This is a genomic window from Isoalcanivorax pacificus W11-5 (assembly GCF_000299335.2).
GTDB lineage: Bacteria > Pseudomonadota > Gammaproteobacteria > Pseudomonadales > Alcanivoracaceae > Isoalcanivorax > Isoalcanivorax pacificus.
This window is the reverse complement of record NZ_CP004387.1, coordinates 687302-914715: the sequence shown is the minus strand read 5'-3', so window position 1 is coordinate 914715 and position 227414 is coordinate 687302. Positions and strand designations below refer to the sequence as shown.

General features: G+C 62.4%; 219 protein-coding genes, 3 tRNA genes, 3 rRNA genes and 1 pseudogene (2 of these 226 running past the window's edge). 76 read left to right on the top strand and 150 right to left on the bottom strand.

Annotated features, from left to right (window positions below; genetic code table 11):
* Window positions 1-229: the 3' portion of a hypothetical protein gene (locus S7S_RS19535; protein WP_144401587.1), read on the top strand. 11 nt of this gene lie to the left of the window's left edge; only the last 229 of its 240 coding nucleotides appear in the window; its start codon lies beyond the left edge, outside the window; the stop codon is at window positions 227-229.
* Between the two features lie 30 nt (window positions 230-259).
* Here the strand turns inward: S7S_RS19535 and S7S_RS04340 are convergent, their stop codons facing one another.
* Entirely contained in the window at window positions 260-898 is a 639-nt protein-coding gene (locus S7S_RS04340) for a DUF3047 domain-containing protein (RefSeq protein WP_008738378.1), read from the bottom strand.
* A gap of 175 nt (window positions 899-1073) precedes the next feature.
* Between S7S_RS04340 and S7S_RS04335 the strand changes: the two genes are divergently transcribed.
* On the top strand, window positions 1074-2663 hold the full coding sequence (locus tag S7S_RS04335) for a GMC family oxidoreductase (RefSeq protein ID WP_008738379.1): 1590 nt from the start codon (window positions 1074-1076) through the stop codon (window positions 2661-2663).
* A 41-nt stretch (window positions 2664-2704) separates the two neighbouring features.
* Here S7S_RS04335 and S7S_RS04330 read toward each other — a convergent pair whose 3' ends face one another.
* The 3 genes from S7S_RS04330 to S7S_RS04320 form a co-directional block, all read right to left on the bottom strand.
* Window positions 2705-3064 carry a DUF4345 family protein gene (locus S7S_RS04330; protein ID WP_008738380.1) on the bottom strand — a complete coding sequence of 120 codons (360 nt, stop codon included), beginning with the start codon at window positions 3062-3064 and terminating at the stop codon, window positions 2705-2707.
* Window positions 3065-3505: 441 nt separating this feature from the next.
* Window positions 3506-4897, bottom strand: coding sequence for a DegQ family serine endoprotease (locus S7S_RS04325; RefSeq protein ID WP_008738381.1), 1392 nt, complete (start codon window positions 4895-4897; stop codon window positions 3506-3508).
* A gap of 162 nt (window positions 4898-5059) precedes the next feature.
* Complete coding sequence (locus S7S_RS04320; RefSeq protein WP_008738382.1) at window positions 5060-5743, bottom strand: class I SAM-dependent methyltransferase; 684 nt, start codon at window positions 5741-5743, stop codon at window positions 5060-5062.
* A 118-nt stretch (window positions 5744-5861) separates the two neighbouring features.
* Between S7S_RS04320 and S7S_RS04315 the strand changes: the two genes are divergently transcribed.
* Window positions 5862-7748, top strand: coding sequence for a hypothetical protein (locus S7S_RS04315; protein WP_008738383.1), 1887 nt, complete (start codon window positions 5862-5864; stop codon window positions 7746-7748).
* 16 nt (window positions 7749-7764) lie between these two features.
* Complete coding sequence (locus S7S_RS04310; RefSeq protein ID WP_008738384.1) at window positions 7765-8964, top strand: CaiB/BaiF CoA transferase family protein; 1200 nt, start codon at window positions 7765-7767, stop codon at window positions 8962-8964.
* Here the strand turns inward: S7S_RS04310 and S7S_RS04305 are convergent.
* The 3 genes from S7S_RS04305 to S7S_RS04295 are packed head-to-tail and all read right to left on the bottom strand — an operon-like array spanning window position 8961 to window position 10075.
* The gene (locus tag S7S_RS04305; protein WP_008738385.1) at window positions 8961-9257 is read right to left on the bottom strand and encodes a hypothetical protein; all 297 of its coding nucleotides are present in this window, start codon (window positions 9255-9257) and stop codon (window positions 8961-8963) included. The two genes, S7S_RS04310 and S7S_RS04305, sit on opposite strands and share 4 nt — an antisense overlap.
* Before the next feature lie 22 nt (window positions 9258-9279).
* Window positions 9280-9747: a Cys-tRNA(Pro) deacylase gene (gene ybaK, locus S7S_RS04300; RefSeq protein ID WP_008738386.1), complete on the bottom strand. Its 468-nt coding sequence runs from the start codon at window positions 9745-9747 to the stop codon at window positions 9280-9282.
* Window positions 9748-9757: 10 nt separating this feature from the next.
* Complete coding sequence (locus tag S7S_RS04295; RefSeq protein ID WP_008738387.1) at window positions 9758-10075, bottom strand: Mpo1-like protein; 318 nt, start codon at window positions 10073-10075, stop codon at window positions 9758-9760.
* Between the two features lie 238 nt (window positions 10076-10313).
* Between S7S_RS04295 and S7S_RS04290 the strand changes: the two genes are divergently transcribed.
* Entirely contained in the window at window positions 10314-11528 is a 1215-nt protein-coding gene (locus S7S_RS04290) for an EstA family serine hydrolase (protein WP_035205237.1), read from the top strand.
* 3 nt (window positions 11529-11531) lie between these two features.
* Window positions 11532-12377, top strand: a complete 846-nt coding sequence (locus S7S_RS04285; RefSeq protein WP_008738389.1) for a sterol desaturase family protein — start codon at window positions 11532-11534, stop codon at window positions 12375-12377.
* Here the strand turns inward: S7S_RS04285 and S7S_RS18750 are convergent.
* Window positions 12356-13351, bottom strand: coding sequence for a helix-turn-helix transcriptional regulator (locus S7S_RS18750; protein ID WP_008738390.1), 996 nt, complete (start codon window positions 13349-13351; stop codon window positions 12356-12358). The two genes, S7S_RS04285 and S7S_RS18750, sit on opposite strands and share 22 nt — an antisense overlap.
* Before the next feature lie 129 nt (window positions 13352-13480).
* On the opposite strand from S7S_RS18750, the gene S7S_RS04275 reads away from it, so the two are divergent.
* The gene (locus S7S_RS04275; protein ID WP_008738393.1) at window positions 13481-15226 is read left to right on the top strand and encodes an N-acyl-D-amino-acid deacylase family protein; all 1746 of its coding nucleotides are present in this window, start codon (window positions 13481-13483) and stop codon (window positions 15224-15226) included.
* A 123-nt stretch (window positions 15227-15349) separates the two neighbouring features.
* Here the strand turns inward: S7S_RS04275 and S7S_RS04270 are convergent, their stop codons facing one another.
* The 8 genes from S7S_RS04270 to xerD form a co-directional block, all read right to left on the bottom strand.
* Window positions 15350-16933 (bottom strand): BCCT family transporter, encoded by a 1584-nt coding sequence (locus S7S_RS04270; protein WP_008738406.1) that lies wholly within the window; start codon window positions 16931-16933, stop codon window positions 15350-15352.
* Between the two features lie 19 nt (window positions 16934-16952).
* On the bottom strand, window positions 16953-18092 hold the full coding sequence (locus S7S_RS04265; RefSeq protein ID WP_008738407.1) for a porin family protein: 1140 nt from the start codon (window positions 18090-18092) through the stop codon (window positions 16953-16955).
* Between the two features lie 120 nt (window positions 18093-18212).
* Window positions 18213-18614, bottom strand: coding sequence for a globin (locus S7S_RS04260; protein ID WP_008738408.1), 402 nt, complete (start codon window positions 18612-18614; stop codon window positions 18213-18215).
* Window positions 18615-18675: 61 nt separating this feature from the next.
* Complete coding sequence (gene thrC, locus S7S_RS04255) at window positions 18676-19755, bottom strand: threonine synthase (protein WP_008738409.1); 1080 nt, start codon at window positions 19753-19755, stop codon at window positions 18676-18678.
* A gap of 78 nt (window positions 19756-19833) precedes the next feature.
* On the bottom strand, window positions 19834-21138 hold the full coding sequence (locus S7S_RS04250; protein ID WP_008738410.1) for a homoserine dehydrogenase: 1305 nt from the start codon (window positions 21136-21138) through the stop codon (window positions 19834-19836).
* 26 nt (window positions 21139-21164) lie between these two features.
* A complete protein-coding gene (gene alaC / locus S7S_RS04245) occupies window positions 21165-22358 on the bottom strand; it encodes an alanine transaminase (protein WP_008738412.1) in 1194 nt (397 codons plus the stop codon).
* A 420-nt stretch (window positions 22359-22778) separates the two neighbouring features.
* A complete protein-coding gene (locus tag S7S_RS04240; RefSeq protein ID WP_035205248.1) occupies window positions 22779-23507 on the bottom strand; it encodes a DsbC family protein in 729 nt (242 codons plus the stop codon).
* 46 nt (window positions 23508-23553) lie between these two features.
* Window positions 23554-24549 (bottom strand): site-specific tyrosine recombinase XerD, encoded by a 996-nt coding sequence (gene xerD, locus S7S_RS04235; RefSeq protein ID WP_008738422.1) that lies wholly within the window; start codon window positions 24547-24549, stop codon window positions 23554-23556.
* 133 nt (window positions 24550-24682) lie between these two features.
* Here xerD and S7S_RS04230 point away from each other — a divergent pair, with 133 nt between their 5' ends.
* A complete protein-coding gene (locus S7S_RS04230) occupies window positions 24683-24937 on the top strand; it encodes a GlsB/YeaQ/YmgE family stress response membrane protein (protein ID WP_008738424.1) in 255 nt (84 codons plus the stop codon).
* Between the two features lie 98 nt (window positions 24938-25035).
* On the opposite strand, the gene rplS is transcribed toward S7S_RS04230, so the two are convergent.
* From rplS to ffh, 5 genes are all read right to left on the bottom strand, one after another.
* The gene (gene rplS, locus S7S_RS04225) at window positions 25036-25401 is read right to left on the bottom strand and encodes a 50S ribosomal protein L19 (protein ID WP_008738426.1); all 366 of its coding nucleotides are present in this window, start codon (window positions 25399-25401) and stop codon (window positions 25036-25038) included.
* A gap of 33 nt (window positions 25402-25434) precedes the next feature.
* Window positions 25435-26217 (bottom strand): tRNA (guanosine(37)-N1)-methyltransferase TrmD, encoded by a 783-nt coding sequence (gene trmD, locus S7S_RS04220; protein WP_008738427.1) that lies wholly within the window; start codon window positions 26215-26217, stop codon window positions 25435-25437.
* Between the two features lie 37 nt (window positions 26218-26254).
* Window positions 26255-26803: a ribosome maturation factor RimM gene (gene rimM / locus S7S_RS04215; protein ID WP_008738429.1), complete on the bottom strand. Its 549-nt coding sequence runs from the start codon at window positions 26801-26803 to the stop codon at window positions 26255-26257.
* A complete protein-coding gene (gene rpsP, locus S7S_RS04210) occupies window positions 26803-27054 on the bottom strand; it encodes a 30S ribosomal protein S16 (protein WP_008738431.1) in 252 nt (83 codons plus the stop codon). The genes rimM and rpsP overlap by 1 nt, the downstream gene beginning before the upstream one ends.
* Before the next feature lie 163 nt (window positions 27055-27217).
* Complete coding sequence (gene ffh / locus S7S_RS04205; protein WP_008738433.1) at window positions 27218-28624, bottom strand: signal recognition particle protein; 1407 nt, start codon at window positions 28622-28624, stop codon at window positions 27218-27220.
* Window positions 28625-28788: 164 nt separating this feature from the next.
* On the opposite strand from ffh, the gene S7S_RS04200 reads away from it, so the two are divergent.
* On the top strand, window positions 28789-29595 hold the full coding sequence (locus S7S_RS04200; RefSeq protein ID WP_008738435.1) for a cytochrome C assembly family protein: 807 nt from the start codon (window positions 28789-28791) through the stop codon (window positions 29593-29595).
* Between the two features lie 84 nt (window positions 29596-29679).
* The gene (locus tag S7S_RS04195) at window positions 29680-30924 is read left to right on the top strand and encodes an HlyC/CorC family transporter (RefSeq protein ID WP_420795640.1); all 1245 of its coding nucleotides are present in this window, start codon (window positions 29680-29682) and stop codon (window positions 30922-30924) included.
* A gap of 78 nt (window positions 30925-31002) precedes the next feature.
* On the opposite strand, the gene brnA is transcribed toward S7S_RS04195, so the two are convergent.
* The 5 genes from brnA to S7S_RS04170 form a co-directional block, all read right to left on the bottom strand.
* Complete coding sequence (brnA, locus tag S7S_RS04190) at window positions 31003-31200, bottom strand: type II toxin-antitoxin system BrnA family antitoxin (RefSeq protein ID WP_008738439.1); 198 nt, start codon at window positions 31198-31200, stop codon at window positions 31003-31005.
* A gap of 109 nt (window positions 31201-31309) precedes the next feature.
* Window positions 31310-32254, bottom strand: coding sequence for a patatin-like phospholipase RssA (gene rssA, locus S7S_RS04185; protein WP_008738440.1), 945 nt, complete (start codon window positions 32252-32254; stop codon window positions 31310-31312).
* The gene (locus tag S7S_RS04180; RefSeq protein ID WP_008738442.1) at window positions 32251-32466 is read right to left on the bottom strand and encodes a DUF1289 domain-containing protein; all 216 of its coding nucleotides are present in this window, start codon (window positions 32464-32466) and stop codon (window positions 32251-32253) included. Before S7S_RS04180 ends, rssA begins: the two co-directional genes overlap by 4 nt.
* Entirely contained in the window at window positions 32459-32992 is a 534-nt protein-coding gene (locus S7S_RS04175) for a gamma carbonic anhydrase family protein (RefSeq protein ID WP_008738445.1), read from the bottom strand. The genes S7S_RS04180 and S7S_RS04175 overlap by 8 nt, the downstream gene beginning before the upstream one ends.
* A gap of 19 nt (window positions 32993-33011) precedes the next feature.
* Window positions 33012-33593 (bottom strand): CoA pyrophosphatase, encoded by a 582-nt coding sequence (locus tag S7S_RS04170; RefSeq protein WP_035205253.1) that lies wholly within the window; start codon window positions 33591-33593, stop codon window positions 33012-33014.
* A 177-nt stretch (window positions 33594-33770) separates the two neighbouring features.
* On the opposite strand from S7S_RS04170, the gene S7S_RS04165 reads away from it, so the two are divergent.
* Window positions 33771-34334, top strand: coding sequence for an NUDIX hydrolase (locus S7S_RS04165; protein WP_008738449.1), 564 nt, complete (start codon window positions 33771-33773; stop codon window positions 34332-34334).
* A gap of 15 nt (window positions 34335-34349) precedes the next feature.
* On the opposite strand, the gene S7S_RS18745 is transcribed toward S7S_RS04165, so the two are convergent.
* The 6 genes from S7S_RS18745 to S7S_RS04135 form a co-directional block, all read right to left on the bottom strand.
* Complete coding sequence (locus S7S_RS18745; RefSeq protein WP_008738451.1) at window positions 34350-35252, bottom strand: CobW family GTP-binding protein; 903 nt, start codon at window positions 35250-35252, stop codon at window positions 34350-34352.
* A complete protein-coding gene (locus S7S_RS04155; RefSeq protein WP_008738453.1) occupies window positions 35249-35713 on the bottom strand; it encodes a transcriptional repressor in 465 nt (154 codons plus the stop codon). The genes S7S_RS18745 and S7S_RS04155 overlap by 4 nt, the downstream gene beginning before the upstream one ends.
* Before the next feature lie 35 nt (window positions 35714-35748).
* On the bottom strand, window positions 35749-36954 hold the full coding sequence (gene zigA, locus S7S_RS04150) for a zinc metallochaperone GTPase ZigA (protein ID WP_008738455.1): 1206 nt from the start codon (window positions 36952-36954) through the stop codon (window positions 35749-35751).
* 80 nt (window positions 36955-37034) lie between these two features.
* Window positions 37035-37316, bottom strand: coding sequence for a hypothetical protein (locus S7S_RS04145; RefSeq protein ID WP_008738457.1), 282 nt, complete (start codon window positions 37314-37316; stop codon window positions 37035-37037).
* A 272-nt stretch (window positions 37317-37588) separates the two neighbouring features.
* Window positions 37589-37927, bottom strand: a complete 339-nt coding sequence (locus S7S_RS04140; RefSeq protein ID WP_008738460.1) for a YqfO family protein — start codon at window positions 37925-37927, stop codon at window positions 37589-37591.
* Window positions 37924-38622 (bottom strand): PaaI family thioesterase, encoded by a 699-nt coding sequence (locus S7S_RS04135; RefSeq protein ID WP_008738462.1) that lies wholly within the window; start codon window positions 38620-38622, stop codon window positions 37924-37926. Before S7S_RS04135 ends, S7S_RS04140 begins: the two co-directional genes overlap by 4 nt.
* 93 nt (window positions 38623-38715) lie before the next feature.
* On the opposite strand from S7S_RS04135, the gene S7S_RS04130 reads away from it, so the two are divergent.
* Together S7S_RS04130 and S7S_RS19530 are read left to right on the top strand one after the other, a co-directional pair.
* Window positions 38716-39405 carry a winged helix-turn-helix domain-containing protein gene (locus S7S_RS04130; protein WP_238582936.1) on the top strand — a complete coding sequence of 230 codons (690 nt, stop codon included), beginning with the start codon at window positions 38716-38718 and terminating at the stop codon, window positions 39403-39405.
* A gap of 402 nt (window positions 39406-39807) precedes the next feature.
* A complete protein-coding gene (locus S7S_RS19530) occupies window positions 39808-40059 on the top strand; it encodes a hypothetical protein (RefSeq protein WP_202966524.1) in 252 nt (83 codons plus the stop codon).
* A 2-nt stretch (window positions 40060-40061) separates the two neighbouring features.
* On the opposite strand, the gene S7S_RS04120 is transcribed toward S7S_RS19530, so the two are convergent.
* Together S7S_RS04120 and purL are read right to left on the bottom strand one after the other, a co-directional pair.
* On the bottom strand, window positions 40062-40724 hold the full coding sequence (locus S7S_RS04120; RefSeq protein ID WP_008738027.1) for a PaaI family thioesterase: 663 nt from the start codon (window positions 40722-40724) through the stop codon (window positions 40062-40064).
* Between the two features lie 15 nt (window positions 40725-40739).
* Window positions 40740-44624, bottom strand: a complete 3885-nt coding sequence (gene purL / locus S7S_RS04115) for a phosphoribosylformylglycinamidine synthase (RefSeq protein WP_008738028.1) — start codon at window positions 44622-44624, stop codon at window positions 40740-40742.
* A gap of 382 nt (window positions 44625-45006) precedes the next feature.
* Here purL and mltF point away from each other — a divergent pair, with 382 nt between their 5' ends.
* Window positions 45007-46440, top strand: a complete 1434-nt coding sequence (gene mltF / locus S7S_RS04110; protein WP_008738029.1) for a membrane-bound lytic murein transglycosylase MltF — start codon at window positions 45007-45009, stop codon at window positions 46438-46440.
* A gap of 187 nt (window positions 46441-46627) precedes the next feature.
* Here the strand turns inward: mltF and tadA are convergent, their stop codons facing one another.
* The gene (tadA, locus tag S7S_RS04105; protein ID WP_008738031.1) at window positions 46628-47092 is read right to left on the bottom strand and encodes a tRNA adenosine(34) deaminase TadA; all 465 of its coding nucleotides are present in this window, start codon (window positions 47090-47092) and stop codon (window positions 46628-46630) included.
* Window positions 47093-47192: 100 nt separating this feature from the next.
* Between tadA and purT the strand changes: the two genes are divergently transcribed.
* Window positions 47193-48380: a formate-dependent phosphoribosylglycinamide formyltransferase gene (gene purT, locus S7S_RS04100; RefSeq protein WP_008738032.1), complete on the top strand. Its 1188-nt coding sequence runs from the start codon at window positions 47193-47195 to the stop codon at window positions 48378-48380.
* On the opposite strand, the gene S7S_RS04095 is transcribed toward purT, so the two are convergent.
* Window positions 48381-49460 carry a PepSY-associated TM helix domain-containing protein gene (locus tag S7S_RS04095; RefSeq protein ID WP_008738046.1) on the bottom strand — a complete coding sequence of 360 codons (1080 nt, stop codon included), beginning with the start codon at window positions 49458-49460 and terminating at the stop codon, window positions 48381-48383.
* A 6-nt stretch (window positions 49461-49466) separates the two neighbouring features.
* Window positions 49467-51569, bottom strand: coding sequence for a TonB-dependent receptor (locus S7S_RS04090; RefSeq protein WP_008738048.1), 2103 nt, complete (start codon window positions 51567-51569; stop codon window positions 49467-49469).
* Window positions 51570-51745: 176 nt separating this feature from the next.
* On the opposite strand from S7S_RS04090, the gene S7S_RS04085 reads away from it, so the two are divergent.
* Complete coding sequence (locus tag S7S_RS04085) at window positions 51746-52162, top strand: NINE protein (protein WP_008738050.1); 417 nt, start codon at window positions 51746-51748, stop codon at window positions 52160-52162.
* A 56-nt stretch (window positions 52163-52218) separates the two neighbouring features.
* On the opposite strand, the gene S7S_RS04080 is transcribed toward S7S_RS04085, so the two are convergent.
* The gene (locus S7S_RS04080; protein WP_008738051.1) at window positions 52219-53178 is read right to left on the bottom strand and encodes an AraC family transcriptional regulator; all 960 of its coding nucleotides are present in this window, start codon (window positions 53176-53178) and stop codon (window positions 52219-52221) included.
* A gap of 609 nt (window positions 53179-53787) precedes the next feature.
* Here S7S_RS04080 and S7S_RS04075 point away from each other — a divergent pair.
* From S7S_RS04075 to S7S_RS04055, 5 genes are all read left to right on the top strand, one after another.
* Window positions 53788-54927: an efflux RND transporter periplasmic adaptor subunit gene (locus S7S_RS04075; RefSeq protein WP_008738053.1), complete on the top strand. Its 1140-nt coding sequence runs from the start codon at window positions 53788-53790 to the stop codon at window positions 54925-54927.
* A 93-nt stretch (window positions 54928-55020) separates the two neighbouring features.
* Window positions 55021-58185 (top strand): efflux RND transporter permease subunit, encoded by a 3165-nt coding sequence (locus S7S_RS04070; RefSeq protein ID WP_008738055.1) that lies wholly within the window; start codon window positions 55021-55023, stop codon window positions 58183-58185.
* The gene (locus tag S7S_RS04065) at window positions 58178-59587 is read left to right on the top strand and encodes an efflux transporter outer membrane subunit (RefSeq protein WP_008738057.1); all 1410 of its coding nucleotides are present in this window, start codon (window positions 58178-58180) and stop codon (window positions 59585-59587) included. Before S7S_RS04070 ends, S7S_RS04065 begins: the two co-directional genes overlap by 8 nt.
* A 56-nt stretch (window positions 59588-59643) precedes the next feature.
* Window positions 59644-60936, top strand: coding sequence for a DUF2254 domain-containing protein (locus S7S_RS04060; protein WP_008738059.1), 1293 nt, complete (start codon window positions 59644-59646; stop codon window positions 60934-60936).
* A gap of 79 nt (window positions 60937-61015) precedes the next feature.
* Window positions 61016-61789 (top strand): hypothetical protein, encoded by a 774-nt coding sequence (locus S7S_RS04055; protein WP_144401586.1) that lies wholly within the window; start codon window positions 61016-61018, stop codon window positions 61787-61789.
* A gap of 6 nt (window positions 61790-61795) precedes the next feature.
* On the opposite strand, the gene S7S_RS04050 is transcribed toward S7S_RS04055, so the two are convergent.
* Window positions 61796-62701 carry a LysR family transcriptional regulator gene (locus tag S7S_RS04050; protein WP_008738065.1) on the bottom strand — a complete coding sequence of 302 codons (906 nt, stop codon included), beginning with the start codon at window positions 62699-62701 and terminating at the stop codon, window positions 61796-61798.
* A 130-nt stretch (window positions 62702-62831) separates the two neighbouring features.
* Here S7S_RS04050 and S7S_RS04045 point away from each other — a divergent pair, with 130 nt between their 5' ends.
* Entirely contained in the window at window positions 62832-63818 is a 987-nt protein-coding gene (locus tag S7S_RS04045; protein WP_008738066.1) for an aldo/keto reductase, read from the top strand.
* Window positions 63819-64063: 245 nt separating this feature from the next.
* Here the strand turns inward: S7S_RS04045 and S7S_RS04035 are convergent, their stop codons facing one another.
* The 6 genes from S7S_RS04035 to S7S_RS04010 all read right to left on the bottom strand — a co-directional run bounded on the left by S7S_RS04035 (window position 64064) and on the right by S7S_RS04010 (window position 69993).
* Window positions 64064-64981 carry an aspartyl/asparaginyl beta-hydroxylase domain-containing protein gene (locus S7S_RS04035; RefSeq protein WP_008738071.1) on the bottom strand — a complete coding sequence of 306 codons (918 nt, stop codon included), beginning with the start codon at window positions 64979-64981 and terminating at the stop codon, window positions 64064-64066.
* 186 nt (window positions 64982-65167) lie between these two features.
* On the bottom strand, window positions 65168-65887 hold the full coding sequence (locus S7S_RS04030; RefSeq protein WP_008738073.1) for a TerC family protein: 720 nt from the start codon (window positions 65885-65887) through the stop codon (window positions 65168-65170).
* A gap of 30 nt (window positions 65888-65917) precedes the next feature.
* Window positions 65918-66241, bottom strand: a complete 324-nt coding sequence (locus S7S_RS04025) for a YdbL family probable chaperone protein (protein ID WP_008738074.1) — start codon at window positions 66239-66241, stop codon at window positions 65918-65920.
* Window positions 66242-66297: 56 nt separating this feature from the next.
* On the bottom strand, window positions 66298-66501 hold the full coding sequence (locus tag S7S_RS04020; protein ID WP_008738075.1) for a YnbE family lipoprotein: 204 nt from the start codon (window positions 66499-66501) through the stop codon (window positions 66298-66300).
* A 50-nt stretch (window positions 66502-66551) separates the two neighbouring features.
* The gene (locus tag S7S_RS04015; protein WP_008738076.1) at window positions 66552-69188 is read right to left on the bottom strand and encodes an intermembrane phospholipid transport YdbH family protein; all 2637 of its coding nucleotides are present in this window, start codon (window positions 69186-69188) and stop codon (window positions 66552-66554) included.
* A 25-nt stretch (window positions 69189-69213) separates the two neighbouring features.
* Entirely contained in the window at window positions 69214-69993 is a 780-nt protein-coding gene (locus S7S_RS04010; protein WP_008738077.1) for a M90 family metallopeptidase, read from the bottom strand.
* Between the two features lie 218 nt (window positions 69994-70211).
* Between S7S_RS04010 and S7S_RS04005 the strand changes: the two genes are divergently transcribed.
* Window positions 70212-70382 (top strand): CsbD family protein, encoded by a 171-nt coding sequence (locus S7S_RS04005; RefSeq protein WP_008738078.1) that lies wholly within the window; start codon window positions 70212-70214, stop codon window positions 70380-70382.
* 61 nt (window positions 70383-70443) lie between these two features.
* On the opposite strand, the gene S7S_RS04000 is transcribed toward S7S_RS04005, so the two are convergent.
* From S7S_RS04000 to S7S_RS03990, 3 genes are all read right to left on the bottom strand, one after another.
* Complete coding sequence (locus S7S_RS04000; RefSeq protein WP_008738079.1) at window positions 70444-70827, bottom strand: DoxX family protein; 384 nt, start codon at window positions 70825-70827, stop codon at window positions 70444-70446.
* Between the two features lie 92 nt (window positions 70828-70919).
* Window positions 70920-71207: a DUF2218 domain-containing protein gene (locus tag S7S_RS03995; protein WP_008738081.1), complete on the bottom strand. Its 288-nt coding sequence runs from the start codon at window positions 71205-71207 to the stop codon at window positions 70920-70922.
* Between the two features lie 24 nt (window positions 71208-71231).
* A complete protein-coding gene (locus tag S7S_RS03990) occupies window positions 71232-72092 on the bottom strand; it encodes an MBL fold metallo-hydrolase (RefSeq protein WP_008738083.1) in 861 nt (286 codons plus the stop codon).
* Between the two features lie 187 nt (window positions 72093-72279).
* Between S7S_RS03990 and S7S_RS03985 the strand changes: the two genes are divergently transcribed.
* The gene (locus S7S_RS03985; protein WP_008738085.1) at window positions 72280-72906 is read left to right on the top strand and encodes a YbhB/YbcL family Raf kinase inhibitor-like protein; all 627 of its coding nucleotides are present in this window, start codon (window positions 72280-72282) and stop codon (window positions 72904-72906) included.
* 54 nt (window positions 72907-72960) lie between these two features.
* Here S7S_RS03985 and S7S_RS19135 read toward each other — a convergent pair whose 3' ends face one another.
* From S7S_RS19135 to S7S_RS19525, 7 genes are all read right to left on the bottom strand, one after another.
* Window positions 72961-74421: an SRPBCC domain-containing protein gene (locus tag S7S_RS19135; RefSeq protein WP_082027620.1), complete on the bottom strand. Its 1461-nt coding sequence runs from the start codon at window positions 74419-74421 to the stop codon at window positions 72961-72963.
* A complete protein-coding gene (locus S7S_RS03975; protein WP_008738088.1) occupies window positions 74366-74800 on the bottom strand; it encodes an ArsR/SmtB family transcription factor in 435 nt (144 codons plus the stop codon). The genes S7S_RS19135 and S7S_RS03975 overlap by 56 nt, the downstream gene beginning before the upstream one ends.
* Window positions 74801-74891: 91 nt before the next feature.
* Window positions 74892-75563, bottom strand: coding sequence for a MipA/OmpV family protein (locus S7S_RS03970; protein WP_008738090.1), 672 nt, complete (start codon window positions 75561-75563; stop codon window positions 74892-74894).
* A 181-nt stretch (window positions 75564-75744) separates the two neighbouring features.
* The gene (locus S7S_RS03965; RefSeq protein ID WP_008738092.1) at window positions 75745-77025 is read right to left on the bottom strand and encodes an ATP-binding protein; all 1281 of its coding nucleotides are present in this window, start codon (window positions 77023-77025) and stop codon (window positions 75745-75747) included.
* Window positions 77026-77119: 94 nt separating this feature from the next.
* A complete protein-coding gene (locus S7S_RS03960) occupies window positions 77120-77824 on the bottom strand; it encodes a response regulator (protein ID WP_008738094.1) in 705 nt (234 codons plus the stop codon).
* 119 nt (window positions 77825-77943) lie between these two features.
* Window positions 77944-79128, bottom strand: coding sequence for an MFS transporter (locus S7S_RS03955; protein ID WP_008738095.1), 1185 nt, complete (start codon window positions 79126-79128; stop codon window positions 77944-77946).
* Entirely contained in the window at window positions 79125-79352 is a 228-nt protein-coding gene (locus tag S7S_RS19525) for a hypothetical protein (protein WP_144401585.1), read from the bottom strand. Before S7S_RS19525 ends, S7S_RS03955 begins: the two co-directional genes overlap by 4 nt.
* On the opposite strand from S7S_RS19525, the gene S7S_RS03950 reads away from it, so the two are divergent.
* The 3 genes from S7S_RS03950 to S7S_RS03940 all read left to right on the top strand — a co-directional run bounded on the left by S7S_RS03950 (window position 79351) and on the right by S7S_RS03940 (window position 81926).
* Window positions 79351-80544, top strand: a complete 1194-nt coding sequence (locus tag S7S_RS03950) for an MFS transporter (RefSeq protein WP_008738096.1) — start codon at window positions 79351-79353, stop codon at window positions 80542-80544. The two genes, S7S_RS19525 and S7S_RS03950, sit on opposite strands and share 2 nt — an antisense overlap.
* An 80-nt stretch (window positions 80545-80624) precedes the next feature.
* Window positions 80625-80990: a SpoIIAA family protein gene (locus S7S_RS03945; protein ID WP_008738097.1), complete on the top strand. Its 366-nt coding sequence runs from the start codon at window positions 80625-80627 to the stop codon at window positions 80988-80990.
* A 78-nt stretch (window positions 80991-81068) separates the two neighbouring features.
* Window positions 81069-81926 carry an arylamine N-acetyltransferase family protein gene (locus S7S_RS03940; RefSeq protein ID WP_008738098.1) on the top strand — a complete coding sequence of 286 codons (858 nt, stop codon included), beginning with the start codon at window positions 81069-81071 and terminating at the stop codon, window positions 81924-81926.
* Window positions 81927-82029: 103 nt separating this feature from the next.
* Here S7S_RS03940 and S7S_RS03935 read toward each other — a convergent pair whose 3' ends face one another.
* From S7S_RS03935 to S7S_RS03910, 6 genes are all read right to left on the bottom strand, one after another.
* Complete coding sequence (locus S7S_RS03935) at window positions 82030-82608, bottom strand: GNAT family N-acetyltransferase (protein ID WP_008738099.1); 579 nt, start codon at window positions 82606-82608, stop codon at window positions 82030-82032.
* A 27-nt stretch (window positions 82609-82635) separates the two neighbouring features.
* A complete protein-coding gene (locus tag S7S_RS03930; protein WP_008738100.1) occupies window positions 82636-83235 on the bottom strand; it encodes a LysE family translocator in 600 nt (199 codons plus the stop codon).
* A gap of 55 nt (window positions 83236-83290) precedes the next feature.
* Window positions 83291-84142 (bottom strand): AraC family transcriptional regulator, encoded by an 852-nt coding sequence (locus tag S7S_RS03925; protein ID WP_008738102.1) that lies wholly within the window; start codon window positions 84140-84142, stop codon window positions 83291-83293.
* A 48-nt stretch (window positions 84143-84190) separates the two neighbouring features.
* Entirely contained in the window at window positions 84191-84985 is a 795-nt protein-coding gene (locus S7S_RS03920; RefSeq protein WP_008738104.1) for a metallophosphoesterase family protein, read from the bottom strand.
* A complete protein-coding gene (locus tag S7S_RS03915; protein ID WP_035205084.1) occupies window positions 84985-85968 on the bottom strand; it encodes a diacylglycerol/lipid kinase family protein in 984 nt (327 codons plus the stop codon). The genes S7S_RS03920 and S7S_RS03915 overlap by 1 nt, the downstream gene beginning before the upstream one ends.
* Window positions 85969-86043: 75 nt before the next feature.
* The gene (locus S7S_RS03910) at window positions 86044-86751 is read right to left on the bottom strand and encodes an FMN-dependent NADH-azoreductase (RefSeq protein WP_008738112.1); all 708 of its coding nucleotides are present in this window, start codon (window positions 86749-86751) and stop codon (window positions 86044-86046) included.
* A gap of 120 nt (window positions 86752-86871) precedes the next feature.
* Between S7S_RS03910 and S7S_RS03905 the strand changes: the two genes are divergently transcribed.
* Window positions 86872-87774: a LysR substrate-binding domain-containing protein gene (locus S7S_RS03905; protein ID WP_008738114.1), complete on the top strand. Its 903-nt coding sequence runs from the start codon at window positions 86872-86874 to the stop codon at window positions 87772-87774.
* 4 nt (window positions 87775-87778) lie between these two features.
* On the opposite strand, the gene S7S_RS03900 is transcribed toward S7S_RS03905, so the two are convergent.
* Together S7S_RS03900 and S7S_RS03895 are read right to left on the bottom strand one after the other, a co-directional pair.
* Window positions 87779-88255 (bottom strand): SRPBCC family protein, encoded by a 477-nt coding sequence (locus S7S_RS03900; RefSeq protein ID WP_008738116.1) that lies wholly within the window; start codon window positions 88253-88255, stop codon window positions 87779-87781.
* Window positions 88256-88374: 119 nt separating this feature from the next.
* Window positions 88375-89331, bottom strand: a complete 957-nt coding sequence (locus S7S_RS03895; protein WP_008738117.1) for a DegV family protein — start codon at window positions 89329-89331, stop codon at window positions 88375-88377.
* A gap of 426 nt (window positions 89332-89757) precedes the next feature.
* Here S7S_RS03895 and S7S_RS03890 point away from each other — a divergent pair, with 426 nt between their 5' ends.
* On the top strand, window positions 89758-90987 hold the full coding sequence (locus tag S7S_RS03890; protein WP_008738119.1) for a BaiN/RdsA family NAD(P)/FAD-dependent oxidoreductase: 1230 nt from the start codon (window positions 89758-89760) through the stop codon (window positions 90985-90987).
* Here the strand turns inward: S7S_RS03890 and S7S_RS03885 are convergent, their stop codons facing one another.
* Window positions 90988-92292 carry an aminotransferase class I/II-fold pyridoxal phosphate-dependent enzyme gene (locus S7S_RS03885; RefSeq protein WP_008738121.1) on the bottom strand — a complete coding sequence of 435 codons (1305 nt, stop codon included), beginning with the start codon at window positions 92290-92292 and terminating at the stop codon, window positions 90988-90990.
* Between the two features lie 276 nt (window positions 92293-92568).
* Here S7S_RS03885 and S7S_RS03880 point away from each other — a divergent pair, with 276 nt between their 5' ends.
* The 3 genes from S7S_RS03880 to S7S_RS03870 all read left to right on the top strand — a co-directional run bounded on the left by S7S_RS03880 (window position 92569) and on the right by S7S_RS03870 (window position 94536).
* Window positions 92569-93114: an HdeD family acid-resistance protein gene (locus S7S_RS03880; protein ID WP_008738128.1), complete on the top strand. Its 546-nt coding sequence runs from the start codon at window positions 92569-92571 to the stop codon at window positions 93112-93114.
* 82 nt (window positions 93115-93196) lie between these two features.
* Complete coding sequence (locus S7S_RS03875) at window positions 93197-93643, top strand: Rrf2 family transcriptional regulator (RefSeq protein ID WP_035205146.1); 447 nt, start codon at window positions 93197-93199, stop codon at window positions 93641-93643.
* Window positions 93640-94536 (top strand): NAD(P)/FAD-dependent oxidoreductase, encoded by an 897-nt coding sequence (locus S7S_RS03870; RefSeq protein ID WP_008738131.1) that lies wholly within the window; start codon window positions 93640-93642, stop codon window positions 94534-94536. Before S7S_RS03875 ends, S7S_RS03870 begins: the two co-directional genes overlap by 4 nt.
* Before the next feature lie 5 nt (window positions 94537-94541).
* On the opposite strand, the gene S7S_RS03865 is transcribed toward S7S_RS03870, so the two are convergent.
* Both S7S_RS03865 and S7S_RS03860 read right to left on the bottom strand, forming a co-directional pair.
* Window positions 94542-94928 (bottom strand): type II toxin-antitoxin system VapC family toxin, encoded by a 387-nt coding sequence (locus S7S_RS03865; RefSeq protein WP_008738132.1) that lies wholly within the window; start codon window positions 94926-94928, stop codon window positions 94542-94544.
* Window positions 94925-95170 (bottom strand): type II toxin-antitoxin system Phd/YefM family antitoxin, encoded by a 246-nt coding sequence (locus S7S_RS03860; RefSeq protein WP_008738134.1) that lies wholly within the window; start codon window positions 95168-95170, stop codon window positions 94925-94927. Before S7S_RS03860 ends, S7S_RS03865 begins: the two co-directional genes overlap by 4 nt.
* A 318-nt stretch (window positions 95171-95488) precedes the next feature.
* Here S7S_RS03860 and yghU point away from each other — a divergent pair, with 318 nt between their 5' ends.
* A complete protein-coding gene (yghU, locus tag S7S_RS03855) occupies window positions 95489-96367 on the top strand; it encodes a glutathione-dependent disulfide-bond oxidoreductase (RefSeq protein ID WP_008738136.1) in 879 nt (292 codons plus the stop codon).
* A 19-nt stretch (window positions 96368-96386) separates the two neighbouring features.
* On the opposite strand, the gene S7S_RS03850 is transcribed toward yghU, so the two are convergent.
* Window positions 96387-97997, bottom strand: a complete 1611-nt coding sequence (locus S7S_RS03850) for a Fic family protein (RefSeq protein WP_008738138.1) — start codon at window positions 97995-97997, stop codon at window positions 96387-96389.
* 452 nt (window positions 97998-98449) lie between these two features.
* Here S7S_RS03850 and sul2 point away from each other — a divergent pair, with 452 nt between their 5' ends.
* Together sul2 and S7S_RS03840 are read left to right on the top strand one after the other, a co-directional pair.
* A complete protein-coding gene (gene sul2 / locus S7S_RS03845) occupies window positions 98450-99265 on the top strand; it encodes a sulfonamide-resistant dihydropteroate synthase Sul2 (protein WP_001043260.1) in 816 nt (271 codons plus the stop codon).
* Between the two features lie 86 nt (window positions 99266-99351).
* Window positions 99352-99654 (top strand): phosphoglucosamine mutase, encoded by a 303-nt coding sequence (locus tag S7S_RS03840; protein ID WP_000251875.1) that lies wholly within the window; start codon window positions 99352-99354, stop codon window positions 99652-99654.
* 175 nt (window positions 99655-99829) lie between these two features.
* On the opposite strand, the gene S7S_RS03835 is transcribed toward S7S_RS03840, so the two are convergent.
* The 3 genes from S7S_RS03835 to guaB form a co-directional block, all read right to left on the bottom strand.
* Window positions 99830-101323, bottom strand: coding sequence for an IS91-like element ISCR2 family transposase (locus tag S7S_RS03835; protein WP_001120888.1), 1494 nt, complete (start codon window positions 101321-101323; stop codon window positions 99830-99832).
* Between the two features lie 111 nt (window positions 101324-101434).
* Window positions 101435-103006 (bottom strand): glutamine-hydrolyzing GMP synthase, encoded by a 1572-nt coding sequence (guaA, locus tag S7S_RS03830; RefSeq protein WP_008738146.1) that lies wholly within the window; start codon window positions 103004-103006, stop codon window positions 101435-101437.
* 160 nt (window positions 103007-103166) lie between these two features.
* The gene (gene guaB / locus S7S_RS03825; protein ID WP_008738148.1) at window positions 103167-104636 is read right to left on the bottom strand and encodes an IMP dehydrogenase; all 1470 of its coding nucleotides are present in this window, start codon (window positions 104634-104636) and stop codon (window positions 103167-103169) included.
* A gap of 119 nt (window positions 104637-104755) precedes the next feature.
* On the opposite strand from guaB, the gene xseA reads away from it, so the two are divergent.
* Complete coding sequence (gene xseA / locus S7S_RS03820) at window positions 104756-106132, top strand: exodeoxyribonuclease VII large subunit (protein ID WP_008738149.1); 1377 nt, start codon at window positions 104756-104758, stop codon at window positions 106130-106132.
* A 12-nt stretch (window positions 106133-106144) separates the two neighbouring features.
* Here xseA and S7S_RS03815 read toward each other — a convergent pair whose 3' ends face one another.
* The 12 genes from S7S_RS03815 to ndk form a co-directional block, all read right to left on the bottom strand.
* Complete coding sequence (locus S7S_RS03815) at window positions 106145-108061, bottom strand: response regulator (RefSeq protein WP_008738150.1); 1917 nt, start codon at window positions 108059-108061, stop codon at window positions 106145-106147.
* Between the two features lie 5 nt (window positions 108062-108066).
* Window positions 108067-108936 carry an ABC transporter substrate-binding protein gene (locus tag S7S_RS03810; protein WP_008738151.1) on the bottom strand — a complete coding sequence of 290 codons (870 nt, stop codon included), beginning with the start codon at window positions 108934-108936 and terminating at the stop codon, window positions 108067-108069.
* 11 nt (window positions 108937-108947) lie between these two features.
* Complete coding sequence (locus S7S_RS03805; protein WP_008738152.1) at window positions 108948-111095, bottom strand: TonB-dependent receptor plug domain-containing protein; 2148 nt, start codon at window positions 111093-111095, stop codon at window positions 108948-108950.
* Window positions 111096-111185: 90 nt separating this feature from the next.
* Window positions 111186-112580: a ribosome biogenesis GTPase Der gene (der, locus tag S7S_RS03800; protein WP_008738153.1), complete on the bottom strand. Its 1395-nt coding sequence runs from the start codon at window positions 112578-112580 to the stop codon at window positions 111186-111188.
* Between the two features lie 95 nt (window positions 112581-112675).
* Complete coding sequence (bamB, locus tag S7S_RS03795; RefSeq protein WP_238582935.1) at window positions 112676-113833, bottom strand: outer membrane protein assembly factor BamB; 1158 nt, start codon at window positions 113831-113833, stop codon at window positions 112676-112678.
* Between the two features lie 54 nt (window positions 113834-113887).
* Complete coding sequence (locus S7S_RS03790) at window positions 113888-114529, bottom strand: YfgM family protein (RefSeq protein ID WP_008738156.1); 642 nt, start codon at window positions 114527-114529, stop codon at window positions 113888-113890.
* 61 nt (window positions 114530-114590) lie between these two features.
* A complete protein-coding gene (gene hisS / locus S7S_RS03785; protein ID WP_008738159.1) occupies window positions 114591-115853 on the bottom strand; it encodes a histidine--tRNA ligase in 1263 nt (420 codons plus the stop codon).
* Between the two features lie 69 nt (window positions 115854-115922).
* On the bottom strand, window positions 115923-117047 hold the full coding sequence (gene ispG, locus S7S_RS03780; RefSeq protein WP_008738160.1) for a flavodoxin-dependent (E)-4-hydroxy-3-methylbut-2-enyl-diphosphate synthase: 1125 nt from the start codon (window positions 117045-117047) through the stop codon (window positions 115923-115925).
* 38 nt (window positions 117048-117085) lie between these two features.
* Window positions 117086-117955, bottom strand: a complete 870-nt coding sequence (locus S7S_RS03775; RefSeq protein ID WP_008738161.1) for a RodZ domain-containing protein — start codon at window positions 117953-117955, stop codon at window positions 117086-117088.
* Entirely contained in the window at window positions 117952-118746 is a 795-nt protein-coding gene (gene pilW, locus S7S_RS03770) for a type IV pilus biogenesis/stability protein PilW (RefSeq protein ID WP_008738162.1), read from the bottom strand. The genes S7S_RS03775 and pilW overlap by 4 nt, the downstream gene beginning before the upstream one ends.
* A gap of 45 nt (window positions 118747-118791) precedes the next feature.
* Window positions 118792-119940, bottom strand: coding sequence for a dual-specificity RNA methyltransferase RlmN (rlmN, locus tag S7S_RS03765; protein WP_008738163.1), 1149 nt, complete (start codon window positions 119938-119940; stop codon window positions 118792-118794).
* Between the two features lie 17 nt (window positions 119941-119957).
* On the bottom strand, window positions 119958-120389 hold the full coding sequence (gene ndk, locus S7S_RS03760; protein ID WP_008738164.1) for a nucleoside-diphosphate kinase: 432 nt from the start codon (window positions 120387-120389) through the stop codon (window positions 119958-119960).
* Between the two features lie 337 nt (window positions 120390-120726).
* Between ndk and sufB the strand changes: the two genes are divergently transcribed.
* From sufB to S7S_RS03720, 8 genes are all read left to right on the top strand, one after another.
* Window positions 120727-122169 (top strand): Fe-S cluster assembly protein SufB, encoded by a 1443-nt coding sequence (gene sufB / locus S7S_RS03755; RefSeq protein ID WP_008738165.1) that lies wholly within the window; start codon window positions 120727-120729, stop codon window positions 122167-122169.
* A gap of 51 nt (window positions 122170-122220) precedes the next feature.
* Window positions 122221-122979, top strand: coding sequence for a Fe-S cluster assembly ATPase SufC (gene sufC / locus S7S_RS03750; RefSeq protein ID WP_008738166.1), 759 nt, complete (start codon window positions 122221-122223; stop codon window positions 122977-122979).
* Entirely contained in the window at window positions 122976-124247 is a 1272-nt protein-coding gene (sufD, locus tag S7S_RS03745) for a Fe-S cluster assembly protein SufD (RefSeq protein ID WP_008738167.1), read from the top strand. The genes sufC and sufD overlap by 4 nt, the downstream gene beginning before the upstream one ends.
* Window positions 124244-125473 carry an aminotransferase class V-fold PLP-dependent enzyme gene (locus tag S7S_RS03740; RefSeq protein ID WP_008738169.1) on the top strand — a complete coding sequence of 410 codons (1230 nt, stop codon included), beginning with the start codon at window positions 124244-124246 and terminating at the stop codon, window positions 125471-125473. The genes sufD and S7S_RS03740 overlap by 4 nt, the downstream gene beginning before the upstream one ends.
* 29 nt (window positions 125474-125502) lie before the next feature.
* The gene (locus S7S_RS03735) at window positions 125503-125865 is read left to right on the top strand and encodes a HesB/IscA family protein (protein ID WP_008738171.1); all 363 of its coding nucleotides are present in this window, start codon (window positions 125503-125505) and stop codon (window positions 125863-125865) included.
* Window positions 125865-126434, top strand: coding sequence for a putative Fe-S cluster assembly protein SufT (sufT, locus tag S7S_RS03730; protein WP_008738173.1), 570 nt, complete (start codon window positions 125865-125867; stop codon window positions 126432-126434). The genes S7S_RS03735 and sufT overlap by 1 nt, the downstream gene beginning before the upstream one ends.
* Window positions 126434-126883 carry a SufE family protein gene (locus S7S_RS03725; RefSeq protein ID WP_008738175.1) on the top strand — a complete coding sequence of 150 codons (450 nt, stop codon included), beginning with the start codon at window positions 126434-126436 and terminating at the stop codon, window positions 126881-126883. Before sufT ends, S7S_RS03725 begins: the two co-directional genes overlap by 1 nt.
* 76 nt (window positions 126884-126959) lie before the next feature.
* Window positions 126960-128138: an MFS transporter gene (locus S7S_RS03720; RefSeq protein WP_008738177.1), complete on the top strand. Its 1179-nt coding sequence runs from the start codon at window positions 126960-126962 to the stop codon at window positions 128136-128138.
* A gap of 1 nt (window position 128139) precedes the next feature.
* On the opposite strand, the gene S7S_RS03715 is transcribed toward S7S_RS03720, so the two are convergent.
* The 13 genes from S7S_RS03715 to S7S_RS03655 all read right to left on the bottom strand — a co-directional run bounded on the left by S7S_RS03715 (window position 128140) and on the right by S7S_RS03655 (window position 139517).
* Window positions 128140-128709: a heme NO-binding domain-containing protein gene (locus tag S7S_RS03715; RefSeq protein WP_008738179.1), complete on the bottom strand. Its 570-nt coding sequence runs from the start codon at window positions 128707-128709 to the stop codon at window positions 128140-128142.
* Between the two features lie 260 nt (window positions 128710-128969).
* The gene (dacB, locus tag S7S_RS03710) at window positions 128970-130460 is read right to left on the bottom strand and encodes a D-alanyl-D-alanine carboxypeptidase/D-alanyl-D-alanine endopeptidase (RefSeq protein ID WP_144401584.1); all 1491 of its coding nucleotides are present in this window, start codon (window positions 130458-130460) and stop codon (window positions 128970-128972) included.
* A 179-nt stretch (window positions 130461-130639) separates the two neighbouring features.
* On the bottom strand, window positions 130640-130930 hold the full coding sequence (locus tag S7S_RS03705) for a DUF1330 domain-containing protein (protein ID WP_008738182.1): 291 nt from the start codon (window positions 130928-130930) through the stop codon (window positions 130640-130642).
* 91 nt (window positions 130931-131021) lie between these two features.
* Window positions 131022-132077 carry an extracellular solute-binding protein gene (locus S7S_RS03700; RefSeq protein WP_008738185.1) on the bottom strand — a complete coding sequence of 352 codons (1056 nt, stop codon included), beginning with the start codon at window positions 132075-132077 and terminating at the stop codon, window positions 131022-131024.
* The gene (gene potC / locus S7S_RS03695; RefSeq protein WP_008738186.1) at window positions 132074-132844 is read right to left on the bottom strand and encodes a spermidine/putrescine ABC transporter permease PotC; all 771 of its coding nucleotides are present in this window, start codon (window positions 132842-132844) and stop codon (window positions 132074-132076) included. Before potC ends, S7S_RS03700 begins: the two co-directional genes overlap by 4 nt.
* Window positions 132841-133722 (bottom strand): spermidine/putrescine ABC transporter permease PotB, encoded by an 882-nt coding sequence (gene potB / locus S7S_RS03690; RefSeq protein WP_008738189.1) that lies wholly within the window; start codon window positions 133720-133722, stop codon window positions 132841-132843. Before potB ends, potC begins: the two co-directional genes overlap by 4 nt.
* Window positions 133703-134818: a spermidine/putrescine ABC transporter ATP-binding protein PotA gene (gene potA / locus S7S_RS03685; protein WP_035205162.1), complete on the bottom strand. Its 1116-nt coding sequence runs from the start codon at window positions 134816-134818 to the stop codon at window positions 133703-133705. The genes potB and potA overlap by 20 nt, the downstream gene beginning before the upstream one ends.
* 92 nt (window positions 134819-134910) lie before the next feature.
* Window positions 134911-135276 (bottom strand): VOC family protein, encoded by a 366-nt coding sequence (locus S7S_RS03680; RefSeq protein ID WP_008738192.1) that lies wholly within the window; start codon window positions 135274-135276, stop codon window positions 134911-134913.
* 31 nt (window positions 135277-135307) lie between these two features.
* Window positions 135308-136081 carry a helix-turn-helix domain-containing protein gene (locus S7S_RS03675; RefSeq protein ID WP_008738194.1) on the bottom strand — a complete coding sequence of 258 codons (774 nt, stop codon included), beginning with the start codon at window positions 136079-136081 and terminating at the stop codon, window positions 135308-135310.
* An 81-nt stretch (window positions 136082-136162) separates the two neighbouring features.
* Complete coding sequence (locus S7S_RS03670) at window positions 136163-137323, bottom strand: IscS subfamily cysteine desulfurase (RefSeq protein ID WP_008738196.1); 1161 nt, start codon at window positions 137321-137323, stop codon at window positions 136163-136165.
* A gap of 38 nt (window positions 137324-137361) precedes the next feature.
* Entirely contained in the window at window positions 137362-137838 is a 477-nt protein-coding gene (gene iscR / locus S7S_RS03665; protein ID WP_008738197.1) for a Fe-S cluster assembly transcriptional regulator IscR, read from the bottom strand.
* Between the two features lie 101 nt (window positions 137839-137939).
* Window positions 137940-138719 (bottom strand): serine O-acetyltransferase, encoded by a 780-nt coding sequence (gene cysE / locus S7S_RS03660; protein WP_008738199.1) that lies wholly within the window; start codon window positions 138717-138719, stop codon window positions 137940-137942.
* A 9-nt stretch (window positions 138720-138728) separates the two neighbouring features.
* A complete protein-coding gene (locus S7S_RS03655) occupies window positions 138729-139517 on the bottom strand; it encodes an RNA methyltransferase (RefSeq protein WP_008738201.1) in 789 nt (262 codons plus the stop codon).
* A 141-nt stretch (window positions 139518-139658) separates the two neighbouring features.
* Between S7S_RS03655 and suhB the strand changes: the two genes are divergently transcribed.
* From suhB to S7S_RS03615, 8 genes are all read left to right on the top strand, one after another.
* Window positions 139659-140477 (top strand): inositol-1-monophosphatase, encoded by an 819-nt coding sequence (suhB, locus tag S7S_RS03650; protein ID WP_008738203.1) that lies wholly within the window; start codon window positions 139659-139661, stop codon window positions 140475-140477.
* Window positions 140461-141135 (top strand): class I SAM-dependent methyltransferase, encoded by a 675-nt coding sequence (locus tag S7S_RS03645; protein ID WP_008738205.1) that lies wholly within the window; start codon window positions 140461-140463, stop codon window positions 141133-141135. The genes suhB and S7S_RS03645 overlap by 17 nt, the downstream gene beginning before the upstream one ends.
* Window positions 141136-141379: 244 nt before the next feature.
* On the top strand, window positions 141380-142840 hold the full coding sequence (locus S7S_RS03640) for an NAD-dependent succinate-semialdehyde dehydrogenase (protein WP_008738207.1): 1461 nt from the start codon (window positions 141380-141382) through the stop codon (window positions 142838-142840).
* Between the two features lie 37 nt (window positions 142841-142877).
* Window positions 142878-144089: an isocitrate/isopropylmalate dehydrogenase family protein gene (locus S7S_RS03635; protein ID WP_008738208.1), complete on the top strand. Its 1212-nt coding sequence runs from the start codon at window positions 142878-142880 to the stop codon at window positions 144087-144089.
* The gene (locus S7S_RS03630) at window positions 144086-145339 is read left to right on the top strand and encodes an aspartate aminotransferase family protein (protein ID WP_008738210.1); all 1254 of its coding nucleotides are present in this window, start codon (window positions 144086-144088) and stop codon (window positions 145337-145339) included. Before S7S_RS03635 ends, S7S_RS03630 begins: the two co-directional genes overlap by 4 nt.
* 19 nt (window positions 145340-145358) lie before the next feature.
* Entirely contained in the window at window positions 145359-146312 is a 954-nt protein-coding gene (locus S7S_RS03625) for a D-2-hydroxyacid dehydrogenase (protein ID WP_008738212.1), read from the top strand.
* 75 nt (window positions 146313-146387) lie between these two features.
* A complete protein-coding gene (locus S7S_RS03620; RefSeq protein WP_008738214.1) occupies window positions 146388-147821 on the top strand; it encodes an amidase in 1434 nt (477 codons plus the stop codon).
* Window positions 147822-147824: 3 nt separating this feature from the next.
* A complete protein-coding gene (locus S7S_RS03615) occupies window positions 147825-149021 on the top strand; it encodes a pyridoxal phosphate-dependent aminotransferase (protein ID WP_008738216.1) in 1197 nt (398 codons plus the stop codon).
* Between the two features lie 68 nt (window positions 149022-149089).
* Here the strand turns inward: S7S_RS03615 and secF are convergent, their stop codons facing one another.
* The 5 genes from secF to queA are packed head-to-tail and all read right to left on the bottom strand — an operon-like array spanning window position 149090 to window position 154478.
* Window positions 149090-150016, bottom strand: coding sequence for a protein translocase subunit SecF (gene secF / locus S7S_RS03610; protein ID WP_008738218.1), 927 nt, complete (start codon window positions 150014-150016; stop codon window positions 149090-149092).
* A 10-nt stretch (window positions 150017-150026) separates the two neighbouring features.
* On the bottom strand, window positions 150027-151904 hold the full coding sequence (gene secD / locus S7S_RS03605) for a protein translocase subunit SecD (RefSeq protein ID WP_008738219.1): 1878 nt from the start codon (window positions 151902-151904) through the stop codon (window positions 150027-150029).
* A gap of 16 nt (window positions 151905-151920) precedes the next feature.
* Entirely contained in the window at window positions 151921-152307 is a 387-nt protein-coding gene (gene yajC / locus S7S_RS03600; protein WP_008738220.1) for a preprotein translocase subunit YajC, read from the bottom strand.
* A gap of 12 nt (window positions 152308-152319) precedes the next feature.
* On the bottom strand, window positions 152320-153441 hold the full coding sequence (tgt, locus tag S7S_RS03595; protein WP_008738221.1) for a tRNA guanosine(34) transglycosylase Tgt: 1122 nt from the start codon (window positions 153439-153441) through the stop codon (window positions 152320-152322).
* 5 nt (window positions 153442-153446) lie between these two features.
* Complete coding sequence (queA, locus tag S7S_RS03590) at window positions 153447-154478, bottom strand: tRNA preQ1(34) S-adenosylmethionine ribosyltransferase-isomerase QueA (protein WP_008738222.1); 1032 nt, start codon at window positions 154476-154478, stop codon at window positions 153447-153449.
* Window positions 154479-154595: 117 nt separating this feature from the next.
* Here queA and S7S_RS03585 point away from each other — a divergent pair.
* Both S7S_RS03585 and S7S_RS03580 read left to right on the top strand, forming a co-directional pair.
* Window positions 154596-154682: transfer RNA gene (locus S7S_RS03585), tRNA-Leu, on the top strand.
* 49 nt (window positions 154683-154731) lie between these two features.
* Window positions 154732-155214: an RDD family protein gene (locus S7S_RS03580; protein WP_008738223.1), complete on the top strand. Its 483-nt coding sequence runs from the start codon at window positions 154732-154734 to the stop codon at window positions 155212-155214.
* A 3-nt stretch (window positions 155215-155217) separates the two neighbouring features.
* Here S7S_RS03580 and lptG read toward each other — a convergent pair whose 3' ends face one another.
* On the bottom strand, window positions 155218-156279 hold the full coding sequence (lptG, locus tag S7S_RS03575) for an LPS export ABC transporter permease LptG (RefSeq protein WP_008738224.1): 1062 nt from the start codon (window positions 156277-156279) through the stop codon (window positions 155218-155220).
* Complete coding sequence (lptF, locus tag S7S_RS03570; protein WP_008738225.1) at window positions 156276-157397, bottom strand: LPS export ABC transporter permease LptF; 1122 nt, start codon at window positions 157395-157397, stop codon at window positions 156276-156278. Before lptF ends, lptG begins: the two co-directional genes overlap by 4 nt.
* Window positions 157398-157462: 65 nt before the next feature.
* Here lptF and S7S_RS03565 point away from each other — a divergent pair, with 65 nt between their 5' ends.
* The 6 genes from S7S_RS03565 (at window position 157463) to S7S_RS03540 (ending at window position 164240) form a co-directional block, all read left to right on the top strand.
* Window positions 157463-158947 (top strand): leucyl aminopeptidase, encoded by a 1485-nt coding sequence (locus S7S_RS03565; protein WP_008738226.1) that lies wholly within the window; start codon window positions 157463-157465, stop codon window positions 158945-158947.
* The gene (locus tag S7S_RS03560) at window positions 158944-159363 is read left to right on the top strand and encodes a DNA polymerase III subunit chi (RefSeq protein ID WP_008738227.1); all 420 of its coding nucleotides are present in this window, start codon (window positions 158944-158946) and stop codon (window positions 159361-159363) included. The genes S7S_RS03565 and S7S_RS03560 overlap by 4 nt, the downstream gene beginning before the upstream one ends.
* Before the next feature lie 83 nt (window positions 159364-159446).
* Entirely contained in the window at window positions 159447-159914 is a 468-nt protein-coding gene (locus tag S7S_RS03555) for a hypothetical protein (RefSeq protein ID WP_008738229.1), read from the top strand.
* A gap of 83 nt (window positions 159915-159997) precedes the next feature.
* Entirely contained in the window at window positions 159998-162760 is a 2763-nt protein-coding gene (locus tag S7S_RS03550) for a valine--tRNA ligase (RefSeq protein WP_008738230.1), read from the top strand.
* Window positions 162761-162823: 63 nt separating this feature from the next.
* The gene (locus S7S_RS03545) at window positions 162824-163417 is read left to right on the top strand and encodes a TetR/AcrR family transcriptional regulator (protein ID WP_008738233.1); all 594 of its coding nucleotides are present in this window, start codon (window positions 162824-162826) and stop codon (window positions 163415-163417) included.
* A 4-nt stretch (window positions 163418-163421) separates the two neighbouring features.
* Complete coding sequence (locus S7S_RS03540) at window positions 163422-164240, top strand: class I SAM-dependent methyltransferase (RefSeq protein ID WP_144401583.1); 819 nt, start codon at window positions 163422-163424, stop codon at window positions 164238-164240.
* Window positions 164241-164248: 8 nt separating this feature from the next.
* On the opposite strand, the gene S7S_RS03535 is transcribed toward S7S_RS03540, so the two are convergent.
* On the bottom strand, window positions 164249-164941 hold the full coding sequence (locus S7S_RS03535; protein WP_008738242.1) for a TetR/AcrR family transcriptional regulator: 693 nt from the start codon (window positions 164939-164941) through the stop codon (window positions 164249-164251).
* 146 nt (window positions 164942-165087) lie between these two features.
* On the opposite strand from S7S_RS03535, the gene S7S_RS03530 reads away from it, so the two are divergent.
* Window positions 165088-166038 carry a DUF4382 domain-containing protein gene (locus S7S_RS03530; protein WP_008738243.1) on the top strand — a complete coding sequence of 317 codons (951 nt, stop codon included), beginning with the start codon at window positions 165088-165090 and terminating at the stop codon, window positions 166036-166038.
* A 30-nt stretch (window positions 166039-166068) separates the two neighbouring features.
* Here the strand turns inward: S7S_RS03530 and S7S_RS03525 are convergent, their stop codons facing one another.
* From S7S_RS03525 to S7S_RS03510, 4 genes are all read right to left on the bottom strand, one after another.
* Window positions 166069-166278, bottom strand: coding sequence for a DUF2061 domain-containing protein (locus S7S_RS03525; RefSeq protein WP_008738245.1), 210 nt, complete (start codon window positions 166276-166278; stop codon window positions 166069-166071).
* Between the two features lie 123 nt (window positions 166279-166401).
* Complete coding sequence (locus S7S_RS03520; RefSeq protein WP_008738246.1) at window positions 166402-168024, bottom strand: methyl-accepting chemotaxis protein; 1623 nt, start codon at window positions 168022-168024, stop codon at window positions 166402-166404.
* Between the two features lie 93 nt (window positions 168025-168117).
* Entirely contained in the window at window positions 168118-171258 is a 3141-nt protein-coding gene (locus S7S_RS03515) for an efflux RND transporter permease subunit (protein ID WP_008738247.1), read from the bottom strand.
* A 27-nt stretch (window positions 171259-171285) separates the two neighbouring features.
* A complete protein-coding gene (locus S7S_RS03510; protein ID WP_008738248.1) occupies window positions 171286-172317 on the bottom strand; it encodes an efflux RND transporter periplasmic adaptor subunit in 1032 nt (343 codons plus the stop codon).
* A 538-nt stretch (window positions 172318-172855) separates the two neighbouring features.
* Between S7S_RS03510 and tnpA the strand changes: the two genes are divergently transcribed.
* From tnpA to tnpC, 3 genes are all read left to right on the top strand, one after another.
* A complete protein-coding gene (tnpA, locus tag S7S_RS18740; protein ID WP_052269201.1) occupies window positions 172856-173200 on the top strand; it encodes an IS66-like element accessory protein TnpA in 345 nt (114 codons plus the stop codon).
* Window positions 173197-173532, top strand: a complete 336-nt coding sequence (gene tnpB / locus S7S_RS03500) for an IS66 family insertion sequence element accessory protein TnpB (protein ID WP_041025929.1) — start codon at window positions 173197-173199, stop codon at window positions 173530-173532. Before tnpA ends, tnpB begins: the two co-directional genes overlap by 4 nt.
* Before the next feature lie 83 nt (window positions 173533-173615).
* Window positions 173616-175196 (top strand): IS66 family transposase, encoded by a 1581-nt coding sequence (gene tnpC, locus S7S_RS03495; protein WP_041025928.1) that lies wholly within the window; start codon window positions 173616-173618, stop codon window positions 175194-175196.
* Window positions 175197-175323: 127 nt separating this feature from the next.
* Here tnpC and rrf read toward each other — a convergent pair.
* From rrf to ilvC, 8 genes are all read right to left on the bottom strand, one after another.
* A 5S ribosomal RNA gene (gene rrf, locus S7S_RS03490) occupies window positions 175324-175439 on the bottom strand.
* Between the two features lie 230 nt (window positions 175440-175669).
* Window positions 175670-178562 (bottom strand): 23S ribosomal RNA (locus S7S_RS03485).
* Window positions 178563-178862: 300 nt separating this feature from the next.
* Window positions 178863-178938 (bottom strand) — tRNA-Ala (locus tag S7S_RS03480).
* A 64-nt stretch (window positions 178939-179002) separates the two neighbouring features.
* Window positions 179003-179079: transfer RNA gene (locus S7S_RS03475), tRNA-Ile, on the bottom strand.
* Window positions 179080-179155: 76 nt separating this feature from the next.
* Window positions 179156-180698 (bottom strand): 16S ribosomal RNA (locus S7S_RS03470).
* The 16S, 23S and 5S rRNA genes sit together here with 2 tRNA genes alongside, the layout of an rRNA operon.
* A gap of 357 nt (window positions 180699-181055) precedes the next feature.
* Window positions 181056-182594, bottom strand: coding sequence for an aldehyde dehydrogenase family protein (locus tag S7S_RS03465; protein WP_008740423.1), 1539 nt, complete (start codon window positions 182592-182594; stop codon window positions 181056-181058).
* A 117-nt stretch (window positions 182595-182711) separates the two neighbouring features.
* Window positions 182712-183509: a CDP-diacylglycerol--serine O-phosphatidyltransferase gene (gene pssA, locus S7S_RS03460; protein ID WP_008740424.1), complete on the bottom strand. Its 798-nt coding sequence runs from the start codon at window positions 183507-183509 to the stop codon at window positions 182712-182714.
* Window positions 183510-183610: 101 nt separating this feature from the next.
* Window positions 183611-184627 carry a ketol-acid reductoisomerase gene (gene ilvC, locus S7S_RS03455; protein WP_008740425.1) on the bottom strand — a complete coding sequence of 339 codons (1017 nt, stop codon included), beginning with the start codon at window positions 184625-184627 and terminating at the stop codon, window positions 183611-183613.
* A 130-nt stretch (window positions 184628-184757) separates the two neighbouring features.
* Here ilvC and ilvY point away from each other — a divergent pair, with 130 nt between their 5' ends.
* Window positions 184758-185657 (top strand): HTH-type transcriptional activator IlvY, encoded by a 900-nt coding sequence (gene ilvY, locus S7S_RS03450; RefSeq protein WP_008740426.1) that lies wholly within the window; start codon window positions 184758-184760, stop codon window positions 185655-185657.
* Window positions 185658-185814: 157 nt separating this feature from the next.
* Here the strand turns inward: ilvY and S7S_RS03445 are convergent, their stop codons facing one another.
* The 5 genes from S7S_RS03445 to S7S_RS03425 all read right to left on the bottom strand — a co-directional run bounded on the left by S7S_RS03445 (window position 185815) and on the right by S7S_RS03425 (window position 191742).
* Window positions 185815-186420, bottom strand: coding sequence for a DUF3592 domain-containing protein (locus S7S_RS03445; protein WP_008740428.1), 606 nt, complete (start codon window positions 186418-186420; stop codon window positions 185815-185817).
* 231 nt (window positions 186421-186651) lie between these two features.
* Window positions 186652-187005 (bottom strand): DUF1428 domain-containing protein, encoded by a 354-nt coding sequence (locus S7S_RS03440; protein WP_008740430.1) that lies wholly within the window; start codon window positions 187003-187005, stop codon window positions 186652-186654.
* A 161-nt stretch (window positions 187006-187166) separates the two neighbouring features.
* Entirely contained in the window at window positions 187167-188999 is a 1833-nt protein-coding gene (locus tag S7S_RS03435; protein ID WP_008740432.1) for a long-chain-acyl-CoA synthetase, read from the bottom strand.
* A gap of 317 nt (window positions 189000-189316) precedes the next feature.
* Window positions 189317-190669: a serine hydrolase domain-containing protein gene (locus S7S_RS03430; protein WP_008740434.1), complete on the bottom strand. Its 1353-nt coding sequence runs from the start codon at window positions 190667-190669 to the stop codon at window positions 189317-189319.
* Window positions 190670-190965: 296 nt separating this feature from the next.
* Window positions 190966-191742 carry an AraC family transcriptional regulator gene (locus tag S7S_RS03425; RefSeq protein WP_035206117.1) on the bottom strand — a complete coding sequence of 259 codons (777 nt, stop codon included), beginning with the start codon at window positions 191740-191742 and terminating at the stop codon, window positions 190966-190968.
* A 111-nt stretch (window positions 191743-191853) separates the two neighbouring features.
* Between S7S_RS03425 and S7S_RS03420 the strand changes: the two genes are divergently transcribed.
* Both S7S_RS03420 and S7S_RS03415 read left to right on the top strand, forming a co-directional pair.
* Window positions 191854-192117: a hypothetical protein gene (locus S7S_RS03420; RefSeq protein ID WP_008740438.1), complete on the top strand. Its 264-nt coding sequence runs from the start codon at window positions 191854-191856 to the stop codon at window positions 192115-192117.
* Window positions 192117-192518, top strand: a complete 402-nt coding sequence (locus S7S_RS03415; protein WP_008740441.1) for a hypothetical protein — start codon at window positions 192117-192119, stop codon at window positions 192516-192518. Before S7S_RS03420 ends, S7S_RS03415 begins: the two co-directional genes overlap by 1 nt.
* Before the next feature lie 184 nt (window positions 192519-192702).
* On the opposite strand, the gene S7S_RS03410 is transcribed toward S7S_RS03415, so the two are convergent.
* The 6 genes from S7S_RS03410 to S7S_RS03390 form a co-directional block, all read right to left on the bottom strand.
* A complete protein-coding gene (locus S7S_RS03410; RefSeq protein ID WP_008740442.1) occupies window positions 192703-192939 on the bottom strand; it encodes a hypothetical protein in 237 nt (78 codons plus the stop codon).
* On the bottom strand, window positions 192936-193349 hold the full coding sequence (locus S7S_RS03405) for a VOC family protein (protein ID WP_041025927.1): 414 nt from the start codon (window positions 193347-193349) through the stop codon (window positions 192936-192938). Before S7S_RS03405 ends, S7S_RS03410 begins: the two co-directional genes overlap by 4 nt.
* A gap of 23 nt (window positions 193350-193372) precedes the next feature.
* Entirely contained in the window at window positions 193373-193885 is a 513-nt protein-coding gene (locus S7S_RS03400; RefSeq protein WP_041025926.1) for a helix-turn-helix transcriptional regulator, read from the bottom strand.
* 82 nt (window positions 193886-193967) lie between these two features.
* A complete protein-coding gene (locus tag S7S_RS03395) occupies window positions 193968-194351 on the bottom strand; it encodes a DUF6713 family protein (RefSeq protein WP_008740543.1) in 384 nt (127 codons plus the stop codon).
* Between the two features lie 23 nt (window positions 194352-194374).
* Complete coding sequence (locus tag S7S_RS19120; protein ID WP_008740544.1) at window positions 194375-195124, bottom strand: type 1 glutamine amidotransferase domain-containing protein; 750 nt, start codon at window positions 195122-195124, stop codon at window positions 194375-194377.
* 223 nt (window positions 195125-195347) lie between these two features.
* Entirely contained in the window at window positions 195348-195695 is a 348-nt protein-coding gene (locus S7S_RS03390) for a DUF2834 domain-containing protein (RefSeq protein WP_338010705.1), read from the bottom strand.
* On the opposite strand from S7S_RS03390, the gene S7S_RS19115 reads away from it, so the two are divergent.
* Window positions 195678-196870 (top strand): IS3 family transposase gene (locus tag S7S_RS19115; protein WP_144401581.1). Its coding sequence is split into 2 segments (ribosomal slippage): window positions 195678-195983 and window positions 195986-196870, totalling 1191 coding nucleotides; the frame shifts between segments, so codons are not numbered across the junction. The genes S7S_RS03390 and S7S_RS19115 overlap by 18 nt on opposite strands.
* A 130-nt stretch (window positions 196871-197000) precedes the next feature.
* Here the strand turns inward: S7S_RS19115 and S7S_RS03375 are convergent.
* From S7S_RS03375 to S7S_RS03340, 8 genes are all read right to left on the bottom strand, one after another.
* Window positions 197001-197990 carry a transposase gene (locus S7S_RS03375; protein ID WP_008739875.1) on the bottom strand — a complete coding sequence of 330 codons (990 nt, stop codon included), beginning with the start codon at window positions 197988-197990 and terminating at the stop codon, window positions 197001-197003.
* A 243-nt stretch (window positions 197991-198233) separates the two neighbouring features.
* A complete protein-coding gene (locus S7S_RS03370) occupies window positions 198234-198968 on the bottom strand; it encodes a hypothetical protein (protein ID WP_144401580.1) in 735 nt (244 codons plus the stop codon).
* Between the two features lie 485 nt (window positions 198969-199453).
* On the bottom strand, window positions 199454-199687 hold the full coding sequence (locus S7S_RS03365) for a hypothetical protein (protein WP_008739878.1): 234 nt from the start codon (window positions 199685-199687) through the stop codon (window positions 199454-199456).
* Window positions 199684-200097 carry a VOC family protein gene (locus S7S_RS03360; RefSeq protein ID WP_008739880.1) on the bottom strand — a complete coding sequence of 138 codons (414 nt, stop codon included), beginning with the start codon at window positions 200095-200097 and terminating at the stop codon, window positions 199684-199686. Before S7S_RS03360 ends, S7S_RS03365 begins: the two co-directional genes overlap by 4 nt.
* A gap of 23 nt (window positions 200098-200120) precedes the next feature.
* Window positions 200121-200633: a helix-turn-helix transcriptional regulator gene (locus tag S7S_RS03355; protein WP_008739883.1), complete on the bottom strand. Its 513-nt coding sequence runs from the start codon at window positions 200631-200633 to the stop codon at window positions 200121-200123.
* A gap of 124 nt (window positions 200634-200757) precedes the next feature.
* The gene (locus S7S_RS03350) at window positions 200758-201072 is read right to left on the bottom strand and encodes a hypothetical protein (RefSeq protein ID WP_008739886.1); all 315 of its coding nucleotides are present in this window, start codon (window positions 201070-201072) and stop codon (window positions 200758-200760) included.
* A 131-nt stretch (window positions 201073-201203) separates the two neighbouring features.
* Window positions 201204-201596, bottom strand: coding sequence for a DUF6713 family protein (locus tag S7S_RS03345; RefSeq protein ID WP_008739888.1), 393 nt, complete (start codon window positions 201594-201596; stop codon window positions 201204-201206).
* Between the two features lie 59 nt (window positions 201597-201655).
* The gene (locus tag S7S_RS03340) at window positions 201656-202648 is read right to left on the bottom strand and encodes a transposase (RefSeq protein ID WP_008739889.1); all 993 of its coding nucleotides are present in this window, start codon (window positions 202646-202648) and stop codon (window positions 201656-201658) included.
* 120 nt (window positions 202649-202768) lie between these two features.
* Here S7S_RS03340 and S7S_RS03335 point away from each other — a divergent pair.
* Together S7S_RS03335 and S7S_RS19110 are read left to right on the top strand one after the other, a co-directional pair.
* Window positions 202769-203029, top strand: a pseudogene (locus S7S_RS03335) (integrase core domain-containing protein); the annotation flags it as partial.
* Entirely contained in the window at window positions 202956-203720 is a 765-nt protein-coding gene (locus S7S_RS19110) for a reverse transcriptase domain-containing protein (protein ID WP_238582932.1), read from the top strand. The pseudogene S7S_RS03335 and the gene S7S_RS19110, both read left to right, overlap by 74 nt.
* Window positions 203721-204305: 585 nt before the next feature.
* Here S7S_RS19110 and S7S_RS19105 read toward each other — a convergent pair.
* From S7S_RS19105 to S7S_RS19510, 4 genes are all read right to left on the bottom strand, one after another.
* The gene (locus S7S_RS19105) at window positions 204306-204638 is read right to left on the bottom strand and encodes a hypothetical protein (protein WP_008739895.1); all 333 of its coding nucleotides are present in this window, start codon (window positions 204636-204638) and stop codon (window positions 204306-204308) included.
* Between the two features lie 581 nt (window positions 204639-205219).
* Window positions 205220-205564, bottom strand: coding sequence for a hypothetical protein (locus S7S_RS19520; RefSeq protein ID WP_144401579.1), 345 nt, complete (start codon window positions 205562-205564; stop codon window positions 205220-205222).
* Between the two features lie 59 nt (window positions 205565-205623).
* A complete protein-coding gene (locus tag S7S_RS19515; protein WP_144401578.1) occupies window positions 205624-206022 on the bottom strand; it encodes a hypothetical protein in 399 nt (132 codons plus the stop codon).
* Entirely contained in the window at window positions 206019-206315 is a 297-nt protein-coding gene (locus tag S7S_RS19510) for a hypothetical protein (RefSeq protein WP_144401577.1), read from the bottom strand. The genes S7S_RS19515 and S7S_RS19510 overlap by 4 nt, the downstream gene beginning before the upstream one ends.
* Before the next feature lie 237 nt (window positions 206316-206552).
* On the opposite strand from S7S_RS19510, the gene S7S_RS19100 reads away from it, so the two are divergent.
* Window positions 206553-206894, top strand: a complete 342-nt coding sequence (locus S7S_RS19100; RefSeq protein ID WP_008739896.1) for a site-specific integrase — start codon at window positions 206553-206555, stop codon at window positions 206892-206894.
* A gap of 148 nt (window positions 206895-207042) precedes the next feature.
* On the opposite strand, the gene ilvN is transcribed toward S7S_RS19100, so the two are convergent.
* Together ilvN and S7S_RS03325 are read right to left on the bottom strand one after the other, a co-directional pair.
* Window positions 207043-207534: an acetolactate synthase small subunit gene (gene ilvN / locus S7S_RS03330; RefSeq protein WP_008739898.1), complete on the bottom strand. Its 492-nt coding sequence runs from the start codon at window positions 207532-207534 to the stop codon at window positions 207043-207045.
* Window positions 207534-209255: an acetolactate synthase 3 large subunit gene (locus S7S_RS03325; RefSeq protein ID WP_008739899.1), complete on the bottom strand. Its 1722-nt coding sequence runs from the start codon at window positions 209253-209255 to the stop codon at window positions 207534-207536. Before S7S_RS03325 ends, ilvN begins: the two co-directional genes overlap by 1 nt.
* A 402-nt stretch (window positions 209256-209657) precedes the next feature.
* On the opposite strand from S7S_RS03325, the gene S7S_RS03320 reads away from it, so the two are divergent.
* On the top strand, window positions 209658-210098 hold the full coding sequence (locus S7S_RS03320; RefSeq protein ID WP_008739901.1) for a DUF4124 domain-containing protein: 441 nt from the start codon (window positions 209658-209660) through the stop codon (window positions 210096-210098).
* 76 nt (window positions 210099-210174) lie between these two features.
* Here the strand turns inward: S7S_RS03320 and clpB are convergent, their stop codons facing one another.
* The 3 genes from clpB to rluD all read right to left on the bottom strand — a co-directional run bounded on the left by clpB (window position 210175) and on the right by rluD (window position 214685).
* A complete protein-coding gene (clpB, locus tag S7S_RS03315) occupies window positions 210175-212754 on the bottom strand; it encodes an ATP-dependent chaperone ClpB (protein ID WP_008739902.1) in 2580 nt (859 codons plus the stop codon).
* A gap of 195 nt (window positions 212755-212949) precedes the next feature.
* Window positions 212950-213717 carry a peptidoglycan editing factor PgeF gene (pgeF, locus tag S7S_RS03310; protein WP_008739903.1) on the bottom strand — a complete coding sequence of 256 codons (768 nt, stop codon included), beginning with the start codon at window positions 213715-213717 and terminating at the stop codon, window positions 212950-212952.
* Complete coding sequence (rluD, locus tag S7S_RS03305) at window positions 213714-214685, bottom strand: 23S rRNA pseudouridine(1911/1915/1917) synthase RluD (RefSeq protein ID WP_008739904.1); 972 nt, start codon at window positions 214683-214685, stop codon at window positions 213714-213716. Before rluD ends, pgeF begins: the two co-directional genes overlap by 4 nt.
* A gap of 200 nt (window positions 214686-214885) precedes the next feature.
* Between rluD and S7S_RS03300 the strand changes: the two genes are divergently transcribed.
* Window positions 214886-215707: an outer membrane protein assembly factor BamD gene (locus S7S_RS03300; RefSeq protein WP_008739905.1), complete on the top strand. Its 822-nt coding sequence runs from the start codon at window positions 214886-214888 to the stop codon at window positions 215705-215707.
* Window positions 215708-215730: 23 nt separating this feature from the next.
* On the opposite strand, the gene S7S_RS03295 is transcribed toward S7S_RS03300, so the two are convergent.
* The gene (locus S7S_RS03295; RefSeq protein WP_008739906.1) at window positions 215731-217356 is read right to left on the bottom strand and encodes an NAD+ synthase; all 1626 of its coding nucleotides are present in this window, start codon (window positions 217354-217356) and stop codon (window positions 215731-215733) included.
* Between the two features lie 170 nt (window positions 217357-217526).
* Here S7S_RS03295 and S7S_RS03290 point away from each other — a divergent pair, with 170 nt between their 5' ends.
* Genes S7S_RS03290 through S7S_RS03280 form a run of 3 tightly spaced genes read left to right on the top strand, consistent with a single transcriptional unit; the run spans window position 217527 to window position 220706 of the window.
* Window positions 217527-217760 carry a PP0621 family protein gene (locus tag S7S_RS03290; protein WP_008739907.1) on the top strand — a complete coding sequence of 78 codons (234 nt, stop codon included), beginning with the start codon at window positions 217527-217529 and terminating at the stop codon, window positions 217758-217760.
* Window positions 217753-219330 carry a two-component system sensor histidine kinase NtrB gene (locus S7S_RS03285; RefSeq protein WP_008739909.1) on the top strand — a complete coding sequence of 526 codons (1578 nt, stop codon included), beginning with the start codon at window positions 217753-217755 and terminating at the stop codon, window positions 219328-219330. The genes S7S_RS03290 and S7S_RS03285 overlap by 8 nt, the downstream gene beginning before the upstream one ends.
* Complete coding sequence (locus tag S7S_RS03280; RefSeq protein ID WP_008739913.1) at window positions 219327-220706, top strand: sigma-54-dependent transcriptional regulator; 1380 nt, start codon at window positions 219327-219329, stop codon at window positions 220704-220706. The genes S7S_RS03285 and S7S_RS03280 overlap by 4 nt, the downstream gene beginning before the upstream one ends.
* Here the strand turns inward: S7S_RS03280 and S7S_RS19095 are convergent.
* The 6 genes from S7S_RS19095 to S7S_RS03260 form a co-directional block, all read right to left on the bottom strand.
* The gene (locus S7S_RS19095) at window positions 220676-221749 is read right to left on the bottom strand and encodes an NAD(P)/FAD-dependent oxidoreductase (RefSeq protein ID WP_008739914.1); all 1074 of its coding nucleotides are present in this window, start codon (window positions 221747-221749) and stop codon (window positions 220676-220678) included. The genes S7S_RS03280 and S7S_RS19095 overlap by 31 nt on opposite strands.
* Window positions 221750-221816: 67 nt before the next feature.
* Window positions 221817-222350 carry a GspH/FimT family protein gene (locus S7S_RS20165; protein WP_420795642.1) on the bottom strand — a complete coding sequence of 178 codons (534 nt, stop codon included), beginning with the start codon at window positions 222348-222350 and terminating at the stop codon, window positions 221817-221819.
* A gap of 140 nt (window positions 222351-222490) precedes the next feature.
* Window positions 222491-222883: a type IV pilin protein gene (locus S7S_RS03275; RefSeq protein WP_035205921.1), complete on the bottom strand. Its 393-nt coding sequence runs from the start codon at window positions 222881-222883 to the stop codon at window positions 222491-222493.
* A gap of 15 nt (window positions 222884-222898) precedes the next feature.
* Window positions 222899-226621 (bottom strand): pilus assembly protein, encoded by a 3723-nt coding sequence (locus tag S7S_RS19085; RefSeq protein WP_169745546.1) that lies wholly within the window; start codon window positions 226619-226621, stop codon window positions 222899-222901.
* Window positions 226622-226647: 26 nt separating this feature from the next.
* Complete coding sequence (locus S7S_RS03265; protein WP_008739920.1) at window positions 226648-227190, bottom strand: pilus assembly PilX family protein; 543 nt, start codon at window positions 227188-227190, stop codon at window positions 226648-226650.
* Between the two features lie 9 nt (window positions 227191-227199).
* Window positions 227200-227414, bottom strand: partial view of a PilW family protein gene (locus S7S_RS03260; RefSeq protein WP_274544723.1) — the end only. The gene runs 814 nt beyond the window's last position; only the last 215 of its 1029 coding nucleotides appear in the window; its start codon lies beyond the right edge, outside the window; it ends in the stop codon at window positions 227200-227202.

Here is a 227414-nt window from a genome sequence, read left to right as displayed (position 1 = left end):
AGATCGTTTTTTTCGCCCGCCCCGGCGCGACATGACGCAGGCTCGGAGCGCGGCGTTACGCCGGGCGGATGAAACACCCATCGGATGTTCGCACCGCGCCGGCCACACAAACCCGGTGCAGACACTCGGATTTGCCGTGATTCGGGCAACAGGCACCGGCAACATGCTGGCCGGCGCAACGGAAGTTGCCGAAATAATAACCACGCTTTTTGTCAGACCACAAGCATGATCACCGCAGAAAAAGCGGAAAAAACCGCCATCACGGCCCGCCGCCAAAACGTGGCAATCGATAACAGGCACTGGCCTGCCCCCGGGTGTTGTCCGCATCCGTCATGATCGCCACCGCCGACACCCCGGTGATATCAATGTCGTGATAGCGACGAAAATCCGCGCGCACATCACGTTCGAAGCTGTGCCACTCGCCCAGCCCGTCTTCGCCGCTTTGCACCGCCACCATGATGGCGTTGCCGGTAAACGGATTCGGCCATACGGTGCCGGTGGCCTGTTCGCGGGACCAGACATAATTCACCGCCCGCGTCTGCCAGAAGAAACGCCCTTCGTGAATCACGTACACGCGGGCCAGGAAATCGTCGCCGCCACGACGTTTTTCCAGCGCCGCAGCGCCGGGGGCCTCGCTGCCTGGCACCAGTGGCGCCTCGGCACGCCATTGCCAACGCAGCAACAGACCAGCCTGGTCGGCGGCCTCCAGTTGCCGGACCAGCCCGGAGGCAGTACCGCGTGCCTCGGCACGAATGCAGTCATGCTCCGAATCAAGGCTGTACAGGGTTCGTCCTTCGAACACGACCTCACGCCAGCCCGGCACCGGGCCAGGCAAGGTGTCGCGCGCCAGCGCCTGGGCACTGAGTAGTATGAAGAGCACGAGCACCGTGCATCGCATCGGCATTCTCCCGACCAGTGGATGAGTCACAGGCCCTCCCGTCATGACATCCTGAGGGCGCATTGATGACCAAATGGTCACAAATAGTATTCAGTGAACAGGTGTGCCTGCTTACAATTGAGCCACTTCAGCCCTGGGGATTTCATTACCCTTTTCACAACAGGACCGTAACCGTATGTCCTTTGATTACCTGATTATCGGCGGTGGCTCGGCCGGCTGCGTGATGGCCAACCGACTGTCCGCCAACCCGAATAATAAAGTCTGTCTGCTGGAAGCCGGCCCCGATGACAACAGCCTGCTGGTGCGCATGCCCGCTGGCATTATCGCCCTGATGCGCTCCAACAAGCGCAACTGGCGTTACTACACGGCGCCGCAGACCGCCCTGAACAACCGCGAGATCTACATTCCGCGTGGCAAGACGCTGGGGGGTTCCAGCGCCGTGAACGCCATGATCTACACCCGTGGCCACCAGTGGGACTACAACCACTGGGCCTCACTGGGCAACGCCGGCTGGAGCTGGGACGACGTGCTGCCGATCTTCAAGCGCAGCCAGAACCAGGAACGTGGCGCGAGCGAATTCCACGGCACCGGCGGCCCGCTGAACGTGGCCGACCTGCGTTACCACCACCCGGTCAGCAACGCCTTCATCAGCGCCTGTGCCCAGGCCGGCCTGCCGCTGAGCGACGATTTCAACAATGCCACCCAGGAAGGGGTGGGTTTCTATCAGGTCACCCAGAAAGACGGCGAGCGCTGCGGCGTGGCCCGCGGTTACCTGCACCCGGCGCTGGAGCGCCCGAACCTGACCGTGATCACCGACGCCCGCGTCAGCCGCCTGATCCTCGACGGCAAACGCGTGATCGGCGCGGAATACACCCGCAAGGGTCGCGCGCAGCGGGTCGAAGCCGGTGAAACCGTGCTGTGTGGTGGCGCCATCAATTCGCCGCAGGTGCTGTTGCTGTCGGGTATCGGCCCGCGCGAAGAACTGGCGCGGCACGATATCCAGGTTCGCCATGCGCTGCCCGGCGTCGGTGAGAACCTGCAGGATCATCCGGACGCGCTGCTGGTGCACCGCTCCTTGAAGAAAGACGCACTGAGCCTGTCTCCGTTCGCGCTGCCGAAGCATATCAAGGCATTGTGGCAGTTCTTCCGCGACCGCACCGGCCCGCTGACCTCGAACGTGGCGGAATCCGGCGGCTTCATCAAATCACGCCCGGAAGAAGAGATTCCCGATCTGCAACTGCACCTGACGGCGGCGATGCTCGACAACCACGGGCTCAACTGGCTGTTCGCCATGGGCTGGGGCTATTCTGCGCACGTCTGCATCCTGCGCCCGAAAAGCCGTGGCCGGGTCGCCCTGAACAGCGCCGATCCGAACGACAACGCCCTGATCGATCCGCGCTTCCTGACTCACCCGGACGATATGGAAGGTATGGTGCGCGGCGCCAAGATCGTGCGGGACATTCTGCGCCAGGACGCACTGAAAGACTGGGCCGGTGACGAAATCTTCCCCGGCAAGGCCATCCAGAGCGATGAGGATTATCGCGACTTCCTGCGCCGCAAGTGCGACAACATCTATCACCCGGTTGGCACCTGCAAGATGGGTATCGACGACATGGCGGTGGTGGCACCGGACAGCCTGCGTGTGCATGGCCTGGAAGGTGTGCGTGTGGTGGATGCCTCGATCATGCCGACCCTGATCGGCGGCAACACCAATGCGCCCACCGTGATGATCGCCGAGAAAGCGGCGGACATGATGGGCGTCTGACACACCGCCGGGAAACGGTTGCGCCGGGGGGTCAGATCAGTTCAGATCACCCCGGCCTGCCGGAACAGCAGCAGTGCCAGCCCCGCTTCAATGGCCAGGAACAGCCACACCGGCCAGCGCCAGGTCGGCTCCCGCACCAGGCCCATCAGCCGCCCCGCCGCCATCCCGGCCAGCGCCACCGCCACCGTCAGCCAGATGCCCTCAGCCCACTGCGGCTGCTGCCGCGACCACCACAGCAACGCACACATGGCGATGCCGTAACCGCCGTAGACCGCCTGGATTTCATTGCGTGCCGCCGCCGTACCGGCCTGGATGTCGAACACGGCGAGAAAGCTTCGCGGCACAATCAACGCGCCCAGCCCCATGGCCAGGAACAGCATGGCAATGACCGTAATTATCATGGTCCGGCTCTCCTTGGGAACCTCTGAATAACTCCCCGGTGGCTCTGCGGGCGCTACAGCATGCAGTAGCAAGGCGCATCGCGCTGGCAATGGCCGTAGCCCTTGCCAAGCGACGCAACGCGGCTAATGCGTGCTGTAGCGCCCGCCCTGCGGGGCTTTCCGGGCGGCGCCTGCTCCGCGTTGCGACTTCTCGACGTAGCCCGCTATGCCTTCGAAGTCGCGCCTTGATCAGGCGCCGCCCGGAAAGCCAGAACCACCGGGGAGTTATTCAGAGGTTCCCTTGGTTTTTTCGCGAGGCTAGAGGCCCGGGGCGATGCTGGCAACGACCTCCGGCATCATCGCTGCCTTCCCGCCATTTCTTTCTGGAAAATGTATACCGCAGAGACGAATAAAGCGCCCGGAGGCGCTTTATTCAGTGTCGTCACCGCCTGGGCAGGCGGACTACCGCAGCACGACGAAGAACATCCCGCCGGAGCGGTTGAGCCGCAGCAGCAGGGCCGCATCCTGGTCCGGTACGGCGGCACGCAACTGGTCGACATTTTCCACATCCTTGCGGTTGGCATTGATGATCACATCGCCGCGACGCAGGCCGGCACGCCAGGCGGCGCTGCCATCTTCCACATCCTCGACCAGCACACCCTTGCTGGCGTAATCCACTTCGCCATCACGCAAGTCGCGGATGCTGGCGCCGCGCAGATGCTCGGACACCGCATTGCCGTCGGCCGTCTGCCCACCGGTTTCGCGGATCACCGCCACCACCTGGCGCGACTTGCCGTCGCGGACAATATCCAGACGTACCTGCTCGCCCACCGGCGACAGACCCACCCGGTTACGCAGATCCGCCGCGCGGGTGATCGGCTTGCCATCCACCGCCGTGACGATATCGCCCGGCTGCAGGCCGGCTTCCGAGGCCGCACTGTTGTCCAGCACCTGGCTCACCACGACACCGCTTTTCTGTTCCACATCGAAGGCTTCTGCCAGCTCCGGGCCGAGGTCCTGCACCGTCACGCCGAGCACACCGCGACGCACTTCACCATTCTCGATCAGTTGCATCATCACATTGCCGGCCATTTCCGTGGGGATGGCAAAGCCGATGCCGATGTTGCCGCCGGCCGGCGCAATGATGGCGGTGTTGATGCCCACCAGTTCGCCACGCAGATTCACCAGCGCCCCGCCGGAATTGCCCGGGTTGATGGACGCGTCGGTCTGGATGAAATTTTCATAGCCGTCGATGCGCAGGCCGGTGCGGCCCAGCGCCGAAACGATCCCCGAGGTCACCGTCTGGCCCAGGCCGAACGGGTTGCCGATGGCAATCACAAAGTCACCGACCCGCAGCGTGGTGGAATCGGCAATCTTGATTTCCACCAGGTTGTCGGCCTCGACTTTCAATACCGCCAGGTCAACACCGCTGTCCGTGCCCACCACTTCGGCTTTCATGGTGCGGCCATCCACCAGCGTCACTTCCACTTCGTCGGCATTGCGCACCACGTGCGCGTTGGTCAGGACATAGCCGTTCTTGGCGTCCACGATCACCCCGGAGCCGGCACTGGCGGTACGCCGTTCGGGCATTTGCCCGGGCTGGTCAGGCAGGTTGAAGAAACGACGGAAAAACGGGTCCTGCATGAGCGGGTTCTGATGCGCGCGCACGCGCGCGAACGTCGCGATATTCACCACCGCCGGCGATACTTCTTCCAGCATCGGCGCCAGTGACGGCAACTCCTGGCCATCGCCGATGATGCGGGGTAAAACGGCCTGCGCCGGCAGGGCCAGCAGCATGCCCAGCAGTATCAGGAAAGCCGGCACGGGCAGGCGCCGGAATCGAATTGCTTGCAAGGTTCGCCCTCCTAATCAAGGTTCGAAAAATCGCCCGGAGCGATTTTTTTTGACATCGCATCAGCGACTGCCTGAAAGGTGGCCGCCAGGGACGGTGGGCCACAAAAACAATCACCCCAATGCAGCGGATTCGACCCAGGCGGTGTGACAAGGTTCCTGATATCACACCGGGCCCGCGCCCTCCGCGACGAACAGCCGCACGCGGTTATATTCACTGGATTCACCCAGGTCCGGCCAGGTGCTGGCCTGCTCCTCGGTCAGCCGCCGGTAGCCCGGCGGGTTCAGGCCGGGGATACGCGAATCCGCCAGCCATACGGACGGGGCCGCCCGAAACGTCTGCAGCAGAGAGAGGTTGTCACGGTCGTAGAGAATGTCGGCGGCGGTCAGCACCTCCGCCTGTGGCAGGCAATCGGCCAGTGCATCGCAGGTCTCCACCCGCAGGCCATTGAGCGCAGCATTCTCCTGTACCGCCAGCCGCGCGTACGGATCGAGGTCGCAGGCAATCACCCGGGCCGCGCCCGCCAGTGCAGCGGACAGCGCCACCACACCAGAACCGCTGCCCACATCCACCACGGTGCGCCCTGCCACCGTCGCCGGATGCGCCAGCAGCCAGGCACCGAGCACCTGTCCGGACGCCCAGCAGAACGACCAGTACGGGGGCTGTTCCATCAGCGTATTCACCGTCTGTGGCGACAGCGCCCGGCTGGACAGGATGTCCGCCAGCAACCACAACCGCAGCGCCGGGATGCGCGGCAGCGGCGTGGCCGCCAGCGACGCTTCCGGCAACACCGCATGCAACTGTTCGAGCAGCCCGGACGGCGCTGTCTTTCCTGATTCCGCTGTCATACCCTTTGCATCCTGAAACAGATTTTGCCCGATGAGGGCGTTTGACCTCTGTGCCGCCCCCGATGTGCGGCACCCGGCGCGCCACATGGTCGCCAGAATGGACGCGGAGAATAACAAGATGAAGCGGTTTTGCCTGCTGGCCTGGCTGCTGCTGTGCGGCCCCCTTGCGCCATTGCACGCCGACACGCCCGCGCCGGTGATGCCGGAGCCGGGTATTTCCGACCGGTTTCTCGATACTTTCCTGCGCCTGTACGAAGCCGACCCCGGTGCCCTGGTGCGTTATGCCAACGCCCTGCGCGCGGTAAAGCCCGCACAATTGCAGCGTGCCATGGAGGGGCTGGACACCACCTCGTTCACCTATCTTTACCCGATGGTCATCAGCGCCGCCGAACTGCCGGCGCTGAACAGCCTGCCACTGGAGGCGCTGTCGCTGATGGCGGTGCGTGGCGGCACGCTGAAACCGATTCCGTTCCAGTTCGATGAGTACGATCAGGAAGGCCTGATCTGGATCGAGGGTGTCAGCCGCAACGCCCCGGACGGCGAGCCCGGCAAACTCGACGGGCTGGACGAGCTGGTGTTCATGTACCGCGACGGTGGCCGCGAGCAGTACGACCCGGCCCGCCACGGCAGCCACAGCGGCCTGCTGCTGCGCGAGATCCGCCTGACCTCGCCACGCAATGCAGACCGCTTCGTCTATCTCGTGCGCGACAACCCGGACCGTTCAACGGCACGCTATGTGGACATCGATCTTGATGCGGGCACGCTGCGTACCACAGTGATGACCCTGGATTTCAATCCGAAAAACCTGGCCAATATCCAGCAGGTCACGGCACGCGTCGGCGAACACGCCGACGAGAACGTATTCGACACCCTGCACCTGAACCTCAGCACCGGCATTCTCAACCGCAACCTGCGCGTCAATCTCGACACGCGCAAGAATATCCGCGCGTTGCCGCTGGGCGTAAAACAGGGGCCGGTCCGCGCCAGCGTGCTGTTGCGTGCGCGCATCTGGTACTTCGGCCTGCCGACGCTGTTCAGCCATCACCTGCATGTGCATCTGTACGAACAGGGCGCGGTGATCCCGGTGCAGCTTGCTGTCAGCAGCCTCGGCGCCGTGAAATACCTGCTCTCGCTGCTGCGCGAACCGGAAGCCACGCTGACCGTGGACCTGCATCAGGTCCAGGGGGCACGCACCACCTTCGACAGTGCCTGGCATGAACGCCTGACCGGCGTGGTGGACGGCGAGATGAGCCTGTATGAACAGAGCCTCAATCATCACCGCATGCCCGGCGACTGGTTGATGCTGGATTCCACGCGGGGCTGGTCGATGTTTTTCGTCAACCGCATTCCGATTACCGAAGGCGGCCTGTTTGATGCGTTCCTGACCGGCTCGGAACTGTCCATGCTCTATCTGGACGACCCCGGCGCCAGCACCGATTATCAGCAGTTCAGCGGCGCCACGCCACGGCTGGGCTTTCGCGCCAACGGCCTGCCCGAGCCCGCCCTGGCATTGCTCGCCGCCGCGCCGCGCATGCCCCGCTCGGTAAAGACCCTCGGCGACGCCCTGCTGCACCTGCAAGACACCGCACAGCAGGGCGCACTGGATGACTACGATCGCATTGTCAGCGAGGTGCTGGCCGGCCTGGTGGCCCGTGGCCAGTACACCACCGTCGCAGCGCTCACCGACGCCTATCTCCATGATATGAGCCGCCTGCGCTTTACCGGCATTCCCGAGCCCGTGCTGGCAGACATTTTTCGTGCGGCAATGCAGCGCGCCATGACCGATCCTGCCACAATCGACCATGCAGCCCTGCTCAGCGCGATGAAGACCGAGGCCGAAGCCCGGGGTGTGAACCTGGCCGCGTTGCGCCACGCCACCATGGACCTGGCGCTGTGGTTTCCAAACAGCCCCGGCCCGGACGGCCCGAAGGATTTCTACTGGCAGGTGGAACATCCACCGCGCGCTGACGTGGCACCGGTGCCGGTGCTAAGCCACCGGGAATAAAACAGGAGTCGTCTGGATGAACACCCCTCGCCTGCCGCTTTCCGGCATCCGCGTGATCGAACTCGGCCAGTTGCTGGCAGGCCCCTTTGCCGGTGCACTGCTGGGCTATTTCGGTGCCGAGGTCATCAAGGTGGAACCCCCCGGTGGTGATCCGATTCGCGGCTGGCGCAAACTTGACGACGACGGCACCTCGTTCTGGTGGCGCAGCCTGGCACGCAACAAGAAGTGCGTGACACTGGACCTGAAACAACCACAGGGCATCGCGCTGGCGCGGCAGCTGATCGAAGGCGCCGATGTGGTGGTGGAAAACTTCCGCCCCGGCATGATGGAAAGCTGGCAACTCGGGCCGGCGGATTTCCGCGACAGCCACCCTGGCCTGGTGTATGCGCGTATCTCAGGCTATGGCCAGGACGGCCCCTACGCCGACAAACCCGGCTTTGCCTCTGTGTGCGAAGGCATCGGCGGTTTTCGTTATGTGAACGGTTTTCCCGGCGAGCGGCCGGTGCGCCCGAACCTGTCCATGGGTGACACCCTGGCCGGCATTCATGCCGCACTCGGTATCGTGCTCGCACTGTTTGAACGCGAGCGCGGCGGCGACGGCCAGGTGGTGGATGTGTCGCTGTTCGAATCCGTGTTCAACCTGCTCGAAGCGGTGATTCCCGAATTCGATGGCGCCGGCGTGGTGCGCGGCCCGTCCGGCTCCACGGTGACCGGTATCGTGCCCACCAACACCTATCTGTGCGCCGACGGCCGCTACGTGATCATCGGCGGCAATGGCGACTCGATCTTCAAGCGTCTGATGAGCGCCGCCGGCCGCGACGACATGGCCAACGATGCACGGCTGGCCAACAACAGTGGCCGCGTGCAGCACGAACAGATGATCGACGATGCACTGTCTGCCTGGTGCGCCGGCCTCGACAGCCAGGCGGTGCTGGCCGCACTGGAAACCGCACGGGTGCCTGCCGGTCCGATCTATTCTGTCGCCGACATGTTCAACGACCCGCATTTCCATGCGCGCGGGCTGTTCGAACAGGTGGAGATCAACGGCAAGCCGCTGCGCATTCCGGCGCTGATGCCGAAGCTTGCCGGCACGCCGGGCCGGACACGCTGGCCCGGGCAGGCGACGGGGACGCACAACGAAGAAATCCTGCGTGACGGGCTGGGGCTGGATGATGCCACCTGGGCCGCACTGCAAAAGAGTGGCGTGATCGGTTAACGAATCACCCGCTCGCGGTGGCTGTGCCAGATATCATCCTCCCGGAACCAGGGCTTGATGCGCACAGCCAGCGCCGGGTCCAGGCGCACAGCAAAGGTCCGCTCAATCTCCGACAGCGCTCCCAGCTCTTCCTCAAACACCCGCGTGGCCTCGGCATAACTGCCGTAGAATTTTTCCGCCACTTTTTTCCATTTTTCCTTTGGCGGTTTCATCGGCTTGTCCGGGTCAGACGGCGGCGGCTGCACGATGGCCGCGTCGGGGTCGCCCTGTTCGATGGTGATGCGTGCGCTCATACCTGCCTCCCTGCTGTGTCAGTCATTTGCCGATCCCGGCAAACCGCGCGTCCAGTTGCGCGGCCAGATCATCCGGTGCGATTTCCACCTCCAGCCCACGCCGGCCGGCGCTGATGAAGATGGTCTCAAACTGCTGCGCGGTATGGTCGATGACCGTCGCCAGCCGGCGTTTTTGCCCCAGGGGGCTGACGCCGCCAAGCACATACCCGGTGCTGCGCTCCACCTGTTTCGGATCGGCCATGGCGACCTTCTTGCAGCCCAGCGCGCGCGCCAGATGCTTCAGGTCCAGCAGCCCGGCCACCGGCACGATGCCCACTGCCAGCGTGCCGTTCTCCTGCGCCACCACCAGTGTCTTGAACACCCGTGCCGGGGCCAGGCCGAGTTTGTCTGCCGCTTCGGTGCCCCAGGATTCAGCGTGCGCGTCGTGGCTGTACTGATGCACAGCAAACGGCACGCCGGCTTTTTTCAGACTGTCGATGGCGGGTGTCACAGGGGTCGCTTCACCAGGCAATACGGCGGGTCAGGATATCCTTGAACATCACGAAATCGCCAGCCAGGCTGTAGAACGGATGCTTGAACGTCGCCGGACGGTTTTTCTCGAACACGAAATGCCCAACCCAGGCAAAACCGTAGCCGAACACCGGCAACGCCAGCAGCAGCCAGGGCGTGACACCAAGGATCACCGCCAGCAGCATACCCAGCACGCCCAGCGTGCCGAAGAAATGCAACCGCCGGCAGGTGGGGTTGCTGTGCTCCTGCAGGTAATACGGATAGAACTCTGCAAAGGACTGGAAACCGGACTGTTTGATCGTGTTCATGCTGTCTCTCCCACTGCGGCGCAGGCGCCGGCTGTCTCTTGTTATAAGCGCTCGCTCACGGCGCAAGCAACTGAGTAACCTATAAAAACGGCCCGTCCTGCGCTTGTATGAATCGGCTATTGACCGAAAATGCCCATCCCCTGTCATGTTGCGGCCTCTACAGTGCCGACCGGGGCCCGTAGAATCCGGGCAATCAATCACGCCCCCAATATCAAACAAGACCGGAGTGATGCTGTCCATGTCCCTGCTGCCCCCACGCCTGCGCCTGTTTCCCCGTCCCGACTCGCCCGCCCGGGCCGACCGCGGGCGTGAAGCACCGGCCGCGCGTGGCGGGCTGCCGGAAGCGGCCATCGACGGTATCCAGCGCAGCCTGGAGCGCGTCCATGCCACCGGCATGAGCCCGGGCGTGGCGCTGGCGCTGCGACGCCACGGCGAACTGGTGTTCGACCGCGCGCTGGGCTTCGCGGATCCACAGGCCGGCACACCACTGACCGTGGACACTCCCATCTGCCTGTTTTCCGCCTCCAAGGCGGTCACCGCCATGCTGGTGCATCATCTGGCCGAACAGGGGCAACTCGACCTGCACCAGCGCGTCAGCCACTACCTGCCCGAGTACGGTCAGGCCGGCAAGCACCGGACCACGCTGATGCATGTGCTGACGCACCGCGCCGGCGTGCCGCGTATCCGCGAGCCGGTGTCGCCGGAAGACCTGTTCGATCACGAGCGCATCATGACGCTGATGTGCCGCGCACGCCCGGAAAAACCCGGCCGGCAGCAGGCTTACCACGCCATCACCGCCGGCTTTGTCCTCGGCGAAGTCATGGAACGTGTCACCGGCGAAACCGTCAACCAGATTCTCGACCGCGTGATCCGCCAGCCGATGGGCATGCGCTACTTCCGCTTCGGCCTCGGCGACGAAGGACTGCCGCCGGCAAAGAATGCCGCCACCGGCCTGCAACTGCCGCCCGTGGACCTGTTTCTCAAACACGCCGTGGGTGGCGGCCTGCAGGAAGTCGTGACGCTGTCCAACGATCCGCGCTTCCAGCAGGTCACCATTCCCGCCGGCAATCTTTACGCCACCGCCGAGGAAGCCTCGCGCTTTTTCCAGATGCTGCTCGACGATGGCCAGTATCAGGGCCGGCAACTGTTCCGCCCGCAGACCGTGCGCCTGGCCACCGGCCGCACAGGACGCGGCGGGCGGGTAGACCGCACGCTGATGCTGCCGCTGGAATTCTCGCCGGGCTTCATGCTCGGCGCCCGCGCCATCAGCGTCTACGGACCGGGGACACCAAATGCCTTCGGCCACCTCGGCTTCATCAATATCTACTGCTGGGCCGACCCGGACCGTGCGCTGTCCGGCGCGCTGCTGACCACCGGCAAGGGGCTGGTGGGGCCGCTGTTCCCGTCGCTGTTGCGCCTGCAACACCGCATCAACACGGTCACCCGGTTGTAAGCCATGGACGATATGGCCTCCCTCATCCTGCTTGCGCTGGCACCGGTATTTGTCGGCTGCGTGGCGTGGGAAGCCTGGGCCTTGCGCCACCTTGGCAAATACACGCTGGTGGACACCGTCTCCAACGCTTCGCTGGCGCTGCTGCATCAAGTCAGTGACGGCATCTTCAACGTGCTGGTGGCCACCGCTGCCTACGCGTTTTTCTACCAGCACCGGCTGTTTGATCTGTCGCTGACGCCCTGGACCATCCTGCTGCTTTTTTTATTGCAGGATTTCTTCTATTACTGGTTCCATCGCGGCAGCCACATGATCCGCTGGATGTGGGCCTCGCACGTCACGCACCACTCTTCCGAACGGCTGAACCTGTCCACGGCCTTCCGGCAGAGCTTCACCTATCCGGTGTCCGGCATGTGGCTGTTCTGGGTGCCGCTGGCCTGGGTCGGCTTTACGTCGCAACAGGTGATTCTGGTCGTGGGGCTGAACCTGGCCTATCAGTTTTTTGTGCATACCGAAGTGGTGCGCCGGCTGCCCCGGCCGCTGGAATATCTGTTCAACACACCGTCCCATCACCGCGTGCATCACGCCCGCAACCCGCGCTATATCGATCGCAATTTTGGCGGTGTGCTGATTATCTGGGACCGTCTGTTCGGCACCTTCGAGCCCGAACGCGATGATGAGCCCTGCGAATACGGCATCACCCGGCAGATCCACAGCCACAATCCGTTCACGCTGACACTGCACGAATGGCACGACATGCTGCGCGATGCACGCCACAGCGGTTCTGTCACTGCCGCGATAAAAACCCTGTTCGGCAAACCACCGGCACATCAGCCCTCACGGCGTGCCTGACGCCAGTCACTCGGCGACTGCCCCGTCCAGCGGCGAAACGCACGGCTGAACGCGGCAATGTCTTCATACCCGAGATTCAGCGCCAGCGTGGTGACGCCCATATCAGTGCGATCCAGATACTGGCAGGCAAGCGCATAACGCGTGTCGCGCAGCAGGGCGCCATAGGGCCGCTGCTCCTGTTTCAACCGCTGCTGCAAGGTACGCGGATGCAGCCCGATCATCGCCGCCACCTGGGCCAGCGAACATTCCCCGGTGGGCAACAGCGCCATCATCACCCGCCCCACCTGCGCCGCCAGGCCGCTGTCGCCGTATTCCACCCGCCATTGCTGTGTCAGCCGCGCGCGCAGCGCCTCACTGACCGCGACCGGGCGGCTGAGCAGTGGCGCTGGGAAGCGCAGACTGTTGCACGGTGCGCCGGTTGTGATCGGGCTTGCCAGCCCGGTGTGGTGGCGCAACAGGGCTTCATCCAGGGGCAGGCACAGGGTCAGGTTGCGTGGGGGCAACGGCTCAGGCTGTACCTGGCGCAGCCCCTGCAAGACCTGTAGCACGCTCAACGCGCCCAGTTGACCGCATTCAACGTCGTCTTCAAATGCGAACCCCAGCCGGAACACGACGTCACCACCTTCCAGCAGCGTCGTCAGGACCACGCCGTGGGCGTGGAAATCCATGTGCCGCACCAGCAGTTGCAGTGCATCACCGATAGTGGCCTGCAGGCACAGGAACGACGCCAGCGGCCCGAGCACTTCCAGCCCCTGGCGCAGGCCCAGCCGCACACCAAAATCCGGCGCCTGGCAGCGCTCGGCGGCCAGCGTGGTCAGACGCGCCAATGCCATGTAGTCCACATAGAGGTCCGGGTTGGCGAACAGACCTGCCGGCAGGCCCGCGGCGCGCAGCAGGGCCTGGGGGTCGCCCCCCAGTTCACGGACCAGCGCGTCAAACCCTTGCATGCCACCACTGCGGGCGAAATAGTGCATGGCCCCTCCATCGCCCCATCAGGCACACAGACTCACGAAATATCAAATGCCGACTCGCGAAATGTCAAGCGCACGCCCGTGCCAGCCCCTAATCTGGGCCTGCGCCCTCCCCTGATGAGGACAACAACAATGACACAGCCCTACGACATCATCCTGCGCAACGGCCTGTACTTCGACGGCACCGGCGCGACCCCGGCCGCCGTCCGTCATCTCGGCATCCGCGATGGCCGCGTCACCACCGTCAGCGCGACAGCGCTGGACGAAACCGGCTGCCCGAGTGTGATCGACGCCACCGGTCGCTGGATCACGCCCGGCTTTCTCGACATGCACACCCACTACGATGCCGAGATCCTGGCGGCCCCGAGCCTGTCGGAATCCGTGCGCCACGGCGTCACCACCGTGATGGTGGGCAGTTGCTCACTGAGCATGGTGTGCAGCGACGCCGAAGATGCCTCGGATATTTTCACCCGCGTGGAAACAGTACCGCGCGAAAAAGTGCTGCCGCTGTTGCAGACGCGCAAGCACTGGTCCACCCCCGCTGAATGGGTACGCTTCGTGCGCCGGCAACCGCTCGGTCCCAATGTGATGTCGATGCTCGGCCACAGCGACCTGCGCGTGGCCACGCTCGGCCTGGTCCGCGCCACCGATCATGCCGTGGTGCCCAGCGAAGCGGAAATGCAGCAAATGGAAAAGGTCCTCGAAGAAGCGCTCGACGAGGGCTTTCTCGGCCTCTCCACCATGTGTCTGAAATGGGACAAGGTGGACGGCGACCGCGCCTGGTCGAAAAGCCTGCCCAGCACCTACGCGCGCTGGCGCGAATTGCGCCGGCTGAACCGCCTGTTGCGCCAGCGCGGCCGCGTGCATCAGGGTGCGCCGAACGCGGCCAATCCGTTGCAGGTGACGCAGTATTTTCATCAGACGCTCGGTCTGCTTGGCAAACCACTGAAGACCACGCTGATCGCGCTGTTCGACCTCAAGGGCAATGCCACCACCCGGCCGCTGGCGAAGTTCGTGTCCTGGGCTGCCAATCTGCTCGGCGGCAATTTCCGCTGGCAACTGCTGCCGACGCCGTTCACCGTCTACGCCGATGGCATCGACGTGGTGTTCTTCGAGGAATTCGGTGCCGGGGAAATGGCGCTGGACCTGCGCGAACAGGTAGAGCGCAACAAGCTGCTGCAGGATGAACAGTACCGGCGCAATTTCCGTAAATTCTACGGCGAAAAACTCAGCCCGCGCGTCTGGCAGCGTGACTTTGGCGATGCACTGGTGCTGGACTGCCCGGACGCGCAACTGGTGGGCCGCAACTTCGCCGACATCGCCCGCGAGCGTGGCATTCATGTCGTGGATCTGTTCCTGGACCTGGTCGTGGAACACGGCCGCGCGCTGCGCTGGTACACCACCATCGGCAACCATCGCCGGGAGGTACTGGAAAAGATGGTGACCGACGCACACACCCTGATCACCTTCTCCGATGCCGGCGCACACCTGCGCAACATGGCGTTCTATAACCTGCCGCTGCGCTTTCTGAAAATGGTGTACGACAGCCAGGCATCCGACAGGCCGATCATGTCACTGGAACGTGCAGTGTGGCGCGTCACCGGCGAACAGGCCGACTGGCTCGGCGTGGACGCCGGCCATATTCGTGAAGGTGACCGTGCGGATATCGTCGTGCTCAATCCAGCCGCGTTCGATCAGGACCTGAACGCGGTGCACTGGGCAGAAATGGAGAACTTTGACCTGCAACGGCTGGTGAACCGTAATCCGGGGCTGGTAGAGCATGTGCTGATCAACGGCCGCGTGGCGGTGGACAATGAGGCGCTGGTGCCAGCGCTTGGCCGGCAGGCTGGTTTTGGTACTTTTCTGCCGGCGCTCTGAACAACGGGTGGGCAAAGATCAGGTTGTTGCGCTTTCGCTGCCGGATAACCCCTCCCCCTGTCAGGGGGAGGCCGGGACCAGCCCCGCCCGGCTCCCGCACCGCCACCCGTTACGGCAGACAGGTCAATTGTTCTCGTCATCCTTGCGCTGGTTGAACCGCGACAATCGGCCTTTTTGCCACAGATACTCCGGTTCACTCCCACCACCGCGCATATTCCGCCATTCTTCCGAAAGCCCCTTGTGCAGGCTGTAGCAGATCAGCAACAACACCATCGCAAACGGCAGCCCGGTCAGCACCGCACCCGCCTGCAACGCTTCCAGCCCGCCGGCCAGCAGCAATGCTGCCGCCACCGCGCCTTCGGCAACCACCCAGAATATACGCTGGATCGCCGGGGTGTTTTCCTTGCCACCGGCGGTGATGCTGTCCACGACCAGCGAGCCGGAATCCGACGAGGTGACAAAGAATGCGATCACTACCATCACCGCCACGGCCGACGTCAGGTTCGCAAACGGGAACCTGTCCAGCAGTGCGTACAGCGCCGTCGCAATATCACTGTCCACCGCCGCCACAATGCCGCCGGCACCAAACAGCTCCTCAAACAGCGCCGTACCACCAAATACCGTCATCCAGACGGTGGTCATCAGCATCGGCACGAACAGCACCGCTGCCAGAAATTCGCGGATGGTGCGGCCACGGGAAATACGCGCGATGAACATGCCCACGAACGGGCTCCAGGCAATCCACCAGGCCCAGTAGAAAATGGTCCATTGATGCTGCCAGCGTGTATCACCGTAGGATTCCGTCCAGGTGGACAGCTCTACCAGCTCGCGCAGGTAGGCACCCAGGTTCTGCACCACTGAATTGAGAATGAACAGGCTCGGCCCGAGCAGGAACACGAACAGCATCAACAAGGCCGCCAGCCCCATGTTGATCTCCGACAGCCGGCGCACGCCGGCATCCAGGCCGTTGAGCACCGACCAGAGCGCGATCAGGGTAATGCCCGCGATCAACGCGATCTGTGTCCAGGCATTTTGCGGCAGGCCCACCAGTACGTTCAGGCCCGCATTGATCTGCTCCACCCCGATACCCAGCGATGTGGCCAGGCCGAACATGGTCGCCACCACCGCGAGAATATCGATCAGGTGACCAATCGGGCCATTCACTCTTTCCCCCAGCAGCGGATAGAACGCCGAGCGCACGGTCAGCGGCAAACCACGGTTAAAGGCGAAAAATGCCAGCGCCAGCGCGATCACCGCGTACAGCGCCCAGGCGTGGAAGCCCCAGTGAAACAGCGTAATGGTCATGGCACGCTTGGCGGCTTCCACGGTGCCACCTTCCATCCCCTGCGGCGGCGATGCGAAATGGCTGATGGGTTCAGCCACACTGTAGAACACCAGCCCGATGCCCATGCCGGCGGAGAACAGCATGGCAATCCAGCCGCGCGTGCTGAATTCCGGCTGCGCATCGGGGCCACCGAGACGTATGCGGCCAAAACGGCTGAACATCAGGTAGAGCACAAACAACAGGAAAATATTCACGCTGATGATGTAGAACCAGCCGGCGTAGGTGGCGAACTGGGACTGCGCCAGGGTGAAGGCACTGCCCATGGCCTTGGCGTAGAAAAAGCTCAGGATCACCACCACGACGATCAGCACGGCGGAGACACTGAACACCACCGGCTGTACAACGAGTTTTGGCATTTTCATTTTTATGCGGCTCCCCGAATCAGAAATAGAAATCCACCGTGGCGTAGAGGGCGCGGAAATCCGCCGCGTAAATGTCACCATCACGCCCGATGTCACCGTCGGACCAGAGATATTCCAGGTAGACCCAGCCAGGACCGTAGTCATAGCGCACACCCGGCGCCCAGGCATACACCCGGTCGGTATCGTTACCGCGCGTGCGCGTCGCCGCGCTGGTCAGATCGAGATACCAGAACCAGTCGTTACGGGTGTACCCGGCAGACAGCGACTGGCGATGATTACGCACTTTTTCACTGCGCCCCGGCAGCTCGCGCTGCACCTCGATATGGCGCGCCTGGATCAGCCAGGGGTCGGCGCGGTAACTGTAATGCAGGTCCACCGCGTGATGACGCCCACTGAGCCGCGCCGAGCGCTCGATGGCCGTCGGGGACTGATCTTCCGTGGCGGCCAGGTCCTGTAACCGGCCGCTCTGTACGGACAGCCCCAGCGTATGATTTTCCAGGAACTGCCAGTCCAGGGTACCGGCCACCGTCTGCATCTTGCGGTACGCCAGGTCGCAATCGCCCGTGGTCGCGCTGTTGCAGGTTGCTTGCCCCCAGTGGCCGTTGTCATCCATGGTGTCTGTGCTGGTTTCACCGAAGTCATCGGCGTGAAGATAGGCCAGTGCGTAGTGCAGCGTATCGTGCGTGCCCTCCAGACCCACCCCCACATCCATCTGGTCACCGTACCCGCCCTGCAACAGATCACCGGGCCAGAAATTCACGGTCTTGTAGCCAAACGGCACTGCCATCTTGCCGACGCGCACCAGCATGCCATTGTCCAGCTCACGGCCCACCCAGGCTTCCTTGAATGCCAGATAGTCGCCGGTGCCGTTGTTGTCGGGATCGGTGAAGGAGCCTTTGCCGGCACGCACTTCGGCGGCAAAGCGCGTCGAGCCATACTGGCCCTGGTCGTTGGCGTACAGGATCAGCGCGGGGTCACCCAGCGTACCCCCGGTTTTGCGGTCGAAGTCGTCGGAGACACCGACGCCCTGAAAATCGGAATCCGTAATGTAGCGGTAGTTCATCCAGACACCACCACTGAGCAACGGTGCTGCCTGTACCACACCACAGCACGCCAGCAGAGCGGTAATGCCCAGCGTGCGCGCAAGATGATCCGTCATGTGCCTGTCCCCGATCCATTCGGTCACCAGACAGGCTAGGCCGGGGGAAAATGATTGTAAACGGCTGTATTGTTAAACCTCTGTGAGAAGAATAACGCGCAGGCGGGTCATGCGACGCCTTCAGTAAGCGTCGCGGATCAAGTCAATACCCGGCTTGAGCACCGCACGCCACTGACGGTCCAGTTCGGTGCTGTACTGCGGATCATGCAGTTTCACGGTGTCCATCAAGGCGTCCACCCAGACTTCGTACAGGGCCGGTGGCACGTTGTAGCCATCACGGTTGTGGGTCTTGCCGAGATCACGCAATTTGCCGCCGGGCGCACCGCGTGCATGCATCACCAGCCAGGAAATGCCGGCGCGTAACAAGCGGCGCTGTTCGGCCATGTCGGTATTGACGAACATGGCACGCACGGCGTCGGAACGGTTGATAAAAATACGATAGAAATCTTCGAAAAAAGATTCGTGGTTACAGCAACGGCCATAGCTCTGAAATACCGTATCCACGTCGGTCATCGGGCGCATGCCTACATCTCATCTGGCTAACGCAACACCGCCGGCAAAGCCGGCGGTGTAAGGGCGGGTGTTACATGTGCGAGAGGATCGCTTTTTTAACGGAATCCAGCGCCGCGTCGATGGTCACCATTCTCGCCGCCTGGCACTGCTCGATGGCAGTGTCCGGGTCTTTCAGGCCGTTGCCGGTGAGGGTGCAGACGATGGTGGAACCTTCCGGAATCTTGCCGCTCTGGATGTCGCGCATGGCGCCGCCGATGGAGGCCGCAGACGCCGGCTCGCAGAACACGCCTTCTTTTTCCGCCAGCAGTTTTTGTGCCGCCAGGATGTCGGCGTCGGTCAGTTCATCGAACCAGCCGCCGGATTCCTTCTGCAGCGCCCAGGCCTTGTCCCAGGATTGCGGGTTGCCGATACGGATGGCGGTGGCCACGGTTTCCGGGTTGTCCACCGGCGCGCCACGCAGGAACGGCGCGGAGCCGGCAGCCTGGTAACCGACCATCTTCGGCGCACTGTTCACAACACCTGCACGCTGGTATTCGCTGTAGCCCATCCAGTGTGCGGTGATGTTGCCGGCATTGCCGACCGGCAGGCAGTGGAAATCCGGTGCGCGGTTGAGTTCTTCGACGATCTCGAACGCGGCGGTCTTCTGGCCCTGCAGGCGGAACGGGTTGACCGAGTTGACGATGGTCACCGGCGCTTCGCCAGCGACATCTTTGACCAGTTGCATGCCGGCGTCGAAGTTGCCACGGATCTGCATGATCACGGCCCCGTACATCATCGCCTGGGCCAGCTTGCCCATGGCGATCTTGCCTTCCGGGATCAGCACGAACGCGGTGATGCCGGCACGCGCCGCATAGGCCGCCGCGGCAGCAGAGGTGTTGCCGGTGGAGGCGCAGATGATGGCGTTGCTGCCCTCTTCCACGGCCTTGGTCACCGCCATGGTCATGCCACGGTCCTTGAAGGAGCCGGTCGGGTTCAGGCCCTCGTACTTGACGTAGATGTCCACGTCCTTGCCGAGCATGCGCGGAATGTTTTTCAGACGGATCAGCGGCGTGTTGCCTTCGCCCAGGCTGATGACCGGGGTGTCGTCACTGACCGGCAGGTGGTCACGGTAGCGGTTGATCAGGCCGGTATAGCGTTCACGAAATGGCATAACTCATTCTCTGTGTCGTATGAGCCGGATCACCCGCCTCATGTGTTGTCGTGAGCGTCAGCATGCTGACGCAAATCCTCAGGCATCCAGCGTTTCGACGCGGATGCGCATGATGTCGTCCAGCACGGCCTCCAGCGCGGCAATCTGCTCCAGCGCTTCGCGCATGGCACTCTCGCGAATGCGGTGCGTCATCAGCACCACCGGCACCGGCTCGTTGTCGTCCACGTCCTTCTGGTACATGGCCTCGATGCTGATGCCCTTGTCGCTGAGAATCCGCGTGATGTCCGCCAGCACACCGGTGCGGTCCTGGACGTGCAGGCGGATGTAGAAGGAGCATTCTACCTCGTCGATGCCCAGCACCGGCATCTCGGACATGGCATCGGCGTGGAAACCCAGGTACGGCACACGCTCGTCATGGTCGACGGTCAGGGCACGGCCCAGCTCGATCACGTCGGCCACTACGGCGGAAGCGGTCGGCTCAGCCCCGGCACCGGCACCATAAAAGAGCGTCGGGCCCACGGCATCGCCGTCGATCATGACGGCGTTCATGACACCGTTCACGGAGGCCAGCAGCACTTCTTTCGGAATCAGCGTCGGGTGCACGCGCAGCTCGACACCGTTGCCGGTGTCCTTGGCGATGCCCAGGTGCTTGATGCAGTAACCGAAGTAGTCGGCGGCCTTGATGTCCTCGGCGGTGATGCGGCTGATCCCTTCGGTATAGACCTTGCTGAACTGCAGCGGAATGCCGAACGCAATGGAGGCCAGGATGGTCAGCTTGTGCGCCGCGTCGATGCCTTCCACGTCGAAGGTCGGGTCGGCTTCGGCGTAACCCAGCGCCTGCGCTTCTTTCAGCACCTCGGCGAAATCACGGCCCTTGTCGCGCATCTCGGTGAGGATGAAGTTGCCGGTGCCGTTAATAATGCCGGCCACCCACTTGATGTGGTTCGCCGCCAGGCCTTCGCCCAGCGCCTTGAGGATCGGGATGCCGCCGGCCACGGAGGCTTCGAAGGCCACGTCGACACCGCGCTCGTGGGCGGCGCGGAAAATCGCGTTGCCATGCTCGGCGATCAGCGCCTTGTTGGCAGTCACGATATGCTTGCCGTGTTCGATCGCGGTCAGCACCAGCTCGCGCGCGGTGGTAGTGCCGCCAATCAGTTCGACCAGGATGTCCAGCTCCGGATCACGGGCCAGCTCGAACACGTCGGCGGAGACACGGATGCCGTCAATGTTGCAGGCCGGATTCGGGCGTCGTGCACCGATGTGGGCAATTTCAATCGGCCGGCCGATACGCCGCGCAATCTCCTGCGCGTTGCGTTGCAGCACGTTCACCGTGCCGCTGCCGACCGTACCCAGACCCGCAATACCGACCTTCACAGGCTTCACTTCTTATCCCCTCGTTGTGTCACGATTCAACCCTGTACCACGCCATCCTGCCTGAACATGCGGCGAATGCCGCGCAGCGCCTGACGGGTGCGATGTTCGTTTTCGATCAGTGCGAAGCGCACATGGTCATCGCCGTAGTCACCAAAACCGACGCCGGGCGAGACGGCCACCTGCGCATCGTTGAGCAGCTTCTTGCTGAATTCCAGCGAGCCCAGCGCCCGGTAGGCCTCGGGAATCTTCGCCCAGACAAACATGGTTGCCCTGGGCGACGCCACCGGCCAGCCGATTTCATTGAGCCCCTGGCAGAGCACGTCGCGGCGGCGCTGGTACATGTCGCGAATCTCGCCGACGCACTGCTGATCGCCTTCCAGCGCGGCAATGGCCGCCACCTGGATCGGCGTAAAGGTGCCGTAGTCCATGTAGGACTTGATCCGCGCCAGCGCGGCGATCAGCTGCGGATTGCCACAGCAGAAGCCCACGCGCCAGCCGGGCATATTGTAGCTTTTCGAGAGCGAGAAAAACTCTACCGCCACCTCGCGGGCGCCAGGCACCTGCAGGATCGACGGCGCCTGGTAGCCATCAAACACGATATCGGCATAGGCCAGGTCCTGCACCACCCAGATACCGTGCTCGCGGGCAATCGCCACCACGCGCTCGAAAAACGCCAGGTCAATGCACTGTGCGGTGGGGTTGCCGGGAAAATTCAGGATCAGCATCTTCGGCTTCGGCCAGGATTCGCGCAGCGCACGCTCCAGCTCGTCGAAGAAATCCATGCCCTCGACCATCGGCACATGGCGGATATCGGCATTGGCGATGACGAAGCCATACGGATGGATCGGGTAGCTCGGGTTCGGCACCAGCACGGTATCACCCGGCCCCATGGTGGCCAGCGCCAGGTGTGACAGGCCCTCTTTCGAGCCGATGGTGACGATGGCCTCGGATTCCGGGTCCAGCGTCACGTCGTAGCGGCGCTGATACCAGTCGCAGATGGCCTTGCGCAGGCGCGGAATGCCCTTGGACTGGGAGTAGCGGTGCGTGTCGCCACGCTGCACGGCCTCCACCAGCTTGTCGACGATATGCTGCGGCGTCGGCTGGTCCGGGTTGCCCATGCCGAAATCGATGATGTCCTCACCCCGCGCTCGCGCCGCTTTCTTCAATTCACCCACGATATTGAAGACATACGGCGGCAGGCGCTTGATGCGCTCGAATTCAGCTTCCACGACAGGGTACCCGAGATTGATGAAGGCTCTCGCAGCCGTGCCCACGGCCGCAGGAAAAGAGCAGGAAGGCGGACACCTTACTTGCGCGTCAGCATCGCGTCAATCCGCCGTCTCACGCGCCCTGGCGGGGATTTGCGGGCTTTTTTTGCCGGCTGCCGGGGGAGGCGATTTGCCACCTTGGGGATAGGGGGTGCGTTGGGAGTTATTGTCCCGTGCGAGGGTGCGATGGGGGGCGGTAGGGTGGGTAGAGCCAACGGCGAAACCCACCGGGACCATGTGCCGCACTGCTCGCACAACACCAGCGAAACTGCCCGCCTCCGTAGAGGGGTAGTTTCGATGTTTTTGCGGGAGTGGGCCATGGCTTGGACGTGGTGGGTTTCGCCGTTGGCTCTACCCACCCTACCCCCCGTGCAATCAGGGTCAGTTCAGGCCCAGGGCGCGGGTCATCTGCTCGGGCGGCAGGTAACCGCCGAGCTGGCGGCCATCCATCGCGAACACCGCGGGGGTGCCGCGTACGCCGATGCGACCGCCGAGGGCGTACTGTTCCGCCACCGGGTTGTCGCAGGCTTCGGTCTGCTCGCTGATCTTGCCGGTGAGCTTGGATTCGGTCATCGCCTTCTGCTGGTCCTTGGCGCACCAGACCTGCTCCATCAGCTGGCCTGGCGCAGAGTCGACCCCGGCGCGGGGATAGGCCAGGTAATGCACGGTGATGCCGGACGCGTTGAGCTGGTCGATCTCTTCGTGCAGGCGGCGGCAATAGCCACAGGTGGGATCGGTGAACACCATGACCTCGGCTTTCTGGTCCTCGGCCTTGAAGGTCACGGTCTGGGCCAGATCGAAATCGGAGAACACCTCGCGCCGCTCGCCTTCCAGGCGGCGGTCGGTGACGCTCACCGGGCCGGAGGCTTCCAGCTCGAACAGTTCACCGGCCACCAGGTACTGGCCATCCTCGGACGCATACATGCGCTCGCTGCCATTGAGTTCCACTTCCAGCAACCCCTTGATCGGCGACGGCTCCACGGCGGTCACCCGCACCGGCTGGCCGGTGGCCCGCAGGCTGGCCTCGATCCGCTGCTTGACGGCATCACTGGCCATGGCCGGTGCACTGATCAGCGCGGCCAGGGCCAGCGCACTGCAAAAAGCTTTCATGTTGTCGTTCTCTCCGTAGATGATCCCGGTGGGCCGGGCCGGCGGCTTATTCGTCCGCCACTGCCGGGTCAGACGCCAGCCGCCGCGTTTGGTTTCCGGCACGCGGGTGATGCTCGGCGTGCAGGCTCTTCAACCGCTCCCGCGCCACATGGGTATAGATCTGTGTGGTGGACAGATTACTGTGCCCGAGCAGCAACTGCACTACCCGCAGGTCCGCGCCGTGATTCAGCAGGTGGGTGGCAAATGCATGGCGCAGTGTATGGGGTGACAAGGGCTTGCTGATGCCTGCTTCCGTCGCCATATGGCGCAGCCGGTGCCAGAACGTCTGCCGTGTCATCACACCGCCACCACGCCCCGGAAACAGCATGTCGCTCTGCACAGTGCCCAATAGCAGGCCGCGCCCCTGGCGCAGGTAACGCTCTACCCAGGCCAGTGCCTCTTCGCCCAGTGGCACCAGCCTTTCTTTATCGCCCTTGCCCACCACTCGCACCAGGCCCTGGCGCAGGTTGAGCTGGTGCAGCGTCAGGCCGACCAGTTCGGAGACCCGCAGGCCGGCGGCATAGAGGACTTCCAGCATGGTGCGGTCGCGCAGCCCCAGCGCCGTGTCCACGTCGGGCGCCGCCAGCAGCGCCTCGACGTCAGCTTCGGTGAGGGTTTTCGGTAGGGGGCGATCTGCCTTGGGATTCTCCATACCCAACATGGGATCTTCCTGAATGTGCTGCTCACGCAATAGCCAGCGATAGCAGCCCCGTAACGCCGAAAGCTGTCTGGAAACAGAGGTTTTCTTGATACCCCGCTCTTGCTGCAAAGTGCGAAAGGCCTTCAGGTCTTCCACGGAGCAGGCCATCAGGCTGCTGTGGCGAACCACCGCCAGCCAACCCGCAAACTGCGTCAGGTCCCGCCGATAACTGATCAGCGAGTGGTCACTCAAGCCTTTTTCCATCCACACATCATCCAGCCATTGCTCGATCAGGCGCTGATCGCCCTCGGACGGCTGCAGCGATGCAGGTAACGGGGTCACCGGGGACTTTTGCGGGCTCATGGCGGCATGATGACAGGGCCGCCGGCACGCCGCCAGTGACCCTCGTTCACCTGAATTTACCAAACATAACACCGCCAGCCGCCAGACCATGGTCATAATCGGGGCGGGACTTCAATGACAGGGAGCAACACTGATGGGCATTCTGACGTGGATCGTTCTGGGATTGATTGCCGGGATACTGGCCAAATGGATCATGCCGGGCAAGGACCCGGGCGGCATGATCGTGACCATTCTGATCGGTATCGCCGGTGCTTTCGTGGGTGGCTGGCTGGGCCAATTGACGGGCCTAGGTGGCGCCGTCGGCGGGCTGAGCCTGGCGAGTGTCGTGACCGCTGTGCTGGGCGCGATTGTGCTGCTGGCGCTGTACCGGGGCATTCGCAACGCCTGACCCGAACGCTGCGCACATAGCAAAAGGGCCATCCTCGCGGATGGCCCTTTTCTGTGGTGCTGCACTGCGTTGCGGCAGAGACTCCGCAACGCCGCCAATCAGCTGGCGGAGCGTACTTTTTCCTTGATGCGGGCGGATTTACCAGACCGGTCACGCAGGAAGTACAGCTTGGCGCGGCGCACATCGCCACGACGCTCGACCTTGATGCTGTCCACCACCGGGCTATGCACCTGGAATACACGCTCAACGCCCACGCCGTGGGACATCTTGCGCACGGTGAAGGCAGAGTTCAGGCCACGGTTGCGCTTGGCGATCACCACGCCCTGGAACGCCTGCAGACGCTCACGGGTACCTTCTTTCACCTTCACCTGCACGGTGACGGTGTCACCCGGTGCAAAATCCGGCACGTCGGTTTTCAGCTGTGCCTGTTCGATGTCCTGCACCAGAGGTTTCTTGCCGCTCATGACTGCCTGCTCCTGTTACTGTAATAGCCGGCGCTAGGTCCGGTCGTTGCTGCTCAGTTCACTGTGCTCGCGGATGTATTCCGCCAGCAGGTCCTGTTCTTCGCTGTTCAGGCCCGGCGAGTGTTGCCTGGCCTCCAGCAGATCCGGTCGTCGTTGCCAGGTGCGGCCCAGGGCCTGCTTCAGTCGCCAGCGGCGGATCGCCTCATGGTGACCACTCAACAACACTTCCGGTACCCGCAGCCCGTTCACTTCTTCCGGGCGCGTGTAGTGCGGACAGTCCAGCAGGTTCGCGAGCGTGCCGCTGAAGGAATCCTGCTCCGCCGAATCCTGGTGTCCCAGGACGCCGGGTATCCGGCGCGCCATGGCATCGATCATCACCATGGCCGGCAGCTCTCCGCCGCTGAGCACGTAGTCACCAATCGACCACTGCTCATCCACTTCCGTTGCCACAACCCGCTCGTCGATCCCTTCGTAGCGGCCTGCGATCAAAATCATTGCCGGCTCTGTTGCCAGGCGATCCACCGCCGGCTGGTCCAGCTTTCTGCCCTGCGGGGTCAGGTAGACCACCCGGGCCGGCACACCCAGTTGCTCGCGGGCGGCCTTCAGTGCCGCCAGCAGCGGCTCGACCTTCATCAGCATCCCGGGGCCGCCGCCAAACGGGCGGTCATCCACGGTGCGGTGCCGGTCGGTGGTGTAATCCCGCGGGTTCACCGCGTTCACCGTCAGCAACCCGGTTTCCACCGCGCGCCGGGTGATGCCGTAGCCGGTGATCGCCTGCAGCATCTCCGGAAACAGCGTCAGCACAGTGACGTTCATCCGGGCCTCCGTCTCGTGACCGGCGTCAGCGCCGGGATCAGAATTCCGGATCCCAGTCCGCCACCAGCGTGCCGGCGTTCAGGTCGATGTCGCCAATCACCTGTCCCGGCAACCAGGGGATCAGGCGTTCGCGGCGATCGATGCTGTGCGTATCGCCCTGCACCACCATCACGTCGTTGGCGCCGGTTTCGAACATCTGGCGCAAGCTGCCGATGTCCCGGCCATCGGGCAGTTTCACCCGCAGGCCGATCAGGTCACGCCAGTAAATCTCGTCATCCCCGGCCGGCGGAATCGCGTTCCGCGGAACAGCGATGTCACGGCCCACCTGGATGGTTTCCGCCTGGGTCCGGTCAGCACAGCCATCCAGCCGTGCCACCAGCCCCTTGCCCTGCGGACGACCGCTGGTCAGGCGAACCCTCTGCCAGCCATCCGGGCCCCGCAGGTACCACGGCTGGTAGAGGAAAATGTTCTCTTTCGGGTCGGTGAAGGATTGCAGCTTCACCCAGCCCTTAATGCCATAGGCCGCGACAACGCGGCCTATGACCAAGGCATCTTCGTCGGGCAGCACGCCCTCGCCAGCAAGCATCAGGCAGACTGCTTGCTGTGCTCCTTGATCAGCGTACGCACGCGGTCAGAGGTGCCAGCACCAACGCTTACCCAGTGTTGCAGGCGCTCTGCGTCGAGGTTCAGACGCACTTCACCACCACGGGCGATCGGGTTGAAGTAACCCAGGCGCTCGATGAAACGGCCATCACGTGCATTACGGCTGTCCGTGACCACAACGTGGTAAAACGGACGTTTTTTCGACCCACCACGGGCCAGACGAATGGTTACCATACGGTTTCTCTGCCTTGTAAATCTGCTCTCGGCCCTGTGCCAGCAGGCACTTGAAGCCCCGAATCCGCTTAGTCGGACCCTGAAAGGCCGCAGATTGTAGCGACCTCGGGGTGACTTTGAAAGGGGTTTTTCGCGCCCGGCACCGCCGGGCGCAGCGCGGCGTTCACATCCCCGGGAAGCCCGGCGGCATGCCGCCGCCACCGCCCATGCCACCGGGACCGCCGCCGCCCATCATGCCGCCCATGCCCCGCATCATCTTCTGCATGCCGCCCTTGCCCTTCATCTTCTTCATCATCTTGCCCATCATCTTCTGCTGCTTGATGAGGCGGTTCAGATCCTGAATCTCGAGGCCCGCGCCGGCGGCGATGCGGCGCTTGCGGGAGCCCTTGAGCAGGTCCGGGTTACGGCGCTCTGCGGGGGTCATGGAATCGATCAGGGCTTCCATGTGCTTGAACTGCTTCATGGCCGCCTGATCTTCGGTCATCTTGGCCAGACCGCCCATGCCGGGCAGCTTGTCCAGCAGCGAGGCCATGCCGCCCATATTGCGCATCTGCTGGAACTGGTCCTTGAGGTCCTCGAAGTCCATCGCCTTGCCTTTCTTGAACTTCTTGGCGATTTTCTCGGCTTTGTCCTTGTCCAGCTTGCGCTCGGCTTCCTCGACCAGCGACAGCACGTCGCCCATGCCAAGGATGCGCGAGGCGATCCGCTCGGGGTGGAACAGCTCCAGGGCATCGGTCTTCTCGCCGATACCGATAAACTTGATCGGCTTGCCGGTGATGGCGCGCACCGACAGGGCAGCACCGCCACGGGAGTCACCGTCGGCCTTGGTCAGCACCACGCCGGTCAGCGGCAGGGCTTCATTAAAGGCCGCAGCGGTATTCGCCGCATCCTGGCCGGTCATGGCGTCGACCACGAACAGCGTCTCGGCCGGGGTGATCGCGGCGTGCAGGCGCTTGATCTCGGCCATCATCTGCTCGTCCACCGCCAGACGGCCGGCGGTATCGACGATCAGCACGTCCATGAAACGACGCTTGGCCTCGCCCAGCGCGGCATTGGCGATGTCCACCGGGTCCTGGTCGGCGGTGGACGGGAAGAACTCGACGCCAACCTCACCCGCCAGCGTCTTCAACTGCTCGATCGCCGCCGGACGGTAAACGTCGGCGGACACCACCATGACCTTCTTCTTGTCGCGCTCTTTGAGATGACGCGACAGCTTGGCCACAGAAGTGGTTTTACCAGCACCCTGAAGGCCCGCCATCAGGATGATCGCCGGCGGCTTGACGGCCAGGTTCAGGCCCTCATTGGCCTCGCCCATCACCGAGACAAGGCGGTCATGGACGATCTTCACAAAGGCCTGGCCGGGGTTCAGGCTGGCCAGCACTTCCTGACCCAGCGCCTGTTCCTTAACCTGGTCGGTGAAATCCTTGACCACCGGCAGCGCCACGTCCGCCTCCAGCAGCGCCTTGCGCACTTCGCGCAGGGTGTCGCGGATGTTGTCCTCGGTCAGTTGCCCCTGACCGGACAGGGAGCGCAGGGAAGCGCCAAGGCGTTCGCTGAGATTCTCGAACATGCAGTACTCCGGGCGGTATTTCGCGAGGCGGGGAGTATAGCGCGGCCCCCCTGGCACGGCGAGGGCTCCGGCAAGCGCGTCATGCGGCGAAGCTGAGAATCACTCCCACTTCAAAAGCCACAAGCCTTGTGACACACTGCCGCGTCACCGGATACAAAACGCCTATGACTATTGCCAGTTGGGCCGGCCTTGCGGCCTTTGTCCTCTATCTTGTTGCCTCGATCATGGTGTTGCGGCGCCTGCGCAGCGCAGCGACCGGGCGCGCCCCTGCCCTGCTGGCGCTGAGCCTGACAGCAGTGGCACTGCATGCCCTGTGCCTGTGGCTGACGGCCGTCACCGATGATGGCGTGCGGCTGGGACTGTTTCCGATGGCCTCGCTGATTACCGGCACCGGCGCCGCCATGATCACCGTCGCAGGCCTGTACCGGCGGCTGGAGTGGGTCAGCGCCATGGTGTTCCCGCTCAGCGCCCTGTCCATTCCGCCCATGCTCTGGGTGCAATCCGGTTATACCCCGCATCCGCTGGCCCATGGCGTCGCCGCGCATGTGTTGCTGTCGATCCTGGCCTACGCGGTGCTGGCCATTGCCGCCGCGCAGTCGGTATTGCTGCTGGTCCAGCACCGGCAACTGAAAAGCGGCCATATTCGCGGCATGATGCGCGCCTTCCCGCCCATCCAGGTGATGGAAACCATGCTTTTTGAGCTGCTGTGGGCGGGCGTGTTGTTGCTGAGCGCCACTATCGTCACCGGCTTTATCTATCTGGATGACATGTTTGCCCAGAAAGTGGCACACAAGACCTTCCTGACCCTGTGCGCCTGGGCGCTGTTCGCCACACTGCTGGCCGGGCGGCATTTTCTCGGCTGGCGTGCGCTCACTGCGGTGCGCCTGACCATCGCCGGTTTCCTGGTGCTGTTGCTGGCCTTCTTCGGCTCCCAACTGGTGCTGGAGTACATCCTGCATCGCCCGGCTTGACACCCCCGAAGCCGCGTTCGGACAATAGCGGTCCTGTTGCAACCTTGGGCTTACCCCCTCTTGGCTGATATTCCTGATGCTCTGTTGATCGGCATTCTGATCGTGCTGATCATTGCCTCTGCGTTTTTCTCCGGCAGCGAAACCGGCATGGTGGCGATCAACCGCTACCGCCTGCGCCACCTGGCCCGCCACGGCCACCGGGGGGCGCGCCGTGTAGAGAAGCTGCTGTCCCGGACCGACCGCCTGCTCGGCGTGATCCTGATCGGCAACAACTTCGTCAACAACTATGCCGCCACCATCGCCGCCCTGCTGGCGCTGGCCTGGTTCGGCAACACCGGCGCCGCCGTCGCGCCGATCGTGTTCACCATCATCATGCTGATCTTCGCGGAAGTGACCCCGAAGACCTTCGCCGCGCGCAAGCCAGAGTCCGTGGCGTACCCCGCCAGCCTGCTGCTGAAACCGCTGCTGGTATTGTTCGCCCCGCTGGTGTGGGCCGTCAGCGGCCTGAGCAATGGCCTGCTGCGGTTGCTGGGCGTGCGCGAACAGCCCACCGGCACCGATGACCTCAGCCCGGAGGAATTGCGCACCGTCGTGAACGAAGCCGGTGGCCTCATCCCCAAGCGGCACCAGAAGATGCTGCTGAATATCCTTGATCTGGAAAAAGTCACCGTCGAGGACATCATGATCCCGCGCAGCGAGATCATCGGCATCGATATCGACGCCGACCTCAACGACATCCTCAACCTGATGCGCACCTCCCAGCACACCCGCCTGCCGGTCTACCGCAGCGACCCGAACAACATCATCGGCATCCTGCACCTGCGCAAAGTCAGCCGGCTGCTGATGCGCCCGGAAGTGAACAAGGCCGAGCTGCTGCAGTTTTCCGTTGAGCCCTACTTCGTGCCCGAGGGTACGCCACTGCACAAGCAATTGATCAACTTCCAGAACGCCCGCCGCCGTCAGGGCGTGGTGGTGGACGAATACGGCGACGTGCTCGGCCTGATCACGCTGGAAGACATCCTCGAAGAGATTGTCGGCGAATTCACCACCGACCTGGCCGCCAGCAGCCAGGACATCCTGTTGCAGGAAGACGGCAGCTATATGGTGGACGGCACCGCACACCTGCGCGAAATCAACCGCTCACTGCACTGGTCATTGCCGACAGACGGGCCGAAGACACTGAACGGCCTGATCCTGGAGCACTTGCAGAATATTCCCGAGAGCAGCACCTCGCTGCGGATCGAGGACTATCTGATCGAGGTGATGCAGGTGAAGGACAATATGGTGAAGACGGCGCGGTTGCGGCGGCGGGAGGCCAACGGTCACTGAGCGCCTTTAGCGCGCCCCGCCTGGCCTGCCATCATTGAGTGCTTTATTCGCCGCCTCGGCCCTGAGGCGCTCGACCAGTCATACTTTGATGATGGATTGCCGCGTCACACCGATGCGCGCCGCTTTACGGTCCAGGGCTTCAACAACCCACAGCGGGACATCGATGTTGATGCGTTTTGGTTCCTGATTAACGCGGCGTACGGTCGACAGATCAAGGTCGTCGACAATGTCTTCAATGCCGTCATCAAATTTCTTGTCAAAGTCTTTGGCTTTCATGCGACTCGCCCTCGACCAAAAACTGGCAACCATTGAGGGAACTGTTTTACCAAGGCAGACACATCACCGCCATCCAGCACAATCGACCGTGCTGAATCTTTCTTCATCATCAAAGCCGCCCCAACAACCACTCAATCCTCTCCCGATTCGCCTCCACCAGCCGACGCCCTTCTTCAATCGCCTGCGCCGCCCGATGGAAATCCATGATCGCGTAATCTTCCAGCATCGGCACCAGGTTCAGCTCCGCCGGGTCGCCGGCCATGCGGCTGCGGGTAATGCGGTCCTGCATGATGTTGACGCTGGCGCCAATCACATCGAACAAACCCGGTGTGGGCTCGACGTTTTCATCGGAGGAGGAAGAAAAATAATCCATGACGCGCCCCCACACAGACGGCTCGCTGTTTTCACTGTCGGGGGTTTCGCCGTCGGACTCTTCCAGGTCCTGGGAGCCGGTGTCGTAGCGGGTAAGATGGCGGCCGATCAACTGGCCGTTAAGGTTGACGGCAATCACCAGCTCGGCGCCCAACGCACGGCAAACGGAGACCGGCACCGGGTTGACCAGGCCACCATCGAGCATCCAGCGCCCTTCATGCTTGAAGGGTGAAAAAAGGCCCGGCAAGGCGCAGGAGGCGCGTGCAGCATCCAGCACCGACCCTTGCTGTATCCAGACTTCGCGGCCCATTTTCATGTCGGTGGCAACGGTGGCAAAGCGTTGGGAAAGGGATTCGATATCCGGGTTCTGGTGCTGTTCGGAGAAGAAGTTGAAGAGTTTTTCGCCTTTGACCACCCCGCCGCTGAAACCGATATCGAGGAAGCCCAGCACATCGCGAAAGGTCAGTTTGGTGACCCAGTCGCTGAAGGCCTGTAACTGGCCGGACACGTAGACCGCGCCCACCAGCGCACCAATGGACGTGCCGGCCACCACATCGGGGCGGATTCCCATATCTTCCAGTGCCTGGATAACGCCGATATGTGCCCAGCCGCGCGCAGAACCACTGCCCAGGGCCAGGCCGACGCGCGGACGGCGCGGTGCAGAAAGTGCTTCGCCGCTCATCCCTGCCCCGCCTGCTTCATTTCATCCACCACGCAGGCGGCCGGGTGGCCGAACATGCGCTGTTGGCAACGCGCCAGCACTTCCCGCTGGCGCGAGGCCGGCAGCAGGCCCCAGCGGCTGATTTCCTGGCCGGTGCGGAAGCAGCCCACGCAGATGTCGTCGCCATCCAGGGCGCAGATGCTGACGCAGGGCGAGGCCACGGTATCAGTCATGGAAGCGCTCGTCGGGTTTGAGTTCGGTCGCGAAGTGTTTTGCGTGTGCGACGTAGTGCATGCCCCCCATGGTAATCATCGCCTTGTGGCCATCGCTGATTTCCTTCACCACTTTGGCGGGCGAGCCCATCACCAGCGAGTTATCCGGGATTTCCATGCCTTCGGGCACCAGGGCATTGGCGCCGATGATGCAATGGCTGCCGATTTTTGCGCGGTTGAGCACCACGGCGTTGATGCCGATCAGCGTGTTGTCGCCGATGGTGCAGCCGTGCAGCATCACTTTGTGGCCGACGGTGACGTTGCGGCCGATGGTCAGCGGCACGCCGGGGTCCACGTGCAGGACGGCACCGTCCTGGATATTGGTTTCGTCGCCGATGGTGATGGTGTCATTGTCAGCACGCAGCACGGCGTTGAACCAGATGCTGGCCTTGTCGCCCAGCACCACGGAACCGATCACGGTGGCGTTGTCGGCGATCCAGTATTCGCCACGGGTTTCCAGACGGCGGCCATCGATGGTGTAGATCACGGGTGCTCCCCTTGTGTGGTTACTCCGGGTCATCCAGCTCGTAGTGGATACCGGCGTCGAATGCGTGATTGAGCAGATCGAGGATCATGAAAGCGGTCAGGCCCCAGATCCGTTTGTCTTCGTAATAATAACTCGGCATGCGCAGGCGTTTGCCAAACACATCAAAGGGCGGGGACAGTTCCGGGCGGGCATCAAGAAAGAACGCCAGCGGCACGCGGAAGATGGAGGCGATTTCGCCGGGCTCGGCGATCAGTTCCACGTCCGGCAGCACCAGCCCCACGAACGGCGTCACCTTCATGCCGTAACGGGACGGCAGCGGTGACAATTGACCGAGCACTTTCACTTCCTGCGGCAACAGGCCGACTTCTTCGCGGGATTCGCGCAGCGCGGTGGCCAGCAGGTTACGGTCGCCCGGGTCACGTTTGCCACCGGGGAAGGCCACTTCGCCGGCATGGGTCGGCATGGCGGCGGAGCGCACGGTCAGGATCAGTTCAGGTTCCGGCTCGTCGGTCAACGGCATCAATACCGCCGCCTCGGGCAGATGCACCGGCAGTTCGCGCAGGCGGTAGTCCTGCAGGCGCTGTTTCAGGATATCAATCACACCGCTCTCCAGCTCCGCCACACACCGGCCACATGGCCGGCGCGGAGCACCAGAATCTGATTCAAACGACAGTTTGAACAGACACCGCGGGGCAGGCAAGCGCTATGTGAACGCGCTGCGTTGCAGCCCCGACGGCAAGCCGATAGGCTGCGCTATATCCTGTGAACCGGACTCTTCATGAAGTTCTGCAGCCATTGCGGCAGCGACCAGCTCCGCTTCGATATTCCCGAAGGCGACAACCGGCCACGCTACTGGTGTCCGGCCTGCCAGACCATTCATTACCAGAACCCGAAGATCGTGGTCGGCGCCCTGCCGGTGTGGGAGGGACGCATCCTGCTGTGCAAGCGGGCCATTCATCCGCGCGCCGGCTACTGGACACTGCCGGCCGGTTTCATGGAAAACGGCGAGACATTGCAGGAAGGCGCCGCCCGGGAAACCTGGGAGGAAGCCTGCGCCACGGTCAACATCAGCGACCTGTACACGGTGTTCAATCTGCCGCACATCTACCAGGTGTATGTGTTTTTTCTCGGCGAACTGGCCGACGGCAAGTTCGGTGTCGGTGACGAATCGTCCGATGCCGGGCTGTTCCTGCCGGAAGAGATTCCCTGGGATGAACTGGCGTTTCCGACCATCACCCGCACGCTGAAGTTCTATCTGCAGGACATGAAGACCGGCGATTTCCCGATCCGCGTGCAGGACATTGCGCCGCTGGGCACGCCGAAGCCAAAGCTGGAGCCTTGAGGCGCCGCTGCACAACTAGGGTTGCCCCGCCGCCAACAATTGCGCCTGCCAGGCCGGCCAGTGACCGCGCTCGCGCACGATCACCTGGATGCGGCTGGCCGGGCGCGTGGCCAGCGGTGTGAGTGTCACTTCTTCTGCCACGGCATCCAGCCGCCAGCCCGGCGCGTCGACACCCGCCAGCTCTCCCTTGATGCGCTCCCACTCGAACGAGGCAAGCCAGCCCCGCAAAGCCGCTTCGCTCACGCGCCAGTGGTCGGGCAACGTCCAGCCGTGCGCATCCCATTGTTCCTCGCCAGTGGGCACGAACACCTGCCGGGTGCTGACCGGCGCCGCCAGCCAGGCAGCGTCAAGCGCCCCCTGAGTGACCGTGACGGACGGCACGCCGCGCGCTGTCACCAGCGCCCGCCAGTGCTTCATGGCCTCATCACCCCACAGTTCCTGCTTGGTGCCAACCAATACATCGGCCGACGCCAGTTGCTGCTGCCACAGTGGTGAGGCGACAAACCGTGTCTCCGACAACCGGCGCGCATCCACCAGGCACAGGGTCGCGCCCGGTTCGAGCACGCCCTGATAGAGCGGATCGCGCAACAGTTTCAGCAACTCGGCGGGATGGCCCAGGCCGGTGGGTTCGATCAGCAGATGTGCCGGCCGCGCTTCGCGGATCAACCGGTTCAGCGTGACCCGCAACGTCACGGCCGCAGTACAGCCCATGCAGCCCCCCGCCACCTCGCGGACGGTCACGTCATCGTGACGCAGCCAGTCGCCGTCCAGGCCGATGTCACCGAATTCATTGACCAGCACGCCCCAGCGCCGCCGGGTACGGGTGGTGAGATGGCGGATCAGGGTGGTCTTGCCGGCACCGAGCATGCCGGTAATCAGGTTGACGGGTAGGCCTTCGGCGCGCCAGGTGTCGCTCACTGGCCGCCCTGGCAACGGGGGCACAGGCCGTGCACTTCCAGCGGACGCTGACCAATGTGGAAACCGTATTCATTCGCCTGCCGCGCCAGTGCCTGGCGCAGCTCACTGGCCAGGGGCACCTCGCGGGTGTCGCCGCAGGCATCGCACAGCAGAAACTGCGGCCAGTGGTGCCCGGCATCGTCATCGTGGGTGTGCGGGCTGTTGCAGGCGAGGTAGCTGTTGGTGGACTCGATGCGGTGCACCAGCGCATGACGCAGCAGAAAATCCAGCGCCCGGTACACGGTCGGGGGCTGCGCACCGGGTTGTTCGGCGCGCAGCAGGTCGAGGATCTGGTAGGCGGTCTGTGGCTGTGGCTGCGCCAGCAGGATCGCCAGCACGCGACGTCGCGCGGCGGTGAAGCGCGCGCCCTGCTGCTGGCATTGCTGTTCGGCCTGTGCCAGCGCCTGTTCCGTACTGACCATCTCGATTCACCCCTGCGGCGAGAAACCGCGTGCTGTTACTCGTACCACACCGGGAACGGGTCCGGCAGGTTTTTCCAGTGCGCCTGGCCGGCCAGCAGATCGTCGTCGTCCAGCAGGCAGGCATCCAGTTCCGCATGCAGGCGCCCGATGTCCAGTTGCTGACCGATGAAGACCAGTTCCTGGCGCATGTCGCCGAACGGCTCCATCCATTTTTCGCGGATCATCGCCAGCGTTTCCGGATCATCCGGCCAACGCTCCTCGGGCACCGCCTTCCAGAACATGCCGGCCGGGCTGTGCCGGGCAATACCGCCGGCCTGGCTCCACTGTCCGGCAAATTGCGGGCGGCTGGCCAGCCAGAAGTAGCCTTTCGAGCGCAGCAGGCGGCCATTGTCCCAGGTGCGGTGCAGGAAATCATAAAACCGCTGCGGATGGAACGGGCGGCGCGCCAGATAGTGGGTGCTGCGGATGCCGTACTCTTCGGTTTCCGGCACATGCTCGCCCCGCATTTCGCGCAGCCAGCCCGGCGCGGCAGCAGCGCGCTCAAAGCTGAAGCGGCCGGTATCCAGCACGGCATCCAGCGGCACCTTGCCCATCACGGCAGGCACGATACGGGCATCCGGGTTGAGGCTGCGCAGGATGCCGGTCAGTTCTTCCAGCGCCTCGGTGGTGATCAGATCGGTCTTGCTCAATACCAGCACATCACAGAATTCGATCTGGTCCACCAGCAGGTCGGCGACGTTGCGCTCATCTTCTTCACCCAGTGATTCGCCGGTTTCCTGCAACGCGCGGGCGGCATGGAAATCGGCCAGGAAGTTGACGGCATCCACCACCGTCACCAGCGTGTCCAGGCGCGAGACATCGGCCAGGCTGACGCCGTCTTCGTCGGCGAAGGTAAAGGTCTCGGCCACCGGCAAGGGTTCGGAAATGCCGGTGGATTCGATCACCAGATAATCAAACCTGCCCGCCTCCGCCAGCGCGCGCACTTCGCGCAGCAGGTCTTCACGCAGGGTGCAGCAGATACAGCCGTTGCTCATTTCGACCAGTTTTTCTTCGGCACGGTTGAGCGTGACTTCGCCGCGCACCAGGCTGGCGTCGATATTGATCTCGCTCATGTCGTTGACGATCACCGCCACACGACGCTGTTCGCGGTTGTTGAGGATATGGTTGAGCAGGGTGGTCTTGCCGGCGCCGAGAAAACCGGACAGCACCGTGACGGGCAGACGGGATACAGGCAGGGACATCGGGGCAGCCTCTGTTAAAACAGTTATGTTATAACATAACCGTTTGTAGAGACTACCCTGCCAATGAGGGTTCTCCGGCGTCAGTGCACCTGTTGCCAGAGCCGGCGGGTCAGCCCGCTGAGGATCGACGCCGGCATCACTTCCGGCGGCTGTTCTTCATCCGCCTGAATCAGGGCGCCACGGGCGCGTTCCAGGGTGTTGAGCAGCATGGTGCGTTCATTGACGTCGAGCTGGGCGTCGGACTCTGCTTCCAGAATCAGTTCCACCAGCGTGGCGCGTGCCTCGGTGGTGGCCTGTTGGGCCAGGGCCTCGATGACGTACTCCAGCTCATCCAGCCACCGCAATGCCTGAAACAGAGTCATGCTGTTCTCCGCGATACCCCGAAAAAGCCGGAGCGAAAAAACCTGCCAAAAGACCCCGGCCTACCCCATGCCGGCGCCCGACGAAAAGCCAGCCCCGGGTAGCGCACCACGGGCAGGCTGGCAGTGATTATTGACTCAGCGCGGGTACCCGGAACAAGCCGGGGCTACAGTTTCAGAACAAAGGCGCTACGAAGCGTACAGAACACTCCAAAGCGCTTACTGTGTCACAGTTTTGAGGGGTGAACGGGGTGTCAGAAGGGGCCATTCCAGGGTCAGGCGGGGCTGTCCGGCAGCGGCGTCAGGGGCCACAGATCGATCGCCGGCTCTTCATAAGGATGCGCCAGACGCAGCGCTGCCAGGGCAGCACGCAGCTGGCTTTCCAGGCAGATCATCTCCACCTTGTACTCCGCCACCCGCTCTACCCTGCCCTGCTCGCCGAGAAACGGCCGGCTGCCGTCCAATGGCCGGAACTGGCCTTCACCGAGGGTCTGGAAGGCGCAACAGTCGTAGTCGCCAATGCGCCCGGCACCCGCCTCGAAGACCGCGTTCTTCACCTCTTCGACGTGCGTTTCCGGCACATAGAAGCAGAGTTTGTAGACGGTGTTGGTCATGACACCTCTTGCTGCCGCAGCGGGAAGCCCTCGCGCCAGCGGTAATCACCCCGGGCGCAGATCCACACACCTTCGGCACGCACCACCTGTTCGCCGCCGACAAAGAACAGCCCTTCGACAAACAGCTTGCGGCCATCCAGGCGCTGGATACGGGCTTCCATGTCGATATCGGTTTTCAGCGGCGTGCCGGCCTGGTAGCGGATATTCAGCGTGCCGGTCATGCCGATGCCCTCGACCATGTCCTGAGTCTTGGCCATCAGGATATCCAGCATCAGCGCCACCACGCCACCGTGCACACGGCCCGGCGGGCCCTGCCAGGGCAGGCCCAGGTTGGCGCGGCCGCGCACCACATCGCCGTCAAGCCAGAGGCTCAGCGGCGGCGCCAGCGACGACGACAGGCCGGTCATGATCTCGTGGTCGAAGGCATCCAGCACATCGCGGTGGCTGCCCTGCTCCAGGTACAGGCGCTGGAAGATGGCGCTCTGGCCCCGGCGGGGATAATCGCGCACCTGCTCGGCCACCGTGGCCATCTGCGCCGCCCATTGCTCCAGCATGGCCTGCGGGGCATCCAGGCGCACCAGACGGTCCTGGATCTCGCGCAGCGAGGCGGCCAGGGCGCGGCGCACGCGGTATTCCTCATTCGGTTCGTGGGGTTCGGCGATACGGTGGGTGAACAGGCCGTAGTGGTCGCTCAAGGGGACATCTCCTGCTTGGATCAGAGGCTCAGACTCAAGGCCGCAAAGCGTACCGCGAAGCGGCGGCAAACCCCATGACAGGAAACACCAGCCTTGACCGGTCCCAAAATGGGACCTATCGTTCCCAAAAAAGGACCGATACGGATTGCCATGCCATCCACACAGTTGGGCAACGCCCTCTTCTCCACCACGCAACAGCGTCTTCTGGCGCTGCTGTACGGCAATCCTCACAGCAGCTTTTACACCAATGAGATCGCCCGCTGGTCCCAGGTCGGCAAGGGAAGCATCTCGCGGGAACTTGAGCGCCTGCAGGCTGCGGGCATCCTGACGCGTTTCAGGCAAGGCAATCAGATGCGTTATCAGGCCGATGCCCGCTGCCCGATCTTTGAGGAACTGCGCAGCATTGTGCTCAAGACGTTCGGCATGGCAGAGCCCTTGCGCACCGCACTGGCTCCCTTTTTGCCACGATTGGCCTGGGCCGTTATCTATGGTTCTATCGCCCGGGGTGAGGACACCGCAGACAGCGACATTGATCTGTTGCTGATCGGCGACGGATTACTTTATGGCGAGGTCATGGCGCCATTGCTCCCGGTTGAAAAAATGCTTGGCCGCACCATCAACCCGACGTTGCTCACCGTTCAGGAATGGCTGGCCAGGAAGGCCGCCGGACACAGCTTTGCCACCCGCGTTGCCGCACAGCCAACCATAGTGCTGATCGGCGAGGAACCGGAGTTCAAGGATGAGCCCGCTCGAAAATCTGATAAACCTGGCCCGCACAGGTGATCTGAAACCCGAACCACCCGACCGCCGTGAGTGCGAGGGGTTGTTGCAATCTGCCAGAGACAGGCTACAGGACGCCAATAACACCGCACTGTCTTTTGCCAGCCGTTTTGACCTTGGGAACCTCTGAATAACTCCCCGGTGGTTCTGGCTTTCCGGGCAGCACCTGATCAAGGCGCGACTTCGAAGGCATAGCGGGCTACGTCGAGAAGTCGCAACGCGGAGCAGGTGCTGCCCGGAAAGCCCCGGAGGGCGGGCGCTACAGCACGCATTAGCCGCGTTGCGTCGCTTGACAAGGACGATGCCATTGCCGGCGCGCCGCGCCTTGCTACTGCATGCTGTAGCGCCCGCAGAACCACCGGGGAGTTATTCAGAGGTTCCCTTGCCTACAACGCTGCCCATGCCATGGCACTGACGGCCTTGCGCCTGCGCGGTTATCGCTCCGAGCGCCGCTATCTGGTGTTTCAATGCCTGACCCACACGCTGTCACTGCCAGCACTCCAGGTGCGATTGCTCGTCCTGTGTCACGAGCGCCGCAACCTGGCGGAATACGAAGGTTATATGGATATCGACGATGCACTGCTCGCCGAATTGCTGGGCATTGCCAATGACGTGCTGCCCGATGTGGAGCGGGCGCTGAACAATGTCAGATTCTGACCTCAGCGCCCGAAGCGCGGCTGAAAGAAAATACCTTCCGCCTGCACCGTCTGTTCCTCACCGGCAAACACGCCACCTTCGATGAACATCTTGCGGCCGTCCATTTCGCGCAGGCGCGCGGTGAAGCGCACGGTGGTTTCGATGGGTGTGCTATTGAGGTAGCGCACGTTGAGGGTGCCGGTGACGCCGATTTTCAGTGCGGCATGCATGGCGCGCGACAGCACCGCATCCAGCAGCAGTGCGATCACACCGCCGTGCACGCGGCCTGGCGGGCCCTGGTAGTGCATGCCCAGATACACTTCCGCCTCGACGCCTTCCGGGGTTTCCTTTATCCAGGTCAGCGGCGGGGAAATCGGGTTGGAGAGGCCGCCAGCCGGGTCAAAATCCATCATGTCGAAGATATCGCCTGCCGTGGCCGCGCCGCTGAACATGCGCCGGTTGGCGGCGCGGGTATCACGGCGCTCCGGTGTGCCCACCGTCTCTGCCAGTTGCTCCAGTGTGCCGGCCCAGTGCTCCAGGTCGGCCTGGCTGGCCTCGGCGCGGATCAGGCGTTCGGACAATTGCTGCATGGCGGCGGCGATGCGCCGGCGGGCCACGAAATCCGCCGGCACGTCGCCTTTGTGGGCCGCCAGCAGTTCGAACGGCCCGAAGGTCTTGTCAGTCATATTGTTGTTGTCCTGTCAGCCCACCCATTTCCGTGCGTTCTGGAACATGCGCAGCCACGGGCCGTCTTCGAAGCCGGCCCAGTCGTCCGGGTACCAGCTGTTCTGCACGACCCGGAATACACGCTCCGGATGCGGCATCAGGATGGTGACGCGGCCATCGGCACTGGTGAAGCCGGTGACGCCTTCGCGCGAGCCGTTCGGGTTGGCCGGGTACTGTTCGGTGGGGTTGCCGAGGCTGTCGACAAAGCGCACCGCCACCAGGCCGTTTTCCTGGCAACGGGCCAGCGATTCGTCGCTGATTTCCGCCTGCCCTTCGCCGTGTGCCACGGCAATCGGAATGCGCGTGCCGGCCATGCCGGTGAAGAAGATGGACGGCGACGGCGTGATTTCCACCAGCGAGGTACGTGCTTCGAATTGCTCGCTCTGGTTGCGCACGAAACGCGGCCAGTGCTCGGTACCGGGGATCAGCTCTTTCAGTGCGGACAGCATCTGGCAACCGTTGCATACGCCCAGCGCGAAGGTGTCTTCGCGATAAAAGAAACGGTTGAAGGCATCACGCAGCTCGTCGTTGTAGAGAATCGTCTTGGCCCAGCCTTCGCCGGCACCGAGCACGTCGCCGTAGGAGAAACCACCGCAGGCCGCCAGGCCACGGAAATCCGCCAGATCGACACGGCCGGCGAGCAGATCGCTCATGTGCACGTCCACCGCCTCGAAGCCGGCGCGCTCGAACGCGGCGGCCATTTCCAGCTGGCCGTTGACGCCCTGCTCGCGCAATATCGCCACGCGCGGACGGCTGGCGCTGCCCAGCAGCCCGGCGGCCGGGCTGTCGGTCATGTCGAAGGTCAGGCGTACGTTGAGGCCGGGATCGTTGGCGTGCGGAATGGCGTCGAATTCCTGCAACGCGCAGGCCGGGTTGTCGCGCAGCGCCTGCATCCGATAGCTGGTTTCGGCCCAGGTGCGGTGCAGCACGCGGCGCGGGGTTTCCAGCAAAATGGCCCCGCCGAGACGGATACGCAGCACGTCATCGGCGTTCGGCTCGCCGATACGGTGCACGCACTCGCCCAGGCCGGCTTCGGCGTATTCGGCAATCACGTGATCAGCCAGGTCTTCGCGCACTTGCAGCACGGCACCGGCTTCTTCGGCAAACAACGCTTCCAGTGCTTCCCGATTGTCGCCAGCGATGTGGTCCAGCACCAGATCCAGCCCGACGCGGCCGGCGAAGGCCATTTCCACGACGCTCGCGAACAGACCACCATCAGAGCGGTCGTGGTAGGCCAGCAACGCGCCTTCGCGGACCAGTTTCTGCGTGACCTCGAAGAAGTGTTTCAGGCGCTTCGGGTCGTCGATGTCCGGCGCCTCGTCACCCATCTGACCGTATACCTGCGCCAGCGCCGAACCGCCCAGGCGGTTCTGGCCGCAGCCGAGATCGACCACCAGCAATGTGCTGGGCTGTTCGGTACGCAATTGCGGGGTCACGGTCTTGCGGATATCACCGACCGGCGCAAACGCGGACACGATCAGCGACAGCGGCGCGATCACGCTTTTGTTAATGCCCTTGTCGGTCCACAGGGTGCGCATGGACAGCGAGTCCTTGCCCACCGGGATGTTGATGCCCAGCGCCGGGCACAATTCCATGCCGACGGCCTGCACCGTATCGAACAGGTTCTGGTCTTCGCCCGGATGGCCGGCCGCCGCCATCCAGTTGGCGGACAGGCTGACGTTGCCCAGCGCTCCGACATCGGTGCCGGCCAGGTTGGTCAGCGCCTCGGCCACGGCCATGCGGCCGGATGCCGCAGCGTCCACCAGCGCCAGCGGCGTGCGCTCGCCCATGGACATGGCTTCGCCGGTGTAGTGCTGGTAACCGGAGGCGGTCACGGCGCAGTCGGCCACCGGCACCTGCCAGGGGCCGACCATCTGCTCGCGATGAACCAGGCCAGTCACGCTGCGGTCGCCGATGGTGATAAGGAAGGTTTTCGCCGCCACGGTGGGCAGGCTCAGCACCCGCTGGACGGCGTCTTTCAGTTCCACCTCGTCCAGGTCGAACGGCTGGCGTTCAAAATCGGTGCGGTCGAATTCGCGCTGCATTTTGGGCGGTTTGCCGAACAGCACGTCCATCGGCAGGTCCACCGGCGCTTCCTTGAAGTGGCTGTCCTCGACACGCAAGTGTTCCTGATCGGTGGCCTGGCCCAGCACGGCGAACGGGGCGCGCTCGCGTGCGCACAGGGCGGCAAACCGGTCCAGGTCTGCGGGTTGCACTGCCAGCACATAACGTTCCTGCGCTTCGTTGCACCAGATTTCCACCGGGCTCATGCCGGGCTCATCGCAGGGAATCTTGCGCAGTTGCAGGCGCGCACCACGGCCGGCGTCGTGCACCAGTTCCGGCAGGGCATTGGACAGGCCACCGGCGCCCACATCGTGAATGGACACGATCGGGTTGTTGTCGCCCTGTTCCCAGCAGCGGTCGATCACTTCCTGGCAGCGGCGCTCGATTTCCGGGTTGTCGCGCTGTACCGAGGCAAAGTCCAGGTCCTCGGCGCTCTCGCCGGAGGCCATGGACGACGCGGCCCCACCGCCCAGGCCGATCAGCAGCGCCGGGCCACCGAGCACAATGATGTGTGCACCGGCCGGAATTTCCTGTTTCTCGACATGGCCGTCGCGGATATTGCCCAGGCCACCGGCAATCATGATCGGCTTGTGGTAACCGCGCATTTCATCGCCGTTGGCACCCGGTGCGCTGATTTCCAGCGTACGGAAATACCCGCACAGGTTCGGGCGCCCGAATTCGTTATTGAACGCGGCGCCACCGAGCGGGCCGTCGATCATGATGTCCAGCGCCGAGGCAATGCGCTCCGGCTTGCCGTAATCGCCTTCCCAGGGCTGGCGGAAGCCGGGAATGTTCAGGTTCGATACCGAGAAACCGTTCAGGCCGGCCTTCGGCTTGGCACCCCGGCCGGTGGCGCCCTCGTCGCGGATTTCACCGCCGGAGCCGGTCGCCGCGCCGGGGAACGGGGCGATGGCGGTCGGGTGGTTGTGTGTCTCCACCTTCATCAGGATGTGCACCGGCTCGGTGACGTACTGATAGACGCCCGTCTCCGGGTGCGGGAAGAAGCGCGCGGCCTCGCTGCCGGCCATCACCGACGCATTGTCCTTGTAGGCGGACAGCACCCGGCCCGGGTGCTGTTTAAAGGTATTGCGGATCATGCCGAAAAGACTGTTGTCCTGCTGCGCGCCGTCAATCAGCCAGGAGGCATTGAAGATCTTGTGCCGGCAGTGCTCGGAATTGGCCTGCGCGAACATCATCAGCTCGGCGTCGGTGGGGTTGCGCTCCAGACGCGTGAACTGGGTCATCAGGTAGTCGATTTCGTCCTCGGCCAGAGCCAGGCCCAGGTCGCTGTTGGCGCGCTCCAGCGCACCCCGGCCACCGCCGAGGATATCGATGCGCGACAGCGGCGCCGGCGCCTGCCGGGCAAACAGCCGGGCGGCATCGTTCAGGTCGGCCAGCACGGCCTGGGTCATGCGGTCGTGCAGCGCAGCGCGGATGGCCGTGTCGTCCACCTCGCCCGACGCGAACGCCAGACGGTATTCGATGCCGCGCTCGACGCGGCGCACCTGGGTCAGCCCGGCGTTATGGCAGATGTCGGTGGCCTTGGAGGACCAGGGCGAAATGGTGCCGGGACGCGGCACCACGACGAACAGCGTGCCTTCCGGCATTTCCACCGCTGTGTTCGGGCCGTAGCTGAGCAGCTTGCCGAGCACATCGCGCGCCCGGGCGGGCAGTTCGCCGTCGGTGTCCACGAAATGCACAAAACGCGCGCCGAGAGCCGTCACGCCGGGCAGGGACTGCAGCAGCTTTTCCTGACGGAACGCGGACAACGCGGGGGAACCGGGGAGTATCAGCATGACTCGCCTTTAATTCAGCTATTTCCGGGAGGGGTGGAAGAGGCGCAATGATACGGGATTTGACCGCCGATGGCAGCCGCCGTGGCCGGCTCCGGACGGTGTACACCCGTCTCAGGCATCCGCAGCAGCCCGACAGGCCCTGCCTCAGCCGGCCTACCGAGGGCCGCCCCCCGCCACAGTCCTGAAAATAGGGGCAGACAGCACCAAGGGCTTGATTGTCCTACAAATAGGCTCGATATAGTGTAGGAGCGATGCTAGAGTCCGCGCCGTGTCGTAGCACAGGGGGTGAAGCGACACGGACACGTCCCTTACCGGGGGTATATCGGTCGGAAGCGGCAGTACCGGCCTGTCAGTCACCCTGACAGAGCAATTGGAACCGGATATGAGCGCACTGAAAAAACAGATCAGGCACCTGCTGGTCCCGGCGGCCATCCTTACTGCCGTGGCTGCCACCACCGCCATGAAACCGGCACCCAGTGCACTGGAGCGTATCCAGGCACGGGGCGAACTGGTCGTGGTGACCCGTGTTTCCCCGACGACCTACTACGAAGACCAGTACGGGTATACCGGCCTCGAATATGAGCTGGCCGAAGATTTTGCCAAGGAACTGGGCGTCGACCTGCAGATCGTCGAAGCCGACACCCTGGACGAAGTGTTCGACGCCCTGCGCGACGGCCGTGCCGACCTGGCCGCCGCCGGCCTGACCATCACCCCGCAGCGCAAACTGGAATTCGACTTCTCCACGGGCTACCAGGCCGTGCAGGAGAAAATCATCTATCGCATGGGCGAGCCGCGCCCACGCAATGTCAGCGAACTGGCCGGCAAGCGCATCGTCGTGCTGGAGGGTAGCAGCCACGCAGAGCAACTGGCGCTGCTGCAGCAGGAAGTGCCATTCCTCGACGTCGAGGAACTGCCGGGCGCCAGCGCCGAGCAACTGCTGGCGCTGGTGCATGACGGGCGGGCCGACTACACCATGGTGGATTCCAACGCCTACGCCATCCACCGCACCCTGTTCCCGGAACTGGTGTCCGCCTTTGACGCCAGCGAAGCGCAATTCGGCTGGGCCTTCCAGCGGGAAACACACCCGCAGCTCTACCATGCAGCTCAGCGCTACCTGAACCGCGTCAAGGCGGACGGCACCGTCGCCGCCCTGGAACAGCGCTTCTACAGCCACGCCGAGCGCTTCAATCTGTACGCGGCACGCTCTTTCATGCGTCACCTGGACAACCGCCTGCCCGACTACACGGCCGCCTTCCAGCAGGCCGGCGAGGACAGTGGCTTCGACTGGCGCCTGCTGGCCGCCGTCGGTTATCAGGAATCCATGTGGGATCCGCGCGCGGTGTCTCCCACCGGCGTCCGCGGCCTGATGATGCTGACCCAGCACACCGCCAATGAAATGGGCGTGGGCGACCGTGAAGATCCGTTTGAAAGCATCCGCGCCGGCGCCGCCTACCTGCGCAAGCTGCACGACCGCATGCCGGCGCGCATCCCCGAGCCGGACCGGACCTGGATGGCGATTGCCGCCTATAACGTCGGTATCGGCCACCTGGAAGACGCCCGCGTGCTGACTCAGCGCCAGGGCGGCGACCCGGACCTGTGGGCCGATGTACGCGGCCGCCTGCCGCTGCTGCGCCAGCCACAGCACTACCAGCACGCCCGCCATGGCTATGCCAGCGGCGGCGGTCAGGCGGTGGTGTATGTACGTGCCATTCGCGGCTACTACGACACCCTGGTCTGGGCCACCAACACCCAGCGCCACGGCAACATGATGCTGGCCATGGCGCAGCCCGCCGCAGAAGCCAGCGGGAACCTCTGAATTTGGGGTAGGGTGGGTAGAGCCAACGGCGAAACCCACCATGTCCATGTGCCGCACTGCTCGCACAAAACCAGCGGAACTGCTCGCCTCCGTAGAGGGGTAGCTTCGATATTTTTGCGGGAGTGAGCCATGGCATGGACCCGGTGGGTTTCGCCGTTGGCTCTACCCACCCTACCGAACCGACAGGTCAGCTTTCGCCGCTCCCACGCCGCTGCCGAAAGAACCCACGCAACATTATTGCGCTCTCCTCCGCCAACACCCCACCCGTCACTTCAAGACGATGGTTATAAAAGCTCTGTTCCGGTAGCCGCAACTGGCTCACGCAGGTGCCCGCGCGCGGTTCCGTGGCGCCGTACACCAGCCGCGCGATACGTGCATGCATCAGCGCGCCGAAGCACATGGTGCAGGGTTCGATGGTGACGTACAGCGTGGCACCGGTCAGCCGGTAATTGGCTTCATGACGCGCGGCATCACGCAACGCCATCACTTCCGCATGTGCGGTCGGATCATGCCCGGCGATGGGGCGGTTCCAGCCACGCCCGAGCACCTGCCCGTCACGCACCACCAGGGCGCCCACCGGCACTTCACCCTCGGCGGCACCCTGCTTGGCCAGCGCCAGGGCTTCATGCATCCACTTTTCGTCGTCGGTCACGGCTCACTCCTTCACCACGCGGCTATGGTAGCCGCTGGCAGGTCCGCCCGCATGGGGTAAACTGCGCGCTTTGATTGCAACCACCATAGCGAGACCGTCCATGACCCAGCCCACGCTTGGCACGCCCCTCTCCCCCACCGCGACCCGCGTGTTGCTGCTCGGCAGCGGCGAGCTCGGCAAGGAAGTGGTCATCGCGCTGCAACGGCTGGGCTGCGAAGTGATTGCCGTGGACCGCTATGCCAATGCACCGGCGATGCAGGTCGCCCATCGCAGCCACGTCATTTCAATGCTGGATGGCGCCGCCCTGCGCGCTGTCATCGCACAGGAAAAACCGCACCTCGTGGTGCCTGAAATCGAGGCCATCGCCACCGACACGCTGGTGGAGCTGGAGCAGGAAGGGCTGCATGTGGTACCCACCGCGCGGGCCGCAAAACTGACCATGAACCGCGAGGGCATCCGTCGTCTGGCGGCCGAAGAACTGGGCCTGGCCACCTCGCCGTACCGTTTCGCCGAAACCGAGCAGGAATACCGCGACGCCGTTGCCGCCATCGGCCTGCCGTGCGTGGTGAAGCCGGTGATGTCGTCGTCCGGCAAGGGTCAGAGCACGGTGAAAAGCGATGCGGATATCCAGCACGCTTGGGACTATGCCCAGTCCGGCGGCCGTGCCGGCAAGGGCCGGGTGATTGTCGAGGGGTTTGTCGATTTCGATTATGAAATCACGCTGCTGACCGTGCGCCATCGCGACGGCACGTCCTACTGCGCGCCGATTGGTCACCGTCAGGAAAAAGGCGATTACCGTGAGTCCTGGCAACCGCAACCGATGTCCGATAAAGCCCTGGCGGAAGCCGAGCGGATTGCCGGTGCCGTGACCGAAGCGCTCGGGGGCCAAGGCATTTTCGGCGTGGAGCTGTTCGTGAAGGGCGACGCCGTGTATTTCAGTGAAGTCTCGCCGCGGCCGCATGATACCGGCATGGTCACGCTCATTTCCCAGAACCTGTCCGAATTCGAATTGCATGCCCGCGCGATTCTTGGTCTGCCGATCCCCGCCATTCGTCAGTACGGCCCGAGCGCCTCGGCGGTACTGCTGGTGGAAGGCGATTCCGGCCAGATGACCTACGGCAACCTGGCCGCCGCACTGGCCGAGCCGGACACCGACCTGCGGCTGTTCGGCAAGCCGGAAGTGCGTGGCGAACGCCGCCTGGGCGTGGGCCTGGCGCGCGACGAAAGCATCCAGGCCGCGATTGACAAGGCACTGCGCGTGGCCGGCGCGATTGACGTCACGCTGTGATCAGCGGCGCCGGCGCGCCTGCTGTTGCAGGCGCCGCTTGCGCCACCACAGATACACCCCGGTGCCACACAACAGCACCAGCACCCAGCCGCTGACAAACACCAGCCAGCGGCCAGCCAGCCCGAACTGCGCGCCATTGTGCAGCGGGAATTGCCAGTCGAGAAAACGGTTGCCGGCAGGCACCTGCCGCGCATCGCGTGTTGCCAGCACCTCCCCTGCACCACTGACCCAGACCCGCGTGGTGCCGTGCCCTTCACCCGCCTGCTGAAAGGCCACGCGATAGCCCTTGCCGGGCCCGTCGGGAAAATCGATCCGCGTCAGTGTCGCTTCCGGGAACACACGTCGCGCCGCGTCGATGGCTGCGTCAAACGACACCGACTCGCCGGTTGCCGACAGCGATATGTTCTGCGGCGCGTCCACCGGCAACACGGCCCTGACCAGCGCCGTTACCTGGGCAGGAAAGACCAGTGCCGTGCCAGAGAAGGCGACGATCAGCATCACCGGCAACAACACCACGCCAGCCACCTGATGCAGATCGTGATTGAAACGGAACACCCCCAGATCGCGGCGTACCGTGAACGCCCTGCGCCAGCGGCCCGCGCGGGGCCACCAGAGATACAGGCCCGACAAACAGAAAAACAGCAGGAACAGGCCGCATAGGCCCACCACATATTTGCCGGTGCTGCCCGACAGTAGCGTGTAGTGCAACCGGTAAATCCAGCTCATGGGATAGGCGCCCCACTGCCGCACTGCCAGCACCTGCGCGGTGGATGGCGACACCGCGACCTGGATCGGGCCGGGTGCGCCCTCGGGGCCGGGGAAACGCACCACATGCGGGCTGCCGTCCCCCTGCGAGACGTCCAGCCGCCGGGGCACGGCATCGGGCATCGCCGCCTGCGCCGCCGCAATGATCTCGTCGAATGAACGCAAAGACCCCGGCGTGCTGCGCAGCGCCGGGGTCAGCCATTCATCCTGCGTGTCGTGAAACACCAGCAGGCTGCCGCTGGCACCGATCACCCCCAGCAGCACCGCCAGTGCCAGCCCCGCATATTTATGCAGGGCGAGCAGTGTGGGTTTCATGCCTGATCAGAAGTCCAGGCTGTAGCCGACACTGAGCGTGCGGCCAAGGCCCTTGGTGTATTGCGTATCCAGCAGACCTGCGCTCTGGGCGAAGAAGGTGAAATAGTCTTCATTGAACAGGTTGTCGATACCGAACGAGAGTTTGCCTTCGGACAGCGTGTAGATCAGTGAGGCATCCACCAGGGTGTAACTGCTGAAATCGTTATCGGCACCGTCGCCCGGATAGTTGCGGCTGAACAGGTAGTTGCCCGTCACCTGGCTGGCGATCCTGTCGTTCCAGCGGGTTTGCCAGCGCAACGTCAGGCGGTCGGGAGAAATGTCACGCGCGCCCAGCCGGGTATCGGTATGCCCGCCATCGTCGGAGTCAAATTTACCGTTGACGTGTGCGTAGCTCGCACCGATACGATGGCGCTCAGTGAGCTGATAGTTGGTGTCAACTTCCACACCTTCGATCTCGGTTCTTTCACGGCTGACTTCGAAAACGCCGTTAACCGGTTGAAGGCGTGCTCCCAAATCAGAGTCGGACCGGAAGTAACTGATCTCCGCATCCCAGGCGCCGTGGTTGAAGCGCCAGCCGATTTCCTGGTTGTCCGTCACGATGGGCCGCAGGTCGAGAAAGTCATCCACACGCTGGCCCGGATCATCAATGCCGCGCAGCACCCGGCCCACATCCGGCATGCCGAAACCTTCTGAATAGTTGGCAAACAACTGCGCCCAATCGTTGACCTGATAAACGACGCCAAAGTTGAACAGGGTTTCGTCAAAGCTCGGCTCGCCACCTTCAACAAATTGGCCACCGTTGTAAGACGCCAGCGTAGTGAAATCATCCACTTTGAGCTTGGCGTATTCATAACGCACACCCGAATGCAGCGACAAACGCTGGGTAGCCCGGTATTCACCCTGCACAAACGGGGCAATATTTTCGAACCGGGTTTCCGGCACCCACTCCCGGCCGGTCTGCGTCAGCATCTGACTGGTTTCATCCTGGAGCACGTCCAGACCGGTGGTGATTTTCAGCCGGTTGTTGAACATGCCGTCACGGGTGACGGTGAATTTTGCACCGACTTTGTCGGATTCATTCTGCGATTGATCAAAGACATCGACGCCCGGATTGCTCGGGTCCTGGAAGGTACCCGCAGTAGAACCCCCATACAACGCCCGAAAACGCTGCGTATAAACCTGCGCCAGCACCTGATTGCCCAGCCAGTTGTCGTGCCGGTAGGTCAGGTTGGTGGTGACCACATCATTCTTTGGTGCATCCCCTTCCGGCGACCCCGGCACCGACGTGGCGGGCACGCCGTTGGCACGGCTTCCAGACACCAACACATAATCGTGATGGCCATCCAGCTCAAAGCGGTTCACGGTGAATTGCAGTTGCTGGTTTTCCGTCAGCCAGTAACCCACTTTCAGAAACAGGTCGTGGCTGCGGGAATCCATGGTGTCGCCCTGGGTCGGGTCAATGCCGATGGCGCGGCCGTCGGCATCGTAGTACATGCCGCGTTCTTCAAAGGTGGCCGCCGCCAGGAAATCCCAGTTGCCACGCACGCCTTCCACACGGTAGTCCAGCTTGTAGCCGACGCCATCTTCGTCATAGTCGGTGGGCGCGCTGGCGCGCATGCCCAGGTGCTGGCGAATCTGCGTGCCTTCCGGCCGCCGGGTGACGAAGTTGATGATGCCGCCGGTGGCGCCCAGGCCGTGCTCGGCGCTGGCACCGTGAATGATCTCGATCCGTTCCACCATCGACAGGTCAATGGTGTAGCCATCGCGGGAACCGTCACGCAGCGGGTTGGACTGGGGCACCCCGTCGATCATGAACAGCGGGTTGCGGCCCCGGAACGTCTCGCCGGAATTGGTGAGCTTCTGGCGGCTGGGCGAGAACGAGGGAATCAGGTTGCTCAGGACCTGGGAGGTATCCGAGGTCACCGCCAGTTGCTGTTCGAGCTCTTCACGGGTGATGACGGTGATCTTCTGCGGCGTTTTTCCCGCCACGCTGCCACCCCGGGTGGCGCTGATCGAGACTTCATCGAGCTTGTTGACGGTTTCAGCAAGAATGGGCTGGGCCAGCACAAGCGGTGCCAGGCACAGGCCGGACAGAACGGGATGACGCACGGTGGAACCCCCGGATCAGACAATAGGCATAGTGATATCAGGCGGCACGATATGGCGACTGAGAATCATTGTCAAACAAGAGAGATAGCCGGTTGACATCTGCCCGGCGGCCCCCACTATCTGCCTGAACGCTGGTTTATCATCAGCGCCATCAGCCCGTGCATGGAGTTGCGGTAATGCAGAATATGCCTGTCCACCCTGACACCCACAGCAAGGTCATCGGCTACCTGCTCTGGATCTTCGGCTTCACCGGCTCACACCGTTTCTACTATGGCAAACCGATCACCGGCACCATCTGGTTCTTCACCTTCGGCCTGTTCCTGATCGGCTGGATCATCGACCTGTTCCTGATCCCGTCCATGGACCGCCAGGCCGACCACCGCTTCCGCACCGGCCAGGTGGACTACAACCTCAGCTGGATACTGTTGACGTTCCTCGGCCTGTTCGGCGTGCATCGCATGTACATGGGGAAGTGGATCACCGGCATCCTGTACCTGTTCACAGCCGGTCTGCTCGGGCTGGGGTATCTGTACGACCTGTGGACACTGAATACGCAGGTGTCGGAGCGCAACCGGGTGCTGGCAACACGCTGATACGACAAGGGCCGGCAACGCGCCGGCCCTTGTTGTCGTCACGATGGGAGCATCTGTCAGGCGGGGGCCGCCACACGCGACGGTTCACCGCGCAGCTTGATCACATCCGCACGCGGCGGTGCGCCGAACATGCGGCTGTATTCGCGGCTGAAGTGTGACGGGCTTTCATAGCCGACACGATAACTGGCCGTGGCGGCTTCCAGCCCCTCCGTGAGCATCAGCCGGCGTGCTTCGTGCAGGCGCAGTTTCTTCTGGAATTGCAGCGGTGACATGCGCGTCACCTGCTTGAAGGTGTGGAACAGGGTCGACTCGCTCATGTTAACGTTGTCTGCCAGTTCGCGAATCCGCAACGGCTCGGCAAAACGGTCCTTGAGCAGCGCGATCACGCGCGACACCCGGTGTGCCTGGCTGTCCGCTGCAGCAAAGTCGCGCATGCGCGCACCCATCTCGCCCATCAGGGCGCGATAAATAATCTCGCGCCGCGCCAGCGGCGCCAGCATGCGTGCATCCGTGGGTGAACCGAGCAGGCTGACCATGCGTGTCATGGCTTCCAGAATGCCGAAATCCACCTGCGCAATGCACAGGCCGCAGGCCACTTCGCTGCAGGCGATGTCCTCGTGCAGCGGCATGTCGTCACCCAACTCCAGAATCAGGTCAGCCACTTCCTGCGGGTCGATGGTGAGCTTTACTGCCAGGTAGGGTTCGTCTTCCGATGCCTGCAACACCTGCCCCACCACCGGCAGATGCACCGAGGACACCATATAGCTCAGCGGCCCATAGATAATTTCGCGGTCACCGAGCTGCACCGTCTTCTGCCCCTGGGCGATGACGCATAGCGCCGGCTCATAGACGGTAGAAGTACAACTCGTTGCACCGTTCGCGCGCAGCAGTTCCAGGCCAGGAATGGCCGTGCTCACCACGCCTTCTTCAGTGATGTGTTCCATGACCTGCTCTGCCAGCTTGCGGCACAACGGTGCATTGATCTGCTCGCTGCAGGCACTGTAGTCGATCATCATCTTGACCCTCCCACCGACAGGTTCCGGCAGTATACGCAGCCCTCCGGGGTGAATAAGGGCCGGCCACCGACTTCTGCAGGATCAGGCAAGGACCGTGCAGAAACGTGCAAGCTACCCCGCGCGCGCATGCACCCCGGTGCCGGCCCGCGCCGCGCCGAGCGGCGGGCACTGGCTGACTGTGCGCTCCGGCACCACAGTCTGTCCAGTCCGTCATGCTGGCAGTTTAACCCTTGCGTAACAGGCTCCTGACAAACTCTGTCGCAGCTTTGTGTCACCAATAGCACACGCCACTATCTCGCTCGCCGCAGACGCACCGCCATGCCGGTGCGGGTTTACGGCTGCGCCGGGATCATGGCCCGCGCCGTTATTCGACGGCACAAAAACAGAATCAGGCAAGGACGCTGCATAAACCGGATATCCCCCTGGCAGCGCCGCTGCGTAATCTGTACCGACTGGGCCGGGTATCGACAGACACCTTCGCCATCGACAGCGCCACGGTGCTGTTTTGTTTTTTTCAGCAAGCGGTCGCGTCACCGCGTCACCGCATGGAAACCTGCAAGAACAGGAAGCGAACACGTCATGAATGCAGTCACTCGAAGGGACGGAACAATGATGTTGGGCATAACCATTACCGTGCTGATGCTGGCCGTGGCTTTCCTGGCCGGCTGTGATGCGCGTGGCCAGGCCGCCGAATCGGCGCCACCGCCGCCGCAGGTGGATGTCGCCGAAGTACTGGCTGAAGACGTCACACTCTGGAACCGTTACACCGGCCGCGTGGCTGCACCGGAAACCGTGGCACTGCGTCCACGGGTCAGCGGCTACATCGACAAGGTGGCCTTCGAAGAAGGCGAACTGGTGCAGCAGGGGCAAGTGCTGTTCGTGATTGACCAGCGCCCATACCAGGCACGCCTGCGCGCCGCCGAAGCCGATCTGGCACACGCTCGCAGTCAGTTGGCCCTGGCCACGACCGAGGCCGCACGTGCCCGGCAGCTGATGGAAAGCCGCGCCATTTCACGTGAGGAATTCGACCAGCGCAGTGCATCGCAGGCCAGCGCCCAGGCTACCGTACAGGCGGCCGCCGCCGCCCTGGAGTCGGCACAACTGGATCTGCATTACACCGAAGTGCGCTCGCCGGTCAGCGGCCGCGCCGGCCGCGCAGCAGTCACCCGCGGCAACCTGGCCAGTGCCGACAGCACCCTGCTGACGACCGTGGTGTCCGTAGACCCGGTACACGTCTATTTCGAAAGCACCCAGCAGACCGCCAATGAACATGCCGCCACCGACGCGGGCAACATTCCGGTACGGATCGGCCTGCCCGGTGATGAAGGCTTCCCGTATCGCGGCGAACTGGATTTCATCGACAACCGTGTCAACAGCGAGACCGGCACGCTGCAATACCGTGCCGTGCTGGCCAACCCGGACGGCGTGTTCCGACCGGGCCAGTTCGTGCGGGTTGAGATGCCGCTGGAAAGCGCCCGCCATGCCGTACTGGTGGACCAGAAAGCCGTACTCACCGATCAGGATCGCCGCTACGTGTATGTGGTGAACCAGGACAACCGCGCAGAACGCCGCAATGTTATTGCCGGCCGGCGCGTCGATGGCTTGCTGGTAATCCGCGAAGGGCTGTCCTCCGGTGATCAGGTGGTCGTCAACGGGGTGCAGAAAGTGTTCTACCCCGGCATGGAAGTGGTCCCGCAGCGGGTCAGCATGCGTGCCGGGCACGAGGGGCAGCTGGCGGTCACGCCGTAACCGCGATGCCGGCGGCCACCCCGCCGCCGGCCAGAACAATTCAAGGAACTGTATTCGGGCGGCATGCACATGCCGCCCCGCTGAGGTGTTGCCATGAACTTTTCCCGTTTCTTCGTCGACAGGCCGATTTTTGCTGCCGTGCTGTCGATCATCATTTTTGCGGTGGGGGTGATCTCGATCCCGCTGTTGCCAATCAGTGAATACCCGGAAGTGGTACCACCCTCCGTCGTCGTGCGCACCGTCTACCCCGGCGCCAACCCGAAAGTGATTGCCGAAACCGTGGCCACGCCACTGGAAGAAGCCATCAACGGCGTCGAGGACATGATGTACCTGAAATCGGTGGCCGGCTCCGATGGCGTGTTGCAAATGACCGTCACCTTCCGCCCCGGCACCGACGCCGATGATGCTACCGTGCGCGTGCAGAACCGTGTCAGCCAGGCACTGGCCCGGCTGCCGGAAGACGTGCGCCGGCAAGGCGTCACCACACAGAAACAGTCGCCCACCTTCCTGATGGTGGTGCACCTGACGTCGCCCGGTGGCGAGTACGACACCCTGTACCTGCGCAACTACGCGCGCCTGCATGTCAAAGATGTGCTGGCCCGTATCCAGGGCGTGGGCGACGCGCAGGTATTCGGTGGTGGCGACTACGCCATGCGCCTCTGGCTCGATCCGGACAAGGTGGCCGCGCGCGGCCTGACCGCCAGCGACGTGGTGCGCAGTGTCCGCGAACAGAACATACAGGTGTCTGCCGGCCAGCTCGGCGCCGAGCCGATTCCCAACAGTGATTTCCTGACCCTGATCAACGCCCAGGGCCGCCTGCGCAGCACCGAGGAATTCGAGGACATCGTGCTCAAGCGCGGCGCCGACGGCGAAATCGTCAGGCTGGCCGATGTGGCCCGGGTGGAACTCGGCGCCGGTGACTACACCCTGCGCTCTCAGCTCGACGGCAAGCAGGCGGTGGGCATCGGTATCTTCCAGGCACCCAATGCCAATGCGCTGGAAATCCGCGACGCGGTTATCAGTGCCATGGACGAGATTGCCACCCGCTTCCCCGAGGGCGTGGAATACGAAGCCGTGTACGACACCACCATTTTCGTCCGCGACTCCATCAACTCGGTGATCAAGACACTGCTGGAAGCGATCCTGCTGGTGGTGCTCGTGGTCACACTGTTCCTGCAGACCTGGCGCGCGTCCATCATTCCACTGCTGGCGGTGCCGGTGTCCGTGGTCGGCACCTTCGCCGTGCTGTATCTGCTCGGTTATTCGATCAACACCCTGACACTGTTCGGGCTGGTACTGGCCATCGGGATCGTGGTGGACGACGCCATCGTGGTGGTGGAAAACGTCGAACGGAACATCGAGGAAGGATTAAGCCCGGTGGCTGCCGCGCACCAGGCGATGAAAGAAGTGTCCGGGCCAATTGTAGCCATTGGCCTGGTGCTGTGTGCCGTGTTTATCCCGATGGCCTTCCTGTCTGGTGTCACCGGCCAGTTCTACCGCCAGTTCGCGGTGACCATTGCCATCTCCACGGTGATCTCCACCATCAACTCGCTGACCCTGTCGCCGGCCCTGGCAGCGATGCTGCTGAAACCGCATGACGCACCGAAAGACCGGCTGACACGTATCATCGATGCGCTGTTCGGCTGGGTGTTCCGTCCGTTCAACCGTTTCTTCAACCGCAGCTCCGCCAGCTACCAGCGCGGCGTTGGCAAATCACTGGCACGGCGCGGCATGGTGTTCGCCATTTATGCAGTGCTGCTGACCAGCACCGGGCTGATGTTCAAGGCGGTGCCACCCGGCTTTATTCCGATCCAGGACAAGCTGTACCTGATGGCCGGCGTGAAACTGCCGGAAGGCGCCGCCCTGGAACGCACCGATGAACTGCTCAGCCGGGTCAGTGAAATTGCCATGGAAACCGATGGCGTGGCACACACCATCGCCTTCCCCGGCCTGAACGCGCTGCAGTTCACCAACACCTCCAACACCGGTGTCGTGTTCCTGCCACTGAAGCCGTTCCATGAACGCAGCATGAGTGCCGAAGAGATCAATGCGGAAATCAATCGCCGTATCAGCGAATTGAAGGAAGGCTTTGCATTTTCCTTCATGCCACCGCCGATTCTCGGCCTGGGCAACGGCTCCGGCTATCAGCTGTTTATCGAGGACCGTGGCAATCTCGGCTACGGTGCTCTGCAGGATGCTGTCAACGCGATGCAGGGCGCCATCGCCAACACGCCGGGCATGGGCTTCCCGATCAGCAGCTACCAGGCCAACGTGCCGCAGCTGGATGCCACGGTGGACCGTCTCAAGGCAAAAGCCCAGGGAGTACCGATGACGGAACTGTTCGATACCCTGCAGACCTATCTCGGCTCGACCTACGTCAACGACTTCAACCTGTTCGGCCGCACCTGGCAGGTCATCGCCCAGGCGGATGCCTCGCACCGCGACAGCGTCGAGGACATCGCCGGCCTGTACACGCGCAATGATCGCGGCGAAATGGTGCCGGTCGGCGCGATGGTCAGCATCAGCGAAAGCTTCGGGCCGGACCCGGTGTTGCGTTACAACGGCTACCCCGCCGCTGACCTCGCCGGTGAAGCCGATCCGCGCATGCTGTCTTCGGCACAGACCATGGACGCCATCACTGCACTGGCCGCCAGCACGCTGCCGAACGGCATGGCCTTCGAGTGGACCGACCTGAGCTATCAGCAGGCCACCCAGGGCCGCGCCGCGCTGGTGGTGTTCCCGCTCGCCATTCTGCTGGTGTTCCTGGTACTGGCCGCGCTGTACGAAAGCTGGGTGCTGCCGCTGGCGGTCATCCTGATCGTTCCCATGTGCATGCTCTCGGCACTGATCGGTGTCTGGTTTGCAGGCGGTGACAACAACATCTTCGTACAGGTGGGCCTGGTCGTCCTGATCGGCCTGGCGTGCAAGAACGCCATTCTGATCGTTGAATTCGCCCGTGAACTGGAACACCAGGGCCGTGGCGTGGTGGAAGCCGCGCTGGAAGCCTGCCGCCTGCGCCTGCGTCCGATCATCATGACCTCGATCACCTTCACCGCGGCCGTGGTGCCGCTGGTGATCAGCAGCGGCGCGGGCGCCGAAGTGCGCCAGGCGCTGGGCACCGCCGTATTCGCCGGCATGATCGGCGTGACACTGTTCGGCCTGTTCCTCACACCGGTGTTCTACGTGGCGCTGCGCAAATGGGTGCTGCGCCGCGCCGATGCCAACGATGCCTCGCAGGAGAACCCGCATCATGCGTAAATTCATCTTCGCCCTGCTGCCACTGGCTATCGCCGGCTGTGCCGTGGGGCCCGACTACGAGGCGCCGGATACCGGCGCCCCGGAGACCTTTGCCAACGCACCACAACAGGCCGCCGTTGATTCACAAAGCGAACAACGTTTCTGGCAGGGGTTTGACGATCCGCAATTGGCGGCACTGGTGCAGCAGACACTGAACGCCAACCATAACCTGCAGGCCGCACTGGCCCGCTATGAAGGTGCCGAAGCATTGCTGCGTGGTGCCCGCCGTGAACAATGGCCGTCGATCACCGCCAGCGCCGGCGCCGCCGAACAGCATCTCGCGGCGGTGGAACGCACCTCGTCCGCCGAGCGCGTCGAGGTGTATCAGGCCGGCGTCGCCGCGCGCTGGGAACTGGACCTGTTCGGCCGGCTGCGCCGCGCCACCGAATCGCGCGTGGCGGAACTGGACGCCGCCGGTGCAGATCTGGCGGCGCTGCAAGTGGCGCTGGTTGGCCAGCTTGCCAGCGGTTATTTCGAACTGCGCGGCCTGCAGCAGCAGTACCTGATCGCCGAACAGAACGTGGCCAATCAACAGGCCCTGCTGGATATCGTCAGCTCCCGCGTGGACGCCGGCCGTGGCACCGCCTTTGACCAGGTGCGTGCGCAGGCACAACTGGAAACGACCCGCGCGGCGTTGCCGGCCATCGACAGCGCCGTGCAGATCACACTGCACCGCCTTGCCGTGCTCACCGGCCAGCCACCGGCGGCGCTGCGCGACAGCCTGGGCGTGCCCGCGCCACTGCCGGAAGCCCTCCCTGCGGTGCCGGTGGGCAGCCCCGGCGACGCGCTGCGCCGACGCCCGGATATCCGCGCTGCCGAACGACGGCTGGCTGCCGCCACCGCGCGTATCGGTGTCGTCACCGCCGACCTGTTCCCGCGTTTCAGCCTGGATGGCCTGATCGGCTCGGTGGCCGGCGACAGCAGCGATCTGTTCAGCGGCCCGGCCGAGTCACGTCGCATCGCACTGGGCGTGGACTGGACGTTCCTGGATACCGGCCGCGTACGGGCCCGTATCGACGCCGCCGATGCCGAGTCCCGTGCGGCACTGGCCGGTTACCAGCAGACCGTTCTGAATGCGCTGGAAGAAACCGAAAACCTGCTCGTGCGTCATCAGCGCAGCCAGCAGCGTACCGAACGCCTGCGCGATGCCACGGCGGCCGCCAGCGAAGCCGTGCGCCTGGCCCGCACCCGCTACGACCAGGGCTTTATCGGTTACTTTGAAGTGCTCTCCGCCGAACAGGAACTGATCAGCACCCGTGATGCGCTGATCCAGAGCCAGACCGAGGTCACGGTGTCGATGGTGAATCTGTATCGCGCCCTGGCCGGCGCGCCGCTGCCGGCTCCGGAGACCGCTTCACGCTGAAGCCCGCACGGGCTTGTGGTACAACAGCAGGGACACAGACTGACAAGGACGTTGCCGTGACCCTGCGCCCCCGCCTGCTCCTCGACCGCCTGCGTGCCAGCCTGTGGGTAGTCCCCCTGGGCATCGTGCTCGGCATGATCCTGCTGTGCGAACTGCTACTGACGCTCGATGCCCGTTATCCCATCGAACTGCGCCTGATGTCCGGCGCCGGTATCGCCGGCGCCCGCGACATGCTGCAGGCGGTCGCTTCCAGCATGATCACGGTCGCCGGGCTGGTGTTCTCGCTGACACTGGCGGTGCTCTCACAGGCCAGTGCGCAATATTCCTCGCGCGTGCTGCGCAGTTTTCTGCGCGACCGCGTGAACCAGACCGTACTCGGCGTTTTTCTCGGTATTTACACCTACTGTCTGGTGGCCCTGCGCGGCCTCGGCGTGGACGACGCCAACATGCCGACGCTGACCATCCTCGGTGGCCTGCTGGCCGCGTTTGCCGGGGTCGTCTACCTGATCTATTTCATTCACCACATTGCCGCCAGCCTGCAGGTGGAAAACATTCTCGCCGCGATCGAAGCCGAGACCCTGCCGGTGTTGCGTCGGCTGTATCCGGATGACGTCGACCCCACCCGTGAACCGGCCCCCATCCCGCCCTGCCCGGACGACGCCATCGCCATCACCGCTCCCTGCAGCGGCTATATTACCGACGCCGATTTCACCGCACTGACCACCCTCGCCACCGACCTGGGCGGGGTCGTCTATGTGCCGCATCGCGTGGGTGACTTTGTACCCGAGGGCAACGCCCTGGCGTGGCTTGCGCACACGTCCACACCGGACGACGACACCCTGGAGAGATTGCGCGACGCTTTCTCCCAGGGCCCGCAACGTTCATTGCAACAGGATGCCTCGTTCGGCATCCGGCAACTGGTGGATGTGGCACTCAAGGCGCTGTCGCCCGGTGTCAACGACACCACCAACGCGATCATGGTGCTGGATCGCCTGCATACGTTGCTGGGCGAACTGGTATCGCGTCCCTTTCCCTCGTCCCTGCGGTATGTGGAAGGCGAGCTGCGGCTGGTCGGCACACGGCCGGATTTTGAAAGCCTGCTCGGGCTGGCGCTGGACCAGATTCGCCAATGCGGCGCCAATAACCCGGCGGTGCTGGCGCATATGCTGGGCATGCTCGGTGCATTGCGGTTGCGTGCCTGTTCCGCAGAGCGGGTGGCGCTGTTGCAGCATTACGCCCGGCGCGTGCTGGAAGCCGCAGAACGGGATGTGCCGGAAAGACTGGATCAGGAATGGATCAGGCAGCACGCTTCAATCGTCCTCGGTGGCACCGATTGGATTTCCGGATGACATTGAAATGACATTAAAGACATCATCGTGGCTTTTGAGCAGAATCCCCGCCTGCCCAGAAAAATAAGAGAATATGACCATGCGTTTGTTTGCCTGCCTGTTTGTTTTTACTCTTCTCAGCGCCTGCACCACTACCGGTACCCCGATCCACCGCGACAGCGTCTTCAATGTCGGTGTCGTCTCCCTGCTCGGCAAGGACATCAATATCGCCTATCTCGGTGTGACGGCATTCGGGAATCGTCGCGATCAGATCGACGCCACTGCCATTGATCTGCATGGCAATATTCAGGATCAATTGGTCACGCTGGTCCGCGCCCACGGGCAGAGCCGTTTTAATGTGACCGTACCGGATTACGACCTGCAACCTTGGCTCGACGCCCTGGCCGAACCTGTCCCGCTTCGCAGCGCGCTGATGGGCAATGAACGGGACAACGAATTCAGGAAACTGGCACCGCTGGTGCAATCACTGCTTGCACAGCATCCAATGGATGCACTGATTCTGTTGACCCCGCACCGCGCGTATACCGGCACCCCGATGGAGCCCTTTGGTGCCGCCCTGTATGCAGGCGGTCGCAACGGCGGCGTCATCTGGTCCTACGCCGGTATTTTCTCGGAGATATGGATTATCAACGGCAAAGATGGCTCCCTCGCACACGGACGCAGGCTGCGTGTTCCGGCGTCTTTCAACGTCTCTTTCAAAGACGACTACCCGGTGCGCGATCTGCGCGACACTCCGATATTCGATGTCGTCACCCGCGTACCTACCGAGGCTGACCTGGACGCCCTGAGCGATGCCTTCAGTAAGCTGATCACCGCAGAACATGTTGAAGCAGCTCTCGACGGGGTACTGTAAGCCGGCTCAACGTCCAATGCCGATCTGCTCCACCAGCGTCTGCGCCAGCCAGTCGGCAAACACCCGCACTCTTGGCGACAGATGCCGGCTGTGGGGATATACCAGTGACAGGGTGCTCGGTAGCGGCCGGTAGTCTGGCAGCACTTCCACCAGTTCCCCGTTTTCCAGATGCGGTGCCGCGGTGTACAGCGGCACCTGCACCAGCCCGAAGCCGGCCAGTGCAGCCGCGAAATAGGCTTCGGCGTTGTCCACGGTCAGCGTGCCCGGCAGTGCGATTTCATGGCACTGGCCGTTGACGACGTACTCCCACGGCAGCACGCGGCCGGTACGCGCGGCGTGGTAATTCACCGCCTGATGCGAAGCCAGGTCGGCCGGTGTCCGGGGCGTACCGAAACGGGCGAGATAGTCCGGCGAGGCACAACTGATTTCCGCCATGCTGCCAATCCGCCGCGCCACCAGCGAGGAATCCGGCAGGCTGCCGACGCGCAGCGCGCAATCCAGCCCCTCCTGAATCAGGTCCACCGGCCGGTCACTGATGCTGATCTCCAGTTCAACCTGCGGATAGCGCTCGCAGAATTGTCTCAGCGCCGGCACGATCAACAGCCGCGCCGGTCGGCTCGGCAGGCTGATGCGCAACCGTCCGGCTGGCACTTGCCGGGGGCTGAACATGGCCTCGGCCTGTTCCAGTTCTTCCAGCAATAGCCGGCACCGGGCGGCGTAGGCATCACCATCCGGTGTCACGCTGACGCGGCGCGTGGTGCGTTGCAGCAGACGCACACCCAGGTGCGCCTCCAGCGACTGCACGGCAGTGGTCACGGTGGCGCGCGGCATGTCCAGTGTCTCGGCAGCCCGGGTAAAGCTGCCGGTGTCAACGACGCGCAGGAACACTTGCATTGCCCGGAAACGGTCCATAAACGGCATCCTGATTATTCAGATTCCTGAACAGAATAAACCGCAAACGCCAGTTTATCCCGCATACACGAACGATCAGACTGACTCTGTTCCTGACCTGCCCCCGTTTTTTCAAAGAGAGGTAAGCACCATGCAACAACGTCAGTTGGGCCAGCACGGCCCGGTCGTCTCGGCACTCGGCCTGGGCTGCATGGGCATGAGCGATTTCTATGGCGGCCGCGATGATGCCGAGTCCATCGCCACGCTCCACGCAGCACTGGAACAGGGCGTCACGCTGATCGACACCGCCGACATGTACGGTCCGCACACCAATGAAGAGCTGGTCGGCCGGGCTATCGCCGGACATCGTGAGCGCGTTTTTCTGGCCACCAAGTTCGGCGTGGTCCGTTCCGCCGATCCGCACGCGCGTGCCGTCAACGGCCGGCCGGAATATGTGCGCGCTGCCGTCGAAGGCAGCCTGAAACGCCTGAACGTGGACACCATTGATCTCTACTACCAGCACCGCATCGACCCGGACGTGCCGGTGGAGGACACCGTCGGCGCCATGGCCGAGTTGGTCAGCGCCGGCAAGGTGCGTTACCTGGGCCTGAGCGAAGCCTCCCCGGACACCCTTCGCCGCGCACACGCAATACATCCGATCACTGCGCTGCAAATGGAATACTCGCTCTGGAGCCGTGATGCCGAGCAGGCCATGCTCGCCACCTGCCGCGAACTGGGCGTCGGTTTTGTCGCCTACAGCCCGCTGGGGCGCGGCTTCCTGACCGGCGCGATCCGTTCGCCGGAAGATTTCGCAGATGATGATTTTCGCCGCCATAACCCGCGTTTCATGGGCGACAACTTCCGCCACAATCTCACGCTGGTGGACAAGGTCCGCGCTCTGGCGGAACAGAAAGGGGTGCGGCCGGCACAACTGGCACTGGCCTGGGTGCTGGCGCAAGGGGATGACATCGTGCCGATCTTCGGCACAAAACGGCGGCAGTATCTGCAGGACAATCTCGGTGCGCTGGAGGTGTCACTGAGCGCACAGGAGCTGACAGAGATCAACAGCGTCTTTTCACCGGAGGCGGTCGCCGGCGCCCGCTACGGCGAGGCCGGCATGCGCACCGTGGGCCGCTGACCGTCGTCACGCACGAAGTGCAGAAACCGGCAGCCGCCGTACGCCAGTTAGCCGTTCAGGAGCCATAACCTTAGCGGGTCCACCGGGGTCCTTGTCGGCCATCCACTGGCACGCGGCGCTGGCATCCCGGGGCGTGGGCGCCAGTGGCAGGTACCGATTGACGCCGGCATCGTTGAGTAATGCCAGCCACTCTGTCACGTCAATGTCAGTGAAACGAAACAAGCCGAGCTGCATGCGTGTCCTGTTCAGCGAATGAAAACCAGATACAACAGGCCACCAATCAGCAGCCATTTCAGCAGATAATAGAGCCTGCGTTGCCGACGCTTGAGCTGCTTGGCCCGCGCCCGCACCTTGTACACGACATCGAACACCCGGTTGAGCATCCCGACACCATCACCGGACACGTTTTCCGTGCTGGTGGCACTGACCACCACGCGCTTGAACACACGATTGATCCAGGTGGCAAAACGATAGCGCAGCGGCCGTTCCACGTCACAGAACAGGATGATGCGATCCTGCTCTGTACGGTTTTCTGCCCAGTGAATAAAGGTCTCGTCGAACACCACATCCTGGCCGTCATGCCAGACATGCTGTTCGCCGTCGACGTAAATGGCGCAGCGCGCGTCATTGGGTGTCACCAGCCCCAGGTGATAGCGCAGCGAACCCGCAAACGGATCACGATGCTTGCCCAGCGCCGCACCGGCCGGCAGCAGGGCGAACATGGCCGCGTTGATACCCGGCACCTGCTCCACCAGCGCCACCGAACGTGGACACAGCGCCCGCGCCGATGGCTGCGCCTCGCCGTACCACTTCAGGTAAAAGCGTTTCCAGCCGGTCTGGAAAAAGGAATGGAACGCCAGGTCGTTATCACTGGCCGCCTTGCGGATATATCCTTCGTTGAACAGGTTCAGGGCTTCATCACGAAACACCTGCCAGTTATCGCGCAGCAGATCCAGTTCCGGGAATGCGGCGCGGTCCAGCAGCGGCCGGTTCTCAACCCTGCTGGTGGCGTACACGAAACAGTTGTACGGCCCCATGATGGTGGAATGATCCAGCAATTGGCGTGTAAAGGGATGCCGCACCCGCCCGCGAAAATGCACAAAGGTGCCGCAGGCCATAAAGAGATACAGAAACCAGATCTTCCCTGTCCATAACCAGGCCATGACGTGTTCCCCTGCCATCGCTTGCCAGCCAACCAGACTGCCCGACAACACACGAAAAGTGCGCGGACGCCCGAACCTGCCCGATCCCGGGCAGGCGCCATTGTAGTGAAAAGCCACTCACCGGATTGTAAGGATGTGTAGAAAGAAACCGGGCCGGCGAACCGGCCCGATGTCTTTGCGCCGCCTTCAGGCCCTGCGTTGACGGATGCGCATGTTGAGCATCTCGACGGCAAAGCTGAACGCCATGGCGAAGTAGATGTAGCCTTTCGGAATATGGAACTCCAGGCCGTCGGCAATCAGTGCCGTGCCCACCAGCACCAGGAACGACAACGCCAGCATCTTCAGCGTCGGATGGGCCGATACAAACTGGCCGATCGCGTTGGCGAACACCATCATGAAACCGACCGCGACAACCACCGCAATCACCATGACAGCCAGGTGATTGGCCATGCCCACAGCAGTGATGACCGAGTCCAGCGAGAACACGATATCCAGCACGGCGATCTGCGCCAGGATACTGAAGAAGGATGAGGTGCCGGCCTTCTTCAGGCTCGCCGGAGCCTCACCGTGATCTTCAATGGAGTGGTGAATTTCCAGCACCGATTTCGCCAGCAGGAACAGGCCGCCGATGATCAGTACCAGGTCACGTCCCGAGATACCCTGCCCGAGCACCACAAACAGGTCGGCCGTGAGTTTGGTCAGCCAGGCCAGTGAGGCCAGCAGTGCCAGCCGCATGACCATGGCCAGCGCCAGACCGATGAAGCGCGCCTTCGGCCGTTGCTCCGGCGGCAGGCGATCGACCAGGATGGTCAGGAAAATGATGTTATCGATGCCAAGGACGATTTCCAGCGCGGTCAGGGTGGCCAGTGCAACCCAGGCTTCCGGTGACGCAATCCATTCGAACATGCTGCCCCTTCCCTGTTGGTTGGCGTGTGATTACTTGGTGACCCATTGCCCGTCGGGCGTGCGCACATACGTCCCGGCGCTGGAACGCTCAATGGCCTTCTGCCCGGCCAGGGTTGCCACCTGATCCAGCGTGATGCCGTTTTCTCGCGCGATGCGTTCGTACGCTTCACGACGCTTGTTGTTGATATCCGCCACCAGCTCGACCGCTTCCGGAGTGGCCTTGACCACACCCAGATAACCGTTCGGTTGTTCACCGACCAGCCCCTGCCCCTTGGCGTCATCCAGACTCATGGCCAGTGCCAGGCTGCTTGCGCCCAGCAGCAACACGGCCAGCAGCAATTTGATCGTTTTCATGCAACCTCCTGATAAGGTGCCGGGAAACGCCTCAAGAGACGTTTCCCGACAGCCGGCTAAAACAGCGCGCTGTCGTCACTGAACAGTTCATCGATGTCCTTCTCCACCCGCAGGCGGATTTCGTGATCGATCTTGACGTTCAGGTTGATGGTAATCGGTTCCTTCGGTGCTTCCAGTGCGATGCGCGGCGTGCAGGCTGCCAGGGGCAACAGGCACGCCATCCATACCATCACGCCGGCACGGTCCGGGGGGATGCTCATTGTCGATATCCTCTTCGCCATCTTGGCCATCATCATGCTCTGCGGGCGTCTCACCGTCCGGGTTGCGGCAGCTTGTCCATCACCTGCCGGGAGATTTCATCACCAATCCGCAGGCTGCGCAGCAGGACCAGTACATTCTCCCGGTGGGTGTAGTTGAAGACCACCGGCAACCGCCTTTGTTGCGGGTTCTCACCGCGAATGGTCACTGCTGCATCAAGCCAGCCGTCTGCGGTCATGTCCAGACTTGCCTGAAAATCGCTGATCTGCAAGACCGACAGGCTGTCCAGCGCCAGTTGCACGGCCCGGTTGGCGCCGGCCATGGCGCTGGTGCTGGAGGACGGCATCAGTAACAGCGCCAGCGGTTCCTCGTTGGCCAGCCGGCCGCCCTGGACGGCAACGGAATCGGTGCCCAGCTGCAGCGGCAGATAGCCCCCGACGCGGCCGGCAAGCTGTACCACCGGGTCTGTCTGCAATGCAGCCACCTGGTCCAGGCTGATGCGGCTGATCACCACCGGCTGGAAGGCCGGCGATGGCCAGTCCAGCGCGGGCGCACGCAGATAGCCACCGAGCACGTCGGCGTAGATGTCCGACAGGGACCAGGTGATCAGGTCGGCATGCTCCAGTGTCATGCGCAGATTGCGGATCGGCGTGCCGATATCCAGTTCCGTCAGCGTGATCGGGCCACGGCTGGCCAGCGTCACCTGCTCGCCGTGCACGCGCATCGCCAGCTCGCCGGCACCGCCGCTGGCGGTAATGCCGCCCCAGTCCAGTTGCAGATCGCGCAGCCGCAGGCCGCCCTCGATATATGGCCCGTCATCGCGCCATTGCCAGTCGCCCTGCGCCTCCAGCAATCCGCCACGAAAAATGACACTCAGCCCGTCACTCATCGCCGGCGACAGCGGCGAGGTCACACTGACGTGGCCCGCCATGTCATCACCGGTCAGCGACGCACTGGCCGCCAGCCGGCTTTGCCAGTCCGGCACTTGCAGTGTCATCTCGCCCGCCCTGCCACGTGCAATGAGTTCACCGGTGATGACCGGAATACGCCAGCGTTCCGCTACCGCACCGTCGGCGTGCAGGGCAAACCGCCCATGCGCACCGTCGCCATCCAGGGTGACCGGCGCCGTGTTGCGCAAGGTCATCGGGCGCAGCAGCAACGTGCCAAGCAAACCGCGCTGCAGGCGCAGTTCGCCCGGCATCAATTGCAGGCGGTTGTCTGCGGTCAGCCGCCATGGCATGTCCAGATGCAGCTCGCCGCCCTGATCCAGCATCACCAGCCGGGAATCGCCACGCAGCCGGCCTTGCCATTGCCCGTCGTGGAACTCCGCCTGCACACGGCCGGTGAGCGGAAAATCCTGATACTGCCCGGTAAAGCGGGCGTCGGTGCGCCACGCGGGAGCGCTGAGTTGCGCGGTGGGGACCGTGACATCCAGCCGCAGATCGGCGTCACGCACGGCCAGGGTCAGTGGTGCACCGCGCACACCGCCCGCATCGGCGTCCCCTTGCCAGGCGGCGCGCACACGATAGCCGGCGTATTCACCGGCCAGCGCCAACGCGCCCCGCCAGTGCCAGTCGGCGCCCCGCCAGGCGACCTCGCTGTCGTGGGTGGTGAGGTGGAGTGCTTCCCAGCGCGCGTGCAGCGGCAGCGCCACAATGCCTTCGGCCGCGAGCGGAATCGCCAGCGGCGTCTCCCAGGCCAGCGATACCTGTGCGGGCAGGGTCAACTGCGCCGGCGACAGCGTCAGCGTGTCGCGGGTCCAGTGCAGCGGGACCTCACCGCCGAGCTGTTTGCCTGTCAGTGTCAGGCGCCCCTGCCCCTGGGCGATGCCGGGGGCGTCGGTCGCCAGCATCAGATGCGCCTCGCCCTGCGGGCCGCTGGCACGGGCAGACAGGCTGACCTGTTCGATACCCTGGTCCAGATGCCCCGCGGCCGAGAGCGTGTCCCCGGCGGCCAGTTGCCAGCCGGCCGGTAACGCCACGGGATCACTCAAGTGCAGCGCGGCCTGCCACTGCCGCTGCTGAAGCTGTGCCTGCAGGCTCACGTCGGCACGTTGCGACTGGCCGACGTAACCCAGTTGTGTCCCGGTGGCAGAGAACTCGCCTTCGGGCAGGCCGTCGCGAAGCTGGCCTGCGCCCTGCAGGGCCAGCGTGCCGAGTGCATCGGGCCAGCATTGCGACAGCACAAGCTCAGCATCCAGCGTCCAGTCGCCGCTGGCACGCGCCAGCGTCGCCGTGGCGTGGCTGTCCCGGTGCACAGCATGGAACTGCCAGCGCTGGTCGCGCTGATGCACTGACACGGCCAGAGGTGGCAAGCCCGCCACGGTCAGGCGCCCGATCTGGACATCCAGCGGCGGTATCCAGGGAATGTCCGGTAACCGCAACGGTGCGCTGCGTTCGCCCGGCGTCGGGCAGTCGTGCCAGTCGAGTTGATCCAGCGAGATGGACAGCGGCCATTGAAAGCTCCAGCGGAACCCGTCGCCGCTGGCCACCACGCAGCCGTCCTGCGTCCAGTTCCAGTGGGCCACTTGCACCCCCGCCTGCCAGCGCACGCCCTGCACCGTCAGCCCGCTGGCCCGCCAGGCCAGCAATGCCCACAGCAGGCACCCCAGCAACCCCAGCAGCAACACACCCGACAGCCACAGCGCGATACGCCGGCCACGGTGGCGGGGTGTGTCGGCATGCGTCATCCTCGACCTCCCTGGCCGGCCCTGCTCAGGCCGGCGACAGTGCCGTCTGCTGTGCCAGCGGGTCCTGCCGGTAGAACCGGCTCAACTCGGTGTAGAGCGCCGGCCATGCCTGCTGCAGGCGCGCCGGGGCTTCAAAAAAACATTCCGTGACCACGGCGAAGAATTCCCCCGGATTTTCCAGCGCGTAGCTGTCCACCGGCATCGGCCGGCCGTGCCGCTCCCGTTCGGTCAGATCGTTCCAGGCGGCGGTGAAGGTGTCGTGCCAGCGGGCGCCGTCCAGACCATGCAGTGGCGGCGCCCCGTTGGCACCGTCCCGCCGCATGTCGAGTTTGTGTGCCATTTCGTGCAGCACCACGTTGTAGCCTTCCTCGGCGCTGGCCGCGCAGACGTCTTCCCAGGACAGCACCACCGGCCCCTGCTCCCAGGCTTCGCCACTGAGCACATCCGGTTCCTCATGTACCAGACCGAATTCGTCCGGGCCGTGGTGTGAAGGAATAAAGGCACCTTCATACAGCACCACGGTGTACCAGCCGTCGTACCAGTCCAGGCCGAGATTCAATACCGGCACCGCCGCCATGGTCGCCACTTTCAGGCGCATGGCATCGGTGATGGTGAAACCGGCGCCGGGGGCAAAGCCCTTGCGCAACAGAAACCGCAGGGCCAGCTCGCGCAGGCGATCGCGGTCTTCGCCCTGATACCGGGCGGCCACGGGCCAGTCGGCAATGGCGGCTTCCCAGGTGTCTGCCGGCACATCCAGTGCGGCGAGGCGGCGGTCTTCCCGCCAGCGGCGAAAGCCGTTGAACATGCAGTGTTCCTGAACGGTATCCGGAGCGGACAATGCCCGAAGCATAGCAGCACGGCTTTGCCGGCGGCGAGCATGGCCACCGGGCACGAACGCGCACGCACCGGGATTTTACAGATTTTGTCCAGCCATCCCGGCGCTTCGGTGGTCTGATTATTCAGCAGGGCCAAACAGGCCCGGCCATGTCTCTCTCACGAGCGCACCATTGCGAGGATGTCACTATGAACAAGGATCAGGTCAAGGGACGTACGGAAGAAGCAAAGGGCAAGGCCAAGGAAATCGCCGGCAAGGTGACCGGGAACAAGAAGCTGGAACGTGAAGGCAAGGTCCAGAACACGGCCGGCAAGGTGCAGTCGAAATACGGCGACACCAAGGAAAAACTGAAAAAGTAATCCGCCGCACGGCAAAACGCCGCCCCGACCGGGCGGCGTTTTTGCGCGCCGGCTGCCGCGCTCAGTGCTTGAATACGTACTTGCCCGGGCCGGTGAAGATCAGCGCCACCGCCGTGAACAGGAAGAACCCCTGCAATTCCAGCGCCCAGCCACCGGTACCGCTGAGGGCAAACAGCTCGTTCATGTGCACCAGCACAATCGCCACCAGCATGTTACCCACGATCAGCGCGGCGCCGACGCGGCTGTAGTAGCCGATGATCAACATCAACGGCGCAATCACTTCGCCGATGAACACACCGTAGGCAAAGAATTCCGGCAGGCCGATGCCGGCCAGCATACCTTTGATACCGGCCACGCCGGAGGTCATTTTTGCTACGCCATGAAACAGCATCAGGATGCCGAGGGTCAGGCGCAGGATCAGTTTGCCAAGATCGGGATGGTGCATGGTGCGGGTCCTTTTGCGGGCAATAAGAAACAAGTTATATGACAGCGCGGACGCACGCCGTCAACATTACATCGTGCATGGTGCGGTTATCTTTAGCCTGGCGTCCAGGTGATCGCCAGCACAGAGTCACCGGCAAAGCGTTGCAGATGGTCCACCACCACCTGTTGCAGCTGCGGCAGGGCATCCGCATCGACATGGGTCAATTGCAGATGCAGGGCGGTATCGGTGGCCGATAGCGTCAGGCTGGCCTCGTCACTGAACGGCACCTCACCGTGAGTATCATCGAAGCTCACCGCAAACTTGTGTGACCAGTGCTTGCAGAGGCGACGCAGATAACGGGCACCCTCAATTGTTTCAATGGTTGCGTTGCTGGTTGCCATGAATATTTCCTCGACAGAAATCGCCTACGGCCAGTCCATTTCGCCGGTCAGCACTTTGGCACTCAGCGCCAGGGTATCGGCGCCTTTGAGAGCCGTGTAGCGGGCCTGCACCGCCTCGATCAGTTCGGCGGCGTTACGTGCTTTCGGCAGGGCCTCCTCCACCGTTTCCAGGTAAGCATCGGTAAAGGCCACCGATGCTTCGGTGAGCGGCGCACCCGGCAGGAAATGGCCGGGCACAACCGTGACCGGCGACAGCGCGCGCATGCCCTGCAAGGCGGCCCTCCAGTGGCGGCGCGAGGCGCGGCTCTGCGTGTCCGCCAGCCACACATGCATGTTGCCGAATACCAGTACACCGCCAGCAATAGTGCGCTGCGATGGTATCCAGACATAGGTCCGCGCCGGGGTCGGGCCGTCCAGGCCACGCACTTCCAGCCGTTCGCCTTCCAGTAAGAGGTGATCACCATCCAGAGGTTCCGGCACGATCAGTTCACGCGGCGCCAGCTCGCCCAGCACCGGCCCCCAATAGGCCAGCTTGCCCTCGGCGCTGGCCTGGATGCCGGCCACTGTCTGCGGTGTGGCGAGGATACGCGCATCGGGAAAGGCCGCGTGCAATACATCCAGGCCGAAATAATAATCCGGGTCCTGGTGGCTGATATAAATGGTGGTCAGCGTCCTGCCGCTGGCGCGGATTTTCCTGACCAGGTTTTCGGCGTCGTTGCGCTGGAACTGCGCGTCGATCAGCAGTGCCTCGCGCTCGCCGGTCACCAGGACCGAGGACACCGGGAAGGTGCTTTCTTCGCCAGGGTTATAGATATCGATGTCCAGCGCCGGCACCGGCAGTGCCAGCCACAGGCCACACAGGGCGGCCAACGTCCGTTTCAGCATGGGTGCATCTCCCGCAAGTGCGTGACGCCCATGCTACGCCAGCACGCGGAATGGCACAGCCCCGCACAATGCAATGCTGTGTCAACGCAGCACCGGACGACGCCTGCGACCATCGTCCAGCCCCGCATATGGATCGCGTCTGTGTCACACTGGGCCGCACACTATTCGCTTACCACAGGAGGAGACCATGAAACTCAGCAGCCGCAGCCTTGCAGATGGCCAGCCGATTCCCGGGGAATTCGCGTTCGCCATTCCCGACCCGGCCGAGCATGTGCGCCTCTCCGCCAACCGGAATCCACACCTGGCCTGGGAAGACGTCCCCGCCGGGACACAATCCTTTGCCATCATCTGTGTTGACCCGGATGTACCCAGCCGTGGTGATGACGTCAATCAGCGCGATCGCGAAGTACCGGCGGACCTGCCCCGGGTGGATTTTTTCCACTGGCTGCTGTTCGACCTGCCCGCCGACACTCGCGAAATCGCCGCCGGCGCGCACAGCAATGGCGTCACACCGCGCGGCAAACCCGGCCCGCAGGCTGGCCATGGCATGCGGCACGGTATCAATGACTACACTGGCTGGTTTGCCGGCGACGACGACATGCGCGGTGACTACTTTGGTTATGACGGCCCTTGCCCGCCCTGGAATGACAGCATCGTGCACCGCTATATCTTTACGGTGTATGCACTCGATGTGCCGTCACTGGAGGTGGACAGCCCGATGAATGGCGCAGCGGTGCGCCGGGCACTGGGGGGACATGTGCTCGGCCAGGCATCGCTGGCCGGCACCTATACGCTGAATCCGCGTCTGCTCTGAAACAAGCTTGCGCTGAGACAGACAGCCGGCCTCCTGCGGAGGCCGGCATGCCGGTCAGTGCGGGGTCGCCGCCAGACCGAAACGCGTCACGTAGCGGTGTTCGATATCGCCAAACAGGGTCCAGAAGGATTCCGGTGTGCGCCCCGCCAGCTTTTCCTCCAGCATCGCCAGGTGCGTATGCCAGCCACCGGACACACTGAGCATTGCCGCATCGTTCGCCAGCCGCTGATGAGTCAGCACCAGCCGCACCCGGTCACCTTCCGGTGTCAGCTCGAACAGCACCTGCGAACCACCCTGCTCGTGTTCATCCCAGGAAATCATCAAGCGGTGCGGCGGCTCGTACAGCAGCACTTCATGATCAGACGACACGCCCTGGTCATAAGGCTGAAACCAGGCCGGCGACGGCGCCTGCAATGGTGACAGCCGCTGGTGATGGAAATGAATCTGGAAACGCGCGCCAACACGATCCGGCAGGTCGCCACCGCCCAGCCATTGCGCGCGTTTTTCGCCATCGGCGATCCAGGCCCAGACGCGCTCCAGTGGCCCCGGCAGCAACCGCTCAAAACGCACCTGATCGTGTGCGGTACGCTCACCCTCGCCACGGTGGCGCGCCAGCACGCCGGCCAGCGCGCGGAACATCTCCAGCCAGCCCTGTTCGGAACCGCCACTGGCGCCGCCCTGCAAGGCCGACAGTTCAGCGGCGATATCCTCGCCTTCCTGGCGGAGCACCATCAGGCAGCCCTGCGCCGTGGCATGCAGGGTGATCGTGATGCGATCACTGTTCGGCGACACCTGCGGCATGGCCAGGGTGAACACCAGTTTCGTTGGCGGCGAGACCTCCAGATATTCACCGCATACGGTGTAACTCTGGCCTTCACGCACATCGGTTATTTCCCAGCGACCGCCCTCGCGCACATCCAGGTGCTGCTCACCGGCCTCGCTCTGCGGCGACGTGAACAGCCACTGCCGCACCCGCGCAGGATCCGTCCAGGCGGAAAACAGCTGTTCGGGCGTGGCATTGAATTCGCGCGTCAGCACCAGTGCCTGGGGGGTACTTTCAGGCTGTGCCACCAGCCCCTGGCCGAGACCGCCCAGCATGGTGCGCCAGCCACGCTGTGTCGCATCGCGATATCCGGCAAAGCGCGCATCCATATCGTGCGTCAGGGTGATGCGGCAGCCGCCTTCCTGCGCGGTGAATTCAATACTGACGGTATCCGCCTCTTCGACACCGTCCACCTGCCAGGTAAATACCAGCCGGCGTGGGCGCTCGATCACCTGATAGGTACCCCAGTGACGGGCGATCTCTTCGCCGCGCTGCTGATCAAAATGAAACCTGCCGCCAGGGACGGGATCGATCTCCACGCGCGTCATCGGCCCCAGGCCGGGGGCGAACCAGTGCCGCACCATCTCCGGCCGGAGCCAGGCATCGAACACCTGCGCAACCGGCGCGCGGATATCCTTAGTGACGGTGACCGCGATCCTTTTTCCCGGGGCGCTGTTTTGCTGCTGTGTCATCAGGGCTCTCCCCTGGACCGTCCGTATCAGGCTGCGGTGCCGCCTCGGCCTGCAAGGCTGCTTCCAGCGCATCCAGCCGTTCGGTCCAGAACTGTTCGTAGAAACGCAGCCACTGCCCGGCCGTTTTCAGCCGGGCCGGCTGCAGCCGGCAGATATGCACCCGGCCACGCACTTCACGCTGCAACAGGCCGGCGCGTTCCAGCACGCGTACGTGCTTCGACGCTGCCGCCAGTGACATCGAAAACGGTGCCGCCAGTTCGCCCACCTTGCGCTCCCCGGCGGCCAGCTCGCGCAACATGGCGCGGCGCGTGCCGTCAGACAGCGCATGAAAAACCTGATCCAGTGCTGCGGCCTGAGCCGCGTCGCGGGTGCTCTGCATATCGTTAGTCCGTCCACCGATGGTCATCGCGCCGGGATCACCAGCGCCCGGCCATTATTAAACCGATTGGTTTAATATAGCAAGCCCACGCTCAGAAGCTGTACGTCACGCCCAGCATGCCGGACACCAGATGATCCCGTGCCACCAGCGGCGAATCCTCAATCGCATCGTCCAGCCAGGTGTATTCCACGCCCTGATACAACATCCACTCCGGCGTCAGCATCCAGCTCAGCAGGTAACCACCGGAAATATTGAGCGCCTGCCGGCCACGGTAGGCGGCGCGGTCGGGCAGCACTTCCTCAGGCCGTACCCCGTAGTAATACTCCACATGCCGGGCTGTCATCAGGTCCAGACGCAGGGTCGGTGCCACGACGACCTGGCCCACCGGCCACGGCAGGCTGTGGGTATAGCTGGCCAGCATCCCCTTGCTGCGGCCACTGACATCCTGCTGCACTGACAGCAACGAGTGGCCCAACGCCCACGACAGCTCCAGCGCCACGCCGATATCGATATGCTCATGCCGACGCGCCATGCCCCGGAACCGGGGTGAATCACTGCGCCGATAACCGTCCCCCATGGTCACGTAGCTATCCAGGGCCAGGGCAACGCGGTCCGTTTCCCGCTGATACACATGCGCACCCAGCACGCCCATGGTAAAGAACAGGTGGTCCGAATCGAACGCAACGAAGGGCGCGCCCTGCAACTCGCGGTCATCTTTCATGTCGATGTAGACCATGTCTTCGACCGCGGCCACGGCACCCACGGTGTAGGAGATCCCTTCGGCGTGGACGGCGGTACTACAGCAGCACGGCCGCCAGCAGTACTATCCGGTGTTTCATGCATTGCTCGCTCAGTCATCTCGGCGAGCAACAGTGTGGCGAGCCAGCCACCGGACAATGAGCGGCAATGCGTATCGATTGGTCAGCCTGCGCTGACATATCCTCTCAGGCAGTGCGCTGCCGCAACGGCAATGCCAGCGTGAAACGCGCACCGCCCTGCGGGCTGTCATCGACGCGAATCTGTCCGCCCATCAGGCGAATGGCTTCGCGCACGATGGACAGCCCCAGGCCGTGGCCGCCGGTGGCGCGGGTGCGCGACTGGTCCAGCCGCACGAAGGGTTCGAAGATGCGCTCGCGTTCCGACAGCGGCACACCCTGGCCATCGTCGTCCACGTGCAGCAGCGCGTGTTCGCCATCGCTGTCGAGCGTGAGCACAATGCCCTCGCGGGCATAGGTCTGTGCATTGCGCACCAGATTGTCGAGCGCACGCGCCAGCAACCGTGCATCGATATTCACCTGGCAGGCGTCACGGTATTCCACCCGCAGCGTCATGGACACCGGTGAGTGATGTTTCAGGCGCGGGAAAAGCTGGGTCAGCCAGCGGCGCAGGTCCACTTCCATCAGCGGCAGTGTCGACTCAAGCCGCTCCAGACGGGCGTGATCAAGCAGTTCCTCCACCAGGTTTTCCAGCTCGTCGATATCCTCCCGCGCGCCGGCGAGCGCCTCCTCCCGCACCGGCGGGGAGGTATCGTTTTCCAGCGTATCCAGGCGAAAGCGCATACGGAAAATCGGCGTGCGCAGCTCATGGGCCACGGCATTGGTGAGGCTCTTGTGGCTGAAAATGAGCCGGCTGATACGCGACGCCATGGTATTGAAGTGATCGTTGAGACTGCCCAGGCGCCAGCGCATGCCGGTGGGCGCACGAATATCCAGATTGCCGGCGGCAAACGCCAGCGTGTTCTGTTCCAGGCCGCGAATCTTGCGGTGCAGCCACCAGATCCAGGCCAGACAGACCATGCCCAGGCAACCGAACACCAGCGCCAGTGCCACCCCTTCCACCATCGCCACTTCCGGCGGCAGGTACACCGGCCCGAGGATCATGCGCCACTGGCCATCCAGCGTGCGGTAGTGCAACAGAAACTCATCCGGGTTCAGCGCCTTCATCTGCCCCGGCGCAAGCGACGGCACCTGTGAGGCGTCGTAGCGCGCCATGGCCACCGGAATATCCGAATCGCCAAAGGCGCGCTCCATGATCTCGCCGGCTTCCTGCGCCGGGTAATCCCGCAGAAACACTTCCAGCACGTTCGAGACGCCGCGCGCCTGCCCCACCGCAACATCGTTGGCCAGGTCCGCATACCAGTGGGTGGTAAACGCCTCCAGAACGAAGTAGAGCAATACCAGCGCAGCGCTGATACCGGCAAACAGGGACAGGAAAAGACGTGTCATGAAGGGCTTCCGCAGACAGGTAATGCAGCAAGCCTAGCGCATGGTGATCCAGTCACCGTATGGATTTGTATGCCTTTGTATGAAGTGCCGGTTTTCACCAGCCATCGGGCACGAACAGATAGCCGCGCCCGCGCACGGTGATGATCTTCTGCGGCAGGCTGGCATTGTCACCCAGCTTCTTGCGCAGGCTGACAACACGGTTGTCGATGGTGCGATCCAGGCCATCGTATTCAATGCCCCGTGTCTGGCGTACCAGCTCCTCGCGCGACACCGGGCCATCCGGGTGTGACGCCAGCAACCAGAGCACATCGAATTCGCCGGGGGTGAGATTGACCGGGACGTTATCCAGCAGACAGCGGCGCAGGGTGCCATCCAGTTGCAAGGCACCAAAGCGTAACTGGTTGCCGTGCGCGACGCCGGCAGCACGCGGCGCGCGGCCCGGGTCGCGGCGCAACAGCATGCGGATACGCGCCAGCAGAACACGCGGGTGCAGGGGTTTGCAGACAAAATCATCGACACCCAGCTCCAGCGCGGCGACCTGGTCCATGTCGTCCTCGCTGGCCGTGAGCATCAGTATCTTGCCGCGAAACCGGCCGCGCAGTTCACGGCAGACCGACAGGCCATCCTTGCCCGGCAACATCAGGTCCAGCACCACCAGGTCCGGCTGAAAGCGGGCCAGTGCCGTCTCTGCATCATTACCATCGTGAATGGCATGCACGACAAAACCGTTGCGCTGCAGGAACACCGCCACCAGTTCTGTCAGTTTTCGATCATCTTCGATCAGTAATATGCAGGGCATCAGCGATCCGCGTGAGTCGCCAGAAAAAGCCGCCACGATGTTGTCATCATGTCGCGACTGCGCAGCAATGTGCCGCGCGCTTCGGTGCAGGTCAAGAGGCTGGCAGGCCGGCTTCCCCGTCAGGCCGCGTTGGTAACCGTTGCACGCTGACGATGGGTGTACACCCCCAGCCCCAGCAGCAACAGGAAAAACGCCGCACACAGATACGGCGCTTCCGGGCGAATGCGATACAACAGCGTGGACGCGACCGGCATGATCACCATGGCCATGCCCTGCACAGCAGAAACGGTGCCGGCCGCCGTGCCCTGCTCGTGTTCACTGACAGCGTTCGCGGTCAGTGTCTGGATCGACGGAAACACCAGCCCCAGGCCCGCCGCCATCACCGCGTAGCTCACCACCAGGCCGGTCGTGCTGTGCCAGCAGGTCACCAGCACGAAACCCGCCACCGCCAGCCAGGCACCGAGCATCATGCACAGCGCGCTGTCGATGCGCCGTACGCGGCTCATGCCGACCTGCACCAGGATCAGCGTCACGCCCACGGCGGTCATCGCCATGCTGGCCACCGACGCCGCCTCGCGGGTCGTCAGGTGCAGGCGGTCAATCGCATAGAAACCCACCGCCAGTTGCGACACGATCACACTGCCCATGGCCAGGAACATGGCCAGCACCGGAATACGCAGGCGCGGGTCCAGTATCGGCAGCGGCGGCGACGGCTTGTTCACGCGCGGCGGGTGCGACGGCAGCCGCCAGACGAGCCACGCCAGCCCGAGCGCCGGCAGACAGGCCGCCACATACAATGGCAGCGACAGGCTTTCGCGTGCCAGCAGCCCGCCCACCGCCGGCCCCAGCACCAACCCGAGGCCATTGGCGGCACCCAGCTTGGCCATCACCCGTGCGCGCTGTGCCGGCGGTGTCACGTCCGCCATCTGTGCCGCGCTGACGGTGGGAATGGCGGCATAGAAAGTCCCCATCAGGCCACGCAACAACACCAGCACACACAACGTCAGCAGCACCCCCGGTGTCGCCTGCAGGGCGTAATCAATAAAACCGGCCATGGTGGCGTACACCAGCACGTAGCAGGCGGCGGCAAACAGCAACACCGGCCGCCGGCCACGACGGTCGCTGGCATGACCCCAGCGCCGCGCCATCAGCATCCAGCACACGCCGGACACCGTCACCGTCAGGCCGGCATGCCATTCCTGCATGCCCAGTTCGCGGATGATCGGGCCGATCACTGGGACGAACGCCATCATCGCGGTCAGCGAAAGCGTGTTGAACAAAAACAGGGCGCGTAATTCATTCATTGCGGCAGGACTCTGGCAGATCGCAACAATACCGTGCGAAAAAACGGCAGTAACCACACAACAAAAAAGGCTGTCAGCGGGAGAAGGTCGGCGGGCAATCCGGTCGACAGGTCAACATAGCGCGCCGGACGCAGCCGGTCCATGCGCAACGGGTCAGATTGGCCCCAGCAGGGCGCGCGGCTGCTATAGTGAGCGCGCCCGTTCCCTGCCCGGTAGTTGTCCATGCGTGCTTTCCGCTCTCTGTTGTCCGGTGCATCCCCCTTCTGGCTGATCGCCGGTATCCTGCTGATTGCTGCCAACCTGCGTGCACCCGTCACCGGTGTGGCGCCGCTGCTTGATCTGCTGCGCGATCATTTCCATCTCAGTGCGGGCGCCGCCGGCCTGCTCACCACGTTGCCGCTGCTCGGCTTCGCGCTCATGTCGCCGGCCGCAGCGCGGCTCGGCCAGCACTACGGCCTCGGGCATACCCTGTTCGTCGCCATGCTGCTGCTGTTCATCGGCATCCTGCTGCGTTCCAGCGGCCCGCTGATCGCCCTGTTCGCCGGCACCGTGCTGATCGGTGGCGCCATCGCCGTCGGCAATGTGCTGCTGCCGGCGCTGGTGAAACGCGATTTTCCCGATCACGTCACCACGCTGACCGCCGCCTACGCACTGACCATGGGCATCGCGGCCGGCCTCGTCTCGGCGGTGGCGATTCCGCTCAGCGGGCTGGGCCACAACGGTTGGGAGATCGCTCTGGCGAGCAGCGCGGTGCTGGTACTGGCGACACTGCTGGTGTGGTGGCCGCAGGTCAGGGCTCGGGCGCGGACAGCGCCGCCGGCACACACTGCCGTCCCGCTCGCGAAATCGCTCTGGCGTTACGCGCTGGCGTGGCAGGTGACGCTGTTTTTCGGTCTGAATTCGCTGGTGTACTACGTGATCATCAGCTGGCTGCCGGCAATGCTGCATGAGGCCGGTTTCAGCGCCGCCACCACCGGCACGCTGCACGGTGTGCTACAGATCGCCTCGGCGCTGCCGGGGCTGGTGCTGATCCCCCTGCTGCGGCAACGCGAAGACCTGCGCGCGGCCGCCGTGACGGTCACACTGCTCTCACTCACGGGCCTGGCCGGCCTGCTGCTGGTGCCGGCCTGGAGCCTGGTGTGGTGTATTGCCTACGGCTTTGGCGCCGGCGCCGGCATCATCCTGGCGCTGGCGTTCGTCAGCCTGCGCAGTGCCAGTGTCGGCACCGCCGCCGCCCTGTCAGGCATGGCGCAATGCCTGGGGTATCTGCTGGCCGCCAGCGGCCCGACACTGACCGGCCTGCTGCACGACGCCAGCGGAAGCTGGGCGCCGATTCTCTGGCTGTGCATGGGGTGCGCGACAATCCAGGCAGTGCTCGGCCTGTACGCCGGTGGCGCGCGGCGGCTTGGGGATTGAACGGCTGTTATCCGCATCACATCAATCCCCGGCGAGTCTGGCAATACTCGCAGAAGGCCCTGCGGGAAAAGGAGATCAGGATGATCACGCAACTTGCCGCCCCCGGCCATGTCGCGGCCTTTCGTGTCTCCGGCACCCTGACCGGTGACGATATTGATCAGGCGCTGGCCATCATGGCAGACCGGCTCGCAACCTATCCACGCATCAGTCTGTATCTGGACGCCGAGCATTTCGCCGACATCACCGGCGAGGCGCTGCACCGCTATGCCCCGGACTCACGCCTGCCGGTACTGACATACCTGCATCGCGTCGCCGTCATCACCGACCGCCAGTGGATCAGCCTGCTCACCGCGCTGGCACCACGCATGCTGCCGGACGGCGAAGCGCGTACCTTCGGCGGCCATGAACAAAGCACCGCCCTGCGCTGGGTCAGCGACCCGGCCTGAAACGCTTGACCTTAACCAATATTCAGGTTTTAGCCTCTGTGGTCATCGTCCCGGATTGTCACCACAGGAGAGGCTCATATGTCGTCGTCCGCCCTTCGTTCTGATCTGCCCGCTGTCGAGCCGGCTGTGCCGGTGGCGGAGTATCTGCGTCGCATCGGTTTTCAGGGAGAGCGCACGCCGACACTGGCCACGCTGACGGAAATCCAGCACCGCCACACCAGCGAGATTCCGTTTGAAAGCCTGAGCCCGTTTCTCGGCCAGGAGGTGCCGCTGGCGCTGCCCGCATTGACGGACAAGCTGCTTCGCCATCAGCGCGGTGGCTACTGCTACGAGCACAATTTGTTGCTGAAATCGGTGCTCGAACAGCTCGGGTTCCAGGTACGCGGACTGGCGGCACGGGTCTACTGGGGCGGCCAGGAAGACGCACCGCCGGCCACGCACATGCTGCTGCTGGTCATGCTGCGCGGCGTGCCCTACCTCGTGGATGCCGGCTTCGGTGCGCTGACCCCCAGCGCCCCGCTGCGCATGGACGCGACACTGGCACAGCGCAGCTTCCATGAACCGTACCGCGTGCAGCACCAGCTCGGCATCCGCACGCTGGAAGCCCTGATCGGCGATCGCTGGGAAACGCTGTACAAGTTCGACCTGCGCGAACAATGGCTGGCCGACTACGAGATCACCAACTGGTATCTTTCACACCACCCGGCCTCGCAGTTCGTGACCAACCTGATCGCCGCACGCAACGACAATGGCCACCGCCATATACTGCTGAACCAGCGCTACAGCGTGCGTTACCCCGACGGACGTGTGGAACGGCGCCAGCTGGAAGAGCCCGATGATGTCCTGGCGCTGTTGCGTGATGTGTTTCGAATCAACGTGCCGTCACCGGAACAGGTACGCGAAAAGCTGCAGCGGATTGCCACGCCAGCGCGCTGATCACGCGGCTCTTCTAGCAGGGTGTTGAAAAATTCTCTTTGAGACTTTTCCAAGCCACCTTTGCGGCGCAGGCCCGCAAAGGTGGGCACGGAAAATCAATCGCTTATCGCTCTTGATTTTTCTGACGGCTTGATTGATCCGTCAGCGCAGGCTGTTTTTCAACAGCCTGCCAGGGAGAGGGATGCTGTGCCTGCCAGATGGCTCGCATGAGTTGATAAACACGGCAATGATCATCGCCAAAACGGCGCTCTTCCACGTATTGGAACCCGAGCCGCTCATAAAAGCGGTGCGCGCGGTGATTGGACGACAGCGGATCAATCAGTACCGCCGTCACCAATGGATCGGCAAAGCAGCGCGCCAGCGCCTGCTGCATCATCAGGGTGCCAAAGCCCCGCCCGAGATCCTGCGCTTCGCCGATCCAGATATCGATGGCGCGCAGGTTCGCCGGCACATCGTGCCCCCAGTAATGGCTGTCCTCGCGTGCCGGGTCGATGATTTGCACAAAGCCGACCGGACGGCCCCGGTATTCAGCAATCAGCTGTTCGCGCCAGTCCGGTTGCCGGTGCAGCTCGGTTTCCCAGCCCCAGTCGTCGTTCGGGTCCGCGTCCAGGACGTGCGGCATATCGTCCCAGCGTCGTAATAAATCCAGATCATCCGGTGTGGCGTTGCGCAGCGTAATCATGCCAATTCTCCCTGAACAGGCTCTGGATTATGGCAGCAGGCTGTACCAGGTCGATACCAGCAACAGCACCGCCATACTGCGATTGAACAGCCGCTGCCGAGAGGGGGACGCAATCCATTTCGCAGCGCTGGCACCCAGCCACGCCCACAGCACCACCGACGGCAGTGCCACGACGAAAAAGATCAGCGACAATAGGGCCACACGCCATGCCTGCCCTGCGCCCGGCACGGCGAACACGCCGATCACTGCCAGCGCCAGCATCCACACCTTCGGGTTGACAATCTGCAAGGCGGCCATGCGCCAGAAACCGATGCGCACGCGCGCGTCTGTTTCCTGCTCCAGTGCCGCCGGCGCGGCGCGGAACAGTTGCCACGACAGCCAGGTGAGCCACAGCAGCCCGATGCCGGTAATCGCCTGCTGCGCCATCGGGTGGTCCGCCAGGGGCCGGGCCAGCCCGGTGCCCACCAGCAGCACCACCAGCGCAGCACCGGAGCAGGCGCCCAGTACCATCGGCATGGCTTTCATGAAACCGAAACGGGTGGCGCAGGCCAGCACCAGCACATTGTTCGGCCCGGGGGTGACTGAGGCGACGAATGCAAACAGCGTAAAGGGCAGCAAGGTATCCATGAGGCTCGGGCAAGGTGGTCACGACAGAGCGGCTATCATGCCCGGCCAGAAAAAATCAGTCTGGAAGATTTGAGCACTGCCGGCGGTAACGCGCCGGCGTCAGACCGTAGGCGCGGCGGAACCAGCGCCCCAGGTGGCTCTGGTCGGCGAAGCCCACGGCCGCTGCCACACTGACCGGCGACAGCCCGCGTGCCAGCAGTTGCCGGGCACGGTTGAGCCGCAATTGCACCAGATAGGCATGCGGCGGCAGGCCCGTCACACACTTGAATGCACGGGCCAGCCGGAAACGGTCCGTGCCGGCGGCCCGCGCCAACGCGTCCAGGCCGATGTCCTCGGCAAAGTGGGCATGCAAGAATTCCCGCGCGCGCTGCACCGAACGCGGCATCGGCGACGAGGCCAGCGGGCGACGCCAGTGCGCCTGACGGGTCAACTGGTGCAGCAGGTGATCCAGCGCGGTGTCGCGCACCATGCGCAAGGCAGGCGGATGCCCGTGCACGGGTTGATGCAGAATCATGAACGCCTGATTGATGGCCCGCGCCAGCTGCGGGTCGCTGATCAAGGGCGCGCTGAAACCAAGCTGGAACCCGTCCGGCACCTGCTCGAACAGGTCGCGCAGCGCGGTATCAAGCCACTGTGGCGCCAGGTACATCACCTGGTAGGTAAAGCCACCCGGAGTCGGTGCGTCGCCATCGTGCACCTCGCCCGGCTCTAGCAGCATCACCTGGCCGGGGGTGCTGTCGTGTTGCGCGCGGCCACAACTGAATCGCTGCACGCCCTGCTCGGTCACGCCGATCAGGTAGGTGTCGTGCCAGTGCGGATCAAAGGCGTGGCCTTCGAAATGGGCCTGCAGTGTCTCGATGCCGGTTTCATCGTGGCGGGCAAAGCGGACCCAGTCGCCGGAAGTCATCTGTCATCTCGCGCGGAGGTCAGGGATGGTCAAGAAGTATAGCCGCTGTCAGCGGGACAGCGGCAGCTCGTTGCGTTCCTCGCACAGAAAAGCGCGCGCCAGCAGAGAGTAATCCCAGCGCTCGGCGACGCATTCTCCGGGCTGCCGGTAACGAATCAGGTTGAAGGAATTCGGCACATTGCCGCGCACCCGGTAGGACAGCGCGGTCCCCGCCTGCACTGTCCAGCCGCGGCGGCCGGTATCGCCCTGCCGGCCGCGCAGCGGCAGCACGTACGGCAGGTGAATGTGCCCCGCGAGCAACAGGTCCAGCCCGGCATCGACCCAGGCCGGCACCGCCTGCTCGTGACCAACCAGCAGGTTGGCGACATCCGTTTCCTGCAACGCCCGCACAGGGTGATGCAGCAGCACGATCCGCAACTGTTGCGGCGTGGCCCGGGCCAGCCGTGCGCGCACTCGCTCAATCTGCGCGGCGGACACCTCACCGTTTTTGTGCCGCCCCGGCGTCGTGCTGTTGACGCCCACCACCAGCAGCCGTTCTCGCTCCAGCACGGGCTCCAGCCCGTCACCAAAGGCGCGGCGGTAATTGCCGTAAGGGTTGAACAGGCGCGCAAACAGGTTGAACAGTGGAATATCGTGGTTGCCGGGCACCACCAGCGCAGGGCACGGCAAATCGTCGACGAAAGCGCGTGCGGCACTGAACTGGCTGCGCCGTGCACGCTGGGTAATGTCACCGCCGAGCAACACCAGTTCCGGCTGGTGCTGCGTGATGAACTGCCTGAGCGCGGACACGACATGCGACTGCTCGGTGCCGAAGTGCGGATCGGACAAATGCAGGATCAGCATCAGACGCGCTCCCGCAGCGCGGGGTCGCGCGGCACCAGCAAGGGCAGCCGGTCCGGCGCAACACGAAATACCAGCGGCGTACGCAGCCAGATGATTTCGCCGTCCATGGCCACCTTGATGCGACGCCGGCGGCCGAAGCGGACGGTCATGCTGTCGAAGCCGAACGTGATCACGTTCTCGGCTTCCCCCATGCTGCTGAGCAAACCACGCAGCAACAACCCGTACAGGTCCAGCGTGCCCAGTTCACGCGCCGTCATCGCGACCAGACGGCCTTGTGCAATATCGTCCAGATGATCAATGCCGATGTGTTCCAGCTGCAGCGCGTTATTGCCCACCACCAGAGTCGGGGTGCGCACGCGCTGCTGGCCTTCGGTGTAGTCGAGCACGAGATCCAGTTGCCGGTGTGCGCGCATCAGCGTGGCCAGTGCCGCCCACAGGGCCACCAGCCGGCTGCGGCCAAAACGCTGCTTCCAGGCTTCGCGATCCTCCAGCAGGGTCGGATACAGGCCCAGGCTCGCGTTGACCAGAAATACATGCTCGTTGAGCAGCCCGACCGGCACGGGCTGTATCACGGCATCCAGCAAACATGCGAGTGCGGTGCCGGTGTCCTGGGAAATACCGTAGGTGCGTCCGAAATAATTGAATGTGCCTTGCGGCAGAATACCGAACGGCAGGCCACTGCCGAGCACCGCCTGGCTGACGGCATTGAGCGTGCCATCGCCACCGGCCGCCACGACCACACCCTGTTCGGCGCGGGCACGCGCCACGGCACGCTGGGCAGTGGACGGCAGTTGCCGCCCGCTGTTGACCGGCATCAATTCGAACTGGCGGCCGGCGTTGCCCAGTACGTCACGAATGGTCTGCTCGACCTCACCTGCCGCGTGACGGCCTGACCCGGTATTGAGCACGATGAACAACGGCTCGTCACCGGTCAGCGTCATCTCCGGCAGGGTGTGCTCGGCTGGGCGGGAAGTGGGCGTCATCCAGTCACGCTACCCAAGCGTCTGACGGGCCGCAACGTGCCGGCCCGTTTCTTTACATTGATTGACGAGCCGGGCTCAGGCACTCAATGGCTGCGGTACGGCAGGCGCCCTGGCAGGCGCCCTGGATTGCAATGACATGACCAGTTCATCCAGGCACGTTTCTGCATTGCGCAAGGAAGACGCCAGCAGATCACCACCCAGTTCCTGGTATTCCACCGCGACTTCATGCAGCGAGGTCAGGCCAATAAAACCCAGCGCGGTGCGCACACTTGCTTCGAGGTGATTCATGTGCGCCAGCGGGCCGCCCTCGTTCATGCCAAAACCACCCCGCGACACAATCAGGATCACCGGCCGGTCAGCCAACAGTGGCGTGTACGGATCATCCAGTGAGTCCGGATTGACGATCACGGTACGGCCGATGCGAATGATGTTGTCGATCCAGGCCTTGAACGCCGACGGCACACTGAAGTTGTACAGCGGGACACCAAGGACCAGCGCATCGGCCGCACGCACTTCCTCGATCAACTGATCACTTTCGGCAAGCACCTCGTCCATCCAGGGGGCATGAGCGGCCTCCGGTGCGAAGGCGGCCTCGATCCAGGCAGCGCTGACCGGTGCGGGCGGGGCAGCCCCCACGTCGCGGTAGGTGACGGCGGTGTCGGGCCGGAGGGTCTGCCAGCGGTCCACAACACGGCGGGTCAGCAGGCGGGTCACCGACCCGTGTGGATCAATCCCGGCGCGGCCGGGGCGGGCGCTGGCGTCCAGATGCAGAATGCGCTTCATGACAAGTCTCCCAGGATGAAATCATCTCAACAGTGATTGACGATGTTCATCAGGAAAACAGATACTCTTCAGGCCGACAAACGACCAATTCTTCCCCTTATTGGAAAACTGAATTCATCCATGACACACCGCCGCCTGCCATCGCTTTCTGCCCTGCGCGCCTTTGAGGCCGCCGCCCGGCATCTCAGTGCCAAGCAGGCTGCGGCAGAACTTTCCGTCACCCCGACCGCCATCAGCCACCAGATCCGGCTGCTGGAAGACACGCTCGGCGTAGCCCTGTTCATCCGCAAACCGCGCCAGCTGTTGCTGACACCACAGGGACGCCTGTTGCTCGGCACCCTGGCAGACGCTTTCGACACCATCGCCGATACCGTCGCGCGCCTGCAGGCACCACCGGCCCGGCAGGTGATCACGCTGTCGACCACGCCGGCAATTGCCATGCGCTGGCTGTTGTCATGGGTGTGCATTCTGCGCAGCAGCCACCCGACACTGGACCTGCGCATTCACGCTTCGCACGATGTGGTGCCGCTGGACGGTGTTACCGCCGATCTGGCCATTCGTTACGGGCGCGGCCCCTGGGCCGGCATGGTGTCGGAAAAACTGTTCGATAACCTGTTTGTGCCGGCGTGCAGCCCGCTGCTCGGCCTGACGGAAGCGCGGGACTTGCCACGCCATCCGCTGATCCATTTCGCGCCCCCGAATGAAAAAGGATCACCGGTGGACTGGCCCGGCTGGCAGAAACTGGCCCGGATACCGGGCCTGGACCCGACCGCCGGGCTGACGTTTTCCGACGAGACGCACACCATCTCCGCCGCCGTCAGCGGCCAGGGCGTGGCATTGATGAGCCGCGCCCTGATCATGGACGAACTGGACAGCGGCCGGCTGGTGGAGCCATTTGGCCCAACCCTGCCGGCAGAGCCCTTTCATCTGGTCTATCCGGAAAACCGCCAGCAGGACCCGCTGATTCTCGCCGTGCGCGACTGGGTGCTCAACCTGCCCGGCGGCCAGTGCGTTCTGCCCTGACAGTTCAATCCAGGGATTTGACCAACGCCACCAGTTGATCCAGCGCCTTGCCCCAGCCCTCGGTAAAACCCATTTCTTCGTGGGCCTGACGGCCAGCGGCGTCCTTGTGCAGCGCATAGGCGGTGTAAAGCGTGCCATCACCGTCGTCTTCCAGCTCGATGATGGCGGTAAAGAAACTTTCCGCATTCGGGCGAAATCCCTCGCCCAGCGCATCGGTAAAGACCAGCCGCCGCCCTGCCACCACGTCGAGAATGCAGCCGGCATTGGGGAACTCTTCGCCTTCCGGTGACTGCATCACCGTGCGGAACAGGCCGCCCGGGCGCAGGTCGATCTCGCAGGCAAGGGTGCGCCAGGGGGCGGGCGTGAACCATTGGGTCACCAGCGATGGTGTGGTCCATGCACGCCAGATGGCCTCGCGCGGCACATCCACACGGCGGCTGAGCATGAGGTCGGTGTCCGGATTGAATGTTTCGGCAGTCATGAAGTGTCTCCCTGAGTAGCTGGCTATACCCTGTTATAGAGACGCCCGCCGGGTGGCGGGCGTTATGGTCTATTGTCGTCTGGCGCAGGCGCCTTTCGACAGCCGGGCAACCGGACACGCTACATTTTTACCTGCTTGCCTGCGTAGGCGACAAACAGACACCCGGCCCCCACATTCACCGCACCGGTGGCACTCATGGTCGAGAGTTTCAGGGCAATGTTCCGCTCACGCGCCGCCTTCGCCAGGTCATCAAAACCCGGCATGATCGGCACCTTGCGCACATCCCCGGCAAAGCTCATGCAGACACTGCCGGACATCAGTTCGCCGGCCTTGATGCGGTCTGTCACATGATCCAGCATGCGCTTCACCGATTTTTCATAGCTGCGATTGACCGTGGCCGGGTTCTCCTCACCGCGATAAATGCTGATCACCGGGTGCATGGACAACGCCGAACCGACCGTCAGTGCCACACCGCGCATGGTGTCGCCGAGCCCGCGCCGCTCGTTCTTGCGAAAACCGCGATCACGCACATAGCCAAGATTCGACGGCACCATGTAGCCGCAGATATTGGGGATCATCTCGTCGATTTTCAGACGGATTTCGTTGGGTGCCACACCGGCCTCGATCAGCGCGGCAGCTTCCGCCACCAGCACCGCCGTGCCGGCGAAGATGGTCTTGCTGTCGATCACGCGCATGGAAAAGGGCCCCGGCACCTGCGCCGCGGCCCGGACGTTGCGATACTGTTTGAGAATGCCGAAGGAGGCGCGCGTGGCGTTATCGAAAATCGGGCTGTGGCGGCTGGAGACGGTAATACAGAACACCAGGTCGTAATCCAGCACCAGACGTTCGAGGAACACCGACTGGATCTGCTCCGTGGAATACGGAATGGACTCGGCATCGACCCCCTTGCTCTCGATCTGCTCGGCGTAAAAGTGGGCGGTGGCCTCACTGTCACGTTCATCCACCAGCAGTTCGTCCCCCAGCCGGATGGAGATAGGCATGACACGGATATTATGTTGTTCGAAGTCAGATTCCGGCAGGTCGCACGTAGAATCCACCAGGATGCCGATACGCATGAAGAGTGTCCCCCTTTTGTGTTGTAGCGCGTCCCTGTTCAGGCAAAGGAGGAGAGACTGCGGGCTTGATGTGACCACCCTTTAGTTATTATTGGCGCTTTCCATCAGCCATCTAAACTGGCCCCGTCCGTAGGCCATACTGCCTGGCGCTGTCCTGCAACCCAACGTTCCCTGAGCCGTACTGCGCGGACGCAATTCGGTTCTAACGAATAGATCAGTCTAGTCAATTCTGCTTAGTCTGCAAAACAGTGCACATTCGTACCGTAACCCGTTCTCACGCATAGAAAATCACAGCCTTTGGCGTGATCAGCCCCCGGCCCGCCAGGCGGCCGGGACAGTGTAGTTTGGTAACACTTGCCCGCCGGGGCGCATCGCAGCGCCGGCTCGGTTAGAATGCCGCCCTCCGCGCAACCGGCAGCACACACCATGACCGACAGCCCAGACGCCTCCCCGGTCGCCATCATCGGTGGTGGCCCGGCCGGCCTGATGGCCGCAGAAGTCATCGCCCGCGCCGGCGTTCCCGTGACACTGTTTGATGCCATGCCTTCCGTCGGCCGCAAGTTCCTGCTGGCCGGCATCGGCGGCATGAACATCACCCACTCGGAAGCCATGCCGGCGTTCCTTGACCGCTTTGGCAACCGCCGCGACTGGCTCGCCGGCTGGCTGGACGATTTTGGCCCGGACGCCCTGCGCGACTGGATACACACCCTCGGTATCGACACGTTTGTCGGCACCTCCGGACGCGTCTTCCCCACCGACATGAAAGCCGCACCGCTGCTGCGCGCCTGGCTGCGCCGTCTGCGCGCGCTGGGTGTCACGTTGCATACCCGGCATCGCTGGCAGGGCTGGCACCCCGACGGCGCATTGCGTCTGCGCGGCCCTGCCGGCGAACTGAGTGTACCGGCCCGCGCCACCGTGCTTGCCCTGGGCGGTGCAAGCTGGCCCCGGCTCGGCTCCGATGGCCACTGGCAGGCCCTGCTGGCAGAACGAGGCGTCACGGTAGCGCCGCTGCGGGCCGCCAATTGTGGCTTTGAGGTCGCTGGCTGGAGCCGCCTGCTGACGGAGAAATTTGCCGGCGCCCCTGTCAAGAATGTGCGCCTGGCACTGCCGGGCGACGCCGCCCGGGAAGGGGAGTTCGTCATTACCGAACATGGCGTGGAAGGCAGCCTTATCTATGCACTGTCCGCCCGCCTGCGCGAGCATATCGACCGGCATGGCGCGGCCACGCTGCAACTGAACCTGTTGCCGCACTTTACGCCGGCGACCATTCTCGCTGCCCTGCAGGCACCGCGCGGCTCGCAAACCCTGTCAGCGCATCTGCGCAAGCGATTGCGCCTCAGCGGCGTGCGCGCCGCCCTGCTGCACGAACTGACCACACCGGCCGACCGGCACGATCCCGTGCGGCTGGCCGAGATGCTGCAGGCCCTGCCGCTGACCCTGGTACGGCCGCGCCCGATCGACGAGGCCATCAGCAGCGCCGGCGGTGTATCGCCGCAGGCACTGGACAGCCATCTGATGCTGCGCGATCTGCCCGGCGTCTTCTGCGCCGGAGAAATGCTCGACTGGGACGCCCCCACCGGGGGCTATCTGCTGACCGGCTGTTTTGCCAGCGGCCATCGCGCCGCCCAGGGGGTGCTGCAGTGGCTGGCGCGTTGATCAGCCGGCGTCTTCAATCAACGCAACAATATCCTCCGCCAGCCGCTCGGCATCCCGCGCCGCCAGAGTGGCAATGGTGATGCGCAGCGCCTGCATCGGTTGCTGCAAGGCAAACACCTCGCCCGCCCTGACCCACCAGCCACGCCGCAATAACCGCTCCGCCAGCGGCTGCGAAGCCACCGGCACCGGCAACCAGAGGTTCAGCCCTTCAGACGGCAACCAGGGCAACAGACCGCGCCGGGACAACGCTGCAACCAGCGCCGCACGCCGGCTGGCGTAATCCGCACCCGCCGCCTGCACCTGTTGCAACACCGCAGGCGATGCCAGACACGCCGCCACCGTCTGCTGCAACAGGTGGCTGACCCAGGTGTTGCCGCGCACCAGCCGCAGGGACAACTGTTGCGCAGTGTCCGGATCACTGGCCACGATCGCCAGACGCAGATCCGGCCCCAACGCCTTGGAAACCGACCGGATACGCGCCCAGCGCGGCATGCGTGCGGGAATCACCGGGTAATACCGCGCCTGCGCCAGCAACGCGAAATGATCGTCTTCGATCACCAGGACATGCGGAAAGCGTTTCAGGACCTGACGCAGCGCAGCAGCCCGTTCCCCGGACAGGCTTGCCCCGGTGGGATTATGCGCGCGCGGCGTGATGACTACCGCCTGGGCGCCGGCCTCCAGCGCCTGCTGCAATGCCGCCGGCTGCATGCCGAAGGCATCCACTGCCACCCCGACCGGCTCCAGTGCCAGCGCCAGCACGGTACGCAGGCCACTGAGATAGCAGGGCTCTTCAATCGCCACGCGATCCCCCGCTGTCAGCCCGCTTCCCAGCAGACGTTCCAGGGCATCGACCGCACCGTGGGTGAGCTGCACCTGATAATCACCGGGACTGTCCGCGTCGAACCACGCCCTGCCCTGCTGGGCCAGCACCGGCGCGATGGCGGCGTCACCGTACAGCACCGGACGGTAGCCGGCGCTGGCCAGTGCATCAATCGGGTCCGGCAGCCACTGCACCGCCGGGTTGCCGCTGCCAAGATCGTGCACCAGGGCATCATGAATGCGCCTTTCATGCTCAGGGAGTTGTGGAGAAGAACGGATCAGCGTGCCGTGACGCCCACGCGTCACCGCCACGCCGGCGGCCACCAACCGGCGATACGCCGAGGCCACTGTGTTGCGATTCACGCCCAGCACTGACGCCAGTTGCCGCACAGGCGGCAAGGCTTCGCCGGGTGGCAGACAGCCGGCATGCACCAGTTGTCGCACGCTGTCGAAGATTTCCGCAGCGGTTTGTCCGGTTATATTCATGAGCTTCCTGACAAGGCACTAACGCGCCCCCGTGTGGGGCGGCTGTGCACTACTGCTGTCAACAAGGAACGCCAGTATCACTTGTCCGCCATGGGATGGCGACCCTTTTGCGCCAATCGGCAATGCCCTGAAACACATCACCGGCTGCGGCCTGATCCGCATCAATGTTTACACTCACGACACCACAATGCGCTTGCACAGGGCGCGCCGGGCGAGCGATGGTTTTCCTGCACATTTTCCGACATGTTTTTACCGGACATCATGAGGAGAGCCAGGATGGCAATGACCGGATATCTGCATCGAAGCTGGTGGATTCTGCTGCTGTACGGCGTGATCGCCGCGATCTTCGGCGTCATGGCGCTGATCAACCCGCTCACCGCCGGCGTGGCGCTGGCCTGGGCATTCGGCATCATGGCGCTGGCCGAAGGGGTAATCAGTGTTGCCGCGCTGTTCGATCGCGACAGCAGCCTGTCGCGCGGCTGGCTGCTGCTGTACGCGGTGGCCTCACTGCTGTTCGGCGTGCTGACACTGATCAACCCGGCCGCCACGGCAGAAGTGCTGATCCTGTTCCTGGCCGCCTGGCTGATCATCGGCGGCGTGTTCCGGATCGTGTTCGCCGTGCGTGTGCGCAAGGCCATTCGCGGTGAATGGCTGATCGCACTCAGCGGGCTGCTGGCCATACTGCTGGGGGCGCTGTTCATCGCCAGCCCGGTGGCAGGGCTGGTGGTCACGACCCTCTGGATCGGCGCCATCGCCATGGTATATGGGGCCCTGCAGATCATCGCTGCATTCCGCGTGCGGCGTCTGGAAAAAAACCTCTGATACTGGTGCGGCGGGCCTGTGCCCGCCGCACCGCAACCCGCCTTCGTTGACAGCCGGCCTCTTTCGTATCACCATCTGTTACATGAATAGAGACAGCAAGCTTTCTTCCGTCCTGCACGTGCTGCTGCACATGGCCCACCACGATGCGCCGATGACCTCGGACCAGCTGGCGGCCTGCCTGCACACCAACGCCGTGGTGATCCGACGCACCCTCGCCGGGCTGCGCGAACAGGGTTATGTGTGCTCGGTGAAAGGCCACGGTGGTGGCTGGCAACTGTGCTGTGAACTGAGCAAGGTCTCGCTGCTGGATATCTACCGAGCCGTCGGCGCGCCGCCTGTGTTCGCCATGGGTCATCGCACGACGAACCCCGCCTGCCTGGTCGAACAGACCGTCAACGGCGCCTTGGATGACGCCTTCAACGACGCCGAAGCGCTACTGGTGAAACGCCTCGGCAGCGTGACACTTGCCGAACTGGCGGCGGATTTCAGCCGGCGACTGGATCAATGCTCCCGGAGATCATCAAGATGACCCACAAGGCCGAGTTTGATGTGATCGTCGTCGGCGGCAGCTACGCCGGCATGGCCGCCGCCCTGCAACTGGCGCGCGCACGCCGTCGCGTGCTGGTGCTCGACGCCGGCCAGCGCCGCAATCGTTTCGCCGCCACTTCGCACGGCTTCCTGACCCAGGATGGCGCATCCCCCGCCGCCATCGCTGAGCGTGCGCGCGAACAGTTGCTGGCGTATCCAACCGTGCAGTGGCGCACCACCACTGCACACGATGCCCGCCAACAGGATTCCCGCTTTCTCGTCACCACCGAGGACCAGGCCACCGTCTCGGGCAGCCTGCTGGTGCTGGCACCGGGCGTGATCGACGAAATGCCGACACTGCCCGGCATCGCCGAACGCTGGGGCAAGAGCGTCTTTCACTGCCCCTACTGCCACGGCTACGAACTGAACCAGGGCCGCATCGGTGTGTTGGCCACGGGCGCACACAGCCTGCATCAGGCGCAGATGCTGCCGGACTGGGGCAGCGTCACGCTGTTCACCAACGGGACCTTTGCACCGGATGATGCCCAGCGCGCTGACTTGCAGGCGCGCGGCGTGGTGATCGAAACTGCGGCCGTGACACGGATCATTGATACCGCCACCGTCTTATTGTCCGACGGGCGCCAGTTACCGCAGGACGGCCTGTTCACGGCCTGCCGCACACGCCCGGCCAGCCCGCTGGGCGAACAGCTCGGCTGCGCCATGGAAGCAGGCCCGCTCGGACCGTTTATTCAGGTTGATGCCCTCAAGGCCACCAGTGTACCGGGGGTGTTTGCGTGCGGTGATGCCGCGCGCGGCGCCGGCAATGTGGCGCTGTCGGTGGGCGACGGCACCCAGGCCGGCGTCTCCGCGCACAGGACGTTACTGTTTTCCTGAGCGGTTCACACCCGCCGTACCGGACCGGGGTACGCGGCCACCTGGCTGTCGCTGGTCAGCAGCAGCACCCCCTCGGCGCTCGCCTGCGCCACCAGCATGCGGTCGAACGGATCACGGTGTAACGGCGGCAGCGCTGCCACCGACACTGCATGCAGGCCGGTGACCGGCAGCTCTTCATAGCCATTGTCCAGCAACCCGCGCCGCAACAGGCGCGGGTCGACACTGAAATCCGCCCGCCCCAGGCCGTGCTTGATGCTGATCTCCCACAGGCTGGCCGCCGAAAACAGCAAGGTGTTGTCAGGATCGCCCAGCAACGCGCGCGCCTGTTCCGAAAGCCGCTCCGGCAGGCCTGCCGCCCACAACAGCAAGTGCGTATCCAGCAGCAGCTTCACGCCTCGCCCTCAAAATCCGCCTGCAGCACCTCCGCCCCCATCCGGTCGAAATCATCCGGCACCCGGATATGCCCGGCCATAAAGCCCAACCGCCGCTGCTCGCGCGGCAACGGCGAATCCAGCGCGGTGACCCGCACCAACGGCCGGCCGGCCTTGGCAATGATGAACGGCTCTCCCCGGGCGGCCTGGTCCACCAGGCGGGAAAGATGGGTCTTGGCTTCGTGGATATTGACGGTTTCCATAATGGCGCCACCAAATAGACTAAGTTCGGTTAGTTTAGTCCTTTCGACAGCAATCTCAAGATGTGTGTAGGCACATGGGGAATGCGGCATCGGCGTATCGTCCCTGCAAAGCATGAACCTGCCAGTCTGCCGCCGCTGATCCGCACACGGCATAGGCTCGATACCCCCGCGCCCGTCAGCCATTGCCGCCAGACGCCGTAAGCCGTGGCTGACCCGTCCCCCCTCGAACCTTGTACACTGGGCCGCTGTCATCGTGGAGGCGGGTTGCACCGACCACGACAGCCCCTCCCCGTCAGTGCGCCACACCGGAGACAAGGCATGACCGATCAGCACGAGTACACCCCACCGAGCGTCTGGACCTGGCAAAAAGAAAGCGGCGGCCGCTTCGCGAGCATCAACCGCCCCATCGCCGGCCCCACCCACGACAAGCCACTGCCGGTGGGTGAGCACCCGTTTCAGCTTTACTCCCTGGCCACACCAAACGGCCAGAAAGTCACTATCCTGTTCGAGGAACTGCTGGAGCTTGGCCATCAGGATGCGGAATACGACGCCTGGCTGATCCGCATCGACCAGGGCGACCAGTTCGGCAGCGGCTTTGTGGACGTGAACCCCAACTCGAAGATCCCGGCCTTGCTGGACCGCTCCGGGCCGGCGCCGATCCGGATTTTCGAGTCCGGCGCGATCCTGATGTACCTGGCGGAAAAATTTGGTGAATTTCTGCCGACCGAGCCTGCGAAGCGAGCCGAATGCCTGTCGTGGCTGTTCTGGCAGATGGGCAGTGCGCCTTACCTCGGCGGCGGCTTCGGGCACTTTTATGCCTACGCGCCGATGAAAATCGAATATGCGATTGACCGCTTCGCCATGGAAACCAAGCGGCAACTGGATGTGCTGGATCGGCGGCTGGCGGAGAGTGAATACCTGGCCGGGGATGACTATACCATTGCCGATATCGCCGTATTCCCCTGGTATGGCGGGCTGGTGCAGGGCTGGCTGTATGAGGCGGCGGAGTTTTTGTCAGTGCATGAATACAAGAATGTGCTCCGCTGGTCCGACGCGATTCTGAAGCGGCCGGCGGTGGTGCGGGGCAGGAAGGTGAACCGGGTGACGGGCAAGCCGTCGAGTCAGTTGCATGAGCGGCATAGTGCGGCGGATTTTGAGACACGCACTGAGGATAAGTTGCAGGGTGGCTCTCGCTGAGAGTTTATCCAGAAGCACGTCATCTATGGCCCGAGCGCTCCGGGCCATAGAGGGCAGCCACAAGCGTGTCGCCCTCTTTTTCCAGCAGCCAGGCATGCCTCACCGCATCCACAACGGCCTCCCAGATGCCCGCCTCGTCCAGCACCGACATCTCCTTTCGCAGCACATTACTCAGTGAGCCGTCGTTCTGCTCAATGGAACGCAACACTCTGTCTGCCTGCACATCAGGCATTTCCACCACTTCTTTCAGCGCAGCACGCGCCCTGGCCTGCCGGCGCAGGTAACGTGACTCGGCCCGCATCTGTTCCGAGACAGTGCGCGTCAGAATCGCAGCGAGGTACTCGACATGTCTGCCCAGATCGGGATAACGCCAGGCTGGTCGCGCGAGTAGCTCACCATCAAACGCCAGGTTTGAGACAACGCCATCCGCATAAGTGGTATGCAACGGCGAGAACGACACATGATCACGCACGGCTTCCATCAGCGGCTGCGATACCGTGTCCAGAATCCTGTCGTAGGCGCGTCGCTCACTACTGTCCGCCGAAATCACTGCCGATACGGGCAGAATAATCGGCTCGGAGACCACGCCGTCTCGTCGCAGCACATCGTTGATCAGAAAACGGTGCAGGCGCCCGTTACCGTCTGCCAGCGGATGAATGTAAACAAAACCAAAGGCCGCCACCGCGCTACGCATGACGGAAGACTGCCCTTGTGTTTTTGCAAGAAAGGTACGCAACCCCGCCATCATCTCCGGCACGTCGCCGGCCACTGGCGCCACATAATGCACGACTTCCTGATAGGCAGATGTCTCGCCCACAAACACCGGGGACTGGCGGATACCAAACCGCGTCAGTGTTGTCTTGCCCAATATCTGCTGCTGAAGATCCGCCAGTTCAGCCTCGGCCAGCGGGGACGCCCCCTGCCCGGTGCGCCGTGCCATGACGTCGGCAAATCGCTGAATACGGGTTGCCTGACTCCCTTCACCTTCAATCGCGAAACTGGCCTTGCTTTCCCGCAGCGTCATCCAGGCAGCGGCGCGCAGCAGCAGGTCTTCGCCGAATTCTTCCCTCAAGCCCAGCAGCAATTGACCGACATCCAGAGACATCGCCTGATCAACCCCTTCCGACCTGGCCACCATCGGACAGAAGTGCCGGGTCCCCGGCAGGTTGTCATTGATGCGCCAGCGCCTGACCTTGACGATCTGATCCGCCGAGGCCGCCACCTGCTTGTCAGGATCAATGGCATCTACATAGCCGCCCGCCAGACGTTCAGGCACCTGCAACAGGTCTCCCGTCAACCACTCATAGAGGAAAGCCGCCCTGCGGGCATACTGGCCGGTGGGTTCACTCTCCACCCACGTTTGCACGGGTTGCGGCCCTGCCTGCCCGAAAAGGCGTGCCAGGAACTCCAGGTGGACCACTTCATAACGCAGATGAAATTGCAGATGCGCGGCCAGCGTGGCCGCCGGCCGCATGACCTCCGGGTAGGTCTCAAGCCGGCGCCCATCCGAAATCTCCGTCGCGCGCCGCTTCCCTGCCTGGCTGAGCACTAGCAGCGGGGCAACCGGGGCAATTTTATAGGTACTGGCCAACCAGGCCGCACCGAGGGCATCTACAGGCAGGTCGCTCATGAACTCGCTCTCCGGGAGGGGCAGGCCCTTTCAGAAACGCTGATTAGGGCCGCCGGCGCTCAAAGAACGATCATAATACAAAAAAAACGATCATAGGTACGGCGATTTCACTAAATTCGATCACGTCATGTGGCAGAGTGGGTAATTATTCCCACTCTATTGTAAACAAGACATTTTTATCTTTTATATTCAATGGCTTATTTTCCTGCTAATTGGTAATACCATGAAAAATACCATGCTCAGAAAAGGCTTAACAATATTTTGAAAAATTGCCTACTGAGCGCTGCCGCACAGCTCCATAGGCCGCTTTCCTGGCTTTGCTTCCAGATGTATGCTCTTCTGCTCCTGCAGCTAATGGATCACCGCAAACAGGTTACTCGCCTGGGGATTCCCTTTCGACCCGAGCATCCGTATGAGACTCATGCTCGATTATTATTATTATAGAAGCCCCCATGAATAAATCGCTCATCATTTTCGGCATCGTCAACATAACCTCGGACAGTTTCTCCGATGGAGGCCGGTATCTGGCGCCAGACGCAGCCATTGCGCAGGCGCGTAAGCTGATGGCCGAGGGGGCAGATGTGATCGACCTCGGTCCGGCATCCAGCAATCCCGACGCCGCGCCTGTTTCGTCCGACACAGAAATCGCGCGTATCGCGCCGGTGCTGGACGCGCTCAAGGCAGATGGCATTCCCGTCTCGCTCGACAGTTATCAACCCGCGACGCAAGCCTATGCCTTGTCGCGTGGTGTGGCCTATCTCAATGATATTCGCGGTTTTCCAGACGCTGCGTTCTATCCGCAATTGGCGAAATCATCTGCCAAACTCGTCGTTATGCATTCGGTGCAAGACGGGCAGGCAGATCGGCGCGAGGCACCCGCTGGCGACATCATGGATCACATTGCGGCGTTCTTTGACGCGCGCATCGCGGCGCTGACGGGTGCCGGTATCAAACGCAACCGCCTTGTCCTTGATCCCGGCATGGGGTTTTTTCTGGGGGCTGCTCCCGAAACCTCGCTCTCGGTGCTGGCGCGGTTCGATGAATTGCGGCTGCGCTTCGATTTGCCGGTGCTTCTGTCTGTTTCGCGCAAATCCTTTCTGCGCGCGCTCACAGGCCGTGGTCCGGGGGATGTCGGGGCCGCGACACTCGCTGCAGAGCTTGCCGCCGCCGCAGGTGGAGCTGACTTCATCCGCACACACGAGCCGCGCCCCTTGCGCGACGGGCTGGCGGTATTGGCGGCGCTGAAAGAAACCGCAAGAATTCGTTAACTGCACATTCGGGATATTTCTCTATATTCGCGGTTCAGCAGGCATGTCCCCTTTGAGGGCGACCCGACGACAGGATAATCGACCTTATGGTGCGCAAATATTTCGGCACAGACGGTATTCGTGGCAAAGCCAACGAAGGCGCGATGACGGCGGAAACCGCCTTGCGCGTCGGCATGGCGGCTGGCCGTGTCTTTCGTCGCGGTGACCACCGCCATCGTGTCGTGATCGGCAAGGATACGCGCCTGTCGGGCTATATGCTTGAACCCGCGCTCACAGCCGGTTTCACCTCGATGGGCATGGACGTATTCCTTTTTGGCCCGCTGCCGACAACGTATAGGAAGAATAAACGCCCTTTTCACCCAAGTCCAACAGCTTTGGACCGCAGTTGACTCTTTCGACACCCCTGCGATGCAACCCAATCCGGCTGACGGGGAGCCAGCAACGCTGAAAATTTACCCTCCTCTTTCCCACTAGCGGCTCCTTTTCCGACAACCAGCACGGCGGATCCCTGCCGCGGCGCTGTGAACGCAGCATTTTGATTGGTATCGTTGGCCTTCAGGCTCGTCAGTCAAACAGACCCAGGAGCAGCTCAGCCGGTGGCGCCCGGCTTTCGGGTAACGCCCTGGTCCCGCTGGTTTCGGCTTTGTGCTTCAGGTGATCAAGGATCTGCTTGATCACTATAGGGTCTTCAATGCAGGCGATGACTTTCATGGCGCCGCCGCAGCCGCTGCAGGTCTCGATGTCGATATTGAAAACACGCTTGAGCCGTTGCGCCCATGTCATCGACGCTCGCCGTTGTGCTGGTGTTGCCGGTTCATCAGCCACCCTGACCTTGTTGCCCCTGCCCCGTTTTGCCGGCGTGACCAACGCCCGGTGCCGACTGTTGGGTGCGAACACCCCGTGGAAGCGGGTTAGGTTGACTCTGGGCTTCGGTACCAGGGCGGCCAGCCTTGCAATGAAATCCAATGGTTCGAAAATGACGTGCGTGGTGCCGTCCCGGTACGGCGTCTTGAGCTGGTAGCGCACGTTGCCGCCTCGTGTTAACGACAGCCGCTTCTCGGATACCGCCGGGCGGCTGATGTACCGGCACAGCCGTTCGAGCTTCTTGCGTTCATCGGCCCTGGCCGCCACGCCGGCGTGCAGGCTGGACCCGGCTACCTTGCCAATCCCGTCACCGAACGGATCACCACTGGTCGGCAGAGTTTGCAAAGTGAACACCTTTCGCCCCGCCTGTGAACCGACAGCGATACGGTAAGTGATCGAGTGCCCCAGCAGGGGTGTCATCGGGTCGTCATCCACCGCATCCGAGGCCAGATAGCTGTTTTCGACATCCCGTTCCAGCAGGCCTTGCCGTTCCAGATAGCGACCCACCCGGTGGGCGATGGTGTGCGTCAGCTGGGTGAGCTCTGGGCTGGTCGGCGCCTTGACCCAGCGGAAACGCGCTGAGCCGTGGGATTGCTCGACATACACACCGTCGAGAAACAGCATGTGGAAGTGAACATTCAGATTGAGCGCCGATCCAAAACGCTGGATCAGGGTGACCGCGCCCGTCTTGGCCACTTGGTGGGTATGGCCCGCTTTCTTGACCAGGTGCGTGGCAATGACGCGGTAAACGATGCCCAGCACCCACCCCATGATCTCGGGCCGGCTGGCAAACAGGAAACGCAGCTGAAACGGGAAGCTCAACACCCACTGACGCATGGGTTGTTCAGGCAGTACTTCATCAACCAGCAAGGCGGCACTTTCGGCCATCCGCCGCGCCCCACAGCTCGGGCAGAAACCGCGACGCTTACAGCTGAAAGCGACCAGGTGCTCGGCGTGGCAAGACTCGCAGCGAACCCGTAGAAAGCCATGCTCCAGCCGCCCGCATTGGAGAAATTCTTCAAATTCCCGTTGCACATAGCCCGGCAATTCCTTTCCCTGCTCTGCCATAAGCGCAGCGAATGCCGGGTAATACTCGTCAACGATCTGATAGAGAAGGGTTTGCTCGGGTCGGTGGCTCTGGTAACGACCAGTATCCCGATCCCGGCTGGCCGTCCTGGCCGCCACATGAGGCATGTTCCGCGTCCTTGCAATACTGTGTTTACATACAGTCTATCGCTTAGCGGAAAGTTCTTTTACCCTCAGCCGAAATGCCTGCCGTTGCTAGACATTGCCAGCCAGTGCCCGTCACTCCCACTCAATCGTCGCCGGCGGCTTCGACGACACATCGTACGTCACCCGGCTGATCCCCGGAATTTCATTGATAATCCGGCTCGACACCTTCTCCAGAAACTCATACGGCAAATGCGCCCAACGCGCCGTCATGAAGTCGATGGTTTCCACCGCACGCAACGCCACCACATATTCATACCGACGGGCATCGCCCACCACGCCCACCGACTTCACTGGCAGGAACACGGTAAATGCCTGACTGGTCTTGTGATACAGGCCGGCGGCATGCAGTTCGGTGATGAAGATATCGTCCGCCAGGCGCAGGGTGTCGGCGTATTCCTTTTTCACTTCGCCGAGGATGCGCACGCCCAGGCCGGGGCCAGGGAAAGGATGGCGGTAGACCATGTCGTAGGGCAGGCCCAGTTCCAGGCCGATTTTGCGCACTTCGTCCTTGAACAGTTCGCGCAGGGGCTCGACCAGTTTGAGTTTCATGTGCTCGGGCAGGCCGCCCACGTTGTGGTGGGATTTGATCACGTGTGCCTTGCCGGTTTTGCTGGCGGCGGATTCGATCACGTCCGGGTAGATGGTGCCCTGGGCCAGCCAGTGGGCGTTTGCCAGCTTGGCGGCTTCGGCATCGAAGATATCGATGAAGGTGTTGCCGATGATCTTGCGTTTCTGCTCCGGGTCGCTCACGCCTGCGAGTTTGCTCAGGAAAATGTCTTCGGCATCGACGCGAATGACTTTGACGCCCATGTTCTCGGCGAACATTTCCATCACCTGGTCGCCTTCGCGGTGACGCAGCAGGCCGTTATCCACGAACACGCAGGTGAGCTGTTCGCCGATGGCCTTGTGCAGCAGCGCGGCGACGACGGAGGAATCAACACCACCGGAGAGGCCGAGGATCACTTCTTCATCGCGCACCAGTTCGCGAATCTGGGCGATGGCATCTTCGATGATGTTGTCCGGGGTCCAGAGTTTTTCGCACTGGCAGATATCGCGCACGAAGCGCTCCAGCAGGCGGCCGCCCTGAAGCGTGTGAGTCACTTCCGGGTGGAATTGCACGCCGTAGAAGCGGCGTTCGTCGTCGGCCATGGCGGCGATCGGGCAGGAGTCGGTGCTGGCCGCAATGACGAAGCCACCGGGCACGCCGTCGACGCGGTCGCCGTGGCTCATCCAGACGTCGAGGAAATTGCGGGCGTCCTCTTCGTGATCGACGATGCCGTCGAGCAGGCTGTTGGGCTCGCGTTTTTCGACGCGGGCGTAGCCGAATTCGTGTTTTTCGCCGTTGATGACAGCGCCACCGAGTTGCGAGGCCATGGTCTGCATGCCGTAGCAGATGCCCAGCACCGGCACGCCGAGTTCGAACACGCGCTGCGGGGCGCGCGGGGTTTCGGTCATGGTCACGGTTTCCGGGCCACCGGAAAGAATCACGCCGGCCGGGTCGAAGGCGCGGATTTCCGCGTCATCCATATCGAAGGCCCGGATTTCGCAATAGACGCCGATCTCGCGCACGCGGCGGGCGATCAGTTGGGTGTACTGCGAGCCGAAATCCAGAATCAGGATGCGCTGGGAATGAATGTCTTTCATGGTCTGCAATCCGCTGCGACGACAGGCGTCGTGTTCATCTCGGGTGCCCGGCGTTGGCCGGGCGCGTTCAATGGCTTGTTTACCGTGGATCAGAAAGCAAAAACGGCCGGAGCCAGCCCGACCGATTTTGCCTTCGACCTGCCAGGGGCTATGTACTGTTTCACCCCACCGGGTAGTTCGGTGCTTCCTTGGTGATGGTCACGTCATGGACGTGGGATTCCTTCATGCCGGCGCCGGTAATCTTCACGAACTGCGGTTTGGTGCGCATTTCGTCGATGTCACGGCAACCGGTGTAGCCCATGGACGCCCGCAGGCCGCCCATCAGCTGGTGCACGATGTTGGTCATCGGGCCTTTGTAGGGCACACGGCCTTCGATGCCTTCCGGTACCAGTTTTTCCACGCCGGCGGCCGCATCCTGGAAGTAGCGGTCGCTGGAGTTGGATTTGCCGGACATGGCGCCGAGCGAGCCCATGCCACGGTAGGCCTTGTAGTAACCGCCCTGGAACAGTTCCACTTCACCCGGCGCCTCTTCGGTGCCGGCCAGCAGTGAGCCGATCATGATGCAGCTTGCACCGGCGGCAACGGCTTTAGAGACGTCGCCGGAGAAGCGGATACCCCCGTCGGAAATCAGCGGCACATCATATTTCGCCAGCGCGTCGGCCACTTCGGAAACGGCCGTGATCTGCGGCACGCCGATACCGGCGACGATGCGGGTGGTGCAGATGGAACCGGGGCCGATGCCGACTTTCACCGCGTCAGCGCCGGCTTCCACGAGTGCCACGGCCGCAGCAGCTGTGGCGATGTTGCCGCCAACCACCTGAATGTGCGGGAAGTGTTTCTTGATCCAGGCCACGCGTTCGATCACGCCACGGGAATGGCCGTGGGCGGTATCCACCACGATCACGTCCACGCCGGCATCCACCAGTGCTTCGACACGCGCTTCGCTGTCAGCACCGGTGCCTACGGCCGCGCCCACACGCAGACGGCCCTGGGAATCCTTGCAGGCATTCGGATAGTTGGTGGCCTTTTCGATGTCCTTCACGGTGATCAGGCCGCGCAGGGCGCCGGCTTCGTTGACCACCAGGACTTTTTCGATGCGATGACGGTGCAGCAGTTGCTGTACTTCGTCGGCGCTGGCGCCTTCGCGCACGGTCACCAGGCGGTCCTTGCCGGTCATCACGGCCGCCACCGGCTGGTTGTATTCGGTCACGAACCGGGTGTCACGGCTGGTGACGATACCGACGACGTTGTCGCCTTCCACCACCGGCACGCCGGAAATGTTGTGCGACTCGGTGATGCGCAGCAGCTCGGCCACAGTGGTGTCCGAACTCACTGTGATCGGGTCTTTCACCACACCGCTCTCATACTTTTTCACCATGCGCACATGGCGCGCCTGGTCTTCCACTTCCATGTTCTTGTGCAAGATGCCGATGCCGCCTTCCTGGGCCATGCCGATGGCCAGGCGGTGTTCGGTGACGGTATCCATGGCGGCGGACACCAGCGGGATGTTGAGGCTGATCTCGCGGGTCAGGCGGGTCTTGAGACAGACATCCTTGGGCAGCACTTCGGAGTAGGCGGGTACCAGAAGAACGTCGTCGAATGTCAGTGCTTCTTGCACAATTCTGAGCATAAGGCACCGTAGCTAGTGGGCGAAAATTAAGCGGACAATTATAGGGGTTGGCGGGTTGCGGGTAAATGTCAATCCACTGTCCGCGCGCGCCGTGCCGGAAGCAGGTAGACTTTGCCGCCATGAGCATTGACCCCGATATCCTCGCTGGCCACCCCACGGCGGAACGGCGTGTCTACACCGTCAGCCGCCTGAATCTGGAGGCCCAGGGCCTGCTGGAAGGCAGTTTTCCGCTGATCTGGCTGGAGGCGGAGCTGTCCAATCTGTCGCGCCCGGCGTCCGGCCACCTGTACTTCAGTCTCAAGGATGACCGCGCTCAGGTAACGGCGGCCATGTTCCGCAATCGCAACCAGATGTTGCGGTTCACGCCCCGCAATGGCCAGCAGGTGCTGGTGCGCGCACGGATCACGCTGTATGTGCCACGCGGCAGCTTCCAGCTGGTGGTAGAGCACATGGAAGAAGCCGGTGAAGGCCGCCTGCGCCAGCAGTTCGAGGCGTTGAAGGAAAAACTGCGCGCCGAGGGGCTGTTCGAGAGCGACCGCAAGCGCCCGCTGCCGGCGCTGCCGCGCCAGATCGGCGTGATCACCTCGCCCAGCGGTGCAGTGATCCGCGACATCCTGCATGTGCTCAAACGCCGCTGCCCGCAGATTCCGGTGCTGATCTACCCCGCCGCCGTGCAGGGCCGGGACGCGCCCGCCCAGTTGCGCGCCGCGCTGGCGCTGGCCAATGCGCGCCAGGAGTGCGATGTGCTGATCCTGGCCCGGGGTGGCGGCTCGCTGGAAGACCTGTGGGCCTTCAATGATGAGCAACTGGCACGGGACGTGGCCGCCAGCGGCATTCCGGTTGTCTCGGCGGTGGGCCACGAGGTGGATACCGGCCTGACCGATTTCGCCGCCGATATGCGTGCGCCTACGCCTTCCGCCGCGGCCGAGCTTGTCGGGCCAGACCTGACATTGTTCACGGACCGCCTGAAGGTGGCGCAGCGCCGGCTGGCGCGGCAGGTGCAGTTACATCTGCTGCAACAGGCCGAGCGCCTGACTGCGGTGCGCCGCCGGCTGCGCCACCCGCGTGAGCGGCTGGAGCAGCACGCCCAGCAACTGGATGAACTGGACGCCCGGCTGCAACGGCAAATGCGCCATCAGCTGGCACTGGCAGGCCAGCAGGCGCATCAATTGTCGCGCCGGCTGCAGGCGCAGAACCCTTCTGCGCTGCTGGCCCGCCGCCAGCAGACCCTGGACGCCCTCGCCCGCCGGCTGGTGCTGCCCGCTCCCCGGCAACTGAAGCAGACACAGCGGGAACTGGCGCAACTGGGGCAGCGGCTGCATACCGCCAGCCCGCTGGCAACGCTGGGGCGCGGCTACAGCATCAGTTTCGTGGGGGATACGGCGCTGCGCTCCGTGGCAGCGGTGCAATCCGGCGACCGGTTACGCACGCGGCTGGCCGACGGGGAAATGGAATCCGAGGTGCTGGCAGTTCATCCTACGCAGGATCCGCGCTAGGCGAGCCGCTCCCTACAGCGCCAGTGGGCTGCCCGGGAGGTAACGGGCCACCATGTACAGCAGCTTGCGCCGCTGGAACGGCTTGGCCAGATAATCGTCCATGCCGACCGCCAGGCATCGTTCCCGCTCGCCGGACAGGGCATTGGCGGTCAGGGCAATCACCGGTGTGCGGCGGCGGCTGGTCTTGCGCTCGCGGCTGCGCAGTTGCCGGGTGGCCTCCAGGCCATCGAGCACCGGCATCTGGATGTCCATCAGCACGCAGTCGAAGTCCTCCTGCTCCAGCAGCGCCAGCGCCTGTTCGCCGTTCTCGGCAGTGACGGTATCCAGCCCGGTGCCGCTGAGCATGCGCTGCGCCACCATGCGATTGACCGCGTTGTCTTCCACCAGCAGAACCCGGCCCTTGAGCTCCAGCACCCGCTCTTCGCTGCCGTTGCCGGCGCGCACCAGCGCCCGGGGGCGGCTGTCGACGACGAAGGTGGCGGTGAAGCAGGTGCCCTGCCCCGGCGCCGAGTCCACTTCCAGCCGGCCGCCGAGCATGGTGCACAGGCGCCGGGAGATGGCCAGCCCGAGGCCGGCGCCGCCGTAGCGGCGTGAGGTGGAGGAATCCACCTGCGAGAAGGCGTCGAACAGGCCCTCGAGCTTGTCCCGGGCGATGCCGATGCCGGTGTCGCTCACTGACAGGAACAGCTCCACACGGCTGCTGCCGTGCACCAGCTCGCACCCGGCGCGCACCGTGACGCTGCCCTGGTCGGTGAACTTGATCGCGTTGGCGACCAGGTTACTGAGCACCTGGCGCATGCGGGTCGGGTCGGAGCGCACTTCCAGGTTGGCCAGTGATTCGATGCCGTCCAGCGCCAGTACCAGCCCTTTCTGTTCGGCCAGATAACGGAAATTGGCGATGCAGTTGCGCACCAGTTCTTCCGGAGCGAAGAACAACTGCTCAATGTCCATGCGTCCGGATTCGATACGGGAAAAATCGAGGATGTCGTTGATCACTTCGAGCAGGTGGTTGGTGGATTCCACCGCCGCCGAGGCGTATTCCTGCTGTTCGCGGCTGAGCGCTGTGGTTTCCATCAGTTGCAGCATGCCGAGCACGCCGTTCATGGGGGTGCGCAGTTCGTGGCTCATCATCGCCAGGAACCCGCTCTTGGCCTGGCTGGCGGCTTCGGCCCGCTGACGCGCCTCGCGCAATTCATCCATGGCCGCATCCTGCTCGCGCCGGGCGCGCTCCAGCGCGGCGGCCAGTTCGTTGATGTCGTTCTGCAGGCCGGCCAGTTCACCCTGCAGCGGGCTGGCGCCGCGCACGTGGTAACCGCCACCACGGATCACCCGCACCAGCCGCGACAGCCGGTTGATCGGCACCGAGATGGTGCGCGCCAGCCGGGCAGCAATCCACAATGCCACGATCACTGCCGCCACGGCCGGCGCCAGGCTGGCCAGCAGGATTTCCCGCTGGCGGGCCGCCACAGACGCGTTGGAGAGGCCCAGGCTGACTTCACCAATCACTTCCGGCCGCGCCGGCGGGGCCGGGATCGCATCACTGAACTCGGGCGCAAAGAACAGCGGCTGGCGATAGATGCGGGCCCGGTAGGTGCGCAGTGATTCCTGCCGCTCTTCCGGCTGCGTCACGGCATCGTCGGTTCCCTGATAAAGCAGCACCTGGCCATCGGTATCGGTGTACAGCACGTAGCGTACTTCCGGGTCCTGCAGTGCCAGCCGCGCCTGTTGACGCAAATCTTCGTAGTTGCCGGACAACACACCGTATTCGGACGAGGACGCCAGATGACGCACGATGAAACGGCCTTTGCCGTCGAGTTCGGCTGCCGCATCGCCAAAGCGTTGCCAGGTCAGCAGACCCAACAGCAGCACCAGCAGAATCAGCGCGGGCAGGATGCCCAGCACCTGGAGTTGCTGTTGCAGAGAGCGCATGGGTTTCACTCGCCGGCCTCCAGTTGCTGCCACAGAGTCTGTTCATCGAGTACCGGCACGCCATAGGAACGCGCCACGTGCTGGTTCACCTGAACGGAAAACGCCGTGGCGAAATCCGGCGGCGGCAGCCGGCCACGGTTGTTGTAGTCCGCCACGGCACGGGCCGCCTGCAGCACCATGTCTTCACCGGAGGTGAAGGTCGTGGCAACGCTGCCGGCCTGCACGAACAGTTCGTCCGGACCGATGACAGGCTTGTTCTGGCGGTAGCTGGTCAGCAGGACCAGCCGCGCCGTGCCTGCGGTATAAAGCTGCGGGTCGTTCACCGCGAGCAACACATCCACCTGCGACAACAGGCGAGGCAACTCCCGTGCCAGCGCATTGCTGTCCACGACTTCACTGTGCACCAGCGTGATCTCGCGGCTTTCGGCATAGGGGCCCAGCAAGCCGCTCACCCAGGCGCTGCCGGGGCTGGTGAGCACACCGATGCGGTAGGCGCCGGGAAACAGCAAACGCGCCAGGCGCAGTTGCCGGATCGGATCCGTTTCACTGAAGAAGGCACTGCAGCCGCAGCCGGCCGTGAAGGCTTCCAGCGCCACGTCGCGGCTGACAAACAGGCCCAGCACCGGACGGCGCAGCGTCAGGGCGTCGCGGAAGGCGTTGTCGCCCAGCGCCAGCGTGAGATCAGCCTTGCGCGGCTCGACCCAACTGATGTCGTCACCGGACAGCTGCCCCAGCTCCTCATCAAGCGCGACACTGAAGCGTTCCCGGAAACCGTCAGAAGCCCCCGTGACCGCCAGCTTCACACCGGCCGCGCCCACACCCTGCGCCGCCAGGCACAGTAGCAGGACAACCAGTGCGGGCCGCCATGGCCTCATGACGACGCCTGTCAGAAGTTTATCGCCACGGAAAACCAGTATCGGCTGTTGTCGCGGTAGAGGTTCTCGTCGAAGACGACGGGATCACCCGAGAGGTTGTGTTCAATCATGGCGCGCAGCTCCAGTTCCGTTGGGCCGAGATGATAACGTTTGGCCAGTTGTGCGGTGGCCTGTTCGTAGCGGTAGTCGTTGTAATCTTTAGCCAGATAGTAGGCCGAAGAGAACAACCAGCCATCAGCAAAATCGTAACGCCACAACAGACTGCCACTGTTACGGGCAATCAGACGGCGTTCAAACCCGGTGGTCGCTTCGGTCAGCACCCGGGCCGCCGTGAGCCGCAGCAGGTGTCGCCGGTGCGGCCACCAGGCGAGCTGGGTTTCCCAACCCCGATGATCCACTCTATCGGCATTGCTGGCCTCAAACTGAAACGGGTTCACGGGACGGCTGATCAGATCGCTGAGCCTCTCGTTGAAGAAGCGTACATCAATCTCGAATTGCCCCATGCGACCGAAATAACCCAGTTCACGTGAGCGGATGCGCTCGGATTTCAGCATGCCGTCGCTGCGCTGGGTCAGGAACAGTTCCGGCTGTGTCCAGCCGAGCAGCGCCACGGCGTTATCGCGGTAGTCCGCCGGCAGCTTCTCCGGCCGGATGCTGGTGTCGGCCTGATCCTCGTAGACGTCCACACTGCGCACGGCGCGCGAATAGACCAGCCGCACACCATGGCCTGGCGCCGGAGTCCAGATCAGCGCCGCGCGCGGACTGAATTCACTGCCGTTGATCTCATCCCATTGGTAGAACCCGCCGAGGTTGATGCGCACCGGGTCCAGCGGCATCAGCTCCAGGTTGCTGAACAGCGCCTGGCTGTTGTTTTCGTGCGTGCCGCGCAGGAAGACCTGGGAAACCGCACGGTCCTGGCGCACGTTCGCGCCGGTGACCAGGCGCACCCGGCGATGCAGTTGCAGCGTGTCCTCGATTTCCAGGTCGGCGCGCTGCTCTTCCACCTGCTGTCCGAGCCCATGGCAGAACGGCGCCGCCCCGCTGCCGGCGAGCGTGCTGTAACGGTTGAGCACCGCCGGGTCCGAGGGAAACGCCGCCAGGGTGGCGTCCAGGTCACGGTTATTGGCGTTGTAGAGGTCGCGCAGCTCGCGGCTGTAGAACACGCCGCCGCCCGGGCCCGGCAGGCCGGTCAGCGGGTCCAGCGTGCAGACACTCTGCGAGAGGGCGGCACGGGTGTACTGGGCGTAGGTCTGCACACGCAGCTGGTGCTGATCGGATATTTCGCGCGACCAGCGCAGTTGCAGGAAGCCGGAGCGGTTGTCTTCCTCCGGCAGCCGGGTGTAGTCGACAAAGGTCAGCAACCCGGAATCCACCGGCCGCTGCAACGCGGTGCGGGCACCACCGGCAAACACTTCCAGCGTGTCGCGCAGGTTCAGGTGATGGGCCAGCCGCAGGTTGAAGGTGTGCACTTCCCTGGCATCGCGCAGGGGGCGGCCCAGGTAGAGGATGTCATCATCATAGCCCTCGTCAGCACGGCGCGCAGCGGTCAGCCGCAGGCCGCCATCGGACCAGCGCCGGCCGTCGGTCAGGCGCACATCGCGCACACCATTGTTGCCGCCACGGATGCTCACCGTGGTGCCGATCACGTCTTCCGGGTGGCGGCTGATGATGTTGATGATGCCGGTAAAGGCGTTGGCACCGTAGGCGGCGGCGTTGGGGCCGCGGGTGACTTCGATGCGCTCGATGTCCTCGACTTCCAGCGGGATATCGTTCCACAGCACCCGTGACAGGCCCGGCTGGTACACCGAGCGGCCGTCCACCAGCACCAGCATGCGGCGGGTATCGCGGGCCTGGGTGGCATGATAGGCGACGGTGGGGACGTTACCGTCCACTTTCAGTGCCGCCATGCCCGGCACCAGACGGAACAACTGGTAGATTTCCCGCGCGCCGCTGGCCTCGATCAGGCTGCGATCAATGACCGTAACGCTTGCCGGCACTTCCGACTGCGGCTGGCGCAAGCGCGCGGGGGTGAGCACCACCGGCATGCCGGAGGCCGACGCCCCCGCATCGTCGTGTCCACTGGCCGGCGGCCAGTCCAGCGCGGCAACCGCGCCCTGGCTGGAGGCGGACATCACCAGCACAAGCAACAGGCTTCGCATGAGCTCCCCGATCAATCATTATTTCGGGGCAGTGTACTCTCAGCCAGAGGCCGGCTATAGCGCCTTTTGGCGTACCACGCGATGAAGGTGTCAGCGTTTCACGTGTTTCATCAAGCGTTTCTTGCGGCGGATCTGGCGCTCGGTGAGGGTGTTTTTCTTGCCCTCATAGGGGTTTTCGCTGCTCTTGAACTCGACCCGCACCGGCGTACCTTCCAGTTTCAGTTGCTCACGGAAGCGGTTTTCCAGATAACGCCGATAACCCGCCGGCACGGAATCGGCCTTGCTGCCGTGGATGATGATGCGCGGCGGGTTGCTGCCGCCAATGTGCGCGTAGCGCAGTTTGATGCGGTTGCGGCCCACAATGGGTGGCTGATGGCGGGCGACGATGGCCTCCATCATTTGCGTCAGGCTGTTGGTGCTGACTTTCGGGAACGCCGACGCCCAGGCGCGCTCGATCAGCGGGTACAGGTCGCCCACACCGGTGCCGTGCAGCGCGGAAATGGTGTGAACGCGCATCCAGGGCGCAAACTCCAGCCGGCGGCCCAGCTCGGCCTTGACCTGTTCCCGGTGTTCCACTGACAGACCATCCCACTTGTTCACCGCCATCACCACCGAGCGGCCGGCTTCGATGATATAGCCCAGCAGGTGCAGGTCCTGTTCGGTGAGGCCCTCGCGGGCGTCGATCACGATGACCACCACATGGGCGTCGTCGATCGCCTGCATGGCCTTGATCACGGAGAATTTTTCCACCGCCTCGAACACCTTGCCGCGCCGGCGGATGCCGGCGGTATCCAGCAGCGTGTAACGCTTGCCGTGGCGCTCGTAGGGAATCTCGATGGTGTCGCGGGTGGTGCCGGCCATGTCGTAGACCACCACACGTTCTTCGCCCAGCAGGCGGTTCACCAGGGTGGACTTGCCCACGTTCGGGCGGCCCAGCACAGCCACCTTGATGCCGGAATCGGCGGCCTGCTCTTCGGCATCGACTTCCGGCGGCAACGGGAATGGCGCCAGCACGTTTTCCAGCATGCGCCGCACGCCCCGGCCGTGCACAGCGGCAATGGCGTGTACTTCGCCCAGGCCCAGGGCGTAGAACTCGGCCATGGCGGAGTCTTCGTCCAGACCGTCGGTCTTGTTCACCACCAGGTGCACGGGCTTGTTCAGGGTGCGCATCAGCTGCGCCAGTTGCTGGTCCGCAACGGTCAGGCCGGCCCGGCCATCGACCAGGAACAGCACGGCATCGGCCTCGGCCAGCGCCAGCCGCGCCTGCTCGGTGGTCGGTTCGGCCACGCCTTCCAGGCCTTCGCCGATACCGCCGGTGTCGATCACCACGTAGGGGCGGTCGGCGCCACGCCCGAGGCCGTATTTACGGTCGCGGGTCAGGCCGGGCATGTCCGCCACCAGCGCGTCACGGGTGCGGGTCAGGCGATTGAACAGGGTGGACTTGCCCACGTTGGGACGGCCCACCAGGGCCAGCACGGGTTTCATTAAGACTCGGTCACTCAGATAGCAGGACACCCGCCTGCGCGGGTGTCACTCGTTAAACAACAGACGGCGGTCAAGGCCGCCGCCGGTGTGTGATGTCAGCGATCTTCCAGTACGTAGGCCGCCAGCCGGCCACGCCGGCCATACACGTACAGCACATCATCACGAACCACCGGTGCGGCGGCAAATCCCTTCCGATGGTGTCGGGTGCGGGCGGTAATCCGGCCGCTGGCAGCGTCGATCCAGTGCAGATAGCCCTCGGCATCGCCCACCACCACCTGGCCGCGCTGCACGGCCACGCCAGTCAGGCCGCGGCCATAAAGCAGGTCCAGCTTCCACAGGGTGTTGCCGGTGCGCTGGTCGATGGCCCATACGTGGCCGGTACTGTCGGCCACGAACAGGCTGCCCAGGGCGCTGGCCATCTGGGTGGAGGTGGACATGTCCTTGGTCCAGTAGGGCCGGCCGGCCTCCTGGTCGAGCACGGCCACGCTGCCCTGGAAGGTGGCGGAAAACACACCGCCGCCCTCGACGATCAGGTTGTTGCTGATATCCACCAGCCGCTCCAGTTCGGAACGTCCGGTCGGCTCGGCCACGCGGCGTTCCCACACCGGGATGCCGTTCTCGATATCCAGGGCGGCTACCTTGCCGTTGGCAAACGCCACATAGACCCGGTCCCCGACGATGGTCGGCGTCGCCGCGCCACGCAGGATCAGGATCGGCACCGGGTTGTCGAAGCGCCAGCGCTCTTCGCCGGTTTCACTGTCCAGCGCCACCACCTGGCCGTCCAGCGTCTGCACCACCGCCAGCGACGCGTTCATGGCCGCCGGCGACAGCACTTCGCTGCTCAGGCGAATGCGCCAGAGTTCGCTGCCGTCGTCTTCCGACAGGGCCACCACATCGCCTTCGCGGGTGCCATAGACCACCTTGCCGTAGCCGGCGTACAGGCCGCCGCTGATGCGGTCATCCGTCCGCGTGCGCCACAGGCGCTTGCCGCGCTCCAGTTCGTGCGCCTCCACCAGCCCTTCCAGGTCGGCAGCGTACACGGCCCGATGGGTCACCGCCGGCTGCAACCGCAGCCAGGCCTTGTCGATGCCCTCGCCGATGCCAGTGGACCAGGCCCGCTCCACTTTGAACTCGCGCTCGAAGTCCGGCAGCGGGTTCGGTTCGATGGCGTTCGGGTTGCTGCTGCACCCCGCCAGCGCCAGCGCGGCGGCGGCCAGCAGGGCCAGACTGTTGCGTTTCGACCTCAGGTTCACCAATGCGTACACCTTTGCTCTGCGCGGCCCGGTGGCCGGTCAGGATTACCCGGCTCAGGACGCCGGGGCGATATCTTCCAGTTTCATGCGCACCCGTTCGCGGGCGCTGTCGCCGGCGGGCAGGTTTTCGATGGCGCTGTCGTAGGCGCCGCGCGCATCCTCGGCACGGCCCGCCAGACGCAGCGCATCACCACGCACTTCGGCCGCTTGGCCCGCCCAGGCTTCCGGGAACGTACCGTCCAGTTGCTTGAGCGCGCCGTCGGTATCACCGGCCTGCACCAGCACCCGGGCCAGACGCACCCGCGCGGTGTAGACCAGCGCATCATTGTGGCCCGCGCTGATCACGTCGTTCAGTACCGCACCGGCTTTCTCGTAATCGCCCTGCGTCACGGCCACGCGGGCCAGTGTCAGTCCGGCGTGGCCGGCGTAGGCGCTGCGCGGGTATTCCTCGCGCAGGGTGTTGGCATGTTTCTCCGCTTCGGCCAGTTGTGACGGCTCGTTGCCGCTGCCCAGGGCAGCCATCATCTGTTCGTACACGGCGGAGGCGGCTTCGGCGTTGGCCGTGCGGCTGCCGGTCCACTGCCGCCAGCCGATCACCACCGCCAGCGCGATCACCACGGAAATGATCAGCGAGCGGCCATTTTTCTCCCACCAGCCACGCAGCGCTTCGACTTGTTCTTCTTCAGAGTTGTACACCGGTTGTTCTCCTCGATTGTGTCGACAGAAGCGGCCCTCACCGCTTCTCCCTTCCCTTGTTTTACGGCAGCAGCCCGGCCAGGGTCTGCGCCAGCGCGTCGCGCGCCACCTGTTGCTGCTCGCCATCCTGCCGCAGCGGCTTGACGGTGACCAGCCCGGCGTTGAGTTCGTCCTCGCCCAGCAGCAGCGCAAACCAGGCGCCGCTGCGGTCGGCCTTTTTCATCTGGCTCTTGAAGCTGCCGCCACCACAGTGGCACTGCACCCGGCGGCCCGGCAGCGCATCGCGCAGTTGCTCGGCCAGCGTCAGGGCCGCACCGGCCTCCGACGAGACAATATAGAGTTCGGCATCCGGCCGCAGTTCCGGCCGGCGCTGTTCCAGCAGCAGAATCAGCCGCTCGATACCCATAGCGAAGCCCACGGCCGGGGTCGGCTTGCCACCGAGTTGCTCGACCAGGCCGTCGTAACGGCCCCCGGCACAGACGGTGCCCTGGGCGCCGAGGGCATCGGTGACCCACTCGAACACTGTCTTGCCGTAATAATCCAGGCCACGTACCAGACGCGGGTTCAGGGTGTATGCGACCCCGTTGGCCTGGAGCAGCGCGCACAGCCCGTCGAAGTGGCTGCGAGCCTCGTCGCCCAGGTAATCGGCCAGTTGCGGCGCGCCCGCCAGCACGTCGCGTGTGCCGGCGTCCTTGCTGTCGAGTACCCGCAATGGGTTACGCTCCAGCCGGCGGCGGCTGTCTTCATCCAGCCGGTCTTCGTGGGCCTTGAGGTAAGCCACCAGCGCCTCGCGATACCGGGCACGGTCGTCGGCGTCGCCCAGGCTGTTCAATTCCAGCGTGACCTGATCGGCCAGGCCCAGTTCGCGCCACAGGCGCGCGGTCATGATGATCAGCTCGGCGTCGATGTCCGGGCCGGTCATGCCAAAGGTTTCCACGCCGATCTGGTGAAACTGACGGTAACGGCCCGCCTGCGGACGCTCGTAGCGGAACATCGGGCCGCGATACCAGAGCCGCTGGGTCTGGTTGTACAGCAGGCCATGCTCTTCGGCCGCGCGCACGCAACCGGCGGTGCCTTCCGGACGCAGGGTAACGGAATCGCCACTGCGGTCATCGAAGGTGTACATCTCTTTTTCGACGATGTCGGTGACTTCCCCGATGGAGCGCTTGAACAGCTCAGTACGCTCCAGCACCGGCATGCGGATCTCGCTGTAGCCATAGGCATCCAGCACCCGGCCGACACGCGTCTCCAGGTACTGCCACAACGGGGTCTGCGCCGGGAGGATGTCGTTCATGCCCCGGATCGAGGTGACTTTCTTGCTCACGAAAACTCCTGGCTAAAACAGGCGGCCCGGGGCGCGCCGTCTTACCAGCACGCCCCGGGCCGCGATCAGTCAGCTTTGCTGGCTGCGTAGAATAACACCGGCCTGTTCGTCTTCCCGCATGCGGCGCACTTTCTCACGCACCATGCGCTCCAGCTCCTCCACCAAATCCTCTTTGAGGATGTGGTGGCTCTTCTCGCCATCCACATAGGAGAGGTTGTTGGGAGTGCCGCCGGTGAGGCCGACATCCACCTCACGCGCCTCGCCGGGGCCGTTGACCAGGCAGCCGATCACCGCCAGGTCCACGGATTCATTGATATCTTCCAGCCGTGCTTCCAGCGCGTTGACCGTGGAGATCACATCAAAGTTCTGCCGCGAGCAGCTCGGGCAGGCGATGATGTTCACGCCTTTCTTGCGCAGGTTGAGGCTCTTGAGGATATCGAAGCCGACGCGGATTTCCTCGACCGGGTCCGCCGCCAGCGAAATACGGATGGTATCGCCAATGCCTTCCATCAACAGCATGCCCAGCGCCACCGATGATTTCACCGTGCCAGAACGGAACACACCCGCCTCGGTCACGCCCAGGTGCAGCGGCTGCTCCATCAGCGCGGACAGCTTGCGGTAGGCCTGCACGGTCATGAACACGTTGGAGGCTTTGACGCTGACCTTGAAATCGTGAAAGTCGTGGCCGGTGAGAATGTCCGCATGACGCATGGCGGACTCCACCAGCGCATCGGAACAGGGCTCACCGTACTTGCGCTGCAGCTCCTTCTCCAGCGAACCGGCGTTGACGCCGATGCGGATCGGGATGCCGTGGTCGCGGGCGGACTGGATCACCGCGCGCACACGGTCCTCGCGGCCGATATTGCCGGGGTTGATGCGCAGGCAGTCGGCGCCTTCGTCGGCCACTTTCAGGGCAATCTTGTAGTCGTAGTGGATATCCGCCACCAGCGGCACGTTCACCTGCTTGCGAATCCTGCCGAACGCCTCGGCGGCGTCCATGCTCGGCACGGACACGCGCACGATATCGGCGCCGACCTCTTCCAGGCGGCGAATCTGCGCTACGGTGGCCTCGACGTCGCAGGTCTCGGTGTTGGTCATGCTCTGCACGCTGATCGGTGCATCGCCACCCACCGGCACCTTGCCCACCATAATCTGCCGCGTCTTGCGGCGCTGGATATCAATCTCGGGCTGCATGTCCACTTGGGGCTCTCCAGAAAACGGTTACGGCGCGCTTACGGCACGGTAATGCGGATCACCCGGCCCGGCGCGGCCGTTGGCAGACTCTGTGTCTCACCATTGAATTGCAGAACGGTGACCGCGGCAGCGTTGCCCAGTGTCACACGAAACGGGGCCTCGCCTTCCAGCGCGAGCTGGCCGCCCGAACGCTGCTGGCCCTGATAGATTTCTTCGCCGGAGGCGTCGGTCACCTGTACCCAGCAGTTGCCGCCGAAAGACACCTGCAGTACGTCCAGTGGCGGCGGCTCGTTCATCGCCAGTTCCGTCGGCCCGGCAGGCGGCGCGCCCACCGCCGGCGCTTCCGGCGCAGAAACGCCCGGGGCACCCGCATCATTCTCCTCGGGCAACGCCTCACTGGGCGCTTCCACATTCATTGGTTCCTGCGGCTGGGGGGCCGGCAGCGCAGCATCTTCATCAACACTGCCGGGCGGTGCGGGCAATGTCGCCTGTGGTGTCGACAGCCCCGGCAACTCATCCGGCAGGCCCATGCTGCGCGTGCCCCACCAGCCCAGGCCGATGACGACCGCCACGGCGATGATCACCGCCGGCCACAGCCAGCCGGGGCCGCGCTCGCGCATCACCATATGTACCGGCGACACCAGCTTGTCGTCGCCACGGTCCTGCACCAGCGTCTGGAAATCACGCACCAGGTCTTCCGCTGGCAGGCCCAGCAGGCGCGCGTAGTTGCGTACATAGCCTTTCACGAACGCCGCCTGTGGCAGGCGCTCGTAATCATCCGACTCCAGCGCCTTGAGATAGGTCATCGACAGGTGCAGCCGGGCAGACACGTCCTGTTCACTGAGATTCTGTCGCTTGCGCTCTGTCCGCAGGCGTGCGCCCGGCAGATTGGGCTGCTGCTCTGTCATCCTGCACTCCCGCTGGCGGCCGCGCTGCGCCAGGTGCGCCAGGCCTCCAGTTCCGATGAATTGGGGTACAACTCCCGCAACGCCAGTTCATAACTGGACTGCTTGTCATAGTCGCCATTGGCGGCGGCGATGCGAATACCCAGCCACAGCCCCTGGGCTGTCTGCGGGTTGGCCACCGACGCGTACTGATCGTGGTAACGCCCGGCCACGCGGGGCCGGCCTTCGTCCATATAGATGCCGGCCAGTTCCAGCAGGCTGGCACGTGGATCGCTGACCAGCCGCAGCGAACGGTTGAAGTTCTCGATCGCCTTGTCGCGCTCGCCCAGCGCCAGATAGCTGCGTCCCAGGTTCTCGAACGCCGGGCCACGGCCACTGTAGCCAGGATCGTTGGCAACACGCTCGAACTCGCGCACGGCGCCACGATAATCGCCTTTCTGGTACAGCAGGATGCCGTAGTTATTACGCGCCGGCGCATAGCTGCTGTCGGCGCGCAACGCCTTGCGGTAATGGTATTCCTCGCGTTCGCGGTCGCCTTCGTATTTGTACAGCAACGCCATGGCGTTATGGGCCAGGGCGCTGTTGTCATCCAGATCGACGGCACGGGAGAGATGCTGGCGGGCTTCCACCGGCTTGCCCAACTGCAGGTATTCCATGCCGGCGGCAACGCGGTTCTGCACCGCTTCATGAACCTTGATTTCAGGGCCGCTGCGAGCCACGACACAACCGTTGAGCAGCAGCACGGCGGCCACCACTGTCGCGATCAGGGGGGCAACCCGGGTGATGCGGGACACCTGTTGCCGGATCCTGTGAGTCATCATCACGCTCGCGTCAGGTCACTACTGTTGTTGTGCGTTGTGCGCATCCCCTGCGCCGGTACGCAGGAAAACCGTCTGCTGCCAGCGCTCGGCGCGCCGGGTCCGGTCCATGACCTCACCCACCAGTTGCCCGCAGGCGGCGTCGATATCGTCGCCCCGTGTGGTGCGGATGGTGGTCATCAGGCCATTCTCATTCAGGTACTTGTGGAACGCCAGCACGTCCGGCTTGGCGGGGCGTTCATAGCCGGAATGCGGGAACGGGTTGAACGGAATCAGGTTGAGCTTGATCGGCATGCGGTTGCGCAGCAGCTTCACCAGTTGCCGGGCATGCTCGGGCTGGTCATTGATGCCCTTGAGCAGCACGTATTCCATGGTGATGGACTTGTGCCGGTGCTCCACGCCATCGCTGTAGCGCTGGCAGGCGGCCAGCAGTTCTTCCAGCGGGTATTTGCGGTTCAGCGGCACCAGCACATCGCGCAGCGCATCGTTCGGCGCGTGCAGGGAAATCGCCAGGGACACGTCCAGGTCCTGGCTGAGACGGTCGATCATCGGCACCACGCCAGAAGTGGAGAGCGTGATGCGGCGTTTGGAAATGCCGTAACCGAGGTCGTCCTTCATGATGCGCATGGCGCGCACCACATTGTCATAATTCAGCAACGGCTCGCCCATGCCCATCATGACCACGTTGGTCACCGGGTGCTCGCCGAGATTGCGGCGCGGGCCGAAGGTTTTACTGGCCAGCCAGACCTGGCCGATGATTTCCGCGCTGGACAGGTCGCGCTGGAAACCCTGCTTGCCGGTGGAACAGAAGCTGCAATCCACCGAACAACCGACTTGCGAGGACACACAAAGGGTGCCACGGCGGCCATCGGGGATGAACACGGTTTCCACCGCACCACCGCCGTCCACCTGCAACACCCATTTGCGCGTGCCGTCACGGGAGATGTTTTCCTGCAACACGATCGGTGCACGAATCTCCGCCACCTCGGCCAGACGGGCCCGGAAGGCCTTGCCGAGGTCGGTCATCTGCTCGAAATCGTCCACCTGGTGATGGTGAATCCATTTCAGCAACTGCTGGGCACGAAACTTCTTCTCGCCGATATCGAGGCAGAACGCCTCCATCTCGGCATAGGAGAATCCCAGCAGGTTGACCTTGGCCTGTTCAGTCATGACGGCTCCCGGAAGGCTCAGCGAATACGGTCGCAGAGCTCTTCCTCTTTAAAGAAGTAGCTGATCTCGCGCGCCGCAGAGGTGGCGGAATCAGAACCGTGTACCGCGTTTTCGTCGATGCTTTGAGCGAAATCGGCGCGGATAGTGCCCGCAGCGGCGTCTTTCGGGTTGGTGGCACCCATCAGGTCACGGTTCTGGGCCACGGCGTTCTCGCCTTCCAGCACCTGCACCACGACCGGACCGCTGGTCATGAACGCCACCAGATCACCGAAGAAGGGGCGTTCTTTGTGCTCGGCGTAGAAGCCTTCGGCCTGTTCACGGCTCAGTTGCACCATTTTCATGGCAACCAGGCGCAGACCGGCGTTCTCAAAACGGGATTCGATCTGGCCGATGACATTCTTGGCCACAGCATCGGGTTTGATGATGGAAAGGGTACGCTCAACAGCCATCAGACACTTAACTCCGTCGGTACATATACGTATGAATGGGCGAAATCGGTGCAACATCCCTGGTCGGGGCACCAGAACCGGCGGATTATACGCATCCGGGGTTAAATATGATACCGTTGCCGCCGCGCCAGGGGCGGCGCTTTCACCGGGGCAGGATGAACAAGGATGCTGCACGGATGGCGAGTGAGCACCCACAAACATCCATCCCGCGCAGCCCGCATCCCCGTCGTGGCGATTTTCAATCATCCGGCGGTTATCGTATAATACCTGACCGTTTTACTCTGGTATTCGCCAGACGCCCACAAGGCGCCCGGCCCGACGACACAGGTCTATTGCTATGAGCAGCCAAGCGGAACTGGACAAGCTGATTCGCAGCGACTACGAAGCCGGTTTTGTCTCCGCCATCGAGTCCGACACCCTGCCCCCCGGCCTCAATGAGGACGTGGTGCGGTTCATCTCGCAGAAGAAGGGTGAACCCGAGTGGCTGCTGGAGTGGCGCCTGGAGGCCTACCGCAAGTGGCAGGCCATGCGCCTGCCGGCCTGGGCGCATATTAAGCACCCGCCGCTGGATTTCAACGAGGTGTCGTACTACTCGGCCCCGAAAAGCATGGCCGATGGCCCGAAAAGCCTGGACGAGGTCGACCCCGAACTGCTGCGCACCTATGAAAAGCTGGGCATCCCGCTGCATGAACAGGAGATGCTGGCCGGTGTCGCCGTGGATGCCGTGTTCGACTCCGTCTCCGTGGGCACCACCTTCCGCGCCAAGCTGCTGGAAGCCGGCGTGATCTTCTGCCCCATCTCGGAGGCCGTGCATGAATACCCGGAGCTGGTGAAGAAATACCTCGGCTCTGTTGTGCCGCAGGGCGACAACTTCTATGCCGCGCTGAACTCCGCCGTGTTCTCCGACGGCTCGTTCGTCTATATCCCCAAGGGCGTGCGCTGCCCGATGGAGCTGTCCACCTACTTCCGTATCAATGAAGCCAAGACCGGCCAGTTCGAGCGCACCCTGATCGTGGCCGATGAAGGCAGCTATGTCAGCTACCTGGAAGGCTGCACCGCACCGATGCGCGACGAAAACCAGTTGCACGCTGCCGTTGTCGAGCTGGTGGCGCTGCCCGGCGCGCAGATCAAGTATTCCACCGTACAGAACTGGTACCCCGGCGACGCCGAAGGCAAGGGCGGCATCTACAACTTCGTCACCAAGCGCGGCGTCTGCCACGACGATGCCAAGATTTCCTGGACACAGGTGGAGACCGGCTCGGCCATCACCTGGAAATACCCCAGTGTGATCCTGCGCGGCGACAACGCCGTCGGCGAGTTCTATTCCGTGGCGCTGACCCGCAACAAGCAGCAGGCGGACACCGGCACCAAGATGATCCACCTGGGCAAGAACACCAAAAGCACCATCATCTCCAAGGGCATCTCTGCCGGCGGCAGCAGCAATGCCTATCGCGGCCTGGTGCGCATCAGCCCGCGTGCGGAGAACGCGCGCAATTTCACCCAGTGTGATTCGCTGCTGCTGGGCGACCAGTGCGGCGCGCACACCTTCCCCTATATCGAAAGCCGCAACCCGTCGGCGATGGTGGAGCACGAGGCCACCACCTCGAAAGTGTCCGATGACCAACTGTTCCTGTGCCGCAGCCGTGGCATCGACCCGGAAAAAGCCGTGTCGATGATCGTCAACGGCTTCTGCAAGGAAGTGTTCAAGGAACTGCCGATGGAATTCGCGGTGGAAGCCGGCAAGCTGCTGGAAGTCAGTCTCGAGGGCGCGGTGGGCTGACCCCGCCCCATCGCCACCCGCTAAAGAAGATCGCAACAGGATTACACACCAATGCTGGAAATCAGGAATCTGCGCGCCACCGTGGCGGGCGAGGAAATTCTCAAAGGCCTGAACCTGAGCGTGAAGCCGGGCGAAGTGCACGCCATCATGGGCCCCAACGGGTCCGGCAAGAGCACGCTGACCAACGTGCTGTCCGGCCGTGACGGCTATGCCATCACCGGCGGCGAAGCGCTGTTCGAAGGCCAGGACCTGTCCGCACTGGAACCGGAAGAACGCGCCCACGCCGGCCTGTTCCTGGCGTTCCAGTATCCGGTGGAAATTCCCGGCGTCAGCAACCTGGAATTCCTGAAGGCCTCGCTGGAAGCCACCCGCAAGGCCCAGGGCAAAGAACCCTGGGATGCAGTCACGCTGCTGCGCCAGGCGCGCGAGACCTGCAAGCAGGTGGACCTGGACCCGCAATTTCTCAAGCGCGGCGTCAACGAAGGCTTTTCCGGCGGCGAGAAGAAGCGCAACGAGATCATGCAGATGTTGTTGCTGCAACCGAAGCTGGCGCTGCTGGATGAAACCGACTCCGGTCTCGACATCGACGCACTGCAGGTGGTCGCACGCGGCGTGAACTCGTTGCGCAGCCCCGACCGCGCCATCGTGCTGGTGACCCATTACCAGCGCCTGCTGGACTACATCGTGCCGGATTACGTGCACGTGCTGGCCAACGGCCGCATCCTCAAATCCGGCGGCAAAGAGCTGGCACTGGAGCTGGAACAACGCGGCTACGGTTGGCTGACCGGCGAGGAGGAAGCCTCGGCATGAGCGCCACCGCCCAGGAACCGCTCAACGTGCAACTCAAGCAGCAGGCGCTGGCGCTGGCCCGCGCCGGCCTGCGTGAGGATGCCTTGCAGCCGGTGCGTCGCGATGCGCTGGCGCTGCTGGAACATACCGAGTTTCCCGACAAGCGCACCGAACAGTGGAAATACACCTCGCTGCAAGTGCTGACCGCCGGCCACCTGGCCCGTGTTGCCCGCGCCACCGAGGCACCGCTGCCAGCGCCACTGGCCACCCATCGCCTGGTGCTGATCAACGGTCACTATCAGCCAGCGCTGTCGCAACTGCCGGATAACATCACCCTCACCCGTTTCGATGGCAGCAGTGCGCTCTCCGCCGAAACCGCCAGCGATACGCTGCGCACGCCGTTTGCCTGGTGGAACAACGCCACGCTGCACGACGGCCTGCAATTGAGCATTGCCGACGACACCGTGATTGATGCGCCGGTGGAAGTGCTGTTGCTCGCCACCGATGATGCGCCATCGCACTGCCAGACCCGTCTGCGCGTGCAGCTCGGCCGTCACAGCCGCGCCACCCTGATTGAACGCTACGCCGCCATTGGCCCGGTGCTGACCAACGCCGTTACCGAACTGGTGGCCGGCGCCGGCAGCCAGCTCACGCATTACCGCCTGCAGGCGGAACACCCGGAAAGCCTGCACATTGGCACGCTGGTGATCGCGCCCGGCCGTGACAGCAACGTGCAGAGCTTCCAGCTGATGCAGGGCAACGTGCTGCGCCGCAACGACGTACGCGCGATCATGGCCGAGAGCGGCGCCAGCCTGACCATGAGCGGCATTTTTGTCGGCCGTGGCAACAGCCACATCGACAATCAGATCACCGTCGAGCACCGTGTACCGCACTGCCATTCCGAGCAGCTGTTCAAGGGCATGGCCGGCGACACCGCCAGGCTGGTGTTCAATGGCCGCATCCACATCTTCGAAGGGGCCAAGGGCACCAACGCCGAACTGAGCAACAAGAACCTGCTGCTCACACCGGGCGCCGAGGTGGACACCAAGCCGGAGCTGGAAATCTACAACGACGACGTCAAGTGCAGCCACGGCACGACCTGTGGCCAGCTCGATGCCCAGTCGCTGTTTTATCTGCGTTCGCGCGGCATTGAAGCCGCCGAGGCGAAGCGCATGCTCGGTTTCGGTTTCGTCAATGAACTGCTCAGCGCCCTGCCCGACCAGGCGGTGGCCGAGTGGGCCAGGCCCTGGCTGGAACAGGCCCTGACCGAAGCGGAGCCGGCAAAATGAACGCCGCCCTGCCCGCCCCGAACCTGGACGCGCTGCGCGCGACGTTCCCGATACTGGCCAGCGAAGCCTACGGCAAGCCGCTGGTGTATCTGGACAATGCCGCCACCACACAGAAACCGCGCGCGGTGATCGAGGCGATTGAACACTATTACCTGCACACCAACAGCAACGTGCACCGTGGCGCGCACTATCTGGGTGACCTGGCCACTGCAGCCCTGGAAGACGCGCGCGAAAAAGTCGCCGCGTTCCTCAATGCCCGCCGCGAAGAAGTCATCTGGACCCGGGGCACCACCGAAGGCATCAATCTGGTGGCGCACAGTTTTGGCGGCAGTCAGCTCAAGGCCGGCGACGAAGTGCTGATCAGCAGCCTGGAGCACCACGCCAATATTGTCCCGTGGCAGCAAGTCTGCGCACGCACCGGCGCGACACTGCGTGTTATCCCGCTGGCCGCCGATGCGTCGCTGGACCTGTCGAACCTTGACGCGCTGATCAACGAACGCACCCGCATTGTCGCAGTGGTACACGTCTCCAACGCGCTGGGGGTGATCAACCCGGTGGCCGAGATCATTCGCCGTGCCCGCGCCGTCGGCGCCACCGTGCTGCTGGACGCCGCGCAGGCGGTGGCCCATTTCCCGGTGGACGTGCAGGCGCTGGATTGCGACTTCCTGGTGTTCTCCGGCCACAAGCTGTTCGGCCCCACCGGCATTGGCGTGCTGTACGGCCGCCAGGCGCTGCTGGAGACGATGCCGCCGTACCAGACTGGCGGCGAGATGATCGAGACGGTCACCTTCGAGGCCAGCACCTGGAACCAGCTGCCGTACAAATTCGAGGCCGGCACCCCGCACATCGCTGGCGCGGTCGGCCTGGGCGCGGCGATCGACTGGCTCAATGCCCAGGATCGTCAGGCGTTTCTGGCACACGAGGAAGACTTGCGCGACTATGTCACCGAACGGGCGCGCGCCTTCCCCGGCTTGAGAATCATCGGCGACACCCCCAGTAAAGTAGCGACACTTTCTTTTCTGCTGGACGGCGCCCACCCGAACGATGTCGGCACCCTGCTCGACCAGCAGGGCGTGGCGGTGCGCACCGGCCACCACTGCACCATGCCGCTGATGAACCTGCTGGGCATTCCCGGCACCGTGCGCGCGTCCTTCGCGCCCTATAACCGCCGCGACGATATCGACCGGCTGTTCACCGCGCTGGAAAAGGCGGCGAAATTTTTGTGATGCATCGTTTCATCAACAGGAGTGATGCCATGTCAGTTCAGACTTTTGTGCCCGGCGACGCGCGGCAGGTGTCCATGACCGCCACCGCCGAGCAACAGGCGCGCCGCGAGATTGCCCGCGAGCAGGCGCTTGGCCTGCGCCTGGCGGTAAAGCCGTCGGGCTGCTCCGGCTACAAGTACGTGCTGGAATACGTCAAGCAGGCCGAGGACGACGACCATCAGGTCCGCATTGCCGACGGCGTGGTGCTGTTTGTCGATGCGAAAAGCCTGCCGCTGGTGAAAGGCACCGAGATCGATTACGTCACCGAAGGCGTGAACCGCTTCTTCCGCTTCCGCAACCCGAATTCCGAAGGGGAATGCGGCTGCGGTGAAAGTTTCTCGGTCACCGCCTGATGAGCGCACCGATCACGACGCCGGGCGACCGGGAGCAACGCACCGTAGTGACCTCGCGGGACGTGGCCGCGCGCCGCGTGCCCAGCGGGGAAGCCATCACCATCCCGAAGAACAGCTTCGTCAACCTGCGCCAGGCCCTGGGCGGCACCTTTACCGTCACCTACAACGGCAACATGGCGCGCATCGACGGCACCGACGCCGACGCCATCGCGCAACAACCGCTGAAGCTGGAATTCGATCCGCCGGAAGCCGATGGGCGCGTGCGCCAGAGCGATCTGGACAAGACGCTGGATACCATCTTCGACCCGGAAATCCCGATCTCCATTCTGGAACTGGGGCTGGTGTATGGCTGCGACGTGATCCGCCGCGACGACCAGAATGTCGTGCAGGTCCGCATGACGCTGACCGCGCCCACCTGTGGCATGGGCCCGGTGCTGGTGAGCGATGTGGAATACCGCCTGCGCCGCGTGCCGAATGTGGACAAGGTGGAAGTGGCGCTGGTGTTCGACCCGCCCTGGAGCCGCGACATGATCAGCGAAGCGGCACAGGTCGAACTGGGACTTTTTTAATGACTGCACTGGATCTGGACAGCATCGACCTCGGTCGTGGCACCACCGCCGAGGATGTCGTGGACACCCTGTCGTTCTTCGACGACTGGGAACAGCGCTACGAGTACATCATCGACCTCGGCAAGCAATTGCCAGCCTTCCCCGACGACATGAAAGACGAGTCACGTATCGTGCGCGGCTGCCAGAGCCAGGTGTGGCTGGAAACCGGCTTTGACGACGCCAGCGGCGAACTGCGCCTGGCGGTGGACAGTGATGCGTTGATCGTGCGCGGGCTCGCCGCCATCGTGCTCGCGGCACTGAATCGCAAGACACCCCGCGCCGTGCTGGATTACGACATGGATGGCTATTTCGCCAGCATCGACCTGCTGAAGCACCTCAGCCCCACGCGCGGCAACGGCGTCCGCGCCATGGTCAAGCGCATCCAGGACGAGGCCGGCAGGCGCCTCTGACCGTCTCCGCTTAAACCGACAACACCTCAGCCGCCATGGCCGGCCAGCTGGCATCAACACGTAACGGAAACCGGCCATGGCAGACACCGCAAGACGACCTCCCTTTCTGCTGCTCGTGGGCAGCGGCACGCTCTGCACCATTGTGCTGGTGGTGTTCGCACGGCTCGCCTATGGCCTGGTGCTGCCGGCCATGCGCGACAGCCTCGGCCTGTCGAACACGGACATGGCCACCCTCGGCACCATCACCGCGCTGGGCTATCTGTCACTGGTCATGGTCGCCGGCGTGTTCGCCGCGCGCTTCGGTGCGCGCCGCTCCGTGCTGCTGGGATTGCTGATTGCCTGCGTCGGGTTTGTCGGGCTGAGCCAGGCATCGGATTACCGCATGCTGGTGCCCTGGATGGTGCTGCTGGGTTTCGGCACGGCGTTCGGCTATACCCCTCTGATATCCCTGCTTGCAAGCTGGTATCCAAACCGGCGCGGCACCGTGATCGGGCTGGCCAATGCCGGCGTCGGCGTCGGCACTCTGGTCAGCGGTCATCTGGTGCCCTGGCTGATCAGCACCGACACCCAGGACGGCTGGCGCCTGGTGTGGGAAGTGTTCGCCGGGTGTGGCGCGCTGGTGATGCTGGCCGTGTTCGCCTTCCTGCATGACCCGCCGCGCCAGCACGCGCCCGCCGCCGGCACGCCAGGCCATCAGGTGCTGCGCATCTATCGCCAGCCACGTGTGGTGATGGTGGGGCTGGTGTACGGCGTGGTGGGTATGACCTATATCGCCCAGGCGGTGTTCATGTACAGCTTTGCGCTGGACGCCGGCATCACGGAACTGCGCGCCGGGCAGATGGTGTCCACGCTCGGGCTGGTGTCGATTTTCTCCGGGCCGACATGGGGTTCACTGGCGGACCGGATCGGCCACGGCAATACGCTGACGTTGTGCATGGCGCTGGCACTGCTGGCCACGGTGTTGCCGGTGATGGCACCGGCACCCTGGGCGTTCGCCCTGCATTATCCGATGCTCGGGCTGTGTATCGGCGGCCTGTTTACCTCGACACTGGCTGCCGCCAGCAGCAGCGTGCCAGCCTGGCAGAGCGCGGTGGCGGTCAGTTTCGTGACGCTGTTTTTTGCGGCCGGCCAGTTGGTCGGCCCGTATGCGGCGGGCCTGCTGATCGAATGGCACAGTTTTCGCGCCGCGTTCGCCGCCAGTTGCCTGATGATGGTGCTCGGGCTGGTGTTCTGCTGGCGGTTGCGGCGCACCTGACTCAGGCGGCGCCGGCCGCTGCCTGCCCGACACCGCGCTGCACGCGCAGAATTACCCGCTGGCTGCCACTCGGGAGCGTACGTTGTTCCTCCACATCGAGGCGATCTCCGTAATACCCCGCCACGCCCTGTGCACAACCAATGGCCAGCGCGCACATATTGCGGTGTGAGGTGTAATCCAGTTGCAGCAGGTCGTCCTCGATTTCCGCCACACGCACCTTCGGTGGCCGCGCGTCCGGGTTTTTCATCTTCACCACTTTTTCGTGGATGTGATCCTCCACGTTCAGCAGGAAATCCACCGTGCCCCAGTGTGACGGAATGATCGCGCGGTACATGTTGATCAGCGGCGGGATTACCCAGGCACCAAAATCCACCAGGATCTCGTCGCTGGACAGCCCGGTCATGTCACTGGCGGTCTTCACCAGCGCATCGAGATCTTCGTCAGGGTAGAGTTTGATCGGCGCGTACAGCCGCCCTTCCAGGCCGGCGCGGGTCAGCAACAGGTCCCAGGTCTCCGCGCCGAAACGCTCGCCGACCCACTGCTTGAGGTGAGAAAGAATAACACCATGCATGACAGCCCCCTCGTCATGTTTTCTGTCCTTGAAAAAATGCCACCTGTGGTGACATCGCCATCCCGGCGGTGCAGGGCATCATTAGTACTACAATCGTTCCATTTTCTACAAATACTATCTTCTTATGACATCAGCGGGCTTCTGATGCCAATAACTTATAAGGCAAAAAGCCATCGCCTTTTGCCACGGAGACTCGTCAGGAAATAGCAGCCTGAATACAAGCAGGTGCCCGCAAGACCAACGCCTTCGAGCACGCCGCGTCAGCGCTCACCTTCGCGCGCGGAAACGGTCACCGCCGCACCCGACACACGCAGCGCCGCCAGCATCTTGTCGAGCAGGGCGCCGGGCACCCTGCCGTCGCTGTAGTTGATCAGCATCACCACCGCCCAGGTGGTTTGCCGTGCATCCCGGGCAAACCCGGCAATAGCCCGTACATCACGCAATGAGCCGGTCTTGATGTGGCCCTCGCCTGCCATGTCGGTATTGCGCAGCCGGCTGCGCATGGTGCCATCCATCGCGACGAGCGGCATGGACGCGATCATTTCGGCAGCGAACGGGCTGCGCCACACCTGTTCCAGCATGCCCGCCAGTTGCCGAGCGCTGATACGTTCGATACGCGACAGGCCCGAGCCGTTATCCAGCACCAGGCCATCCACATCCACGCCCTTGCGCAACAGCCATTCACGCACCACACGCTCGGTGGCGGCAAAATCGTTGACGTCGCCCGCCACCCGATGTTGTGCGCCAATAGTGAGATACAACTGCCTCGCCATCGGGTTGTTGCTGTATTTGTTGATGTCCCGTACCACGGAGACCACGTCCGGTGACGAACTGGTGGCCAGCAATGTAGTGCCCGCCGCCAGGACGCCACGCCGCTGCTCGCCGCGCCAGGTACCACCGATACCCTGCCACAGGGAGCGCAACAGTTCGGCGGTATAGATGTCCGGCGACAGCAGCGACAGGTAACGGCTGACCTCGCAACCCGACGGCAAGGTGCCGCTCACCGTCAGGATGATCTGCCCGTCGGCCCGCCGCTGCGGTGACCAGCCGAGGCTGCGCGCTGCGGGGCAACGCCCGGTGTCCGCAGGCACCAGCTGGTTATCCAGCGTTAACGATGGCAATGCCGGTGTCGCCCAGAGCCGGATACCGTCCGGCCCGGCCCTGGCCCGCACGTTATGCAGATTGAAATTGCTGAGCATCGCATCCGGTTCGACCAGATACGGCGCATAGGGATTGTCGCCGTCGTCGTCGAACAGTGGCCAGGTGGCGGGCAGGTAAAAATAGCTGTCGTCGAGCACCAGATCACCGTGGATATGCGCGATGCCCTGCGCGCGCAGATCACGCAGCATCGACCACAGCCGCTCCTCCGTCAGTTTTGGGTCGCCACCGGAAACGAAATAGATATTGCCCCGCAATGTGTCACCGTCACGGATGCCATCGGTGTACAGCCGGGTATGCCAGCGAAAGGTGGGGCCAAGCAGTTCCAGTGCGGCATAAGTGGTGACGAGTTTCATCGTCGAGGCCGGCGAAAAGGGCTCGTCGGCATTGAAGTACTGCGCACGCCCGGGCCCGTCCAGCGGCACCGCCGCCACAGACAGCGCAGAGCGTGGCAGGCCGGCCTCGTCAGCAGCGGCGAGCACCTGCTCGCGCCAGTGGCCAACCGGCTCGGCCAGGCTGGTCAGCGGCATTGCCACCAACACAATCAGCGACAGTGCGCACCACCCGGCAAACAATAGACGTCGAGGCAGCATCCCGGCTCCCGCGCGCGATAACCATAGGGCAGATCACAACGTCCGTGCCACACCACAGCGCACGGACGCACAATGCCGGCAGCGTATCGGAAACCGTGTTCGCCGTCTGTTGGTGCAGAGAGGGAAAACTGTAAATCAGTGATAAAGGCCTGCGCGCACGGCGCCGGCCGGCACAGCCGTCAACCCAGACCGTGCAGCAAGATCACCGCGCCGCGCGTGCCAGCCTTGCGGTCGAGGGAAATGGCCTGGTACTCCGGGGATTCCGCCCATTCCCGGAACGCCTGCTCATCGGGGAAGGCCATCAGGATCGCCTTGTCGTAATCCCAGCTGCCCTCGACCCGTACCGGGGCGGTATCCGCCGCCAGCAGCCGCCCCTGGTACTTGCGGAACACCTCCATGAACTTCGACTGATAGCGGTTGTAGCTGGCGGGATCGTGAATCGTAATCTGGGCAAGCGCGTAGACGGTCATGGTGTGAGCCTCAAGGTTTATTATTGTGTCGCAGCCCGGTCTTGTTCTCCCCACCGGGAAAGAGACCGGGCCTATAGCGCGATATCGACCGTCAGTGGCCGGCCTTGAGCAGTTCCCAGTAACGCTCATAGACCAGCAGGGCTTCCCCGACATCCGACTGGAACTCGGCGTTTTCCAGATCCTCTTCCGTCGGGTAGCTGGTACGGTTTTCACGCACCTCCGGCGGCAACAGCTCCCGCGCGGGCAGGTTCGGTGTCGCGTAGCCGATCTCTTCACTGATCTGCGCCGCCACTTCCGGTTGCAGCACAAAGTCGATGAACTTGTGCGCCGCCTCGACGTTGCGGGCATTTTTCGGGATCACGAAGTTATCGACCCAGATCACCGCGCCCTCTTCCGGGTACACATAGGCCAGCTCCGGCAGCTCTTCCTGCGCCATCACCGCCTCGCCGTTCCAGATCAGGCCGATATCCGCCTCGCCTTCCAGGTACGGCATGCGCGGCGCATCGGAATTGAAGGCACGTACCGAGGGCATCAGTTCACGCAGCTTTTCATACGCGGCAGCGATCTCTTCCTCACTGGTGCTGTTGCCGGAATAACCGAGCACGCGCAGGCCGATATGGAACACTTCACGCACATCGTTGGTGAGCAGTACGCGCCCCTTGTACTTCGGGTCCCACAGGTCGGCCCATTTCGTCACACCGTCGGTGCTCACTGCTGCACCATTGACGGCCATGCCGGTGCTGCCCCAGAGGTACGGCACGCTGTACTGGTTTTCCGGATCGAAACCCTGATTGAGCAATTGCGGGTCCAGGTTGGCGAAGCGCGTCAGCTTGCTTTTGTCGACCGGTTGCAGCAGTCCTTCGTTGCGCATTTTGTTCACGTAGTAGGTGGACGGCACCGCCAGGTCGTAGGCGTTGCTCTCGTCCAGCAGACGCAGCCGGGCATACATCGCCTCGTTGCTGTCATAGGTGGTATAGGCCACGCGGATGCCGGTTTCCTCGCGGAACGCATCAAGCACTTCCTGCGGCATGTATTCCGACCAGTTGTACAGATACAGCACCTGTTCCGGCCCCTTGCTGCAACCGGCAAGCGCCACGGCGGCACCCAGCAACAGGGGGCCGAGCAATCCCTTGGCAAAACGGATCATGAGCGTTTCCTCGTCAATATCAGGTGGGACAACATCAATGAGACCAGCGACAGCAGCAACAGCAATGCCCCCAATGCATTGACTTCGGGGGAAAGGCCGATGCGCACCATGGAGTAGATGCGCAGCGGCAGTACGTCAAACCCGGGGCCCGTCATGAAGGTACTGACCACCACGTCGTCCAGCGACAGCGTGAACCCCAGCAGCCAGCCGGCCAGCAGCGCCGGCCAGATCATCGGCAGCAGCACGGTGCGCAGCGTCTGCCACTCACTGGCGCCGAGATCACGGGCCGCCTCCATCAGCCGGTTATCGAAACCGGACAGCTGGGCGTACACCGTGATCACCACGAACGGCAGGCAGAAAGTGATGTGCGCCAGCAACAGCGACACGAAGCCGAGCTGCATGCCCAGCAGGATGAACAGCGCCAGCAGCGAGATCGCCATGACGATTTCCGGCGACATCATCACCACGAACAGCATGCCCTGCAGTGCCGTCTTGCCGCGAAACCGGTACCGCTGCAAGGCCACCGCCGTCAGGGTGCCAATGATCATCGTCAGCGTGGCAGTGCTGGCCGCCAGCAACAGCGAGTTCAGCGCCGCATCCATCAGACTGCGGTTATTGAACAGCGCCTCGAACCAGCGCCAGCTGAATCCGCCCCAGCTATAGGCCGAGCGGTTATCGTTAAAGGCGAACACCACCAGCACCAGGATCGGCAGATACAGCAGCCCATAGATCAGCGCCAGATAGCCGCGCAATAACCAGCGGCTCACAGCGTCACCTGCTGGCGCACCCGGCGCACGCTTTGCCAATAGGCCAGCAGCAGCACGGCCATGGCCACCGTCAGCATGACACTGGCGGCGGCGCCGAACGGCCAGTCCCGCGCGTCCAGGAACTGGCTCTTGATGACGTTCCCGACCAGCAGCACACGCGAGCCGCCAAGCACATCGGCGATATAGAACATGCCCATGGCCGGCAGCAGCACCAGCAGGCAGCCGGCAATCACGCCGGGCATGGTCATCGGAATCACCACATGGCGGAAGGTACGCCAGCGGCTGGCGCCGAGGTCTGCGGAGGCCGCCAGCAGGTCTTCGCGCAATTGTTCGAACACGGAATACAGCGGCAGGATCATGAACGGCAGCAGTACATAGATCAGGCCGATGATCACCGCGCCTTCGGTATACAGCAGTTGCAGCGGCTGGCTGATCAGGCCGAGATCGATCAGGAAACTGTTGATCAGACCGTTGCCCGCCAGCAGCACCTTGATGGCATAGGTGCGTACCAGCGAGTTGGTCCAGAACGGCACGATCAGCAGGAACATCAGCAGCGGCCGCCAGCGCGGCGCCACCCGGCTCACGCCCCAGGCAAACGGATAACCGATGGCAAGGCACAGCACGGTGGCCATGACCGCCATGTACAGCGACCGGCTGAACACGCCGAGGTAGAGTGGATCGAACAGCCGCTGGTAATTGTCCAGCGACACGCTGAAACGGATGAAGTCCTGCGGGTCGCGTTCGAGGAAACTGACGCCGATCACCAGCAGGTTCGGCAGCAGCACCAGCAGGATCAGCCAGCCCCAGATCAGCCACAGTACGCCGCTGCGAAACGGCGCCTTGAGATCGAACAGCGGCTTAAACAGGCGCGTCAGCATCAGGCAGCAACCATTCCCACGACGGCACCCAGGTCACCGTGACAGGCTCGCCACGGCGATGGTCAAAATCCGGATAATCCTCATCGAAGAATTCACTGGCCAGGATGTCCGGCCCGGCGTCCAGGCGCACGACGGCATCCAGGGTACTGCCCTTGTAACTGCGCTCCAGCACGCGGCCGGGGAATCCGCTTTCCTCGGCAGTGCCGAGGCGCATGTCTTCCGGACGCAGCAGGATTTTCACTTTCTGGCCGGCCTGCGGCGGGAAAAACGGGCGCCGCAACAGCATGCGCTGCCCCATCACATTGACCTGGACCCGTCCGTCCTCGGCAACGCCGGTGATTTCGCCGGGCAACAGATTGGCCTCGCCGACAAAATGTGCCACGAACAGGCTGGCCGGGCGCTCGTACACTTCACGCGGTGTCCCAAGCTGCTCAATATGCCCCTGATTGAGCACCACCACGCGGTCGGACATCGACAGCGCCTCTTCCTGGTCATGGGTGACGAACACGAAGGTAATGCCCAGCTCGCGCTGGATGCGCTTGAGTTCCAGTTGCATGGTCTTGCGCAGTTTGAAATCCAGCGCCGACAGCGGCTCGTCCAGCAACAGCACGCGCGGCCGCTTGATCACCGCACGGGCAATCGCCACCCGCTGCTGCTGGCCACCAGACAACTGGTGCGGTTTGCGGGCCGCAAAGTCGGACAACTGCACCATGGCCAGCATCTGTTCCACCCGCGTGCGGATGTCCCCGGCCGGGCATTTTTCCATGCGCAGGCCGTAGGCGACGTTCTGGAACACCGTCATGTGCGGGAACAGCGCGTAGTTCTGGAACACGGTATTCAGCGGACGCTGGTTCGGCGCCAGCGCAACGATATCCTGGCCATCAAGGCGAATGCTGCCCTCGTCCGGGGTCTCGAAACCGGCCAGCATGCGCAGCAGTGTGGTCTTGCCACAGCCGGATGGCCCCAGCAGGGTAATGAATTCGCCGTCGTGGATATCCAGGTCGATATCACCGAGAACGGTCTTGCCGTCGAAGCGTTTGGTAATACCGCGCAGGCTGAGCTGGGGAGAGGGTCTGGCGGTGGCGGCGTCGGTCATCAGGTCCTTCCCGAAAGAGTCCGTCCCGATCTGGATGCCGCCCATTGTCCGCAAACAGGCCGGACCTGTCACGCAGTGATATCAGGCCCCGTTCAGGCTGGCCGCTGCACGATATCCACGGCCACCCCGGCCGGGTCGGTGACCACAAAATGTCGATCCCCCCAGCTTTCCTCGCGAATCTCGCACTCGGGAGTGATGCCCTGCCCGGTCAGGCGCTGCCAGGTCGCCTGCACGTCCTCCACATCAATGGTCACCCAGCTGCCCTGCCCGCTGGTGGCGGTACGAAAGCGCGGGTGCTGGATGTCCAGATCCGGTGCCAGCAGGCCCAGCTCGCCGCCGCCAAGTTCCAGCAGCACAAACCAGTCTTCATCGAACAGTACGTTGCAGCCAAATGCCTGCACGTAGAAGTCGCGGCAGGCATGCAGGTGCGGGGTCACGATACCGGTCCAGAGTTTCATCCAGGTCTCTCCTGTCAGGTCACTGAGGTGCTCAGTGTGACGAGGCAGGCAATCCGTCGGCTAGAACAAATGCGACATCCTCACCGGCCCCGTCACGCAACAGCGCCCCCGGCGTGAGGCCGGTGAAGCGACGCAGCTCGCGCGTCATGTGGCTCTGGTCGGCGTAGCCGGCCACTGCGGCAAGTGTCGCCAGCGACATGCCTGCCGGCGTCTGCGACAACGCACTCAGCACACGGTGGCAACGGCGGATCATGGCGAACTGGGCCGGGGCCACACCGACATGGGTGCGGCATTGGCGCTCCAGCTGACGCCGGCTCAGGCCGCAATCCGCCGCCAGCGTGGCCAGCGCTCCGTGCGGCGAGTCATGCAGGCGCGCCAGCACCCGGTCCAGGGCCAGGCGGCGCGGTGTGCGATGGGCCAGGAGGCCGAGCAACACCGCGTCCAGCCCCCGGAAAAGATCTCGCGCGCCCACTGCGCGCCAGGGTGCCTCAGCCAGCCCCAGCGCATCACGGCCACTGACCTGCTCGGCAGAATCAGTCAATTCACCCGCGCTCATGCTGAGAAAATGCCGCGCCTGCCCGGGCAGGAAACGCACGCCCAGATAACGTACGGCAGGATCAACGGAAAGAAGAGTGCGCTGCGTGGCGGTACCATAAAGCCACACCGTCACGTCACGCTGTGTCGTCGCCACGACCAGATCGACACACCCGTCAGGCAGCACGACATGATGCGGTCCGCCACCCCGGCTGAGCCAGTAATGGCTCACCCACGGACGCAGGCGCGAATCAGGGCGTTGGCGCAACATGCACATCTCCGTAGAGCGGACGGTGAACCTTGATGGTGTGCCCGTGCGGGTCCGCAGGCAATGACGCAGGAGGTCAGTGCCTCATGACACCTGCGCCCCGTTACGGAGCCGTTGCAATGCTTCGCCCACTATGTCGACCGCTTTGCGGATATCAGCCTCCGCCGTATAACGCCCAACGGAAAACCGCAGTGAAGCATGCGCCAGCGTATCGTCCAGGCCCATGGCCTTGAGGACATGGGACGGGTCCAGCGATGCGGACGTGCACGCGGAGCCGGACGATACCGCAATGCCCGGCAGCGCCGTCAGCAGCAATTCGCCATCGACACCACCGAACGCGACGTTGAGGTGCCCCGCCAGCCGTGCGTCCGGATGTCCATTGAGGTGCACATTGCCCAGCGCCTGCAGGCCAGCCCAGAGCTGGTCGCGCAGCGCCTGGATGCGAGGCTGCTCGGTCTGCATCACTTCACCCGACAGGGCGCAGGCGGCACCAAAGCCAACCAGCTGGTGGGTCGCCAGCGTGCCGGAGCGCAGGCCACGCTCATGCCCGCCGCCGTGTATCTGCGCTTCGATACGCACGCCCGGTGCACGCCGCACATACAGTGCGCCGACGCCTTTCGGGCCATACAGTTTGTGGGCGCACAGCGACATGAGATCCACCGGCAGCGTGCGCAGATCGATCGGCAGCTTGCCCAGGGTCTGCGCCGCGTCGACGTGAAACAGCACGCCTTGTGCCCGGCACAGTGCGCCGATGGCGGCGATATCGTTGATCACGCCGGTTTCGTTGTTGGCGTGCATCACCGACACCAGCACAGTGTCTTCACGCAACGCGGCCTGAATGGCGGCAGGGTCAGCACGGCCGTCACTGAGCGGTGCGAGCAGGGTAATGTCCCAACCCTCGCGGGCCAGTGCGCCCAGTGCATCGAGCACCGCCTTGTGTTCGCTGGCCATCGAGATGATGTGCCGGCCCTGGGCACGGCGCGCCTGGGCCGCTCCTTTCAGGGCCAGGTTATTGGCTTCGGTGGCACCGCTGGTCCAGACCACTTCGCGCGGGTCGGCGTGGATCAGGTCGGCGACCTGGCGGCGGGCGGTTTCCACCGCGTCTTCCGCCAGCCAGCCGTACAGGTGCGAACGGGATGCCGGGTTGCCGAACAGGCCATCCTGGCCCAGGCAGCCGACCATGGCCTCGATCACCTTCGGGTCAACCGGGGTGGTCGCGGCATAATCAAGGTAGACAGGGTTCATGCTGTTCTCAGGTACGAGGGCAGACCGCCCGCAGGCGGTCAGTTGATCACGCTCAGGGGCACGCGCTCCTGCTGGCGCTGGCGGCGCTTCTGGCGTTCGGCAATGAGCTGGATGTCCCCGCGCGCCACCAGGTCACCCAGTGAGATGCCGCTGAGGAAGGTGTGCAGTTGCTCGGACAGGTCACGCCACAGGTGATGCGTCAGGCAGGTTTCGCCTTCCTGGCAGTCGCCCTGGCCACCGCAGCGGGTCGCGTCAACGGATTCGTCGACGGCATCGATGACACTGGCCACGCTGATCTCGCGGCTGTCGCCACTGAGCTGGTAGCCGCCACCGGGGCCACGCACGCTGACCACCAGTTCGCGCCGGCGCAGCTTGGCAAACAACTGCTCCAGATAGGAGATGGAGATACCCTGCCGCTCGGAAATGTCGGCCAGGGATACCGGGCCACGGCTGGCATGCAGGGCCAGGTCAAGCATGGCCGTTACGGCGTAACGGCCCTTTGTGGTGAGTCGCATGGTCGCTCCTCGGAAACCATAATGTTTCTGAGGGTACTAATCCTGACTAATTCAGTCAAGTATTAGGAACGATTCTCATTAACAAATTTAATGCCGCGCACTTATTTGTCCCCGGATGGCGGCTCACTGCCCTCCACCATCTCGAAATCCGACTCCCGCAGCGCCGGCAGTTTTTCATCGCAGCCACGGATGCCCTGCTCCCGCAGCGCCGAGCACATGCGGTCGATCTTGGTGTCCACGGCGTGCATGTGATCCAACAGCGAGCGGATCGCCTGCTGCACCGGGTCAGGCATGTCGTTGGTGACCCCGTAGGCCTCGAAACCGATCTTCTTGGCCATTTCCTCGCGATGGCGCTCGGCTTCCGTATCCGGCTTGGAGATCACCCGGCCAGGAATGCCGACCACTGTGGCCCCCGCCGGCACCTCGCGGGTGACAACGGAATTGGAGCCCACGCGCGCGCCGGCCCCGACCAGGATCGGCCCGAGCACCTTGGCGCCGGCACCGACCACCACGCCATCGCCCAGGGTCGGGTGGCGCTTGCCCTTGTTCCAGGAGGTGCCGCCCAGGGTCACGCCGTGATACAGCGTCACGTCGTCGCCGACTTCGGCGGTCTCGCCGATCACCACGCCCATGCCATGGTCAATGAAGAAACGCCGGCCGATCTTCGCGCCGGGATGGATCTCGATGCCGGTGGCCCAGCGGCTGAAGGTGGAGATCAGGCGCGCCAGCAGTTTCAGGCCGCGCAGCCAGCACCAGTGCGCCAGCCGGTGCAGCAGCAGTGCGTGCAGACCGGGATAGGTCAGCAGCACCTCGACGCTGTTGCGCGCCGCCGGGTCGCGGTCGAATACCGAGCGAATGTCTTCGCGGATACCTTCAAACATGCCAGCTCCTCAGGGCCGTCCGGCGTCGTCGGACGGCGCCGCCAGATGCTTGCCGAAACTTGTCAGCACACCACGCAGGGTGCTGATTTCCATCTTGTCCGGCCGCGCACGCAGGAACAACCTGCGCAGCCGGGTCATCACCTGGGCCGGGTTATCGGGGTCCAGGAAACCGCTTTCAATGATCAACTGTTCCAGGTGGCGCAGGAAATGCTCCACCTCGGCGCTGTCTGCCGGCGGCGCATCCCACTCCATCGGCGGGATCTCCAGCAACTGGCTGCGCGACCGGCGCGGCGCGTCCCCGGCATCCGGGTCGCCCACCAGGGCCAGGCGCAGCTCATAGCTGATCAGTTGCACCGCCGCCGCCACATTGAGGACGCCGTAGTCGGGATTGGCCGGGATCGCCACATGGTAATTGCAGCGCTGCAATTCCTCGTTGGTCAGGCCCCGGTCCTCCCGGCCGAACAGTACCGCAATCTGCTCGTGTTCAACCCGTCCGGCGGCCACCTCGCCGAACTGGCGCGGCGACAGGCACGGCCACGGAATACGCCGCTGCCGCGCACTGGTGCCGACCACCAGCGTGGCGCCGGCCAGCGCCTCGTCCAGATCGGCGCAGACTTGCGCCCGGGCCAGGATGTCCGCCGATCCGCTGGCACGGGCGGTGGCCTCCACATGGGGAAACTGCAAGGGCTTGATCAGGCGCAGGTCAGACAGCCCCATGGTGTTCATCGCCCGGGCGGCGGCCCCGATGTTGCCGGGGTGGGTGGTTTCCACCATGACGATGCGGATTCGGTCGAGCATTGCGGTATCCAGCGTGTTCAACGAGGGGCGCAGTTTAGCACGGCTCACGCCCGTGCCGATGATGGCAAAAGCACCTGCTCTTGCCCGCCGCATTCTGCTAGACTGCGCGCTTCCCCGTTCTTTAAAAGATGTCCAACGCCTATGCTCGCCCCGCAAGTCAATATCGCCCTGCGCGCCGCCCGTCAGGCAGGCCAGTTCATCCGCCGCGCCGCCGAGGATGTCCAGCACATCAAGGTGGAGCAGAAAGGCCGCAACGACTTCGTCAGCGAGGTCGACCGCGCCGCCGAGGCGCGCATCATCGAGGTGCTGCAAAAGGCGTACCCCCACTACGGCATCCTGGCCGAAGAAAGCGGCGAGATTCGCGGCCAGGGCGAGGACGCCCGCTGGCAATGGATCATCGATCCGCTCGACGGCACCACCAACTTCCTGCACGGCTTTCCCCAGTTCTGCGTGTCCATCGCCCTGGCCTGTGACGGCAAGGTCGAGCACGCGGTGATCTATGATCCGCTGCGCGAAGAAGAATTCACCGCCAGCCGGGGCCGTGGCGCCGCCATGAACGGCCGCCGCCTGCGTGTCAGCACACGCCCGGGGCTGGACGGCGCCCTGGTCGGCACCGGTTTTCCGTTCCGCCGCGACCAGGCGCAGCACGTCGAGGCCTACCTGAACATGATGCGCGACATCATGAGCCAGACCGCCGGCCTGCGCCGCCCGGGCTCCGCGGCGCTGGACCTGGCCTGGCTGGCCGCCGGCCGTCTTGACGGCTTCTGGGAGATGGGGCTGCAGGAGTGGGACATGGCGGCGGGCGTGCTGCTGATCACCGAAGCAGGCGGCCTGGTGGGCGATCTCACCGGCGGCCATAACCACCTCAAGAGCGGCAATCTGGTCGCCGGCAACCCGAAAGTCTTCAAGGCGCTGCTGCAAAAGATCCAGCCGCACCTGACCGATGGCCTGCGCCGCTGACACGCCCCTGCCCTGCCCGCTGTGCCTGACACCGGGCAGCCAGCCGTTCGCCAGCCTGCCGCTGGGCACGGACACGGTCGCCTACCATCGCTGCCCCACCTGCCGCCTCACCTTCCTGGCGCCGGCGCACCTGCCGACGCCGGAGGCGGAGCGTGCGCATTACGCCCTGCATGAAAACAATCCGGAGGATGCCGGCTACCGCCAGTTCCTGATGCGCCTGGCCGGCCCGCTGATGGCGGTGCTGCCACCGGGTGCGCAGGGACTGGATTTCGGTTGCGGGCCGGGGCCGACGCTGTCGCGCATATTGAAGGAACAGGGTTTCCCCTGCGCGGACTATGATCCGTTGTATGCGGCCGACGCCGAGCGGCTGGCGCAGCAATATGATTTCGTCACCTGCTCGGAAGTGGTGGAACATTTTCACCAGCCCGCACAGAGTTTTGCGCAACTGCGCGCCTTGCTGCGCCCCGGCGGCACGCTGGCAATCATGACCAGCTGGCTGATGACTGATGACATGTTCACGCACTGGCATTACCGGCGTGATCCGACGCACGTCTGCTTCTACAAGCCCGCCACCTTCCAGTGGCTGGCCCGGCAACACGGCCTCACTCTGGCGTTACCGGCCACCAATATTGCGCTGCTGACCGCCGGGCCGGCCTGAAGCAGGCTGATATCAGCCCCTGTACTTTGTAAAAAATCTTCCTTAGCCCACCAAACACTCCCGTACAGGGCGCGACACGCCGCACTACTATGCCAGCGCGCATGCACCGGCGAACTGCTTTTACTTCAAAACACCCTCACCCACGCCGCCATTTTTTCCGTCGCGCTGATTTGTCGGCGGCCTGTTGCCTTTGCTAGGTTCAGGAGAGATGCACGCGCAACGCCGACACAACGGAGGCCATCTCATGAGCCTGGAGGGAATGCGGGACAGCGGTCTGTTCCGCCAGCAATGTTTCATCAATGGCCAGTGGTGCGACGCCGACAACGGTGCCACGCTGGACGTGGATAATCCTGCCACGGGCGAACTGCTCGGCCAGGTGCCGCGCATGGGCACCGCAGAAACCAACAAGGCCATCGCCGCCGCGCAACAGGCCCTGCCGGCGTGGCGTGAAAAAACCGCCGCCGAGCGCAGCGCCATTCTGTATCGCTGGTATGAATTGCTGATGCAGCATCAGCAGGATCTCGGTCGCCTGATGACACTCGAACAGGGCAAACCACTGGCGGAATCCACCGGTGAAATTGCCTACGCCGCGTCGTTCCTGCAGTGGTTCGCCGAAGAAGCGCGGCGCGCCTACGGCGATACCATTCCGGCGCCGAAACCGGGGCAGCATCTGGTCGTCATCCGGCAACCTGTGGGCGTCAGCGCCGCCATCACGCCGTGGAATTTTCCTGCCTCGATGATTACCCGCAAAGCCGGCGCCGCACTGGCCGCCGGGTGCACCATGGTGGTGAAACCGGCATCCGCCACCCCGTACTCTGCCCTGGCCCTGGCCGAACTGGCACAACGCGCCGGAGTACCTGATGGCGTGCTCAACGTGATCACCGGCAGCGCCGGGGAAATTGCCGACACGCTCACGGCCAGCCCTATCGTGCGCAAGATCAGCTTTACCGGCTCAACGGAAGTGGGCCGCACACTGATGGCCAGCGCCGCGCAGCATATCCAGAAAATTTCCCTGGAGCTGGGTGGCAACGCGCCCTTTATCGTGTTCGACGATGCCGACCTGGATCGCGCCGTGGAGGGCGCCATGGCATCGAAATTCCGCAATACCGGGCAGACCTGCGTCTGCGTGAATCGCTTCCTGGTACAAGACAGCGTGCACGATGCGTTCGTCGACAAACTTGCCGGCAAGATGCGTGAGCTGCGTGTCGGCGATGGCCTGGAGCACGGCGTCACGCAATCTGCACTGATCAATCGCGACGCCGCTGAAAAAGTCCAGGCCCATATCCGCGATGCCTTGGACAAGGGTGCGCAATGCCTGCTCGGCGGTAAGGCTGACACGCGTGGCGGCAGTTTCGTGCAGCCCACCCTGCTCACCGGTGTCACGCCGGACATGCAGCTTTGCAGCGAGGAAACCTTCGGGCCGCTCGCCGCGGTGATGACATTCAGGACCGAAGACGAAGCCATTCGCGAAGCCAACAACACACCGTTCGGCCTGGCTGCCTATTTCTACAGCCGTGATATTCACCGTTGCTGGCGTGTGGCCGAAGCGCTGGAAAGCGGCATGGTCGGCATCAACGAGGGCATGATTTCCAATGCCGCCTCCCCGTTCGGCGGCGTCAAGGAATCCGGCCTGGGCCGTGAAGGCTCGAAGTACGGCCTGGATGAGTTCATGGAAATAAAACTGCTGTGCATGGGCGCCGGCTGACGGCCACTGCTGCGTTGCACTTTTTTGGGGGTTGGCCATGGCCAGCAGACGACAGATTGCCATACTGCCGGGCGACGGCATCGGTCCGGAAGTCACCGATGCCACGCTGACCGTGCTCGACACGCTGTGCGCACAACGCGCGCTGCCGCTGCAATGGCAGGTACTGCCGTGGCCCAGCACCGAATGGCACCGCCAGCATGGCGCCATGATGCCCGACGACGCCCTGCAGCAACTGCACTCTTTCGATGCGCTGCTGCTGGGCGCCCTGGGCGACCCGGGCCCGGCCAGCGACAGCGCACGCTATTGCCTGCCCGATGCCGTGTCCCTGGCACCGCTGCTGACATTGCGCAAGCAGTTCGATCTCTGGTCGTGCGAGCGCCCGGCACGCTGGCAACCCGGCGCCACCTGCTACCTCAGTGATCCCCGCGCACGCGACGTCGACATGCTGGTGATTCGTGAAAACAGCGAAGGAGAATACGTCAATCAGGGCGGCCGCCTGCGCGCCGGCCAACCCGACGAAGTCGCCACGCAACTGGAAGTGTTCACCCGTCGTGCCACCGAACGGCTGCTGCGTCATGCGTTTGTCCGTGCCCGGCAACGACGATCCCGCCGCCAGCAGGAGGGCCGTGTGCGCACCTTTTCCAGCGCGGCAGGCGAGACGCACGACGCGCGCGTGTGCCTGATCACCAAACGTAACGCCCAACCTTTCTGGGGAGAGCTGTACAGCGAAGTGTTTGCCGCTATTGCCAGCGAATTCCCCGACATCGGCACCCATCATGAACTGGTCGATGCCGCCTGCATGAAGTTCGTGCAATGCCCGTGGCAATTCGATGTGGTGGTGGCGAGCAATCTGCACGGTGACATCCTCACCGATCTCGCTGCCGTCCTGTGCGGCGGCCCCGGTATCGCACCGTCATGCAATATCAACCCTGACCGGCGCGACCTGCCGCCATTATTTGAACCCACCCACGGCAGCGCGCCCGACATCGCCGGACGCGACATCGCCGACCCGCGCGCGACACTGCTCAGCGCCGCCATGCTGCTCGACTGGCTGGGTGAGGACGACACACAATTCAGCGAAGCCGCGCATCAGCTGCGCGCTGCCGTCGGAGAGGATCTCGCCCGCCACGCCGATCAGGTGCGCAGCACACGACGCATTGCCCACGACATTCGCGACGCCCTGCGCGCGACACCTCACCCGGCGGTCCCTCACACCGCGCCGCCTGCCCACACAGGAGATTCGCAATGAGCCACCTGTCACCCCTGCTGAAACAATCCAGCACCGTCTGCGCGGATCACGGCCGCGGCAGCTATCTGTTCGATCGTGCAGGCAATAGCTGGCTCGATTTCACCTCCGGCATCGGCGTCACCGCCACCGGGCACTGCCACCCGGATGTGGTGGACGCCGTGCGCGAACAGGCCGGGCGGCTGGTGCACGGGCAATACACCACGGTCACGCACCCGAACATGCTGACGCTTACCGATCGGCTGTACGAAAAACTGCCCGGGGCACTCGATGCCATCGCCTTGTTCAATGCCGGCAGCGAAGCGGTGGAAGCGGCGCTGCGGCTGGCCCGTCACGCCACCGGTCGCGCCAACATTATCGCGTTCCAGGGCGGTTTCCATGGCCGCACCATGGCGGCGGCGTCGCTGACCACGTCCACCACCAAAGTCCGCACCGGCTTTCACCCGATGATGGCCGGCGTGTGTTTCAGCCCGTTTCCGCACGCCTACCGCTACGGCTGGGATGAGGACACGACCACGGATTTCTGCCTGCGCGAACTGGATCACCTGTTCCTGACCCAGTGCGCGCCGGACGACACCGCCGCCATGATCATCGAGCCGGTCCAGGGCGAATACGGCTATTACCCGGCCAACCGCGCATTCATGCAGGGCCTGCGCGAACGCTGCGACCGTTACGGTATTCTGCTGATCGCCGATGAAATCCAGGCCGGTTACGGCCGCACCGGTCGCTTCTGGAGCCATCAGCATTTTGACGTCACCCCGGATATCCTGATCACCGCCAAAGGGCTGGCCAGTGGTTTTCCCCTGTCCGCCATGGCCGCCAGCGAAGCCCTCATGAAACAGGGCCTGCCCGGTTCGCAGGGCGGCACCTATGGGGCCAATGCCGTCTCCTGCGCTGCCGCACTGGCCACCTTGCAGGTGATCGAACAGGAAGCGCTGGTCGACAACGCCCGTCATCAGGGCGAACACCTGGCCGCGCAGCTGTCGGCATTGCGTCAGCGGCATCAGTGCATTGACGATATTCGCGGCATGGGCCTGATGCTCGGCATGGAAATCACCGATCGTCACGGCGCACCCGACGGCGCCCGCGCTGCGGCGCTGCTGCAGGCCGCCGAAGCCGAGAGCCTGTTGCTGCTGCGGTGCGGCAGCCACGGCCAGGTGGTGCGCTGGCTGCCGCCCCTGACCGTCACCCGCGACGAAATTGATCTGGCAGCGCAGGCATTTGAGCGCGCACTCACCGCCACCGGCGGCTGAACACCACGAGGCATTGCACATGGCAACACCGGTCATCACCGTTCTTACCGCCGAACCCGCGCAACAGCTCCCCGGTTTTGAGCCGGCGGGCCGCGCCACGCTGCATTTTGCGCACGACCTCGCCACGCTGCGCGACGGGCTTGCGCGCTCGGATATTCTGGTCGTCACCGATTTCCGCAGCACCCTGCTGCGCGAGGCCTGGCCTGCGAACTGTCCGGTACGCTGGGTGCATGCCACCAGTGCCGGTGTGGATGCGCTGCATATTCCTTCACAGCATCACGGCGATCTGGTGGTGACCAACGCACGCGGCGTATTTGATCGCGGCATCGCCGAATACGTACTCGGCGCCGTCCTGATGTTTGCCAAGGACACGCTCGGCAATCTGACGCATCAGCGGGCACACCGCTGGCAGCACCGCGAGACCGCACTGATCCACCGCCAGCGCGCGCTGATTGTCGGCGCCGGCAGCATTGGCCGCGAAACCGGCCGCCTGCTGAAAGCCGCCGGCCTGCAGATCACCGGCACGGCCCGCAGCACCCGCGATGACGCAGTGTTCGGCAAGGTGTTCAGCGCCAGCGAGCTGCCACGCCTGTTGCCCGAAGCGGATTATGTCGTCATCACCGCCCCGCTCACTGCCGACACCGACGGGCTGTTTGATGACGCCCTGCTGCGGCACTGCAAGCCCGGCGCCTGCCTGATCAATGTCGGCCGTGGCCCGATCGTGCGTACCCAAGCATTGATCAAGGCGTTGCAGTCCGGCCGCCTGCAAGGTGCCGCACTGGATGTGTTCGAACAGGAACCGCTGCCCGCCGACCATCCATTGTGGGACATGCCGCAAGTGATGATCTCCGCCCACATGGCCGGTGACTTTGTCGGCTGGGAGGCGGCGCTCGGCGCACAGTTCAGTGCCCAGCTCGACCGTTATCTGGCTGGCACACCGCTGGACAATATCGTGCACCTGAATGCGCACTGAGATGCGCCAGCACCCGATGCCACAGAAGGTTTCGCACATGCCCTGACAGCCACGCTTCACCGAGGAGCCACGACGATGTCCCAGGAGATTCTCAGCCTTACCGCCACCCGCATGCTGACGCTGTACCAGCAGCGCAAGCTCTCGCCCGTGGAGGTCACGCGCGCCATGCTGGATCAGATTGCGCGCCTGGATCGCCACACCAACGCCTACTGTCTGGTCGATCCGGACACTTCGCTGGACTGGGCCCGCGCCTCGGAGCAGCGCTACCAGCGTGGTGAAGCGCGAGGCAAAGTGGATGGCGTCCCGGTGGCCGTCAAGGATGTGTTCCTCACCCCCATGTGGCCCACCGTCAAAGGCTCGCGTGTGATTGACCCGGCCACCACGCTGGAAAAGCGCTCACCCTGCGTGGCGGCACTGGAACGCAACGGCTATGTTCCCCTGGGCAAGACCACCACGCCGGAATTCGGCTGGAAAGGCGTCACCGACAGCCCGCTCTGCGGCAGCACCAACAATCCCTGGGACGTACAGCTCACCGCCGGCGGCTCCAGCGGTGGCAGTGCCGCAGCCGTCGCGCTCGGCATGGGGCCGCTGGCGCTGGGCACCGATGCCGGCGGTTCGATTCGTATTCCCGCCGGTTTCTGTGGCATCACCGGCCTGAAACCGACCTTTGGCGAAGTACCGCACTGGCCGGCCAGCCCGTTCGGCACGCTGGCACACGCCGGGCCGATGACCTGGACGGTGGAAGACTGCGCGCTGATGATGAACGTGCTGACCGAAGCCGACCCGCGCGACAGCCAGGCCGCTCCCCGGCGCCACGTGGATTATCTCGCCGCGCTCGCTGGCGGCGTCGAGGGCCTGCGCATCGCCTTCAGCCCGTCGCTGGGGTATGTGGATGTGCGCGACGATATCGAGCAGGCGCTGCGCGAAGCGGCGAATATTTTTGCGTCCCTGGGTGCCACGGTGGTGGAAGTGGACCCCAGCTTCAGCGACCCGCTGGCCGCCTTCGGCCACCTGTTCTACGGCGGCGCCGCCAACGCCATGCGCGAACTCGGCCCGCGCAAGCGTGCGCAGATGGACCCGAACCTGGTCGCCGTGGCCGAAAAAGCCGCACAACTGAACATGCTCGATTATCTGGGCGCCGTGAACGAGCGCATGGCACTGAGTGAGCGCATGGCCAACTTCCACTGCAAATACGATCTGCTGCTCACGCCCACGTTGCCGATCACCGCGTTCGAGACCGGGCGCGAGGTGCCGAAGGACTGGCCCAGCACGCGCTGGCCCACCTGGACGCCGTTTACTTACCCTTTCAATCTCACCGGCCAGCCGGCGCTCTCGGTGCCCTGCGGGCTGGGCCGCGACGGCCTGCCGATCGGGCTGCAGATTGTGGGCGCACGCTTTCGCGATGAGCTGGTGCTGCGCGCCGGCCACGCCTGGCAACAGGCGATGCCGGACACGCTGCAACGGCCACCGCTGTTCTACGGCGAACCCGCCCTGCAACGGGAGGCATGAGCAATGGCCAAACCGGATATGGATTTCTACGAATCCCAGGACCCGATCTGGAACCCGGCACTGCTGACCATTCCGGTGCCGGGCATTCGCCGCATGGTGAACCTGGCCGCCAATCTGGACGATGTGATTCATCTTTCCATCGGCCAGCCGGACATGAGCGCGCCGGCGCATGTGGTGGAAGCAGCGGTGGAAGCACTGCGCGCCGGCCAGACCGGCTACACCATGGACGCCGGCCTGCCGGAATTGCTGGAAGCCCTGGCGGACTATTACGGCCAGCGCTACCAGCGCGCGCTGACACCGGAAAATATTCTGGTGACCACCGGCGCCACCGAGGCGATTTATCTGGCGCTCACCGCCACCTCTGCGCCAGGCCGCGAGTTTATCGTGCCGGACCCGTCGTTCATGCTCTATGCACCGCTGATCCGCATGAACGGCGGCGTGGTAAAAAGCGTCCCCACCCGCGCCGAAAACAATCACCAGCTCGACCCGCAGGACGTGATCGATGCCATCGACATGAACACCTATGCGATCGTGCTCAATTCCCCGAGCAACCCCACCGGCACCATCTATCCGCGCGAAACGGTGGAGGCGATTGTCGAAGAAGCGGCCTATCGCGGCGTCTACGTGATTTCCGATGAGGTCTACGATCATCTGGTCTACGACGGGCGCGAATACCCCGGCGTGCTGTCCTGCTGCAGCGACCTGGACCACGTGATGGTGGTATCGAGTTTCTCGAAGACGTTTTCCATGGCCGGTATGCGCATCGGCTGGCTGATCGCCAGCCAGGGCGCCATTCGCAAACTGCGCCGTTATCACATGTTTACCACCACCGTGGCCAACACGCCCTGCCAGTGGGCCGGCGTGGCTGCCTTGCGCGGCGGGCGCGGTTTTATCGACGAGATGCTGGCTGAATACACCCGCCGGCGCGACCGGCTGGTGGAGCTGGTGGCCCAGACGCCGCACCTGACCGGCTACACACCGGAAGGGGCGTTCTACCTGTTCCCGTCACTGCCGGAAGGGATCGACGGCGAAAACGTGGCCTTGCGGCTGCTCAAGGAAACCCGCGTCTGCACGATTGCCGGCGGCACCTTTGGTGACAGCTGCAACAATGCGCTGCGGATCAGCTATTCGACCTCGCTGGACAATATTGAGCGGGCGTTTGAGCGGATTATTCCGTGGATGGAAAAACAGGACTTCTGATGAAGTCCTGTTTTTACGGCGAGCTGCGGGCTGTTGTCGAATGACGTTGCGCTTTTTCTTCAAGCCCGTCAGGGCATCTCATCCACTTCCGTGCGCTCCGGCACAACGAAATCTTCCTTGTCGACTTTCATCAACAGCAGCAGGCCGTTGGCAACGTAGACGGATGAATACGTCCCCACCAGCACACCGATGATCAGCGTGATCGCGAAGCCGCTGATCATTTCACCCCCAAACACATACAGTGCAATCAGCACCAGCAGCGTGGTCGCCGAGGTGATCATGGTGCGGCTCAGGGTCCGGGTGATGGAGTGGTTGATGATGGTGCGGGTGTCCGATTGTCGCGAGCTGCGGAAATCTTCCCGGATATGGTCCGCGATCACGATGGTATCGTTGATGGAATAACCCACCACAGCCAGCACCGCCGCCAGCACCGTCAGGTCGAACTGCCAGCGGAACAGCGCAAAAGCCCCCAGCACCACGATCACGTCGTGGACCAGCGCCAGCAATGCGGCCACACCGAATTTGTTGGTAAACCGGAACCAGATGTAGGCCAGCATTGCGCCCATGGCAAACAACACTGCCAGGCCGGACTGGTCGCGCAGTTCGTCACCCACCTGCGGGCCAACGAATTCTACCCGGCGCAGCTCCAGCGACGGCACCGCCGAGGAAACCATCTCGAACACGGCCAGCCCGACTTCGTCACCATTGTCGGTTTCATGTGGTGGTACACGCACCACCACATCCCGGGAAGACCCGAAGTGCTGCACGATCGCATCGGCATAGCCACCTTCGGCCAGCGCATCGCGCAGGTCGTTCAGGGCGATGTCCTGCGGCGCGGCCACTTCCACCACGGTGCCGCCGGTGAAATCCAGGCCCAGGTTCAGGCCACGGGTCGCCAGCAGCACCACTGAGGCGAGCACCAGCACGATGGACAGAATGCCCATCGGCAGGGCCAGCTTCATGAAGTTCACGTTTTTTTCCGGCGTCGTCGTCATGGTCGTCACCTCAGATACTCAGCCGTGTCGGCGCACGCTGACGCGCACCATAGAAAAGATCCGCCAGCGCACGAGTACCGATGATGGCCGTGAACATGGAAGACAAGATGCCGATAAACAGCGTGACGGCGAAGCCCTGCACGGTGCCGGTGCCGGCAGCAAACAGGATCACGGCCACGATCAGTGTGGTGATGTTGGCATCCAGAATGGTCTGGAAGGCACGATCATAACCGGCATCGATGGCCTGCAACGGCGGCCGCCCATCCGCCAGTTCCTGGCGGATACGTTCGTAGATCAGCACGTTGGCATCCACCGCCATGCCCACCGTCAACACGATACCGGCAATGCCCGGCAGGGTCAGGGTCACGCCCGGGATCATCGACATGATGCCGATGATGACCACCAGGTTACCCAGCAGCGCGATATTGGCGAAGATACCGAATACCTTGTACCGCACCAGCATAAAGCCCAGCACCAGCACCAGGCCCAGCAGCATGGATTTCATCCCGGCTTCGATGTTGTCCGCCCCCAGGCTCGGCCCGATGGTACGTTCCTCGGCGATGTACATCGGTGCCGCCAGGCCACCGGCACGCAGCAGCAGCGCCAGCTCCGCCGCACCCGCCGGGCTGTCCAGGCCGGTGATGCGGAAGCGGCTGCCCAGCGTATCGCGAATGTTGGCCACGTTGATCACATAGGCTTCGCGGTAGGTGTTGGCTTTCTGCTCACGCTCACCGTCTTCATTGATGACGGTTTCAATGTCGGTGCGGGTTTCAATGAACAGCACCGCCATCGGCTTGTTGACGTTGCGCGAGGTCACGCGCTGCATGTTGCGGGCGCCTGCGGCATCCAGCGAGATATTCACTTCCGGCTGGCCGTTCTCGTCAAAGCCCATCTGCGCATTGGTCACCTGGTCGCCGGTGACAATATTTTGCCGGCGCAGGATGACCGGGTTGCGGGTGTCGCCCTTGAAGGGAAAGATTTCCGTACCCGGCGGGGCAATGCCCGACCTGGCGCGGGCCGGGTCCACATCATCGGCCACCAGCCGGAATTCCAGCGTGGCGGTGCGGCCGAGAATCCGGCGTGCCTGGCTGGCGTCCTGCACACCCGGCAGTTGCACCACGATGCGGTCCGCGCCTTCGCGCTGTACCACCGGTGAGGCCACGCCCAGTTCGTTGACGCGATTGTTCAGCGCCGTGCGGTTCTGGTCGATGGCGTAATCCTGAATTTCGCGCAGGGCGGTTTCGGTCAGGGTGAAGCGCAGCTGGTTCTGTTCGTATTCGCGCCGCTGGCTGAATTCCACGAACTGTGTGCCCACGGCACGCTGTGCGGCATCCACGTCTTCAGCGTTATCAAACCGCGCAATCACCTCGCGGCCTTCGTAGGTCACTTCGCGATAACGGATACCCTGGTCACGCAGCAGCACCCGCAGCTCGGCCGCCCAGGCATCCAGCCGCTGGTCGATGGCGGTGTCCATGTCCACCTGCAACAGGAAGTGCACCCCACCGCGCAGGTCCAGCCCGAGGCCGACCGGGCTGGCACCGATGGAACGCAGCCACGGCGGGGTCGTCGGCGCCAGGTTCAACGCCACGACATAATCCCGGCCCAGGGTACGTTCGGCCAGCTCACGGGCGCGCAATTGCGCCTCGCTGTCGTTCAGGCGCAGCAGCCAGGAATCGCCCACGGCTTCGCCGGCGCCATAACCGATACCCGCCTCGTCCAGGGCGGCATTCAGGCGCGAGATCGCATCCTGCGATACCTGAACGCCAGCTTCGGAACGGGTGATCTGGATCGCGGGCGCATCCGGATACAGGTTGGGCAGGGCATACAGGCCGCAAACGACCAGCACAACCAACAGCAGGATGAACTTCCCGCGCGGGTAGCGGTTCATGTGAATCTCCGGCGGATCAGATGGACTTGATGGTGCCTTTCGGCAACGTGGCCTGGATCGACTGCTTCTGCATCTTGATTTCCAGGTTGTTGGCGATCTCGATCACCACGTAGTCATCGGTCACTTTGTTGACCTTGCCGAGCATGCCGCCCGCCGTGACCACTTCATCGCCCTTGGCCAGTGCGGCCACCAGCTCGCGATGCTCTTTGGCGCGCTTGGTCTGCGGACGGATCAGGAAGAAGTAGAACACCACCATCATCACAACGATGAAGATCAGCTCGAAACCGCCACCACCGGGTGCCCCTTGCGCGGCAGCGGGGCCAGCGAGCAGCAGGCCGGCAAGCACCAGCGGCAGACGCGCCACCAGGTCACTGACAACATTCATTTTCTGGCTCTGTTTCATGGTTTGCTCCGTTCAGACAGCCGTCAGCACGGGGACCGGCAGGCCCCGTGCCCTGTAGAAATCATCGATAAAGGCGGACAATGTACCCGCTTCAATAGCCCCTCGCAATCCGGCCATCAGGTTCTGGTAATAGCGCAGATTGTGGATGGTCCCCAGCTGTGCACCGAGCATTTCACCGCAGCGATCCAGGTGATGCAGGTAGCTGCGGCTGAAGTGACGGCAGGTATAACAGTCGCAGGTTTCATCCAGTGGACCGGTGTCTTCCCGGTGGCGCGCATTGCGGATCTTGATCACGCCCTCGCGGGTAAACAGGTGGCCATTGCGTGCGTTGCGGGTGGGCATCACGCAGTCGAACATGTCCACACCGCGACGTACTGCCTCGACGATATCCTCCGGGCGGCCCACGCCCATCAGGTAACGGGGCCGGTCCTGCGGCATGTGCGGGGTAATCTCGCCGAGGATACGCAGCATCTCTTCCTGCGGCTCACCCACTGACAGGCCACCGATGGCGTAACCGTCAAAGCCAATGTCCGCCAGCCCGGCCAGCGACGCCTGCCGCAGTGCCGGGTACATGCCGCCCTGGATGATGCCGAAGCAGGCCGCATCATTGCCCTCGTGCGCGGCCTTGCTGCGCTGCGCCCAGCGCAGCGACAGCTCCATCGACTGCCGCGCCTGCTGCTCGGTGGCCGGGAACGGGGTGCACTCGTCGAAGATCATGCAGATGTCGCTGCCCAGGCTGCGCTGCACCTGCATGGCACGCTCCGGCGACAGGAACACCTTGTCGCCATTGATCGGCGAACGGAAGGTCACGCCCTCTTCGGTGATCTTGCGCAGCTCGCCCAGGCTGAACACCTGGAAGCCGCCGGAGTCGGTCAGGATCGGCTTCGGCCACTGCATGAAACCGTGCAGCGAGCCGTGCTGTTCGATGATGTCGGTACCGGGCCGCAGCATCAGGTGGAAGGTGTTGCCCAGGCAGATCTCGGCGCCCGTGGCGAGCAGATCGCTGGGCAGCATGCCCTTCACGGTGCCGTAGGTGCCCACCGGCATGAAGGCCGGTGTCTGCACGGTGCCGCGCGGGAAGGCCAACTGGCCGCGCCGGGCCGCGCCATCCTGGCCGAGCAGGGAAAAGGACATGCGGCTCATGTGGCATCCTCCGCGCGTTCGATAAACATCGCATCACCATAACTGAAGAAGCGGTATTGCTGCGCCACCGCCTCGGCATAGGCGGCAAGCACCCGCTCGCGGCCAGCAAAGGCGCTGATCAGCATCAGCAGCGTGGAACGCGGCAGGTGGAAGTTGGTCACCAGCGCATCGACCACGCGGAAACGATAGCCGGGGACAATAAAGATGTCGGTGTCGCCCTCGCCGGCCCGCAGCGCACCGTCGCCTGCCGCCGCCTCCAGCGCGCGCAGCGAGGTGGTCCCGACGGCCACCACACGGCCGCCCCGGGCGCGGGTCGCCGCCACTTCATCCACCAGGCTCTGCGGCACCTGATAGCGTTCGCTGTGCATCACGTGGTCTTCGACCTTGTCGACGCGCACCGGCTGGAAGGTACCGGCGCCCACATGCAGGGTCACAAATGCCTGCGCCACACCCTGCTCCGCCAGGGCAGCCAGCAGCGGCTCGTCAAAGTGCAGACCGGCGGTGGGCGCCGCGACAGCGCCGGGGTGCCGGGCATAGACGGTCTGATAGCGGCTCATGTCCTGCTCGTCATCCGGCCTGTCTATATAAGGAGGCAGCGGCACATGGCCAATGCGCGCCAGCACATCCAGCAGCGGCGCCTCTCCCTGGAACACCAGCTCGAACAGATCGCCCTGCCGCGCCACCATGGTGGCGCTCACACCGTCATCAAACTGCAGGCCGGTGCCCGGCTTCGGCGCCTTGGACGCCCGCACATGGGCCAGCGCCGTGTGGGTGCCGGTCAGGCGCTCGATCAACACCTCGACGCGGCCGCCACTGTCCTTCTGGCCGAACAGGCGCGCGGGAATCACGCGGGTATCGTTGAACACCAGCAGGTCGCCAGGACGCAGCAACGCGGTCAGATCAGGGAATTGCCGGTGCGCCAGAGCGTCACGGGTCAGCGCCAGCAGCCGGGAACCGGCCCGCTCGGTGGCCGGGCGCCGGGCGATCAACTGCTCCGGCAGGTCAAAATCGAAATCATCAACACGCATCGCACTTTACCGGCACGACTTTGGGGGGCCGCAGGATACTAGGCGCGCCGGACGCACGCCAGCGCTCAGGACGCGTAGCTCAGCGCCGGATTCTTGGCTATACTGCCGGCCCACCGTGCCAGAGTGGTGAAATTGGTAGACACGACGGATTCAAAATCCGTTGGGGTAAAACCCGTGCCGGTTCGAGTCCGGCCTCTGGTACCATCTGTTCGCCCCCTGCTCCACCCGCCAGCCAAGGGACTTCGCCGTCGCCATGACCTCCGAGCTGCCCGCCGCTTCCCTGATCCGCCGCCTGGCCGCGCTCGGCTACGATGCCCTGCTGCTGATCGCCCTGATCTTTATCACCACCGGCATCATCGTGCCGCTGTACACCCATTCCGGCCTGCCGGTCACGGATATCAATGGCGTGGTGAAGCCGCCGGTCTGGTTTGCCCAGGGCGTGCTGCTGCCACTGTTGCTGCTGGAAATCTGGGGGTTTTATGCCTGGTTCTGGCTGCATGGCGGCCAGACGCTCGGCATGAATACCTGGCGCATCCAGGTACGCCGCGCCGATGGCGCACCGCTGACATTGAAGGATACAGTCAAACGCTTCGCCGCCGGCCTGCTGTCCTGGCTGCTGCTTGGCACCGGCTACCTGCTGGCGCTGGTGCCGCCGCAGCGGCAGACCCTGCATGATCGCCTCTCCGGCACCGTCGTGGTGACGCTGCCGAAGAAGGAAAAGAAAAAGAAGAAGTAGGCCTCAGCGCACGCGCCTGAGCAGCCAGATACCCAGCCCCAGACACAACAGCGGTGGCAACGCCGCCGCCATCACCGGCGAGGTGTTGAACACCAGGCTCAGGTGGCCGAAGAACTGCTGTCCATAGTAGAAAAGCAAACCGGCCACGATCCCGGCAGTGAGCCGCAGCCCCATGGTCACTTCACGCAGCGGCCCGAAAATAAAGGAAATCGCGATCAGCACCATGCCCAGCGTGGCCAGCGGTTGCAACACCTTCTGCCAGAAAGAAAGCTGGTATTCGGACGCCTCCAGCCCCTGCTGTTTGAGGTAGCGGGAATATTCCACCAGCTTGGTCAGCGCCAGCCGTTCCGGATCGAGCACCACCACCGACAGCAACTCCGGTGTCAGGCTGGTTTCCCAGACGCCATTCTCCTGCGTGTAGGGCACCACTTTGTCTTCCAGCAGCTGGCTGCCGCGTACGCCTTCCATAAACCAGTGGCCACCCTGATAAATGGCCCGCTGGATAAACTGTGCTTCTTCCAGCGTGCGGTCGGCACGGAAACGATAGCGGGTCACGCCATAGAGCACGCCGTTGGGCTGCACGGCGTTGATATGAATGAACTCGTCGCCTTCCCGGTGCCAGTAACCGTAGCGCGAACTCAACGCTTCGCCACCGCCTTCGGCAATGGCGCGATTGCTCTGTGCAATCTGCTCGGTGTACGGGGACACAAATTCGCCTACCGACATGCCCACCAGCAGCAGTACCAGCGCCGGACGCAGCACCATCCAGCTGACCCGCCCCACCGACACACCGGCCGCCCGGATCACCGTCAGTTCGCCGCTGTTTGCCAGCACCCCGAGCCCGATCAGCGTACCCAGCAGAATCGCCATCGGCAGGAAATCGGAAAACCGCCGGGGAATGGTCGTGAACACGAACTGCAGCGCCTGCGCGGCCTGATAATTGCCACGCAGCCCTTCCAGCTCGGCAATGAAACTGAACAGACAGTCCAGCGCCACCAGCACGCCGATCACCCCCAGCGACGCAATCAGCACCGCCCGCCAGAGATACCCGTTCAGCAACCTCATGCCGACATCCCCCGCGTATAGCGGCGGCGCGCCCACCAGGCCGGCACCAGATACAGGCCCAGCACCAGCAGCATGGCCAGCACATGAATCCAGATCATCGACAGGTACGGCGGCACCTCGTCCGCCGGCGCATCGCTGATGGCACTGCGCATCACCAGCAGCAGCCCCATATAGAACATGTAAATCAGCACCGCCGGGATCAGCTTGCCGAAACGTCCCTGGCGCGGGTTCACCCGGGCCAGCGGGATCGCCGCCAGCGCCATGACCGGCACGATGCCGATCAGCGACAGGCGCCACTGCAATTCCGCGCGGGCTTCATTGCTCGGGCTCGCCATCAGTTCGGTGGTATCCCAGCTTCGCGTTTTCGGCGCACGCACCGTGCCTTGTTCGCGACCGATACGAATCAGCGCCCGCTCAAAATGCACCTTGCGGAAATCCGCATCGCCCGGCCGCCCCTGGTACTGGTAGCCGTCCACCAGCTCCAGATAGCTCATGCCATAGGCTTCGGTCACCTTGCCGCGCTGCGCCCAGACCGTGACCAGCTCCGTGGTTTCTTCTTCGCTGGCGGCCAGGCGAAACTCGGACAGAAACACGCCCTCCAGTGCCTCGTCCTTGCGGTTGAGCGATTCCGCATAGGTGGCACGATAGCCATCGTCACTGCCGCGCACGTGAAAACGGCCCGGCGTCAGCAACTCCAGTACCGAGCGCCCTTTCTGTTCCTCGAACAGGCGCGCCACCTCGGCATCGCCCTTGGGGGTCACGTACAGCGAGAACAGCGCGATCACTGCCGTGGTCACCAGCACCGGCAGCGCCATGGCGCGCATCAACGACCCTTCGCTGATACCGCAGGCCTTGAGCACCACCATCTCGTTGTCCACGTACATGCGGCCCAGCACCAGCAGCACGGCGATATACAGGCTCAGCGGCAGGATCATCTGCAGGAATTCCGGCATCCGGAACGCCATGATCATGAACAGCGCATCGGCAGCGATGTCGCCCACGGCGGCTTCTGCCAGGTACTTGATAAAGCGGCCGCTGACCAGCACCATCACCAGCACAAAGGTGACGACCACCGTGGTCATGAAAAGCTGCCTGTTGATATAGCGGTAGAGAATCAAACCGTATCCTGCCGGGTTGAGTTCGTTTGAGAGCGATGCCGGCGCATTGTAACCCAGGAGATGAGATGGAGTACGCAGTCAGCGGCAAGGCCGCAGCCAAACTCAAGGTGGACTGTCTGGTCGTGGCCTTGGGCAAGGGCGCCAAGGACCTGCCGGTCACGCTGCCGGACGCCACCCGTGCATTGATCAATGAATACGTCAAAGACGGTGATTTCAGCGGTAAAAAGCACCAGACGCTGCTGCTGCAACGCCCGCCGGCGATGTCCGCCAAACGTCTGCTGCTGGTCGGCACCGGCGTTGAGGGCGAGTTGAACGTACAAGCTTTCTTACAACTTGCTGCCACCGTGGCCCGCAGTGTGGGCGCCACGGGTGCCACCAGCGCGGCCCTGTTGCTGGACAATCTGGCCGTCAAGGGCCAGGACGCGCCGTGGCTGGTTCGCGAAGGCGCCCGCGCGCTGGCCGACAATCTCTACCGCTTCGACGAATACCGCAGCGAGAAACCGCCGGCCAGCCGCCTCAGACATTGGACGCTGCTGAGCACCGCGACCCCGGCCGCCGCGAAAAAGGCACTCAATGAAGGCCTGGCCATTGCCGCCGGCATGGCGCTGGCGAAGGACCTCGGCAACCGCCCGCCGAATGACTGCTACCCCACCTACCTGACCGGCGTCGCCAAAGAACTGGCCAGCCAGTACCCGGCCCTGAAGGTGAAAGTGATCTCCGAGCAGCAGGCCGAGAAGATGGGCATGGGCGCCTTCTGTGCCGTGGCCCGTGGCAGCGAGCGCGACGGCCAGATCATCGTGATGGAATACCACGGCGCCAAGGGCGACCCGGTGGCACTGGTGGGCAAGGGCATCACCTTCGACACCGGCGGCATCTCGCTCAAGCCCGGTGCCAACATGGATGAAATGAAATACGACATGGGCGGCGCCGCCAGCGTGTTCGGCACCGTGAAGACCGTCTGCGAGCTGGGCCTGCCGATTCATCTGGTGGCCGTGATCGCCGCTGCCGAGAACATGCCTGATGGCCGCGCCTCTCGCCCCGGCGATATCGTCACCACGCTGTCGAAGCAGACCGTGGAAATCCTCAACACCGACGCCGAAGGCCGGCTGGTGCTGTGTGATGCCCTCACCTATGTGCAGCAGAAGTACAAGCCGCACACAGTGGTCGATATCGCCACGCTCACCGGCGCCTGCGTGATCGCCCTCGGCAGCCATGCCCAGGCGGTCTATGCCAACGACGCCGAGCTGGCCCAGGCGCTGCTGGAAGCCGGTGACGAATGTGGCGACCGGGGCTGGCCGATGCCGCTGTGGGATGACTATCAGGAGCAGCTCGACAGCCCGTTCGCCGACATGGCCAACATCGGCGGCCCGAAAGGCGGCTCCATCACCGCCGCCTGCTTCCTGTCGCGCTACACCAAAGAGGTGAGCTGGGCGCACCTGGATATCGCCGGCACCGCCTGGATCAGTGGCGGCAAGCAGAAAGGCGCCACCGGCCGCCCGGTGCCGATGCTCAGCCGTTACCTGATCAACCTGGCCGGCAAGCAGGCATGACCGAAGTCCTGTTCTATATCAGCAACACCCCCGGCATCCGCGCCAGCCTCGCCTGGCGCATTGCCGAAAAGGCCTGGCGCCAGCAGCGCCGGGTCTATATCCACACCGCCTCCGAACAGGAGGCGCAGGCGCTGGACGCGCTGTTCTGGGAACAGCCGGCCGGCGCCTTTCTGCCGCACGCCCTGCTCTCCGACGACGCTGCGGCCGGCAGCCCGGTGGTACTGGGCTTCGGTGATGACCCCGGCGAGCACCATGACGTGCTGATCAACCTGGCGCAGACCGTACCCGACTTCTACAGCCGCTTTACCCGCGTGGCCGAGATGATCTGCGGCGAAGAGAACCAACGTGCCAGTGGCCGCGCACGCTGGAAGTTCTATCGCGACCGCGGTTATCCGGTACAGGATCACCGTCTGTGATCAGCGTACTTGCACGGTGACATCTTCCTGACAAAAAATGCCCGCATAGCCTGAACTGACTGGGGACATTGAGGGCACGCACCATGAGCCAGGATTCCAAGCACCCGAATGGCGCTCTGCACGCCAGCCGCCACGGCCTGCTCAACGAGCTGGACGACATCCGCAGCCTGCTTGGCGAGGACGACGCCGACCTGCTCGACATTCCCCTGCTGGAACCGGAAGGCGACAGCCATACCCAGATTCCGTTGCTGGACAGCAGCCCCGCCACTCCCGACACCCATCCGCTGCAGCAAGCGCTGGCAGAGCGTGAAAACCCGTTCCTGCCCCGTGCCGCCATCGAGCGGCTGGCGCGAGAACGCCAGCAGATGCCCGCCGCCCTGCAACCGACGCCTGCTCCGGTGCCACCGCCGCTGGCCATCAGCGACACCCCCAACCTGGACGACCGCGCCATGCGCGCCCTGGTGGACGAAACGCTGGCGGCCTGGCTGCCGCGCATAGAGCGCGAGCTGCGCGAACGGCTGCTGCGGGAACTGCGCGGCGAAGATGACTGAACATCGGCCCTGAAGCCAACCGCATAACCCTGTATAATCGCCCGCTTTCCTCCTTCTTCTCAGCCCGGGCGATATTCCTGACCATGGACAAGACCTACCAACCTGACGCCATCGAACAGCGCTGGTACCAGCGCTGGGAACAAGCCGGCTATTTCGCCCCGCAAGGCGAGGGCGAGCCCTACAGCATCATGGTGCCGCCCCCAAACGTAACCGGCTCGCTGCACATGGGCCATGGTTTCAACAACGCGGTGATGGACACGCTGATCCGCTACCGCCGGATGCAGGGCCGCAACACCCTCTGGCAACCCGGCACCGACCACGCCGGCATCGCCACGCAGATGGTGGTGGAGCGCCGCCTGGCCGCCGAAGGCAAGACCCGCCACGATCTCGGCCGCGATGCCTTCATCGAAAAAATCTGGGAATGGAAAGCCGAATCCGGCGGCACTATCACAGGCCAGATGCGTCGCCTGGGCTCCTCGCTGGACTGGTCACGCGAGCGCTTCACGATGGACGAGCAGCTTTCCCGCGCCGTGCAGGAAGCCTTTGTCCGTCTGCATGAAGAAGGCCTGATCTATCGCGGCAAGCGCCTGGTCAACTGGGACCCGACACTGCACACCGCGATTTCCGATCTGGAAGTGGAAAGCCAGGAAGAACAGGGCCACATGTGGCACTTCCGCTACCCGCTGGCCGACGGCTCCGGGCATCTTGTGGTCGCCACCACGCGCCCGGAAACCATGCTCGGCGATACCGCCGTGGCGGTACACCCGGAAGACCCGCGCTACCGCGACATGATCGGCAAGATGATCCGCCTGCCGCTGGCGGACCGCGAGATCCCGATTATCGGCGATGACTATGTCGACCCCGACTTCGGCTCCGGCTGCGTCAAGATCACGCCCGCGCACGACTTCAATGACTACGACGTCGGCAAGCGCCACAACCTGCCGATGATCAACCTGTTCACCATCGACGCCGCCATGAACGACGAGGTGCCCGAGGCCTACCGCGGCATGGACCGTTACGTGGCGCGCAAACAGATCGTCAGCGACCTGGATGCCCTCGGCCTGCTGGAAAAAGTCGTCGACCACAAGCTGATGGTGCCGCGCGGCGACCGTTCCGGCGTGGTGATTGAACCGTACCTCACCGACCAGTGGTTCGTGGCGGTGGAAACACTGGCGAAGCCGGCCATCGACGCGGTGGAAAACGGCAGCATCCAGTTCGTGCCAAAACAGTACGAGAACATGTATTTCTCCTGGATGCGCGACCTGCAGGACTGGTGCATTTCCCGCCAGCTGTGGTGGGGCCATCGCATCCCGGCCTGGTATGACGAGGCCGGCCAGGTCTACGTCGGCCGCAGTGAAGCAGAAGTGCGCGCAAAGCACGGCCTGGGCGACGCACCACTGCGCCAGGACGACGATGTCCTCGATACCTGGTTCAGCTCCGCACTGTGGACCTTCTCCACCCTCGGCTGGCCGGATGACACGCCGGAACTGAACACCTTCCACCCGAGCAGCGTGCTGGTGACCGGCTTCGACATCATTTTCTTCTGGGTCGCCCGGATGATCATGATGACACTGAAATTCACCGGCGAAGTGCCGTTCAAAACGGTGTATGTCCACGGCCTGGTGCGTGATGCCGAAGGCAACAAGATGTCAAAGTCGAAGGGCAACGTGCTCGACCCGCTCGACCTGATCGACGGCATCAGCCTGGATGACCTGGTGGCCAAGCGCACCAGCGGCCTGATGCAGCCACAGATGGCCGCGCGCATCGACAAACAGACACGCAAGGAATTCCCGGACGGCATCGCCGCCTATGGCACCGACGCGCTGCGTTTCACCTTCCTGTCACTGGCCGCCACTGGCCGCGACATCAAGTGGGACATGGGCCGCATCGAGGGCTTCCGCAATTTCTGCAACAAGATCTGGAACGCCGCCCGTTATGTGCTGATGAACACCGAGGGACAGGACTGCGGCCTCGACGGTGGCGAGGTCGAACTGAGCCTGTCCGACCGCTGGATCATCTCCGCACTGCAACGTGCCGAACAGGAAGTGAGCGAAGCACTCGACAGCTTCCGCTTCGACCAGGCGTCCTACGCAGCATACGAGTTTATCTGGAACGAATACTGCGACTGGTATCTGGAACTGTCCAAACCGGTGCTGTACGGCGACCAGTACAGCGAAGCGCGCAAGCGCGGCACCCGGCGCACACTGGTGCGCGTGCTGGAAGCGCTGCTGCGCATGGCGCATCCGTTCATGCCCTTCATCACCGAGGAAATCTGGCAGCGTGTCGCGCCGCTGGCTGGCGTGCAGGGGGACAGCATCATGCTGCAACCCTACCCCGCCGCCAACACCGCCAAACTTGACGCCCAGGCAGAGCAGGATATCCAGTGGATCAAGGACGTGATCACCGCCGTGCGCAACATTCGCGGCGAGATGCGCATTGCGCCGGGCAAGGAACTGGACGTGTTCCTGCACAACGGTGACGACGAAGACCGCCGCCGCCTGGAAGAAAACCGGGCCTTCCTGAGCAAGCTGGCCCGGCTGTCGTCCATTACCCTGCTCGGCGCCGACGAATCCGCACCACCGTCCGCCACGCAGCTTGTTGGCCGCATGGAAATCCTGGTGCCGATGGCTGGCCTGATCGACAAGGACGCCGAGATCGAGCGCCTGAGCCGCGAGATCGACAAGCTGCGCAAGGAAGTCAGCCGCTGTGACCAGAAACTCAAGAACCCCGGCTTTGCCGACAAGGCCCCGGCGGATGTGGTCGCCCGCGAGCAGGCCAAACTGGACGAATTCCGTTCCAGCTTGGCGCGCCTGGAAGAACAGCTCGAAAAGATCAAATACCTGTAACCCCAGGCCCCTCCGGCACGCTCTGCTATACTCGGGCACACCCGATATAGCAGGGCCGTGCCCATGACCGATCCCACCGACCAGCGCCGCGACCGCATCCTCGCCGCCGCCCGCGAAGTGTTTGCCCGCGAAGGCTTTCGCACCGCCGAGGTGAAAACCATTGCCGAGACCGCCGGGGTCGGCAAGGCCACCATCTACAAGTTCTTCCAGTCCAAAGAGCAGTTACTGCTGGTGATCGTCGAGGAAAACCTCAACCAGATCCGCGATATTGCGCTGCGCCACCTGATCAGCGATGCGCCCCCGCTGGCCCGCATGGAGCGCGCCTGCCGCGCCATCGCCGCCTTTATTGCCAGCAACCGGGCCTTTACCCGCGTACTGGTGCAGGAAGCCGGCGATTTCGCCGGTGACATCCAGCGCCAGCACCTGACCCTGATTGAACAGAACCTGCCGCTGGCGGAAGCCTTCTTCAGTGAGTTGCGCAAGGACGGTTACTTCACTGCACTGAACACGCGTGAAACCATTCAGATGATGATGAATCTGATCATTGGTACCGCCTACACCTGGGCACTGACCGGGAGCGGCGATCTCGAAGAACAGGCCAGCGATTATCTCCGTGTGCTGATCAACGGCCTGCGTGCGCCTGCCAACAAGGGATAACATCATGACATCAATGCTGCACCACGGCCTGCTGCTGGCCGGCCTGATCACACTCGCCGCCTGCCAGAGCACACCGACCGCCCTCGACGCCGTGGAGACCGCCGTCGCCAATCCGCATCGCAGCGCCGACTTTGTCGCCCGCGATGCAGCGCGCCGACCCGCCGATACACTGCGCTTCTTCGACGTGCAGCCAGACATGACCGTGGTGGAGATCTGGCCGGGCGGTGGCTGGTACAGCGAAATCCTCGCCCCGCTGCTGCGCGACAGTGGCCGTTATTACGCCGCGCATTTCAGCGCCGACAGCGACGTGCCCTATTTCCGGCGCTCACTGGCCACCTACCGTGAAAAGCTGGCGGCCAACCCGTCGCTGTATGATCAGGTGATTGTCACCGAGCTGGCACCACCGGCAAGCACCGTGATTGCCCCCGCCGGTAGCGCGGACCGTGTACTGACCTTCCGCAACGTGCACAACTGGGCCAAAGCCGGCCAGGCAGAGGCGGCCTTTGCGGCCTTCTACCAGGCACTCAAGCCGGGCGGCCTGCTGGGGGTGGTGGAACATCGCGCCCCGGCCGGGCGCTCTTTTGAAGAGCAGATCGCCTCTGGCTATATGACCGAAGCCTATGTGATCGCGCTGGCGGAACAGGCAGGCTTCCAGCTGGTCGAACGCAGCGAGCTGAATGCCAACCCGCGTGACACGGCGACGCATCCGGCCGGCGTCTGGACCCTGCCGCCCTCGTTGCGTCTGGGCGACACCGACCGGGCGCACTATCTGGCCATCGGGGAAAGTGACCGCATGACGCTCAAGTTCAGGCGGCCCGAGTAGGCGGGGTGTTACCGGGGCGGGGCCAGCAGGTCGTCGTCGACCTCGCCCAGTACTACAGCTTCGGCAATGCCAGTCATGACGCGTTTGCAACGTAGCAATTCGCCATCACTGACCTGGTCGTTGCCACGGCTGAAAAGATAGAGAGAATAGTTCTCGAGGTTCCAGAGCATGGTGCGCAGCACCAGCGGATCGAAACGGCGTCCGATCAGGCGTTCGATTTCATGACTGAGAATCTCCACCGCCAGCGTCTGGCCGTTCTCACGGTACGGCGCCAGCGGCGAACCGGTCCGGCGGGCTTCCTCCATCATCAGGCGGATCACCGGCCCCATGGACACGTGATAATCAAAATAGATGTTGGTGGTATTACTGATAATGTCCTTCACCGTCGCCGATTGCTGAACCTGCTCGCGAAAGCGCAGGATCATGTTCTCGACGAAAATGCGGTAGATGCTTTCCAGTACATCCACCTTGTTATTGAAATATTTATAGAAGGTACGCCGGGAAATATCGGCGGCATCAAGCAGATGCTGTACCGTGGTACGATGCAAACCACGCTGGGCAAACACGCCCATGGAGTGAATCAGAATCTCCGCCCGCGCCTGGGAGCGCTGTATGTTGCGGTCCTGGCCCTGGTAAGTATCCAGCACCTGATTCACTACTTCTCGGATTGCGTCGAGGTCCTGATGAGCCTTGTCGTCCATGGAGTCTGCTTGCTGTCACTGTGAAATCGGGAGGTCAAAGCTTAACCAACCCGGCCCCCAGCGTAAACAGAGAGTCTATCCCATCCGTACCAGAACGGACCGGGCAGCGGGCGTCTGGCCCGCATACCAGCTAGGGAGGCGAGGTTATGTCGGCACATTTTCTTCCGGTCGCGATGGTGGCGCTGTTTGCCGCCTTTACCAATGAGGGTTGCGAATTCGGCAACCGCAGTGACGATGGCCGCGCGAGCTTCGCACTGATCGACGGCCCGGCGGAGCGGGTTGACCTGGTCAAACTGACTATCAACCGCATCACCCTGGGCTACGAGAACGGCTCCGTGAACCTGCCCATCGACCCGCCGGTGGTGATCGACAACCTGCTCGATTTCCAGGGCACCAACGCCAGACAGCTCCTGCCGCTGGAAGAGGTGCGTGATGGCACTTACGACTGGATACGGCTGTATATTTCCGAGCGCAACGACGATTCGCTGGTGCGCGAACGTGAAAACGGACAGGAATTCCCGCTGCAACTGGAGGAGGATGCCGTCAGCGGTACCGAAACGCGCTACCTGCAGCTGAACCAGTCGTTCCGCATCCCCGATGACGAAGATGCCCGCTTCACCCTGGAACTGGACCTGCGCAAAGCCCTGCTGAAACCGGAAAGCAGCTACTATCTGCTGCGCCCCACCCTGCGACTGGCCCGCAATGAAGACAGCGGCACGATAAGCGGCACCGTCGCGGAGGCACTGGTCACGGCCGACTACTGCACCAGCGACAACGCCGCCGATGAGGGCCGCAGCCTGGGCAACAACGTCTATCTGTACCGGGGTGCCGGCGTCAACATGGGCGATATCTATACCAATCGCGCAGGGACGCCCATTGGCAGCCGCAACCCCTATGCCACCGCGCAGGTCATCAAGGACACTGGCAGCAGCGAATACAGCTTTGAATTCGGCTTTATCCCGGCGGGCAGCTACACGCTGGGCGTCACCTGCCAGGGCATGGCGGACGAGCCGATGAGGCAGGACTCTCTGCGATTTGATGCACGCCAGGAAATCGTCGTTGAGGCGGGAGAAGTGCTGGAGTTGGACCTGCTGTAAGGCTTTGCGGGGCGACCGCCCCGCAAAGGTCTATACGGTCAACAGTGGGCCGTTGCCGTCATCCGCGCGGGGCCTGCGAAGCCGCACCCAGACCTTCTCGTGAAAGTGGTAGGCCACCGTGTTGACCATCGGCTCGACCAGGGCCACTGCGCCGCCCACCATCCAGTCGCCGGTCATTATCCCGACGACGATGAAAGCAACAATGATGTGCATGGCACCGAACGTCGCTGTCTTGATCATGGGACTCTCCTGAACTGCCAAACCGCCCGTAGTGGGAATCATTCTTGTCTACAGGATGCCAGATTTCGCACGGACAGGAAGGATGTTGCCTTTGTCACATCAATAGCCCTTATCTATCGATGATCAGGCCAGCCGCCGGGCGACCATTGGTGCCCGCTCCGCCTCGCGCGCCTGCCCCCGCTCCCCATCTGCACTGAGCCGGAAACTGCCGATCAACGCCTGGAGCTGGTCCGCCTGGACGCGCATCTCGTCGGCCGCCGCACTGGCCTGCTCCACCATCGCGGCATTGTGCTGGGTCATGCTGTCCAGTTCGGCCACAGCGGTGTTGACCTGCCCGATGCCACGGCTCTGTTCCTGAGCACCACTGCTGATCTCACCGATCATGCGCGTCACCTGCTCGATGCCGGCAACCACGTCTGTCATGGTATCTCCAGCCTTGCGGACACCGTCCGCGCCCTGCCGGGTATTGCCGACAGATTCTTCCACCAGTGAGCGGATATCCCGCGAGGCCTCGCCACAGCGGCTGGCAAGGCTGCGTACTTCCTGCGCCACCACAGCAAACCCGCGCCCATGCTCCCCGGCACGTGCGGCCTCCACAGACGCGTTCAACGCCAGGATATTGGTCTGGAACGCGATGCCATCAATCAGCGACACGATGTCATTGATGCGGGCAGCGGATTCATTGATACGTTGCATGGTCCGCTCCACCTCGCGCATTGCGCCGTGGCCTTCATGCGCCACATTCACCGCCGACTTGGCCAGCTCGTCTGCCTGCTGTGCCACATCGGATGAATTCCCCACGGTGGCGGTAATTTCTTCCATCGAGGCGGAAGTCTCCTGCAGATTGGCCGCCGTCTGTTCGGTACGCGACGACAGCTCCTGGCTGCTTTGGGCGATCTCATCGGCTGCGCGATGCACACTGCGCGCGCTGTCACGGACCGACTGCAACGTGACGTCGATGCGCGAGATAAAACGGTTAAACTGCTGCGCGAGCTCGCCGATTTCGTCACGTCGGCGGCTGTCGATCCGCGCTGTCAGGTCGCCGTCGCCCTCGGTGATTTCGCGAATACGCCCGCTCACCTGCTCGATCGCCCGCGACATCATGCGTGGGCCCATCAGCGCCAGCGCAGCGGCCAGCACAAACACCACCGCCACAAACAGCGCAACGGCCTGGCCCTGTCGCCGGATGCGCGTCACTGTCGCCTTTTCCAGCTCTGCTACCTTGGCGTCGGCGGCTTCGCCCGCCACGTTGTACATTCCTCGCAGCGCTTCAAAGGCGCTCAGGGAAGGGCCTTGCAGCTGCGCCCTTGCCGCCTCTGCCTCGCCGGCGTTCCAATACGTCAGCACCTTTCCGGAGGCACTGCGCCATTCACGATACAGCGCCTCAAAACGGTTCAGGCGGCGCACCACCTCCGGGTAATCCGATAGCAGCGAGATGAACACCTGCATGCGCTCATACGCCTGCACGGCATCCTCTTCGTAAAGACCTGCCAGCGCCATCAACCTGGGCGAGCCCGGTGCCTCTGCCAGATATTCCACTTCAGACAACCGGGCCTGGTACAGGTCCCGGTCGCCATTGAGCACCGCAGACACCGCCGGATTAAAGACGCCGCTGAACGCCAGCATTCGCTCACGCACCGTATTGACCAATAACGCATCCACCACTGCAACGAGCAACACGGCCAGCGCCACGCCGATAAACGCCAGCGCATATTTAATCCGGATTTTTCCAAACCACTCGCCCATACGTCCCTCGATCAGCTACGCACACACAGCCGGGCGGATGCCCGGCGTAATGTCCGTTTTATCGGCCGTCTGGCGAGTGAACTTGAACAGGGCTCAGCACGAGGCGGCCCTGGCAGACCGGGGACGCAGGACCAGCGCGGTCAGAGCCGGTAGGAAGGTGAGTGTAATAAATGCTGTCCCCAACAGGCCGGCCAGCACCACGATGCCCACGCCGCGGTACAGCTCCGTGCCTTCCCCGGGCAGCAGCACCAGCGGTGCCAGGCCACACACGGTGGTGATGGTCGTCATGGCAATCGGTCTCAGGCGGGTATGGACTGCGTCACTCACGGCGCTGATCACATCCTGCCCCTGCTGCTGGTTGAGCATCGCCTGATGCACAATCAGGATCGGATTATTGACCACCGTCCCCATGAGAATCAGAAAGCCGAGCATGGTGATCATGTCCAATGGCTGTCTCAGGCTGCCGAGCCCCGATGCCTCCATGAGCAGCCCGATGCCGTTGAACAGCAACAGCCCGACGATACCCGCCGCAATCCCCACCGGAATGGTGGTCATGATGAGCAACGGGAACCCCCAATGCGTAAAGATCGCCACCAGCAGCAGGTAGACAATTACCAGCGCCACCAGATAATTCAGCGATAATGCCTCACGCGTTGCCTGCAACTGATCGCTGGCGCCGGAAATATCCAGCGTAACCTCCGCCGGAATCCGGCCCTCCTCACGCAATGCGGCGACCACATCCTGACTGACCCGTTGCACGCCGGTTTCCAGCGGAATATCCCGTGGCGGGATAATGTTCAATGTCACGGTCCGACGGCCATTCACCCGGCGCACCACGCTGGTGTCCACCGTCTCGACGATCTCCACCAGCGACGACAGCGGCAGCACGGTGCCACGTGGCGTATGGATCATCAGGTTGCCCAGGGTATCCAGCGATGCCTGCACTCCCTCGTCGCTGTAGGCATAAATATCAATCTTCGCATCGCCGAAATAAAACTCATCGAGAAAGGCGCCGTCCGTCAGCGCCGCCACGCTGAAACCGATCTCTTCGGCCCGCATGCCCACCTCCGCCGCACGTTCCCAGTCCGGGCGCACTTCCACCAGGGGCTGCGCCAGCGCCAGGCTGGGCGGGTTCGACTGGATGCGGGGATTGTCCAGCACCTGCTCTGCACGCGTATAGGCGGCCAGTGCCACCTCGTACAGCGTGGCCAGGTCCGGCCCGGCAATATCCAGATTTACACTCCGGGTGCCGCCGTCATTGCTGGAAATGATCGACCCCCGGGCGGCAAATGCACGCATGCCGGGATAGCGTTCATAGTACGCGCTCAGGCTGTCCATCAACGGTTCGATATCCGCCGGGTCCACCGCTTCTGCAATGATGCGCAGGCGTTGCGCATCCACCCCGAGATTCATGTAGGCCATGGCCGGCACCGGCACCTCACCGCGATGAAACCGCGCCGGGTCATCGCCCACAAACGGCAGGAAATGCGCTTCCACCTCACGGCCGATCTCGCTCATGGTCTGCAGGTTGTAGCCCGGCGGCGCATTCATCGCCGCAAAGGTCTTTGCCTCCTCACCTTCCGGCAGGTATTCAGCGGCGGGCGTCAGCCAGACAATCACCACCACACAACCGGCAACCGTCGACGCCACTACCACCGCCCTGCGGCGCGTGGACCGGATACAGGCCACTGACAACCGGTGCAGCCGCTGCATCCAGGGGCTGGACGCGCCGTCATGCGCCACCACCGGGCCAAAGTCCAGACGCGCGGACAAGGTGGGAATCACCGTCATCGACACCAGCATCGATACCAGAATCGACGCCGATACCGCGATGGCGATATCCGAGTACAGTTGCCCCGCTTCCTCGGCAATGAACACCACCGGCAGGAACACCAGCACGGTGGTCAGCGTGGAGGCCAGCACCGCTGGCCAGACTTTGCGGATCCCTTCCACCGCCGCACGCATGCGCTCCAGGCCCCGGCGGCGCTCCAGCTCAATGCTTTCCAGCACGACAATACTGTTATCCAGCGTCATGCCGATGGCGAACGCCACGCCAGCCAGTGAAATCACGTTGATCGTGCGCCCGGCCAGCAGCAGGCCGAGGAACGCGGCGATGGTACATATGGGAATACCCACCACACCGACCAGTGTCACCTTCACGGAACGCAGGAAGAGATACATCACCAGCGTTGCGAACAGCGCCCCCAGTGCCAGATTGATCCAGACATTGCGCACCGATGCCTCGACATAGCGGACGTCATCTGAAATCAGCGACATGCGCATGCCGGCCGGCTCCAGCACCTCCTGATTGATCAGCGCCACCTGCTCCGTCATCGCCCGCTTGATCGCGATCACGTTCGAGCCACTTTCCCGGCGCACCGCCAGGCTGATCACCGGGTCACCATTGACGCGCGCCTCGGCGGTGATCGGAAAGTGGTCCAGCACCACCGTCGCCACATCGCCCACCCGGATAACCGCATCGCCACGGCGCGCAATGATCAGCGTTTCCAGTTCGTCGATCTCGTCAAAGCGCCCCACGGTGCGCAGCAGATAACGGCGCTTGCCACTGTCCAGTTCGCCGCCGGACACATCCCGGTTTCGCGCACGCAACGCCTCGCGTACTTCCAGCACCGAAAGATTGCGCTCGGCCAGCCGCGCCGGCTCAAACAGCAACTGCAACTGTCGCTCGGCGCCGCCACGCAACTCTGCCTGGGACACACCAGACACGCTTTCCATACGTGGCCGGACATTGTCGTCAATAAAATCACGCATCATGTCCATATCCACGCCCCGCGGATTACCCGGTTGCGGTCCGATCTGGTAATACATGAAGGCGTTGGCGGAAAACGACGTGGAAAGAATGCGCGGCTGGTCCACGTTCAACGGGTAAGACGGCACCTGGCTGAGCGCGTTGTTCACCCGGATCAGGATTTCGGTAATGTCGACGCCAAACGGGAATTCCAGCTCAATCTCGGCGCTGCCACTGGTGGCCGTCGAGGTCATGCGCTGCAGGTTCGGGACATTGCGCAGGTATTCTTCCTGCTCGATCAGGATATCCTTCTCGATATCCTGCGGTGTGGCACCAGGCCACTGGGTCTGAACGGTGACCGTGCGCACCTCCAGGTCCGGAATCATCTGCACCGGGATGCGCAGGGCGGCCAGTATCCCCAGCACACAGACAATCAGCACCGCGACGGTCATCTGCGTGCCGTGACGGACAATCCCCTCAAACATTCAAACCACCCCGCATCGGGTCATGCGTCACTCGCCCTGCACGGTCAGGATCATGCCGTCACGCAACGCCTCGTTACCGCGAACCACCACCTGCTGGCCGGCGGCCAGCCCTTCAAGGACCACCGCCTGGCTGTCTCGCGTGGCCCCGGTACGCACAAAGCGCTCCCGCGCCACGGTATCGCCCTCTTCTGCGACGACCAGCCAGACCGAGACGCGCCCGTCCGGATAGCGCACCAGCGCATCACGGGGCACCAGCACCTGCTCTTGTGCAGCCGGCAAACGCAGGCGGGCGCGCACCGACATACCGGGCAACAAGGCCAACTCCTGCGGCACAGCCGTGCGCATCAGAAACGTCCTTGCCGTGGGATCATTGACCGGCACCGAGGCAATCACCTCTGCCCGCACACCGTCCCCGGCACCCAGCAACACGTTCACCTGGTCGTCCAGACGACCGGCGTATTCCTGCGGCACCGGGAAATCAATGCGCAGCGCATCGGTATCCACCAACGCCAACACCGCGTCTCCCGGCGCGACCCATTCACCGACCTCCACCAGCTTCTCACTGATCACACCGGCAAACGGCGCCTGCACAGCATGACGCCGCAACAGAGCGCGCTGCTGGCGTGCCTCTGCATCCAGCCGTGCGGCGGCCGCAGCCGCCATTTCCACTTCCGCTTCCAGACTGCGTATCTCGCTGGCGGGGATGGCGCCGCGCAACGTACTGGCTTCCGCCTGCCGCCGCCGCGCATCAGCCAGCCGCGCCTCGGCTTCCTGTACAGCCGCCCGGCTGCTGTCATAGCGCGCCTGCTGCAACTCAGCGTCCAGCCGCAACACCACATCACCGGCTTCCACCCGCGCCCCGGCATCCAGCGCCACTGACTCCACCAGCCCCCCCACCGACACCGACAGCATTGCGCTGCGGGCCGAGGTGACGGTCCCGGTGACAGGCACCTGCTCGGTAATACGTCCGGCCACCGCCTCCGTCACGCGGACCGGTGTATTGGCCAGCGCAAACAAAGGCAGGATCAGAATGACAGGCAGCAGCGCACGCGCCGGCATGATGGCTCCTCGAAGTGTGTCGCATTCCGGATTAGGTCGGGGCTCAGTAGGCCCCAGCAGGATATTTGGGTCAAGGTTTAGGGTAGGTGTTGCGGAGTGAAGATCGCGTAGGGGGGGTAAACCATGTGTCTTTCGCTGTCTTGCGGCGAGTGTGGTGTAGCGCCGCCGGGCTATGCCCGGTGGCCGGACCCGCGCAGCGGGCCCCACCTATAAAGAGCGGGTTTCCCCATGTGAGAGCGCACATAAGTAAAACGCCCTGCCAGGATTCCCTGACAGGGCGTTTTTTTTTTGGGGTTGTGCGCTCAGTTCGCTTGGCAGTCGCGTGACGTTGGGAGGTCCTACTTGGGTCGCAAGCAGTGCTTGCGATCGCTGCGCGACGCCGGTGGCGCCCCCGCCTGGCACCTGCGGTGCATCGCGCCGGGGTCGCGCCCGACTCACATGGCAGCGCGTTGCGCGTAAGCGTCCGGCGAACCCATCTACCGAGCGTGATTGTGGCCGGTAGTTTAGGTGTCCACCTATTACTAAGTGGACACCTAATATGAGTGAGATGCTTCCTGCCAAGACACCCGCCAAGCGCCGCCGCTATTCCCCGGAGTTCAAAGCCAGGATTCTTCAAGAGTGCCAGGCCCCGGAGGCTTCCGTCGCCAATGTGGCGCTGCGCTACGGTCTCAACACGAATCTGATCCACAAGTGGCGCCGTGCTGCCGAAGTCAGTTCGAAGCCGCCTGCTGAGAGTAAATTTATCCCTGTCCCCATGCCGATGCCGCCGCCCTCTGCGTCCTCAGTGGCCGAGGTGGTGTTCGAGCTGCCTGGCGTGACAGTCCGCTGGCCTCTGGCACAGATCGAGCGCGCCCTTCCCTGGCTGCGGACGTTGACGCCGTGATCCGGATCGAGGCCATCTGGATGGCCACGGAGCCGCTGGATATGCGCGCCGGCCCGGATACGGCCTTGGCCCGTGTGGTCCAGGTATTCGGCGAAGCGCGTCCCCACTGCGCCTACCTGTTTGCCAACAAGCGAGGCAACCGCATGAAGGTGCTGGTGCATGATGGCTTTGGCCTGTGGCTGGCCGCGCGGCGTTTGCATCAGGGCGGCTTTGTCTGGGGCGGACTGAGTCAGGGCGAGCGTATCGCCCTGACATCCGAACAGCTTCAGGCGCTGGTGGTCGGTTTGCCCTGGCACCAGGTCGGCTGTGATCGGGGTATTGCCATACTTTAAAGCCCTTGGCGCTGGCCTGTGCGCCGGTCAGCGCGCCCTCTCTGGTATCACTTCCGGCGGCGGCGTCTGGCAAGATAATGGCCATGACGACACCGCCGCATCTCGACCAGCTCACTGCCGAACAGCTACGCCAACTGGCGGCGCAACTGTTGGCCGATGCGGCGGAAAAAGAGCAGACCATCGCTCAGCAAGGTCAGACCATTGCGCAGCAGGGTCATCAGCTCAAGCATCACCAGCTGCTGAACGACAAGCTCACGCAGGAGCTGGCCATCCTGAAGCGCCATCGCTTCGGCAAGCGCAGTGAAGGCCTGAACAGCCACCAGGCCAGCCTGCTGGATGAACTGGTGGACGCGGATATCGCGGCGATCGAGGCGACACTGTCCGAGGCTGCTGAATCAGCAGATACCCCCTCCGCACCGGCGAAGCGCCAGCCCAAGCGTGTGCCATTACCGCCGACCCTGCCGCGCACGATCATCACGCACGAACCGGACAACACCGAGTGCACCTGTGGCTGCCAGCTCCAGCGCATCGGCGAAGACATCAGTGAAAAGCTCGATTACACCCCCGGCACCTTTACTGTCGAGCGCCATGTGCGCGGCAAGTGGGTCTGCAAGCACTGCGAGCGCCTCACCCAGGTCCCGGTCCCGGCGCAGATCATCGACAAGGGGCTGCCCACCAGCGGTTTACTGGCCCACCTGCTGATCGCCAAATACGCGGATCACTTGCCGCTGTACCGGCAGGAAAGGATCTTTGCCCGCGCCGGGTTGGGCATCGCCCGCTCGACGCTGGCTGAATGGGTGGGCCGTTGCGGCGTGGCCCTGCAACCGTTGGCAGACGCTCTGCGTGAAGCGTTGCTCAAGCAGCCAGTGCTACATGCCGACGAGACGCCTGTTCCCATGCTGTCGCCCGGCAAGAAGAAAGCCCACCGGGCCTACATCTGGGCCTACTGCAGCCCGGCCACTGCCGCCCTGCATGCCGTGGTGTATGACTTCGCCGAGAACCGGGCCGGCGCCAACGCCCGCACCTTCCTCGACGGCTGGCAGGGCAAACTGGTCTGCGACGACTACAGCGGCTACAAGGCCGGCTTCCAGCGCGGCATCACTGAAATCGGCTGCATGGCGCATGCGCGCCGGAAGTTCTACGAGCTGCATACAGCCAACAAAAGCCAGATCGCCGAACAGGCGTTGACACTGATCCAGCAGCTTTACGAGATTGAGCGCGGGGGTAAAGCGTTGTCCGCCGAGGCGCGGCAACGACTTCGGAAGCAGCGATCAAAGCCCCTACTGGACAGCCTGCATCAATGGCTGATGACACACCGGCAGAAAGTACCGAACGGCTCCGCCACAGCCAGGGCAATCGACTACAGCCTCAAGCGGTGGCAAGCGCTGATACACTACTGTGAAGATGGGGCCGTGCCCATCGACAACAATCAGGTGGAAAACCAGATCCGGCCCTGGGCGCTGGGGCGTTCCAACTGGTTGTTTGCCGGCAGCCTGCGCAGTGGGCAGCGTGCCGCCGCCATTATGAGCCTGATCCAGTCAGCCAGACTGAATGGCCATGACCCGTATGCCTATCTGAGCAATGTGCTGCAGCGATTGCCGACGCAGAAGAACAATGCCATCGACGAACTACTGCCGCATCACTGGAAACCCGATGCCGTTTAGCAAGGTGGGTTCGCCGGACGCTTACTCACATGGCAGCGCGTTGCGCTGCGAGGTAGGGAGAGGAGTTCATCGTGTCCTAAAAATGAAAACCCCGACGCGAAGCGGCGGGGTTTTCATTTTTTTAGGAGCCTGACGATGTCCTACTCTCACATGGGGAAACCCCACACTACCATCGGCGATGCGTCGTTTCACTTCTGAGTTCGGTATGGGATCAGGTGGTTCCAACGCTCTAAAGTCGTCAGGCAAACTGGTTTGGTTTCTTGCTCTGTGGCGAGGCCACAGTACTGGCTGCAAGATCCCAAAGGCGTCTGCCTTGTTACATCCCGCATTTGCGGGCGGCATCAAGACATGCTGGATAGGAAGTCGAAGTAATGATGCAAGGTCTGAATACACTTGCGTCTTTCGTCGTGTCTCTGACACGTCCTGCCATTGTACCCGGATCGCGCTGCATGGCGCTGACCGCTTTGGGTTATATGGTCAAGCCGCACGGGCAATTAGTACTGGTTAGCTGCACGCCTTACAGCGCTTCCACACCCAGCCTATCAACGTGGTGGTCTTCCACGGCCCTTCAGGGGAATCAAGTTCCCAGGGAGACCTTATCTTGAGGGGGGCTTCCCGCTTAGATGCTTTCAGCGGTTATCCCGTCCGCACATAGCTACCCGGCAATGCCACTGGCGTGACAACCGGAACACCAGAGGTGCGTCCACTCCGGTCCTCTCGTACTAGGAGCAGCTCCTCTCAAGTCTCCAACGCCCACGGCAGATAGGGACCGAACTGTCTCACGACGTTCTAAACCCAGCTCGCGTACCTCTTTAAATGGCGAACAGCCATACCCTTGGGACCGGCTTCAGCCCCAGGATGAGATGAGCCGACATCGAGGTGCCAAACACCGCCGTCGATATGAACTCTTGGGCGGTATCAGCCTGTTATCCCCGGAGTACCTTTTATCCGTTGAGCGATGGCCCTTCCATACAGAACCACCGGATCACTAAGACCTACTTTCGTACCTGCTCGACTTGTGGGTCTCGCAGTCAAGCACCCTTGTGCCTTTGCACTCAGCGCACGATGTCCGACCGTGCTGAGGGTACCTTTGTGCTCCTCCGTTACTCTTTGGGAGGAGACCGCCCCAGTCAAACTACCCACCACACATTGTCCCTGATCCGGATAACGGACCGAGGTTAGAACCCCAAACATGCCAGGCTGGTATTTCAAGGTTGACTCCACCGGAACTGGCGTCCCGGCTTCAATGTCTCCCAGCTATCCTACACAAGCAGGCTCAGAGTCCAATGCGAAGCTATAGTAAAGGTTCACGGGGTCTTTCCGTCTAGCCGCGGGTACACAGCATCTTCACTGCGATTTCGATTTCACTGAGTCTCGGGTGGAGACAGCGCCCCCATCATTACGCCATTCGTGCAGGTCGGAACTTACCCGACAAGGAATTTCGCTACCTTAGGACCGTTATAGTTACGGCCGCCGTTTACCGGGGCTTCGATCAAGAGCTTCTCCGAAGATAACCCCATCAATTAACCTTCCGGCACCGGGCAGGCGTCACACCCTATACGTCCACTTTCGTGTTTGCAGAGTGCTGTGTTTTTAATAAACAGTTGCAGGGGCCTTTTCACTGCGGCCGACAGACGCTTACGGGGCAAGCCCTTCACATCCACCGGCGTACCTTCTCCCGAAGTTACGGTACAATTTTGCCTAGTTCCTTCACCCGAGTTCTCTCAAGCGCCTTAGAATACTCATCCCAACCACCTGTGTCGGTTTAGGGTACGGTTCCTCGTAACCTGAAGCTTAGAAGTTTTTCCTGGAAGCATGGTATCAACCACTTCTCGGGCACAAAGGCCCAATAGTCTCAGCTCTCAGCCTTAGGATCCCGGATTTGCCTAAGATCCCAGCCTACTGCCTTTCCCCGGGACAACCAACGCCCGGTAGGCCTAACCTTCTCCGTCCCTCCATCGCAGTTACGAGAAGTACGGGAATATTAACCCGTTTCCCATCAGCTACGCTCTTCAGCCTCGCCTTAGGGGCCGACTCACCCTGCGCCGATTAGCGTTGCGCAGGAAACCTTGGTCTTTCGGCGTGGAGGTTTTTCACCCCCATTGTCGTTACTCACGTCAGCATTCGCACTTCTGATACCTCCAGCATGCTTCTCAACACACCTTCAACGGCTTACAGAACGCTCCCCTACCACGCACACTAAGTGTGCATCCGCAGCTTCGGTATCCAGTTTGAGCCCCGTTACATCTTCCGCGCAGGCCGACTCGACCAGTGAGCTGTTACGCTTTCTTTAAAGGGTGGCTGCTTCTAAGCCAACCTCCTGGCTGTCTAAGCCTTCCCACATCGTTTCCCACTTAACTGGATTTAGGGACCTTAGCTGGCGGTCTGGGTTGTTGCCCTCTTCACGACGAACGTTAGCACCCGCCGTGTGTCTCCCGGATAGTACTCACTGGTATTCGGAGTTTGCATCGGGTTGGTAAGCCGGGATGGCCCCCTAGCCGAAACAGTGCTCTACCCCCAGTGGTATTCGTCCGAGGCGCTACCTAAATAGCTTTCGGGGAGAACCAGCTATCTCCGAGCTTGATTAGCCTTTCACTCCGACCCACAGCTCATCCGAATCTTTTTCAACAGATCCCGGTTCGGTCCTCCAGTGCGTGTTACCGCACCTTCAACCTGGCCATGGGTAGATCGCCCGGTTTCGGGTCTAATCCCAGCAACTAGCGCCCTATTAAGACTCGGTTTCCCTACGGCTCCCCTATTCGGTTAACCTCGCTACTGAAATTAAGTCGCTGACCCATTATACAAAAGGTACGCCGTCACCCACCGAAATGGGCTCCGACTGCTTGTACGTACACGGTTTCAGGTTCTATTTCACTCCCCTCTCCGGGGTTCTTTTCGCCTTTCCCTCACGGTACTGGTTCACTATCGGTCAGCCAGGAGTATTTAGCCTTGGAGGATGGTCCCCCCATATTCAGTCAAGATAACACGTGTCCCGACCTACTCGTTTTCACTTCCCACCACCTTTCGCATACGGGGCTTTCACCCACTATGGCCGGCCTTTCCAGAACCGTTCCGCTAAATGATGAGAAGCTTAAGGGCTAGTCCCCTTTCGCTCGCCGCTACTAAGGGAATCTCGGTTGATTTCTGTTCCTACGGGTACTTAGATGTTTCAGTTCCCCGCGTTCGCCTCTAAGGACCTATGGATTCAGTCCTAAGATACCTGCCTTACAGCAGGTGGGTTGCCCCATTCGGAAATTCCCGGATCAAAGGTTGTTTGCTACCTCCCCGAGACTTATCGCAAGCTACAACGTCCTTCATCGCCTCTGGCTGCCAAGGCATCCACCGTGTACGCTTCGTCACTTGACCATATAACCCAAAACAGTCATCTCGCCCAAACTTCAAGCAGACAACCACCAGGTTACACAGCAGCAACATGTCAGTTTCGCCGAAAGACGCAAGTATCGTATTCAAGACACTCACATCTTTACTTTGACTCGACTTCTCTATCCAAATTTTTAAAGAGCTTGCACCAGACTCGTCATCATGGCGCTTTTCTTACCGGCCTAAAAAAGCCAGAAGCAAATGTCTTTGATACAGCCCAAGGCACTTGGTTCTGACTTTGCTTGCCAAACTTTTCAGTTTGCCAGTACGTAACCAGCCTGCATTTGGTGGAGCCAAGCGGGATCGAACCGCTGACCTCCTGCGTGCAAGGCAGGCGCTCTCCCAGCTGAGCTATGGCCCCATATTTGCAGCATCCAGACTCACTACTGGATCGGCTTCCGAACTGGCTGCCGCAGCAGTAAATCTGGTGGGTCTGGGTGGATTTGAACCACCGACCTCACCCTTATCAGGGGTGCGCTCTAACCAACTGAGCTACAGACCCTAAACTCTCGGCCTGCACTCTTTTTAACCAGACAGACAAACGTGTGGGTCCCTGAACTGTGTTCAGGTTTAGTCGTTAAGGAGGTGATCCAGCCGCAGGTTCCCCTACGGCTACCTTGTTACGACTTCACCCCAGTCATGAACCACACCGTGGTAAGCGCCCTCCCGAAGGTTAGGCTACCTACTTCTGGTGCAATCCACTCCCATGGTGTGACGGGCGGTGTGTACAAGGCCCGGGAACGTATTCACCGCAGCATTCTGATCTGCGATTACTAGCGATTCCGACTTCATGCAGTCGAGTTGCAGACTGCAATCCGGACTACGACCGGTTTTAAGGGATTTGCTCCGCCTCGCGACTTCGCTGCCCTCTGTACCGGCCATTGTAGCACGTGTGTAGCCCTACTCGTAAGGGCCATGATGACTTGACGTCGTCCCCACCTTCCTCCGGTTTGTCACCGGCAGTCTCCCTAGAGTTCCCGGCATAACCCGCTGGCAACTAGGGACAAGGGTTGCGCTCGTTACGGGACTTAACCCAACATCTCACGACACGAGCTGACGACAGCCATGCAGCACCTGTCACTCGGCTCCCGAAGGCACCAAGGCATCTCTGCCAAGTTCCGAGGATGTCAAGAGTAGGTAAGGTTCTTCGCGTTGCATCGAATTAAACCACATGCTCCACCGCTTGTGCGGGCCCCCGTCAATTCATTTGAGTTTTAACCTTGCGGCCGTACTCCCCAGGCGGTCTACTTATCGCGTTAGCTGCGCCACCAACAATACAAGATCGCCGACGGCTAGTAGACATCGTTTACGGCGTGGACTACCAGGGTATCTAATCCTGTTTGCTCCCCACGCTTTCGCACCTCAGCGTCAGTGTCAGTCCAGGAGGCCGCCTTCGCCACTGGTGTTCCTTCCGATCTCTACGCATTTCACCGCTACACCGGAAATTCCACCTCCCTCTACTGCACTCTAGCTAGCCAGTATCGGATGCAGTTCCAAGGTTGAGCCCTGGGCTTTCACATCCGACTTAACTAACCGCCTACGCGCGCTTTACGCCCAGTAATTCCGATTAACGCTCGCACCTTTCGTATTACCGCGGCTGCTGGCACGAAATTAGCCGGTGCTTCTTCTGTAGGTAACGTCAAGTACTCCAGGGTATTAACCCGAAGCCTTCCTCCCTACTGAAAGTGCTTTACAACCCTAGGGCCTTCTTCACACACGCGGCATGGCTGGATCAGGGTTGCCCCCATTGTCCAAGATTCCCCACTGCTGCCTCCCGTAGGAGTTCGGGCCGTGTCTCAGTCCCGATGTGACTGGTCATCCTCTCAGACCAGTTACGGATCGTCGCCTTGGTAGGCCTTTACCCTACCAACTAGCTAATCCGACGCGGGCTCATCCATCTGCGCAAGGTCCGAAGATCCCCTGCTTTCCCCCGTAGGGATTATGCGGTATTAGCTTGGGTTTCCCCAAGTTATCCCCCACAAATGGGTAGATTCCCACGCGTTACTCACCCGTCCGCCGCTCGCCGGCAAAGTAGCAAGCTACTCCCCGCTGCCGCTCGACTTGCATGTGTTAGGCCTGCCGCCAGCGTTCAATCTGAGCCATGATCAAACTCTTCAGTTAAGAAAAGCGTTTAAAGTGCCTACGCACTTAATACATGCTCAGCTAGTTCGCAAATTACACTCATTTGAGCTTGACTTGCTCTGTAGCCGAATTCTTTAAACCCGACACAGAACAGGTCCCACACGTTTGTCTGCCTGATTGTTAAAGAGCGCGTCGGTCACCGTTGTTGCCGTGTGCCGTCGTTGTGGGGGCGCATTCTAGAGAGATTTGCCAGACGGTCAATACTTTTTTTTGAGATTTTCATCGACCGTTCATGTTTTAGCCAAAACCCTCTGATATGGCTAGTTTTTGACCTGAAATCAGGGATTTAGCGGCTGTTTTTTAAGCAATCTCAAGCGTCCGGCCAGCCCGTTCCACTCACCGCCGGGACAATCGCCTCACCAGCCGCTCAATGGCAAGCCCGGCACGCGCCAGCCGCCACCATCGCATCAGCCCTTTCTCGCCAAGCGCATCCAGCAGGCCACCCATCAGCGAGAGCTTCTCGCCAGAGTAGGGGTACCAGTTCGGTTCGGGCTTGCCTCGGGCAGGGTCTTCCAGCACGGCCTTTGAGCGGGTCATGCCCAGCAACCCTTCGGCGCCCTTCATGCGGCCGAAGCCCGAGAGCTTCACCCCTCCGAATGGCAGGCCGGCATTGCCCTCGGTGAGCATGACGTTGTTGAGGTTCACGCAGCCCGTCTCCAGCGCCCGCGCCAGCCGCTCACCCCGGGCTCGATCGGTGGTCCAGACGCTGCTGCTGAGTCCGTAGGGGCTGGCATTGTGCAGCGCGATTGCCTCGGCTTCTTCGCTGAAACGGTACAGCGCCAGCACCGGGCCGAAGGTTTCTTCCCGCGCCAGGCGCATGTCGTCGGTGACGCCGGAGACCACGGTCGGCAGATAGAAACGGCCGCACTCACTACGCCGGCCGCCACAATGCACTGTGGCGCCACGCTGCCTGGCTTCCTCGACCTGCTCCTCGATACGACGCATCTGGAAATCGGTGGTGATGCCACCGAGATCAGCCTCGGCTCCCGTCCCGGTAGTGATCCGCTCGCTCGATTCAACCAGCGCCGCCAGAAAGCGGTCATACACACCGCGTTGCACATACAGCCGCTCAATCGCGGTGCAACTCTGCCCGCTGTTATGCAGGTTCCCCCAGCAGGCGGCCGCCACGGCACGTGGCAGGTCTGCATCATCGAACACCAGCATGGCATCCTTGGCCCCCAGCTCCATGATCACCGGCACCAGTAACGGCGCCGTCTGGGCGAGAATCTTCTGGCCCGTGGCGAGGCTGCCGGTGAACACCACCAGATCCGGCCGTTCGGCAATCAGCCGGCTGCCGGTGTCGCCACTCCCCTGCACTACCTGCAACGCCTGAGAAAGTAGCGGATGAAGGGCACGAATTTCGTCGAACATCGCGTTCATGGGGGTATGTTCAGACGGCTTGAGCACCACAGCATTGCCCGCCACCAACGCAAACATGGCCGCCGTCATGCCGATCGCGAGCGGCAGATTCCAGGGAGAAATCACCACCGCGACGCCACGGGGCTCGTGGAAGATGCGGCTGCGCTTGCCCAGCAATGTGATCGGCGTCGGCACGGTTTCATCCGCCAGCACGCGGGCGGCGTTATCGTGCAGCCAATGCAGGTCTTCGGTGAGTTGGAACAGGTCGGAGAGCATGGCATCGCCGCGACAGCGGCCGGATTCCGCCACGATCTGGTCCAGCAGCCACTCGCGCCGCCGCTGCAGCCAGTCCAGCACCGCCTGCAGCGCCTCCAGGCGCACCGCCAGCGGGACGTCCCGCAGGGCGGCGGCGGCAGCCCGGGCGCTGGCCATCGCCGCACGACAGTCCTCCGGCGTCGCCGCACGCTGATGGTAAAGGGTGGCTCCGGTGACCGGATCAATAACGGGGAAAGCCATGACGCGCTCCTTTTTGGCACTTTTGTACCAGCAAAGCACATAAAGGGAAAGCGCGCCCAAAACGAAAACGGGGCCGGCGCGTAACGCCGACCCCGTTCAATACCCTGTGGCAAGCACTCAGTTGGCCGGCTTGCGGCGCGCTCGCCGCCGGCCCTGCACCAGGAACAGCAGAGGCCCCGACAACACGTACACCACCGCCAGCGTCAGCAGTACCAGCGGCGGGTCCAGGAACACGATGGCAAAGGCAACGATCACACCCAGCAGCGCCCGGAACGGCACCCGGCCGATACGGAACTCCTTGAAGCTGTGATAGCGGATGGAAGACACCATCAGCAGCCCGGCCCCCGCCGTAACGATAGCGACCAGATAACCAATCTCTGTCCCGTTGATCTCACGGCTGGCGCCCAGCCAGACCATGGTCGCCACCAGCCCCGCGCCCGACGGGCTCGGCAGGCCAGTGAAGAAACGCTTGTCGGAACTGACCGCCTGCAGATTGAAACGCGCCAGCCGCAACGCCGCACAGGCGACGTAGATGAAGGCCGCCGCCCAGCCGAAATTGCCCAGCTCGGACAACCCCCAGGCGTAGGCCACCAGGCCCGGCGCCACGCCGAAGGCAACACAGTCCGACAGTGAATCGTATTCTGCGCCGAACTGGCTCTGGGTGTTGGTCAGGCGGGCAATGCCGCCGTCCATGCCGTCCAGGATGCCGGCCACGATGATCGCTACGGCGGCATGCATGAACATGCCGTTCATGGCAGCCACAATGGCGTAGAAGCCGGAAAACAGCGCGGCGGTGGTGATCAGATTGGGCAGCAGGTAAACCCCGCGGTGACGGTGACCATTGCGGTCACGGGCCGGCTCGATCACTTCGAAGCCTGAATCATCCTGATGGTCTGTGTTCTGTGGATCAGTCATAGGGCACTCCGTTGATGGCCCAGTTTAACCGAGTTGCGCCAAGACAAAAAACGCGGCCGGATGGCCGCGCTTCTTGTACCGCATCCGGGGTGGCCCGGGAATCAGTTTTTGCTCTTGTCGATGATCTTGTTGGCCTGGATCCACGGCATCATCGCACGCAGCTTCTCACCCACCTGTTCGATCGGGTGCGCGGCATTGTTGCGGCGCGCAGCGGTCATGGACGGGTAGTTGTGAGCGCCTTCGGCGATGAACATCTTGGCGTACTCGCCGTTCTGGATGCGTTTGAGCGCATTCTTCATGGCGGCACGGGATTCGGCGTTGATCACCTCCGGGCCGGTGACGTACTCACCGTACTCGGCGTTGTTGGAGATCGAGTAGTTCATGTTGGCGATGCCGCCTTCGTACATCAGGTCGACAATCAGCTTCAGTTCGTGCAGGCACTCGAAGTAGGCCATTTCAGGCGCGTAGCCGGCTTCCACCAGCGTTTCGAAACCGGCTTTGACCAGCTCGACAGCACCGCCGCACAGGACAGCCTGTTCACCGAACAGATCGGTTTCGGTCTCGTCCTTGAAGGTGGTTTCGATGATGCCGGTACGGCCGCCGCCGACGCCGCAGGCGTAGGACAGCGCCAGGTTCTTGGCGTTGCCGGAAGCGTCCTGGAAGATCGCGATCAGGTCAGGAATACCGCCGCCCTTGGTGAACTCGGTGCGCACAGTGTGGCCCGGCGCCTTCGGCGCGATCATGATCACGTCCAGGTCCTTGCGCGGCACGATCTGGTTGTAGTGGATGGCAAAACCGTGGGCAAACGCCAGGGTGGCGCCTTGCTTCAGGTTCGGCTCGATCTCGTCGCGGTACAGTTGCGCCTGGAATTCATCCGGCGTCAGCACCATCACCACGTCCGCTGCCGCAACAGCTTCCGGCACGGCTTTCACAGTCAGGCCGGCCGCTTCGGCCTTGGCCACGGAGGACGAACCCGGGCGCAGCGCCACGGTCACGTCAACGCCGGAATCCTTCAGGTTGCAGGCGTGGGCATGGCCCTGGGAGCCGTAGCCGATGATGGCCACTTTCTTGCCCTGGATGATGGAGAGATCACAATCCTTATCGTAATAGACTTGCATGGTCTTACCCTGAGCTGGTGATTGTTCGGTACGGCAACGGGGCCGTTTCAGGGCTGTCACCATAGGCTATCGGCTGTATTGCGTAAAATGATATATTTGCAACACTGCATGCCGATTATCGAAACACACCATGGATACCCGCCCGCTTCAGCTCTTTCTCACCCTGGCCGACACACTGCATTTCGGCCGCACCAGCCGCTTGTGTCACGTCAGCCCCTCGGCCTTGAGCCGCAGCATCCGCCAGCTGGAAACCGAACTGGATGTGACGCTGTTCTATCGCGACAACCGCCGCGTCAGCCTGACCCGCGAGGGCGAGCGTTTTCGTGACTACGCCCGCCAGGCGCTGGCCGACTGGCAGGCGGTACGGCTGGCACTGCAGGACGAGCAGCGCATCCTGCAGGGCGAGTTGAGCCTGTACTGCTCGGTCACCGCCAGTTACTCCTTCCTGCACGACATGCTCAGCAGCTTCCGGCACAACTACCCGCGTATCGAGATCAAGCTGCACACCGGCGACCCGGCCCGCGCTGTAGACCGGGTGCTCAATGGTACGGAGGACATTGCTATCGGAGCGCGGCCGAATCAGTTGCCGGCAGACGTGGCGTTCCTGCCCATCACCCGCTCGGCGCTGCTGTTCATCGCCCCGGCCAGCCAGCCGCAGCTGGCCGAGCGGTTGCAGGGGCCTGCTGACGGACAGGCCTGGGAGGAGGTGCCGATGATCCTCTCCGAGGAAGGCCTGGCACGGGAACGTACGGATGAATGGTTCCGGGCGCACGGTATTCGCCCGCAGATCTACGCGCAGGTCAGCGGCAACGAGGCGATTGTCAGCATGGTCAGTCTGGGGTTTGGTGTCGGCGTGGTGCCGCAGATCGTGCTGGATAACAGCCCGTTGGCCACACGCATCCGGGTGCTGGATGTACAGCCTGTGCTGGAGGCCTATGAAGTAGGGATTTTTGCGCTGACGAAGCGGCTCAGTGAGCCGCTGATCGATGCGTTCTGGCATCAGCGGGAGCTGGGCCGGCATATGCCGTAGCCAGCGGTTCCCCGGCAAAGCCCGGGCCTGCCATGACCGGCAGCGCCACGGCAAACAACACCAAAGCCAGCACGGCCAGCACCGCACGCAGACACAGCTGGCGCCAGGAAAACACCAACGGTTCGCCACGAGTCCTGAGGCGCGGTGCAGGCATGCGTCACGCTTCCGTGGCCACGCCCGGCCACCAGCCGGCCAGGCGCATCAGATGCAGCCCGGCGCAGACCAGCAACACACCGCAGGCAATAAACACCGACAACCACTGGCTCAGGCCCCGCTCCAGCACCGCCTGCTCCGGGGTATCCGGATCAATCCAGGCCGTCACGCGGGCACCCGGAAAAAACGCTGCTCGCTGCTGCCGGGCCAGCGACATCCTGTCCACGGTGTGGCCGCGTCCAAAGGTCAACCGGTGGCCCAGATATTCCTCGCCCTGATGCACATACCGATACCGGACGTCGAGACGCCACTGCTGCTGCGCAGCGCGCGCGCCCTCCGCCGGCACGATGCGGCTGCTTTCCACCGTGGCCATTACCGGCTGCCATCCCATGCTGTGCTGCCCCCTGGCAAGCGACAGTGCTTCAATGACGGCCAGACTCAGCCCCAGCGTTATCAGCCCGATGGCCATCAGGCCCAGGGAAGTGTTGATCCGCCCCTGCAGCGCCGGTTCGCTGCGGCCGACCGGCAGCAGCATCAGCAAAATGCCCAGCAGCAAGGGCAGCAACGTCAGCAACAACCACCAGCCGCCCAGCGTCGACGGCCAGATCATGCCGTTTCTCCGCGCACGCCATACGACAGGCTGCCCGCATGGCATGGCCGCGCAACGCTCAGATCAACACCCCAAACCCATCGCCGGATGGCCGTCACGGGAATTATTCCAGAAGCAACCCCAACGGCCTCTTTCTAGCGGATCCCGGCGGCTTGCGCATCCCATGAACCGGGGTGGCCAAAAGCACAGTACGGGCCAGGATGATCCCGGCCCCACGGCAACAGGCCCGGATCAGGCATGCACCACCATCTGAAAACCGCCAAATATCAGGCGGGCACCGTCAAACGGCATCGGATTGGCCTCGCTGGTCATGCGCGGGTCGGCCATGACCCGGGCCATCCCGGCGTCACGTACCGCCCGCGAGGGCCAGACGATCCATGAGAACACTACCGTCTCATCCTCACGGCATTGCACCGCAAGCGGAAAAGAGGTGAGCTTGCCAGGTGGTACATCGTCACCCCAGCATTCCACCACACGTGTGGCGCCCTGTTCCTTGAACAGCGCGGCTGCGCGGCTGGCGTGTTCGATAAACGCTTCCTTGTTGGCCGTGGGCACAGCCGCGACGAACCCGTCGACGTAATCCATTGTGTTGTCCTCCAGTCACCAATATTGATCGGGGCGCAGGCAAGGCTTGGCTTATCCTGTGCTCCCCTGGTGGTCGCTTGCCGGGGGACTGAATCGACAACCGCATCAGCATTTTTCTTCGCAGAATGCTTCCGCTATTCCTCTCTCGCCTGCCCCAACGCTCAAAACCGATACTCGCCCGCATCAATCGCGGCCTGGACAGACTCCGTCAGGCGCTGATAATGCCGCTCGCCCGGCAGCATCACATAGACGGGGTTATCCTGCTGCGCGAGATCGTAACGCTGCTCCTTGAGCTTGTTTTTCTGGTGCTTGAACGTACCCGTGGTTTCCATGGCCTGTTCATTGATACGCAGGAACACCGGGATTGCATAAGGCGGCAGGTCCCGCCGCAACTGGTCGCTGAGACGTGCAAAATCGTACTCGGCATGCGGCGCCGCGAGGCGTACCTGGGCCATGCCGGCGCGGCCATTGGTGCCGGGGATTTCGACGCCGTAAACCACCGATTCAAGTACACCGTCGCATTGATCGACGATCTGCTCCACTTCCGTGGTGGACACGTTTTCGCCTTTCCAGCGAAACGTATCACCCAGGCGGTCCACGAACTGTGCATGACGAAAACCGATATCGCGCATCAGGTCACCGGTATTGAACCAGGCATCGCCCTTTTTGAAGACGTTGCGGAAGATGGATTTTTCGGTTTTATCCTTGTCGGTGTAGCCGTCGAACGGGGTCTTGTCGGAGATTTCACCCAGCATCAGCCCGGCCTCGCCCTTCGCGGCGCGAGTCATGAAGCCGCGCGCGTTGCGGATCGGCGCGTCCTGGTCCTTGTCGTATTTCACGATGGCGTAGGAAACCGGCGAGAAGCCCACTGTATTGTCAAAACCAAATACATTGGTAAACGCGACATTGCCTTCGGAGGAGGCATAGAACTCCACCACCCGGTCGATACCAAAACGCTCCCGGAACGGCGTCCAGATACTGGGCCGCAGGCCATTGCCGACAATCACCCGGACTTTATTGGTCCGATCATTCTCCTTCGGCGGTGCTTCGTGCAGGTAGCGGCATAGCTCGCCCACATAGCCGAACGCCGTGCAATCATGCTGGCGAATATCATCCCAGAAACGGCTGGCAGAAAACCGGCGCGCCAGCACCAGCCCGGCGGACGCACTGATGACAGAGCTCCAGCACACCACCATCCCCGTGGCATGGTAAAACGGCAGCGTGCAATATAGTCGGTCATGCTGGTTCAGCCGCACAGCGGCCAGGCCAAAGCCGCCATAGGCTTTCCACCAGCGGCCATTGTTGAACACCACGGCCTTGGGCAGACCGGTGGTGCCGGAGGTGTAGATATAGAACAGCGGGTCTTTGAGACAGATCTGGTCAATGGTGTCCGGATCATCCGCTGACGCTTTCTGTATGACGTTCGCCAGGTTGATATATCCCTTCGGCGCCTTGCCCGCGTTACGGGACGTGTCCTGATCCGCCAGAAAATAGAACCGGTCGGCATCCAGCGTCAGCTCACCGCGAACTTCTTCGATGGCGGGCACCAGTTCTTCGCCGATCACCGCCGCGCTGGGCTGCACAAGATTAAAGCTGTGTACCAGCACCTTGCCCCGTTGCGACGTATTGAGCATGGCCGAACAGAGCCCCAGCTTGGCACAGCCCAGGATCGTGGCGACGAGTTCAGGGCGGTTCTCGATGCTGATCGCGACCGTATCCCCTTTGCGCAGCCCCTTTGACGCGAAGTGGTGTGCAATGCGATTGGCCCACGCGTTCAGCTCCCGGTATGTCCATTGCCGGTCTTCATACACCAGCGCCACGCCGCCCGGGTTGGATCGCACTGCCTGCTGGAATCCCTTGGCGAGCCCCACCGGGGTGCGGGTATCCGTGATCTTCGACATCTTGGAGCCTTTGATCATGGACGGCAGATTGGACAGTAACGCGGGGACGCGTGACAGGATTTTCGGCAATGTAATGACATCCGAGTGACGCATAGACGCTCCTTGACTGGTCTATCGGGCAGACAAAAGACAGGCAAACACAGGGAGAGTGGCCTGCACCGAAGCCACTCCCCAACCATTGCGTAGTGCTGATTGCTCTCCAATACCGGAGCAAACCAATGCCGTCAGTGATCGCGCATTGCTTGTTTTCTGATAGCCAGCTCTGCGGCTCGCTTTATGTGATGTAGCGCAGGATCTCGATACTGCCCTGCCATCTTCTGGCCAGGCACGGGAGAGAGCCTGATCCCTTATAGGCAGTTAAACAGCCATTCCGCCAGTCAAAGTGGGACAAATCAGGCTGCATGGTGTTTTTATTTCTCTGGCGTCACCTGCTTCCTGCCCATCAGATATGCCGCCACCGCCTGGTAAGCTGGGAGCGAGGTCGGATCATTCGCGGCATTGGTCGCCACAGGGTGGCTTGCAAAGCGGGCAATCACCATCTCGGCAACCGGATCAATATACAGCGCCTGCCCATGCACACCGCGCGCCATAAAAGCGCCGTGCGGGTTATGCGTGACCCACCACATATTGCGATAACTCCATCCTGCCAGCAGCGCATAACCTGCTTTCGAAAAGGCCTCTTTGCTGCCACCCTGCCGAATATCCGCAATGGCCGCTTTGGGGATAATCTGCTGACCGTTGTAACGGCCGTCCTGGCGGATCATTTCCCCGAACCGGGCCAGATCGCGCAGGCTCATATTCAGCCCGCCACCCGCAAAGGGCGTGCCGGTGGAATCCACTGACATATAGGCATCCTGTTCGGCGCCCAGCTTGCGCCAGATCTTTTCAGACAGCAGTTGCGCGATGGAGCGGCCACTGACCCGCGCGAGCACCCAGCCCAGTGCATCCGTGTTCGCAGTACGGTAATGAAACGCTTCGCCATGCGTACCTTCCGGTTGCACGGTTTGCAGAAATTCGTAATACGAGCGCGGCCCCTGATAGTCCGCCGGCTTTGGCAGAGGATTGCCGGCGGCCGCGTGCGCCCAGACATCCGCGTTCGGATCAGCGTAATCTTCACTGAATCGAATGCCGGTGGTCATGTCCATCAACTGCCGCACCGTGGCATTCCCAAAGGCAGAACGGGCAAGCTCGGGTACGTACTCCTCCACCTTCCGTTCAGGGTCCAGCTCACCATCGGCGACCATCATGGCGGCCAGCGTTCCCACGAAGGTCTTGGTCACGGACATGACGCCGTGCTGCCCTTCGCGCGTCAGGACGCCGAAATAGCGCTCGTACACCACCCGGCCTTTGTGCAGGACAATAATGCCGTCCGTGTAGTTTTCCAGCAGGGCATCCCGCCAACTCATCGGGCGATCGCTGCCCATCGGCAAAAACGTCACGTCATCAATATCGTCACGCAGTGCCTGCCTGAGACGCCCCGCCGCAGCGGTGCCACGGGAGACATTGATGGTTGGCATGAGCTGTCTGAAATGCGAGACGCTCCAGCGCATGGCCGGAAAACGGAAATAACTCCCGTCTTCAAAGCGCAGGATGCGATCAGGGGGCGGCGGCGAACCGACCATCCAGCCAAGCCGGGCCGGGTCGCTTTCTATTGCGTCGGGGAAGGCGGTAGTTTCTGCATGGGCAGGGCCGGCGAGGGCCATGGAGAGCGTCAGTACAGCGGCAAAGGCGAACGCGGTCAGGTGAGAAGGATGGTATGGCATGTACTACCTCCGTGTAGGACGACCCCTGTGATCAGAGGGGCGATGCCCCATACTACACGGCCCGCTGTGGGCGGCGTGAAGAGTCTTGAACCATGCATCCGGCCCGGGCGCCGCCTTGGTGCTGCACAGCCTTCTCTGCCTGCTTGCTTCTCGAGACAAGTCAATCAGGGACACCCATCCATTTCACCTCAAAGCTGGGCCAGGCCCCTGCCTACACCACACCTACAACGTGCGGATGCCCGTATCGAACCCCCGAATCCATGCGTGTCCTGGCTTTTTGTCCTGGCTTTTCCGGCCTAACCCCGCCAACGGCCCGGTGTGACCCCGAAGGTTTCGCGAAATACGGCAATGAACGCACTCACCGTGTTATAGCCCAGTTCGAGCGCCACCGTGGTAATCGGCATACCACTGGCCAGGCGTTCAAGAGCACGTAACAGGCGCGCCCGTTGTCGCCAGTGCTGGAACCGGAGGCCGGTTTCCTGTGGGAAACGACGCGTCAGGGTCCGGGCAGACAACCCCGCCCACTGTGCCCAGCCGGCCAGATCACGGCTGTCCGCCGGGTCATCCAGCAAGGCCCTGGCAATGCGCAGCAAACGCGGGTCAGTCGGCATCGGTAACCCCAGCGGCGCGCCGGGCAGGCTGCGAATCTCCGCCGCGATCACCGCCACCAGCGGGTCGCGGCTTTCGTCCCAGTGCTGATCGTCCCAGAGCGCGGCGCGCTTGACCGCCTCCCACAACAAGCCCGAGACCTTGAGGATACAGGGCTGCTCCGGCAACCCCCGACAAAGCAACGCATTGAGCAGCATTGCCCAGCCGTCGAACTGCCCGTGGGGGTCGATGCCGTGCTCACAATGAGGCGGGATCCAGATAGCGTGGGCCGCCGGCACCATCCACAGCGTGCCGCCTGCCTGGACCGTGAGCAGCCCATCGACGGCACCGCACAACTGCCCCTCGGCGTGACAATGGACACCGGCCATGCGCGCCTCGCGCTCCGCTTCGCTCTTGTCCCAGACCCTGGCCAGCAAAGGCCCATGAAAAGACGAAAAGGAACCACTCCCTTGAGTCATAGCCATTTTGGCGTATTTCCGATATTGAATGACGCTTATACGGTATTTCAGCCACCCCTCGGAGGGCTAGTCTTTCTTCACCCCCAAGCGCCCGACCTCTGCAGAGAGGACTGAACCATGCGAGCTAACGAAATACTGCCTGATGAACACAACACTCTGAGTATTAACGGGATGACCGTCCGCAAAGGATCGGTCGGTGCCTTCCTCGCCACCGCCCGGCAGTGGCTGAACCCGACAACACCGGACCATCAGCGCCAATGCGCACAACAGGACCTGCGCGAGCTGTTGCCAGCGCTGGACGCTCTGGGGCTATTCGAGGTCTTGGAAGTTCGCGATCCGGCGTTGCGCCAATGGCTGGACGAACACAGGGAGGCCCATTGATGGCGCTGGACGATTTCAAAATCCACGATACGCGGGCCTTTCCGATTGTGCGCCTCTTCCCCGAATCACTGCCGGCGGGATATTCCCTTCTCTGGGAGGAAGAAATGGATGCGCTACTTGGCCAGCCAACCCCGTTTGTGATTCTGATGGGCAACACCGAGGTGGCGGTGGAAGCTCACGAAGACCGCAAGCGCCGCACGCTCTGGCTCAAACGCAACCGGGATGGCCTGGAGCAGCGCTGCAAGGGGCTGGTGGGCGTGCAACCCAATGCTGTGAAACGACTGGTCATGCAGACACACAGTGCCACACTGTCTGCATTGTTCAAAGTGCCACTCCGGATCGTCGCCAGTGACGAAGAAGCGGAAGCGCTGGGGCGGGCACTGCTGGCAAGCCAGGAATAATCAGCAAGCCAGCCGGGCGGTAACCTGTGTTACCGGCACCGGCTGGCTGTCCCAGCCTGACGGTACACGTTGCTAAACCGGTGAAAGACATATTGGGGACATCCAGCTGCTCCAGAGACCATCACCCAGTCTGCCCAAGCCACCTTGCTTGCAAATCGCGAGTTGCCTCATCGGCTGCGGACATCTATGCGTGTCCTGTCTCGGCCGCTTCTTGCTTGCTCCGCGAGACATACGGCAACACAAACATGTACAGGCCGGTCAGCAGGAGAAGAGCCAGCGGCAGCAGGGGCGAATAAGTTACCCACGCCGGAGGTTGCTGGCCATTCCCCATCGCCAGCGCGATAAAATTCGCGATCACTGTGCCGGTAAAAAGGATGGACACCCAGCGGTGACCTTGTCGTATCCAGTGGCTCACATTCATGACTGTTTCCCCGCCTGGATCATCTTCCACCCGTTGCCCGAGGGATCACGGAACCCGGCGTCTATATTGCCAAAGCGCTCAATCGGCTCCTGCGTGAACTCAACGCCACAAGCGCACAACTTCTCATAGGCGGCACGGCAGTCATCCACCGCCAGCACCAGCGGCGGCATTGCGCCCTTGGCCACGATGGCGCTGATATCCTCAGCCGTTGCGGCATCCAGCACTGGCGGCCCTGGCACAAACAGGCCGAGCTGGAACAATGGCTGCTCCGGGTGCTGCACCGTCAGCCATCGATAGTCGCCATTGCGCACATCCGTATGGACCTTGAACCCGAGCTTGTCCACATAGAACGCGAGCGCCTCGTCGTGATCCCGCACGTACAAACCCACTACCTGAACCCCCTGACTCATCAGACCTCCTTCACTGTGACCGGCTAGCCCGCATTGTTATCTTTCGACGCGCGGCGGCGCTTCTCCAAAACTGCTATCGTGAGGTCCGGCCGGTTACTGGCCTTGAGAAAACAGACGGGCATCTGCCCCTGACGTTCCTGCACGGCGGCCTTCTCGCGCAGCCGGAACGCCCCCGGACTCTCCCCGGTCACATCGCGAAAGGTGCGCCCGAACGTGCCCAGGCTGTCCCACCCTGTCTGGAAGGCGACATCGGTAATGGACAGGCTGGTCTCGCGCAGCAGTGCCGTAGCCCGCTCGATGCGCCGTGTGAGCAGGTAACGGTGTGGCGGTATGCCGAAGGCGTCCTTGAATGAGCGGGCGAAATGCGCCTCTGAAACGCCGCTTACCCGCGCCAGCCGCCGGACGGGCCAGACCTCGTGGGACGCCTTGTCGATCGAGTCTTTCGCCCGCAGCAGTCGCCGCAATAACTCCGGGCTCTGGCGGGCGCGACGCCGGGGGCGCTCCTGGTGCCCGGCCTTGATGCTTCGATTGTTCATCGCTGTATCAGTTTCAGGAGGAATTATTCATCGTATGTTACAGCCGAAACGGCTTGGGTACGCGGCGTCCGGCTCATGGGTGTCAAACACTACCTCTCCTCTCCCACCGATGTAGAAGCAGGTATAAAAGACCACACATGGCAGCGCCGTAGATCAGCACATTGGACAGGAGCGAACTGAATTCGTACTTATCGTGCAACACGAACCCCGCATGGAGCATGCTATGGAGGATCAGAAAAGCGGATAGCCACACTCTGGTCCGGTTGCGCACTACACTGTTCAAGCTCGCCATCAAGGCAATCAGTATGGCAAACAAGGGGACATGGGCGGCCACAAAGACAAACCGCCCGACCTCTTCGCCAAGCCAACTGGTGAGTGGCAGCACCCTCCACTCATGGTGGGTCATGGCATCCAGTTCATGCGTAAAAAGGAGCCCGATACCAAGGTAAAACAAGCGATCTTTCATGACCATTCCTCACCGAAACATAGCTACGGCTTTCCTTCCAGCAACACCATGAAACGTTCAGAAAGCAAATAGGCGTCCCCGGGCCAACGCGCCGACACATAACGGCCATCTTCAACCACAAATGCTGCACTATGGTCATCCCTTGTCCCTCGTTTCCCCAGGGTAACTGGGCCGCGGCAGAAATCCCCCGGAGACGCAAGAGCATTGCGCACTTCATCTTCAACATACTCAGGATAGGTCCGGTAGTACTTACCGAGCTTCCAGAAAGTAAGAGAATAGGCCAGCATTTCCATATATTTGGGAAGGCAGGTGGTTCTTCTGCCATGCAGCACAGACACTCCTTCAGAAGATTTCGCGCGGGCGAGCGTGAGAACGCCGTGACAAATGGCACCCACTGGGCGATCCGTGGTCCAGAAATCTGCAATGAACTGATGCAGTGAAGCATTCCCAAGATACTGACGCATGCCAGGCGCATGCCCACCCGGCAACAATAAGCCATCAAATTCTTCAGCACGAACTTTAGACCATGAAACCGGGTTATTGAATGAATCGTCCTCACACATCTGAGAGTAGAATTCCTTTGGCTCCTTCTCAGCGCCCAGTGCGCCGAATATCACTCCGGTTAGCAACAAAGGATCAGCATAAGGCCTGCTGCCCCCTTTCTCAGTTGCGAAAACGATGCGGTGGCCCGCATTGGTTATCAGACGCCACGGCACTGCAACCTCCGTTACGTCAAAATCGTTGTCCGGTAGGGGTATAAGGACTGCTGCCATCTACTGTACCTTTTTGTTTATCAAACGATGGGAGCCATTAGCCGGAGCCAATAGCCAATGGAGGGCATGCAGGAACCTATAACATTCCACCACTATCACCAGGACACCACCCTGCTTCCGCCTATGGAAGAAATTCCTGCGTGTCCCGGATTTCCTTCCATATAATGTTGGGTGGAAAGCTCGTATTCCTTTACATCAGTGGAAGGCTGCCTGCGTTCATCTCCTATACTCTCTCAAGTTGCTGATTCAATCGAATCAACAAATAAATCGCAAACCCTGTCGCCACACCCGGCACAACGCCCAACACAAGCGCGATCCAGCCATATTTGATACCGGTGGCACGGGCTTCATACAGCACCCACACGGCCAGCACACACCAGCACATAATAGTGTCGGTGGCGTAGCCTGCGGCATAGGGGTTCACGAAGCCGGCAAGGGCGGCGCCGAGAATGTCGGGGTTATCGAGCAGGGGCGGCATAACAACAACGGCGAAGGCGGCTGTGTAGTTCCCCCGCTTTGACGGACACCTTCTCCTAACCGATGAGGTGTAGAAATGCCGAAGTACAACAATCCAAGAAAAACTTGGCGGTATGCGGACGATTTCAAGATCCGCGCCGTCGAGATGAGCTACCAGGAGGGAATCCAGATCCAGCAGGTTGCCGAGGGACTTGGCATCCACCCCTTTATGCTATCGCGCTGGCGTAAAGAGTATCGGGAAGGCAAGATCAGGTCTGACGGTCGCAAACGTGTAGATGTGATGAAGAATCCCAAAGCACCCAGGGCCGCCGAGCTGAACGAGACGGCCCGGCTAAAACGCGAGAATGAACGCCTCAAAAAGGAGAACGACCTCCTAAAAAAGTGGCAACGGTATCTGGCGGAACAACATCAGAGCGATTTGGATTCATCCAAGTCCACGGACGAGAACTAGGTGTCAGATACCTGTGTGAATGGCTTGGGGTTTCCCGGAGCGGCTACTACGCATGGCTGAAGCGTCCTGTCAGCGCGAGAGCGCTTGAGGACCGCCAACTGGCCGGCTATATCGAGCGGGCTCACAGGAAAAGTGAGGGTCGCTACGGCAGCCCAAGGGTCCATAAAGTACTGGCTCGACAAGGCATCCGGGTGGGGCAAAAGCGCGTGGAGCGGCTTATGCGGGACGCGGGGCTGGTTGGCCGGGCAGCAACACTCTATCGACGGGTGCCTGGTATAGAGAAATTCTTCGCCCGCCATCAGAATCTTCGGGCGGATTCGGGGCCACCTGCTGGAGTGAATGAGCAATGGGTGGCGGATCTGACCTATATCCGTGTGGCGAAAGAATGGCATTACCTGGCCACGGTGATGGACGTTTACTCCAGGAGAATTGTGGGTTGGGCTCTGGGGAAGAACAAGACAGCAGAACTGACGTTGCGGGCACTCAAGCAGGCGTTGAGAGTAAGAGTGCCGCAGCGGCGGATGATCTTCCATTCAGATCGTGGCTCCGAGTATGGCGCCCACCTCCTGCAGAATGAGCTTGAGCGCCACGGTATTCGCAGTAGTATGAATCGACCGGGTCGTTGTACGGATAACGGCCATATGGAATCATTCTTTCACAGTTTGAAGGCAGAGCTTATCCATGGAGAGGAATTCAATACCGAGCATCAGCTCCGATTGGCGCTGTCGGGATACATCAACCAATTTTATAATCGTAGCAGGCTGCACTCAGGTCTGGGCTATTTGAGCCCGGTGGAATACGAGAGAATGGCAGCGTGAAATGAAGCGTGTCCGTTTTATCGGGGGAAGATCACTGCAAAGCCGATTGCCAATAGCCAAAGCAGGCCCTTGAAGAGTGATTCGTTCATGGTGCATCCTTCCTTTCGCTTGTTATAAGGGACACAAGTAGCTATGCCTCACACCACGAGGCCAGCCGCTGACTGGAAACCCAACGGCGGCCTGTAGCCCGCGCATACTCCATCAATCGGGGCAATGCACCCATGGCCACGGGTTGACGCTGTCTTCGTGGCTGCATATGAGCCAGCCAGGCTCGTTTATCAATCCCCACCCGTTCCAAAATGTTCGCTGCCTGAATGGAAATAGCCCCCCGTTTACCATCACGGAACGCCCTGCCCGTGCTATCTACCAGTTCCAGGTAATCCATTAAGCGGACTCGACATAGCGTGTCTTCATCATCAACCTCCACTGAATCGGCATCCACCATAGGAAGCAGCGTTGGTTGTGGCGCCTTTGCTCCAGTCTCCTTCAGTCCATCTACCCTCTGCTGAAAAGACGTATAGTCGGAGTCTTCCGGGCTTTGGGCCATCGCTGCCCGGACAGGATTCAGATCCACGTACGCCAGGCAGCTCAATACCGCCTTTTCATCCAGTAACGCCTGACACTTATAACGACTTTCCCAGAAGCGGCCCTTGCAGTGATCTTCTTCGTTGGCTTTTCTGGCAAGATGTTCGTTCAGGCACTTCATGAACCAGCCGAGGTCGTATAGTCGCTCACGCCATTGGCTCACGCACGCCAGCGCCTGCAGCGATTCCGTAGCCTCCGTCTCACCCCTCACCCAGCGTTTCACGATCATGGGGCCGCTGAAGAGCATCATCCAGCGTTCTGCCACTTCCATATCCGTCCATGAGGCAGCCTTCTTACGGTTGATCCGCAAAACAAGATGGTAGTGATTGGACATCACGGCATAGCCGCACAGGTCAATGGCGAAAATATCGGACAGAATCGCCAAGCGATCCACCACCCACTGGCGGCGGTGTTCGTAATCCTGCCCTGAATAATGGTCCTTACCGCAGAGAAAGGCACGACGTACGCAGCGGCAGATGCAGTGGTAGTAAGGGGTTGAGTCCAGGCTGACCTGGGTATATCGAGCACGCGTCATGGATGCCTCCTTGCAACTCCATGGTCACGGTACTGCCCGCGTGGTCAGGAAACTAGAAGATATTCGCTATTTTTCTTGTAGGAAATGTGCGAATTAGTGCGCGTCCTTTAGTTGTTTATGGGTTCTCATGCCGCGATATTTAACTAGGTCGACAATTCGTGCGTGTCCCGAATCGCACGTTTTTGCGTGTCCCGGATTCGTTTATCAAAACCACATCACCCCGATACTAGCCAGGCCGGCAATTCATGCGTGTCCCGGATGATTGTTTTGGCGCCGCTGTTCTTCAATCTTCGCAATCAATTCCTGATTTCTTTGATGCGCTTGCTCACGCTGCTGTTCTGCCTGTTCTGCCTGTTCTGCCTGTTGCTGGCGCCGCTGCTCTGCCTGCTCCCTAAGCTCGCGCTGCCGCGCCTCTAATTCGCTAGCGGCCTGCCCTCCCGACTGGAGCGGTGGCGACGCTGATGGCCGTGACGCAAGCTCGCCGGTCGTACGCTCAATCAAGGCGCGTGCCTCTTCCTCTGTAACTGTCGTACTCGCTAGCGCCGCACCGATGATGCTGGCGACCAGCTCATTCATATCGGCACGCAGGCCCGCTTCAGCCAGATCACCGCTACTCTCAAGCTGCCCGCCCAGACTCTGATTTAGAGCAGCCATTAAAGCGGCGTTCTCCGCATCCAGAGCGGCCTTGTTCTGCAACAACGCAGCAATAACGTCCGACCCGGCCAGCGTTTGCGCGATCATCGCTGCTGTAGTTTCCGAATCCAGCTGCACCACTTGAGCAGGCTGGATCGGGGATTCATCTCTGCCACCTCTACCCGGTGGCTCTGCCCCCGGGCTGTTTGTGACAACGCCGGAGCCAACAAACAATGCCGGGAGACCCGTCACCGGATCCACACTCAAAAGAAAGTGAGTCGCTACACTCGGCGTAGCCGCTCCCCAGATTCCCAACCCTACCAGGCATGCCTTTAAGTATTTCATGGCTAATCTCTATTTGTTGTTTATTTTTCAATCAGTCATTACACCCCGCCGCTCTGCGGCTGACTGGTCAAACGCCACCCACCGAGAACGAGAAGCCAATTGAGGATACCACCCTCAACAAGACATCATTATGATTTCGCTTTAAAACAGATCATTCATGCGTGTCCCGGGTTCTCTTGCCCGGCGCTCTGCGTGTCCTGGATTTGCTCGTGCGTGTCCTGGATTTCAATTACGCTGGCTTCTGAAGAAAAATATGTCCCGCTGCCTTGACTTGTTTGGCATCATTGCCGAGTGTGCATGAACGTTTCCATCTTTACATTCATTATGTCGTTTGCGAACCCACGAACCATAAGTGCTTCCAGATCATCAATCATTTCGGACATATTGGGGACACCCAGCTGCTCCAGAGACCATCACCCAGCCTGTCCAGGCCATCTTGCTTTCCAGATGCACAGATCGCGGGTTGCCTTATCGACCACTGCAATCTATGCGTGTCCTGTCTCGGCACCTTTCTTGCTCCGCGAGACATACGGCAGCACAAACATGTACAGGCCGGTCAGCAGGAGAAGGGCCAGCGGCAGCAGGGGCGAATAAGTCACCCACGCCGGAGGTTGCTGGCCATTCCCCATCGCCAGCGCGATAAAATTCGCGATCACTGTGCCGGTAAAAAGGATGGACACCCAGCGGTGACCTTGTCGTAGCCAGTGGCTCACATTCATGACTGTTTCCCCGCCTGGATCATCTTCCACCCGTTGCCCGAGGGATCACGGAACCCGGCGTCTATATTGCCAAAGCGCTCAATCGGCTCCTGCGTGAACTCAACGCCGCCAGCGCGCAACTTCTCGTAGGCGGCACGGCAGTCATCCACCGCCAGCACCAGCGGCGGCATTGCGCCCTTGGCCACGATGGCGCTGATATCCTCAGCCGTTGCGGCATCCAGCACTGGCGGCCCTGGCACAAACAGGCCGAGCTGGAACAATGGCTGCTCCGGGTGCTGAACCGTCAGCCATCGATAGTCGCCATTGCGCACATCCGTATGGACCTTGAACCCGAGCTTGTCCACATAGAACGCGAGCGCTTCGTCATGATCCCGCACGTACAAACCCACTACCTGAACCCCCTGACTCATCAGACCTCCTTCACTGTGATCGGCTAGCCCGCATTGTTATCTTTCGACGCACGGCGGCGCTTCTCCAAAACTGCTATCGCGAGGTCCGGCCGGTTACTGGCCTTGAGAAAGCAGACGGGCATCTGACCCTGTTGTTCCTGCATGGCGGCCTTCTCGCGCAGCCGGAACGCCCCCGGGCTCTCCCCGGTCACATCGCGAAAGGTGCGCCCGAACGTGCCCAGGCTGTCCCACCCCACCTGAAAGGCGACATCGGTTATGGAGAGGCTGGTCTCGCGCAGCAGCGCCGTAGCCCGTTCGATGCGCCGTGTGAGCAGGTAGCGGTGTGGCGGTATGCCGAAGGCGTCCTTGAATGAGCGGGCGAAATGCGCTTCTGAGACGCCGCTTACCCGCGCCAGCCGCCGGACGGGCCAGGCCTCGTGGGACGCCTTGTCGATCGAGTCTTTCGCCCGCAGCAGTCGCCGCAATAACTCCGGGCTATGGCGGGCGCGACGTCGGCTGCGGTCTTCGTGTTTCGCTTTGGCGCTTTGGCTTTTCATTGCTGTACCATGGACATCCATCGACCTAGGACATCATTCATATTCTACTTACGCTATTCCTTCCTATATTCACAATCAGCAAAGCCTTGAGCAAATTTTCCTTGCCCCACGCCCTCCGCGCCATTCAGCTCTCTCTATCGCGCCCTATAGCGCGCAGGACTTCATCCGAAAAGCCTTCAAGCTCCCCATCTTCCAGGAGTTCATAGTTAGCCATTGCCCTTAGCTGAGTCGTAGCGAGCATTTTTGTCGTTCCATCGAAGATCAGGGACATTGTCTTGTTGCTGTCATGAATATATTGGTAAAGAGAAAGGTAACGCTCATGAAATGAGGCTTCGCTGTCCGATTCAATTTCATGTATTCCCTCGAATACCCGACGACAGAACCGCTCCAGTACTACTTTCCTGAGTTCTGAGAACTTCTTCCAATCTGGCTTTTTCATAGATAACGAAGGCTCCTTCATTTACGCGAATGAGGGCATGCCAATTTGACAGACAACCTGTTGATCACCTACGGCAGGCCTGCTACAGCCGGCCTGCCGCACCGGCCCATCGGAGGTTCTTGCCAAGCGACTCATCCGCACCCGAGAGCGCCGTTATTATCTACGTGATGTCGCCACAGATACAACAGACCGCAGATTGCTGCACCGTAGATCAGAATATTTGACATTAATGCATCGAATTCATACTTATCGTGCAGTACGAACAGGGCATGGAGCATGCCATGGAGTATCAGGAAAGCAGATAGCCACACTCTGGTCCGACTTCGCACCACGCTGTTCAAGCTCGCCGTCAGTGCCACCAGTATCGCAAACAGCGGGACATGGGCGGCCACAAAGACCAGCCTGCCCATATCGTCACTAAGCCAACTGGTGAGCGGTAGCACTCTCCATTCATGATTCGTCATCGCATCCAGTTCATGCGTGAAGAATAGCCCGATACCCAGGTAGAAAAACCGCTCTTTCACGTCTCTTCCTCATAGAATGTGCTCCACGGCGCGCATGACCGAGCCGGGCGCCCGGGCAGTCACCCCAGACCAGAAGCCAGGCTCTGGCCAGCCACCCAACAGCGCCCGGTTGACGCTGCAAACTCTTTGAGACGTGCCAGGGAACCCATTGCTAACGGAATGCGCTGCCGGCGCGGTGCCATGTGCCTTAACCACGCACGCTCATCAATATTTAGCCGCTTCAGAATGTCGGCAGCCTGAGCGGAAATGGCCCCGCCCTTTCCTGCTCTTACTGCGCGCCCTGTTGCATCCACCAACTGAAGGTAATCCAGCAGGCGCACACGGCACACCGTCCCGTTATCAGGCGTCTCAATCTGCTCCGCATCCACAAGAGGCAGCAATCTGGGCAACGACGGCTCGCCCATGGCGTTTACAGACATCAGCGCCTGGCTACGCTGCTGGATAGACGTGTATTCGGCATCCTCCGGCTTGTCTGCCATGCCGGCGCGGACCGGATTCAGGTCCACATACGCCATGCAACTGAGCAGTGCCTTCTCATCCAGCAGTGCCTGGCTCCTGTAACGGCTCTCCCAGAAACGCCCTTTGCATTGATCCTCCTCGTTGGCCTTGCGGGCCAGGTGTTCATTCAGGCATTTCATAAACCAGCTCAGGTCAAAAAGACGCTGCCGCCAGAGGTCGATCATTTCCTGCGCGCGATGCGCTTCGGCGGCATCTGCGGCGCCTGAACGCCATCGGTCAACCAGAAGATGGCCGGAGAAAATGCTGGTCCACCTCGCTACTACCTCGTCATCCGACCAGGACAATGCGCTGTCCCGGTCTATCCTCAATACCAGATGATAGTGATTGGACATAACTGCGTAGGCGCACAGGTCTATGGCGAACACGTCGGCCAGCACGGCGAGCCTGTCTACAACCCACTGGCGGCGGTGTTCATAATCGTGGCCCGAATAGTGGTCAATACCGCAGAGAAAGGCTCGTCGTACGCAGCGGCAGATGCAGTGATAGTACGGGGTGTCGTCCAGGGATACCTGGGACGCTCGGGATTGGGTCATGGCAGCGCTCCTTGCTGATCGAGTTACCACCATAACCGGAGCCTGCCAAGGCTGATGTCAGTTTATTGATCGGATCGCTGTAAGAGATTGTCCAATTTATGCGTGTCCTGGATTCTGTGCCGGCCCCAGTCCAATGGCTTTGTCGAACGCATGCACCGGACCTTGTTGGACGAGCACTTCCGCATCAAGGGCCGGGAGAAGTGGTATGAAAGCCTCGGCGAGATGCAGTCAGACCTTGACGAATATCTGATCCGCTACAACACCAAGCGACCACACCAGGGCCGCAACATGGGCGGCAAAACACCCTATGACATGTTCGTCAAAGGGCTGCCAAAGAAACACAAATCAGGGACTGGAAAATCTGCCGCTAACGCGGCATAAAGAGATAACTGTCAGGGGGCGAGTGTCAGGCAATAACCATCACTGTACACACTATGTGCTTGATCTATGGGTACACCAGTGGCGGCAACGGCATGCGCGGGGAGAAGTTTATATTGTCCGCTATGCCGACGACTTTGTGCTGGGTTTCCAGTACAAAAGCGACGGGCATGCCCTATACACCGCTCTGGTGCGGCGACTCACACAGTTTGGACTGAGACTACACCCCGATAAGACACGGCTGATTGAGTTTGGCCGCTTTGCGCTAGCAAACCGTAAGGAACAGGGAAAGGGTAAGCCGGAGCCATTTGACTTCCTTGGCTTCACCCATCTCTGTGCTGTACGTCGGGACGGTTGCTTTACAGTCCGGCGGCACACTATCGCCAAACGTCAGCGGGCTACTTTACTGAGAATCAAAGAGTGGTTAAGGCGGAACCTGATGGTTAACGTACACGATCAGGGGCGTTGGTTGAGAAAAGTCCTGACAGGACTGGTCAACTACTACGGTGTGCCGGGCAATGGTGTATCGCTGCAAGCCTTCCGCACGGAAATCTGTCGGCACTGGTGCAAAGCGCTGCGAAGGCGTGGAAACAAAAGGCCGATAAGTTGGGTAAACATGACAAAGCATATCAAGCGCTGGATACCCACCGTGCGGATCGTACATCCATACCCGAATCAACGCTGGTGCGGTTGACTCGAAGCAGGAGCCGGATGCGTTAGTAGCGCACGTCCGGATCTGTGCGGGGGGTGCCGGGTGACCGGTATTCCTACCGCGACTACATTTATCATGATAGAGCCATCAAAACCACATCACCCCGATATCTAGCTAAGCCGGCAATTCATGCGTGTCCCGGACTTCGCCGCTATGATTTTGTCCGACTCCCTGTGCCAGCACCGACCTTATTTCTTCATTTCTTCGGTGTGACCAGCACGGAATGATGCTGGTGATGCACAGGGCCTCCCGGGTTCCGTTCGGTAAACATCAGTACATGCACCGGGTCTCTGACTCCGGGGAGCCTGCTTGGTCGCTCGCATAGCGCTAAAAGCAGTGTGGCCTTCCCTTTCAAGCAACAAGGTCGGCACTCCCGACGAGTGATTTCGGAGCTCAATACCGAGCCTGCACCTTCCCCTGTCAACGCTTAACCTCTGACCTTACGGGCAGCGGACCATGACTCGGGGCTTCAGCGAGGCGCCACCCTCCTACTGAATAGCGGACTTGCACCGCTTGATTTACCGCCAGCTTTGCCCGGCGCTCTGCGTGTTCTGGGATTATTTCCTACTACGATTTTGGCTTAGTGAACAATACAAGCAACCCTAGAATAATATCGCCAAAAACCCAAAACCCCATGATCATACTAGTGCCAATTGTGGCTCCAACTGCCGCTCCGGCCTGTGCTGCTTCGCTATCAGAAGTTGAAACAATTTCGCCAACTGAACCAAAATAAGAGAATAGCCAAAATGCCATAAGGGCATTGAATAGTATAAATGCCCACTTAAATAGCTTCCCCAAGAACCCTCTCTTTGGTTTGCGAATTTGAAAGCCGCACCCCGTACATTTAAGTGCTGAATCACTCACCTTAGCCTCACACTCCGGGCAACTTATCAACGCCATATTGATCTTCCTTTAATAATGATAATTAATCTAATGGGATAGTTAACGCTGAAATAAGCGCAGGACTTTTAGGGTGCCCGCCACTTCCTAAAGGGACAGGCCATATCAAACGTCAGTCATATCTTATATTTACGCTCAAATTGCTGAATATACTAGTTGAAACTTGATACTAAGCCTCATTCTAGATTATTAACGCTTTGTAAGTTCGTAGAGTCTCAAGATGTCAGCGATGGATCTTTGTTGCTCATCGGCAAGCTTGAAGTCCGAATGGCCACCAATCGGGGACATGCATAAATTTATAATGCAAGATGCCATCAAAACCGCAGCACCCCGATTCTCGCTAGGCCGAGATTCATGCATGCTCTAGCTTCCCCTTTGTCCGAAAAATTGCTACTCAAGCTCCCCTCCGCCTAACGCCGCGCACACCGGCGCGAGCTTGCGAGCGTCCGACGGCCGAGGCGGCAAACCGGGGACATGCATAAACTTGTATCATGATAGATGCCATCAAAACCATATTACCCCGACATCTACCTAGGCCGACGATTCATGCGTGTCCTGGATTTCGTTAACCTCATTTCCGCTTAGCAATACTGTGGCGTTGCACGAGTACAACCGCCAGAACCTCCGCCACCTGACATACATGAAACAGCAATCATTCCAAAAATAACGATGATCCAAGCCATTTTAACCCCCTTCCCGACCAGCGTATCTCCACCTAAGAGGCCAAAAGCAAACATATAAATTGCCACAACCCCCGGAACCAGATCGATTAACTTACCCCAACGACCAAAGACCCAACCTATGCCAGGAAAAAACTCATTCGCGACCAGCAGCATCCAAGCAATAGCAATTGCACCTGCAATAACCCCAGCCCAGCCGCCCATAAATCTATCAACAGCTGTTTCCCTATCTTTCGCGTCCATCATTCCCCCCCTAACGCCTCAAACACCGGCGCAGCTTTGCTGCGTCCGAGTGCTTTGACTTGTTAACTTCCTTTGACTTTAGCACTTGATGTTTTTAGTTCTATATCTCGACCCTTCTTACGCAAGGCAGATCGCTTTCTAATAGCAACAATTACAGATAGAGCAAAAAGAACACCAAAGACAGTTGTTGTCCAGCCAATGTACGTTATAGATGCTGATTTACTATCTATGGCTTGAAAATAAGCAACTAAAAACCCTACGACAGCACTGCTAAAAAGTGATGCAATAAATAACCATATTTCATAATCTTCTAATATGCTCGCATCAACCATTTTTATCTTTATTTTATCTGGGACTGATACAGTAATATTGAATGATCCACCAAGTGGATTCTCTGATGCGGGAGCATTTGAGAACTCTTCAGCCTCGACATGTCTATTATTTTGATCAGAAGAATTCATTTTGTTCGCTCCCCAATCTTGTCCCAAAGATCTTTAGGAAGCCATCCGTTATAAGAGCCGCCTGTCATAGCAGGAGATGCAACAAAATGAATTTTTTCTGAATTAGATTTTGCCACACTCTGTAGCGCTGTAATTAACTGCTCTCTATGGTTAGACGAATTAACCTTAACCACGTAGAAAGTTTTTAATGGCCTAACCCAAGAATAGCCACTGAGACATTCTTTCATCTCGTCGTTAATTGTATTCCAGCGATTCCCTTCCGCTGAAATATCCCATGAAATTACTATGTGCATAACTTTTTTGATCCTGTTTGATAGCCCATATGGAAGTTAACAGGTATTAGGACGCCGGCTCGTATATTGAATAACGACGCGCACGGCCTATCACAGTTCACTGCCCTGTATAATGATAAAGCAGTCTTTTGGAATCAAAGACTTAACCTCCCCTTCCAAAAACCATCCCCTGTTCGCTTGACTTCTTCTTTCCTCATTTTAACAATACTGCCCATATGGGCAGCAAGGAAAGTTGCCATGCGCAAGGATATCCGCAGGAAACCAAAATTGCATGGCCAGTTCCGCAACATCATTCGCGCTCACCACTACAACGTGCGCACCGAGAAAACCTACTGGTACTGGACTCGCTATTTCATCCGTTTCCACCGAATGCGCCATCCATCAGAAATAACCAAGCCAAAAATCTCGGCCTTTTTGACCCGGCTAGCCGCTGCGCGATGTCACAGCAGCTACTCAATGCGCTTGTTCTTCTGTATCGCCAGCAGCCTTCCTGGGCACGCTACCGCCCTGCCCAACATCCCGCGCACAGTTTCCCATGCACCAACGAGCATCCCTACAATTATCAATAATTCAAATTAGCAACTCAGCGGCTCTTCTGTGAAAGCCTGCCCGGCATGCCAGTAACCCTTTCCGGATACTGCCCCGCCAAAAATGTGATGGCAACCCCAAAACAAAAACCCCGCACAAGGCGGGGTCCGTTGTATACCAACACGAAATTTCTTCAGGTTCAAATACTCAACACCTTCTCCCCCCGCGAAATCCCACTCACCCCAGACCGCACCACCTCCAGCACCTGCGTCTCCCCAATCGCATTAATAAACGCATCAAGCTTGTCACTGGCACCAGTAAGCTGCACGGTATAAACCGAGCTGGTCACATCCACAATCTGCCCACGGAAAATATCCACCGTCCGCTTCACTTCCGCACGCTGGGCCCCCGTGGCCTTCACCTTGATCAGCATCAGCTCGCGCTCAATGTGGCTGCCTTCGGTCAGATCAACCAGCTTCACCACTTCAATCAGCTTGTTCAGATGCTTGGTAATGCGCTCAATGGTGCGGTCATCACCAAAAGTGGTCAGTGTCAGCCGCGACAGCGTATGGTCTTCGGTCGGTGCCACGGTCAGGGTTTCAATGTTGTATCCGCGTTGAGAGAACAGGCCGACCACGCGGGACAGGGCGCCCGGCTCGTTTTCCATCAGGATCGAGATAATGCGTCGCATCAGGTCCGCTCCGTCTTGCTCAGCCACATGTCACGCATGGCGCCGTCTGCAATCTGCATCGGGTAGACATGCTCGGTCGGGTCTACATAGATATCCATGAACACCAGGCGGTCTTTCAGGCTGAAGGCTTTTTCCATGGCGCCTTCGAGGTCTTCAAAGCGGTCCACTTTGATGCCCACGTGGCCGTAGGATTCGGCCAGCTTGACGAAGTCCGGCAGGGATTCCATGTAGGAGGAGCTGTGGCGGCCACCGTATTGCATGTCCTGCCACTGGCGCACCATGCCCAGGGCCTGGTTGTTGATATTGATGATCTTGATCGGCAGGCCGTATTGCAGGCAGGTGGACAGCTCCTGGATGTTCATCTGGATGCTGCCCTCGCCGGTAACACAGGCGACGGTGGCATCCGGGAACGCGAGCTGCACGCCCATCGCCGCCGGCAGGCCGAAGCCCATGGTGCCGAGGCCGCCGGAGTTGATCCAGCGGCGCGGCTTGTCGAAGCCGTAGAACTGCGCGGCAAACATCTGGTGCTGGCCGACATCGCTGGTGACGTAGGCATCGCCTTTGGTGACGCGATGCAGTGCCTGCACCACCTGCTGGGGTTTCATCAAACCGTCTTCGTTGACCTCGAAGCGCAGGCCGTGGACCTTGCGCCAGCCTTCGATCTCTTCCCACCAGCGGCCCAGGGCTTTCTGGTCGGGCTGGCCGCCGTGTTCGTCGAGCATGCCGAGCATGTCTTCCAGCACCTGCTGGACCGGGCCGACGATCGGCACGTCGGCGCGGACGTTTTTGGAGATGGTAGCCGGGTCGACGTCGATGTGGATGATGGTCGCGCCGGGGCAGTATTTGCTGGCGTCGTTGGTGGCGCGGTCATCGAAGCGCGCACCCACGGCCATGATCAGGTCGGCGTTGTGCATGACCATGTTGGCTTCGTAGGTGCCGTGCATGCCGAGCATGCCGACGAACTGCTTGTCGTTGTAGGGGAAGCAGCCCAGGCCCATCAGGGTGTTGGTCACCGGGAAGCCGAGGCGGTGTGCCACGGCGGTCAGCAACTCGCTGGCGTTGCCGCTGACAACGCCGCCGCCGGCGTAGATCACCGGGCGCTTGGCCTTCATCAGCTCTTCCACGGCCTTGCGGATCTGGCCGGAATGGCCACGCGCGACCGGGGTGTAGGAGCGCATCTTGACCTTTTTCGGGAACTCGTAGGGCAGCTTCACCTGCGGGGCGGTCTTGTCCTTGGGGATATCGATCAGCACCGGGCCGGGGCGGCCGGTGGTGGCGATGTAGAACGCCTTGCGCACGATCTCGGGAATGTCCTCGGTGCGGCGGACCATGAAGCTGTGCTTCACGATCGGGCGGCAGATGCCGACCATGTCGGTTTCCTGGAAGGCGTCATCGCCGATCCAGTCCGAGCGGACCTGGCCGGAGACCACGATCATCGGGATGGAATCCATGTAGGCGGTGGCAATGCCGGTCACGGCATTGGTGGCGCCCGGGCCGGATGTGACCAGCACTACGCCCGGCTTGCCGGTCGCGCGGGCGTAACCGTCGGCGGCATGGGTGGCGGCCTGTTCGTGGCGCACCAGGATGTGCTGGACTTTGTCCTGCTGGAAGATGGCATCGTAAATATGCAGCACCGCGCCGCCAGGATAGCCAAAAAGGTGTTCAACCCCCTCGTCCTGCAAGGCGCGGATGAGCATTTCCGCACCGGATAGCTTTTCCACAACTGTCACCTCAGTTCAGACTGCCACGCAGCATAGCGCGCACGAAACCACCACGGCCGGCGGCCTGCGCAGCAGGAATATGGTCATTGGGTGTCCGCAGATAGAAAACCCTACTTTGGTTTCCCGTGGCTCTTGCGGAGGTGGCCGACAAGAACGCGGACAGACGGATGCTGGGACGATGCGGCAGTGTCGCTGCTGTGGACGCCACGGTAATAACGCCCCCGGTCCCGGCCCCTCTGTCACTTGGGTAAAGTTCAGGAGTCCCGATTTCCGGAATGCCCGATTGTCGCAGATTTGTGCGTAGTGTCAAACACTTGCAGTTGCGGAAAATGCCTTCGCAAGGGCATGCTAGGACCGTGCTGACGAGGTTGCGCCCGCAGCCGCTGTTGATGATGGGGAAGCATGATGAAACGCATAACAATACCGCTGGCGCTGGGCCTGCTGATGGCTGCGACGCAGGTCCTGGCCTCGACCTTCTACCGCTGGGTGGATGACAACGGCGTCACCCACTATTCCGCCACCCCGCCGGAAGGCCGGGCGAGCGAGCCGGTGCGAACCTGGGGCAAGCCGTCCTCGGACCAGCCGCAGGCCCTGGAGGCACTGGAACAACGCCGCGAGGCCCGTGACGAGGCCCGCCAGGAAGACGCCACCGCGAACACCCCCGCCACCCCGAAACCGCCGGAAGAATACTGCGCCCAGCACCGGGAGAACCTGAAGGTGCTGAATGAACGCCCGGTGGTGCGCCGCACTGACCCGGAGACGGGCGAAGTCACCACGCTGGACGCCGAACAGCGCGAAGCGATGATCCAGCGAACCCAGGATGCACTGAAAGCGTGTTCGTGAAGGCCGCCAGGCGGCCTTCAGCGGCGAGCTACGAGCGACGGGCCGGAAGCTCGTCGCTCGCAGCCCGAAGCTGCCCTTAATGCGCCTTGCCGAAGCTCAGCGCATCACCTGCAACCCCCACCTGGATCACGTCACCCGGCAGGAAATCGCCCCGCAGGATGGCGGTGGCCAGCGGATTCTCCACCTTCTGCTGGATCGCGCGCTTCAGCGGGCGGGCGCCGTAGACGGGGTCGAAACCTGCATCCACCAATTGGTCCAGGGCAGTGTCCGTGAGCACCAGGCGCATGTCGCGCTCGGCCAGCCGTTTGCGCAGGGCGTCGAGCTGGATGTCGGCGATGCCACGGATCTGGCCTTTCTCCAGCGGATGGAACACCACCACTTCATCGACCCGGTTGATGAACTCGGGGCGGAAGTGCTGCCCGACCACCTCCATCACCGCCGCCTTCATGGCGTCGTAGTGCTCCTCACCCGCCAGGCGCTGGATCAGGTCTGAACCGAGGTTGGAGGTCATCACCACCACGGTGTTGCGGAAGTCGACCGTGCGGCCCTGGCCATCCGTGAGGCGGCCATCGTCCAGCACTTGCAGCAGGATGTTGAACACATCCGGGTGCGCCTTCTCCACTTCGTCGAGCAGCAATACCGAGTAGGGTTTGCGCCGCACGGCTTCGGTGAGGTAGCCACCCTCTTCATAGCCGACATAGCCCGGCGGGGCACCGATCAGCCGCGCCACGGAATGTTTTTCCATGAACTCGGACATATCGATGCGCACCATGGCGTCGGTGGTATCGAACAAAAACTCCGCCAGCGATTTGCACAGCTCGGTCTTGCCCACGCCCGTCGGGCCGAGGAACAGGAAGGAGCCGTTCGGCCGGTTCGGATCGGACAGGCCGGCCCGTGAGCGGCGCACAGCGTTGGCTACCGCCTGCACGGCTTCGTCCTGGCCGACGACGCGTTTGTGCAGCGCGTCTTCCATGCGCAGCAGTTTGTCGCGCTCGCCTTCGAGCATTTTCGACACCGGGATGCCGGTCCATTTGGACACGACCTCAGCGATCTCTTCGTCGGTGACTTTGTTGCGCAGCAGTTGCGTTTCCTGCTGTTCGCGGTTTTTGGCTTCTTCCAGCTTTTTCTCCAGCGCCGGGATTTCGCCGTACTGGAGTTCAGACATGCGGTTCAGGTCACCGGCGCGGCGCGCCTGGTCCATTTCCACGCGTGCTTTTTCCAGGTCGGCCTTCACTTCCTGTTCGCCTTGCAGGGTCGCTTTTTCGGCGTCCCAGATTTCGCGCAGGTCGGCGTATTCCTTCTCGAAGCGGGCGATGTCCTCTTCGAGCTTTTCCAGGCGTTTACGACTGGCTTCGTCTTCTTCCTTGCGCAGCGCCTCGCGCTCCATCTTGAGCTGGATCAGTTTGCGGTCCAGGCGATCCATTTCTTCCGGCATGGAGTCGATTTCCATGCGGATACGGCTGCCGGCTTCGTCGATCAGGTCGATGGCTTTATCGGGCAACTGGCGGTCGGTGATGTAGCGTTGCGACAGTTTCGCGGCCGCAATGATGGCGCCGTCGGTGATTTCCACACCGTGATGCACTTCGTAGCGTTCTTTCAGGCCGCGAAGGATGGCGATGGTGTCCTCCACCGAAGGTTCGTCCACCAGCACTTTCTGGAAGCGGCGTTCCAGCGCGGCATCTTTCTCGATGTATTGCCGGTATTCATCCAGCGTGGTGGCGCCGACGCAGTGCAGTTCGCCGCGCGCCAGGGCGGGCTTGAGCATGTTGCCGGCGTCCATGGCGCCATCGGCCTTGCCAGCGCCGACCATGGTGTGCAGCTCGTCGATAAACAGGATCACGCGGCCTTCCTGTTTGGCCAGTTCGTTGAGCACGGCTTTCAGGCGCTCTTCGAACTCGCCACGGTATTTGGCACCGGCGATCAGCGCCGCCATGTCCAGCGCCAGCACGCGTTTGTCTTTCAGGCCCTCGGGTACTTCGCCGTTGACGATGCGCTGCGCCAGCCCTTCGACAATGGCCGTCTTGCCCACGCCGGGGGCACCGATGAGCACCGGGTTGTTTTTGGTGCGGCGTTGCAGCACCTGCACGGTGCGACGGATTTCGTCGTCGCGGCCGATCACCGGGTCAAGTTTGCCTTCTTCGGCGCGCGAGGTGAGATCCACCGTGTATTTGTCCAGTGCTTCGCGCTTGTCTTCGGCGTTCGGGTCGTCCACGGATTCGCCGCCGCGCACGTCGTCGATTTTCTGCGCCAGCGTGGCTTTTTTCACCCCGGCGGTTTTCATCAGCTTGCCCAGCTCGCCGGCATCATCGCAGGCCGCCAGCAACACTGCTTCGCTGGAAATGTACTGGTCGCCACGCTGTTGTGCTTCGCGGTCGGCCAGGTTCAGCAGGCTGGACAGGTTGCGCGACACCTGCACATCACCCGTGAACTGCGAGACTTTCGGCAGTTTCTCGACGGCCAGTTGCAGCGCGGTTTCCAGGTCGCCGGTGTTGATGCCGGCTTTCTGCAATAACGGACGCGCGCTGCCGCCACGGGCGCGCATCAGCGCCAGCATCAGGTGCACGGGTTCAATGGCGGTATGGCCACCGCCCACAGCCAGCGACTGGGCTTCGCCCAGCGCTTCCTGCAGGCGGCTGGTAAAACGGTCAGGACGCATCGTGGTGCCTCCGCAAAAGGTTCAGGAATTACCCCGACAAATGCGGCTCCCGCACCGTCTTTTCAAGGGTATCCAGGGTTCAGGGCAAGTCTGTGCGGCAGGCAGAGATATGACACTGATCTGTAGCAAGCTTCCTGCTCAACCCAGACGTGTTCAGAAGTAAGAACTCAAACGTGCCGCTGTTCAGGCGGCGCGTCAATCCGCAAGCCACACCAGGGTGGCAAAGCGACCGGTCTCGCCTTCATAGCGGTAGGAATAAAAACGGGAGGGGTCAGAGGCGGTACACAGGTCGCCGCCCTGCACATCGCCGACGCCTGCGGCCGCCAGCCGGCGGCTGGCCAGTTCCACCAGGCTCATGCGCCAGTGGTCGGGGGTGCTGTCCGGCCGGAACGCCGCCGCGGCGTCGGGGTCGCCGTCGACAAAGGCGGCGCGCACGTCGGCCCCCACCTGATAGCAGGGCTGGGATATGGCCGGGCCCAGCCAGACCGACAAGGGCTCGCCCTGCGGTGCCAGCAATTCAACGGTGCGTTCCAGGATGCCGGCGTGCAATCCTCGCCAGCCGGCATGCACCGCCGCCACGGCGGAACCGTCGGTGCGGGCAAACAGCGCGGGCAGGCAATCGGCGGTCAGTACGACGCAGGGCCAGCCAGGCTGGTCGGTCCAGACGGCATCGGCGGCCACTTCGCCGGCGCCGGCCTGGACGATGTCCGTGCCGTGCACCTGCTTCAGCCAGTTGGGCGGGTGCGCAGTGCCCAGCAGGCGCTGGACATGACGACGGGCGCGCTCGACGCGATCCGGGTCGTCGCCGCAGTTGCTGCCCAGGTTAAAACCGTGCCAGGGCGGCGGGGAAAAACTGCCCGCGCGGGTGGTGACACAGGCACGCACCCGGGGATGCGGCTGCCAATCCGGCGTCAGCCAGTCTGCCAGGGCCGGCAAGCCTTCCTTCGGGTGGCGCGGGTTCATCGTTCGTATTCCAGGTCGGCACGCAGTACATCCAGCAGCGCGCTCAGGTCCTCGGCCAGCGGCGCTTCGAATTCCATGTATTCGCCGCTCTCGGGGTGGATCAGCCCCAGCTTGCGGGCGTGCAGTGCCTGCCGGCGGAAGCTCTGCAGGGCCTCGCGCAGTTCCGGTGACGCGCCAGCCGGCAGGCGTATGCGGCCACCGTAGACCGGGTCGCCCACCAGCGGATAGCGCACGTGCGCCATGTGCACGCGGATCTGGTGGGTGCGGCCGGTTTCCAGCTGCACGCGGATGTGGGTGTGGCCCCGGAAACGCTGGATCAGCCGGTAGTGGGTCACGGCGTTCTTGCCGCTCTCGACCACAGCCTGCCGCTTGCGGTCCTGGGGATGGCGGCCAATCCGCGCATTCACCGTGCCGCCGCCAGTCATGACACCCACTGCCACGGCTTCGTATTCGCGGTACAGGGATTTGTCCTGCAGCTGCTCGACCAGCGAGGCATGGGCTTCCAGCGTGCGGGCCACCACCATCAGGCCGGTGGTGTCGCGGTCCAGCCGGTGCACGATGCCGGCGCGCGGCAGGCTGGCCTGGCGCTCGTCCAGGTGCAGCAGGCCATTGAGCAGGGTGCCGTCCTGGTGGCCGGCGGCCGGGTGCACCACCAGCCCGGCAGGCTTGTTGATGACGATCAGGTGTTCATCTTCATAGACAATCGGCAGCGCTACCGGCTGGGCAGTGTCGCTGACCTCGGCTTCCAGTTCAGCGTTGATCACCAGTTCTTCGCTGCCGATCAGCTTGTCCTTCGGCTTGCCGGGGCGGCCGTTGACGGTCAGGGCGCCGTTCTTGATCCAGGTCTGCAGGCGCGAGCGCGAATAGCCGTCGAACAGCTCTGCGGCCACCTGGTCCAGGCGCTGCCCGGCATGCTCGGGGGTGGCCCGGGCGCTGAGCTGAATTTTATCGGTGGCGGGGTGTCCCATAGCTGTCGTCCGTCCGGTACTGCCTGTGAATCGCCGGCGTTGGCCGGCGGGGGTATGAGTGTCTGCCGGGCAGACTACCATAAGTCTCTGATTTTTCCGGGATGTTAAGGAAGCTGGCAGGATGTGCTTAAATAGGCCGCTTCCGCGACGGCCATTGTAACGCCAGCGACGGCAACGCCAGCAATCAAAGTCAGGTCATCATGCGCGCATACACGATTTTTCTGATCTCCGCCGCCCTGCTCGCCAGTGGCTGCTCCAGCAATCCCAAGGAACGCCCCGAGCGTAGTGAGGCCCAGCAGTATGAGGAAGTGCGCAAGCAGATCGAGCGCAACAACTTCCTCACCGCCATCGACGAGCTGCGTGAGCTGGAAGCCCGCTTTCCCTACGGTGACTACGCCGAGCAGGCGCAACTGGATCTGATCTATACCCAGTACCGGGCGCTGGACTATCCCGCGACGGTCGCCTCGGCCACCCGCTTCCTGCGCAACTATCCGGCCAACGAGCACCTGGACTATGTGCTCTATATGAAGGGCCTGGCCAACTACAACCTGGAGCGCGGCCTGTTTGACCGCATCATGCACACCGACAAGGCCTCCCGCGACATGGACGCCTGGCGTGATGCCTTCAACGATTTCCAGGAGCTGGTGAGCCGCTTCCCCGACAGCCAGTATTCACCGGACGCCCGCGCCCGCATGGTGTTCATCCGCAATCAACTGGCTGAGCATGAGTTGCACGCCGCCCGCTATTACGCTCGCCGTGGCGCCTATGTGGCTGCCGCCGCCCGCGCCCGCGAGGTCGTGATTCATTATCAGGAAACGCCGTCGGTGGAAGAGGCGCTGGCGATCATGAGCCGCGCTTATCGCTCCCTCGGCGAGGCCCAGCTGTCGGACAAGAGCCTGGCGGTGCTGCGCCACAACTGGCCGGACAGCGGCTATATCAACAATGAGGGCCGCGTGGCGCTGAGTTGGTGGCCGAGTGAAGACGGCGGCCTGTTGAGCCTGCTGACCTTCGACCTGCTGTAAGCCCTGTCCGCGCCTTGGCGACCTCAGTCGCCGGGGCGCCAGCCGTTGGTGATCGGGTAACGGCGATCCTTGCCGAATGCCCGGCGGGAGACACGCGGCCCCACCGCGGACTGGCGGCGCTTGTATTCGTTGCGGTCCACCATCTGCACCACGCGATACACTTCATCCCGGTCAAAGCCGGCACGGATCACCGCCTCGGCACTGAAATCCTGTTCCACATACCGCTCGAGAATCGCATCCAGCACCGGGTAGTCCGGCAGGCTGTCCTGGTCTTTCTGGTCCGGGGCCAGTTCCGCTGACGGTGGCCGCTCGATCACCCGGCGCGGGATGATGTCCTGGCCGGCCTTGCGGTTGCGGTATTCCGACAGCCGATAGACCCAGGTCTTGAAGACGTCCTTGAGCACCGAAAAGCCACCGGCCATGTCGCCATACAGAGTGGCGTAGCCCACCGCCATTTCACTTTTATTGCCGGTCGTCAGCACCACGTAGCCGAGTTTGTTGGACAGCGCCATCAACAGCACTCCACGACAGCGCGCCTGGAGGTTTTCCTCGGTGGTGTCCCGCTGCGTGCCGGCAAAGCTCTCGGCCAGTGTGGCCATGAAGCTGTCGAACATCGGCTCGATGGACAGTTCGCGGTAATTCACTTTCAGCGTCCGGGCCTGGGCCTGGGCATCCTCACGGCTCATGCTGGCGGTGTAACGGAACGGCATCATCACTGCTTCGACGCGGTCCGGCCCGAGCGCGTCGGTGGCGATAGCGAGCGTCAGGGCGGAATCAATGCCGCCGGAGAGGCCCAGCAGCGCGCCCTTGAATCCGTTTTTGTTGACGTAGTCCCGCACCGCCAGCACCAGGGCGCGGTAGATGCGCTCTTCTTCGTCCGGCACGGTCAGGCGAGCGCCAGCCAGCTTCAACTCCCCCCCGTCGTGGGACACATCCACCGGGATCAGGGCTTCCTCGAAGAAGCCGCCCTGCACCACCACCTCGCCGGCGGCGTCCACGGCAAAGGAACCACCGTCGAACACCAGTTCGTCCTGGCCGCCGATCAGGTTGGCATAGATCACGGGCAGCTGATTATCCCTGGCGCGAGCGCGGACGTGGTCCATGCGCTCGGCATGCTTGTCGGCCCGGAAGGGGGAGGCGTTAAGGTTCAGGATCAGCTCAGCCCCGGCAGCACGGGCTGCTGCCACCGGACCGGCATGCCAGATGTCCTCGCAGATGGTCAGGCCGACCTTGAGGCCATTCAGCTCAAACACACGCGCCTGATCGCCAGGCTGGAAGTAGCGCTTTTCGTCGAACACGCGGTAGTTCGGCAGGCAGTGCTTGAAATATTCCAGCGCCGGGCCGGGTTCGCCGGGGTGGATCAGCCCAGCGACGTTATAGCGCACCCCGTTACGCACGCCGGGATAGCCCAGCACCAGCGGCACTTCGGTCTGTGCCGCGATGTCGGCCAGTGCGTCGACGACACGGGTATTCAGGCTCGGCCGCAGCAACAGGTCTTCCGGCGGGTAGCCGGTGAGCGCCAGTTCGGGGAACACCACCAGGTCCGCGCCCAGCAGCCGCCGGGCCTCATTGGCCGCCGCGACGATCTTGACGGCATTTCCCTCGATATCGCCAACCAGCATATTGCGCTGGGCAATGACCACTCGCATCCTGAACCTGCCTTTGCCTTCAGTGGAAGCGGGGATTGTACTCCGCCGCCTGCAGAAATGCCGCCCCGCCACGGACTTGCAGCGGCCGCCGGTTCCATGGAACCTATGGCCTGCGCGGCCCACCCCGAGCGGCCCTCATCATAACAAGTAATCTGCGGAGACCCCCTCGCATGGGACTGGTTCGAATTCTGTTGCTGGCCTTGCTGGTTTATGTGATCTGGCGCCTGATCCGTGGCGCACTGGGCCAGCGTGGCACCCCGGCGGGTGGGCGGGACAGCCAGCGCATGCAACGCTGTGAGCACTGTGGCCTGAATGTGCCGGAACAGGAATCCCTGCGCCATGACGGGCGTCATTTCTGCTGCCTGGAACACAAACAGGCCTGGCAGGACAAACAGCGTGGCTGACCTGCTGTATATCCCCTCCCCCGACCAGCGCTGGACACCGATCCGCGTCTACGCAAGCTACCGCATCGTGCTCGCCAGCCTGCTGTTGTTGCTGTTCTTCATGGCGCCGGACACCACCCCACTGGTGGGCAGCTACGACCCGAAGCTGTTTTTTTACACCAGCGTGCTGTATCTCGGGCTGACCCTGCTGTCCGTGCTGCTGCCACAAGCGCTCTATCAGCGACCCATGATGCCGCTGCTGCCGATCCTGGTGGATATCCTGATCATGACCCTGCTGGTACACGCCAGCGGTGGCATCGAGAGCAGCCTCACCGTGCTGATGCTGGTGACCATTGCCACGGCCAACATCATTCTTCCTGGCCGGCTGGGCCTGCTCAGTGCAGCGGTGGCGACGCTCGCCATGATGATCGAGCAGTTCTATTTCTCGCTCGCCAAGAACGCCACCAATCCGTTTCACCTGACCGAATCCGCGACACTCGGCGTGTCGTTTTTCGCGGTCGCGCTGATCACACGGCAGGTGGCCCAGCGGCTGGCGCAGAGCGAGGCATTGGCCGCGCGCCAGAACGAGGCAATCCGCCGCCTGGAAGCACTCAATCGGCAGGTGGTGGAGCGCATGCGCACCGGCGTGCTCGTGTTCGACAGCTTTTTCATGGTGCAGCTGTGCAACCGTTCGGCACAGGAATTGCTTGTGCATGTGGAAAACCAGAAGCAATTGCCAGAGGCACTGATCCAGCACTACCAGCGCTGGCTGGCTGACCCGTCGCAGCCCCTGCCCCCGTTGCCGTCACGCGGCCCGCAACCGGAGCTGGATGTGCGCTTTGCCCCGCTGGAGAGCGGCGATGACATGCTGACCATCATGTTCGTAGAGGATCGCGCCCGGCTGGTACAGGAAGCGCAGCAGCTGAAGATGGCATCGCTGGGCCGCATGTCCGCCACCATCGCCCATGAAATCCGCAACCCGCTCAGCGCCATCAATCATGCCGCCGAGTTGCTTGAGGAAGGCATGGATGAGCACCCGGAAGATCGCAAACTGCTGGACATCATTCAACGCCATGTGCGGCGGGTAAACGGCATCATCACCGATATTCTCGGGCTGTCGCGGCGCGAGCCGACACAGACCCAGCGCCTGAGCCTGCACCAGGCATTGTCCAGCTGCATCACACGCTGGCAGGAACGGGGCCATGATCCGCTGCAACTGCGCATTGATGTGCCGGAAGACCTGCCGGAAATCCGGTTTGATGCACGGCAACTGGAGCAGGTGCTGGATAATCTGCTGAACAATGCACGGCTGCACGGCGGCGATGGCACCATCGAGATCACCGCCGGCTTTCATCCGTCCGGCGGACTGCCATGGTTACGCATTCGTGACTTCGGCCCCGGCGTACCGGAAGACGCACGCGAAAACCTGTTTGAACCTTTCTTTACCACGGCGCGCGAAGGCACCGGCCTGGGCCTGTTTGTTTGCCGTGGCTTCTGCGAAAGCCACCAGGCAAGGCTGGACTATGAGCCCGCCGATCCTGGCGCCAGCTTTGTGATAACCTTCGCTCATCCTGATCGGGTGTTTCAATGACGACAGAAAAACGACAAGTACTGGTAGTGGATGATGAAGCAGACCTGCGGGAACTGCTGGTCATCACCCTCGGACGCATGAAACTCGACGCCCAGGCCGTCGGCACCGTCAGCGAAGCGCGCCGCGCCTTGCAGGAAAACACCTTTGACCTGTGCCTGACGGACATGAACCTGCCCGACGGTGACGGCATCGAACTGGTGCGCCACATCAACCAGCACATTCCTGAGCTGCCGGTGGCGATGATCACCGCCTACGGCAATATGGAAACCGCCACCCTGGCGATGAAGGAAGGCGCGTTCGATTTCATTGCCAAGCCGGTCTCACTGGATCGCCTGCGCCGCCTGGTGGACGATGGCCTCGGCATCCGCGACAAGGCACCTTCCGGCGCTAGCCTGGAACAGCTGGTGGGCGAAGCCCCTTCCATGCAGCAACTGCGCACGCAGATCGCCAAGCTGGCACGCAGCCAGGCGCCGATCTATATCAGCGGCGAATCCGGCAGCGGCAAGGAACGCGTGGCCCGATTGATCCACACGCTCGGCCCGCGTCACGAGAAGCCGTTTATTGCCGTGAACTGCGGCGCCATTCCCTCGGAACTGATGGAAAGTGAATTTTTCGGCCATCGCAAGGGCAGTTTCACCGGCGCGTTCGAAGACCGAAAAGGGCTGTTCCGTGAAGCGGACGACGGCACGCTGTTTCTCGATGAAGTAGCAGACTTGCCACTGCACATGCAGGTCAAGCTGCTGCGTGCCATTCAGGAGAAAAGCATCCGTCCCGTGGGTGAGGCGAAGGAGTTCGATGTGAATATCCGCATCGTCTGCGCCACCCACAAGGACCTGTCCGAGGAGGTGGTGCAGGGGCGCTTCCGGCAGGATCTGTATTATCGCCTGAACGTGATTGAAACCCGTGTGCCGCCGCTACGCGAACGTCGCGAGGATATCCCGCTGCTGGTGCAGCACATCATGACGCGGCTGTGCCAGCAGTGGCAGATTGACGCGCCGGCACTCAGCCGCGAGGCGCGTGATGTACTACAACAATACAGCTTCCCGGGCAACGTTCGTGAGCTGGAAAACATTCTGGAGCGTGCGCTGACGCTGGCGGATGGGCCCACCATCGAAGTGCGCCACCTGCAATTACGCGAGCAGAACGAAACGCCAGCCAGCAATGGCAGCAGCCGTGAGGCCAGCCGCCCGGCCAGCCAGCCGCTGGAAGATTATCTGCAGGAAATTGAGAAACGCGAGATTCTGCGCGCATTGGACGCAACGCTGTGGAACCGCACAGCTGCCGCCAAAAAACTGGGTATGACGTTCCGCTCATTACGCTATCGGCTGAAAAAGCTTGGCCTGGATCAGGGCGGCGATGACGACGAGAATGAATAAGGGGCAGGGTCAATCTGCGGTTGTTCACCACGCATCAACGCTACTACCAGGTCCGCTGTAGCTGGAGCGCTGACCAGTCCATTGCGGTAATGGCCAGTCGCCAGAAACAGGCCTTGCTGTGCCGGCACCTCACCAATCCATGGGATATCGCGGGGACTGCCCGGCCGTAGCCCGGCCCAATGTGCGACAGGTACTACTTCGGCCAACGCCGGCCAAATGTTCGGTGCTGCTTCACGCAATGTTGTATATGCCGCCTCGGAAGGACGCTGATCCCATTCCCCTTCGCTCAAGGTGGAACCCACCAGCATCTGTCCATCACGCCTGGGGATAACGTAGCCTTTTGATGACAATATGATGCAGGGAGGGGCAGGCACAGTAGCCGGGTATAATAGCATTTCACCTTTGACCGGCAATACTGGCACCTCTACACCAAGCAATGACAATATCCTTGCGCTCCAGCTGCCTGCCGCTATCAGGACCTGTCTTGCCTGTAAAACAGTGCCGCCGGCCTGAATCTGCCAACCCTGCGAGATGCGCCGCATATGCTCTACAGCAGCAGCCTGAGGCACGATACCCCGCGCCGCCAGCAGATACCGTACGCCAGTGAGAATCAACGGGTTCCGCACATTCGCCACCTGCGGCATCCATACCGCCGTTTCGCCAGACAAGTCCGGCACAATACTGTCTCCGGCCACCTCTCCAAGGAATATCCGATGTCGTTCGCCCCACGCTCGCGCCGCCGCCGCATCGGGCACCGATATCACCAACATACCGCAAGGCTCAACCTGCAAATCCGCCCCCCCGGCATCGATCACTTGGGCAGAGAGTCTTTCGTAGGCATGGCGCGCCTCCCGGGTTAGCGCTGTTAGCGCATCGGAATAACGCCATGGGAATAAGGCGGACAGAATGCCGCCACCCGCCCAGGAGGCCGGAGGGGCTGAAACAGGCGCATCCAGAATGAGCGGCTTGCATCCTTGCTCCGATAATCGCAAGGCGCTAAGCAGCCCGATCACACCGCCTCCGATAATCACTACATCGTGCATTCAGATCCCGGTTTCTGACTTTGGGTGGCTATCATACCTGCGCTTGCGCGTTGCCCCCAAACGTGCGTCAGGACAGTGGTGGACACATCAGTAGCTCCGTTGGGCTAGCCCATCGCACCCGCCCGACCGAGGAAATCACCAGTCCTTTGCGAGAACGCCTGCCCTTCGCGGAGCAAAAGGTGAAACGGCCGTTATAACCCGGACTCATGCCCGTACTGTCAAACCGTAGACGACGCTGCAGATTACCGTTAACGACAAGCAGCACATCATGCAACGGCGTCATGGCAAGCACCCGCCCGCCTTCCTGGCACATCCCCTCTGTCACAGCAGTGCAATCTGTAGTGCCGGCAGGGTCTGCATAAATCAGCCAACCGGACGACCAGTCGCCAGGCGCCGCGCAACCATTCTCGGAATAAGGGCAGACAACAACGGAGGAAGACAAAGATATCGCCCGGAAGCGGGCGTAATTAAGAGCTGCCTGGAGCTGCTGTTGGGCCTGAGCCACCCTGGCTCGCTCAACGAGGCCGACCCAGGCCGGCCAGGCATAAGTGCTCAACCAGCCCAATAAGACAAGACACAGCAATACTTCAAGCAGTGACATACCCGCGACGGTTTGTTTCATTGACGGCATACGGACCTCCCTGCTCCGCTATGCCGTCAAACACTAAACCAGCGCTTTCCTGATGAATGCAAGCCACCAGCTACACCAGCTATAAGACATGACCGTCACTGCTTGTAGGACTATTGCCAACAGCGTGCCGCATCCCAACTGGCGCCTTCCACATTTTGCACTCCCGCCTGGGTCAATGTCAGTTTGCCGCATTGGTTGGCACCGGTTATTTTCACCCGGTTTGCCTTGATGGTATAAGCGTTGTCCTGCGCACTGACTTCCAGCTCATAGATACCCGAGGCCGAGTTAGTGATACCCACGTTGCAGCCCGTGTAGGTGCCACGAGCAGAGTAGCAACGCTCAAGACGTGTTGCTGCGTCAGCCAATAGTACTCTGGCATCGGAAAGACGCCCACGTTCAACGTGATCCTGATAGGAAGGATAAGCAAAGGCGGCCAGCACCGCGATAATCCCCACCACGAGCATCAGTTCAATCAATGTGAAACCCATTTCAGCCCTGCGCATTGCCGCCTCCCAATGTTATCGAAGCTGGCGCCAGGACTGTCTGCCCAGACCAGTGCCATCCCCCTGAATATTGAATCGCTCTGTATCACCCGTGGAGCCAGTAACATAACCCGAGTCCACGCCATCAATCCCGGCAAGGATATTTGGCCGGGTCAGTATCCCTGACTCAGAGCCAAGGCCGCTCACCGGCACTTCCACACCATCAATCACCACATAATCATTTTCATCCACCACACCATCACCATCGACGTCAAACACGCCGCCATCAATTCGGCCTCCGGTGTCACGGCTCAGTGCCATCATCCAGCTGGTGCCCCCCGTATCACATGGGCTACTGGAAGGAATCAAGGTGACAAACACGACCGACTCCCCACGCAGCACAGGCCGCACTACAATGCGCTCTCCATTGGATTCACCATTATTGCCTGGAGGCACAAGATCAAGGTACCAGCCCATGCTATTCTCTGTGCGTGGATTATTTGACACCACACGCACCTGGCGGTCGTGAGCAGTATCTTCATAAATGATTTCCTGCTCGATCAGATCGTCCCGCGTTATTCCCAGCGAACCATCGTCAACGATCCCGTAAGCAGAGTGGGTGAAACGCAGCCCGGAACTCTCCACGTCAACGGCTTCAAGGTATTTACCCGTGCCAAAGTAAATCATTACCTGGCCATCACTGTTGAAACCAGCTTCAGGCTTCGAAGTGATTGGCTGACGGGGAGCGCCCTGATCTGGAGAGACTGCGGTAAACAAGGGTTCATCTTCACCATCGGCCAGCCGCCAGACTCCTTTGTTGTTTCCATTTGCCTGGATCTGATCGAACTTCCACAGATTACCCTGCAAATCACCTGCATACATCGTGTCCGCCGTACGACCTCCTGATGAACTGATCGCGATGACCGCCGCCATGCCATTGGGTTCATCCACGCTGCCCGCACCGGTGTAAACCGGTGATTCAGCCAACATTTCACCTGAAGCAAGATCAATCAGCAGCAGCGCCGCCTGGCCGCTGGCAGAGTTATAACCATTACCCAATGCCACAATCCATTTCGGATCATCCTGATTACCCACCTCAGTGCGCACAACAGAAACCTCCTCCACCCCTTCACCCAGCTCCGGGTGGGTAAACTCCCATAACAGCTCCGGTTCGTTGGGATGAGTGATATCCAGTGCAAACAAACCGCGGCCGCCCGCACCCAGGGCACCGATCAGCACTGTCCGCCATTCACCATCAATATAGGCATCCGCAATAGTAGGCGAACCGTCAACCGAGTAACGGTGCTCATATCCCGGCTCAGACAAGGCAGCCATCTGCGGCAGCACCATGCTGGGCACATAGGCAAACAGTTCTTCGCCTGTGTCGGCATGAAATGCGTGTAACATACCATCATTGGCGCCGACGTATACCACAGGCGGGCGCAACTCCTCATTGCGCTTTTGCTGGTAGAAAGAGTAATAGCTACTCCCTTCTGCACCCGGCAACCGGTGGTATCCGTAGCTTTCCTGACCGGAAAACGCCGGGTTGGAATTGACAATATCACCCAGCCGCGATGAACGTGTCCTGAAAGGCCCCCCGTTCTGACGCTCCTGTGTGCGATTACCGGTAAGGTATGCAATCCGGCTCTCGCCCAGATCATTATTGTTCAGAATTGTCCGCTGGGCCGCAGAGAGATTTTCCCAGCTAAAAGGCTCCAGAGTGCCGGAGCTCCCGGCGAACAATACATTGCGGTCAGCGAGATTCATGCCATCAAGCACACTGGCGGCATCCCATTGCGGCACCGAGCCAAGACTGCCATCACTTTGCAGGCGGTAAGCAAACAGATCACCACGCCAGCTGGCACTATTGAATCGGGCCTGGAACACAAGGGTATCTGTATCCAGCCTGGTCGAGTTTGCTGCAATGGATGCGCTGGAAGCCTGGATATTGGCCACGATAGTGGCAAAAGCAGCCTCCAGGGAAGCCACCATTCGATCTGCCCGGCCAGCCAGATAGTAATTATCGGGACGTTTGATAGGCTGGCCAGAGAGGTTATTCTGATTACCGGGATACAGCATTTCACCGCTTGTATGCCAATCTTGATCCTGAATCATGTCCGATTCAGGCGAGGCCGGATCAAAGCCTTCCGGCACACGAAAGCCGCCGTATTTTGCAGCCAGATAATACTGGTTTCGATTTATCGGCTCCAGGTAGCTGTTTTCAAGCACATCTACCCAGTGCGTGGACACAGTCTGGTCACCTTCCAGATCATCTCGCAAGTCGGTCGTATGGGCATGGTATGCCAAGCCGGCGATGAATGCAGAATTATCCCGGCCACTGAAGCTACTTGAGCTGCCGATATTACCGATTCCCTCAAGCTGGCCAACGAGATTGGTCAATGCCACCACGTTTATTGCACTATCCTGGCTCACCTGCGTCGGCTTGTTAGGCTCGTTGTTTCCATATGTGCTGCCGGGGAGGTTTTTATCCCGGTGTGTGTTGGCATCACCAATACCAAGAATCACATTGGCCTGGCATGCGTACTGGATTGGATCGATACCGCTCCAATCATCTATTACAGGAAAGTTATCTGCCCAGGCTCTGCGTGTACTGGCATTAGCAGAGCCCTTGCTGGAGTAGGCCGCCACCGGCCCCAAACCACGAAAATAGCGGTGCGCCGTATAATACAGTTCACTGACCGGGTCATGGCTCTTGAAGTTATTATCATTGAGTTGACCAAACTTGTTCAGGTAGTTGATTACACCACTGTCCTCGATAGAGATATCCCACGAGCCACTCGTTTCCGTTGCGTAATCGCTATCCGGATTACGGACAAACACGCCGGTGCCCGCATCCCATTCTTTATAGGGGTTATCAATCCAGCCCTGCTGGGCATCATACTGACGAGGCCCGACGTATTTCTGCGGCGCTCGCATTACCCCGCCATCACGAGAGGCGTCACTGTCATTCAAATAGCCAAAAATACTGAAGCGGATATCTTCCGAGTATGCCTGTATCAACCCCTCAGGCTTCCATCCATTGTTGTATTCGACACAATTGGCCTCTACACCCACGTCGGGATCACATACCTTGACTCTGACCGATAACGTGTAGGTCGTATTATTATTGTGGTAACTACCATTATAGGTAGACGCAGAAGATGAGAAATCCCCGGTCCCAGTGCGAAAGCGCATTTGGTTATCAAGACCCTGAATCCTTACCTTAAAATTACTGGCATCAAAAGGCGTCGCACCAGACACCACAGAACTACCTGAGATACTCCTATCCGGAAACAGCTCATTACGATCATGCCGGGCTTTTTCAAGCCAGGTTTCAGTAGCGGTGTCCTTTACTCGATAACCGCCGGTAAGCACCATGCGAAACGGATCGATAGTTTGCGTGGTTGCCCAGTTAAGGAAGTTTCCACTCCACTGCCCGGTGCCGGTGCAACGGTGATCGGTCGTTATGGACACAGGGTAAAAATGACGCTGCGACTCCGAATTATCACTGCTATAACGATAACACTTCCCTGCATCAAAATAGCCAATATAACTGGTATTCTGATTGTAGTCGCCCAGGTTGGCCACACTGATCACGGTGGGATATTCCACCGAAGGCACCAGCGCGAGGTTGCCCGGCACATTTGAAGCAATAAACAAAGGAGTCTGCGAAATCTCTATCGCTGACACGCTTGCTGGAAACCAGGCCATTACCACGGCACCCCAGAGCAACCTTTTACCGATTCGGAGCATCTTCATATCCCCTCCCCGCCCTGACATTACATTCAGCGCCGGAAAATACTTTCAACGATAACCACCGTGTTGCTATTACGACCAAAACCGCGTGCCACAACCCGGTAGAGATCCATTTCTTCAAGTGCTTCACCATCACCCAGTGAGAGAGAGCCTCCCGGGCCACGCTCTGCAATAACCGGCACCAGGCGCTCAATGTAGTACTGCGGAGGGCGATCCAGCGACTCATCAAGCGCAGTATCTCCTGTATATTCAATGGCACGATTAGCGCTTGTATTGGTAGGATCTGTATCCCACGTGGGGCGCGCCAGATCATCGAGGATGTCGTACCAGCCATCACCATCAAAGGTCGGCACGGCTACGCCTCGAAGTGCCTGTTCGCCACCGCGCAGGGCTGATTCAGCGGCCTGGAGTGCACGATTCTGGTCTTGCAATGAGCCTGCCATGCGCTCCTGCATGGTTGTGGAACGCATGGCAGCGATCCCCATCAGCGTCATTACCAGCAACAGCACCAACCCAATCATCAGGGCCGCGCCTCGCTGACCTCTAGCCTGGCCATGTATCTTGCCCATCATGCATACGTCCTATCGAATGCGATTTCGCATAGCCACAGTGGTAGTGATCACCGAGCGCAGTCGGCGATCGGCACCGTCAACCACTTCGCCGTTGAACAGCAGCGATTGTGGCTCGTCCACCATGTTGTCGCGCCGCCCTCTCAGTAGCAGCGAAATCCGGACACTGGATACCGCGCCCCATTCTGCAGCCGACATGTCTGCTGCAGATTCGTAACGGATTACAC

What these genes read in the sequence shown, in the direction of transcription:
- S7S_RS04340 (WP_008738378.1), bottom strand. Translation starts at nt 898, where the DNA reads ATGCGATGCACGGTGCTCGTGCTCTTCATACTACTCAGTGCCCAGGCG.
- S7S_RS04335 (WP_008738379.1), top strand. Translation starts at nt 1,074, where the DNA reads ATGTCCTTTGATTACCTGATTATCGGCGGTGGCTCGGCCGGCTGCGTG.
- S7S_RS04330 (WP_008738380.1), bottom strand. Translation starts at nt 3,064, where the DNA reads ATGATAATTACGGTCATTGCCATGCTGTTCCTGGCCATGGGGCTGGGC.
- S7S_RS04320 (WP_008738382.1), bottom strand. Translation starts at nt 5,743, where the DNA reads ATGACAGCGGAATCAGGAAAGACAGCGCCGTCCGGGCTGCTCGAACAG.
- S7S_RS04315 (WP_008738383.1), top strand. Translation starts at nt 5,862, where the DNA reads ATGAAGCGGTTTTGCCTGCTGGCCTGGCTGCTGCTGTGCGGCCCCCTT.
- S7S_RS04310 (WP_008738384.1), top strand. Translation starts at nt 7,765, where the DNA reads ATGAACACCCCTCGCCTGCCGCTTTCCGGCATCCGCGTGATCGAACTC.
- S7S_RS04305 (WP_008738385.1), bottom strand. Translation starts at nt 9,257, where the DNA reads ATGAGCGCACGCATCACCATCGAACAGGGCGACCCCGACGCGGCCATC.
- S7S_RS04295 (WP_008738387.1), bottom strand. Translation starts at nt 10,075, where the DNA reads ATGAACACGATCAAACAGTCCGGTTTCCAGTCCTTTGCAGAGTTCTAT.
- S7S_RS04290 (WP_035205237.1), top strand. Translation starts at nt 10,314, where the DNA reads ATGTCCCTGCTGCCCCCACGCCTGCGCCTGTTTCCCCGTCCCGACTCG.
- S7S_RS04285 (WP_008738389.1), top strand. Translation starts at nt 11,532, where the DNA reads ATGGACGATATGGCCTCCCTCATCCTGCTTGCGCTGGCACCGGTATTT.
- S7S_RS18750 (WP_008738390.1), bottom strand. Translation starts at nt 13,351, where the DNA reads ATGCACTATTTCGCCCGCAGTGGTGGCATGCAAGGGTTTGACGCGCTG.
- S7S_RS04275 (WP_008738393.1), top strand. Translation starts at nt 13,481, where the DNA reads ATGACACAGCCCTACGACATCATCCTGCGCAACGGCCTGTACTTCGAC.
- S7S_RS04270 (WP_008738406.1), bottom strand. Translation starts at nt 16,933, where the DNA reads ATGAAAATGCCAAAACTCGTTGTACAGCCGGTGGTGTTCAGTGTCTCC.
- S7S_RS04265 (WP_008738407.1), bottom strand. Translation starts at nt 18,092, where the DNA reads ATGACGGATCATCTTGCGCGCACGCTGGGCATTACCGCTCTGCTGGCG.
- S7S_RS04260 (WP_008738408.1), bottom strand. Translation starts at nt 18,614, where the DNA reads ATGCGCCCGATGACCGACGTGGATACGGTATTTCAGAGCTATGGCCGT.
- thrC (WP_008738409.1), bottom strand. Translation starts at nt 19,755, where the DNA reads ATGCCATTTCGTGAACGCTATACCGGCCTGATCAACCGCTACCGTGAC.
- S7S_RS04240 (WP_035205248.1), bottom strand. Translation starts at nt 23,507, where the DNA reads ATGAAAGCTTTTTGCAGTGCGCTGGCCCTGGCCGCGCTGATCAGTGCA.
- xerD (WP_008738422.1), bottom strand. Translation starts at nt 24,549, where the DNA reads ATGAGCCCGCAAAAGTCCCCGGTGACCCCGTTACCTGCATCGCTGCAG.
- S7S_RS04230 (WP_008738424.1), top strand. Translation starts at nt 24,683, where the DNA reads ATGGGCATTCTGACGTGGATCGTTCTGGGATTGATTGCCGGGATACTG.
- rplS (WP_008738426.1), bottom strand. Translation starts at nt 25,401, where the DNA reads ATGAGCGGCAAGAAACCTCTGGTGCAGGACATCGAACAGGCACAGCTG.
- trmD (WP_008738427.1), bottom strand. Translation starts at nt 26,217, where the DNA reads ATGAACGTCACTGTGCTGACGCTGTTTCCGGAGATGCTGCAGGCGATC.
- rimM (WP_008738429.1), bottom strand. Translation starts at nt 26,803, where the DNA reads ATGCTTGCTGGCGAGGGCGTGCTGCCCGACGAAGATGCCTTGGTCATA.
- rpsP (WP_008738431.1), bottom strand. Translation starts at nt 27,054, where the DNA reads ATGGTAACCATTCGTCTGGCCCGTGGTGGGTCGAAAAAACGTCCGTTT.
- ffh (WP_008738433.1), bottom strand. Translation starts at nt 28,624, where the DNA reads ATGTTCGAGAATCTCAGCGAACGCCTTGGCGCTTCCCTGCGCTCCCTG.
- S7S_RS04200 (WP_008738435.1), top strand. Translation starts at nt 28,789, where the DNA reads ATGACTATTGCCAGTTGGGCCGGCCTTGCGGCCTTTGTCCTCTATCTT.
- brnA (WP_008738439.1), bottom strand. Translation starts at nt 31,200, where the DNA reads ATGAAAGCCAAAGACTTTGACAAGAAATTTGATGACGGCATTGAAGAC.
- rssA (WP_008738440.1), bottom strand. Translation starts at nt 32,254, where the DNA reads ATGAGCGGCGAAGCACTTTCTGCACCGCGCCGTCCGCGCGTCGGCCTG.
- S7S_RS04180 (WP_008738442.1), bottom strand. Translation starts at nt 32,466, where the DNA reads ATGACTGATACCGTGGCCTCGCCCTGCGTCAGCATCTGCGCCCTGGAT.
- S7S_RS04165 (WP_008738449.1), top strand. Translation starts at nt 33,771, where the DNA reads ATGAAGTTCTGCAGCCATTGCGGCAGCGACCAGCTCCGCTTCGATATT.
- S7S_RS04155 (WP_008738453.1), bottom strand. Translation starts at nt 35,713, where the DNA reads ATGGTCAGTACGGAACAGGCGCTGGCACAGGCCGAACAGCAATGCCAG.
- zigA (WP_008738455.1), bottom strand. Translation starts at nt 36,954, where the DNA reads ATGTCCCTGCCTGTATCCCGTCTGCCCGTCACGGTGCTGTCCGGTTTT.
- S7S_RS04145 (WP_008738457.1), bottom strand. Translation starts at nt 37,316, where the DNA reads ATGACTCTGTTTCAGGCATTGCGGTGGCTGGATGAGCTGGAGTACGTC.
- S7S_RS04140 (WP_008738460.1), bottom strand. Translation starts at nt 37,927, where the DNA reads ATGACCAACACCGTCTACAAACTCTGCTTCTATGTGCCGGAAACGCAC.
- S7S_RS19530 (WP_202966524.1), top strand. Translation starts at nt 39,808, where the DNA reads ATGGCACTGACGGCCTTGCGCCTGCGCGGTTATCGCTCCGAGCGCCGC.
- S7S_RS04120 (WP_008738027.1), bottom strand. Translation starts at nt 40,724, where the DNA reads ATGACTGACAAGACCTTCGGGCCGTTCGAACTGCTGGCGGCCCACAAA.
- purL (WP_008738028.1), bottom strand. Translation starts at nt 44,624, where the DNA reads ATGCTGATACTCCCCGGTTCCCCCGCGTTGTCCGCGTTCCGTCAGGAA.
- mltF (WP_008738029.1), top strand. Translation starts at nt 45,007, where the DNA reads ATGAGCGCACTGAAAAAACAGATCAGGCACCTGCTGGTCCCGGCGGCC.
- purT (WP_008738032.1), top strand. Translation starts at nt 47,193, where the DNA reads ATGACCCAGCCCACGCTTGGCACGCCCCTCTCCCCCACCGCGACCCGC.
- S7S_RS04095 (WP_008738046.1), bottom strand. Translation starts at nt 49,460, where the DNA reads ATGAAACCCACACTGCTCGCCCTGCATAAATATGCGGGGCTGGCACTG.
- S7S_RS04085 (WP_008738050.1), top strand. Translation starts at nt 51,746, where the DNA reads ATGCAGAATATGCCTGTCCACCCTGACACCCACAGCAAGGTCATCGGC.
- S7S_RS04080 (WP_008738051.1), bottom strand. Translation starts at nt 53,178, where the DNA reads ATGATGATCGACTACAGTGCCTGCAGCGAGCAGATCAATGCACCGTTG.
- S7S_RS04075 (WP_008738053.1), top strand. Translation starts at nt 53,788, where the DNA reads ATGATGTTGGGCATAACCATTACCGTGCTGATGCTGGCCGTGGCTTTC.
- S7S_RS04070 (WP_008738055.1), top strand. Translation starts at nt 55,021, where the DNA reads ATGAACTTTTCCCGTTTCTTCGTCGACAGGCCGATTTTTGCTGCCGTG.
- S7S_RS04065 (WP_008738057.1), top strand. Translation starts at nt 58,178, where the DNA reads ATGCGTAAATTCATCTTCGCCCTGCTGCCACTGGCTATCGCCGGCTGT.
- S7S_RS04055 (WP_144401586.1), top strand. Translation starts at nt 61,016, where the DNA reads ATGCGTTTGTTTGCCTGCCTGTTTGTTTTTACTCTTCTCAGCGCCTGC.
- S7S_RS04050 (WP_008738065.1), bottom strand. Translation starts at nt 62,701, where the DNA reads ATGGACCGTTTCCGGGCAATGCAAGTGTTCCTGCGCGTCGTTGACACC.
- S7S_RS04045 (WP_008738066.1), top strand. Translation starts at nt 62,832, where the DNA reads ATGCAACAACGTCAGTTGGGCCAGCACGGCCCGGTCGTCTCGGCACTC.
- S7S_RS04035 (WP_008738071.1), bottom strand. Translation starts at nt 64,981, where the DNA reads ATGGCCTGGTTATGGACAGGGAAGATCTGGTTTCTGTATCTCTTTATG.
- S7S_RS04030 (WP_008738073.1), bottom strand. Translation starts at nt 65,887, where the DNA reads ATGTTCGAATGGATTGCGTCACCGGAAGCCTGGGTTGCACTGGCCACC.
- S7S_RS04025 (WP_008738074.1), bottom strand. Translation starts at nt 66,241, where the DNA reads ATGAAAACGATCAAATTGCTGCTGGCCGTGTTGCTGCTGGGCGCAAGC.
- S7S_RS04020 (WP_008738075.1), bottom strand. Translation starts at nt 66,501, where the DNA reads ATGAGCATCCCCCCGGACCGTGCCGGCGTGATGGTATGGATGGCGTGC.
- S7S_RS04015 (WP_008738076.1), bottom strand. Translation starts at nt 69,188, where the DNA reads ATGACGCATGCCGACACACCCCGCCACCGTGGCCGGCGTATCGCGCTG.
- S7S_RS04010 (WP_008738077.1), bottom strand. Translation starts at nt 69,993, where the DNA reads ATGTTCAACGGCTTTCGCCGCTGGCGGGAAGACCGCCGCCTCGCCGCA.
- S7S_RS04005 (WP_008738078.1), top strand. Translation starts at nt 70,212, where the DNA reads ATGAACAAGGATCAGGTCAAGGGACGTACGGAAGAAGCAAAGGGCAAG.
- S7S_RS04000 (WP_008738079.1), bottom strand. Translation starts at nt 70,827, where the DNA reads ATGCACCATCCCGATCTTGGCAAACTGATCCTGCGCCTGACCCTCGGC.
- S7S_RS03995 (WP_008738081.1), bottom strand. Translation starts at nt 71,207, where the DNA reads ATGGCAACCAGCAACGCAACCATTGAAACAATTGAGGGTGCCCGTTAT.
- S7S_RS03990 (WP_008738083.1), bottom strand. Translation starts at nt 72,092, where the DNA reads ATGCTGAAACGGACGTTGGCCGCCCTGTGTGGCCTGTGGCTGGCACTG.
- S7S_RS03985 (WP_008738085.1), top strand. Translation starts at nt 72,280, where the DNA reads ATGAAACTCAGCAGCCGCAGCCTTGCAGATGGCCAGCCGATTCCCGGG.
- S7S_RS19135 (WP_082027620.1), bottom strand. Translation starts at nt 74,421, where the DNA reads ATGACACAGCAGCAAAACAGCGCCCCGGGAAAAAGGATCGCGGTCACC.
- S7S_RS03975 (WP_008738088.1), bottom strand. Translation starts at nt 74,800, where the DNA reads ATGCAGAGCACCCGCGACGCGGCTCAGGCCGCAGCACTGGATCAGGTT.
- S7S_RS03965 (WP_008738092.1), bottom strand. Translation starts at nt 77,025, where the DNA reads ATGACACGTCTTTTCCTGTCCCTGTTTGCCGGTATCAGCGCTGCGCTG.
- S7S_RS03960 (WP_008738094.1), bottom strand. Translation starts at nt 77,824, where the DNA reads ATGCCCTGCATATTACTGATCGAAGATGATCGAAAACTGACAGAACTG.
- S7S_RS03955 (WP_008738095.1), bottom strand. Translation starts at nt 79,128, where the DNA reads ATGAATGAATTACGCGCCCTGTTTTTGTTCAACACGCTTTCGCTGACC.
- S7S_RS03950 (WP_008738096.1), top strand. Translation starts at nt 79,351, where the DNA reads ATGCGTGCTTTCCGCTCTCTGTTGTCCGGTGCATCCCCCTTCTGGCTG.
- S7S_RS19525 (WP_144401585.1), bottom strand. Translation starts at nt 79,352, where the DNA reads ATGGACAACTACCGGGCAGGGAACGGGCGCGCTCACTATAGCAGCCGC.
- S7S_RS03945 (WP_008738097.1), top strand. Translation starts at nt 80,625, where the DNA reads ATGATCACGCAACTTGCCGCCCCCGGCCATGTCGCGGCCTTTCGTGTC.
- S7S_RS03940 (WP_008738098.1), top strand. Translation starts at nt 81,069, where the DNA reads ATGTCGTCGTCCGCCCTTCGTTCTGATCTGCCCGCTGTCGAGCCGGCT.
- S7S_RS03935 (WP_008738099.1), bottom strand. Translation starts at nt 82,608, where the DNA reads ATGATTACGCTGCGCAACGCCACACCGGATGATCTGGATTTATTACGA.
- S7S_RS03930 (WP_008738100.1), bottom strand. Translation starts at nt 83,235, where the DNA reads ATGGATACCTTGCTGCCCTTTACGCTGTTTGCATTCGTCGCCTCAGTC.
- S7S_RS03925 (WP_008738102.1), bottom strand. Translation starts at nt 84,142, where the DNA reads ATGACTTCCGGCGACTGGGTCCGCTTTGCCCGCCACGATGAAACCGGC.
- S7S_RS03920 (WP_008738104.1), bottom strand. Translation starts at nt 84,985, where the DNA reads ATGCTGATCCTGCATTTGTCCGATCCGCACTTCGGCACCGAGCAGTCG.
- S7S_RS03915 (WP_035205084.1), bottom strand. Translation starts at nt 85,968, where the DNA reads ATGACGCCCACTTCCCGCCCAGCCGAGCACACCCTGCCGGAGATGACG.
- S7S_RS03910 (WP_008738112.1), bottom strand. Translation starts at nt 86,751, where the DNA reads ATGAAGCGCATTCTGCATCTGGACGCCAGCGCCCGCCCCGGCCGCGCC.
- S7S_RS03905 (WP_008738114.1), top strand. Translation starts at nt 86,872, where the DNA reads ATGACACACCGCCGCCTGCCATCGCTTTCTGCCCTGCGCGCCTTTGAG.
- S7S_RS03900 (WP_008738116.1), bottom strand. Translation starts at nt 88,255, where the DNA reads ATGACTGCCGAAACATTCAATCCGGACACCGACCTCATGCTCAGCCGC.
- S7S_RS03895 (WP_008738117.1), bottom strand. Translation starts at nt 89,331, where the DNA reads ATGCGTATCGGCATCCTGGTGGATTCTACGTGCGACCTGCCGGAATCT.
- S7S_RS03890 (WP_008738119.1), top strand. Translation starts at nt 89,758, where the DNA reads ATGACCGACAGCCCAGACGCCTCCCCGGTCGCCATCATCGGTGGTGGC.
- S7S_RS03885 (WP_008738121.1), bottom strand. Translation starts at nt 92,292, where the DNA reads ATGAATATAACCGGACAAACCGCTGCGGAAATCTTCGACAGCGTGCGA.
- S7S_RS03880 (WP_008738128.1), top strand. Translation starts at nt 92,569, where the DNA reads ATGGCAATGACCGGATATCTGCATCGAAGCTGGTGGATTCTGCTGCTG.
- S7S_RS03875 (WP_035205146.1), top strand. Translation starts at nt 93,197, where the DNA reads ATGAATAGAGACAGCAAGCTTTCTTCCGTCCTGCACGTGCTGCTGCAC.
- S7S_RS03870 (WP_008738131.1), top strand. Translation starts at nt 93,640, where the DNA reads ATGACCCACAAGGCCGAGTTTGATGTGATCGTCGTCGGCGGCAGCTAC.
- S7S_RS03860 (WP_008738134.1), bottom strand. Translation starts at nt 95,170, where the DNA reads ATGGAAACCGTCAATATCCACGAAGCCAAGACCCATCTTTCCCGCCTG.
- yghU (WP_008738136.1), top strand. Translation starts at nt 95,489, where the DNA reads ATGACCGATCAGCACGAGTACACCCCACCGAGCGTCTGGACCTGGCAA.
- S7S_RS03850 (WP_008738138.1), bottom strand. Translation starts at nt 97,997, where the DNA reads ATGAGCGACCTGCCTGTAGATGCCCTCGGTGCGGCCTGGTTGGCCAGT.
- sul2 (WP_001043260.1), top strand. Translation starts at nt 98,450, where the DNA reads ATGAATAAATCGCTCATCATTTTCGGCATCGTCAACATAACCTCGGAC.
- S7S_RS03840 (WP_000251875.1), top strand. Translation starts at nt 99,352, where the DNA reads ATGGTGCGCAAATATTTCGGCACAGACGGTATTCGTGGCAAAGCCAAC.
- S7S_RS03835 (WP_001120888.1), bottom strand. Translation starts at nt 101,323, where the DNA reads ATGCCTCATGTGGCGGCCAGGACGGCCAGCCGGGATCGGGATACTGGT.
- guaA (WP_008738146.1), bottom strand. Translation starts at nt 103,006, where the DNA reads ATGAAAGACATTCATTCCCAGCGCATCCTGATTCTGGATTTCGGCTCG.
- guaB (WP_008738148.1), bottom strand. Translation starts at nt 104,636, where the DNA reads ATGCTCAGAATTGTGCAAGAAGCACTGACATTCGACGACGTTCTTCTG.
- xseA (WP_008738149.1), top strand. Translation starts at nt 104,756, where the DNA reads ATGAGCATTGACCCCGATATCCTCGCTGGCCACCCCACGGCGGAACGG.
- S7S_RS03815 (WP_008738150.1), bottom strand. Translation starts at nt 108,061, where the DNA reads ATGCGCTCTCTGCAACAGCAACTCCAGGTGCTGGGCATCCTGCCCGCG.
- S7S_RS03810 (WP_008738151.1), bottom strand. Translation starts at nt 108,936, where the DNA reads ATGAGGCCATGGCGGCCCGCACTGGTTGTCCTGCTACTGTGCCTGGCG.
- S7S_RS03805 (WP_008738152.1), bottom strand. Translation starts at nt 111,095, where the DNA reads ATGCGAAGCCTGTTGCTTGTGCTGGTGATGTCCGCCTCCAGCCAGGGC.
- der (WP_008738153.1), bottom strand. Translation starts at nt 112,580, where the DNA reads ATGAAACCCGTGCTGGCCCTGGTGGGCCGTCCCAACGTGGGCAAGTCC.
- ispG (WP_008738160.1), bottom strand. Translation starts at nt 117,047, where the DNA reads ATGCAGCCCGAGATTGATATCCAGCGCCGCAAGACGCGGCAGATTATG.
- S7S_RS03775 (WP_008738161.1), bottom strand. Translation starts at nt 117,955, where the DNA reads ATGACAGAGCAGCAGCCCAATCTGCCGGGCGCACGCCTGCGGACAGAG.
- rlmN (WP_008738163.1), bottom strand. Translation starts at nt 119,940, where the DNA reads ATGACTGAACAGGCCAAGGTCAACCTGCTGGGATTCTCCTATGCCGAG.
- ndk (WP_008738164.1), bottom strand. Translation starts at nt 120,389, where the DNA reads ATGGCTGTTGAGCGTACCCTTTCCATCATCAAACCCGATGCTGTGGCC.
- sufB (WP_008738165.1), top strand. Translation starts at nt 120,727, where the DNA reads ATGAGCAGCCAAGCGGAACTGGACAAGCTGATTCGCAGCGACTACGAA.
- sufC (WP_008738166.1), top strand. Translation starts at nt 122,221, where the DNA reads ATGCTGGAAATCAGGAATCTGCGCGCCACCGTGGCGGGCGAGGAAATT.
- sufD (WP_008738167.1), top strand. Translation starts at nt 122,976, where the DNA reads ATGAGCGCCACCGCCCAGGAACCGCTCAACGTGCAACTCAAGCAGCAG.
- S7S_RS03740 (WP_008738169.1), top strand. Translation starts at nt 124,244, where the DNA reads ATGAACGCCGCCCTGCCCGCCCCGAACCTGGACGCGCTGCGCGCGACG.
- S7S_RS03735 (WP_008738171.1), top strand. Translation starts at nt 125,503, where the DNA reads ATGTCAGTTCAGACTTTTGTGCCCGGCGACGCGCGGCAGGTGTCCATG.
- sufT (WP_008738173.1), top strand. Translation starts at nt 125,865, where the DNA reads ATGAGCGCACCGATCACGACGCCGGGCGACCGGGAGCAACGCACCGTA.
- S7S_RS03725 (WP_008738175.1), top strand. Translation starts at nt 126,434, where the DNA reads ATGACTGCACTGGATCTGGACAGCATCGACCTCGGTCGTGGCACCACC.
- S7S_RS03720 (WP_008738177.1), top strand. Translation starts at nt 126,960, where the DNA reads ATGGCAGACACCGCAAGACGACCTCCCTTTCTGCTGCTCGTGGGCAGC.
- S7S_RS03715 (WP_008738179.1), bottom strand. Translation starts at nt 128,709, where the DNA reads ATGCATGGTGTTATTCTTTCTCACCTCAAGCAGTGGGTCGGCGAGCGT.
- dacB (WP_144401584.1), bottom strand. Translation starts at nt 130,460, where the DNA reads ATGCTGCCTCGACGTCTATTGTTTGCCGGGTGGTGCGCACTGTCGCTG.
- S7S_RS03705 (WP_008738182.1), bottom strand. Translation starts at nt 130,930, where the DNA reads ATGACCGTCTACGCGCTTGCCCAGATTACGATTCACGATCCCGCCAGC.
- S7S_RS03700 (WP_008738185.1), bottom strand. Translation starts at nt 132,077, where the DNA reads ATGATCCGTTTTGCCAAGGGATTGCTCGGCCCCCTGTTGCTGGGTGCC.
- potB (WP_008738189.1), bottom strand. Translation starts at nt 133,722, where the DNA reads ATGCTGACGCGCCTGTTTAAGCCGCTGTTCGATCTCAAGGCGCCGTTT.
- potA (WP_035205162.1), bottom strand. Translation starts at nt 134,818, where the DNA reads ATGACCGACGCCGCCACCGCCAGACCCTCTCCCCAGCTCAGCCTGCGC.
- S7S_RS03680 (WP_008738192.1), bottom strand. Translation starts at nt 135,276, where the DNA reads ATGAAACTCTGGACCGGTATCGTGACCCCGCACCTGCATGCCTGCCGC.
- S7S_RS03675 (WP_008738194.1), bottom strand. Translation starts at nt 136,081, where the DNA reads ATGTTGCGCCAACGCCCTGATTCGCGCCTGCGTCCGTGGGTGAGCCAT.
- S7S_RS03670 (WP_008738196.1), bottom strand. Translation starts at nt 137,323, where the DNA reads ATGAACCCTGTCTACCTTGATTATGCCGCGACCACCCCGGTTGACCCG.
- iscR (WP_008738197.1), bottom strand. Translation starts at nt 137,838, where the DNA reads ATGCGACTCACCACAAAGGGCCGTTACGCCGTAACGGCCATGCTTGAC.
- cysE (WP_008738199.1), bottom strand. Translation starts at nt 138,719, where the DNA reads ATGTTTGAAGGTATCCGCGAAGACATTCGCTCGGTATTCGACCGCGAC.
- S7S_RS03655 (WP_008738201.1), bottom strand. Translation starts at nt 139,517, where the DNA reads ATGCTCGACCGAATCCGCATCGTCATGGTGGAAACCACCCACCCCGGC.
- suhB (WP_008738203.1), top strand. Translation starts at nt 139,659, where the DNA reads ATGCTCGCCCCGCAAGTCAATATCGCCCTGCGCGCCGCCCGTCAGGCA.
- S7S_RS03645 (WP_008738205.1), top strand. Translation starts at nt 140,461, where the DNA reads ATGGCCTGCGCCGCTGACACGCCCCTGCCCTGCCCGCTGTGCCTGACA.
- S7S_RS03640 (WP_008738207.1), top strand. Translation starts at nt 141,380, where the DNA reads ATGAGCCTGGAGGGAATGCGGGACAGCGGTCTGTTCCGCCAGCAATGT.
- S7S_RS03635 (WP_008738208.1), top strand. Translation starts at nt 142,878, where the DNA reads ATGGCCAGCAGACGACAGATTGCCATACTGCCGGGCGACGGCATCGGT.
- S7S_RS03630 (WP_008738210.1), top strand. Translation starts at nt 144,086, where the DNA reads ATGAGCCACCTGTCACCCCTGCTGAAACAATCCAGCACCGTCTGCGCG.
- S7S_RS03625 (WP_008738212.1), top strand. Translation starts at nt 145,359, where the DNA reads ATGGCAACACCGGTCATCACCGTTCTTACCGCCGAACCCGCGCAACAG.
- S7S_RS03620 (WP_008738214.1), top strand. Translation starts at nt 146,388, where the DNA reads ATGTCCCAGGAGATTCTCAGCCTTACCGCCACCCGCATGCTGACGCTG.
- S7S_RS03615 (WP_008738216.1), top strand. Translation starts at nt 147,825, where the DNA reads ATGGCCAAACCGGATATGGATTTCTACGAATCCCAGGACCCGATCTGG.
- secF (WP_008738218.1), bottom strand. Translation starts at nt 150,016, where the DNA reads ATGACGACGACGCCGGAAAAAAACGTGAACTTCATGAAGCTGGCCCTG.
- secD (WP_008738219.1), bottom strand. Translation starts at nt 151,904, where the DNA reads ATGAACCGCTACCCGCGCGGGAAGTTCATCCTGCTGTTGGTTGTGCTG.
- yajC (WP_008738220.1), bottom strand. Translation starts at nt 152,307, where the DNA reads ATGAAACAGAGCCAGAAAATGAATGTTGTCAGTGACCTGGTGGCGCGT.
- tgt (WP_008738221.1), bottom strand. Translation starts at nt 153,441, where the DNA reads ATGTCCTTTTCCCTGCTCGGCCAGGATGGCGCGGCCCGGCGCGGCCAG.
- queA (WP_008738222.1), bottom strand. Translation starts at nt 154,478, where the DNA reads ATGCGTGTTGATGATTTCGATTTTGACCTGCCGGAGCAGTTGATCGCC.
- S7S_RS03580 (WP_008738223.1), top strand. Translation starts at nt 154,732, where the DNA reads ATGACCTCCGAGCTGCCCGCCGCTTCCCTGATCCGCCGCCTGGCCGCG.
- lptG (WP_008738224.1), bottom strand. Translation starts at nt 156,279, where the DNA reads ATGAGGTTGCTGAACGGGTATCTCTGGCGGGCGGTGCTGATTGCGTCG.
- S7S_RS03565 (WP_008738226.1), top strand. Translation starts at nt 157,463, where the DNA reads ATGGAGTACGCAGTCAGCGGCAAGGCCGCAGCCAAACTCAAGGTGGAC.
- S7S_RS03560 (WP_008738227.1), top strand. Translation starts at nt 158,944, where the DNA reads ATGACCGAAGTCCTGTTCTATATCAGCAACACCCCCGGCATCCGCGCC.
- S7S_RS03555 (WP_008738229.1), top strand. Translation starts at nt 159,447, where the DNA reads ATGAGCCAGGATTCCAAGCACCCGAATGGCGCTCTGCACGCCAGCCGC.
- S7S_RS03550 (WP_008738230.1), top strand. Translation starts at nt 159,998, where the DNA reads ATGGACAAGACCTACCAACCTGACGCCATCGAACAGCGCTGGTACCAG.
- S7S_RS03545 (WP_008738233.1), top strand. Translation starts at nt 162,824, where the DNA reads ATGACCGATCCCACCGACCAGCGCCGCGACCGCATCCTCGCCGCCGCC.
- S7S_RS03540 (WP_144401583.1), top strand. Translation starts at nt 163,422, where the DNA reads ATGACATCAATGCTGCACCACGGCCTGCTGCTGGCCGGCCTGATCACA.
- S7S_RS03535 (WP_008738242.1), bottom strand. Translation starts at nt 164,941, where the DNA reads ATGGACGACAAGGCTCATCAGGACCTCGACGCAATCCGAGAAGTAGTG.
- S7S_RS03530 (WP_008738243.1), top strand. Translation starts at nt 165,088, where the DNA reads ATGTCGGCACATTTTCTTCCGGTCGCGATGGTGGCGCTGTTTGCCGCC.
- S7S_RS03525 (WP_008738245.1), bottom strand. Translation starts at nt 166,278, where the DNA reads ATGATCAAGACAGCGACGTTCGGTGCCATGCACATCATTGTTGCTTTC.
- S7S_RS03520 (WP_008738246.1), bottom strand. Translation starts at nt 168,024, where the DNA reads ATGGGCGAGTGGTTTGGAAAAATCCGGATTAAATATGCGCTGGCGTTT.
- S7S_RS03515 (WP_008738247.1), bottom strand. Translation starts at nt 171,258, where the DNA reads ATGTTTGAGGGGATTGTCCGTCACGGCACGCAGATGACCGTCGCGGTG.
- S7S_RS03510 (WP_008738248.1), bottom strand. Translation starts at nt 172,317, where the DNA reads ATGCCGGCGCGTGCGCTGCTGCCTGTCATTCTGATCCTGCCTTTGTTT.
- tnpA (WP_052269201.1), top strand. Translation starts at nt 172,856, where the DNA reads ATGAGTGAGATGCTTCCTGCCAAGACACCCGCCAAGCGCCGCCGCTAT.
- tnpC (WP_041025928.1), top strand. Translation starts at nt 173,616, where the DNA reads ATGACGACACCGCCGCATCTCGACCAGCTCACTGCCGAACAGCTACGC.
- S7S_RS03465 (WP_008740423.1), bottom strand. Translation starts at nt 182,594, where the DNA reads ATGGCTTTCCCCGTTATTGATCCGGTCACCGGAGCCACCCTTTACCAT.
- pssA (WP_008740424.1), bottom strand. Translation starts at nt 183,509, where the DNA reads ATGACTGATCCACAGAACACAGACCATCAGGATGATTCAGGCTTCGAA.
- ilvC (WP_008740425.1), bottom strand. Translation starts at nt 184,627, where the DNA reads ATGCAAGTCTATTACGATAAGGATTGTGATCTCTCCATCATCCAGGGC.
- ilvY (WP_008740426.1), top strand. Translation starts at nt 184,758, where the DNA reads ATGGATACCCGCCCGCTTCAGCTCTTTCTCACCCTGGCCGACACACTG.
- S7S_RS03445 (WP_008740428.1), bottom strand. Translation starts at nt 186,420, where the DNA reads ATGATCTGGCCGTCGACGCTGGGCGGCTGGTGGTTGTTGCTGACGTTG.
- S7S_RS03440 (WP_008740430.1), bottom strand. Translation starts at nt 187,005, where the DNA reads ATGGATTACGTCGACGGGTTCGTCGCGGCTGTGCCCACGGCCAACAAG.
- S7S_RS03435 (WP_008740432.1), bottom strand. Translation starts at nt 188,999, where the DNA reads ATGCGTCACTCGGATGTCATTACATTGCCGAAAATCCTGTCACGCGTC.
- S7S_RS03430 (WP_008740434.1), bottom strand. Translation starts at nt 190,669, where the DNA reads ATGCCATACCATCCTTCTCACCTGACCGCGTTCGCCTTTGCCGCTGTA.
- S7S_RS03425 (WP_035206117.1), bottom strand. Translation starts at nt 191,742, where the DNA reads ATGGCTATGACTCAAGGGAGTGGTTCCTTTTCGTCTTTTCATGGGCCT.
- S7S_RS03420 (WP_008740438.1), top strand. Translation starts at nt 191,854, where the DNA reads ATGCGAGCTAACGAAATACTGCCTGATGAACACAACACTCTGAGTATT.
- S7S_RS03415 (WP_008740441.1), top strand. Translation starts at nt 192,117, where the DNA reads ATGGCGCTGGACGATTTCAAAATCCACGATACGCGGGCCTTTCCGATT.
- S7S_RS03410 (WP_008740442.1), bottom strand. Translation starts at nt 192,939, where the DNA reads ATGAATGTGAGCCACTGGATACGACAAGGTCACCGCTGGGTGTCCATC.
- S7S_RS03405 (WP_041025927.1), bottom strand. Translation starts at nt 193,349, where the DNA reads ATGAGTCAGGGGGTTCAGGTAGTGGGTTTGTACGTGCGGGATCACGAC.
- S7S_RS03400 (WP_041025926.1), bottom strand. Translation starts at nt 193,885, where the DNA reads ATGAACAATCGAAGCATCAAGGCCGGGCACCAGGAGCGCCCCCGGCGT.
- S7S_RS03395 (WP_008740543.1), bottom strand. Translation starts at nt 194,351, where the DNA reads ATGAAAGATCGCTTGTTTTACCTTGGTATCGGGCTCCTTTTTACGCAT.
- S7S_RS19120 (WP_008740544.1), bottom strand. Translation starts at nt 195,124, where the DNA reads ATGGCAGCAGTCCTTATACCCCTACCGGACAACGATTTTGACGTAACG.
- S7S_RS03375 (WP_008739875.1), bottom strand. Translation starts at nt 197,990, where the DNA reads ATGACGCGTGCTCGATATACCCAGGTCAGCCTGGACTCAACCCCTTAC.
- S7S_RS03370 (WP_144401580.1), bottom strand. Translation starts at nt 198,968, where the DNA reads ATGAAATACTTAAAGGCATGCCTGGTAGGGTTGGGAATCTGGGGAGCG.
- S7S_RS03365 (WP_008739878.1), bottom strand. Translation starts at nt 199,687, where the DNA reads ATGAATGTGAGCCACTGGCTACGACAAGGTCACCGCTGGGTGTCCATC.
- S7S_RS03360 (WP_008739880.1), bottom strand. Translation starts at nt 200,097, where the DNA reads ATGAGTCAGGGGGTTCAGGTAGTGGGTTTGTACGTGCGGGATCATGAC.
- S7S_RS03355 (WP_008739883.1), bottom strand. Translation starts at nt 200,633, where the DNA reads ATGAAAAGCCAAAGCGCCAAAGCGAAACACGAAGACCGCAGCCGACGT.
- S7S_RS03350 (WP_008739886.1), bottom strand. Translation starts at nt 201,072, where the DNA reads ATGAAAAAGCCAGATTGGAAGAAGTTCTCAGAACTCAGGAAAGTAGTA.
- S7S_RS03340 (WP_008739889.1), bottom strand. Translation starts at nt 202,648, where the DNA reads ATGACCCAATCCCGAGCGTCCCAGGTATCCCTGGACGACACCCCGTAC.
- S7S_RS19110 (WP_238582932.1), top strand. Translation starts at nt 202,956, where the DNA reads ATGACATGTTCGTCAAAGGGCTGCCAAAGAAACACAAATCAGGGACTG.
- S7S_RS19105 (WP_008739895.1), bottom strand. Translation starts at nt 204,638, where the DNA reads ATGGCGTTGATAAGTTGCCCGGAGTGTGAGGCTAAGGTGAGTGATTCA.
- S7S_RS19520 (WP_144401579.1), bottom strand. Translation starts at nt 205,564, where the DNA reads ATGATGGACGCGAAAGATAGGGAAACAGCTGTTGATAGATTTATGGGC.
- S7S_RS19515 (WP_144401578.1), bottom strand. Translation starts at nt 206,022, where the DNA reads ATGAATTCTTCTGATCAAAATAATAGACATGTCGAGGCTGAAGAGTTC.
- S7S_RS19510 (WP_144401577.1), bottom strand. Translation starts at nt 206,315, where the DNA reads ATGCACATAGTAATTTCATGGGATATTTCAGCGGAAGGGAATCGCTGG.
- S7S_RS19100 (WP_008739896.1), top strand. Translation starts at nt 206,553, where the DNA reads ATGCGCAAGGATATCCGCAGGAAACCAAAATTGCATGGCCAGTTCCGC.
- ilvN (WP_008739898.1), bottom strand. Translation starts at nt 207,534, where the DNA reads ATGCGACGCATTATCTCGATCCTGATGGAAAACGAGCCGGGCGCCCTG.
- S7S_RS03320 (WP_008739901.1), top strand. Translation starts at nt 209,658, where the DNA reads ATGATGAAACGCATAACAATACCGCTGGCGCTGGGCCTGCTGATGGCT.
- clpB (WP_008739902.1), bottom strand. Translation starts at nt 212,754, where the DNA reads ATGCGTCCTGACCGTTTTACCAGCCGCCTGCAGGAAGCGCTGGGCGAA.
- pgeF (WP_008739903.1), bottom strand. Translation starts at nt 213,717, where the DNA reads ATGAACCCGCGCCACCCGAAGGAAGGCTTGCCGGCCCTGGCAGACTGG.
- rluD (WP_008739904.1), bottom strand. Translation starts at nt 214,685, where the DNA reads ATGGGACACCCCGCCACCGATAAAATTCAGCTCAGCGCCCGGGCCACC.
- S7S_RS03300 (WP_008739905.1), top strand. Translation starts at nt 214,886, where the DNA reads ATGCGCGCATACACGATTTTTCTGATCTCCGCCGCCCTGCTCGCCAGT.
- S7S_RS03295 (WP_008739906.1), bottom strand. Translation starts at nt 217,356, where the DNA reads ATGCGAGTGGTCATTGCCCAGCGCAATATGCTGGTTGGCGATATCGAG.
- S7S_RS03290 (WP_008739907.1), top strand. Translation starts at nt 217,527, where the DNA reads ATGGGACTGGTTCGAATTCTGTTGCTGGCCTTGCTGGTTTATGTGATC.
- S7S_RS03280 (WP_008739913.1), top strand. Translation starts at nt 219,327, where the DNA reads ATGACGACAGAAAAACGACAAGTACTGGTAGTGGATGATGAAGCAGAC.
- S7S_RS19095 (WP_008739914.1), bottom strand. Translation starts at nt 221,749, where the DNA reads ATGCACGATGTAGTGATTATCGGAGGCGGTGTGATCGGGCTGCTTAGC.
- S7S_RS20165 (WP_420795642.1), bottom strand. Translation starts at nt 222,350, where the DNA reads ATGTCACTGCTTGAAGTATTGCTGTGTCTTGTCTTATTGGGCTGGTTG.
- S7S_RS03275 (WP_035205921.1), bottom strand. Translation starts at nt 222,883, where the DNA reads ATGCGCAGGGCTGAAATGGGTTTCACATTGATTGAACTGATGCTCGTG.
- S7S_RS19085 (WP_169745546.1), bottom strand. Translation starts at nt 226,621, where the DNA reads ATGAAGATGCTCCGAATCGGTAAAAGGTTGCTCTGGGGTGCCGTGGTA.
- S7S_RS03265 (WP_008739920.1), bottom strand. Translation starts at nt 227,190, where the DNA reads ATGATGGGCAAGATACATGGCCAGGCTAGAGGTCAGCGAGGCGCGGCC.